The organism is Streptomyces sp. NPDC087270 (genome assembly GCF_044744625.1).
GTDB lineage: Bacteria > Actinomycetota > Actinomycetes > Streptomycetales > Streptomycetaceae > Actinacidiphila.
In genome coordinates this window covers 113972-344181 of record NZ_JBIUYR010000007.1, presented here as the reverse complement: position 1 = coordinate 344181, position 230210 = coordinate 113972, and the positions used below count along the sequence as shown (strand labels likewise).

Annotated in this window: 188 protein-coding genes, 7 tRNA genes, 7 pseudogenes and 1 riboswitch (2 of these 203 running past the window's edge); of the genes and pseudogenes, 67 read left to right on the top strand and 135 right to left on the bottom strand. The window is 73.1% G+C overall.

Annotated features, from left to right (window positions below; all coding sequences use genetic code 11):
* Positions 1–89: riboswitch (FMN riboswitch) on the bottom strand; it reaches 42 nt to the left of the window's first position.
* A gap of 252 nt (positions 90–341) precedes the next feature.
* On the bottom strand, positions 342–1544 hold the full coding sequence (locus tag ACIPAE_RS17105; RefSeq protein ID WP_402445829.1) for an ROK family protein: 1203 nt from the start codon (positions 1542–1544) through the stop codon (positions 342–344).
* 82 nt (positions 1545–1626) lie between these two features.
* Here ACIPAE_RS17105 and ACIPAE_RS17100 point away from each other — a divergent pair, with 82 nt between their 5' ends.
* Positions 1627–2889: an MFS transporter gene (locus tag ACIPAE_RS17100; protein WP_402445826.1), complete on the top strand. Its 1263-nt coding sequence runs from the start codon at positions 1627–1629 to the stop codon at positions 2887–2889.
* A 192-nt stretch (positions 2890–3081) separates the two neighbouring features.
* On the opposite strand, the gene ACIPAE_RS17095 is transcribed toward ACIPAE_RS17100, so the two are convergent.
* Entirely contained in the window at positions 3082–4353 is a 1272-nt protein-coding gene (locus ACIPAE_RS17095) for an alginate lyase family protein (RefSeq protein WP_402445823.1), read from the bottom strand.
* A 422-nt stretch (positions 4354–4775) separates the two neighbouring features.
* Positions 4776–5618, bottom strand: a complete 843-nt coding sequence (locus ACIPAE_RS17090) for a helix-turn-helix transcriptional regulator (protein ID WP_366410069.1) — start codon at positions 5616–5618, stop codon at positions 4776–4778.
* Between the two features lie 187 nt (positions 5619–5805).
* On the opposite strand from ACIPAE_RS17090, the gene ACIPAE_RS17085 reads away from it, so the two are divergent.
* Entirely contained in the window at positions 5806–6666 is an 861-nt protein-coding gene (locus tag ACIPAE_RS17085) for an NAD-dependent epimerase/dehydratase family protein (RefSeq protein WP_329371698.1), read from the top strand.
* Positions 6667–6669: 3 nt separating this feature from the next.
* Here ACIPAE_RS17085 and ACIPAE_RS17080 read toward each other — a convergent pair whose 3' ends face one another.
* Positions 6670–7131 (bottom strand): cupin domain-containing protein, encoded by a 462-nt coding sequence (locus ACIPAE_RS17080; RefSeq protein WP_329374448.1) that lies wholly within the window; start codon positions 7129–7131, stop codon positions 6670–6672.
* 235 nt (positions 7132–7366) lie between these two features.
* On the opposite strand from ACIPAE_RS17080, the gene ACIPAE_RS17075 reads away from it, so the two are divergent.
* Positions 7367–8194: a DUF5995 family protein gene (locus tag ACIPAE_RS17075; RefSeq protein WP_402445819.1), complete on the top strand. Its 828-nt coding sequence runs from the start codon at positions 7367–7369 to the stop codon at positions 8192–8194.
* Here ACIPAE_RS17075 and ACIPAE_RS17070 read toward each other — a convergent pair.
* From ACIPAE_RS17070 to ACIPAE_RS17040, 7 genes are all read right to left on the bottom strand, one after another.
* The gene (locus ACIPAE_RS17070; protein ID WP_329371695.1) at positions 8180–9898 is read right to left on the bottom strand and encodes an NAD(P)/FAD-dependent oxidoreductase; all 1719 of its coding nucleotides are present in this window, start codon (positions 9896–9898) and stop codon (positions 8180–8182) included. The genes ACIPAE_RS17075 and ACIPAE_RS17070 overlap by 15 nt on opposite strands.
* On the bottom strand, positions 9895–10713 hold the full coding sequence (locus tag ACIPAE_RS17065; protein WP_329371694.1) for a carbon-nitrogen hydrolase family protein: 819 nt from the start codon (positions 10711–10713) through the stop codon (positions 9895–9897). Before ACIPAE_RS17065 ends, ACIPAE_RS17070 begins: the two co-directional genes overlap by 4 nt.
* 231 nt (positions 10714–10944) lie before the next feature.
* On the bottom strand, positions 10945–11916 hold the full coding sequence (locus ACIPAE_RS17060) for a PRC and DUF2382 domain-containing protein (protein WP_366410066.1): 972 nt from the start codon (positions 11914–11916) through the stop codon (positions 10945–10947).
* 283 nt (positions 11917–12199) lie between these two features.
* Complete coding sequence (locus ACIPAE_RS17055) at positions 12200–12655, bottom strand: Lrp/AsnC family transcriptional regulator (protein ID WP_328461431.1); 456 nt, start codon at positions 12653–12655, stop codon at positions 12200–12202.
* Positions 12656–12740: 85 nt separating this feature from the next.
* Positions 12741–14180, bottom strand: coding sequence for a GuaB1 family IMP dehydrogenase-related protein (locus tag ACIPAE_RS17050; protein ID WP_329371689.1), 1440 nt, complete (start codon positions 14178–14180; stop codon positions 12741–12743).
* A 213-nt stretch (positions 14181–14393) separates the two neighbouring features.
* Positions 14394–15629 (bottom strand): amidase family protein, encoded by a 1236-nt coding sequence (locus ACIPAE_RS17045; protein ID WP_402445813.1) that lies wholly within the window; start codon positions 15627–15629, stop codon positions 14394–14396.
* Positions 15626–16759 carry an acetamidase/formamidase family protein gene (locus ACIPAE_RS17040; RefSeq protein ID WP_402445810.1) on the bottom strand — a complete coding sequence of 378 codons (1134 nt, stop codon included), beginning with the start codon at positions 16757–16759 and terminating at the stop codon, positions 15626–15628. Before ACIPAE_RS17040 ends, ACIPAE_RS17045 begins: the two co-directional genes overlap by 4 nt.
* A gap of 70 nt (positions 16760–16829) precedes the next feature.
* Between ACIPAE_RS17040 and ACIPAE_RS17035 the strand changes: the two genes are divergently transcribed.
* The 7 genes from ACIPAE_RS17035 (at position 16830) to ACIPAE_RS17005 (ending at position 23979) form a co-directional block, all read left to right on the top strand.
* Positions 16830–17492, top strand: a complete 663-nt coding sequence (locus ACIPAE_RS17035) for a GntR family transcriptional regulator (protein WP_329371684.1) — start codon at positions 16830–16832, stop codon at positions 17490–17492.
* A 197-nt stretch (positions 17493–17689) separates the two neighbouring features.
* Positions 17690–18961, top strand: coding sequence for an amidohydrolase family protein (locus ACIPAE_RS17030; RefSeq protein WP_402445806.1), 1272 nt, complete (start codon positions 17690–17692; stop codon positions 18959–18961).
* A gap of 194 nt (positions 18962–19155) precedes the next feature.
* Positions 19156–19725, top strand: coding sequence for a DUF1097 domain-containing protein (locus ACIPAE_RS17025; RefSeq protein ID WP_402445805.1), 570 nt, complete (start codon positions 19156–19158; stop codon positions 19723–19725).
* Position 19726: 1 nt separating this feature from the next.
* On the top strand, positions 19727–20266 hold the full coding sequence (hpxZ, locus tag ACIPAE_RS17020) for an oxalurate catabolism protein HpxZ (protein ID WP_402445802.1): 540 nt from the start codon (positions 19727–19729) through the stop codon (positions 20264–20266).
* Positions 20263–21744 (top strand): cytosine permease, encoded by a 1482-nt coding sequence (locus ACIPAE_RS17015; RefSeq protein WP_402445800.1) that lies wholly within the window; start codon positions 20263–20265, stop codon positions 21742–21744. Before hpxZ ends, ACIPAE_RS17015 begins: the two co-directional genes overlap by 4 nt.
* Positions 21741–23273, top strand: coding sequence for an amidase (locus ACIPAE_RS17010; protein ID WP_402445797.1), 1533 nt, complete (start codon positions 21741–21743; stop codon positions 23271–23273). Before ACIPAE_RS17015 ends, ACIPAE_RS17010 begins: the two co-directional genes overlap by 4 nt.
* 91 nt (positions 23274–23364) lie before the next feature.
* Positions 23365–23979: a DoxX family protein gene (locus ACIPAE_RS17005; RefSeq protein ID WP_402445794.1), complete on the top strand. Its 615-nt coding sequence runs from the start codon at positions 23365–23367 to the stop codon at positions 23977–23979.
* Between the two features lie 88 nt (positions 23980–24067).
* Here the strand turns inward: ACIPAE_RS17005 and ACIPAE_RS17000 are convergent, their stop codons facing one another.
* Positions 24068–24253, bottom strand: a complete 186-nt coding sequence (locus tag ACIPAE_RS17000; RefSeq protein WP_328461453.1) for a hypothetical protein — start codon at positions 24251–24253, stop codon at positions 24068–24070.
* Between the two features lie 179 nt (positions 24254–24432).
* Here ACIPAE_RS17000 and ACIPAE_RS16995 point away from each other — a divergent pair, with 179 nt between their 5' ends.
* Positions 24433–24762 (top strand): barstar family protein, encoded by a 330-nt coding sequence (locus tag ACIPAE_RS16995; RefSeq protein ID WP_402445790.1) that lies wholly within the window; start codon positions 24433–24435, stop codon positions 24760–24762.
* A 544-nt stretch (positions 24763–25306) separates the two neighbouring features.
* Positions 25307–27412, top strand: a complete 2106-nt coding sequence (locus ACIPAE_RS16990; RefSeq protein ID WP_402445787.1) for a radical SAM protein — start codon at positions 25307–25309, stop codon at positions 27410–27412.
* Positions 27413–27701: 289 nt separating this feature from the next.
* Here ACIPAE_RS16990 and ACIPAE_RS16985 read toward each other — a convergent pair whose 3' ends face one another.
* Both ACIPAE_RS16985 and rpe read right to left on the bottom strand, forming a co-directional pair.
* Positions 27702–28703, bottom strand: a complete 1002-nt coding sequence (locus ACIPAE_RS16985; protein WP_328473847.1) for a sugar-binding domain-containing protein — start codon at positions 28701–28703, stop codon at positions 27702–27704.
* 238 nt (positions 28704–28941) lie between these two features.
* Complete coding sequence (rpe, locus tag ACIPAE_RS16980) at positions 28942–29607, bottom strand: ribulose-phosphate 3-epimerase (RefSeq protein ID WP_329371664.1); 666 nt, start codon at positions 29605–29607, stop codon at positions 28942–28944.
* A gap of 457 nt (positions 29608–30064) precedes the next feature.
* On the opposite strand from rpe, the gene ACIPAE_RS16975 reads away from it, so the two are divergent.
* Both ACIPAE_RS16975 and ACIPAE_RS16970 read left to right on the top strand, forming a co-directional pair.
* Positions 30065–31705: a glycoside hydrolase family 27 protein gene (locus tag ACIPAE_RS16975; protein ID WP_402445785.1), complete on the top strand. Its 1641-nt coding sequence runs from the start codon at positions 30065–30067 to the stop codon at positions 31703–31705.
* Positions 31706–31845: 140 nt separating this feature from the next.
* On the top strand, positions 31846–33222 hold the full coding sequence (locus ACIPAE_RS16970) for a Fic family protein (protein WP_402445783.1): 1377 nt from the start codon (positions 31846–31848) through the stop codon (positions 33220–33222).
* 30 nt (positions 33223–33252) lie between these two features.
* On the opposite strand, the gene ACIPAE_RS16965 is transcribed toward ACIPAE_RS16970, so the two are convergent.
* The 3 genes from ACIPAE_RS16965 to def all read right to left on the bottom strand — a co-directional run bounded on the left by ACIPAE_RS16965 (position 33253) and on the right by def (position 36341).
* Positions 33253–34695: a transcription antitermination factor NusB gene (locus tag ACIPAE_RS16965; protein WP_366410057.1), complete on the bottom strand. Its 1443-nt coding sequence runs from the start codon at positions 34693–34695 to the stop codon at positions 33253–33255.
* 70 nt (positions 34696–34765) lie between these two features.
* Positions 34766–35698, bottom strand: a complete 933-nt coding sequence (gene fmt / locus ACIPAE_RS16960) for a methionyl-tRNA formyltransferase (RefSeq protein ID WP_328461463.1) — start codon at positions 35696–35698, stop codon at positions 34766–34768.
* A gap of 97 nt (positions 35699–35795) precedes the next feature.
* Positions 35796–36341 carry a peptide deformylase gene (gene def / locus ACIPAE_RS16955; protein WP_402445780.1) on the bottom strand — a complete coding sequence of 182 codons (546 nt, stop codon included), beginning with the start codon at positions 36339–36341 and terminating at the stop codon, positions 35796–35798.
* A 254-nt stretch (positions 36342–36595) separates the two neighbouring features.
* Here def and ACIPAE_RS16950 point away from each other — a divergent pair, with 254 nt between their 5' ends.
* Positions 36596–37072: a hypothetical protein gene (locus tag ACIPAE_RS16950; RefSeq protein ID WP_366410056.1), complete on the top strand. Its 477-nt coding sequence runs from the start codon at positions 36596–36598 to the stop codon at positions 37070–37072.
* A gap of 331 nt (positions 37073–37403) precedes the next feature.
* On the opposite strand, the gene ACIPAE_RS16945 is transcribed toward ACIPAE_RS16950, so the two are convergent.
* The 14 genes from ACIPAE_RS16945 to pyrR all read right to left on the bottom strand — a co-directional run bounded on the left by ACIPAE_RS16945 (position 37404) and on the right by pyrR (position 54787).
* Positions 37404–39557: a primosomal protein N' gene (locus tag ACIPAE_RS16945; protein WP_329371655.1), complete on the bottom strand. Its 2154-nt coding sequence runs from the start codon at positions 39555–39557 to the stop codon at positions 37404–37406.
* 160 nt (positions 39558–39717) lie between these two features.
* Complete coding sequence (metK, locus tag ACIPAE_RS16940; RefSeq protein WP_329371654.1) at positions 39718–40935, bottom strand: methionine adenosyltransferase; 1218 nt, start codon at positions 40933–40935, stop codon at positions 39718–39720.
* Between the two features lie 371 nt (positions 40936–41306).
* Entirely contained in the window at positions 41307–42530 is a 1224-nt protein-coding gene (gene coaBC, locus ACIPAE_RS16935; RefSeq protein WP_402445775.1) for a bifunctional phosphopantothenoylcysteine decarboxylase/phosphopantothenate--cysteine ligase CoaBC, read from the bottom strand.
* Positions 42531–42652: 122 nt separating this feature from the next.
* A complete protein-coding gene (rpoZ, locus tag ACIPAE_RS16930) occupies positions 42653–42928 on the bottom strand; it encodes a DNA-directed RNA polymerase subunit omega (RefSeq protein ID WP_103887663.1) in 276 nt (91 codons plus the stop codon).
* Positions 42929–43018: 90 nt separating this feature from the next.
* Positions 43019–43642: a guanylate kinase gene (gmk, locus tag ACIPAE_RS16925; protein WP_329371650.1), complete on the bottom strand. Its 624-nt coding sequence runs from the start codon at positions 43640–43642 to the stop codon at positions 43019–43021.
* 108 nt (positions 43643–43750) lie between these two features.
* Positions 43751–44074, bottom strand: a complete 324-nt coding sequence (locus tag ACIPAE_RS16920; protein ID WP_202232479.1) for an integration host factor, actinobacterial type — start codon at positions 44072–44074, stop codon at positions 43751–43753.
* A 257-nt stretch (positions 44075–44331) separates the two neighbouring features.
* Complete coding sequence (pyrF, locus tag ACIPAE_RS16915) at positions 44332–45246, bottom strand: orotidine-5'-phosphate decarboxylase (RefSeq protein ID WP_402445771.1); 915 nt, start codon at positions 45244–45246, stop codon at positions 44332–44334.
* On the bottom strand, positions 45243–46346 hold the full coding sequence (locus ACIPAE_RS16910; protein ID WP_329374443.1) for a quinone-dependent dihydroorotate dehydrogenase: 1104 nt from the start codon (positions 46344–46346) through the stop codon (positions 45243–45245). Before ACIPAE_RS16910 ends, pyrF begins: the two co-directional genes overlap by 4 nt.
* A 194-nt stretch (positions 46347–46540) precedes the next feature.
* Positions 46541–49858 carry a carbamoyl-phosphate synthase large subunit gene (gene carB, locus ACIPAE_RS16905; protein WP_402445767.1) on the bottom strand — a complete coding sequence of 1106 codons (3318 nt, stop codon included), beginning with the start codon at positions 49856–49858 and terminating at the stop codon, positions 46541–46543.
* On the bottom strand, positions 49851–50999 hold the full coding sequence (gene carA, locus ACIPAE_RS16900) for a glutamine-hydrolyzing carbamoyl-phosphate synthase small subunit (protein ID WP_329371643.1): 1149 nt from the start codon (positions 50997–50999) through the stop codon (positions 49851–49853). Before carA ends, carB begins: the two co-directional genes overlap by 8 nt.
* Positions 50996–51613, bottom strand: a complete 618-nt coding sequence (locus tag ACIPAE_RS16895) for a hypothetical protein (protein WP_402445764.1) — start codon at positions 51611–51613, stop codon at positions 50996–50998. The genes carA and ACIPAE_RS16895 overlap by 4 nt, the downstream gene beginning before the upstream one ends.
* Complete coding sequence (locus ACIPAE_RS16890; protein ID WP_329371639.1) at positions 51610–52896, bottom strand: dihydroorotase; 1287 nt, start codon at positions 52894–52896, stop codon at positions 51610–51612. The genes ACIPAE_RS16895 and ACIPAE_RS16890 overlap by 4 nt, the downstream gene beginning before the upstream one ends.
* Positions 52897–52898: 2 nt before the next feature.
* Positions 52899–53936: an aspartate carbamoyltransferase catalytic subunit gene (locus ACIPAE_RS16885; RefSeq protein WP_366410051.1), complete on the bottom strand. Its 1038-nt coding sequence runs from the start codon at positions 53934–53936 to the stop codon at positions 52899–52901.
* 221 nt (positions 53937–54157) lie between these two features.
* Positions 54158–54787, bottom strand: coding sequence for a bifunctional pyr operon transcriptional regulator/uracil phosphoribosyltransferase PyrR (gene pyrR / locus ACIPAE_RS16880; RefSeq protein WP_329371635.1), 630 nt, complete (start codon positions 54785–54787; stop codon positions 54158–54160).
* 187 nt (positions 54788–54974) lie between these two features.
* Here pyrR and bldD point away from each other — a divergent pair, with 187 nt between their 5' ends.
* Positions 54975–55475 (top strand): transcriptional regulator BldD, encoded by a 501-nt coding sequence (bldD, locus tag ACIPAE_RS16875; protein ID WP_222964393.1) that lies wholly within the window; start codon positions 54975–54977, stop codon positions 55473–55475.
* A 236-nt stretch (positions 55476–55711) separates the two neighbouring features.
* Positions 55712–57490, top strand: a complete 1779-nt coding sequence (locus ACIPAE_RS16870; RefSeq protein WP_402445759.1) for an Ig-like domain repeat protein — start codon at positions 55712–55714, stop codon at positions 57488–57490.
* A 152-nt stretch (positions 57491–57642) separates the two neighbouring features.
* Here the strand turns inward: ACIPAE_RS16870 and fusA are convergent, their stop codons facing one another.
* The 6 genes from fusA to ACIPAE_RS16840 form a co-directional block, all read right to left on the bottom strand.
* Positions 57643–59805, bottom strand: a complete 2163-nt coding sequence (gene fusA, locus ACIPAE_RS16865) for an elongation factor G (protein WP_402445757.1) — start codon at positions 59803–59805, stop codon at positions 57643–57645.
* A gap of 406 nt (positions 59806–60211) precedes the next feature.
* Complete coding sequence (locus tag ACIPAE_RS16860) at positions 60212–61660, bottom strand: pyridoxal phosphate-dependent decarboxylase family protein (protein WP_402445755.1); 1449 nt, start codon at positions 61658–61660, stop codon at positions 60212–60214.
* Between the two features lie 204 nt (positions 61661–61864).
* Entirely contained in the window at positions 61865–62290 is a 426-nt protein-coding gene (gene nusB / locus ACIPAE_RS16855; RefSeq protein WP_402445753.1) for a transcription antitermination factor NusB, read from the bottom strand.
* Between the two features lie 2 nt (positions 62291–62292).
* On the bottom strand, positions 62293–62859 hold the full coding sequence (efp, locus tag ACIPAE_RS16850; RefSeq protein WP_329371625.1) for an elongation factor P: 567 nt from the start codon (positions 62857–62859) through the stop codon (positions 62293–62295).
* A gap of 68 nt (positions 62860–62927) precedes the next feature.
* The gene (locus ACIPAE_RS16845; RefSeq protein ID WP_328461503.1) at positions 62928–64031 is read right to left on the bottom strand and encodes an aminopeptidase P family protein; all 1104 of its coding nucleotides are present in this window, start codon (positions 64029–64031) and stop codon (positions 62928–62930) included.
* A gap of 236 nt (positions 64032–64267) precedes the next feature.
* Entirely contained in the window at positions 64268–65503 is a 1236-nt protein-coding gene (locus ACIPAE_RS16840) for an MFS transporter (protein WP_329371620.1), read from the bottom strand.
* A gap of 90 nt (positions 65504–65593) precedes the next feature.
* Here ACIPAE_RS16840 and ACIPAE_RS16835 point away from each other — a divergent pair, with 90 nt between their 5' ends.
* Positions 65594–66598, top strand: coding sequence for a DUF5937 family protein (locus ACIPAE_RS16835; RefSeq protein WP_402445752.1), 1005 nt, complete (start codon positions 65594–65596; stop codon positions 66596–66598).
* A gap of 17 nt (positions 66599–66615) precedes the next feature.
* Here the strand turns inward: ACIPAE_RS16835 and ACIPAE_RS16830 are convergent, their stop codons facing one another.
* From ACIPAE_RS16830 to ACIPAE_RS16780, 11 genes are all read right to left on the bottom strand, one after another.
* Positions 66616–67443 carry an AAA family ATPase gene (locus ACIPAE_RS16830; RefSeq protein ID WP_402445750.1) on the bottom strand — a complete coding sequence of 276 codons (828 nt, stop codon included), beginning with the start codon at positions 67441–67443 and terminating at the stop codon, positions 66616–66618.
* 605 nt (positions 67444–68048) lie between these two features.
* The gene (gene aroQ, locus ACIPAE_RS16825) at positions 68049–68489 is read right to left on the bottom strand and encodes a type II 3-dehydroquinate dehydratase (protein ID WP_329371614.1); all 441 of its coding nucleotides are present in this window, start codon (positions 68487–68489) and stop codon (positions 68049–68051) included.
* Entirely contained in the window at positions 68486–69667 is a 1182-nt protein-coding gene (gene aroB, locus ACIPAE_RS16820) for a 3-dehydroquinate synthase (protein ID WP_329371612.1), read from the bottom strand. The genes aroQ and aroB overlap by 4 nt, the downstream gene beginning before the upstream one ends.
* Complete coding sequence (locus ACIPAE_RS16815) at positions 69664–70179, bottom strand: shikimate kinase (protein ID WP_366410044.1); 516 nt, start codon at positions 70177–70179, stop codon at positions 69664–69666. Before ACIPAE_RS16815 ends, aroB begins: the two co-directional genes overlap by 4 nt.
* The gene (gene aroC, locus ACIPAE_RS16810) at positions 70176–71360 is read right to left on the bottom strand and encodes a chorismate synthase (RefSeq protein WP_329371608.1); all 1185 of its coding nucleotides are present in this window, start codon (positions 71358–71360) and stop codon (positions 70176–70178) included. Before aroC ends, ACIPAE_RS16815 begins: the two co-directional genes overlap by 4 nt.
* A gap of 172 nt (positions 71361–71532) precedes the next feature.
* A complete protein-coding gene (locus tag ACIPAE_RS16805; RefSeq protein WP_402445746.1) occupies positions 71533–72384 on the bottom strand; it encodes a shikimate dehydrogenase in 852 nt (283 codons plus the stop codon).
* Positions 72385–72397: 13 nt separating this feature from the next.
* Complete coding sequence (gene mltG, locus ACIPAE_RS16800) at positions 72398–74299, bottom strand: endolytic transglycosylase MltG (protein WP_402445744.1); 1902 nt, start codon at positions 74297–74299, stop codon at positions 72398–72400.
* Between the two features lie 191 nt (positions 74300–74490).
* A complete protein-coding gene (gene ruvX / locus ACIPAE_RS16795; protein ID WP_329374441.1) occupies positions 74491–74955 on the bottom strand; it encodes a Holliday junction resolvase RuvX in 465 nt (154 codons plus the stop codon).
* A 232-nt stretch (positions 74956–75187) separates the two neighbouring features.
* Positions 75188–77857 carry an alanine--tRNA ligase gene (gene alaS / locus ACIPAE_RS16790; protein ID WP_366410041.1) on the bottom strand — a complete coding sequence of 890 codons (2670 nt, stop codon included), beginning with the start codon at positions 77855–77857 and terminating at the stop codon, positions 75188–75190.
* Positions 77857–78225 (bottom strand): DUF6167 family protein, encoded by a 369-nt coding sequence (locus ACIPAE_RS16785; RefSeq protein WP_328461522.1) that lies wholly within the window; start codon positions 78223–78225, stop codon positions 77857–77859. The genes alaS and ACIPAE_RS16785 overlap by 1 nt, the downstream gene beginning before the upstream one ends.
* 4 nt (positions 78226–78229) lie before the next feature.
* A complete protein-coding gene (locus ACIPAE_RS16780) occupies positions 78230–78676 on the bottom strand; it encodes a DUF948 domain-containing protein (RefSeq protein ID WP_329371599.1) in 447 nt (148 codons plus the stop codon).
* A gap of 262 nt (positions 78677–78938) precedes the next feature.
* On the opposite strand from ACIPAE_RS16780, the gene ACIPAE_RS16775 reads away from it, so the two are divergent.
* Entirely contained in the window at positions 78939–81041 is a 2103-nt protein-coding gene (locus ACIPAE_RS16775; RefSeq protein ID WP_329371597.1) for an AAA family ATPase, read from the top strand.
* Positions 81042–81613: 572 nt separating this feature from the next.
* Here ACIPAE_RS16775 and rpsD read toward each other — a convergent pair.
* A complete protein-coding gene (rpsD, locus tag ACIPAE_RS16770) occupies positions 81614–82225 on the bottom strand; it encodes a 30S ribosomal protein S4 (RefSeq protein WP_402445741.1) in 612 nt (203 codons plus the stop codon).
* A gap of 55 nt (positions 82226–82280) precedes the next feature.
* Here rpsD and ACIPAE_RS16765 point away from each other — a divergent pair, with 55 nt between their 5' ends.
* A complete protein-coding gene (locus ACIPAE_RS16765) occupies positions 82281–83060 on the top strand; it encodes a DUF2470 domain-containing protein (RefSeq protein ID WP_329371595.1) in 780 nt (259 codons plus the stop codon).
* A gap of 80 nt (positions 83061–83140) precedes the next feature.
* Here ACIPAE_RS16765 and ACIPAE_RS16760 read toward each other — a convergent pair whose 3' ends face one another.
* From ACIPAE_RS16760 to ACIPAE_RS16745, 4 genes are all read right to left on the bottom strand, one after another.
* Complete coding sequence (locus ACIPAE_RS16760) at positions 83141–84493, bottom strand: replication-associated recombination protein A (RefSeq protein WP_402445739.1); 1353 nt, start codon at positions 84491–84493, stop codon at positions 83141–83143.
* A 98-nt stretch (positions 84494–84591) separates the two neighbouring features.
* A complete protein-coding gene (locus ACIPAE_RS16755; RefSeq protein ID WP_366410038.1) occupies positions 84592–85251 on the bottom strand; it encodes a vitamin K epoxide reductase family protein in 660 nt (219 codons plus the stop codon).
* Positions 85252–85352: 101 nt separating this feature from the next.
* Positions 85353–86615, bottom strand: a complete 1263-nt coding sequence (gene hisS, locus ACIPAE_RS16750; protein ID WP_366410037.1) for a histidine--tRNA ligase — start codon at positions 86613–86615, stop codon at positions 85353–85355.
* An 11-nt stretch (positions 86616–86626) separates the two neighbouring features.
* Positions 86627–87340: an MBL fold metallo-hydrolase gene (locus tag ACIPAE_RS16745; RefSeq protein WP_366410036.1), complete on the bottom strand. Its 714-nt coding sequence runs from the start codon at positions 87338–87340 to the stop codon at positions 86627–86629.
* A 264-nt stretch (positions 87341–87604) separates the two neighbouring features.
* Between ACIPAE_RS16745 and ACIPAE_RS16740 the strand changes: the two genes are divergently transcribed.
* Positions 87605–88459, top strand: coding sequence for a peptidylprolyl isomerase (locus ACIPAE_RS16740; RefSeq protein ID WP_328461539.1), 855 nt, complete (start codon positions 87605–87607; stop codon positions 88457–88459).
* Between the two features lie 217 nt (positions 88460–88676).
* Positions 88677–89906: a DUF349 domain-containing protein gene (locus tag ACIPAE_RS16735; RefSeq protein WP_329371584.1), complete on the top strand. Its 1230-nt coding sequence runs from the start codon at positions 88677–88679 to the stop codon at positions 89904–89906.
* A 205-nt stretch (positions 89907–90111) separates the two neighbouring features.
* On the opposite strand, the gene ACIPAE_RS16730 is transcribed toward ACIPAE_RS16735, so the two are convergent.
* From ACIPAE_RS16730 to pgsA, 17 genes and pseudogenes are all read right to left on the bottom strand, one after another.
* Positions 90112–90642 carry a hypothetical protein gene (locus ACIPAE_RS16730; RefSeq protein ID WP_402445735.1) on the bottom strand — a complete coding sequence of 177 codons (531 nt, stop codon included), beginning with the start codon at positions 90640–90642 and terminating at the stop codon, positions 90112–90114.
* The gene (locus ACIPAE_RS16725; RefSeq protein ID WP_402445934.1) at positions 90612–91049 is read right to left on the bottom strand and encodes a serine/threonine-protein kinase; all 438 of its coding nucleotides are present in this window, start codon (positions 91047–91049) and stop codon (positions 90612–90614) included. Before ACIPAE_RS16725 ends, ACIPAE_RS16730 begins: the two co-directional genes overlap by 31 nt.
* Positions 91050–91063: 14 nt before the next feature.
* Complete coding sequence (locus ACIPAE_RS16720; RefSeq protein WP_402445733.1) at positions 91064–93661, bottom strand: RelA/SpoT family protein; 2598 nt, start codon at positions 93659–93661, stop codon at positions 91064–91066.
* A gap of 227 nt (positions 93662–93888) precedes the next feature.
* Positions 93889–94449 (bottom strand): adenine phosphoribosyltransferase, encoded by a 561-nt coding sequence (locus ACIPAE_RS16715; RefSeq protein WP_329371576.1) that lies wholly within the window; start codon positions 94447–94449, stop codon positions 93889–93891.
* Positions 94450–94580: 131 nt separating this feature from the next.
* Positions 94581–95771: a protein translocase subunit SecF gene (gene secF / locus ACIPAE_RS16710; protein ID WP_329371574.1), complete on the bottom strand. Its 1191-nt coding sequence runs from the start codon at positions 95769–95771 to the stop codon at positions 94581–94583.
* Positions 95771–97552 (bottom strand): protein translocase subunit SecD, encoded by a 1782-nt coding sequence (secD, locus tag ACIPAE_RS16705; RefSeq protein ID WP_329371572.1) that lies wholly within the window; start codon positions 97550–97552, stop codon positions 95771–95773. Before secD ends, secF begins: the two co-directional genes overlap by 1 nt.
* A gap of 76 nt (positions 97553–97628) precedes the next feature.
* The gene (yajC, locus tag ACIPAE_RS16700) at positions 97629–98132 is read right to left on the bottom strand and encodes a preprotein translocase subunit YajC (RefSeq protein ID WP_366410034.1); all 504 of its coding nucleotides are present in this window, start codon (positions 98130–98132) and stop codon (positions 97629–97631) included.
* A gap of 164 nt (positions 98133–98296) precedes the next feature.
* Entirely contained in the window at positions 98297–99376 is a 1080-nt protein-coding gene (gene ruvB / locus ACIPAE_RS16695) for a Holliday junction branch migration DNA helicase RuvB (RefSeq protein ID WP_328461557.1), read from the bottom strand.
* A gap of 188 nt (positions 99377–99564) precedes the next feature.
* Positions 99565–100182: a Holliday junction branch migration protein RuvA gene (gene ruvA, locus ACIPAE_RS16690; protein ID WP_328461559.1), complete on the bottom strand. Its 618-nt coding sequence runs from the start codon at positions 100180–100182 to the stop codon at positions 99565–99567.
* Complete coding sequence (ruvC, locus tag ACIPAE_RS16685) at positions 100179–100793, bottom strand: crossover junction endodeoxyribonuclease RuvC (RefSeq protein ID WP_329371565.1); 615 nt, start codon at positions 100791–100793, stop codon at positions 100179–100181. Before ruvC ends, ruvA begins: the two co-directional genes overlap by 4 nt.
* A gap of 144 nt (positions 100794–100937) precedes the next feature.
* Entirely contained in the window at positions 100938–101690 is a 753-nt protein-coding gene (locus tag ACIPAE_RS16680) for a YebC/PmpR family DNA-binding transcriptional regulator (RefSeq protein WP_328461563.1), read from the bottom strand.
* A gap of 79 nt (positions 101691–101769) precedes the next feature.
* Positions 101770–102363 carry a pyridoxal 5'-phosphate synthase glutaminase subunit PdxT gene (gene pdxT / locus ACIPAE_RS16675; RefSeq protein WP_329371563.1) on the bottom strand — a complete coding sequence of 198 codons (594 nt, stop codon included), beginning with the start codon at positions 102361–102363 and terminating at the stop codon, positions 101770–101772.
* A 7-nt stretch (positions 102364–102370) separates the two neighbouring features.
* Positions 102371–103315 carry a pyridoxal 5'-phosphate synthase lyase subunit PdxS gene (gene pdxS, locus ACIPAE_RS16670; RefSeq protein WP_329371561.1) on the bottom strand — a complete coding sequence of 315 codons (945 nt, stop codon included), beginning with the start codon at positions 103313–103315 and terminating at the stop codon, positions 102371–102373.
* Between the two features lie 72 nt (positions 103316–103387).
* Complete coding sequence (locus ACIPAE_RS16665; RefSeq protein WP_328461569.1) at positions 103388–103939, bottom strand: hypothetical protein; 552 nt, start codon at positions 103937–103939, stop codon at positions 103388–103390.
* Between the two features lie 307 nt (positions 103940–104246).
* Positions 104247–105368 carry a glycosyltransferase family 4 protein gene (locus ACIPAE_RS16660; protein WP_402445727.1) on the bottom strand — a complete coding sequence of 374 codons (1122 nt, stop codon included), beginning with the start codon at positions 105366–105368 and terminating at the stop codon, positions 104247–104249.
* A 392-nt stretch (positions 105369–105760) separates the two neighbouring features.
* Positions 105761–106657: pseudogene (locus ACIPAE_RS16655) on the bottom strand (phosphatidylinositol mannoside acyltransferase); the annotation flags it as partial.
* Positions 106654–107322 (bottom strand): phosphatidylinositol phosphate synthase, encoded by a 669-nt coding sequence (pgsA, locus tag ACIPAE_RS16650; protein ID WP_328461574.1) that lies wholly within the window; start codon positions 107320–107322, stop codon positions 106654–106656. The pseudogene ACIPAE_RS16655 and the gene pgsA, both read right to left, overlap by 4 nt.
* Before the next feature lie 358 nt (positions 107323–107680).
* On the opposite strand from pgsA, the gene ACIPAE_RS16645 reads away from it, so the two are divergent.
* Complete coding sequence (locus ACIPAE_RS16645; protein WP_402445724.1) at positions 107681–109924, top strand: elongation factor G-like protein EF-G2; 2244 nt, start codon at positions 107681–107683, stop codon at positions 109922–109924.
* Positions 109925–109981: 57 nt separating this feature from the next.
* Complete coding sequence (locus ACIPAE_RS16640; RefSeq protein WP_402445723.1) at positions 109982–111688, top strand: hypothetical protein; 1707 nt, start codon at positions 109982–109984, stop codon at positions 111686–111688.
* A gap of 158 nt (positions 111689–111846) precedes the next feature.
* On the opposite strand, the gene ACIPAE_RS16635 is transcribed toward ACIPAE_RS16640, so the two are convergent.
* Positions 111847–112404: an HIT domain-containing protein gene (locus ACIPAE_RS16635; RefSeq protein WP_329371553.1), complete on the bottom strand. Its 558-nt coding sequence runs from the start codon at positions 112402–112404 to the stop codon at positions 111847–111849.
* Between the two features lie 66 nt (positions 112405–112470).
* On the opposite strand from ACIPAE_RS16635, the gene ACIPAE_RS16630 reads away from it, so the two are divergent.
* The gene (locus ACIPAE_RS16630) at positions 112471–113130 is read left to right on the top strand and encodes a potassium channel family protein (RefSeq protein WP_402445720.1); all 660 of its coding nucleotides are present in this window, start codon (positions 112471–112473) and stop codon (positions 113128–113130) included.
* 45 nt (positions 113131–113175) lie between these two features.
* Here ACIPAE_RS16630 and thrS read toward each other — a convergent pair whose 3' ends face one another.
* Both thrS and ACIPAE_RS16620 read right to left on the bottom strand, forming a co-directional pair.
* Positions 113176–115158: a threonine--tRNA ligase gene (gene thrS / locus ACIPAE_RS16625; RefSeq protein ID WP_329371549.1), complete on the bottom strand. Its 1983-nt coding sequence runs from the start codon at positions 115156–115158 to the stop codon at positions 113176–113178.
* A 205-nt stretch (positions 115159–115363) separates the two neighbouring features.
* The gene (locus tag ACIPAE_RS16620) at positions 115364–115927 is read right to left on the bottom strand and encodes a PadR family transcriptional regulator (RefSeq protein ID WP_329371548.1); all 564 of its coding nucleotides are present in this window, start codon (positions 115925–115927) and stop codon (positions 115364–115366) included.
* Between the two features lie 151 nt (positions 115928–116078).
* Here ACIPAE_RS16620 and ACIPAE_RS16615 point away from each other — a divergent pair, with 151 nt between their 5' ends.
* The gene (locus ACIPAE_RS16615) at positions 116079–116516 is read left to right on the top strand and encodes a nuclear transport factor 2 family protein (RefSeq protein WP_329371547.1); all 438 of its coding nucleotides are present in this window, start codon (positions 116079–116081) and stop codon (positions 116514–116516) included.
* Positions 116517–116666: 150 nt separating this feature from the next.
* On the opposite strand, the gene ACIPAE_RS16610 is transcribed toward ACIPAE_RS16615, so the two are convergent.
* The 3 genes from ACIPAE_RS16610 to ACIPAE_RS16600 form a co-directional block, all read right to left on the bottom strand.
* Positions 116667–118475, bottom strand: coding sequence for an alpha/beta fold hydrolase (locus tag ACIPAE_RS16610; RefSeq protein WP_402445717.1), 1809 nt, complete (start codon positions 118473–118475; stop codon positions 116667–116669).
* Positions 118476–118845: 370 nt separating this feature from the next.
* Positions 118846–119529, bottom strand: coding sequence for a GNAT family protein (locus tag ACIPAE_RS16605; RefSeq protein WP_329371543.1), 684 nt, complete (start codon positions 119527–119529; stop codon positions 118846–118848).
* A 104-nt stretch (positions 119530–119633) separates the two neighbouring features.
* Complete coding sequence (locus tag ACIPAE_RS16600) at positions 119634–120854, bottom strand: glycoside hydrolase family 76 protein (protein WP_402445715.1); 1221 nt, start codon at positions 120852–120854, stop codon at positions 119634–119636.
* Positions 120855–121311: 457 nt separating this feature from the next.
* On the opposite strand from ACIPAE_RS16600, the gene ACIPAE_RS16595 reads away from it, so the two are divergent.
* Together ACIPAE_RS16595 and ACIPAE_RS16590 are read left to right on the top strand one after the other, a co-directional pair.
* Positions 121312–122481: an MFS transporter gene (locus ACIPAE_RS16595; protein ID WP_366410027.1), complete on the top strand. Its 1170-nt coding sequence runs from the start codon at positions 121312–121314 to the stop codon at positions 122479–122481.
* 590 nt (positions 122482–123071) lie between these two features.
* Positions 123072–124352 (top strand): ATP-binding protein, encoded by a 1281-nt coding sequence (locus ACIPAE_RS16590; protein ID WP_402445712.1) that lies wholly within the window; start codon positions 123072–123074, stop codon positions 124350–124352.
* Between the two features lie 30 nt (positions 124353–124382).
* Here the strand turns inward: ACIPAE_RS16590 and ACIPAE_RS16585 are convergent, their stop codons facing one another.
* Positions 124383–125564, bottom strand: coding sequence for an NAD(P)/FAD-dependent oxidoreductase (locus ACIPAE_RS16585; RefSeq protein ID WP_329371538.1), 1182 nt, complete (start codon positions 125562–125564; stop codon positions 124383–124385).
* Positions 125565–125718: 154 nt separating this feature from the next.
* Here ACIPAE_RS16585 and ACIPAE_RS16580 point away from each other — a divergent pair, with 154 nt between their 5' ends.
* Positions 125719–126348 carry a TetR/AcrR family transcriptional regulator gene (locus ACIPAE_RS16580; protein ID WP_329371536.1) on the top strand — a complete coding sequence of 210 codons (630 nt, stop codon included), beginning with the start codon at positions 125719–125721 and terminating at the stop codon, positions 126346–126348.
* A gap of 108 nt (positions 126349–126456) precedes the next feature.
* On the opposite strand, the gene ACIPAE_RS16575 is transcribed toward ACIPAE_RS16580, so the two are convergent.
* The 7 genes from ACIPAE_RS16575 to ACIPAE_RS16545 form a co-directional block, all read right to left on the bottom strand.
* Entirely contained in the window at positions 126457–127257 is an 801-nt protein-coding gene (locus ACIPAE_RS16575; RefSeq protein ID WP_402445709.1) for a hypothetical protein, read from the bottom strand.
* Between the two features lie 8 nt (positions 127258–127265).
* Positions 127266–127454 carry a hypothetical protein gene (locus ACIPAE_RS16570; protein WP_402445931.1) on the bottom strand — a complete coding sequence of 63 codons (189 nt, stop codon included), beginning with the start codon at positions 127452–127454 and terminating at the stop codon, positions 127266–127268.
* Positions 127455–127647: 193 nt separating this feature from the next.
* Positions 127648–128148 (bottom strand): radical SAM protein, encoded by a 501-nt coding sequence (locus ACIPAE_RS16565; RefSeq protein WP_402445706.1) that lies wholly within the window; start codon positions 128146–128148, stop codon positions 127648–127650.
* A 349-nt stretch (positions 128149–128497) separates the two neighbouring features.
* Positions 128498–128989 carry a hypothetical protein gene (locus ACIPAE_RS16560; RefSeq protein ID WP_329371527.1) on the bottom strand — a complete coding sequence of 164 codons (492 nt, stop codon included), beginning with the start codon at positions 128987–128989 and terminating at the stop codon, positions 128498–128500.
* Positions 128990–129166: 177 nt separating this feature from the next.
* A tRNA-Val gene (locus tag ACIPAE_RS16555) sits at positions 129167–129241 on the bottom strand.
* Between the two features lie 37 nt (positions 129242–129278).
* Positions 129279–129740 (bottom strand): SRPBCC family protein, encoded by a 462-nt coding sequence (locus ACIPAE_RS16550; RefSeq protein WP_329371526.1) that lies wholly within the window; start codon positions 129738–129740, stop codon positions 129279–129281.
* 196 nt (positions 129741–129936) lie between these two features.
* Positions 129937–130008: transfer RNA gene (locus ACIPAE_RS16545), tRNA-Val, on the bottom strand.
* A gap of 323 nt (positions 130009–130331) precedes the next feature.
* Here ACIPAE_RS16545 and ACIPAE_RS16540 point away from each other — a divergent pair.
* Both ACIPAE_RS16540 and ACIPAE_RS16535 read left to right on the top strand, forming a co-directional pair.
* The gene (locus tag ACIPAE_RS16540; RefSeq protein ID WP_003959770.1) at positions 130332–130745 is read left to right on the top strand and encodes an SsgA family sporulation/cell division regulator; all 414 of its coding nucleotides are present in this window, start codon (positions 130332–130334) and stop codon (positions 130743–130745) included.
* Positions 130746–130940: 195 nt separating this feature from the next.
* Positions 130941–131489: pseudogene (locus ACIPAE_RS16535) on the top strand (CGNR zinc finger domain-containing protein); the annotation flags it as partial.
* 220 nt (positions 131490–131709) lie between these two features.
* Here ACIPAE_RS16535 and ACIPAE_RS16530 read toward each other — a convergent pair.
* Together ACIPAE_RS16530 and ACIPAE_RS16525 are read right to left on the bottom strand one after the other, a co-directional pair.
* Positions 131710–131940, bottom strand: a complete 231-nt coding sequence (locus tag ACIPAE_RS16530) for a hypothetical protein (protein WP_402445704.1) — start codon at positions 131938–131940, stop codon at positions 131710–131712.
* Positions 131941–132349: 409 nt separating this feature from the next.
* Positions 132350–132829 (bottom strand): hypothetical protein, encoded by a 480-nt coding sequence (locus tag ACIPAE_RS16525; protein WP_402445702.1) that lies wholly within the window; start codon positions 132827–132829, stop codon positions 132350–132352.
* 223 nt (positions 132830–133052) lie between these two features.
* On the opposite strand from ACIPAE_RS16525, the gene ACIPAE_RS16520 reads away from it, so the two are divergent.
* Positions 133053–133553, top strand: coding sequence for a DsbA family protein (locus ACIPAE_RS16520; protein WP_329371520.1), 501 nt, complete (start codon positions 133053–133055; stop codon positions 133551–133553).
* A gap of 188 nt (positions 133554–133741) precedes the next feature.
* Here the strand turns inward: ACIPAE_RS16520 and ACIPAE_RS16515 are convergent, their stop codons facing one another.
* Genes ACIPAE_RS16515 through ACIPAE_RS16505 form a run of 3 tightly spaced genes read right to left on the bottom strand, consistent with a single transcriptional unit; the run spans position 133742 to position 136619 of the window.
* Complete coding sequence (locus tag ACIPAE_RS16515; RefSeq protein ID WP_402445699.1) at positions 133742–134578, bottom strand: GNAT family N-acetyltransferase; 837 nt, start codon at positions 134576–134578, stop codon at positions 133742–133744.
* Between the two features lie 11 nt (positions 134579–134589).
* On the bottom strand, positions 134590–135411 hold the full coding sequence (locus ACIPAE_RS16510; protein ID WP_329371514.1) for an aminodeoxychorismate lyase: 822 nt from the start codon (positions 135409–135411) through the stop codon (positions 134590–134592).
* Entirely contained in the window at positions 135408–136619 is a 1212-nt protein-coding gene (locus ACIPAE_RS16505; protein WP_402445697.1) for a chorismate-binding protein, read from the bottom strand. Before ACIPAE_RS16505 ends, ACIPAE_RS16510 begins: the two co-directional genes overlap by 4 nt.
* A 224-nt stretch (positions 136620–136843) precedes the next feature.
* Here ACIPAE_RS16505 and ACIPAE_RS16500 point away from each other — a divergent pair.
* The 5 genes from ACIPAE_RS16500 to ACIPAE_RS16480 all read left to right on the top strand — a co-directional run bounded on the left by ACIPAE_RS16500 (position 136844) and on the right by ACIPAE_RS16480 (position 137343).
* Positions 136844–136916 (top strand) — tRNA-Gly (locus ACIPAE_RS16500).
* Positions 136917–136948: 32 nt separating this feature from the next.
* Positions 136949–137022: transfer RNA gene (locus ACIPAE_RS16495), tRNA-Cys, on the top strand.
* Position 137023: 1 nt separating this feature from the next.
* Positions 137024–137095, top strand: a tRNA-Val gene (locus ACIPAE_RS16490).
* Positions 137096–137138: 43 nt separating this feature from the next.
* Positions 137139–137210, top strand: a tRNA-Val gene (locus ACIPAE_RS16485).
* Between the two features lie 61 nt (positions 137211–137271).
* Positions 137272–137343 (top strand) — tRNA-Val (locus ACIPAE_RS16480).
* 545 nt (positions 137344–137888) lie between these two features.
* On the opposite strand, the gene ACIPAE_RS16475 is transcribed toward ACIPAE_RS16480, so the two are convergent.
* Positions 137889–138158 carry a hypothetical protein gene (locus ACIPAE_RS16475; protein WP_329371510.1) on the bottom strand — a complete coding sequence of 90 codons (270 nt, stop codon included), beginning with the start codon at positions 138156–138158 and terminating at the stop codon, positions 137889–137891.
* A 270-nt stretch (positions 138159–138428) separates the two neighbouring features.
* Between ACIPAE_RS16475 and ACIPAE_RS16470 the strand changes: the two genes are divergently transcribed.
* The 6 genes from ACIPAE_RS16470 (at position 138429) to ACIPAE_RS16445 (ending at position 145032) form a co-directional block, all read left to right on the top strand.
* On the top strand, positions 138429–139673 hold the full coding sequence (locus ACIPAE_RS16470) for a serine/threonine-protein kinase (RefSeq protein ID WP_329371508.1): 1245 nt from the start codon (positions 138429–138431) through the stop codon (positions 139671–139673).
* Between the two features lie 1057 nt (positions 139674–140730).
* The gene (locus ACIPAE_RS16465; RefSeq protein WP_402445928.1) at positions 140731–141957 is read left to right on the top strand and encodes an acyl-CoA dehydrogenase family protein; all 1227 of its coding nucleotides are present in this window, start codon (positions 140731–140733) and stop codon (positions 141955–141957) included.
* Complete coding sequence (locus ACIPAE_RS16460) at positions 141954–143141, top strand: acyl-CoA dehydrogenase family protein (RefSeq protein ID WP_402445694.1); 1188 nt, start codon at positions 141954–141956, stop codon at positions 143139–143141. Before ACIPAE_RS16465 ends, ACIPAE_RS16460 begins: the two co-directional genes overlap by 4 nt.
* A 167-nt stretch (positions 143142–143308) precedes the next feature.
* Positions 143309–143947 carry a hypothetical protein gene (locus tag ACIPAE_RS16455; RefSeq protein ID WP_402445692.1) on the top strand — a complete coding sequence of 213 codons (639 nt, stop codon included), beginning with the start codon at positions 143309–143311 and terminating at the stop codon, positions 143945–143947.
* Positions 143948–143982: 35 nt separating this feature from the next.
* Positions 143983–144300: a hypothetical protein gene (locus ACIPAE_RS16450; protein ID WP_402445690.1), complete on the top strand. Its 318-nt coding sequence runs from the start codon at positions 143983–143985 to the stop codon at positions 144298–144300.
* A gap of 93 nt (positions 144301–144393) precedes the next feature.
* Positions 144394–145032 carry a hypothetical protein gene (locus ACIPAE_RS16445; RefSeq protein WP_402445688.1) on the top strand — a complete coding sequence of 213 codons (639 nt, stop codon included), beginning with the start codon at positions 144394–144396 and terminating at the stop codon, positions 145030–145032.
* Positions 145033–145067: 35 nt separating this feature from the next.
* On the opposite strand, the gene ACIPAE_RS16440 is transcribed toward ACIPAE_RS16445, so the two are convergent.
* The 5 genes from ACIPAE_RS16440 to ACIPAE_RS16420 all read right to left on the bottom strand — a co-directional run bounded on the left by ACIPAE_RS16440 (position 145068) and on the right by ACIPAE_RS16420 (position 154022).
* The gene (locus tag ACIPAE_RS16440; RefSeq protein WP_329371496.1) at positions 145068–145883 is read right to left on the bottom strand and encodes an RNA methyltransferase; all 816 of its coding nucleotides are present in this window, start codon (positions 145881–145883) and stop codon (positions 145068–145070) included.
* Positions 145876–147246: a uroporphyrinogen-III C-methyltransferase gene (gene cobA, locus ACIPAE_RS16435; RefSeq protein ID WP_402445686.1), complete on the bottom strand. Its 1371-nt coding sequence runs from the start codon at positions 147244–147246 to the stop codon at positions 145876–145878. Before cobA ends, ACIPAE_RS16440 begins: the two co-directional genes overlap by 8 nt.
* Before the next feature lie 244 nt (positions 147247–147490).
* Positions 147491–151378, bottom strand: coding sequence for a nicotinate-nucleotide--dimethylbenzimidazole phosphoribosyltransferase (gene cobT, locus ACIPAE_RS16430; protein WP_402445684.1), 3888 nt, complete (start codon positions 151376–151378; stop codon positions 147491–147493).
* A gap of 350 nt (positions 151379–151728) precedes the next feature.
* A complete protein-coding gene (gene cbiE / locus ACIPAE_RS16425) occupies positions 151729–152955 on the bottom strand; it encodes a precorrin-6y C5,15-methyltransferase (decarboxylating) subunit CbiE (protein WP_366410008.1) in 1227 nt (408 codons plus the stop codon).
* Positions 152956–153332: 377 nt separating this feature from the next.
* Positions 153333–154022, bottom strand: coding sequence for a GNAT family N-acetyltransferase (locus ACIPAE_RS16420; RefSeq protein ID WP_329371488.1), 690 nt, complete (start codon positions 154020–154022; stop codon positions 153333–153335).
* A 212-nt stretch (positions 154023–154234) separates the two neighbouring features.
* Here ACIPAE_RS16420 and ACIPAE_RS16415 point away from each other — a divergent pair, with 212 nt between their 5' ends.
* The 3 genes from ACIPAE_RS16415 (at position 154235) to ACIPAE_RS16405 (ending at position 156160) form a co-directional block, all read left to right on the top strand.
* A complete protein-coding gene (locus tag ACIPAE_RS16415; protein WP_366410007.1) occupies positions 154235–155098 on the top strand; it encodes a class I SAM-dependent methyltransferase in 864 nt (287 codons plus the stop codon).
* A 77-nt stretch (positions 155099–155175) separates the two neighbouring features.
* On the top strand, positions 155176–155544 hold the full coding sequence (locus ACIPAE_RS16410) for a hypothetical protein (RefSeq protein WP_329371484.1): 369 nt from the start codon (positions 155176–155178) through the stop codon (positions 155542–155544).
* A 190-nt stretch (positions 155545–155734) separates the two neighbouring features.
* Positions 155735–156160: a hypothetical protein gene (locus ACIPAE_RS16405; protein ID WP_329374438.1), complete on the top strand. Its 426-nt coding sequence runs from the start codon at positions 155735–155737 to the stop codon at positions 156158–156160.
* A 24-nt stretch (positions 156161–156184) separates the two neighbouring features.
* Here ACIPAE_RS16405 and ACIPAE_RS16400 read toward each other — a convergent pair whose 3' ends face one another.
* On the bottom strand, positions 156185–156706 hold the full coding sequence (locus ACIPAE_RS16400; RefSeq protein WP_329371482.1) for a GNAT family N-acetyltransferase: 522 nt from the start codon (positions 156704–156706) through the stop codon (positions 156185–156187).
* Positions 156707–157237: 531 nt separating this feature from the next.
* Between ACIPAE_RS16400 and ACIPAE_RS16395 the strand changes: the two genes are divergently transcribed.
* Entirely contained in the window at positions 157238–157906 is a 669-nt protein-coding gene (locus ACIPAE_RS16395; protein ID WP_329371480.1) for a lysophospholipid acyltransferase family protein, read from the top strand.
* 280 nt (positions 157907–158186) lie between these two features.
* Complete coding sequence (locus tag ACIPAE_RS16390; protein WP_402445680.1) at positions 158187–159152, top strand: glutamate ABC transporter substrate-binding protein; 966 nt, start codon at positions 158187–158189, stop codon at positions 159150–159152.
* A 6-nt stretch (positions 159153–159158) separates the two neighbouring features.
* Here the strand turns inward: ACIPAE_RS16390 and argH are convergent, their stop codons facing one another.
* The 11 genes and pseudogenes from argH to ACIPAE_RS16335 form a co-directional block, all read right to left on the bottom strand.
* Complete coding sequence (gene argH, locus ACIPAE_RS16385) at positions 159159–160634, bottom strand: argininosuccinate lyase (protein WP_366410005.1); 1476 nt, start codon at positions 160632–160634, stop codon at positions 159159–159161.
* Complete coding sequence (locus ACIPAE_RS16380; protein ID WP_328461664.1) at positions 160631–161827, bottom strand: argininosuccinate synthase; 1197 nt, start codon at positions 161825–161827, stop codon at positions 160631–160633. Before ACIPAE_RS16380 ends, argH begins: the two co-directional genes overlap by 4 nt.
* 189 nt (positions 161828–162016) lie before the next feature.
* Positions 162017–162547 carry an arginine repressor gene (locus ACIPAE_RS16375; protein ID WP_329371474.1) on the bottom strand — a complete coding sequence of 177 codons (531 nt, stop codon included), beginning with the start codon at positions 162545–162547 and terminating at the stop codon, positions 162017–162019.
* Between the two features lie 16 nt (positions 162548–162563).
* Positions 162564–163769 (bottom strand): acetylornithine transaminase, encoded by a 1206-nt coding sequence (locus tag ACIPAE_RS16370; protein ID WP_329371473.1) that lies wholly within the window; start codon positions 163767–163769, stop codon positions 162564–162566.
* Between the two features lie 161 nt (positions 163770–163930).
* Positions 163931–164839 (bottom strand): annotated as a pseudogene (argB, locus tag ACIPAE_RS16365) (acetylglutamate kinase); the annotation flags it as partial.
* Positions 164836–165990, bottom strand: coding sequence for a bifunctional glutamate N-acetyltransferase/amino-acid acetyltransferase ArgJ (gene argJ, locus ACIPAE_RS16360; RefSeq protein WP_402445677.1), 1155 nt, complete (start codon positions 165988–165990; stop codon positions 164836–164838). The gene argJ and the pseudogene argB, both read right to left, overlap by 4 nt.
* 142 nt (positions 165991–166132) lie before the next feature.
* Entirely contained in the window at positions 166133–167161 is a 1029-nt protein-coding gene (gene argC / locus ACIPAE_RS16355; protein ID WP_329374437.1) for an N-acetyl-gamma-glutamyl-phosphate reductase, read from the bottom strand.
* Between the two features lie 126 nt (positions 167162–167287).
* The gene (locus tag ACIPAE_RS16350) at positions 167288–167953 is read right to left on the bottom strand and encodes a hypothetical protein (protein WP_402445675.1); all 666 of its coding nucleotides are present in this window, start codon (positions 167951–167953) and stop codon (positions 167288–167290) included.
* A gap of 250 nt (positions 167954–168203) precedes the next feature.
* A complete protein-coding gene (locus ACIPAE_RS16345; RefSeq protein ID WP_402445673.1) occupies positions 168204–169622 on the bottom strand; it encodes a DUF58 domain-containing protein in 1419 nt (472 codons plus the stop codon).
* An 11-nt stretch (positions 169623–169633) separates the two neighbouring features.
* Entirely contained in the window at positions 169634–170506 is an 873-nt protein-coding gene (locus tag ACIPAE_RS16340) for a hypothetical protein (protein WP_402445671.1), read from the bottom strand.
* Positions 170507–170709: 203 nt separating this feature from the next.
* Positions 170710–171630 (bottom strand): DUF4129 domain-containing protein, encoded by a 921-nt coding sequence (locus ACIPAE_RS16335; protein ID WP_402445669.1) that lies wholly within the window; start codon positions 171628–171630, stop codon positions 170710–170712.
* A 174-nt stretch (positions 171631–171804) separates the two neighbouring features.
* On the opposite strand from ACIPAE_RS16335, the gene ACIPAE_RS16330 reads away from it, so the two are divergent.
* Complete coding sequence (locus ACIPAE_RS16330; protein ID WP_366414230.1) at positions 171805–174024, top strand: NADP-dependent isocitrate dehydrogenase; 2220 nt, start codon at positions 171805–171807, stop codon at positions 174022–174024.
* Between the two features lie 54 nt (positions 174025–174078).
* On the opposite strand, the gene ACIPAE_RS16325 is transcribed toward ACIPAE_RS16330, so the two are convergent.
* From ACIPAE_RS16325 to ACIPAE_RS16315, 3 genes are all read right to left on the bottom strand, one after another.
* On the bottom strand, positions 174079–175230 hold the full coding sequence (locus ACIPAE_RS16325) for a methyltransferase (RefSeq protein ID WP_402445666.1): 1152 nt from the start codon (positions 175228–175230) through the stop codon (positions 174079–174081).
* A 385-nt stretch (positions 175231–175615) separates the two neighbouring features.
* Positions 175616–176350, bottom strand: a complete 735-nt coding sequence (locus ACIPAE_RS16320) for a hypothetical protein (RefSeq protein ID WP_329371459.1) — start codon at positions 176348–176350, stop codon at positions 175616–175618.
* 137 nt (positions 176351–176487) lie between these two features.
* Positions 176488–177789, bottom strand: coding sequence for a glycoside hydrolase family 10 protein (locus tag ACIPAE_RS16315; RefSeq protein ID WP_402445664.1), 1302 nt, complete (start codon positions 177787–177789; stop codon positions 176488–176490).
* Between the two features lie 232 nt (positions 177790–178021).
* Here ACIPAE_RS16315 and ACIPAE_RS16310 point away from each other — a divergent pair, with 232 nt between their 5' ends.
* Complete coding sequence (locus ACIPAE_RS16310; protein ID WP_366414233.1) at positions 178022–178879, top strand: 3-hydroxybutyryl-CoA dehydrogenase; 858 nt, start codon at positions 178022–178024, stop codon at positions 178877–178879.
* Positions 178880–178961: 82 nt separating this feature from the next.
* Here the strand turns inward: ACIPAE_RS16310 and ACIPAE_RS16305 are convergent, their stop codons facing one another.
* Positions 178962–179627, bottom strand: coding sequence for a TetR/AcrR family transcriptional regulator (locus ACIPAE_RS16305; protein ID WP_402445662.1), 666 nt, complete (start codon positions 179625–179627; stop codon positions 178962–178964).
* 100 nt (positions 179628–179727) lie between these two features.
* On the opposite strand from ACIPAE_RS16305, the gene ACIPAE_RS16300 reads away from it, so the two are divergent.
* Positions 179728–180651 carry an SDR family NAD(P)-dependent oxidoreductase gene (locus ACIPAE_RS16300; RefSeq protein ID WP_366414235.1) on the top strand — a complete coding sequence of 308 codons (924 nt, stop codon included), beginning with the start codon at positions 179728–179730 and terminating at the stop codon, positions 180649–180651.
* A 117-nt stretch (positions 180652–180768) separates the two neighbouring features.
* Here ACIPAE_RS16300 and ACIPAE_RS16295 read toward each other — a convergent pair.
* A pseudogene (locus tag ACIPAE_RS16295) lies at positions 180769–181072 on the bottom strand (SDR family oxidoreductase); the annotation flags it as partial.
* 128 nt (positions 181073–181200) lie between these two features.
* Here ACIPAE_RS16295 and ACIPAE_RS16290 point away from each other — a divergent pair.
* Entirely contained in the window at positions 181201–181632 is a 432-nt protein-coding gene (locus ACIPAE_RS16290) for an Rrf2 family transcriptional regulator (RefSeq protein WP_329371446.1), read from the top strand.
* 96 nt (positions 181633–181728) lie between these two features.
* Positions 181729–182475: an SDR family NAD(P)-dependent oxidoreductase gene (locus ACIPAE_RS16285; protein ID WP_402445659.1), complete on the top strand. Its 747-nt coding sequence runs from the start codon at positions 181729–181731 to the stop codon at positions 182473–182475.
* 104 nt (positions 182476–182579) lie between these two features.
* Here ACIPAE_RS16285 and ACIPAE_RS16280 read toward each other — a convergent pair whose 3' ends face one another.
* Entirely contained in the window at positions 182580–183179 is a 600-nt protein-coding gene (locus ACIPAE_RS16280; protein WP_402445657.1) for a flavodoxin family protein, read from the bottom strand.
* Positions 183180–183227: 48 nt separating this feature from the next.
* The gene (locus ACIPAE_RS16275; RefSeq protein WP_402445655.1) at positions 183228–184175 is read right to left on the bottom strand and encodes an NADP-dependent oxidoreductase; all 948 of its coding nucleotides are present in this window, start codon (positions 184173–184175) and stop codon (positions 183228–183230) included.
* Between the two features lie 122 nt (positions 184176–184297).
* On the opposite strand from ACIPAE_RS16275, the gene ACIPAE_RS16270 reads away from it, so the two are divergent.
* Positions 184298–185269 (top strand): LysR family transcriptional regulator, encoded by a 972-nt coding sequence (locus tag ACIPAE_RS16270; RefSeq protein ID WP_402445653.1) that lies wholly within the window; start codon positions 184298–184300, stop codon positions 185267–185269.
* Positions 185270–185491: 222 nt separating this feature from the next.
* Here the strand turns inward: ACIPAE_RS16270 and ACIPAE_RS16265 are convergent.
* Positions 185492–185641, bottom strand: a pseudogene (locus ACIPAE_RS16265) (NPCBM/NEW2 domain-containing protein); the annotation flags it as partial.
* Positions 185642–185958: 317 nt separating this feature from the next.
* Here ACIPAE_RS16265 and ACIPAE_RS16260 point away from each other — a divergent pair.
* From ACIPAE_RS16260 to ACIPAE_RS16250, 3 genes and pseudogenes are all read left to right on the top strand, one after another.
* On the top strand, positions 185959–187050 hold the full coding sequence (locus tag ACIPAE_RS16260) for a helix-turn-helix domain-containing protein (protein ID WP_402445651.1): 1092 nt from the start codon (positions 185959–185961) through the stop codon (positions 187048–187050).
* 241 nt (positions 187051–187291) lie between these two features.
* Positions 187292–190681 carry a S8 family peptidase gene (locus tag ACIPAE_RS16255; protein WP_402445649.1) on the top strand — a complete coding sequence of 1130 codons (3390 nt, stop codon included), beginning with the start codon at positions 187292–187294 and terminating at the stop codon, positions 190679–190681.
* 245 nt (positions 190682–190926) lie between these two features.
* Positions 190927–191814, top strand: a pseudogene (locus ACIPAE_RS16250) (enolase C-terminal domain-like protein).
* Between the two features lie 93 nt (positions 191815–191907).
* On the opposite strand, the gene ACIPAE_RS16245 reads toward ACIPAE_RS16250, so the two are convergent.
* The 4 genes from ACIPAE_RS16245 to ACIPAE_RS16230 form a co-directional block, all read right to left on the bottom strand.
* A complete protein-coding gene (locus tag ACIPAE_RS16245; RefSeq protein WP_402445647.1) occupies positions 191908–193197 on the bottom strand; it encodes a peptide ligase PGM1-related protein in 1290 nt (429 codons plus the stop codon).
* A 61-nt stretch (positions 193198–193258) separates the two neighbouring features.
* The gene (locus ACIPAE_RS16240) at positions 193259–193564 is read right to left on the bottom strand and encodes a hypothetical protein (RefSeq protein WP_366412236.1); all 306 of its coding nucleotides are present in this window, start codon (positions 193562–193564) and stop codon (positions 193259–193261) included.
* Positions 193565–193880: 316 nt separating this feature from the next.
* Positions 193881–195503: a ricin-type beta-trefoil lectin domain protein gene (locus ACIPAE_RS16235; RefSeq protein ID WP_366412235.1), complete on the bottom strand. Its 1623-nt coding sequence runs from the start codon at positions 195501–195503 to the stop codon at positions 193881–193883.
* Between the two features lie 523 nt (positions 195504–196026).
* Positions 196027–196845 (bottom strand): SAM-dependent methyltransferase, encoded by an 819-nt coding sequence (locus ACIPAE_RS16230; RefSeq protein ID WP_366412234.1) that lies wholly within the window; start codon positions 196843–196845, stop codon positions 196027–196029.
* Between the two features lie 660 nt (positions 196846–197505).
* Between ACIPAE_RS16230 and ACIPAE_RS16225 the strand changes: the two genes are divergently transcribed.
* A complete protein-coding gene (locus tag ACIPAE_RS16225; RefSeq protein WP_402445644.1) occupies positions 197506–198705 on the top strand; it encodes a cytochrome P450 in 1200 nt (399 codons plus the stop codon).
* Between the two features lie 89 nt (positions 198706–198794).
* On the opposite strand, the gene ACIPAE_RS16220 is transcribed toward ACIPAE_RS16225, so the two are convergent.
* Together ACIPAE_RS16220 and ACIPAE_RS16215 are read right to left on the bottom strand one after the other, a co-directional pair.
* Positions 198795–199433: a response regulator gene (locus ACIPAE_RS16220; RefSeq protein ID WP_402445642.1), complete on the bottom strand. Its 639-nt coding sequence runs from the start codon at positions 199431–199433 to the stop codon at positions 198795–198797.
* On the bottom strand, positions 199430–200656 hold the full coding sequence (locus ACIPAE_RS16215) for a sensor histidine kinase (protein WP_402445640.1): 1227 nt from the start codon (positions 200654–200656) through the stop codon (positions 199430–199432). The genes ACIPAE_RS16220 and ACIPAE_RS16215 overlap by 4 nt, the downstream gene beginning before the upstream one ends.
* 282 nt (positions 200657–200938) lie before the next feature.
* Here ACIPAE_RS16215 and ACIPAE_RS16210 point away from each other — a divergent pair, with 282 nt between their 5' ends.
* Both ACIPAE_RS16210 and ACIPAE_RS16205 read left to right on the top strand, forming a co-directional pair.
* The gene (locus ACIPAE_RS16210) at positions 200939–202027 is read left to right on the top strand and encodes an ABC transporter permease (protein WP_402445638.1); all 1089 of its coding nucleotides are present in this window, start codon (positions 200939–200941) and stop codon (positions 202025–202027) included.
* Positions 202024–202716: an ABC transporter ATP-binding protein gene (locus ACIPAE_RS16205; protein WP_402445636.1), complete on the top strand. Its 693-nt coding sequence runs from the start codon at positions 202024–202026 to the stop codon at positions 202714–202716. Before ACIPAE_RS16210 ends, ACIPAE_RS16205 begins: the two co-directional genes overlap by 4 nt.
* 16 nt (positions 202717–202732) lie before the next feature.
* On the opposite strand, the gene ACIPAE_RS16200 is transcribed toward ACIPAE_RS16205, so the two are convergent.
* The 4 genes from ACIPAE_RS16200 to ACIPAE_RS16185 all read right to left on the bottom strand — a co-directional run bounded on the left by ACIPAE_RS16200 (position 202733) and on the right by ACIPAE_RS16185 (position 205489).
* Positions 202733–203392, bottom strand: a complete 660-nt coding sequence (locus ACIPAE_RS16200) for a hypothetical protein (RefSeq protein ID WP_402445634.1) — start codon at positions 203390–203392, stop codon at positions 202733–202735.
* 42 nt (positions 203393–203434) lie between these two features.
* The gene (locus tag ACIPAE_RS16195; RefSeq protein WP_402445632.1) at positions 203435–204166 is read right to left on the bottom strand and encodes a GPR1/FUN34/YaaH family transporter; all 732 of its coding nucleotides are present in this window, start codon (positions 204164–204166) and stop codon (positions 203435–203437) included.
* A gap of 297 nt (positions 204167–204463) precedes the next feature.
* Complete coding sequence (locus ACIPAE_RS16190; protein WP_366412227.1) at positions 204464–204679, bottom strand: hypothetical protein; 216 nt, start codon at positions 204677–204679, stop codon at positions 204464–204466.
* A 27-nt stretch (positions 204680–204706) separates the two neighbouring features.
* Positions 204707–205489, bottom strand: a complete 783-nt coding sequence (locus ACIPAE_RS16185; protein ID WP_366412226.1) for a BTAD domain-containing putative transcriptional regulator — start codon at positions 205487–205489, stop codon at positions 204707–204709.
* A 385-nt stretch (positions 205490–205874) separates the two neighbouring features.
* Between ACIPAE_RS16185 and ACIPAE_RS16180 the strand changes: the two genes are divergently transcribed.
* Complete coding sequence (locus ACIPAE_RS16180) at positions 205875–207173, top strand: Nramp family divalent metal transporter (protein WP_366412225.1); 1299 nt, start codon at positions 205875–205877, stop codon at positions 207171–207173.
* Positions 207174–207354: 181 nt separating this feature from the next.
* Positions 207355–209655: a SpoIIE family protein phosphatase gene (locus ACIPAE_RS16175; RefSeq protein WP_329371378.1), complete on the top strand. Its 2301-nt coding sequence runs from the start codon at positions 207355–207357 to the stop codon at positions 209653–209655.
* Between the two features lie 24 nt (positions 209656–209679).
* Here ACIPAE_RS16175 and ACIPAE_RS16170 read toward each other — a convergent pair whose 3' ends face one another.
* Positions 209680–210063 carry a DoxX family protein gene (locus tag ACIPAE_RS16170; RefSeq protein ID WP_329371377.1) on the bottom strand — a complete coding sequence of 128 codons (384 nt, stop codon included), beginning with the start codon at positions 210061–210063 and terminating at the stop codon, positions 209680–209682.
* Between the two features lie 266 nt (positions 210064–210329).
* Positions 210330–211304 carry an aldo/keto reductase gene (locus ACIPAE_RS16165; protein ID WP_329371376.1) on the bottom strand — a complete coding sequence of 325 codons (975 nt, stop codon included), beginning with the start codon at positions 211302–211304 and terminating at the stop codon, positions 210330–210332.
* A 301-nt stretch (positions 211305–211605) separates the two neighbouring features.
* Between ACIPAE_RS16165 and ACIPAE_RS16160 the strand changes: the two genes are divergently transcribed.
* Positions 211606–212553: a helix-turn-helix transcriptional regulator gene (locus tag ACIPAE_RS16160; protein WP_402445627.1), complete on the top strand. Its 948-nt coding sequence runs from the start codon at positions 211606–211608 to the stop codon at positions 212551–212553.
* Between the two features lie 51 nt (positions 212554–212604).
* On the opposite strand, the gene ACIPAE_RS16155 is transcribed toward ACIPAE_RS16160, so the two are convergent.
* Together ACIPAE_RS16155 and ACIPAE_RS16150 are read right to left on the bottom strand one after the other, a co-directional pair.
* Positions 212605–214134, bottom strand: a complete 1530-nt coding sequence (locus tag ACIPAE_RS16155; protein ID WP_402445625.1) for an RICIN domain-containing protein — start codon at positions 214132–214134, stop codon at positions 212605–212607.
* Positions 214135–214265: 131 nt separating this feature from the next.
* A complete protein-coding gene (locus ACIPAE_RS16150; RefSeq protein ID WP_402445623.1) occupies positions 214266–217100 on the bottom strand; it encodes an RICIN domain-containing protein in 2835 nt (944 codons plus the stop codon).
* 388 nt (positions 217101–217488) lie between these two features.
* Between ACIPAE_RS16150 and ACIPAE_RS16145 the strand changes: the two genes are divergently transcribed.
* Positions 217489–220266, top strand: a complete 2778-nt coding sequence (locus ACIPAE_RS16145) for a beta-galactosidase (RefSeq protein ID WP_402445621.1) — start codon at positions 217489–217491, stop codon at positions 220264–220266.
* A 142-nt stretch (positions 220267–220408) separates the two neighbouring features.
* Here the strand turns inward: ACIPAE_RS16145 and ACIPAE_RS16140 are convergent, their stop codons facing one another.
* From ACIPAE_RS16140 to uppS, 5 genes and pseudogenes are all read right to left on the bottom strand, one after another.
* Positions 220409–221053, bottom strand: coding sequence for a dihydrofolate reductase family protein (locus ACIPAE_RS16140; RefSeq protein ID WP_402445619.1), 645 nt, complete (start codon positions 221051–221053; stop codon positions 220409–220411).
* A 133-nt stretch (positions 221054–221186) separates the two neighbouring features.
* Entirely contained in the window at positions 221187–222317 is a 1131-nt protein-coding gene (locus ACIPAE_RS16135; RefSeq protein ID WP_402445616.1) for a right-handed parallel beta-helix repeat-containing protein, read from the bottom strand.
* 343 nt (positions 222318–222660) lie between these two features.
* Complete coding sequence (locus ACIPAE_RS16130; protein ID WP_366412218.1) at positions 222661–223935, bottom strand: serine hydrolase domain-containing protein; 1275 nt, start codon at positions 223933–223935, stop codon at positions 222661–222663.
* A gap of 291 nt (positions 223936–224226) precedes the next feature.
* Positions 224227–225702, bottom strand: coding sequence for an oxygenase MpaB family protein (locus ACIPAE_RS16125; protein WP_366412244.1), 1476 nt, complete (start codon positions 225700–225702; stop codon positions 224227–224229).
* Between the two features lie 119 nt (positions 225703–225821).
* Positions 225822–226538 (bottom strand): annotated as a pseudogene (uppS, locus tag ACIPAE_RS16120) (polyprenyl diphosphate synthase); the annotation flags it as partial.
* 314 nt (positions 226539–226852) lie between these two features.
* On the opposite strand from uppS, the gene ACIPAE_RS16115 reads away from it, so the two are divergent.
* The gene (locus ACIPAE_RS16115; RefSeq protein ID WP_402445614.1) at positions 226853–227617 is read left to right on the top strand and encodes an SDR family NAD(P)-dependent oxidoreductase; all 765 of its coding nucleotides are present in this window, start codon (positions 226853–226855) and stop codon (positions 227615–227617) included.
* Positions 227618–227747: 130 nt separating this feature from the next.
* Positions 227748–228389 (top strand): HAD family hydrolase, encoded by a 642-nt coding sequence (locus ACIPAE_RS16110; protein ID WP_328461845.1) that lies wholly within the window; start codon positions 227748–227750, stop codon positions 228387–228389.
* Positions 228390–228435: 46 nt separating this feature from the next.
* Here the strand turns inward: ACIPAE_RS16110 and ACIPAE_RS16105 are convergent, their stop codons facing one another.
* Positions 228436–229287 carry an ABC transporter ATP-binding protein gene (locus ACIPAE_RS16105; protein ID WP_329374432.1) on the bottom strand — a complete coding sequence of 284 codons (852 nt, stop codon included), beginning with the start codon at positions 229285–229287 and terminating at the stop codon, positions 228436–228438.
* Positions 229288–229833: 546 nt separating this feature from the next.
* On the opposite strand from ACIPAE_RS16105, the gene ACIPAE_RS16100 reads away from it, so the two are divergent.
* On the top strand, positions 229834–230210 hold the 5' portion of the coding sequence (locus ACIPAE_RS16100) for an ABC transporter ATP-binding protein (protein WP_402445611.1). 505 nt of this gene lie beyond the right edge of the window; only the first 377 of its 882 coding nucleotides appear in the window; it begins with the start codon at positions 229834–229836; its stop codon lies beyond the right edge, outside the window.

Here is a 230210-nt window from a genome sequence, read left to right as displayed (position 1 = left end):
AATTTCACCTGGTCAACCGGCCGCTGGCTGCGGACGGGTCGCGGACTGTAACCGCCGGTTCGGAATTACACCGACCCCGGAGTGCGCGAACGTCACTACTGCGGTCAAGTCTGCCACGCGACGGTGCTCTCGCTCCACCCCCACCTCTTTGTGCGCTCCCTCACACAACCGGACGCGCCCGTGCGCCCCTGTCCGCCGGTGGCGGGACCTCGCGGTCCGCGGTGGCCTGTCGCGCAGTCCCTCCCCCAGAGCCTGCCCCCGGCAGAGCCGGGGGGAGCACCCCCAGCGCCCCTGTGCAAGTGCGGCTCCCACCGTGCTTGCCCCGTGGGAACCCGGGGGGATCAGGGCGCCGTGGCGAACACGTCCTGCTGGGCCGCGTCCATGGCCGTGATGACCGCACCGCGCAGGATCGGGCCGCCCTTGACCGCGGTGACGTGGAAGGACGTGCGCAGCGGGGAGAGCCGGGCGAAGGCCGCGCCGACCCGCTCGGCAAGCACGTCTCCCCCGGCCTCGCCCACTTCGCCGGCGAGCACCACCCGGCCCGGGTCGAGCACCGCGCAGATGGCGGCGGCGCCCACCGCGATCCGCTCGGCAAGTTCCGTGAGGAAGGCGTCGGCCCCGCCCGCGACCGCGGCCCGTACCGCCGACGCCGCCGACTCCGCGTCCGCCCCGGACCCGGGGGAAAGCCCGTGCGCCCGCGCCAGCGCGCACACCCCCCTGCTCCCCACCAGCCCGTGGTACCCCTTGTCGCAGTCCTCCGCGCTGGGCAGCGCCCCGTCCGGCGAGATCGGCAGGAACCCGACCTCCCCGGCGCCGCCGGACACCCCGCGCCGCAGCCGCCCGTCGAGCATGACGCCCGCCCCGACCCCGCTGCCGATCCACAGCAGTACGAACGTGTCGCCGTCGGGCCCCGCGGCCGCGACGCGCTGTTCCGCGACGGCCGCGAGGTTCGCCTCGTTCTCCAGCAGGACGGGCACGCCGAGCCGCCGCCGCACCTCGTCCACGAAGTCCGCGTGCCAGGCGGGCAGCGCGCCGGAGGGGCTCAGCCGCCCGGTGCCGGGGTCGATCAGGCCGGGCGCGCCGAAGACGACGGTGTGCAGTGCGGCTGGGCCGGCCGTCCGCGCGGTCCCGGTCAGCAGCGCGATGCCGTCCTCGACGATCCGCTCGGGGTCGGCCCCGGCGGCTACCGGCCGCTCGGCGCGGGCGACGGTCCGCCCGAGCAGGTCGGCGATCTCCACGCCGATGCTCTCGATCCGGACATCGAGCCCGGCGACGTACGCCCGGTCGGCGACGATCCCGTAGACCCGCGCGTTCGGGCCGCGCCGGGCCGCGCCCGCCTCGCCGACCACCTCGATCAGCCCGGAGTCCTGAAGGCGTTCGACCAGGTCGGCGACGCTGGGCCGGGACATCCCGGTCAGCTCCTTCAACTGCCCCGCGGTGAGCGGCCCTTCCTCCTGGAGCAGTCGCAGGGCGAGCCGGTCGTTGATCGCCCGGGCGGTGCGGGGGGAGGCACCGCGCCCGGGGTGCGCGCTGGTGGCGGTCATGGCGGCGATCCTTCCAGAACCCGCCGATGCGGCCGGAAAAGCGGCTTAACTTTCAGGCAGGCTTCCTGATAGTTTACCGCGCATGACGAGCAGTTCCCCGCCCGCGCAGTGGTCGCCGGCGCAGTGGTCACCCGCCCGGGTCCGCCGGGCCCACCTGACCATGCGCGCGGCCTTCGCCGTGCACGGCGCGGTCCAGGGCTCGTTCGCCACCCGCATCCCGTGGATCAAGGACCATCTCGGCCTGAGCGCGGGCACGTTGGGGCTCGCGCTGGTCTGCCCGGCGATCGGCTCGTCGCTGATGATGCCGCTGGCCGGACGGCTGATGCACCGCTACGGTTCGCGCGCGGCCCTGCGGGTGCTGCTGGGCGTGTGGTGCGCGACGCTCGCGCTGCCCGCGCTCGCGCCGGGGCTGCCCTGGCTGTGCGCGGCGCTGCTCGCGTTCGGGGCGACCTCCGGCATGGCCGACGTGGTGATGAACGCGCTCGGCATCGCCGTCGAGGAGCACAAGGGCAAGTCGATCATGTCCGGGCTGCACGGCATGTGGAGCGCGGGCACGCTGGCCGGGGCCGCGGTGGGCGTCTCGGCGGTGCGCGTCGGCCTGGACGGCCGGGTGCACCTGGCCCTGATGGCGGCCGCGCTGGTGGTGGCCGCGCTGCTGATCACCTCGGGCGCGCCGGATGTGCGCCCGCACGAGGACGAGGCCGCGCCGCCGCGCTTCTCGCTGCCCCCGAAGGCCGCGCTGGTGATCGGGGCGATCGGGTTCTGCGGGGTGTTCGCGGAGGGCGGCAGTTCCGACTGGTGCGCGGTCTACCTGAAGGAGATCGCGCACGCCTCGCCGGCCGTCGCCGCGCTGGCGTACACCGCGTTCTCGTGCACGATGGCCGTCTCCCGGCTGGTCGGCGACCTGGTGGTCCGGCGGCTCGGAGCGGTGCGCACGCTGCGGATCGGCGGGGCCGTCTCCACGCTCGGCGGCCTCCTCGTGGTCCTCGCGCACACCCCGGCGCCGGCGATCATCGGGTTCGCCCTGATCGGGGTGGGCATCTCCACGACGGTGCCGCTGTGCTTCGCCGCGGCCGGGCGGCGCGGGCCGGTGCCGAGCCAGGCGATCGCCGGGGTCGCCACGGTGACGTACACCTCCGGGCTGGTCGCGCCCGCCGCGATCGGGGGTATCGCGGGGGCGAGTTCGCTGACCACGTCCTTCGTGCTGGTCACCGTGCTGACCCTCGGGCTGGTGCTCGGCGCGGGCGTGGTCCGGCCCACCCCGCGCAAGGAGGTGGCCGCCTCGGGCGTGGCCGCCCCAGCCGCCCCAGCCGCTCCCGCCTCGTCGCCGACCACCGGCCGGTGAGCGGGGCGGCTGCCCGCCGCCGGCCGCCGGCCGGTGGATCGCGCGGGTACGGCCACCGGGTGGTCCGCCCCGCTCGCCGGGCCGCGCGCCCGGCCCCGTAGACCCTCCGGGTCGCGGACCGTCGGCTCAGGGACGGCGCGTCCGCGGCCCGGAGGTCCCGTCCGATCGCGCGGGCGGCCGCCCGCGGTGGCGCTACCGCGAGATCGGGTCGAGCTGTTCCGGGGAGGGGCGCAGCGGCCACAGGTCGCCGCCGGGCGGTGCCTGGAGTTCGGGTACGGCCTCGGCCGCCGCCGGGTCGCCCGCCTCGGCGGCGGCCCGCACCACGTCGCTCGCCGCGAAGCGCTGGAAGTGCAGCTCCGGGTGCGGCCAGGGCGCGCGGCCGGTGGCGGCGGGAAGCAGATAGCGGACCGCGTCGAGGATGCCCGCGCCCGCGGGGTTGCGGTACGACCACAGGTCGACGCCGACCTGCCGGCCGATGTGGGCGAGCCGGGTGAGGGCCACCAGGCAGAAGGTCGAGTAGTGCCAACTACGGCTCCTGGCCAGCTCTTCGGGCAGGCTGCCGTCCGCCGCGATCTGCGGGTCGATCCGGGCGGCGCGGGCGGCGAGCACCGTCCGGCGGGCGGAATCCGGCTGTCCGACGGCGAGTTGGAGCGCGGCGAGCTGCATGTCGAAGAAGGTGCCGTGGTTGTTGGCGGTGGCCGCCTCCTCGGCCGCGAAGTCGCCGCCGAGCCAGCGGGTGAAGTCGGCACACCAGGCGTGCATTCCGGCCCGGTCGGCCTCGGTCCAGCCTGGGGCGCCGGCGCCGAGCAGCGCGATCGCGTCCAGGATCGAGGTGAACTGCTGGGCGAAGTCGATGATGCCGATCGGCCGGCCGTCGGTGCTGCCGGGGATCGCCTGGGCGTGCGCGAGATGCGGGTTCATCCGGGTGGCGGGGGCGAGGAACCAGGTGCGCAGCAGGTGGGCGGCGTGCTCGGCGTAGTCGGCGCGGCCGGTGTGGTACCAGGCGAGGGCGAGGGTCTGCACCGCGTCGAACATCGCGCCGCGCCCGCGGTGGTCGGTGATGAGGCCGACCTCGGGGTTGCGCAGCCCGTCCCGCCGCTCGTACGGCAGGCCGTCGGGGTCGGCGGCGGTACGCGGGCGGCTGGGCCACCAGTACGGGGCCTGGCTGAGGTAGTCGTGCCGGTCACCGCTGGGCGGGAGCTGCGGCTTGTCCGTCACCGACCATGGGCCCAGGGCGAGTTGGCGCTCCGCGCGGGCGGTGAGGTGGGCCAGCGCCGCGGTGGCCTCGGGGTCGCCGGAGCGCAGCCGGTCCCGGGCCTGCCGCAGGCGGGTGCCGTCGAGCACCACGGTCGGCGGCACCACGGTCGGCGGCACCGCTTCGCCTGCGACGGCCGTCCGTATGGCGCCCGCCGCGCTCCGTACGACCGCATCCGCGCCCGCCTCCGCCTCCGGACGTTCCCGCACCACAGCCTCCCGTTCGCGTACATGAACCCAGTTCATCAATGAGATCGCTGGATCGTATGAGGGCAGTCCGCTCCGAGGCAATGGGGAGCCGGCGATACGGGCTTGCGGTACAGGGATGCGGCACAGGTACGCGTCAACGGCGTTGCGGCATCGGGTCGCGGTGCGCTCCCGGGTACCACCCGGTGGGCGCTTGTGCGCAGGGCGCCCCGCGCCACTGCGGCATCCCGCCGCGGCCGCGAAAAGAGCGCGGCGAGAAAGCGGTCCGGCGGGTGCGCACGGGGGAATCGAACCCGCCGGACCGTGTCTCCACGTTAGCGCGCCCTTACGGAACGTCGAAGGCGCGAGTCGGACAAATGCAGTCGCGCGAACACGCCATGGCACAGGCTCGCGCCATCTCCCGCGCCACACAAGGGAGTTGGCGGTCAGCTCACGGAGAGGTCCTGTAGGCCGACCACCCGCAGCAGTTGGAGCCGTTGGTACGACTCGGAGCCGGGCCGGGCGGTGAACACCACCAGCCGCTGGTCCCCTTCGGCACTCAGCAGCACCTCGCAGTCGAGCGTCAACTCCCCCACCACCGGGTGCCGGAAGCGCTTCACGTCCGAACGCCGCACCGCCACCCCGTGGTCGGTCCACAGGCGGGCGAACAGCGGGCTGGCGGCGCGGAGTTCGGCGACCAGCGCGGCCGGGCGCGGGTCCTTCGGCCGGGCCGCGACGACCGCGCGCAACTGCGCCACATGGCTCCTGGCCACCCGCTCGAAGTCCTCCGCCGGCAGCGCCGCGCGGCCCTCGGGGTCGGTGAACATCCGCCGCACGATGTTGCGCATCGCCGGCGGCCGGGCGGACACGTCGCCGTGCAGCGCGGCGGCCATCGCGTTCTGCGCGAGCACGTCGCCGATGTCGCTGAGCACCTGTGCGGGCGTGTCGTGCAGCCGGTCCAGGATCAGCAGCAGCCCCGGGCGCACATGCCGGCCGCCGCCCGGCTCGCGCGGCGGCACCTCGCCGGCCAGGTGGAAGAGGTGGTCGTGCTCGTCGGCCGTCAGCCGCAGCGCACGGGCGAGCGCGGCGAGCATCTGCCGGGACGGCCGCGGGCCGCGGGCCTGCTCCAGCCGGGCGTAGTAGTCCGCGGACATGCCCGCGAGCTGTGCGACCTCCTCCCGGCGCAGTCCGGGCGTCCGGCGGCGGGGGCTCCCGGCCAGGCCCACGTCCGCGGGTCCCAGGCGGCCACGGCAGCGGCGCAGGAAGTCGGCGAGTTCTGGTCGGTCCACGCCTCCAGCATGCGGCGGCCGCGCGGGGCTATCCAGGGAGTGCTGCTCCCTGGATCGGCAGGTCTCTCCCGCCCGGCGCCGGTCGGCCGCACGGTGGGAACCGCACCCCGACGGACAGGAGCGGCGGACACGGTCCGCCGGCCGCCGTCCGGCGGACCGTACAACGGACACTTCCGAGGAGCACGTCATGAGAATTCTGGTCACCGGAGCCACCGGCCAGGTCGGCCGCAGGTTCGTCCCCCGGCTGATGCAGCAGGCCGGGCGCGGCGGCGACACCGTACGGCTGCTGGTGCGGGACGAGGCGCGGGCCGAGCCGCTCACCCGGCTCGGCGCTCAGGCCGTGGCCGGCGAGCTGCGCGACGGCGCCGACGTGCGCAAGGCCGTCGACGGTGTCGACGCGGTGGTGAACATCGCGGCCTCCTTCCGCGGTGTCCCCGACGAGGAGGCGTGGGCGGTCAACCGCGACGCCGCACTCGACCTCGGCCGGGCCGCGGTGGAGGCGGGCGTGCACCGCTTCGTGCAGGTCAGCACCAACCTGGTGTACGGCGCCGGGCGCGGCCGCCCCGCCGTCGAGGACGACCAGCCGCTGTCCGGCGGCCGGCACCCGGGCGCCGCCTACCCCGACTCCAAGTGGGCAGCCGAGACCGGGCTGCTCGCCCTGGACGGTCTCGACGTGCGGATCGGCCGGCTCGCGTTCGTCTACGGCGAGGGCGACCCGCACCTCGCGCAGGTCGTGCGGTGGGCCGAGGGGTGGGCCGGGCACAAGCGGCTGCAGATGGTCCACCACGCCGATGTCGGCCAGGGCCTGCTGCGCCTGCTGTACGCCCCCGGCCTGGCCGGCCGGACCTACAACATCGCCGACGACGCGCCGGTCAGCAGCGTCGAACTGCTCTGGCTCAACGGCGTCGAGCCGCCCGCCGAGGCCGCCGACCGCCAGGTCGAGGACCCCTGGGACGGCATCGTCTCCACCGCCCGCATCCGCGACGAGCTGGGCTTCCGCCCGATCCACCCCTCGGTCTGGACCGCGCGCGACGCGGGCGCGCTGTAGCGGTCAGCGCGGCGGCCCGAGGATGATCTGGCCGTACCGGTCGGCCGCCTCGGCCATGACGTCCTGGGAGATCTCGAAGCCCTCGGGGCGGGGAGCCGACTTGTCGCGTCCGGCGTGGCGGAACATGCCTTCGATGCCGCCGGGGGTGCAGATCATCAGCAGGTCGGCGGTGTCGGAGGTGATCCGGTAGCCGTGCGGGACGTTGCGCGGCAGGAAGACGATGCCACCCTCGGCCAGCTCCCTCTCCTCGTCGTCGCACCACACCAGCGCGGTGCCCTTGACCAGCATGAAGACCTCGTCCTCACGCGTGTGCAGGTGGTACGGCGGCGCTTCGCCCTTGCGGACGGAGAAGCGTCCCACGGTCAGTTGCCCGGCGGTGGCCGCGCTGTCGAGGAGCACGGCGAACTCCCCGCCGTCGAGCCATTCGAGCTTCTGCTGCTGTTCGGGCTGTGCCAGGTAGGCCATGGTCACGGCGGTGTCCGTTCTGCGCCGTCGAGGGCGCGGTCGGCGGGCGCGGCCGGCGCGGCCGGGCCGTTTCCTTCCCGTCGTCGAGCATGCCCTCGGCACCGCCGCGACCGCCATACGTGGCAGGCGGAACCGGTCGGCACGCCTCCCGCACGCCGCCGGTCCGGTCCGCCGTCACGGCGACATCGCCGCGCGGCGCGGGAGGCGGCGGCGGGGTGGTGCGGAAGCTGGGGGGATGACGACGACGGCACAGTGGACGGCGCCGGGGGACGTGGCGGATGTGGTGGCGCGGATGCGGGCGCTCGCGGCGGGGCTCCCGCCTGCGGACGGGGTGGCGGTGTTCAACCGGGTCTACCTGGCGGTCACCGAGGAGGTCACCCGGGGGCTCGCCGGCGGGCGGTTCTCGGACGGTCCCGAGGCGGCGGAGCTGGCCGTGCTCTTCGCCGGGCGGTACCTGGCGGCGGTCGAGGCCGGGGAAGCGGCGGGTGGCGCGGCCGGCGGCGGCAGGCACCGCGCCGCCGAGGACAGGTGCGCGCCCGCCTGCTGGCGGCCCCTGCTGCGGGCCCGGGCCGACGAGACCGTCCATCCGCTCCAGTTCGCCCTCGCCGGGATCACCGCCCACGTGGGCCACGACCTCCCGCTCGCGGTGGTCGACACCTGCCGGGCCACCGGCCGGGTGCCCGCCGAGGTCGCCGCCGACTACGCCGAGGTCGGCGGCGTGCTGACCGCCATCGAGGTCCGGGTCAGGGAGGAGCTGATGCCCGGCCCCGACCTGCTGGAGCGCCTCGACCCGCTCACGCACGCCGTCGCGTCGTGGTCCCTGGCCCGCGCGCGGGACGGCGCGTGGGCCACGGCCCGCCTGCTGTGGGCGATCCGCGACCGGCAGGAGGCGTACGAGGACTGCGTCCGGAGCCTGGAGTCGTCCGTCGGCCTGATGGCCCACGCGCTGCTCGCCCCGTTCCCGGCCCACCGCGCACGCCGCCCGCAGGCGCCGTCCGCACCGCCCGCGCCGGCGGCTCGTCCGATCCCGTCGGCTCCGCCGCCCGCGTCAGTCCTCCGGTAGCAGCACCGGCGCGATCTCGTCGTAGCGGTCGCCGGGGCCCGGGTTGAGCGGGTCCGTGGCGCCGCCCAGGTGGTGCATGACGCCCCACACCGCGTTGAGCGCGGTCTGCACCGCGCCCTCGGCCCATCCGGCGGTCCAGGACACGTCGTCCCCGGCGAGGAAGATGCCGCGCTGGTCGGCGGGGAGCAGATCCTGCACGAAGTGCGTGAACAGCCGCCGCTGGTAGCGGTAGTGGCCGGGCAGGTTGGCCTTGAACGCGCCCATGAAGTAGGGCTCGTCCTCCCACGAGACGGTGACGGGGTTGCCGATGACGTGCTTCCTGATGTCGACCCCGGGATAGATCTCGCCGAGCGACTTGAGCATGACCTCCATCCGCTCGTGCGCGCTCAGCGGCAGCCACTTCGAGCTGTCGTCGCACCAGGTGTACGACAGGCAGATCACCGCCGGCCGGTCCGGCCCGTCGTCCAGCAGGTAGGTGCCGCGGGTCATCCGGTCGGTGAGCGTCATCGACATCGTGTCGCGGCCGGTGCGCGGGTCCCGGTCGAGCCAGAACGGCCGGTCGACGGGCACGAAGAGCTTGCTGGACTCCATGTAGTGGGTGCGCTCGATCGCGGTCCAGTGGTCGATCGGGAAGAGCGAGTCGTCGCAGGCGATCTTCGACAGCAGCATCCAGCTCTGCGCGGTGAACACCGCGGCGCGGTAGCTGCGGATGTCGCCGGTCGCGTCGGTGACGGTGATCCGGTTGCCCGCGGTGCGGTGCAGTCCGGTGACCGCCGGGCGCGGGGTGCCGCCGTGCAGGGAGCGCAGCGAGGTACCGCGCGGCCAGTGCAGCAGCTTGTCCGGCTCGCGTTCCCACAGCCGCAGCGGGAGTTGCCGGCTGCCGCCGACGATGCTGTGGTGGTCGTCGTCGGCGCCGGTGTAGACGACCCGCAGGATCTCCAGGATCGAGTTGGGGAAGTCGGTGTCCCAGCCGCCGGTGCCGAAGCCGACCTGGCCGAAGATCTCCCGGTGCCGGAACGACGCGAACGCCGGTGCGGCGCACAGGAATCCGTAGAAGGTCTGGTTGTCCAGCCGCTCGACCAGCGCGGACCAGATCTCCCTGATCCGCGGCACGTCCCTGGTGCGCAGCGCCTGCTGCATCGCGGAGAAGTCCGCGCCCTCCTCCAGGCAGGCGTTCCAGGCGCGCATCACCTGGTGGTAGACCTCGGGCAGGTCGTCGACCGACGTGGCGTAGTGCGACTGCCCCTTGAGGTCGACGACCGTCGAAGGGGTGCAGGGCGCCAGCGGGTTGGGGAACGGCTTGGTGGTCAGCCCCACCAGGTCGATGTAGTGGCGCAGCGCGGTGGACGACGGCGGGAAGCGCATCGCGCCCATCTCCGCGGTCAGCGCGCCGTCCTCGCCGACGGCGCCGAACCCGTCGAAGGCGACGGTGCGCAGCCGGCCGCCGATCTCGTCGGCCTCGTAGAGCACCGGCCGCAGGCCCATCCGCATCAGCTCGTAGGCGGTCACCAGGCCGGACAGGCCGCCGCCGATCACGGCGACCTCGGTGCCGTGGGCGGCCGGCGGCACCGCGCCGAGCCCGGCGGGGTGCGCGAGGAAGTCGTCGTAGGGGAAGGGGAAGTCGGGGCCGAACATCGTGATGGGCGGTTCGGCCTGGGCCCGGACGTGCCCTTCGTCGTGGATGGCGGTGGGCACGGACGTCATGGGGCGGTTCTCCTGGCGGCGAGCGAGCCGTACAGCTCGGGGCGGCGGTCGGTCAGGTACGGGTTCTGCTCGCGGGTGGCGCGCAGCAGCTCCATGTCGGCGTCGGCGACGAGGAGTTCGGGTCCGGCGCCGGCCCGGGCGCGCACCGCGCCGTCCGGCCCGGCCAGGCAGCTTCCGCCGGCGAAGTCGTACGCGCCTTCCGGGCCGCAGCGGTTGGCGTACGCGATGTGCAGGCCGTTCTCGAACGCGCGGGCCGGCAGCAGCGTTTCGGCGACGAACTCGTACGGGCGCATCAACGCGGTGGGTACGGCGAGCAGTTCGGTGCCGGCCAGGGCGTGCGCGCGTACCGCTTCGGGGAACTCGACGTCGTAGCAGATCAGCAGGCCGATCCGGACGCCGTCCAGGGTGGCCTGGACCAGCGGGCGGTCGCCGGGGGTGAACACGGAGCGCTCGTAGTCGCCGAAGAGGTGGGTCTTGCGGTAGTCGGCCAGCGCGGTGCCGTCGGGGCCGGTGAGCCGGGCGGCGTTGTAGACGTGCGCGCCGTCCCGCTCGGGGTAGCCGTGCACGATGGCGATGGCGTGCCGTGCGGCGATGCCGGCGATGTGCTGGGCCGCGGCCCCGCCGGCCGGCTCGGCCGCTTCGGCGACCGCGTCCCCGAGGGCGTAGCCGGTCAGGAACATCTCCCCGGTCACCAGCAGCCGTGCGCCGCGTCCGGCCGCCTCGGCGGCGGCCGTCTCCAGCGCCGCGAGGCTCGCCGCGGTGCTCGCGGGCAGCCCGCCGGGCCCTTGCAGCAGCCCTGTCCGCAACGCTTCCACGGTTCCCCGCTTCCTGGTGACCGATCCGGTCCGCAGCGGCTTTTCCGCAGCTCAACCGGTCCCCTCCAGGACGCTACGTGCCCTCCCGCGGGAGCGACAAGACGCGAACATTGCGCCTGTGGCCCCGATCCGTTGCGTCCTGAGGCGCGAAAACGGCGATCCGTTGCGCGACGCGGGCGCCCACCCCCGGTTCGGGGGGTGGGCGCCCGGACTTGACGCGAGGGGCGGCTGTCAGGTCAGGCCCTCCTCGTCGGTGGACTTGGTGGCGCGTTCGGTGCCGGGCTCGCCGCTCATCTCGGACTCGATCCGCTCCTTGCGGACCCTGCCGTGCACCTTGCGCTGCTCGGTGTGCTCCTCGACGCGCATCCGCACGCGCTCCTTCGGCACGACCTCGGTCTCGACCACGGCCTTGTCCTCGTGGAGGGTGACGACCCGCTCGGCCTCGCTGATGTCGCCGGCGCGGGCGTCGCGGTCCGCCTCGGTGATCGGCATCCGTTCGAGCCGGACCTCCTCGTGGGCGATCGGTACGGTCTGCTCGACCTCCTCGACGTCGACGTACTTGTGCAGCCGTGCCCGGCCGCTCGTCTGGCGCTCGACCCTGACGTGCATCTCCTCTTCGGAGCGGGTCATCGCCTCGTCGGTGTCCATGGCCCGCGCGTCCCCGGAGCCGAGCCGCTCGGCCGCTCCGGTGGGGCCGGCCGCGTAGGCGGCGGTGCCGGTGCCCGCCTCGCTGCCGGACATCTCCGTGTCGGTGGCCTTCGCGGTCGCGGCGCCCGAGTCCGCCGTGTCACCGCGTGCCTGCCGGCCCCGGCCCGCGGCACCGGCCGCCCCTGCCATGCCACCGGCCGCCGCGGCCTTCTCCCCGGTGTCGCCCGAGCCGCCCCGCGTCTCCAGGCCGTAGTAGCGGTACAGGTGCCGCTCCTCCTCCGCGGACAGGTGGCCACCGGAGTCCACGTCCACGTTGGGCGCGCCCTTGACCTTGTCCTTCTCGTACGGCACCTCGACGTGGTCCTGCACGATCTTCGCGGCGCGGGTCGGCACGAACGTCTCGTTGTTGCCGAAGAAGCCGGTTTTGACCGTCACCCATTCCGGAAGGCCGGTGGCGTCGTCCAGGTACATGTGCTTGGCATCGCCGATCTTCTTCCCCTGAGTGTCATGGACGGGATGGCCCACGACTTGGGGAATCTGCTCGCGCGTGATCATGTCGCCTCCTCGGGCTGCCGGGGCCGTTTTCCCGGCCTCACTTCACCGCGTTACCCCATTGGGACGGGCAAAACATATCCACTCATCCCAATAGGGACATTCCGGGGCGGGATTCGGGCGCCGCGCGGGCTCTCGCGAAGGGCTCGGAGCGCTCGGAATCCCGGGGACCCGGGGCCGGGAAGGGGCCCGCGGCCCAGGAGCGGCCCGGGGTTCGGAAGGGGTCTGCGGCCCAGGAGCGGCCCGGGGTTCGGAAGGGGTCTGCGGCCCAGGAGGGACCTGCGGCTCAGGAAGGGCCCGCGGCACCGTAGCGGCGCAGCAGCGGCGAGAGCACCAGCACGGAGCGGGTCCGGCTGACGAACGGCTCCCCCGCGATCCGCTCCAGCACCTGCTCGAAGTGGCGCACATCGGCGGCGAACACCTGCACCACCGCGTCCGCGTCGCCCGTCACGGTCGACGCGGACGCCACCTCCGGATAGCGCGCCAGGCCGCGCCGGATGTCCGCGGGCGACGTGTTGTGCCGGCAGTACAGCTCCACCAGCGCCTCGGTCTGCCAGCCGAGCGCCGCGGGGTCCACCCGTACGGTGAACCCCGTGATCGCGCCCGCCGCCAGCAGCCGGTCCACCCGCCGTTTCACCGCGGGTGCCGACAGCCCCACCTCGGAGCCGATGTCCGCGTAGGAGCGGCGCGCGTCGGCGGCCAGGGCGTGCACGATCCGTTCGTCGATCTCATTGAGCGCCACAGCGGGAGTGTGCCACGGCGCCCCCTGTCCCCCGGGCCGCCGGGTCCGGTCGGCGGCGGCACCGGCACCCCTGCGACCAGCGGCGCTACGACCAGCTGGCGTAGAGCGGCTTGCCCTCGGCGTACCCCGCGGCGCTCTGCACCCCGACGACGGCGCGCTCGGCGAACTCCTCCAGCGAGGCCGCGCCCGCGTACGTGCAGGAGCTGCGCACGCCCGCCACGATCGAGTCGATCAGGTCCTCCACCCCGGGCCGGGCCGGGTCGAGGAACATCCGCGACGTGGAGATGCCCTCCTCGAACAGCGCCTTGCGCGCCCGGTCGTACGCCGACTCGTCGCTGGTCCTGTTGCGCACCGCGCGGGCGGAGGCCATGCCGAACGACTCCTTGTACAGCCGGCCGTCGGCCGCCTGCTGGAGGTCCCCGGGGGACTCGTGGGTCCCGGCGAACCAGGAGCCGATCATCACGTTGGACGCGCCGGCCGCGAGCGCCATGGCGACGTCGCGCGGGTGCCGCACGCCCCCGTCGGCCCACACGTGCTTGCCGAGCCGCCGCGCCTCGGCCGCGCACTCCAGCACCGCCGAGAACTGCGGCCGCCCCACCCCGGTCATCATGCGGGTGGTGCACATGGCGCCGGGCCCGACGCCGACCTTGACGATGTCCGCGCCGGCCTCGATCAGGTCGCGCACGCCGTCCGCCGCGACCACGTTGCCGGCCACGATCGGCACCCGGGGGTCGAGGGCGCGCACCGCGCGCACCGTGGCGAGCATCGACTCCTGGTGGCCGTGCGCGGTGTCGACCACGAGCGTGTCGACGCCCGCGTCCAGGAGCTGCTTCGCCTTGCCGGCCACGTCGCCGTTGATACCGACCGCGGCGGCTATCCGCAGCCGGCCGTCGGCGTCCACGGCCGGCTGGTAGAGGGTGGCGCGCAGCGCGCCGGTGCGGGAGAGGATGCCGGCCAGCCGCCCGTCGGCGTCGACGGCCGGGGCGATCCGGCGGTGCGCGTTGTCCAGGCGGTGGAAGGCGTCCCGGGGGTCGAGGTCCGCGTCGAGGACCAGCAGGTCCCGGGACATCACCTCGGACAGCTGGGTGAAGCGGTCCACGCCGGTGAGGTCGGCCTCGGTGACGACGCCGACCGGGCGGCCGTCCTCCACCACGACGCCGGCGCCGTGCGCGCGCTTGGGCAGCAGCGAGAGCGCGTCGGCGACGGTCTGCGACGGCGCCAGGGTGATCGGCGTGTCGAGCACGAGATGGCGCTGCTTGACCCAGCCGATGACCTCGGTGACCACGTCGATCGGGATGTCCTGCGGGATGACGGTCAGGCCGCCGCGGCGGGCGACCGTCTCGGCCATCCGGCGGCCGGCGATCGCGGTCATGTTCGACACGACCAGCGGGATCGTGGTGCCGGTGCCGTCGGGCGCGCGCAGGTCCACCGCCTGGCGGGAGCCCACGGCGCTGCGGCCGGGCACCATGAACACATCGTCGTACGTCAGGTCGTACGGGGGCTGGACATCGTTGAGGAAACGCATACCGACTCTCTCACCTGCGGGTTCAACTGGGGCGGGCGGGGAGTCAGCACGGGCCGGGGACTGGCCCGGCTGCGGCTCCTCGGCCCATCATCCCCGAAATCCGCTGGTCGCGGGACCCGGCGGAGGTGCCTTCGTCGGTTTGCCCGATTCCCCGCGGTCGCGTTTTGTGGCTTTCTCCGAAGACCTCCCGGGGGCGCCAGGAGTTCCCCCGCCTCACCCGGCGCTCCCGGACCGCCGGAGGGCCGGCGCCGTGCGAAGCAGGCACTCGTCGGCGCCGGGCGCGCCCAGCAGGCACAGGCCGACGGGAAGGCCGCCGACCCGGGCGACGGGGAGGGTGAGGGCCGGCAGACCGCCCAGCCCGGCCACGCAGGTCAGGGCGAGCAGGGCGGCACGGTCGCCCGAGGCGGGGACGGAGGTGCCATAGGGCGGGGCGGGGGTGGGGGTCGCGGGAATCGCCAGGATCGCGCCGTCGAGGCGGTGCTGCAGCCAGGAGGCCAGCCGGGCCACGGTGGCGCGGGCCGCTGCCTCGGCCTCCGGGGTCACGCGCTCGGCCCGGGCCAGCCGCTCGGCGACGTGGGGTCCGAAGACGGGCCGGGCGCGGCGCACCCACGGGCCGTGCGCGCGCCACACCTCCGCCGCCTGGACCAGGGTGAAGGCGTCCCGGGCGTCCGCGTGGGCGCACGGGGCACCGTCCGAGAACAGCGGCGCCGCGTCCAGCGGGACGCCGAGCGCCCGTCCGAGGCGGTCCGCGCGGGGGCGCAGCGCGGCGCGGACACCGTCGGCGGCACACCCCCACAGGTCGGCGGGGACCAGGACGCGCCGCACCGGCCGGTCCTCGCGCGGGGTGCCGGCGAGGAGCGCCGCGGCGGCCTCGGTGAGCAGCGGCAGGGTCCGGGTGAGCAGCGCCGGGGTGTCGAACGACGGCGCCAGGGACGCGATGCCCCGCCGGTCGGCGCGCGCGTGGGTGGGGCGCAGCCCGTACAGGCCGCAGTACGAGGCGGGCACCCGGATCGAGCCCGCCGTGTCGGTGCCGAGCCCGACGTCGGCGAGGCCGCCGGCGACGGCCGCCGCGGTGCCGCTGGAGCTGCCTCCGGTCAGCCGGCCCGGTGCGGCGGGGTTGGCGGGGGTGCCGTAGTGGGCGTTGGTGCCGCCGAGGCTGTAGGCGAGTTCGTCGGTGTGGGTCTTTCCGGCGTACCGGGCGCCCGCGGACAGCAGGCGCGCGACGGCGGCGGCGTGCGCGGGGGCCGGCGCCGCGGCGGCGAGCAGCAGCGGGTGGCCGCTGCCGGTGGGCGCGCCCTGGACGTCGATGACGTCCTTGACCGCGAGCCGTGCCCCGGCGAGCGCGACCGGTCCGTCCTGGTCGGCGGTGCCGGCGGCGGGGGCCTCGGCCGGGGCGGTGTCCGCCGGGAGCCAGGGCACGAACGGGTCGATCAGCGGTACGGGCGTCATGCGGGTATCGTCCCCGCGCCGGGGCCGGACGGCCCGGTGAGCAGGGGCGCCAGATCGGCCTTCGGCAGGCAGATGTGGACGCCCTTCACGTCGTCCACGACCTGCGAGATCCGCACGTCGACCGCGGCGCTGAGGTAGGCCAGCGCGACCGGGGCGGGCAGCGCGCACCGCTCGGCGAGATACCCGAGCGCGGCGCGGGTCGCCTTGCGGACCGCCTCGTCCAGGTCGGTGTCCAGGCCGGTGACGAGGTGGTGCCCGGCGGTCTCGGCGTACGGCCCGGCCAGGCGCGCGGCCAGCCGGCGGGTGGCCGGGTCGGAGTGCAGGACGAGCCGTACGGTCGCGCGCAGCGGTGCCTCGAAGGCGGTGAGGGCGACCTCGCCGTCGCCCTGGGAGAAGTGCGGGTCGCCCGCGTAGAACAGCGCGTCGGGTACCTGCACGGGCAGGAACAGCCGGGCGCCCTCGGTGAGCAGGCGGATGTCCAGGTTGCCGCCGTGCGGGCCCGGCGGCACGGAGTGCACGGGCCGCTCGGTCGCGGCGGCGACGCCCATGATGCCGAGGAACGGCGCGAGGGGGAACCGCACGGCGCGGCCGTCGCCGACCGGGAGCCGGCCCAGGCCGTCGTCGTCCACGTGCGCGACGAGGCTGACGGTCGGCACCGGCGCGCCCTCGGGGTGGCCGGGCAGCGGCGCCGGGTACTCGCCGGGCAGCGCGCCCCGGCCGTGCCGGTTGCTGATCACGCCGTACGCGGTGCGGCGCCGCAGCCGCAGCACCTCCACCTCCAGGACGTCGCCGGGCCGGGCGCCGGCGACGGCCACCGGGCCGGTGACCACGTGCGGGCCGCGCCGGGCCGGGTCGAACGGCCGCGCGGTGGCGGCGAGTTCGGCCGCGTCCCGCAGGACCCGGCCGGCCGGGATGCCCGCGGCGGCGAAGAAGGCGGCCGGGTCCGCGCCCTGGTCCGGGAGGATGCCCTCGTGGCTGACGGTGTCCAGGCACAGCGCGGTGCCCGGCGCGACGGTCAGGACGGGGCGGCTCGCGGCGTTCGGCAACAGGCCCCAGCAGGTCGACTTCCGGTCCGCGGCGAGATACACCGAGCCGTCGGTCCCGCCCTCGTACGGCTGAAGTACGCTCATGGCCGGGGACCTTTGCATACAACTGTTACACGTCGGTTAACGCAGCGACGGAGACGGGAGAGGCGGCCGGATGACCGAGCGGAGTGCGGTGCGGCGGCGCGACACCACGCAGACGGTGTGCGCGGCGATCAGGGCCGACGTCGTCGGCCACGTGTTCGCGCCCGGCGAGCGGTTGACCGAGGAGGGGCTGGCGACGCGCTACCGGGTCTCGCGCATCCCGGTCCGGGAGGCGCTGCGCACCCTGGAGTCGGAGGGCTTCGTCCACTCGCGGCCGTACGCGGGCACCTTCGTGGCGGAGTTGAGCGAGGCCGAGGCGGAGGACCTGCTCGGGATAAGGCTGTTGATGGAGCCCTTCGGCGCGGAGCGGGCGGCGCTGCGCCGCACACCCGTACAACTCGCCACCCTGGAACTGCTGATCGCCGAGGCACGTGAGGCGCTGGCGGCCGGATCGGCGGTCGGGCCAGCCGGACTGGCCGCCCTCAACACCCGCTTCCACCAGGTGCTCGCGGAGGCGTCGGGGAGCCCGACGCTCGCCGCTCTCGTGGCGCAGCTCGGCTACAAGATCTCGTGGGTGTATTCACTCGGACTTCCGCGGCGGGCGGCGGAGTCCTGGGACGAGCACGAGGGCATCGTCCGGGCGCTGCGCGACCGCGAACCCGAGCAGGCCCGGGAGCGGGTCGCCGAGCACATCCGGAAGGCGCAGGCGGCGTACCGCCTGCGGCGGCGCTCCTGATCCTCCCCGCGTCCCGGACCGGCGCGGCCCGCCCGGGCCGATCACGTCCACCCGGCGCTGCCGCGACCGCGCGCGCCGGGTGGAGAGGACACGGAAACACGGCCGTCATCAAAGTGCGCCGAACCGTGTAATCAGCCATTTGTATACACCTTCCAGGAGCCCGAATCCGCTGCCGCGGAACCCGGAAGGAGCGTCCCGTGTTCGACCTCGTACTGCGTCGCGCGAAGATCGCCGAAAGAGAAGACCTCGTGGACATCGCGGTCACGGGCGGCCTGATCGCGGCGGTGGGCGCGATACCCGCGGACGCCGCCGCGGCGGAGACGGTCGACTGCGACGGTCTCGTGGTGCTGCCCGGCCTGATCGAAGCCCATCTGCACCTGGACAAGGCCCTGCTGGACCGGGACCGCCCCAACCTGGCGGGCACCCTCGCCGGCGCGATCGAGGTCACCGGCGCGCTGAAGCGGGACTTCACCCCGCAGTCGGTACGCGCCCGCGCCGAGCGGGTGCTGCGGTGGGCGGTGGCGAACGGCACCACGCTGATCCGGGCGCACCCCGACGTGGACCCGCTGGCGGGCCTGACCGGCCTGGACGTGATGCTCGAACTGCGCGAGTCGCACCGGCACCTGGTGGACCTCCAGGTCGTGGCGTTCCCCCAGGAGGGCATCGAACGGGCCCCGGGTACGTACGCGTTGCTGCGCGAGTCGCTGCTGCGCGGGGCGGACGTGGTGGGCGGCTGCGCGTACAACGAGGGCGACCTCGACGCGTGCCGACGGCACATCGACACCGTGTTCGCGCTGGCCGCCGAGTTCCGGGTGCCGGCCGACCTGCACGCCGACTTCGCCGACGACGCGGGCGACGCCCGCTTCGCGCTGGCCGAGGCCGTCGCCGACGCGACCGAGCAGCACGGCATGGCCGGCCGGGTGACGCTCGGCCACGTCACCTCGCTCGCCGGCCGGCCGCCGGCCGAGCGCGCCCGGGTGATCGCCCGCCTCGCCGAGGCCGGCGTCGCGGTGGTCGCGCTGCCCGCCACCGACCTGCACCTGGGCGGCCGCACCGACCCCCAGGCCGTACGCCGAGGCGTCACCCCGGTCCGCGAACTGCTCGACGCGGGCGTGCTGACCGGCTTCTCCTCGAACAACATCCGCAACGCCTTCACCCCGTTCGGCAACGCCGACCTGCTCGACATCGGCCTGCTGCTGGCGCAGACCTGTCACATGGGCAGCCCCGCCGACACCGAGCGCATCCTGCGGATGGCCACCACCGACGCCGCCCGGATCACCGGCACCGACGCGGACTACGGGCTGCGGCCCGGCGCCCGCGCCGACCTCGTGGTGCTCGGCACCCGGCGCCGCGAGGACGCCCTCACCGACCGCCCGGACCGGCGCTACGTCGTCAAGCGGGGCCGGATCGTGGCCCGCACCACCCGTACCAGCGAAGTCCTCGACGCGCGGGTGCCGCAGGCCGTCTGACCTCCCGTCCGACCGTCCCTCCGCCCCTTCCGCCCTTCCGCCCCTCGGTCCCTCCCCCTCCGCGCGCTCTCCGCCCGCCGCGCGCCCGCGCCGCCGCCCGGTGGCTCGCCTCGCTCGCGCCGGGACCCCACCGCACCACGTTCCACCGCACCGCAGCCCTCCTCACCCCGACCGCATCCCGCCAGGAGCCCGCCATGCGCGAACGCGTCCCGCACGAGATCGCCGCCTCCGTCCTCGCCGCCACCACCGCCTTCGTCGGCGGCACCGCCCTGAACCTGCCGCCATGGGCGATCTTCGTCTCCTGGGCCGGGCTGCACCTGATGGGCCCCCTCAGCCTGGCCAACGCCGCACGACTGTGGGCCGCGATGCCGGTGGGCTCGGCGTTCGCGCTCGCCATCGTGCTGGCCGACCAGCACCTCGGGCCGCACGTGAGCAGCGGCCGCTGGGCCCAGGACGCGCTGCTCGCCGCGATCATCCTGGTGCTCAACACGGCCCTGATGTACGCCGGCCGGCTCCGGGCGACCTCGCTGGTGCCGGGGATGTTCCTCGGCTTCGCCTCCTACTTCGCCACGTTCTTCGGCGGCTTCGGCTACCACGCGGGAAGCGTCTGGGCGGCCTGGGTGAGCGTGGTGGCCATGAACGCGCTCGGCCCGGTCTACGCCTACCTCGCCGGCCGGCTCACCTTCGCCCGCGCCGAGCCGGCCGACACCGCGACCGCGGCACACCCCGCGCCCGCCGGCCCGTCCCCCGTACGGGCCCGCTGACATGGCCGCCGACGTGCCCGCCCACCCCCCGGGTGCGCGGATCAACCACCCGGACGTCGTCGCCGAGGTGACCGCGCTCGCGGACGCGTACGAAGCCGCGCTGACCGGCAACGACATCCCGGTCCTCGACGCGCTGTTCTGGGACGGCCCGCACACGGTGCGGCTCGGCGCGACGGAGGAGCTCTTCGGCGCCGAGGAGATCGCGGCCTTCCGCCGTGGCCGCCCCGCCGCCGGGCTGGATCGGACCCGCACCCGCATCGAAGTCACCACCTTCGGCACCGACTTCGCGGTCACCACGACCGTGTTCGTACGCGCCGGAGTCCCGGGGGTGGGCCGGCAGTCCCAGACCTGGGTGCGGCTCCCCGAGGGCTGGCGGGTCGTGGCCGCCCACGTCTCCCAGCGCCCCGGCGCCGCGACCGACCGGCCCGCGCCCGTATCCCCGCACCCGCGGCCGCCCGTACCCGTCCCACCGTCCCGCGCGCAGCCGCCGCGGGTGTATGCACCGGACCATCCGACCGACGAACAGGGGACCCGACCGTGACCGGACCCGATCGCCCCGCCGCCGGCACGGGGGCGGAGTACGAGCACACCGCCGTGCCACCGGGCGCCCGCAAGAGCCTGCTGTCGGTCGCCGGTGTCTGGGGCGGCTTCCCGATGTGCCTGGGCAACGCCGTCTTCGGCGGCCTGATCGTGTACAACCTCGGCCTGCGCGAGGGGTTCTGGGCCATCCTCGCCGGCAACCTCGCCCTGCTCGGATACGTCGGCGTGCTCAGCCACCACGCCGGCCGCACCGGCCGCAGCTTCGCGATGCAGGCGGCCGACGCGTTCGGCCCGCGCGGCAGGCTGCTGGTCACCGGCCTGCTCGCGACCGTGGTGATCGGCTGGTTCTCCTACCAGGTGGGGCTGACCGGCACCACGCTCCAGCAGGTGCTCGGCTGGACCCCGGTGTGGGGCGCCCTGCTCGGCGCGGTGGTCTACATCGCCCTCACCGTCACCGGCATCCGCGCGCTGTCGCTGGTCGGCCTCGTCGCGGTGCCGCTCTTCCTGCTCACCGCCGGACTGGCGTTCTGGTACGCGGCCCGCGGAGGCGCCACCGCGAGCGGCGCCCTGTCGTACCGCGGCCACGACCACGGCATCACCTTCTGGTCGGCGGTGGGGATCGTGGTGGCGGGGTTCGCGGACTCCGGCACCATGACCGCCGACTTCACCCGGTGGAGCCGTGACGGCCGCTCGGCCGTGTACGCGACCGCGGCGGCCTTCCCGTTCGGCAACACCGTGGCCTACCTGGTGGGCGGCGCGGTGGTCGCCACGGGCGGTGCCGCGCACCCGGCCACCGACGGCGGCTCCTTCCTCGGGCTGCTGGACGGGCACGGCGGCTGGATCACCGCGCTCGCGGTGCTGTTCACCCTGGCCAACCTGGGCTCGGTCGCCGCGCACTGCCTCTACAACGCGGCGGTGGGCTGGTCAGGGCTGACCCCGCTGCGGATGCGCCCGCTGGCGGTCCTGCTGGGCGCGGCCGGCGCCGCGCTGGCGCTCACCGGCGTGTGGACGTCGATCGTGAGCTGGCTGCAACTCCTGGGCATCCTGGTGCCGCCCATCGGCGCGGTGCTGATCGTCCACCAGTTCCTGGGGCGCCGGGCGGAGAACGGGGAGGCCGCGGGCTCCGCCACCACGGCGCCCGGAGCCGACACCGGAGCCGACACCGCGGCCGGCACCGGAGCCGTCACCGGAGCCGTCACCGCGGCCGGTGGTCCCGGCCTCTCCGCGGCCCAGGCCGGTGGCGTGCCGGCCCGCCGGGACCACGGGCTGCGGTGGCCCGCGACGGCGAGTTGGGCGGCCGGTTCGGGCGCCGCCTGGCTGCTGCACCACCTGGAGCCCGGCTCGCTCGACGCCCTGCTGGGCTTCTGCGTCGCCGCGTGCGCCTTCGGCGGCCACCACCTGGTGACGGCCCGGGTCCGTCCGCACGCACCGGGCGGGCCTGCCGCCGCCGCGGTCGCCGCCGGGGCGGCGCGGCGGTGACGCCCGCCGAGCGCGACGCGCTGTGCTTCCTGCCCGCCACGGAGGTGGCCGCCGCCGTGGCGGCCCGGCGGTTGTCGCCGGTCGAGGTGGTGGACGCCGTGCTGGAGCGGATCGAGGCGGTGGACCCGGAGTTGGGGGCGTTCTGCACGCCGGTGCCCGACCGGGCCAGGGCGGAGGCGGCGGATCTCGCGGACCGCCTCGCCCGCGGGGAGGCGGCCGGCCCGCTGGCGGGCGTGCCGCTGGGGGTGAAGGACCTGATCGCGACGGCCGGCATCCGCACCACCTCGGGCTCGCCCGCCTACCGCGACCACGTGCCCGACCAGGACGACATCGTGGTGGAGCGGGTGAGGGGCGCGGGCGGGGTGGTACTCGGGAAGACGAACACGACCGAGTTCGGCTACAGCCCGGCAGGGCACAACCCGCTCTTCCCGCCCACGCGCAACCCCTGGGCCCCGTCCCTCACCCCGGGCGGCTCCAGCGCGGGCTCGGCCGCCGCGGTGGCCGCCGGGCTCGGTCCGGTGGCACTGGGCAGCGACGGCGGGTGCTCGCTGCGCGTGCCGGCCTCCTTCTGCGAACTGGTCGGCATGAAGCCCTCGATGGGCCGGGTACCGGTCTGGCCCGGCTGTCGCGACGAGCGCTTCCCCGGCATGTCCGGATGGGAGAGCGTCGAGCACCTGGGAGCGCTGACCCGGACCGTCGCCGACACCGCGCTGCTGCTGTCGGTGCTCGCCGGGCCCGATCCGCGCGACCGGCACTCCGTTCCCTGCGGCGACGTGGACTGGCGCGCGGCCGCGCGGGCCGGCGCCGCCGAGGGGTGCGCGGGCCTGCGGGTCGCCTACAGCCCGGACCTGGGCTACCTGCCGGTGGACCCGGAGGTGCGCCGGGTGGTCGGCGAGGCGGTCGGCGCCTTCACGGACCTGGGCTGCGTGGTGGAGGAGGTCGTGCCCGGCTGGGCGGACCCGGCGGAGGCGTTCCAGGCGGTGATCACCGCCGAGACCGACCTGAGCGGGATGCGCGCCCTCGTGGACCGGTACGGCGCCGAGATGTCACCGCACCTCGTCGCCTGGATGACCCGCGCGTGGACGGCGCGGGAGCTGACGGACGCGAACATCGCCCGCAAGGCGCTGGCCAACCGGATGGCCGGGCTGATGTCCCGCTACGACCTGCTGGTCACGCCGACCGCGGCCGTGGCGCCGTTTCCGGTCGGCGTCCAGGGGCCGGAGCGGATCGACGGCCGCGCGGTGGCCGACACGGCGTGGATCGGCTTCAACTACCCCGCGTCGCTGACCGGGCAGCCCGCGGTGAGCCTGCCGGCCGGCCGGACCCGCGACGGCCTTCCGGTCGGCCTCCAGGTGGTCGGCCGCCACCTCGCCGACGGCACCGTCCTGCGGGTCGCCGCGGCGTACGAGGTGGCGCGGCCGTGGGCGCACCGCCGTCCGCGAGCGGGGGACGCCGCCCAAGGGACAGCCGGCCGGAGGGCGGTCGGCCGGAGGGCGGTCGGCCGGGGGGCGGCCGGCCGGAGGGCGTGAACCCGGCGCGCCGGTGGGCGCGCCGTCAGCGGTGGCGACCGCGATCGGCCCCGCCAGGAGTGGGCCGGGCGACTCGGGGCAGGTGGGCGTCATGGCCGTACTGAGGAGATTCGCCCGCCCGCTGCTCGCCACCACGTTCGTCGGCGGCGGCTTCGCCACTCTGCGCGAGTCGGCGGCAGCCGCCCCGGCCGGGCCGTCCATCCCGCACGACCGGTCCGACCCGCACGACCCAAACGACCCGCAGGGCGCTCCGGCGCCCGACGACGGGCTCTCGCCGGCCGACCGGCTCCGGCGGATCGCCCAGGACCCGCGGCAGGTCGCCCTGGTCACCGGCTCGGTACGGCTCGGCGCGGGCGTGCTGCTCGCCCTGGGCCGCTTCCCGCGCGTGTCGGCGGCCGCGCTCGCGGCGACGCTCGTGCCGCGCGTGCTCACCGGGCAGCCGTACTGGCGACTTGAGGACCCGCGGGAGCGCGCCCGCGAGCGGGCCCGCTTCTACCAGGACGTCTCGCTGCTCGGCGGTCTGCTGCTGGCCGCGGCCGACACGCACGGCAAGCCGTCGCTGGCCTACCGCACCCGCCATGCCGCCTCCGACGCGGGCGACTCCCTGCACCACGCAGTCGAGAGCGTCACCGACGGTGTGAAGGACCTCGCCGACGAGGTGAAGGAGTTCGCCGTCGACGTCCGCGACCGCCTGCCCGGGGCCTGACCCGGATCTGGGTGCCCCCGCTCCCCTTGGACCGGGGGCGGGCCGCTGAGCCGTCGCCGCTCAGCCGTCGCCGCTCAGCCGTCGCCGCTCAGCTGTCGCCGCCCCGGCGCTTGCCCGCCCACACCGCGAGCGCGACAACGGCCACGATGACCAGCAGCACTACGAAGACCGTCGACAGGCCCCCCGAGCCCCCGCCGCTGCCGCTGCCGCTGCCGTAGCTGTGGTGATGGTGGTAGCTGTGGCCGTGTACGCGTGTCAGTCCCCCGAGATGCATGGCGTCGATCGTAGAGGGCGCGGCGCGGCGGACGGTCGCCTTCCGGTCACAGGCGTGCCACAGGAAGATGCGCGCCGCCGCGCCGCTCCTGCGGTCCGGCCGCCGCCGTATCGGGGGACACGGCGCGGCGCACCCGCGATCACCAGGGACTTCGCGCCGGGCTGTGGCAGCATCGGCGCATGCTCGTGCTCGATCTGGCCGGAGTGGGCGACCGGCAGGAGTTCATGGACCGGGTCTCCGCCGACCTGCGGTTGCCCGACTGGTTCGGGCGCAACTGGGACGCGCTCTCGGACTGCCTCACCGATCTGTCCTGGTGGCCGGTCGAGCCCGGCGGCCGGCGGCTGCACGTGCGCAACTGGCAGGGTTTCGCCGCGGAACTCCCGCGGGAGTGGCGGATCGTCAAGGACATCCTCCGGGACGCCGAACTCTTCTGGCGCCACACCGACAGCGAACTGGCCGTCATCGTGGAAGGCGAGGACCCCGCCGACACCGCGGCTTCGGGTGGCTAGCGGACCCTCTGGGGTGGTGCGGCCTCTTCCCCGGAAGAAGGGTGCGCCCTGAAGGGGCGCGTGGGGGTACTCCCCCTGGCTCCGCCGGGGGCGCCCCCACCCGGGCGAAGCTCCGGGAGAACCGCGCGAGCAGCCCGCCACCGGCGGGTGATCCCGCAACCGACGGAACCACGCACCCCGGCGGGTCACGCCACTGGCCACCCCTCCGATCCCGGCCGCCGTGCCGGGTGAGGGCCCCGGCAGGTCTCCATCCCGGTCGGCAGGGCAATGCGGACTTCCCCTCGCGACCGCGCTCTCAGATCTTCGGGACCGGGTCGTCGTGTCTCCGGGATCAGGGGTCGGGCCGCCGTACCGTGTGCACCAACTACTGTTGCTCCACCTCTAGTTGCACACCTGTACCTGATTTCCAGTGCTTCGGGCCCACCGGCCGGCGACGGCCGGCGGACTCCCAGCACGGTCTGGAGTTCCATGGCCCGCCTGCTCCGGCCGGCCGGCGGGTTCTCCCCCACCGGCCAAGCACCCGAATTACGAGAAGGATTGTGAAATGACGTCAGCCGACGTGTCGACCAGGCCCGGTCCGCGCCCTGCCATCGATGAGCCGCGCCAAGTGCACCTGGTCGACCTGACCGTGATGCCAAGCGTCCGCTACAGCGCCGTACTCGGCTACATGCAGGCAGCCGCCCAGGCCGACCCGGAGCTCGCCGCGAGCTGCTCCTTCACCAAGCACGTGTACATGAAGGCCGGGGACGCCTTCGAGGGCGCCTGCGCCAAGGTGCTGGACGCCCTGGACAACCCCTTGGCCGTCGCCTTCACGGTGTACTACTGGAACCGGGCCAGCTCCACGGAGTTGGCCCGCAGGGTCAAGGAGCGCTGGCCGAACTGCCGCATCGTGCTCGGCGGCAACGACGTGACGCACCAGCAGGATGCCGTGTTCGCGGAGGCACCCTGGGTGGACGTCCTCGTCCACGGCGAAGGAGAGATCCGCTTCCGCGACCTGCTGCGGGTCTTCCTGCACCAGGAGGAGCGGGCCACTGCCGAGAAGGAACTGGCCGAAGTTCCCGGCATCAGCTTCCTGCGCACCGACGGCGAGGTGGAGACCACCGCCGAGGCCCCGCGCATCGCCGACTTCGACGAACTGCCCTCGCCGTTCGAGGGCGACGTCTGGTCCGACGAGGACATCGCGCGGTCCCAGATGCTGGTGTACGAGACCAACCGCGGCTGCCCCTACTCCTGCTCCTTCTGCTACTGGGGAACCGGGGCCACCAACTCCAGGGTCCGCCAGTTCTCGATGGAACGCATCAAGGCCGAACTGGAGCGGATCATCCGGGTCTGCGCCGACAACACCCGGATGTTCATCGCCGACGCCAACTTCGGCATGCTCGCCCGCGACGTCGAGATCGCCGAACACGTGGTGGAGCTGTGCCAGCGCTACAACAAGCGGCTGCTGGTGATGACCAACTGGGCGAAGAACACCAACGGCCGCGTCGTGGAGATCGCCAGCATCCTGTACAAGGCGGGGCTGACCGGCGCCATCACGCTGTCCGCGCAGTCCTTCAACGCCGAGGTGCTGCAGATCGCGAACCGGAAGAACATCCGGGTGTCGCACTACCGCCGGATGCAGACCCAGTTCCGCGCCCTGGACATCCCGACCTACACCGACCTCATCTGGGGCCTGCCCGGTGAGACCCTCGTATCACTCCTGGAGGGCATAGAGGAGGCGATAGCCTCCGGCGGCTCCCCCGTCGTCTACCCGCTGTTCCTGCTGAACAACACCGACTACACGCACGAGCGGTTCCGCGACGAGCACGGTCTGAGGACCACGCACATGCCCTGCGACCCGGGCAGCACGGACCTGTATTCCGATGTGGTGACCGAGCACTCGCGGATGCCGTTCGAGGACTGGCTCACCGGGATCGTGCTTCGGCTGCCGCTGACGCTCTTCCACAAGTGCCTGCTGCGCTGCACGCTGCGGGTGCTCGCCGAAACCTCCGGGGCGCGCACGGTCGACCTGCTCCAACTGCTCGAGACCTTCCTGCGCGAGAAGGTCGAGGACCCGGTCGTGGCCTGGCTGATGGCCGACTACGAGCGTGCCTGGCGCGAGCCGGACAACTTCGACGCCAAGACGATCTACGGCCACGCCGGGCGGTCGATGATCCAGGAGGAGATCCACTACCAGGCGATACTGCGCCGGATGGTGAGCGACGAGGGCCGCGCCGCCCGGCATGCCCGCGCCGCCGTGGACTTCCTGTACGAGGCGCTCGCCGAGCAGGGACGTCCGCTCCCGGACCGCGCCGAACTCGACAGGGTGACCGAACTGGACATGGCCGCGGCCGCGGTGTTCCGGGCCGGGATCACCCACGAGGCGGAGCAGCACGACATCGCCGTTCCGGCGCCGATGTACGAGGTGCTGCGGTCGTACGGCGACGTGCCCGCCCAGTCCGGCCTGGCCTCGTCGGCCGACGGCCTCGTGCACGGCCGGGTCGAGGTACCCGAGTTCCGTGCGCGCTACCCCTTCAGCCCGTACACGCTGTCCGTCTGGCATGCGAGCGGACGCCCCCTGCACGATGTCAACATCAGCCTGACCGTGCAGCAGCTGCCGGAACGCGACATGGACGAGGACGAGGCGGACGCGGTGTCCCACATCGCGTAGCCACCGACACCGAACGGTGCGGCGCCCGCCCCGCGGGGCGGGCGCCGCACCGTTCGCTCTCCGCCAACGCCCCTCGGGCTTCGGGCGGTTCATCCCGATCACCCGGGGCGGTCAGACCTACAAGTCGTTACCCGGGGCTCGTCCACCGTACTGGCGGAACCCTCCGGGGTGGTGCGGCCTCTTCCCCGGAAGAAGGGTGCGACCCGAAGGGGCGCGGGGACCGCGCGGGCAACCCACCACCGGCGGGTGGTCCCTCAACCGACGGAACCACGCACCCCGGAGGGTCACGCTAGCCACCCGTGGCCAGCGAACCGTCCGGGTCGACCCGGTCCAGCGCGGGCCGGGGCGCCGGCCCGGTGGAGTGCAGCAGGAAATCCGCCGCGGCCGTGTCCGTCACGAGGCTCGTCACCAACCCGGACCGCAGCACCGCGTTGATCGCCTCGGCCTTCCGCATCCCCCCGGCGATGGCGAGCACCTCCGGAATGCGGCGCAGCCGATCCGCGTCGATCGTGATGCACCGGTCCCGCAGATCCCGTCCGACCCGGCGCCCGCGGGCGTCGAAGAGGTGCGACGACATCTCCGCGGCCACCCCGAGGCTCGCGTAGTGCTCGCGCTCGGCACCGGAGACGGCGTCGTACACCGTGGAGATCCCGGCCTCCCACGAGCCGATCGAGACGACCGCGACGGTGACCTTCTCGAAGTAGCTCATCGCGGCGGCGATCTGGCCCTGGGCGCGGAGCGCGGCGGCGGTGGCGGGGTCGGCGAGCACCATGGGCGCGTACAGCGGGTGGGCCTCGCCGCCGGAGACGGCCGCGGCGGTGCGGACCGCCTCGACCGAGCCGCGCTCGGCGGTGCCGACGTCGTACACCCCGGTGAGCTGGACGACTGTGCAGGGCGCGAGCCGGTCCAGCGCGTTGGCCATGGTGATGATGGAGCGGCCCCAGGCGAGGCCGAGCACGTCGCCGTCGCTGACCAGCTCGCCGAGCAGGTCGGCGGCGACCGCGCCGAGGTTCTCCGGGTCGGGCGCGTCGGCCTGGTCGGCGGGGGTCTCCACGACGACCGCGTGCCGCAGCCCGTAGTGGGCGCGCAGCGCGTCGGAGCGCTCGGCGTCGAGCTCCGCGGGCACCCGGATCTCGATCCGCACCAGGTCGCGTTCGAGCGCGGTCTCCAGCACCCGGGCCACCTTGAAGCGGCTGACCCCGAACTCCTCCGCGATCTGGATCTTGGACTTGCCCTCCAGGTAGAAGCGACGTGCCATCGCCGCGGCCTGGACCATCTCGCCCGGGCCCATGCGCACCTGTGCGCGGCCTGTGCTCACGTCGGCTCTCCCCAGTCACCCATCTGATCAGCTCCGCTGCCATCTTCCCAGACGCCGGGGGTTACGGGCGCGTAGTCCGGGGCCGATCCGGCCGTACGGAGTGATCCGCTCCGACCGTTCGACCGCCGGTCCGCTGCCGTTCCCCCGGCGTACGGAACGCCGCCGTACCGGACGCCGCCGCGTGAGGCAGCACCATACGGCTCGCCGGCGCTCAGTGCGCGCCGGCCGCGTCGGCCTGCGCCCGCAGCGACCGGATCGCGGCGGCCGGATCGTCCGTGCCGTAGACCGCGGAGCCGGCCACGAAGACGTCGGCGCCGGCCTCGGCACAGCGCTCGATGGTCTCCGCGGAGACCCCGCCGTCGACCTGGAGCCACATCTCCAGGCCGTACTTGTCGATCAGTGCCCGGGTACGGCGGATCTTGGGCAGCATGATGTCGAGGAACGCCTGGCCGCCGAAGCCGGGCTCGACCGTCATCACCAGCAGCATGTCCAGCTCGGGCAGCAGGTCCTCGTACGGCTCGATCGGGGTGGCCGGCTTCAGCGCCATCGAGGCGCGGGCGCCCTTGGCGCGGATCTCGCGGGCCAGCCGGACCGGCGCGGCGGCGGCCTCCACGTGGAAGGTGACGGAGCCCGCGCCGGCCTCGACGTACCCCGGCGCCCAGCGGTCGGGCTGGTCGATCATCAGGTGGCAGTCGAGCGGGATGTCCGTGGCCCGGCCCAGCGCCTCGACCACCGGCAGGCCCAGTGTCAGGTTCGGCACGAAGTGGTTGTCCATCACGTCGACATGGAGCCAGTCGGCGCCCTTGGCCGCGTCGGCCGCCTCGGCGAGCCGGGCGAAGTCGGCGGACAGGATGCTGGGGTTGATCTGCGCGGTCATGGTGCCCAAGCAAACCAGATCCGACGCGCGCGTGTGCGACGGCCCGTGACCGCGGGGTGCGGGCCGGCCGGTCCGCGGGGCCGCTACGGGGCGGGCGCGGGCCGGGCGCGGGCCGGGCGGGGGCCGGGCGGGCGAAGGGGCGCGCGCCGCGGAAAGCGCGCGAGCCGCCGTGGGCAGGGGCGTGAGCAGGGCACGGGCACGACGCGGGCAGGGGCGTGAGCAGGGCACGAGCACGGCGCGGGCAGGGGCGTGGCCGGCGGCTGTGGTACCTCCCGGTAACCCGCCGCGGCGCACTCCCGTCAGAACTCTTGACGGAGTATCAACACAAGCCGACACTTCGTCGTGCCGACTTCCAACACCGTCGGTCATTTTGCAACACGCGGCGGTGGGCGCCGCCCGCTCCGCGCCCCATTCACGGTGCCCGCGCGCCCCTCCCCCCACCGAAGGAGACGGCACGATGCGCCCCACAGCACCCGCACGACCAGCGCTCCCGCACGGGTACGCGCGCCCGCTCCGCCGGCCGCTGGCGGCAGCGGTCGCGGCCCTGCTGATGCTCTCCCTGCTCGTCCTGTTCGGCTCGACCCCCCGGGCGCACGCCCTGGACAACGGCCTGGCCCGTACGCCCCCGATGGGCTTCAACGACTGGAACGCGTTCGGCTGCAACGTCAGCGAGCAGCTCATCGAGCAGACCGCGGACTACCTGGTCTCCTCGGGCCTGAAGGACGACGGGTACACCTACGTCAACATCGACGACTGCTGGATGACGAAGAACCGCGACTCGGCCGGGAACCTCGTGCCCGACCCGGCGAAGTTCCCCGACGGGATCAGCGGCACCGCGGCGTACGTCCACGCCAAGGGCCTCAAGCTCGGCATCTACGAGAGCGCCGGCACCGCCACCTGCGCCGGCTACCCCGGCAGCCTCGACCACGAGCAGCAGGACGCGAACAGCTTCGCGTCCTGGGGCGTGGACTACCTGAAGTACGACAACTGCAACAACCAGGGCGTGCCCTGGGAGCAGCGCTACGACGCCATGCGGGACGCGCTCGCCAGTACCGGCCGGCCCATCGTCTTCAGCATGTGCGAGTGGGGCGAGGACAACGTGTGGACCTGGGGGGCCGCCACCGGCAACCTGTGGCGCACCACGGGTGACATCAACGCGTCGTTCGGTTCGATGCTGTCGATCTACCACAGCAACGTGCAGCTCGCGCAGTACGCCGGCCCGGGCGCCTGGAACGACCCGGACATGCTGGAGGTCGGCAACGGCATGTCCTTCACGGAGGACCGCAGCGAGTTCAGCCTGTGGGCGGAGATGGCCGCGCCGCTGATCGCCGGCACCGACCTGCGCTCGGCCACCCCGGCCACGCTGTCGCTTTACGGCAACAAGGCGGTCATCGCGGTCGACCAGGACTCGCTGGGCAAGCAGGGCACCCAGGTGTCGTCCTCCGGCGGGCTCGACGTGCTCACCAAGCCGCTGTCCAACGGCGACGTGTCGGTGGCGCTGTTCAACGAGAACTCCGGCACGGCCACCATCAGCACCACGGCCGCCGCGGTCTCCGCACCGTCCGCCTCGTCGTACAAGCTGACCAACCTGTGGACCAACGAGGTCAGCACCACCAGTGGCGCGATCTCGGCCTCCGTGCCCGGCCACGGCACCGTGATGTTCCGGGTCTCCCCCGGCAGCGGCAGCAGCGTCGGCACCACCCACCCGCTGCTCGGCGCCTCCTCGCACCGCTGCCTGGACGCGAACGGCGGCGCGACCGCCCCCGGCACCGCGATCGACATCTGGGACTGCGACGGCGGCAGCAACCAGGCCGTCACCCTCACCTCGGCCGGTGAACTGCGGCTGTACGGCGGGACCCAGTGCCTGGACGCCTACGACAACCAGACCACCTCCGGCACCAAGGTCGAGCTGTGGTCCTGCAACGGCGGCGCCAACCAGCAGTGGCACCTCAACCCGGACGGCACCATCACCGGCACCCAGTCCGGCCTGTGCCTCGACGTCACCGGCGGCGACAAACCGGCCGGCAACGCCAACGGCACCGCGCTGGAGCTGTGGACCTGCAACGGCGGCGCCAACCAGCAGTGGAGCCTGTCCTGACCCCACCCCTCCGAACCGCGGCCCCCGGCGCGCACCACACCCGCGCCGGGGGCCGCCCCCTGCTCCACCGGGCCCCGGGTTCACACCGGGATCGCAAAACCCCGTGGGCGAACGCCCGTTGCCCGTGCCATGCTCGCGCCGTGGTCTCGACCTTCAACCCCGGCCTGCTGACGTGGGACGACGTGGACCCCGCCCGTCACCCTTTCGACAGCCGGTCCGCGGCACGGGTGGTGCACGCGCTCGGACCGGCCCGGCGCGTCCCGCACCGTCCTGACGTCCCCTTCCGCGACCCGGAGCACGTCGCCTGGTCGTGGCACGAGGCCCGCCTCTGGGCCGACGCGATGTCCCACGCCCTCGCCGAGCACTACGGCGACTGGGCCGTGGGCTGGCGCTGGTCACGGGACGAGGGAGACTTCGACGGAGGGCCGGTCAGCCACTGGTGCTGCCCGCGCGACTCGGTCACCACCCCGCAGGAGACGCTCGACCGGGTCGTGGCGGCGCTGTGCGAGTGGCGCGCGTGGCTGGAGAGCCTCGCAGACCGCTTCGCGGTCTACCCGCTGGAGCTGGCGGACATCGAGAACCAGCGTGTCCTGTGGGAGTCCGTATCCCGGAACCTGATCCTGCAGGTCGTCGACCGCACCGGCTGCGGCAGCGGGTGGTACGGACACTGCCGGCAGGTGCTGACCTGGTTCCTCAGCCGTGCCGCGGTGGCGCCCGACATCGCCCAGCGGCTCGTCGACCAGGCGATCGGCGGCCGGTTCAACAGTTGGACCGGTCCCGACACGCTGCTGGTGAACGACATCGTGGAGAAGCTCGCGCTGTCCGTGCGGCCGGAGGACGCCGCGCCGCCTGTCCGCCGGCTGCCGGACCACCTGGAACGCTGGCTCGCGGTGCGCGCGACGGTGCCGTGGGACCAGGACCCGGGCGGCGGCGGGGAAGGACCGGTGGCACCGCCGCGAGACGGCGCGGCGGAGGATGTCCGCGCGTTCGACGGCGCCCTGGACCCCGCCCGCGCGGAGGGCCTGCTCATCGCGCTGGAGCTGGTGCGGGCGGACGCCGCGCGCGGCGCCGTCCTCGACTTCGCGCTGCTGCGTGGCTGGCATCGGCATGTCCTGGGCACCCCGGCCGGCTCGCCGCCACCGGCGTTCCGCACCTTGCCCGCCTTCGCCAAGGAGGGCCGGGAGCGCTACGGCATCGGCCCGGACACCCGCGCGCGGTTCGACGCGTGCCTGGCCGAAAGCGCGCGGGGCGACGGGCAGGACCTCGCGCCGGCGGCCCGCGCCGCACGCGCGTACCTCGACGTCTGCTTCTTCCACCCCTTCGACGACGGCAACGCCCGCTGCGCGTTCCTCGTCCTCGTCTTCGTCCTCGCCCGCGAGGGCGTCACGCTCGGCAGCGTCAGCCTGATCCGCCGTGTCGTCCGCTGGGCGGACCGCCCGGAGGACGCGTACCTCCTCGCCCGCTACATCGGCCACCACATCAGTGACGCCCGCCGCCTGGCGGCCGCCGGCCGCTGACGACCCCGCGGCGGTCCGGGGGTCAGCGGGTCAGCGGCGGCGGAGGAGGGAGAGGTACATCGCGTCGGTGCCGTGGAGGTGCGGCCACAGCTGGATGTCGGGACCGTCGCCGAGGGCGGGGACGCCGGGGAGCAGGGGGCGGGCGTCGACGGGGTCGGCGTCGGGGGCCTGCGAGGAGCGCAGCACGTCGTCGACGACCGCGCGGGTCTCGGCCAGGTGCGGGGAGCAGGTCGCGTACGCGACCACCCCGCCGGGCCGTACCGCCGTCAACGCCTCGGTGAGCAGGGCGCGTTGGAGCGGTCCAAAGCCGCCGACGTCTTCCGCGCGGCGCCGCCAGCGCGCTTCCGGGCGGCGGCGCAGCGCGCCCAGACCGGTGCAGGGCACGTCGACCAGCACCCGGTCGAAGGAGCCGGGCCGCCACACCGGGCGGGTGCCGTCCGCGACGACCACCTGATAGGGGCCCGGGTTGCCGTGCAGCGCGCGGCCGACCAGGCGGGCCCGGTGCGGCTGCTTCTCCGCGGCGACCAGCAGCGCGCCGCGCTCGGCGGCCAGCGCCGCGAGCAGCGCCGCCTTCCCGCCGGGGCCCGCGCAGCCGTCGAGCCAGCGCGTGTCGGGACCGTCCAGCGGCGCCGCGGCCAGCGCGGCGGCGACCAGTTGGCTGCCCTCGTCCTGGACCCCGGCGTCCCCGTCGCGGACCGCCGGCACCGCGGCCGGGTCGCCGCCCTCGGCGAGCCGGAGCGCGTAGGGCGACCAGCGGCCCGGTTCGGTCGTCTCCGGGGGCAGTGACGCGGCGATCTGCTGCGGGGTGCTGCGGCCCGGGCGGGCCACCAGCGTGACCTCGGGCCGCTCGTTGTCGGCCGCGAGCAGGTCCTCGATGCCGGCCCGGCCGCCGCCGAGCGCGTCCCACAGCGCCGTCACCACCCAGCGCGGGTGCGAGTGCACCACGGCCAGGTGGTCCTCCGGGTCCTCGTCGTACGGCGGGGCGACCTGCGCCAGCCATCCGTCCAGGTCCTGCGCGGAGATCCGGCGCAGCACCGCGTTCACGAACCGCGCCCGCCCGTCGCCCAGCACCACCCGGGCCAGCTCCACGCTCGCGGAGACCGCGGCATGCGTGGGGATTCGGGTGCCGAGCAACTGGTGGGCGCCCAGCGCCAGTACGTCCAGGACCGGCGGGTCCACCTCGCGCAGCGGGCGGTCCACGCAGGCCGCGATCACCGCGTCGTACGTGCCCTGGTGGCGGAGCGTGCCGTACACCAGCTCGGTGGCGAGCGCCGCGTCCCTGCGGTCGAAGGTGCGGCCCTTCTTCACCGCCTCCTGCTCCGCGGCGCGCAGCAGCCCCGGCAGCACCAGGTTCGCGTACGCGTCCCGCTCCCCCACCGCCCGCAGCGCCTCGAACGCCAGCACCCTGACGGGGTCCTTCTGCGGACGGCGGTACGGCTTGCCCTGCGTGCTCTTCAAAGGTGCTCCGGTCATGTCTTACGGGGGTACGGCTCGCCTACAAGCGTAAGGGGCCGCACTTGCGGAACAGGGCGGCGCGGGGGGCTCAGGCCCCGAACCGGCTCCCGGGTTCGATCCGGGTGCCCCGGGCCCAGTCCGCGGCCCCCATCATCTTCTTGCCGACCGCCTGCACGTCGCCGAGCCGGACCGGGTGGCTGCCGGTGCCCACGAAGACGGCCTTCTTGGTGACCGAGATCTCCCCGGGCGCGAGGGCCTCCGCGTCGGGCTCGGGAACGACCGGCCCGAGCTTGACCCGCTCACCGGCAAGCAGCGTCCACGCCCCAGGGGCAGGCGTACACCCCCGGATGAGCCGGTCGACGCGCAGCGCGGGCGCGGTCCAGTCGACGGCCGCGTCCTCGACGGTGAGTTTGGGCGCGACGGTGATCCCGTCGGCGGGCTGCGGCCGGCCGACGAGGTCGCCGCTGTCGATGCCGTCCATCGTGGCGACCAGCAGCCGCGCCCCGCTGTGCGAGAGCCGCGTCAGCAGGTCACCGCTGGTGTCGCGGGGCCGGATCTCCTCGGTGACGACTCCGTAGACCGGCCCGGAGTCCAGTCCCTGCTCGATGAGGAAGGTGGACGCGCCGGTCACCTCGTCCCCGGCCATCACGGAGTGCTGCACGGGCGCGGCGCCGCGCCAGGCGGGCAGCAGCGAGAAGTGCAGGTTCACCCAGCCGCGGGCGGGCACGTCGAGCGCCACCTTCGGCAGGAGTGCGCCGTAGGCGACGACCGGGCAGCAGTCCGGGCCGATCTCCCGCAGCCGGGCCAGGAAGTCCTCGTCACGCGGCCGGGCCGGCTTGAGCACCTCGATCCCGGCCTCCTCGGCACGCTGCGCGACCGGGCTGGCCAGCAGCTTGCGGCCGCGGCCGGCGACCGCGTCGGGCCGGGTGACGACGGCGACGACCTCGTGCCGGTCGGAGGCGAGCAGGGCGTCCAGTGCGGGTACGGCGACCTCGGGGGTGCCGGCGAAGACGAGCTTCATCGTGCGGGGTGTACCTCTCGGTGGGCGGCGGCTCGGCGGGTGACGGTACGGCGGGTGTCGGCTCGGCCGGCGGGGGCTCGGTGGGCGGCCGCACGGCTCACAGGGCGCGGCCGAACGTGTCGTGCGGCGAGATCTTCACCCGCGGGGCGCCCTGGGCGCCCCAGTCGGCCTCGCGGATCGCCTTCATCGCCTCCTTGCGCCGCTCGGCGTCGAGCCGGTCGACGAAGATGATGCCGTCGAGGTGGTCCGTCTCGTGCTGGATGCAGCGGGCCAGCCGCTGGGTGCCGTCGAGGGTGACCGGGTCGCCGTACATGTTGAAGCCCCGGGCCACGACGCCGTACGCGCGCTCGCAGTCGTAGGTGAGGCCGGGCAGCGACAGGCAGCCCTCGGGGCCGTCCTGCGACTCGTCGCTGAGCGTGAGTTCGGGGTTGATCAGATGGCCGAGTTCGCCTTCGACGTTGTAGGTGAACACCCGCAGGGACACGCCGAGCTGGGGCGCGGCCAGGCCGGCGCCGGGGGCCTCCAGCATGGTGTCGGTCAAGTCCTTGACGAGGGTGCGCAGTTCGAGGTCGAAGGTGGTGACCGGCTGCGCCGTCATGCGCAGCACCGGGTCGCCGAACAGGCGGATGGGCTTGACGGACACGGGCAGGGTCTCCTGGGGCGGTCGGGACGCCGGGCGCACCACGGGCGGACGGCGGGCGGGGGTCAATTCTAGGGCGGTCCGCGACAGGGAGTGCACGCGGACGGCGCGCGCCCCCGGGGCGGCCGCCGCGCCGGTCGGGCGTGACTCCTGGGGGCGGTGGCGCGTTGGTCAAGAGAGTTTGACCGAAATCGGGCTCGCACACGGCTGCAACGTGCGGCCCGATCCTTGTCATCGTCGGTTGGAGAGGCTTGTTGATGCCCGACCACGCAACTCCCGATGCTCAGGCACGGGCCAGCCTGCACCTGCTGGTGCGGGACATCGAACGGGTCCGCCGGCAGGTGGACGCGCTGCGGACCCTGACCGCCCAGCTCGGGAACGTCTACCGACCGCGGCGCGGCGGGCCCTCGGCCGGGTTCGTGGTGTACGGGCGGGCGCCGGCTCCGACGGTGCGGCTCGCCCAGGAGTTGCGGGACAGTGTGGAGACCCTGGTGACGGCCGCGGTGGAGTTCGACCGCTCGCTCGGGTTCTCCTGGGACGCGGTGGGGTCCGCGCTGGGGGTCACGAAACAGGCGGTGCACCGCCGGTACGGGTCCCGGCGGGCTCCTGCGGAGGGCTCCACGCCAACCGTGCCCGCGGCCCGCACCGTGGAGGAGGATCAGCCGGTGCAATCCGTTGGCACGGGGCCTGAACGGACCCACGGCGCCCCCTTCCCCAGCCCCCGCATGCCCTGACCCACAACGGCCCCCCGCCCCCGGCCCCCGGACGCCCCGACGGACAACGGTTCGCCCCACCCCGGGCCTCGGACGCCCCGACGAGCAACGGCGCCCCCTTCCCCGGGCGCCGGACGCCCCGACGCACGACGGTTCGCCCCAGGGGCGCGGGGAACTGCGCGACAAGCCCACCACCGGCCGGTGGTCCGGACACGACAGCAACTGCCCCTTCGGGCCGGTGGCGACGCGCGCCACCATCGCGGCTGGGCACTGGGGGTCCCCCCTCTGGGGGAGTTCCCCGCGCCCCTGGATGGTGGACGTCTTCCACGCGGCGCCGCAGGCGCCGCGCGGCCTATCCGATGTCGGGTGGGTCCATGCGGAGTTGGAGGGGAGCCGTGTTCCCGCTGCGAGCCGCACGCGCGACCTGCGCGGCCTTGAGCGCGGCGGCGAGCGCGGCTCCGGTGCCCGGGGGCACCCGGAAGAGCAGGCGCTCCCAGGGCTCGGTGCCGGCAGGGCGCCGTACGGGCACGGGCCCGAGCAGATCGGTGCCCGGGGGGAGGCGGACCAGATCGGCGAACTCGGCCACCGCCGCCGGCGGCCCGGCGACCGCCGCCATCCGGGCCACCGGCGGAAAGCGCAGCTCGGCACGTTCGGAGAGCTCGCGCACGGCGTGCCCGGCCGGGTCCCACCGGACCAGCGCCTGCACCGGCCGCAGCGTCGGCTCGGCCAGCACCACGACGGTGCCGCCCTCCCCCGCCGGCCGGACCAGGGCCGCGGCCAGCGCCCACCGCCGCAGCGCCTCCTCGGCCGCGCGCAGATCCGGGCGGCCCAGCAGCGCCCAGCCGTCCAGCAGGAGCGCCGCCGCGTAACCCTCGTCCGCGACCGGCTCGGCCCCGGGCGTGGCGATCACCAGCGCGGGAGCGCCGCCGACCGTGGCCAACACGGTGTCCCGCCCCGACGTCCGCACCGGCACCCGGGGGAAGGCCCGCCCCAGCTCCTCCGCCGTCCGCCGTGCCCCCACCACCCGCGCCCGCAGCCGGAACCCCCCGCACTCCTGGCAGTGCCAGTCCGCCGCCGGCCGCCCGCACCACCCGCACGCGGGAGTGCCGCCCTCCTCGCGCACCTCCAGCGGCCCGGCGCAGGCCGCGCAGCGGGCCGGGGCCCGGCAGGTGTCGCAGCCCAGCCGGGGTACGTAGCCGCGCCGCGGCACCTGGACCAGCACCGGGCCGCGGGCCAGCGCGTCGCGGGTGACCTGCCACGCCAGCGACGGCAGCCGGGCCGCGCGGGCCGCCTCGTCGCGTGCCTGGTCCAGGTCGCCGACCGTACGGACCAGTGGCGCGGCCGCCCGCACCTGCTCGCGGGCGGCGGCCAGCGGCAGCGCCCAGCCGCTGTCGACGAGCTGCGCGCCCTCGACGGTGGTGGTGACCCCGCCGAGCAGGAACGCGGTGCGCTCCTCGCGGGCCCGCAGCAGCAGCACGTCACGGGCGTGCGGCTGCGGGGCGTGCGGCTCGGCGTGGCTGGAGTCGCCGTCGTCCCACAGGGCGACCAGGCCGAGGTCGGCCACGGGTGCGAACATCGCCGCGCGGGTGCCGACCACCGCTTTGACGGTGCCGCGGCTGACCGCGAGCCAGCGCCGGTAGCGCTCCTCGGGACCGGCGTCTGCGGTGAGCAGGACATGGCGGCCGGCGCCGAGCAGTTCGGTGAGGGCCGCGTCGACGCGCGCGGCGCTGCGCCCGTCGGGCAGCACGGCGAGCGCGCCGCGCCCGGAGGCGAGTGTGGTGGCCAGCGCGGTGGCCAGTTCCTGCGGCCAGTGCGGGCCGGGCAGCGCCAGCCACACCGCGCGGGGGGTGTCGCCGCGGGCGAGTGCCTGCAGGTAGGCGGGGCCGGTGGCGTACCGGGACCAGGTGGCGGGCGGCGGCACCGCCGGATCGGGGCGGGGGTCGGGCGAGGGGTCGCGCTCGGCCCGGGCCATCCGGGGCGGCACGGCGAGCTGCACCACGTCGGCGAGCGCGCCCGCGTACCGGTCGGCGACCTGGCGGCACAGCCGCAGCAGCGGCGCGGTGAGCACGGGCTCGGTGGACAGCACCTGGGCCAGCGGTGCGAGCGGGCCCGCGTAGTCGCTGTCGGTACGGCGCTCGACCACGAAGCCGTCGTGCAGGGTGCCGCCCTCGCGGCGGCCCTTGACCACGCGCGCGCCGAACCGGACCCGCACCCGCACCCCGGGCTGGGCGTCAGCGTCCATGGCGGCGGGCACCGCGTAGTCGAAGAACTGGTCGAGGTGGACCAGGCCCTTGTCGACCAGCACCCGGGCCACCGGAAGACCCTCGGCGAGCGCGGCCCCGCGCCAGGTGCGCGGCTTGGCCCGCGGCTGCTGGGACTTGCGGACCGTCTCCCGGATCAGCGCGAGCTGCTCCCCGCTCCCGCTGCTGTGCCCCGCCTCGGAGGGCTCGCCGCCCCCGGCCGCCTCCTCGGAGGCCCCCCGCTCGGGTCCGTTGTCGCCGCTCACCCTGTGATTCTTACCAGACGTCCACGACAGCACCGCGCCCCTGGACGGGTGCGGCTCCTCCGCGAGGGAAGAGTCGCACCCCCAGGGGCGCGAGGACGTGACGAGCCACCGTCTGCCGCAAGGTCCGGGAACCGTGCTCCAGGGGTGGCGGACGGACCTGTTACAGGCCCACCGCGGCGCGGAGCGCGTCGACCCGGTCGGTCTTCTCCCAGGTGAAGTCGTCCAGCTCGCGGCCGAAGTGGCCGTACGCGGCGGTCTGGGCGTAGATCGGCCGCAGCAGGTCCAGGTCGCGGATGATCGCGGCCGGGCGGAGGTCGAAGACCTCGCCGATGGCCTGCTCGATCTTCTCGACGTCGACGTTGGCGGTGCCGAAGGTCTCGACGAACAGGCCGACCGGCTCGGCCTTGCCGATCGCGTACGCGACCTGGACCTCGCAGCGCGACGCCAGCCGCGCGGCCACCACGTTCTTGGCGACCCAGCGCATCGCGTACGCGGCCGAGCGGTCCACCTTGGACGGGTCCTTGCCCGAGAAGGCGCCGCCGCCGTGCCGGGCCATGCCGCCGTACGTGTCGATGATGATCTTCCGGCCGGTCAGACCCGCGTCGCCCATCGGGCCGCCGATCTCGAACCGCCCGGTCGGGTTGACCAGCAGCCGGTAGCCGTCGGTGTCGAGCTTGATGCCCTCGTCGAGCAGGGCCTTCAGCTCCACCTCCACGACGAACTCGCGGATGTCGGGGGTGAGCAGCGACTCCAGGTCGATGTCGGAGGCGTGCTGCGAGGAGACCACGACGGTGTCCAGCCGGACCGCCTTGTCGCCGTCGTACTCGATGGTGACCTGGGTCTTGCCGTCGGGCCGCAGGTAGGGGATGGTGCCGTTCTTGCGGACCTCGGTGAGCCGCTTGGACAGCCGGTGCGCCAGCGTGATCGGCAGCGGCATCAGCTCGGGCGTCTCGTCGGAGGCGTACCCGAACATCAGGCCCTGGTCGCCCGCGCCCTGCTTGTTCAGCTCGTCCTCGTCGGTCTCGCCGCCCTCGACCCGCTTCTCGTAGGCGGTGTCGACGCCCTGCGCGATGTCCGGCGACTGCGCGCCGATCGACACCGAGACGCCGCACGACGCGCCGTCGAAGCCCTTCTTCGAGGAGTCGTAACCGATCTCGAGGATCTTCCCCCGCACCAGCGAGGCGATGTCCGCGTACGCGGTCGTGGTGACCTCACCGGCGACGTGCACCTGGCCGGTGGTGATCAGCGTCTCGACCGCCACCCGCGAGGACGGGTCGGCGGTCAGCAGGGCATCGAGGATGGTGTCGCTGATCTGGTCAGCGATCTTGTCGGGGTGACCTTCGGTCACGGACTCCGAAGTGAACAGACGGCGGGACACATCGCTCCCTGGGGTTGCAGCGGCTGCTGGCTCAAGCTGGTGGAGTGCACAGGGCTGCGCCCGGCGCTCCGCAGTCAGCTTAGCGTGAGCGTCCCGGGGACGGACCAGGCATCTCGTTCTTTGGATATGCCACAACCTGCGACTCGATGTCCACTCACCGGCCACTCGGCGCCCGTTCGTCAGCCGATCGTGTCGCTTCCGGTGACCGCCGACGACCGCTCCCGGCAGGGCGCCGCGGCCCGTGAGCTGCGCGGTCCGCCCGGCCCGCGCGCAGCCGTGCACGTGCAGGCGGTCCCGGCCGCTGGAACGGACGGGCGCCGGCTCATTTCACCGACTGTTCACGAATCGACCGTTCGCGGTCGGCGGACGGCTCAGTGCTGAGCGCTCTGGGCCAGCCGGGCGGCGACCAGGTCCCACACCTGATCGGCCAGCGCCTCCTTCGGACCGTGCGGCACCGGCGTGGTGCTGCCGTCGGAGCCGAGGATCACCGCTTCGTTGTCGTCGGTGCCGAACGCCTTGCCGCCGCCGACTTCGTTGACGACCAGCAGGTCGCACCCCTTTCGGGTGAGCTTCGCCCGGCCGTTGACCAGCACGTCGTCGGTCTCGGCGGCGAAACCGGCCACGATCTGCCCGGGGCGGGCGCGGTGCGCCGACAGCTCGGCGAGGACGTCAGGGTTGCGGACCAGCTCCACCGGCGCGGGCCCGGCGCCGTCGTCGCTCTTCTTGATCTTGCTGGTGGCGTACGCGGCCGGGCGGAAGTCGGCGACGGCCGCGGCCATCACCACCGCGTCGGCGTCGGCGGCGGCCTTCAGCACGGCCTCGCGCAGCTGCTCGGCGGTGCCCACGGCCACCACGTCGGCGCCCGCGGGGTCGGCCAGCGCCTCGGTGTTGGCGGCCACCAGGGTGACCCGGGCGCCGCGCGCGACCGCGGTACGCGCCAGGGCGTACCCCTGCTTGCCGGAGGAGCGGTTGCCGAGGTAGCGGACGGGGTCGAGCGGTTCGCGGGTGCCGCCGGCGCTGACCACGACGTGGCGGCCGGCGAGGTCCGGCGCGGTCACCCCGCGGGCGAGGACGCGGCGGCAGACCTGGTGGATCTCGTCGGGGTCGGGCAGCCGGCCCTTGCCGGTGTCGACCCCGGTGAGCCGGCCGACGGCCGGCTCGATGACCACCGCGCCGCGGCGGCGCAGCGTGGCGACGTTCTCCCGGGTGGCGGGGTGCTCCCACATCTCGGTGTGCATGGCGGGCGCGAAGACCACCGGGCAGCGGGCGGTGAGCAGGGTATTGGTGAGCAGGTCGTCGGCGAGGCCGTGCGCGGCCTTGGCGAGCAGGTCGGCGGTGGCGGGGGCGACCACGACGAGGTCGGCGTGCTGCCCGATCCGCACGTGCGGGACGCCGTGGACGCCGTCCCAGACCCGGGTGGAGACGGGCTTGCCGGACAGCGCGGCCCAGGTCGCCTCGCCGACGAAGTGCAGTGCCGCGTCGGTGGGCACCACCTGGACGTCGTGCCCGGACTCGGTGAAGCGGCGCAGCAGTTCGCACGCCTTGTACGCGGCGATGCCGCCGCTGACACCCAGTACGACCTGTGGCCTGCTCATGCCCGCTCCGCTCCGTTCCGCCGCGCCGTCACGTTGCCGTGCCCACTCGCTCGCACACCCCATGACACACCACGGGCCCGGCGGTCGCGCCGCCGGGCCCGGGATGTGTGCTGGTGCTCACCTCACTGGGTGGGCGGCGCCTCGACGGCCTCGGAGGTCAGCAGGCCGGCGTTGATCTCGCGCAGCGCGATGGACAGCGGCTTCTCGTGGACGTGGGTGTCCACGAGCGGGCCGACGTACTCCAGCAGGCCCTCGCCGAGCTGGGAGTAGTACGCGTTGATCTGGCGGGCGCGCTTGGCCGCGTAGATCACCAGGCTGTACTTGGAGTCGGTGGCCTCGAGCAGCTCGTCGATCGGCGGGTTGATGATGCCCTCGGGCGTGGTGATGGAAGAGGACACGCTCTACCTACCCCTACTTGTGGAAGGACTTCTGGGCGACGCCCCCGGACCGGGGGCTCGCTGCCGGGTGACCGCGCGGTGCTCGCGAGGTCACCCGATTTCCATCAAGGCTAGCAGCTCACGCGCTACATCCTCGACGGAGGTGTTGACAAGCGTCTCGTCGAACTCGGACTCGGCGGCCAGTTCGACCCTCGCGGCCGCCAGCCGCCGCTCGATCACCTCGGGCGACTCGGTGCCCCGGCCGGTGAGCCGGCGGACCAGTTCGTCCCAGCTCGGCGGGGCGAGGAAGACCAGGTGCGCCTCGGGCATCGAGGTACGCACCAGCCGCGCGCCCTGAAGGTCGATCTCCAGCAGCACCGGCGCACCGGCGGCGAGCCGGTCGAGTACGGCGCGACGCGGAGTCCCGTACCGGTTGCCGGCGAACTCCGCCCACTCCAGCAGTTCGCCGTTGGCGACGAGCTTGTCGAACTCGTCGTCGTCGACGAAGTGGTACTGCACCCCGTCGCGTTCACCGGGGCGAGGTCTGCGGGTGGTGGCGGACACCGAGAGCCATACCTCGGGGTGGGACGCGCGCAGATGGGCGACGACCGTGCTCTTCCCGACCCCTGAGGGGCCGGAGAGCACGGTCAGTCGCGGATGTCTGACCGGGGCGGCCGGGGAAGCCCCCTGCGAGGCGAGGGGCTTGGCCGCCCCCGGTGAGGCTGGAGAACTCATGCAGCGATTATCCCCGGTTCCCGAGAGCGGCGGGACCCGGAGTCATGGCCACGTCCGACGGACAGCGCCGTCCCGCCTGCACGGCGGGCGACATCCGTCGGGCAGGGCCTAGGCGGGGGCGCCGCCGAACTCGCGTTCAAGGGAAGCGATCTGGTTGGAACCCAGGCCACGCACCCGGCGACTCTCGGAGATGCCGAGCCGCTCCATGATCTGCTTGGCGCGGACCTTGCCGACGCCAGGAAGGGACTCAAGGAGGGCGGAGACCTTCATCTTGCCGATGACATCGTTCTCCTGGCCCTGCTTGATGACCTCGTGCAGGCTGGCGCCGGAGTGCTTGAGCCGGTTCTTGACCTCGGCGCGCTCCCGGCGAGCCGCGGCGGCCTTTTCGAGCGCGGCAGCGCGCTGTTCAGGGGTAAGGGGCGGAAGAGCCACGCCTACGTCACCTCGGATGTAGAGCAATCGGATAGGGAGTACGAGCCGACCGGGGGTACCGGTCGACCTGCGGCGCACCTGGGCGGCGCGCTCCTGTCGGAGACTAGCGGTCCCGGCGGCCCAAGTCAGCGAGAACAGATGAAAAGTCCTGGTCAGACTCGATCCAGCGGGATATACGGGACAAACCGGAACAGGTTTCGGCGTCAATGGGCCAGGTTGTTGAAAGCGGCCCTTTTTTTGGCCGTTTCCCGACCCTATTACCCGCCGGTAATACCGCTCGATTCACCCGTGCCGGTCACGGCCTCCCGCACCTGATCCACATAAGCTCGTACCGATTTCAACAAAGCAACCGGGTCGGGACCGTGCCGCAGCACGTCCCGGCTCACGCTCGGCAGCACATTCGGCAGCGCGGCGCCGAAGAGCGCGGGCAGATCGGCCGGGGTCGCGCCCTGGGCGCCGACGCCGGGGGCCAACAGCGGGCCGTTCACCGCGAGGTCCGCGCCCGCCTCGGTGAGCGTCGCCCCGACCACCGCGCCGACCGAACCCAGCGGCCGCACACCGGAGTTCTCCGCCGCGATGGCGTCCAGCATCACCTGCGCCACCGACCGGCCGTCGGCCGCGGTCGCCCGCTGCACCTGCCGGCCCTCCGGGTTGGAGGTCAGCGCGAGGACGAACACGCCCGCGCCCGACGCCGCGGCGGCGTCCAGTGCCGGGCGCAGCGACTCGAAGCCCAGGTACGGGCTGACCGTGAGCGCGTCGCTGAACAGCGGGGAGCCCGGGTCGAGATAGGTGGCCGCGTACGCCGCCATGGTGGAGCCGATGTCGCCGCGCTTGGCGTCCATCAGCACCAGCGCGCCCGCCTCCCGGGCCCGGGCCACCGCCTTCTCCAGCACCGCGACTCCGCGCGAGCCGAACCGCTCGAAGAACGCGGACTGCGGCTTGAACACCGCGGTGTGCTCGCCCAGCGCGTCCACCACGGTCAGCGCGAAGCGCTCCAGGCCGCCCGGGTCGTCGCTCAGGCCCCAGTCGGTCAGCAGCCGCGCGTGCGGGTCGATGCCGACGCACAGCGGGCCCCGGGTGTCCATCGCCCCGCGCAGCCGGGCGCCGAAGGGCTCGGGCTGCCCTGACCCCGGTCCGGGGGCGCCCGCCTGCGGGTTCGTGCTGCCGGTCATGCGGTCACCTTCCGGGACTCCGCGCCGACCGCGTCGGCGAGGGTGGCGTACGGGCTCGCGGCCAGCCGGGCGGCCAGCCCCTTGTGCATGCCGCGCATCCAGAACGGACCGCGGTAGATGAAGGCGGTGTACCCCTGGACCAGGGTGGCGCCGGCGAGGATGCGCTGCCAGGCGTCCTCGGCGTCCTCCACGCCGCCGACGCCGACCAGGGTGACCCGGTCGCCCACGCGGCCGTACAGCCGGCCCAGCACCTCCAGCGAGCGGGCCTTGAGCGGCGCGCCCGACAGGCCGCCGGTCTCCGCGGTCAGCGCCGGGTCCGAGCGCAGCCCGTCCCGGCCGATCGTGGTGTTGGTGGCGATGATGCCGTCCAGGCCCAGCTCCACCGCCAGGTCGGCGACGGCGTCCACGTCCTCGTCGGCGAGGTCGGGGGCGATCTTCACCAGCAGCGGCACCCGGCGGGTGGTGACCGTGCGGTCGGCGGCCTCGCGCACCGCCGTCAGCAGCGGGCGCAGCACCGCGGTGGCCTGGAGGTCGCGCAGGCCCGGGGTGTTCGGCGAGGACACGTTCACCACGAGGTAGTCGGCGTGCGCGGCCAGCCGCTCGGTCGACGTCACGTAGTCCGCGATCGCGTCCTGCTCGGCGACGGCCTTGGTCTTGCCGATGTTGACGCCGACGGTGGTCCGGAAGACCTGCCTGCGCGCGGCGAGCCGGGCGGCCACCGCCGCCGACCCGTCGTTGTTGAAGCCCATCCGGTTGATCAGCGCGCGGTCGGCGACCAGCCGGAACAACCGCTTCTTCGGGTTGCCCGGCTGGGCCTGGCCGGTGACGGTGCCGATCTCCACGTGGCCGAAGCCGAGCATCGCCATCCCGTCGATGGCGACCGCGTTCTTGTCGAAGCCGGCGGCCAGCCCGAACGGGCCGTGCATCCGCAGGCCGAGCGCCTCCGTGCGCAGGCTCTCGTACCGCGGTGCCAGCGCCGCCGCGAGGAACGTCCGCAGCACCGGCACCCGCACGGCCAGCCTGATCCACCGGAAGGCCAGGTGGTGCGCCTTCTCGGCGTCCATCCTGCGGAACACCAGCTCGAAGAACAGCTTGTACATCGTCTCGCCTGTCATCTCGGGGTAGGGCATCGTGCCCCGAAGGGGGGCGCCCCAACGGGGCGCGGGGAACTGCGCGACCAGCCGTCCACCGGCCGTTGGCCCGGGGACACCGCCGCGGGGGCTGGGCCTGCGGGCACGGCGCGCCACGACGACGGGTCGCTCGCGCACCGTTCCCCGCACCCCCGGAGGCGCCCTTACTCCGCCCGGGCCAGCGCCAGCGACGCCGCGTGGTCCTGGAGGGAGCGCACCCCGATGTCGCCACGCGTCAACGCGTCGATGCCCTGGACCGCCGCGGCCAGCGCCTGCACCGTGGTCAGGCACGGGACGCCCCGCGCGACGGCGGCCGTACGGATGTCGTAGCCGTCGAGCCGGCCGCCGGTGCCGAACGGGGTGTTGACGATGAGGTCGACCTCGCCCTCGTGGATGAGGGTGACGACGGTGGGCTCGCCGTCGGGGCCGGTCCCCTCGCTCTGCTTGCGGACCACCCGCGCCTCGATGCCGTTGCGGCGCAGCACTTCCGCGGTGCCGGAGGTGGCCAGCAGCTCGAAGCCGTGCTCGATCAGCGCCCGCGCCGGGAAGATCAGCGCCCGCTTGTCGCGGTTGGCGACCGAGATGAACGCCCGGCCCTTGGTGGGCAGCGCGCCGTACGCGCCGGCCTGCGACTTGGCGTAGGCGGTGCCGAAGACCGCGTCGATGCCCATCACCTCGCCGGTGGAGCGCATCTCCGGGCCGAGGATGGTGTCCACCCCGCGGCCCTGGACGTCGCGGAAGCGGCTCCAGGGCAGCACGGCCTCCTTGACGGAGATCGGCGCGTCCAGCGGCAGGGTGCCGCCGTCGCCGGTGGCGGGCAGCAGCCCCTCGGCGCGCAGTTCGGCCACGGTCGCGCCGAGCGAGATCCGCGCGGCGGCCTTGGCGAGCGGCACGGCGGTCGCCTTGGAGGTGAAGGGCACGGTGCGCGAGGCGCGGGGGTTGGCCTCCAGCACGTAGAGGATGTCCCCGGCCAGCGCGAACTGGATGTTGATCAGGCCGCGCACCCCGACACCGGCGGCGATCGCCTCGGTGGAGGCGCGCAGCCGCTTGATGTCGTGGCCGCCGAGGGTGATCGGCGGCAGCGCGCACGCGGAGTCGCCGGAGTGGATGCCGGCCTCCTCGATGTGCTCCATGACGCCGCCGAGGTACAGCTCGTGGCCGTCGTAGAGCGCGTCGACGTCGATCTCGATGGCGTCGTCGAGGAACCGGTCGACCAGCACCGGGCGGGTCGGGCTGATCTCGGTGGACTCGGCGATGTACGCCGCCAGCCGCGTCTCGTCGTAGACGATCTCCATGCCGCGCCCGCCCAGCACGTAGGAGGGGCGGACCAGGACCGGGTAGCCGATCTCGTCGGCGATGGCCTTGGCGCCGGGGAAGGAGGTGGCGGTGCCGTGCTTGGGCGCGGGCAGGGCCGCCTCGGCGAGCACCCGGCCGAACGCGCCGCGGTCCTCGGCGAGGTGGATCGCCTCGGGCGAGGTGCCGACGACCGGCACGCCGTTGTCCTTCAGGGCCTGTGCCAGGCCGAGCGGGGTCTGCCCGCCGAGCTGGACGATCACGCCCGCGACCGGTCCCGCGAGGGTCTCGGCGTGCACGATCTCCAGCACGTCCTCCAAGGTGAGCGGCTCGAAGTAGAGCCGGTCGGAGGTGTCGTAGTCGGTGGAGACGGTCTCCGGGTTGCAGTTGACCATCACGGTCTCGTACCCGGCGTCGTGCAGCGCGAAGGAGGCGTGCACGCAGGAGTAGTCGAACTCGATGCCCTGGCCGATCCGGTTGGGCCCGGAGCCGAGGATGATCACCGCGGGCTTCTCGCGCGGCGCGACCTCGGACTCCTCGTCGTAGGAGGAGTAGAAGTACGGCGTGCGGGCGGCGAACTCGGCGGCGCAGGTGTCGACGGTCTTGTAGACCGGGCGGATGCCGAGGGTGTGCCGGACCTCGCGTACGACGTCCTCGCGCAGGCCGCGGATGGCGGCGATCTGGGCGTCGGAGAAGCCGTGCCGCTTGGCGTCGGCGAGCAGGTCCGGGTCGAGCCGGTCGGCGGCGGCCAGCTCGTCGGCGTGCTCCTTGATCAGGAAGAGCTGGTCGACGAACCACGGGTCGATCTTCGTGGCGTCGAAGACCTCCTGGGCGGTGGCGCCGGCCCGGATCGCGGCCATCACGGTGTTGATCCGGCCGTCGGTGGGCACGCCGGCCGTCTCCAGCAGGGCGTCCTTCGCGGCCGGGTCGACCGGGCTCGCGAAGTCGAACTGCGAGCCCTTCTTCTCCAGCGAGCGCAGCGCCTTGTTCAGCGCCTCGGTGAAGTTGCGGCCGATCGCCATCGCCTCGCCCACCGACTTCATGGTGGTGGTGAGCGCGGCGTCGGCGGCCGGGAACTTCTCGAAGGCGAACCGCGGCACCTTCACCACCACGTAGTCCAGGGTGGGTTCGAAGGACGCCGGGGTCTGCTCGGTGATGTCGTTGGGGATCTCGTCGAGCGTGTAGCCGACGGCGAGCCGGGCGGCGATCTTCGCGATCGGGAAGCCGGTGGCCTTGGAGGCGAGCGCGGAGGAGCGGGAGACCCGGGGGTTCATCTCGATCACGATGACCCGGCCGTCCGCGGGGTTCACCGCGAACTGGATGTTGCAGCCGCCGGTGTCGACGCCGACCTCGCGGATCACCGCGATGCCGATGTCGCGCAGGATCTGGTACTCGCGGTCGGTGAGCGTCATCGCGGGCGCGACGGTGATGGAGTCGCCGGTGTGCACGCCCATCGGGTCGAAGTTCTCGATGGAGCAGACGACCACCACGTTGTCGTGCTTGTCGCGCATCAGCTCCAGTTCGTACTCCTTCCAGCCGAGGATGGACTCCTCCAGGAGCACCTCGGTGGTCGGCGACAGCGTCAGGCCCTGGCCGGCGATCCGGCGCAGTTCCGTCTCGTCGTGGGCGAAGCCGGAGCCGGCGCCGCCCATGGTGAAGGAGGGCCGGACCACGACCGGGTAGCCGCCGAGGGTGTCGACGCCGGCCAGCACGTCGTCCATGGTGTGGCAGATCACCGAGCGGGCGGACTCGCCGTGCCCGATCTTCTCCCGGACCGCCTCGACCACGCCCTTGAACAGTTCGCGGTCCTCGCCCTTGTGGATGGCCTCGACGTTGGCGCCGATCAGCTCCACGTCGTGCTTGGCCAGCGCGCCGCTCTCGTGCAGCGCGATCGCGGTGTTCAGCGCGGTCTGGCCGCCGAGGGTGGGCAGCAGCGCGTCGGGGCGCTCCTTGGCGATGATCTTCTCGACGTACTCGGGGGTGATCGGCTCGACGTAGGTGGCGTCGGCGATCTCCGGGTCGGTCATGATCGTGGCGGGGTTGGAGTTGACCAGGATCACCCGCAGGCCCTCGGCCTTGAGCACCCGGCACGCCTGCGTGCCGGAGTAGTCGAACTCCGCGGCCTGGCCGATGACGATCGGGCCGGAGCCGATGACCAGGACGGACTGGATATCGGTGCGCTTAGGCACGCTGGCCCTCCTTCAGAACTGTGTCCATCAAAGACGTGAAGCGGTCGAACAGGTACGCGGCGTCGTGCGGGCCCGCGGCCGCCTCCGGGTGGTACTGGACGCTGAAGGCCGGCTTGTCGAGCAGCCGCAGCCCCTCCACCACGTTGTCGTTGAGGCAGACGTGGCTGACCTCGGCGCGCCCGTAGGGGGTGTCGCTGATCCGGTCGAGCGGGGCGTCGACGGCGAAGCCGTGGTTGTGCGCGGTGACCTCGACCTTGCCGGTGGAACGGTCCTGCACCGGCTGGTTGATGCCGCGGTGGCCGTACTTGAGCTTGTAGGTGCCGAAGCCCAGCGCGCGGCCGAGGAGCTGGTTGCCGAAGCAGATCCCGAACAGCGGGGTGCCGCGCTCCAGGACCGCCTGGATGACGGTGAGGTCGGCGGTGGCGGGGTCGCCGGGGCCGTTGGACAGGAACACCCCGTCGGGCGCGGTCGCGTAGACCTCCTCGACGGTGGCGCTCGCGGGCAGCACGTGCACCTCGATGCCGCGCTCGGCCATGCGGTGCGGGGTCATGCCCTTGATGCCGAGGTCGAGGGCGGCAACGGTGAAGCGCTTGGTGCCGATCGCGGGCACGGTGTACGCCTCGGTGGTGGCGACCTCGGCGGACAGGTCGGCGCCGGCCATCTCGGGGGCCTGCCGGACCCGGGCCAGCAGGGTGCCGTCGTCGGACAGCGCGTCGCCGGAGAAGATGCCGACCCGCATGGCGCCGCGCTCGCGCAGGTGGCGGGTGAGCGCGCGGGTGTCGATGCCGCTGATGCCGACCACGCCCTGCGCGGTCAGCTCCTCGTCGAGGGTGCGGCGGGAGCGCCAGTTGGACGGGACGCGGGCGGGGTCGCGCACCACGTATCCGGCCACCCAGATCCGGCGGGACTCGGGGTCCTCGTCGTTGACGCCGGTGTTGCCGACGTGCGGGGCGGTCATGACGACGACCTGGCGGTGGTACGAGGGGTCGGTCAGGGTCTCCTGGTAGCCGGTCATGCCGGTGGAGAACACGGCCTCGCCGAAGGTCTCCCCCACGGCCCCGTAGGCGCGGCCGCGGAAGATGCGGCCGTCCTCCAGGACGAGTACGGCGGGCGCGGTGGCCGCCCGGGTGGAGGTCGTCATCGTGCGCCTTCCTTTTCGGTCTTCTCGGTGCTGAATGCCACGGCGCGTTCGCCGCTCAGCTCGGTGATGGCCTCGGCCCACGCCGGGTGCTGCGCGGCGTGCTCGGAGCGGAAGCCGGAGTCGATGAGGGTGCCGCCGTGCTCCCAGGTGACGACGAGCAGGCCGCCCTCGGGCAGCACCTTGCCGGCGATGGCCTGGTCGAGCCGGGCGCCGCGCAGGGCGGCGGTCGGCACCAGGAAGCCGGGTGCGCCGGTGCGCTCGACCAGCAGGCCGCGCGCGGTCAGGGTGAGCCGGGCCCTGCTGCGTACGCCGAGGCCGTGCGCGACGATCCGGTCCAGCCACTGCCCGGCGGTGGTGGAGCCGTGGTAGCGGCCGTCCATCACCAGCAGCGGCTCGCCCAGCTCGGCCGGGTCCTCGGGGGCGGCCGGCAGCTCGGGCAGGCCGCCTTGGAGGGTGCGGCGCCACTGCCAGCCCTGCCGCATCAGCCAGTAGACCAGGCCGATCACCAGGACGAGCCCGATGATCCAGCCGAGCCGGTCCGACCAGTGGGTGACCTTCGCGGAGTGCTTGCCGCCCTCGGCGGCGGTGGCCGCCAGCGCTGTCAGAGTCGTCACGTGAGCTTCCCGTCCATGACCGTGGCGTGGCCCCGCAGGAAGGTCGCGATGACCCGGCCGGGCAGCTCGCGGCCCTGGTAGGGGGTGTTGCGGCTGCGGGAGGCGAAGTCCGCGGGGTTGACGGTCCCACGGTATGCCGGGTCGAGCAGGACCAGGTTCGCGGGCTCGCCGACGGCGATCGGCCGGCCGTGCCCCACCAACCGCCCGATCGCGGCAGGCCGGGTCGACATCCGGTCCGCGACCCCGGCCCAGTCCAGCAGCCCGGTGTCGACCATGGTGTGCTGCACCACCGACAGCGCGGTCTCCAGCCCCACCATCCCCATCGCGGCCGCGGACCACTCGCAGTCCTTGTCCTCGTGCGGATGCGGGGCGTGGTCGGTGGCGACGCAGTCGATGGTGCCGTCGGCCAGCGCCTCCCGCAGCGCCACCACATCCGCCTCGGTCCGCAACGGCGGGTTCACCTTGTAGACCGGGTCGTAGGTACGCGCCAGCTCGTCGGTGAGCAGCAGGTGGTGCGGGGTGACCTCGGCGGTGACGTCCCAGCCCTTGGACTTCGCCCACCGCACGATCTCCACCGACCCGGCCGTCGACAGGTGGCAGATGTGCACCCGCGAGCCGACGTGCGCGGCCAGCAGCACATCCCGGGCGATGATCGACTCCTCCGCGACCGCCGGCCACCCGGTCAGGCCCAACTCACCCGAGACGATGCCCTCGTTCATCTGCGCGCCCTCGGTCAGCCGCGGCTCCTGCGCGTGCTGCGCCACGACCCCGTCGAACGCCTTCACGTACTCCAGCGCGCGGCGCATGATCACCGCGTCGTCCACGCACTTCCCGTCGTCGGAGAAGACCCGCACACCGGCCGCGGAGTCGGCCATCGCCCCCAGTTCGGCGAGCTTCCTGCCCTCCAGCCCGACGGTGACCGCGCCCACCGGCTGCACATCGCAGTACCCGGACTCCTTGCCGAGCCGCCACACCTGCTCCACCACACCGGCGGTGTCGGCGACCGGGAAGGTGTTCGCCATCGCGTGCACCGCCGTGTACCCGCCGACAGCCGCCGCGCGGGTACCGGTGAGCACCGTCTCGGAGTCCTCACGGCCCGGCTCCCGCAGGTGCGTGTGCAGGTCGACCAGGCCGGGCAGCAGGATACGGCCCTCGCCCTCGACGAAGTCGGCGCCCTCCGCGGTGAGGTCGGTGCCGACCGCGACGACGGTCCCCGCGTCGATCAGGACGTCCCGGGCCTCGCCGCCGAGCAGCCGAGCACCGCGGATCAGGATCTTGCTCATGGTTACTTGCTCTCCTCGGTACGGGCGGCTTCGGTGGGGCGGGGGGCGTCGGTGGGCCGGGCCGGCTCGGCGGTCTCGGCGGTCTCGGTACGGGCCGGGGCGATCGCCGGCTCGGAGCCGCCGAGCAGCAGGTAGAGCACGGCCATCCGCGTGCTGACGCCGTTGGCGACCTGCTCGACGGCGGTGCAGCGGGGCGAGTCGGCGACCTCGGCGGTGATCTCCATGCCGCGGTTCATCGGGCCGGGGTGCATGACGATGGCGTGCTCCGGCAGGGCCGCCATCCGCAGCCCGTCCAGGCCGTAGCGGCGGGCGTACTCGCGCTCGGTGGGGAAGAACGCGGCGTTCATCCGCTCGCGCTGCACCCGCAGCATCATCACCGCGTCGGACTTGGCGAGCACCGCGTCCAGGTCGTAGGAGACCCGGCAGGGCCATGTCTCGACGCCGATCGGCAGCAGCGTCGGCGGGGCGACGAGGGTGACCTCGGCGCCCAGGGTGGTGAGCAGCAGCACGTTGGAGCGGGCCACCCGGCTGTGCAGCACGTCACCGACGATGGTGATCCGGCGCCCGTCGAGGTCGCGGCCGACGCCTGACAGGTGGCGGCGCATGGTCAGCGCGTCGAGCAGCGCCTGGGTGGGGTGCTCGTGGGTGCCGTCGCCCGCGTTGACCACCGAGGAGTTGATCCAGCCGGAGGTGGCCAGCCGGTGCGGGGCGCCGGAGAAGTGGTGGCGGATGACGACCGCGTCGGCGCCCATCGCCTCCAGCGTGAGCGCGGTGTCCTTCAGGGACTCGCCCTTGGAGACCGAGGAGCCCTTGGCGGAGAAGTTGATGACGTCGGCGGACAGCCGCTTGGCGGCGGCCTCGAAGGAGATACGGGTGCGGGTCGAGTCCTCGAAGAAGAGGTTCACGACGGTGCGGCCGCGCAGGGTGGGCAGCTTCTTGATCGGCCGGTCGGCGACGCGGGCCATCTCCTCGGCGGTGTCGAGTACGAGGATGGCGTCGTCGCGGGTGAGGTCGGCGGCCGAGATCAGGTGGCGCTTCATGCGGACAGACTCCGGGGGCTGGGCGGCGGGACCGGGCGGGTGCGGTGGGGGTTCGCACCCGGGCGGCCGGCCGGGCGTGCGGGCTCGGGCGGTGCGGGCGGTGACGGGGGCGCGTGGCGCGTCGCAGGGCGCGCCGGGCGCGCGCCGGCCAGGCGTTCGGCCCGGCCGGGGCGCGAGGGCGCCAGGGCCCCCGTGCGGGGGCCTGGTGCGGGGTGGGTGCGCTAACCGTCCGCGGAGTGGCCCGCGCGCGGGCCGGGGTCCTTCTGGCCGAGCAGCACGCTGTCGCGGCCGTCCTCCTCCGCGAGCAGCACCTTGACGGTCTCGCGCAGCGAGGTGGGGAGGTTCTTGCCGACGTAGTCCGCGCGGATCGGCAGCTCGCGGTGGCCGCGGTCGACCAGGACGGCGAGCTGGACCGCGCGGGGGCGGCCGATGTCGCCGAGCGCGTCGAGCGCGGCGCGGATGGTGCGGCCGGAGAAGAGCACGTCGTCGACGAGGACGACGAGGCGTCCGTCGACGCCGTCGCCGGGGATGTCGGTGCGGGCGAGCGCGCGCGGCGGGTGCAGCCGCAGGTCGTCGCGGTACATGGTGATGTCCAGCGAGCCGACGGCGGTGGCCCGGCCGGTGATCTCGGCGAGCTTGTCCGCGAGCCGGCGGGCGAGGAAGACCCCGCGGGTGGGGATGCCGAGGAGCACCACGTCGTCGGCGCCCTTGGCGCGTTCGACGATCTCGTGGGCGATGCGGGTGAGCACCCGGGCGATGTCGGGGCCTTCGAGCACGGGGCGGGCGGCGCCCTGGGCCCGGGCGTGCGCGCCGAGCGTGGTGCTCGCGCTGGTACTGCGGTCGTCGACCATGGGTCGGGGACCTCCTTCCCCGCCTCACGGGACGGGTCTTAAAGGACGTCTGGGGGTACGCCGTCCACCGTATCAGGCGACCGGGACGGCCCAGGTCAGGCACCGGTCGGCGGCTTTCCGCTTGACGAGCCCGGATTACGCTGCGTAACCTCACAGTGAGTCACCGAGTTTCCGTCCGGGGAGCCATATGTCCAGCGATTACGCCAAGCAGCTCGGAGCCAAACTCCGGGCCATCCGCACGCAGCAGGGGCTGTCCCTGCACGGCGTCGAGGAGAAGTCCCAGGGCCGCTGGAAGGCAGTGGTCGTGGGGTCCTACGAGCGCGGCGACCGTGCCGTGACCGTCCAGCGCCTCGCCGAGCTCGCCGATTTCTACGGCGTCCCGGTGCAGGAGCTGCTGCCGGGCACCACGCCCGGTGGCGCCGCCGAGCCGCCGCCGAAGCTGGTGCTCGACCTGGAGCGGCTGTCCCAGGTCCCGCCGGAGAAGGCCGGCCCGCTGCAGCGCTACGCGGCCACCATCCAGAGCCAGCGCGGCGACTACAACGGGAAGGTGCTGTCCATCCGCCAGGATGACCTGCGCACTCTCGCGGTCATCTACGACCAGTCGCCCTCGGTGCTGACCGAGCAGCTGATCTCGTGGGGCGTCCTCGACGCGGACGCCCGCCGCGCGGTGCAGCACGACGAGGGCTGACCGCTCTCGCGGCAGCTCTGCTGCAGAAACGTCCCCTCGCCCGGGGCGGCGCCCTGTCATGGGCCGCCGCCCCGGGCGAGTCGTATGTCCGGGCGACGCCACGTAGCCCGAACGCCCATCGGCGCACACCATTTCCCCACACCGCCTCCATCCCGCTGTTACATTTCAACAGGCCCTGAGTCATGGGCCGTTGTTTGCGCCCAGTTGGTAAAGCGAAGTCCTTGTGGGGGGAACTCTTGACCAGACGCAGCCATGCCCTTTTCCGGCGCAGCGGGAGGCTGGTGGCGGCGCTCGCGCTCGGCGGCTCCCTGCTCGCCACCGCCGTCCCGGCCGCGCAGGCGTCCGCGGAGCCGGGTGAGCCGAACGACGTCGCGGTGAAACTGCCGACCGCCTCGTACTCGCGGATGCTGGTGGACCAGGCACGCGGGCGCGTGTACGTGACCACCGGCAGCGGGGTGAACGCGGCCACCGCCGAGTTGCTCGTGTACGACTTCGACGGAAACCTGTTGAAGACCGTCAACATCGGCAGCTCGATGTTCGTCGCGAGCGCCATGATGCTCTCCGCCGACGGCAGCATCCTCTATCTCACCGCCGCCAGCGACGTGCTGATCTTCAACGCCGACACCCTCGCCCTCACGGGCAACGGCTGGGTGCGACACGACTTCTTCCAGGGCGAGTGCCCCGGTGACATCGGCACCGCCGGGGGCAAGTTGTGGTTCACCCGCATGACCAGCCAGGCCTATCCGAAGGACTGCACCACCGAGCCCCAGGCGCTCAACTCCGGCCGCTTCGACGGCGGCGGGGGTTTCGTCCGGGGGGTGTTCACCTACGTCGACGCGAAGTTCGCCACCTCGCCGGGCATTCCGGACCGGCTCGTCGAGACCTTCGCGAGCAACGGCACGCCGAAGCTGTACGTCGGGCTCTACGACGCGACCACCACCGGTCCCCAGCAACTGGCCCTGCGGTCGTACACCGCGGCCACCGACCCCTCGGCGCTGCCGCGGGACGTCGCGATCAGCCCGGACGGCGCGGTCACCGCGGTCGCCGCCGGCACCGCCGGGACCAAGGTGCTGTCCACCACCGACCTCTCCGACGCCTCGCCCGGCTACGGTCCGCTGCCCGCGGGCACCAGCTCCACCGCGGTCGCGTTCAGCCCCGACGGCTCGCTCGTCGCCCGCGGCGGCGCCGTCGACGGCGCCGCGGCCGACCTGCTGGTCCAAGGTGCCGACCCCGCCCAGGGCGACACGCCCCGGCAGTACGCCTTCACCGACGGTGCGGACGGCGGCGACCGGATCGCCGACCGCGGTCTGGCCTTCAGCGCGGACGGCTCACGGCTCTTCGCGATGACCACCGACGCCGCCGGGGACGCGTTCTGGCTGCACGTCATCACCAACCCGGACGCACGCTGGCACTCCGCCTTCGACGGCCCGCTGACCGTCCAGCCCGACCACCCCTACGCGGGCGGGTCCGTCCGGATCGCCGGGAAGCTGCGGCTGGACGGGCCGGCGCCGTCCGACCCGGTGCGGGTGACCGCGGTGCGCCACGACGCCGACGGCGACCACACCGTGCCGTCCGCGACGGTTGGCGCGGACGGCACCTTCACCGTGGCCGACACCCCGTCGACCACCGGAACGGCCGTCTACACCGTCTCCTTCGCCGGCGACGCGGCACACGATCCCGCCCCGGACGCGACCGTGAGCGTGGATGTCGCCAAGGCGCCCACACAGCTGGCGCTCGACCCGCCCGGCACCGCGACTGCCGACGGCGTGGACCTGCACGGCACCCTGAGCAGCAGCGGGGCGACGCTGCCCGCCGGCACGGTCGTCAACGTCCAGCGGCTGACGAGCAAGGGCGCCATCGACCTGCCGGACACGGCCGTCGCCGCCGACGGCAGCTTCACCGTCCACGACGTGCCGCCGGCCGCCGCGGGGAACGTGCTGTACACGGTCGTCTACGCCGGCGACGCCCTGCACGAGGGCTCCGCGGACTGGGTCACGCTCAAGATCACGAGCTGACCGGGAAGGGCGCCTGGCAGACCGGCCGGAGGCGCGAGCCGGGTGGTGCGGGCTGGGTGGCGCGAGCCGGGTGGTGCGGGCTGGGTGGCGCGAGCCGGGTGGTGCGGGCCGTATCGGTCCGCACCACCCGGCAGGTCCGGCTCCCCGCGGGGCTACCGCGTGCCGTCCGCGCCGGTCGCCCCGGCCGGGGCCGGGGCGTAACCGACCGGTCGGGTGGTGAAGGTGCCGCGGCCCTGGGTGCGGCTGCGCAGCCGGGTGGCGTAGCCGAAGAGCTCGACCAGGGGCACCGTGGCGGTGACCACGGTGCTGCCCGCGCGGGCGGTGGAACCGGTGACGCGGCCACGACGGGCGGCGAGGTCGCCGAGCACGCCGCCGACGGCGTCGTCCGGAACCGTGGCCGTGACCTCGACCACCGGTTCCAGCAGCACCATCGCGGATGCCCGCAGCGCCTCGCGCAGCGCGAACCGGCCCGCCGTGCGGAACGCCATCTCCGAGGAGTCCTTGGAGTGGGTCGCCCCGTCGGTGAGCGTGACCCGCACGCCCGTCACCGGGTGCCCGCCGATCGGGCCCTCGGCGAGCGCGTCACGGCAGCCGTCCTCGACCGCGCGCACGTACTCCCGCGGCACCCGCCCGCCGACCACCGTCGAGTCGAACGCGAACACCTCCGCCGTACGCTCCGCACCCGCGCCTCCTTCCGCGCCTGCTTCCGCGCCTGCTTCCGTGGACTGCGCGCCGGGCCGCAGCGGCTCGACGTCGATGACGACATGGGCGAACTGCCCCGCGCCGCCGTCCTGTTTGACGTGCCGGTAGACCAGGCCGGTCACGCCGCGGGCGACCGTCTCGCGGTAGGCGACCTGCGGCCTGCCGACGGCGATCTCCAGCCCCTGGGCGCGGCGGATCTTCTCCACCGCCACCTCCAGGTGCAGCTCCCCCATCCCCGACAGCACGGTCTGCCCGGTCTCCGGGTCGGTCCGCACCGCCAGCGAGGGGTCCTCCTCCACCAGCCGGGCCAGCGCGGTGACCAGCCGGTCGGTGTCGGTGTTGCGGCGCGCCTCGACGGCGACGGAGACCACCGGATCAGCCGCGGAGGGCGGTTCGAGCACCAGCGGGTCCGAGGCCGCGCACAAGGTCGCCCCGGCGCGCGCGGACTTCACCCCGACCACGGCCACGATGTCACCGGCCACCGCCTGGTCCAGCTCGGTGTGCCGGTCGGCCCGCATCCGCAGGATGCGCCCGACCCGCTCGGTGCGCCCCGCGCCCGCGTCCAGCACCGTGTCCCCCTTCCGCAACGTGCCCGAGTACACCCGTACGAAGGTCAGCCGACCGGTCGCGGTCGAGTTCACCTTGAACACCAGCCCGGCGAACGGCGCTCGCGGGTCGGCCGCGCGCTCCCGGGTACGGTCCTGCCCGGCCGCGAGCCCGCGCCCGGTGGCGGTGCCGCGCACCGGCGGCACGTCCAGCGGCGACGGCAGGTAGGCCACGGCAGCGTCGAGCAGCGGCTCCACCCCGCGGTTGCGGTACGCGGAACCGCACAGCACCACGACGGCCTCGCCGCTGCGGGTGAGGTCGCGCAGTGCCGCGACGAGCGTCGCGTCGCGCACCGCGGAGTGCGCGCAGAACTCCTCCAGCGCGGCCGGGTGCAGTTCGGCGACCGTCTCCTCCAGCAGCCGGCGCCGCCGCCGGGCCTCGTCCAGCAGCCCGCCTGGCACCTCGCCGTCGGCCATGTCGCCGCCGTCGCTCCAGGTCAGCGCGCGCATCGCGACCAGGTCCAGCACGCCGGTGAAGCCGTCCTCGCGCCCGATCGGGAGCTGGACCACCAGCGGCACCGGGTGCAGGCGCCGCCGGATCGACTCCACCGCGGAGTCGAGGTCGGCGCCGGCCCGGTCGAGCTTGTTGACGAACGCGATCCGGGGCACACCGTGCCGGTCGGCCTGCCGCCACACCGACTCGCTCTGCGGCTCCACGCCGGCGACCGCGTCGAACACCGCGATCGCGCCGTCCAGCACCCGCAGCGAGCGCTCGACCTCGTCGGCGAAGTCGACGTGCCCGGGGGTGTCGATCAGGTTGATCCGGTGGCCGGCCCAGTCGCAACTGGCCGCGGCGGCGAAGATGGTGATGCCGCGGTCGCGCTCCTGCGGGTCGAAGTCGGTGACGGTCGTGCCGTCGTGCACCTCGCCGCGCTTGTGGGTGGCGCCGGTGAGGTAGAGGAACCGCTCGGTGACGGTGGTCTTGCCCGCGTCGACGTGGGCGAGGATGCCCAGGTTGCGTACGGTGGCGAGCGGGTCGGCGGTGCGTGGGACGGGGTTGCTGCGCATGGCCGTCGGGCCTTTCGGGACTGATCCTGGTCAGGGCAGCGCGATATCGCGGCCGAAGCAGCCGACATGGCCGAGCCGCGCCCCGACAGCCGTAGGGCCGTTGGGGGTTGGGGCTCGGTTGGTGCGAACGTCAGGCTGTCGTCGCGGACTTCCGGTGCCGGGCGCGCAGCGGGCACCGGGCGGACGTGGACACGAGGAGCACCTGGTGCCCGGTCGGGGGAACGACGGCTGCGGTGCGGTGGCGCACGGCGGGCTCCCCTCTCATGTCCTGCGACGGATACGTCAACGGCCGCGCCCGGCAAGGCTGTTGCCGAGCGACCGGGTCGACCCTAGCGAAGCCCACCCGCCGCGGCACCCGGTTTTCCGCCCGGTTCCCGCCTCGCTCCGGGAGCCCCGCCGGGCGGGTTCAGCCCACGTAGAGGCGGGAGATGACCTCGGGCAGGAGGCGTTCGGTCAGCGCGGGCGGTAGGGCCTGGAGCACCGCGAGGACCGGGGCCATCCGGGCGGGCAGCACCCCGTCGGCGCCGATGCCGGCGGCGGCCAGCGCGAGGCCGGCCTCCTGCGGGCTCAATGCCTCCGGGTCCAGGGTGCCGGCCAGCTCGACCAGCGCCGGATCGACCTCGGGCGGCCCGAGTTCGCGGGCGCGCCCCACCGCGGCGCCGAGTTCGGTGAGCAGTTCGTCGATGCGCTCGGGGTCGGCGACGGCCGCCGTCACGGTCAGGTGCAGGTTCGCCGGGGAGTTCGCGAACGCGGGCTGCGGCTGGAGGTACCAGCCGCGCAGCCGCATCTCGTCGCCGACCACGAACGGGTCCACCGCCGCCTCGGTGGAGGCGACCGCCACCAGCGAGGCGTCCGGTTCGCCCAGCACCCGCAGGCCCTCGATCCGCCGCACCCCGTCGGCGAGCCGGCGGGTCGCGGCGTGCACCCGGCGGGCGAGGTCCACGTACCCTTCGGTGCCGACGTGCCGCAGCACCGCCCAGGCGGCGGCGAGCGGACCGGCGGACTTGGTGCCCTGGAGGGTCGCGTTGACCACCGGGTAGCCGGGCCAGGACGCGTGCGCGAACCACCCGTGCCGCCGTAGCTCCGCGTCGCGGAAGAGCAGCACCGACGCGCCCTTCGGGGTGTACGCGTACTTGTGCAGGTCGACGGAGAGCGAGGTGACGCCCGGCACCGCGAGGTCGAACGGCGGCGGCGCGGGCAGCTCCGCGGCCAGCCGCCGGTGCCCCAGGTACCAGCCGCCGATACAGGCGTCCACATGGCACAGCACGCCCCGCGCGGCCGCCACCGCGGCCACCTCCGGCACCGGGTCGACCACCCCGTGCGGGTACGACGGCGCGGACACCACCACCAGCGCCGTCCGCTCGGTGAGGGCCGCCGCCACCTCCTCGGCCCGCACCCGGTACGAGTCCGGGTCCACCCCCACGGTCACCACGCTCAGGCCGAACAGGTGCGCCGCCTTGTGGAAGGCCGCGTGCGCGGTCGCCGGCAGCACGATCTCCGGCGCGGTCACCCCCCTTGTGCGGCGGGCGTGTTCACGTGCCGTGAGCACCGCCAGCAGGCAGCTCTCGGTGCCGCCGCTGGTGAAGGTGCCCGCGGTGCCGCTGTCCCGGCCGCCGCCGAGCAGCGCCGCGGCCCGCGCCACCACCTCGTTCTCCAGCGTCACCACGCTGGGGAAGACGGTCATGTCCAGGCCGTTGACACCGGTGAGGGCGGAGTGCGCCCGCTCGGCGATCCCGACCAGTTCCGGCAGCCCCGCGTCGTACACGTACGCCATCGTCCGGCCGCCGCGCACCGGCAGGTCCTCCGCCCGCAGCTCGGCCAACCGGGTGAGTATGTCCGCGCCCTGATCGTCCATGCGGAGACCCTACGGCCCCGCGACCGTCGGGTCAGCCCGTCACGGAATTCCCCGCGCTGCCTGGTCGGTGGCCCTCTTTCCGGGAAAGGAGCCGCGCGTACACAGGGGCGCGGGGAACTCCCCCAGAGGGGGTACCCCCAGCGGCGAGCCACCGCGGACCGCGAGGTCCCGCAGCTTCGCGGACGGGCCCCCCGGGGGGTCCCGTTACCGCTTGAGCGTGGGCTTGAGCTCCATCAGGCGGCCCAGCAGGCCGTTGATGAACGAAGGCGACTCGTCGGTGGAGAACTCCTTCGCGAGCTGGACCGCCTCATCCAGGACGACGGCGTCGGGGACGTCGTCCTCCCAGATCAGCTCGTACGCGCCGAGCCGCAGGACGTTGCGGTCCACAGTCGGCATCCGGTCGAGGGTCCAGCCGACGGCGTACCCCGCGAGGAGTTCGTCGATCCGCTGGGCGTGCGCGGTGTAACCCTCGACGAGCTGCATCGTGTACGCGGTGACCGGCGGCTGCCGGTCGTCGGTCCGGGCGAGCCGAATCCAGTCCGCCATCACGATCGTGGGAGCCGCACCCCGCTGCTCTGCCTCGAAGAGGATCTGGAAGGCGCGCTTGCGGGCCTTGTTGCGGGCAGCCACGGTTAGCTGTTCACCCGGCCGAGGTAGTCGCCGGTGCGGGTGTCGACCTTGACCTTCTCACCGGTGGTGATGAACAGCGGGACGCCGATCTCGTAGCCGGTCTCCAGGCGCGCGGGCTTCGAGCCACCGGTGGAGCGGTCGCCCTGCACACCGGGCTCGGTGTACTCGATGACCAGCTCGACGGCGGCGGGCAGCTCGATGTAGAGCGGCGAGCCCTCGTACATCGCGACGACCGCCTCGAAGCCCTCCAGCAGGTAGTGCGCGGCGTCGCCGACCACCTCGGGGGTGACGGTGATCTGGTCGTACGTCTCCGAGTCCATGAAGACGAAGTCGCTGCCGTCCTTGTAGGAGAACTGCATGCCGCGCTTGTCGACGTTGGCGGTCTCGACCTTCAGCCCGGCGTTGAAGGTCTTGTCGACGACCTTCCCGGAGAGCACGTGCTTCAGCTTGGTGCGCACGAAGGCGGGGCCCTTGCCGGGCTTGACGTGCTGGAACTCGACTACGGTCCAGAGCTGGCCGCCGTCGAGCTTGAGCACGAGGCCGTTCTTGAGGTCGTTCGTGGTGGCCACGGTTGCGGAATCTCCTGAAAGTGCTGCTTCGGGACCGAGGACGTGCCCGGCCCGACCACCCTAGGTGGTCACAGCGCGAGGAGTTCCTTGGTCGTGATGGTGAGTAGCTCGGGTCCGCCGTCCGCCACGGGGCGTACGACGAGTGTGTCGTCGATGCGGACACCGCCACGGCCCGGAAGGTGGACTCCCGGTTCGACGGTGACCGGCACGCAAGCGTCCAGTTTACCCACGGCCGCGGGTGACAACTGAGGGTCCTCGTCGATTTCGAGGCCGACGCCGTGTCCGGTCCATGCCGCCAGGCCCTCGGCGTGGCCCGCGGCACGCAGCGGCTCGCGGGTGGCACGGTCCACGTCGCGGCAGGCCACGCCCGGTGCGAGGGCCTCACGGCCGGCCCGCTGGGCGGCGAAGACGAGGTCGTACAGCTCGATCTGCCACGACGCGGGGGCGCTGCCGATCACGAAGGTGCGGCCCACCTCGCAGCGGTAGCCGTGGTAGCACGCGCCGAGCCGCACGGTGAGGAAGTCGCCCTCCTCCACCCGGCGGTCGGTGGGGACGTGGCGGGCCACACCCGAGTGCGGGCCGGTGCCGATGCAGGTGGAGAAGGCCGGGCCGTCGGCGCCGTGGTCCACGAGGCGGCGCTCCAGCTCCAGCGCGAGGTGCCGCTCGGTGCGGCCGACCAGGATCGACTCCAGCAGTTCGCCCAGTGCCTGGTCGGAGATCTCCGCGGCGATCCGCAGGCTGGCGATCTCGTGCTCGTCCTTGATCAGCCGGAGCTGCTCGACGGCGCCCGCCAGATCGGTGAGGCGCACGCCCGGGGCCACGGAGCGCAGGGCGCGGTGGCGGGTGACGGTGAGGTGGTGCTCCTCCACCGCGAGGCCGTCTGCCTGCTGCTGGCGGGCGAGGTCCGCGGCGGCGACCGCGGCGTCCGCGTCGGGCGAGGGCAGCACGACGTTGCGCAGGTCGTCGGTGGGCTGGGGGGCGTCGTCCGGGGGCGGGCGCAGGTGGACGAGGGTGTCGTCGCTGCCCGGCCCGACCAGGAGGGCGGCGCCCGGGGGGGCGCAGCCGGTCAGGTAACGGACGTTCGCGGGCTGTGTGACCAGCGCGGCGGCAGCGCCCGCCGCGGCGCAGCGCTCGCGCAGCCGTGCTCTGCGTACCGTATGCACCTCCGCCATGCGGCGAGCCTACGACGGCGCTCCCGGGTTGGCCTCTCCACGAGTCCCTCCGGGGGTAACGGGAGCCCCCGTCCAGCCGTCGCCCCCGTTCTCGGGACCACCTCTCGGTGCGGGGTGCTCCGGTTTTCCCGCCGCGACGGAACGGATTTCCTCCCGGCTGCTCCGAACCGTGGGCTACGGCTCCCCGCCGCGACGGTTTCGGCCTCGCGCCCGGCTGCGTGACGGCGGGTGGCCGCTCAGGCGGCGGGCCGGGGCACCCGGGAGGGTCCGCGGCGGGAAAGGGGCACCGTGAGAACCGTTGCCGCACCCGCGAGGGACATCGCAAGGGGTGGGCCGAAGGGGAGCGCGAGGGCGCCGAAGAGGGCGGGTGCGACTCCTTGGAGGGTCATCGTGCCGGACCCGAGGAGCCCGAAGGCGTGCCCGTGGGCGTCGGCGGGGAGGGCGTCGAGGAAGGGCCGCTGGAGGCCGAGTCCGTAGGCGAAGCCGACGCCGGCGAGGAGAAGGAGGAGCGCGCCGGCCGCGAGCCCGGGCCGGGCGGCGAAGAGCAGGAGGGGCAGCCCCATCAGGGCCATGAGGGGGGCGACCAGCCGTTCACGGGTGTCCGGCCGCAGCATCCGGCCGACGAGGACGTCCCCCACGAGCATCCCGACCGGCAGGCACGCCATGAGCACGGCGTACCCGCCGGAGGCGAAGCCCTGGGAACCGGCGTAGGCGACGATCTGCCCCTCGGCCCCGGCCACGCACGCGCCCGGCAGCCACTGCGCGAGCAGCAGCCGCCGCGGCCGGCGGGCCCGTAGCAGCGCGGCGGTGGCGGCGAGGCTGGCCCGGACCGGGGACGCGGAGGACGCGGCGGGACCCGGCGCGGGGAGCCGGGGCAGCGCGAGCCGTATGCGGCAGGCGGCGAGGGCGTACAGCGCGGCGCCCGCCAGCAGCGCGTGGCGGGCACCGAGCAGCGAGACGGCGGCGCCGCTGAGGCCGAGGCCGGCGAGCTGCGCGGCGGAGGAGGCCATGTTGTTCAGGGAGCGGCCCAGCACGTAGGCGTCGCCGGTGAGGGAGCGGGCCACCAGCGCGTTGGCGGCGCCGCCGAAGACCGGGGTGAGGAAGGCGATCAGGGCGATCAGCACCAGGCTCACGGCGATCGGCAGCGCGGCGAGGGCGAGCAGCAGCGCGGTGGCGCACTCCAGCAGGTAGCCGGCGGTGATCAGGCCGCGGGGCGGCAGCCGGTCGGCGAGCGAGCCGAGCAGGGTGACGCCGAACGCCTGCGGCAGGAATCCGGCGCCGAACGCGATACCGCTCAGCAGCGGCGAGGAGGTGGTCGCGTAGACCAGGACGGAGAAGGTGGAGATCCGCAGCGAGTCGGCGGTGATCGCGAGCACACGGGTCGCGAAGATCACCCGGAAGCGGGGCTCGGCGAGCACGTCGCGGTAGGTCGTACGGGCCGGGGTGAGGGGCGCGGTGCCGGTGGAGGCCATGTCCGGCAGCCTCCCGGGAGCGGGCCGCCGAGCGCGAATGATTCGCCGGGGGACGTAAGGTCGCGGCGCCGAGGACGTAGGGTCGGCGGCATGCTCCGGCTCGAAGTCGCCACCGAGGACCTGCTGCGCAGCCGCTTCGCGCTGTCGCCGGCGTTCGAGCTGAACACGGTGCTGCGCGCACTGAACCGGGGGGACGGGCGGCTGCCGGCGGCGTGGGCGGCGCGGCTGCGGCCCGGCTTCGAACGGCTGCGCCGGGAGACCGAGTTGGACGCGGTGCTGGCCCTCCAGACGCCGAAGGCGGGTGCGGACTTCGTCGCGGTGCCGCCGCGCGGACCCGCGCAGAGCTGGGCGGACGACCTGGCGGCGATCCGCGCCACCGCCCCGGAGCAGGCGCGGGCGGAGATCACCCGGCAGCGCGCGCGGCAGCCGGTGCGTGACCCGCGGGTGCGGGCCGTGCTGGACGCGCCGGACGTGGTGGAGCGGATCGCGGCGGCGCTGGACCGGGCCTGGCACGAACTGGTGGCACCGGACTGGCCGAGGCTGCGGGCGCTGTGCGAACGGGACGTGGTGCACCGGGTCGGGGTGATCGGCGAGCGCGGCTGGGCGGCGGCGATCGGCGAGCTGCACGACGGGGTGCGCTGGCACGACGGCGGGATCGAGCTGGCGCCGATCGACGGCGGCACGGTGCACTTGCGGGGCGAGGGGCTGCTGCTGATCCCGTCGATCTTCACCTGGCCGGGGCTGGCCGCGTACTTCGAGGACCCGTGGCCGCGGACGCTCGTCTACCCCGCGCGCGGCACCGCCGTCCTGCACGAGACGCCCGCGCCCCCGGCCGCGGACGCGCTCGCGGCTCTCCTCGGCCGTTCCCGGGCCCGGCTGCTGGCGGCGCTGGACGCTCCCGCGAGCACGACCCAGCTCGCCCGCCAACTCGCGTTCGCGCCCGGGGCGGTGGGCGACCACCTCGCGGTGCTGCGCGGGGCGGGGCTGGTGGCGCGGGCCCGTTCGGGCCGTTCGGTGCTGTATCGGCGCACCGCGCTCGGGGACGCGCTGGCCGCGTCCGCGCCCCTGCCCGACGAGCGGGACCAGCGGCCTTGAGACGGCGGCCGCGCTCGCTACCAGATCGGCGGGCCCTGGAGGCTGCGGGCCACCACCCGGTCGAGGGCGGCCGAGGCGGCCTCCACGTCGAGGTGGGAGTTGTCGATGATGGGCAGGCCCGAGCCGTACCAGCCGGCCATCCGGCCGTGGATACGGGCGACCTCCTCGTCCGACAGCCGGCGGTTGCCGGAGCGTTCGGCGTTGCGGGTGAGCACGATGTCCAGGCCGGGCAGCAGGACGACGGGCAGCAGCCCCGGGCCGACGTGCCGCTTCCAGCCGCCGAGGCCGACCGTGGGGCGGTCCGGGAAGACCGCGTCGTCGATGATGCAGGACACGCCGTTGGCGAGGAAGTTGCGGGCGGCGAAGCCGCAGGTGCGGCGGGCCAGGCGGTACTGCGCCTCGGAGTTCTCGTTCCACCCGGCCTGCGGGTCGGCGAAGCCGGAGCGGACCCATTCGCGTACGTCGTCCAGGCTGATGTGGGCGGTGGGGACGCCGCGGTGGTCCGCCCAGTGCCGCGCGATCGTGGTCTTGCCCGCGCCGGCCGCGCCGATCAGCAGCACGGCTATCGGGCCGTGCGCCGCGCCCGGGAGTGAGCCCCCGCTGGGTACGGCCGGGGCCTGGACCGGGGCGGGGGCGGGCATCGGGAAGTGGCCGGTGGTGCCGGGGGCTGCCGCTTGGCCCTGACCCTGGCTTTGGCTTGGCGCCTGGCCCTGGCTTTGGCTTGGCGCCTGGCCCTGGCTCTGGCTTGGCGCCTGGCCCTGGCTCTGGATCGGTGCCTGGCCCGGCACGGGCGCGGGTCCCTGACCCGGGCCGGGCGGCTGGGGCGCCCCCACGGCGTGCTGCATGTCGGCCACTCCATCCCGTACCGGAGGTCTGTGCGGTTCGCTCTGCGTGACCAGGGCGCGCCACGGCTTGAACGGTACCGTGCGGTTCGGCTCACGCCCAACCGCCCCTGGGCGCTTGGGCGTCCCGCCACCGGGGGTGGGGTGCCCCACGCGGGCGGGCGATGCCTGCACATGGCCTTGGGCGCCCTTGCGGATGGGGGTGCCCCGGGGCCCGCAGGCCCAGCCCCTGCGACGTGTGCCCGGACCACCCGCAGGTGGTCGGCTGGCCGCGCAGTTCCCCGCGCCCCTGAAGGGTGAACGCCTCCCGCCAAGCGAGCCCCGTACCGACAGCCCGACAACGACCCGCAGGCCCAGCCCCTGCGACCTGTACCCGGACCACCCGCCGGTGACCGGTCGGCCGCGCAGTTCCGCCCCCAGAGCTTCGCCTGGGAGGTGCCCCCAGCGCCCCTGAAAAGTGGACGCCTCCCGCCAAGCGAGCCCCATCCCGACAACCCGGCAACGACCCGCAGGCCCAGCCCCTGCGACCTGTGCCCGGACCACCCGCCGGTGGTCGGCTGGCCGCGCAGTTCCGCCCCCGCGGAGGGAACTCCGTGGCGGGGTTGGGACTAGGTGGCCAGGTTTTCCGATAGGGCGCGGAGGGCCAGGTGGTAGGAGCCGATGCCGAAGCCGGCGATCGCGCCGGAGGCGACCGCGGTGAGGACGGAGGTGTGGCGGAACTCCTCACGGGCGTGCGGGTTGGAGATGTGCACCTCGATGAGGGGGGCGGTGCGCTGGGCGGCGGCGTCGCGCATCGCGTAGGAGTAGTGCGTGAAGGCGCCGGGGTTGAGGACGACGGGCAGGCGGGCGTCGGCCGCTTCGTGGAGCCAGCGGATCAGCTCGGCCTCGTCGTTGGTCTCGCGGACCTCGACGTCGAGACCGAGTTCCGCCCCGAGCTTCGTACAGGACTCGACGAGGCCGGCGTAGGAGGTCGCGCCGTAGACGTCGGGCTCGCGGGAGCCGAGGCGGCCGAGGTTGGGGCCGTTGAGGACGAGGACGGGGCGGGTCACTCGGTCACCTCACCGTAGGCGGCGAGCAGGACCGCGGGGTCCGGGCCCTCCAGGACGGTGGGCTTGGCGAGGCCGTCCAGGACGATGAAGCGCAGCAGGTCACCGCGGGACTTCTTGTCCACCTTCATGGTCTCCAGCAGGCGGGGCCACTGGTCGCCGCGGTAGGTGAGCGGCAGCCCGACGGAGCCGAGCACGGCGCGGTGCCGGTCGGCGGTCGCGTCGTCCAACCGCCCGGCGAGGCGGCCGAGTTCGGCGGCGAAGACCATGCCGACGGAGACGGCGGCGCCGTGCCGCCAGTTGTAGCGCTCGTTCTTCTCGATGGCGTGCGCGAGGGTGTGGCCGTAGTTGAGGATCTCGCGCAGGCCGGACTCCTTGAGGTCGGCGGAGACCACCTCGGCCTTGACGCGGATGGCGCGCTCGACGAGTTCGGCGGTGTGCGGGCCGGCCGGGTCGCTCGCGCCCTGCGGGTCGGACTCGACGAGGTCGAGGATGGCCGGGTCGGAGATGAAACCGGCCTTGATCACCTCGGCGAGGCCGCTGATGTAGTCGTTGCGCGGCAGGGAGGCGAGCGCGGACAGGTCGCACAGCACGCCGGCCGGCGGGTGGAAGGCGCCGACGAGGTTCTTGCCCTCGGCGGTGTTGATGCCGGTCTTGCCGCCCACGGCCGCGTCGACCATGCCGAGCACCGTGGTGGGCACCGCGATCCAGCGCACCCCGCGCAGCCAGGTCGCGGCGACGAACCCGGCCAGGTCGGTGGTGGCGCCACCACCGACGCCGACCACCACGTCGGTGCGGGTGAAGCCGGTCTGGCCGAGCGCCTTCCAGCAGTAGGCGGCCACCTCGGCGGTCTTCGCCTCCTCGGCGTTCGGGATCTGGATCGCGACGGCCTGGTAGCCCTGTTCGGCCAGGTCCTCGCGGATCGCCTCGCCGGTGCCGGCCAGCGCCTCGGGGTGCAGCACCGCCACCCGGAGGGCCTTGGGGCCGATCAACCCGGGCAGCTCGCCGAGGAGTTGGTGGCCGACGAGCACCTCGTACGGTTCGGTGCCGGCGGTGCCGGCGACCTGGATGCGGGTGGGCGGCGCGGCCCCGCTCCACGCCTCGTTGCCCTGGCCGGTGCCGCTGCCCGTGCCGTCGCTGTCGTGCCGCCCGGCGGCCTCGCGTGCGTCTGCGTCGCTCATGCGTCCTTCAGTTCCAGTGCGTCCAGTACCGCCACGGCCACCTCGTCCGTGCCGCGGTCGGCGGTGTCGACCACCGCGCGGGCCACCTCCGTGTACAACGGGCGGCGCTGCTCCATCAGTTCACGCCAGCGCTGCCGCGGGTTGACCGCGAGCAGCGGGCGGGGGGCGTCGAGGCCGACCCGGCGCACCGCGTCGTGCAGGCTGACGTCGAGGAAGACGACGGGCAGGCCGGCGAGTCGTGCGCGGGTGCCGGCGTCCATGACGGCGCCGCCGCCGAGCGAGAGCACCCCGTCGTGCCCGTCGAGGGCGGCGGCGACGGCGGCCCGCTCCAGGTCGCGGAAGTGCGGCTCGCCGTCGTCGATGAAGATCTCGGAGATCGGCTTGCCCGCGGTCCGCACGATGTCCTCGTCGGTGTCGCGGTAGGTGACGCCGAGCAGGTCGGCGACGGCGCGGCCGACCGTGGTCTTGCCCGCGCCGGGCGGGCCGACCAGCACGACGACGGGGGCGGTCACCGGATCGCCAGGTGGTCGAGGAAGTCCTGCACGTTGCGGCGGGTCTGCGCGACCGAGTCGCCGCCGAACTTCTCCGCGACGGCGTCGGCGAGCACCAGGGCGACCATCGCCTCGGCGACGATCCCGGCGGCCGGCACCGCGCACACGTCGGAGCGCTGGTGGTGTGCCTGGGTGGCCTCGCCGGTGGTGACGTCCACGGTGGCCAGGGCGCGCGGCACGGTCGCGATCGGCTTCATCGCGGCGCGCACCCGCAGCACCTCGCCGGTGCTCATGCCGCCCTCGGTGCCGCCGGAGCGGCCGGTGGCGCGGCGGATGCCGTCGGGGCCGGCCACGATCTCGTCGTGCGCCTTGGACCCGGGCACCCGGGCGAGGTCGAAGCCGTCGCCGACCTCGACGCCCTTGATGGCCTGGATGCCCATCAGGGCGCCGGCCAGGCGGGCGTCGAGCCGCCGGTCCCAGTGCACGTGGGAACCGAGGCCGACCGGGGCGCCGTAGACCAGGACCTCGACGACGCCGCCGAGGGTGTCGCCGTCCTTGTGGGCCTGGTCGATCTCGGCCACCATCGCCTTGCTCGCGTCGGCGTCCAGGCAGCGCACCGGGTCGGCGTCCAGCCGTTCCTGGTCGGCCGGCACCGGCACGACCCCGTACGGGGCCTTCGCCGCGGCCAGTTCGACCACGTGGGAGACGATCTCGATGCCCGCGGTCTCCTTGAGGTAGGACCGGGCGACCGCGCCGAGCGCGACCCGGGCCGCGGTCTCCCGCGCGCTCGCCCGCTCCAGCACCGGGCGGGCCTCATCCAGGTCGTACTTCTGCATCCCGGCCAGGTCGGCGTGGCCGGGACGGGGCCGGGTCAGGGGCGCGTTGCGGGCGAGCCCGGCCAGGATCTCCGGGTCGACCGGGTCCGCGGCCATCACCTGCTCCCACTTGGGCCACTCGGTGTTGCCGACCATGATCGCCACCGGGCTGCCCATGGTGCTGCCGTGCCGCACGCCGCCCAGGAAGGTGACCTGGTCCTGCTCGAACTTCATCCGGGCGCCGCGGCCGTAGCCGAGCCGGCGCCGGGCCAGGGCGTCCGCCACCATCGCGGTGGTGACGGGCACCCCGGAGGGCAGTCCTTCCAGCGTCGCGACAAGTGCGGGTCCGTGCGACTCCCCCGCGGTCAGCCAGCGCAATCTGCTCAACGGTGCTCCCTGGAAAACGACCATGCCACTATGGCCCGATCCTCCCACGTTTCCCGTACCTGCCAGGACGGGTGTCCGGAGAGCGGACCGGGGCCCGGCACGGGCGGTGGCGGCCGCCCCGGCTTCCTCGGCGGGCTCACCGGGCTCACCGGGCTCACCGGGTTCACCGGGTTCACCGGGCGGCGAGTGCCGCCTCCCCGGCGACGCGCATCGCCTTCAGCGGGGCGGGCGCGACGCCGGTGTGCTGTTCGACCTGGAGGACGGCCTGGTGGACCAGGAGGTCGAGGCCGCTCGCGACCTGGCCGCCACTGGCGGTCCAGGCGGCCGCGAGCGGGGTCGGCCAGGGCTCGTAGAGCACGTCGAAGAGGGTGCCGGGGGCGGCCGGGACCGCTTCGGCGAGGTGGTCGGCGGCGCCCGCGGGAGTCGTGGCGATCACCAGCGGCGCGCGGAGCCCGTCGGCGGCGGCGCTCCAGTCGGCGGTGCGCACGGCGACGCCGAGCCGCTCGCCCCAGCGGGCCATCTCCTTGGCGCGGGCCGGGCCGCGCACGTACGCGGTGACCTCGCCGGTGCAGACCCGGGCGAGCGCGGCCAGCGCGGAGGACGCGGTGGCGCCCGCGCCGAGCACGGCCGCCGACGGCACCGAGGTGACACCGTGTTCGGCCAGTGCCGCGACCATGCCGGGGATGTCGGTGTTGTCGCCGTGCCGCCGCCCGTCGGCGCCCAGGACGACGGTGTTGACCGCCTCCACCGAGGCCGCGGTGTCGCTGATCTCGTCCAGCAGCGGGATGATCGCGCGCTTGAGCGGCATCGTCAGCGACAGCCCGGCCCACTGCGCCGGGTCCAGGCCCGCGACGAAGCCGGGCAGCGCCAACTCGTCCACCTCGAAGCGGTCGTACCGCCGGCCGTCGAGACCGAGAGCTGCGTACGCGGCGCGGTGCAGCACCGGGGAGAGCGAATGCGCGATCGGGGAGCCGAGCACGGCGGCGCGGTAGGCGGCGCCGTGTGGCCGAGCGGTGGTGTCCAAGGAGAGCGCCCTGCTACTGGGAGTTGTACTGCTGGTAGAGCTTGTCGAACTCGGCCTTCGTCTCGGTGAACTTCGTGGTCTTGCCGTCCAGCGAGATGAAGTACCACCAGTTGCCGCTGTCCGGGGCCATCGCGGCCTTGAGCGCGTCGATGCCGGGGTTGCCGATCGGCCCGGGCGGCAGGCCCTGGTGCTTGTAGGTGTTGTACGGGCTGACCAGCGAGTTGATCTCGTTGTGCGAGATGTTCGTCTTGCTGGTGTTCTTGACGTAGTTGTACGTCGAGTCGAACTGGAGCAGCCCGAGGGTCTCCGGGTTGTTGGGGACCATCCGGTTGTAGACGACCTTGGCCATCTTCTTGAAGTCGTCGTCGGTCTTGCCCTCGGCCTGCACGAGGCTGGCGACCGTGACGAGTTCGAGCGGGTTGTCCAGCCCCTGCTTCTTCGCCTCGCCGGCCATGTCGAACTGGGCGTACTGCTTGTTCGCCTCGTCGATCATCTGCTTGAGCAGCACCTCGGGCTTCTCGCCCTTGGAGACGCTGTAGCGGGAGGGGAAGAGGAAGCCCTCCAGCGGGTCCATGACGTTCGGGCCGGGCTTCGCCCAGGACGGCAGCCCGAGGCTCTTCGCCTGGTCGTGCGCGGTCTTCTGGGTGGTGCCCGCCTTCAGGCCGAGCCGGGTGTCGATGGCCGCGTAGATCTGCTTGTCGCGCATGCCCTCGGGGATGATCAGCGCGTTCTGCGACTTGGGGTCGAGCATCATCGTGACCGCCGCGGCACCGGACATCTGCTTGTGCAGGTCGTAGACGCCGGCCTGGATGAAGCCGCCCTTGGGGTTCTTGCCCGCCGCGGCGGTGAAGGCGCCGACGCTCTTCACGACGCCGGCCTTCTTCAGGATGTTGCCCATGGTGGTCGCGGACGACCCCGAGGGGATGTCCACCTGGACGTCGCCGCTGCCCTGGCCCGAGTAGTCCGGCGGCGGGCCGAAGCGGCTCTCGTACATGTTGTAGCCGACGTAGCCGATGCCGCCGACGCCGCCGACGAGGACGGCGAGCACGACCACGCAGGCGCAGCCGCTGCGGCGCTTCTTGCCGGGCTGGGGCTGGGACCTGCCGGATCTGCGGCCGCCGGTCCTGGTCGGCTCGGGCGCGTGGTCGTCATCGTCGTCGTCGCGGCCGGCGAAGAAGGCGTGGTCGCTGGGGTCGCCCTCCTCGTCCGCGTCCCACTCGCCGGTGTTGGCCGGGGCGGTGCGCAGCGGGTGGGCGCCGGGCTCCTGGGGGTGGCCCGGTGCGGCGGTGCCGGGACGGGCACCGGGCTGCCCCATGCCCGGCTGGCCGGCGCCGGGTTGCCCCGGACCCGGCTGACCGGCGCCGGGCTGGCCCGGTCGGCCCATGCCGGGCTGCTGCGGCTGCTGCTGGGGCTGGGTCTGTTGCTGCTGTCCCTGGTACTGCGGCTGCTGGGGCTGCTGCTGCGGGTAGCCCTGCTGCTGCGGCTGCTGGGGTTGCTGCTGGCCGTAGTAGCCGGGCTGCTGCCCGTACGGGTCCTGCGGCTGCTGACCGCCGTACGGGTCCTGGCTGTACCCGGTGACCTGGCCGGTCTGGTACGAGCCGGTGTCGTAGCCCTCGTAGCCGTCGTAACCCTCGTACCCGGTCTGCTGGTAGCCCTGCTGCGGGTGGCCCTGCTGGGGGTACTGCGACTGCTCGGGGTACTGCTGCTGGCCGTACTGCTGCTGCGGGTAGCCCTGCTGGGGCTGCTGCGGGTACTGCTGGTGCTGCTGACCGGTGGCGTACGGGTCCTGCCAGTCGCCCTGCTGCTGAGGGTGCTGGGGCTGCTGCTGCGGGTACCCCTGGTCGTACACATCGCCGAAGAGCGGGTCCTCGGGGTGCCACGGTTCGGAGCCGGAACCCCGGCCATAGTCAGTCATCGGCATCCATCAGTCGGTCTTCCTGCTCGCACCCTCCGTGGCAGACCCCGGTCCTCGGTCTTCCACTCCGGCTGCTCGGGCGTCAGCCCTCGGTCCCGTCGGTACGCGGTCGGCATCAGTCCCGCCGACCTTGCGAAACGGGCGGCGCCCGTAGGCACCGCCGTGTCGCGCGGAACGTTACCGTATCGCGATCAGATGACTACTTCGACGTTCTCGCCCGGAGCGGTGCCCGACACCCGCTCGGTCTCCAGCGCGCTCTGCAGAATAACGACTGCGGCCGCCTGGTCGACTACGGAGCGTCCCTTTTTGGCACTGACTCCGGACGCGCGCAGCCCGTGGGTGGCAGTGACGGTGCTCATCCGCTCGTCCACGAGGCGGACCGGCACCGGGGCGATGATTTTCGCCACAGCGCGCGCGAAGCCGCGGACCTTGGCCGCGGCCGGGCCTTCGGTGCCGTTCAGCGACCGGGGCAGCCCGACGACGACCTCGATCGGGTCGTACTCGGCGACGAGGGCGGCCAACCGGCGCTGCGCGGCGGGCACATCGCGGCCGGGCACGGTCTCCACCGGGGTGGCGAGGATGCCGTCTGGGTCGCACGAGGCCACCCCGATCCGGGCGTCCCCGACGTCCACGGCCAGCCGCCGGCCACGCCTGATCCCGCCGGGACCGCCGACGCTGTCGGAGCCGCCCGTGCCTTCGGGCCCGCCCGCGCCTTCCGGGCCGCCCTGACCACCGGGACCACCGGGACCACCGGGGCCGCCCGAAGCCGCGGGGTGACCGCCTCCCGCGCCGCCGGGCGCACCCCGCTCCCCGCCGCGGCCCGCGGCGGAACGCCGGGCCCGCGGCCGCTCACGGCCGCGCTCCGCGCCCCGCCGCCGCTCGGTCATGTCACGCCTTCTCGCCGACGAGCCGCCGCACTGCCTCGATCGCGTCGGGCACGGCCGCGGGGTTCTGCCCGCCGCCCTGGGCGACGTCGTCCTTGCCGCCGCCGCCACCACCGAGCGTCTTCGCCGCGGTGCGGACGAGTTCGCCGGCCTTGAGGCCGCGCTCGCGCCCCGCCTCGTTGGTGGCGATGACGGTCAGCGGACGGCCGTTCGCCACGGTGAACAGCGCGACGACTGCGGGCCGGCCGCCGCTGATCCGCTGCCGCACGTCGAGCACGAGCTTGCGCAGGTCGTCCGCGCCGGTGCCCTCGGGCACCGCGCCGGTGACCAGGGCGACGCCCTTGACGTCCTCCGCGGCCTCGGCGAGCCCGGCCGCGGCCTGGAGCACCTTCTCGGCGCGGAACCGCTCGATCTCCTTCTCGGCGTCCTTGAGCTTGGCGAGCATCCCGGAGATCTTGTCCGGCAGCTCCTCGGGACGGCCCTTCACCAGGTCGGTGAGCTGGGCGACCACGGTGTGCTCGCGGGCCAGGAAGTTGTACGCGTCGACGCCGACCAGCGCCTCCACCCGGCGCACGCCGGACCCGATCGAGGACTCGCCGAGCAGCTTCACCAGGCCGAGTTGGGCGGTGTTGTGCACGTGGGTGCCGCCGCACAGCTCCTTGGAGAAGTCGCCGATGGTGACCACCCGGACGTGCTCGCCGTACTTCTCGCCGAACTCCGCGATGGCGCCCTGCCGTTTGGCCTCCGCGATCGGCATCACCTCGGCGGTGACGTCGAGTTCGCGGGCCAGCACCTCGTTGATCTTCTGCTCGACGTCGGTCAGCACGGTGCCGGGCACCGCGGCCGGGGAACCGAAGTCGAAGCGGAAGCGCCCGGGCGAGTTCTCCGAGCCGGCCTGGGCCGCCGTGGGGCCCAGCGCGTCGCGCAGCGCCTGGTGGGTGAGGTGGGTGGCGCTGTGGGCGCGGGCGATGGCGCGGCGCCGGGTCAGGTCGATCCGGGCGTGCGCGGCCGCGCCGAGGGTGACCTCGCCGACCTGGACGACGCCCTTGTGCACGCTGACGCCGGGCACCGGGCGCTGCACGTCGCGGATCTCCACGACGGCGCCGCTGTCCAGCCGGATGCGGCCGGTGTCGGCGAGCTGGCCGCCGCCTTCGGCGTAGAAGGGGGTGCGGTCGAGGACGATCTCGACCTCGTCGCCCTCGGTGGCGGCCGGCGAGGGCAGGCCGTCGACGAGCAGGCCGACGACGGTGGCCTCGCCCTGGTCGTGGAGGTACCCGGTGAACTCGGTGGCGCCGGAGCGGTCGGCGACCTCGCGGTAGGCCGACAGGTCGGCATGGCCGGTCTTCTTCTTCTGCGCGTCCGCCTTCGCCCGGTCGCGCTGCTCCTTCATCAGCCGCCGGAAGCCGTCCTCGTCGACGCTCAGCCCCTGTTCGGAGGCCATCTCCAGGGTGAGGTCGATCGGGAAGCCCCAGGTGTCGTGGAGCAGGAACGCCTGCTCGCCGGGGAGCACCCGGCCGCCCTGGGCCTTGGTCTCGGTGACCGCGGAGTCGAGGATGTTGGTGCCGGCCGAGAGGGTCTTGAGGAAGCGGGACTCCTCGGCGAGCGCGACGGACTCGATCCGCTTGCGGTCGGTGATCAGTTCCGGGTACTGCTCGCCCATGGTGCCGATGACGACGTCCACGAGCTCGGCGACGACCGGGCGGTCGGCACCCAGCATCCGCATGTTGCGGATCGCGCGGCGCATGATCCGGCGCAGGACGTAGCCGCGGCCCTCGTTGCCGGGCGTGACGCCGTCGCCGATGAGCATGACGGCGGTGCGCATGTGGTCGGCGACGACCCGCAGCGAGACGTCGGAGTCGTTGGCGCGGCCGTAGTGGACGCCGGTGAGAGCGGTGGCCGTGTCGATGACGACGCGCAGGGTGTCGGTCTCGTACATGTTCTGCACGCCCTGCAGGATCATCGCGAGGCGTTCGAGGCCGAGGCCGGTGTCGATGTTCTGGGCGGGCAGGTCGCCGAGGATCTGGAAGCCGTCCTTGCCCTGGCCGGGGCCGCGTTCGTACTGCATGAAGACCAGGTTCCAGATCTCCACGTACCGCTCGTCGTTGACCGCGGGGCCGCCCTCTTCACCGAACTCGGGGCCGCGGTCGTAGTTGATCTCGGAGCAGGGGCCGCAGGGGCCGGGGACGCCCATGGACCAGAAGTTGGGGCCCATGCCGAGGCGCTGGATGCGCTCGGCGGGGACGCCGACGACGTCGCGCCAGATCCGCTCGGCCTCGTCGTCCTTCTCGTAGACGGTGATCCACAGCTTCTCCGGCTCCAGGCCGTAGCCGCCGTCGGCCTGCGAGCTGGTCAGCAGCTCCCAGGCGTAGGTGATGGCGCCTTCCTTGAAGTAGTCGCCGAAGGAGAAGTTGCCGCACATCTGGAAGAACGTGCCGTGCCGGGTGGTCCGGCCGACCTCTTCGATGTCCGGGGTGCGCACGCACTTCTGGACGCTGGTGGCGCGGTCGAAGGGCGGCTTGACCTCGCCGAGGAAATACGGCTTGAACGGGACCATGCCGGCCGGGACGAGCAGCAGCGTCGGGTCGTCCGCGATGAGGGAGGCCGACGGCACCACGGTGTGCCCGCGCTCCTCGAAGAAGCGCAGCCAGCGGCGGCGGATTTCTGCCGACTCCATCAGTGTTCGTCCTTCCGGTTCTTGTGCTTGCGATCCCCGCGCCTGGCCTTCGTGGGCAGGGCGGGGGTGCCGCTGCCCGCGGTGCTCCCGGGCAGGGTGGCCCGCGGGGCGGGCAGCGGCTGGGGTGACTCGGGTGCGCCCTGGGTACGCAGGCCCAGGGCGTCGTGCAGTTCGGTCTCGCGCTGGGCCATGCCGACCCGTACGTCCTGGGCGAACAGCCGCAGCCGCGCGCCGGTCTCCAGGGCGCGGTCGGCGGCGGTCACGGCGAGGCTGTCGGGGTTGAGACGGCGCACCGCGCGGCCCACCTTGACGGTGGCCCACGCACCGGTGGCGGCGCCGGTCACGAACCAGAACAGACGGCGGAACATGGCCTCAGTCCTTATTACGGCGGTCGCGGCGGTCGCGGCGTTCCCGGCGCGCGGCGGGCAGCACCCTGCCGGTGAGGGTACGGGCCCGGGCCTTGCCGGCGTCGCCGGACTGCATGCCGACCGCGCGCCGCACGCCGTATCCGAACGCGGCGACCTTCACCAGCGGGCCGCCGAAGGTCGAGGCGACGGTGGACGACAGCGCCGACGCGTTCGCGGTCACCTCGGCGACGTCGGAGGTGATGGTGTCGACCCGGTCGAGTTGCGCGTTCGCGCTGCGCAGCGCGTCGGACGCCTCGCCGAGCAGCGGAACGGCCTGCTCGGTGATGCCCGCGACGAGTTCCGTGGTGCGCCGCAGGGTCTGTGCCAGCCGGGCCAGCGCGACGGCCAGGAACGACACGAGGATCGCCCAGAACACGGCGACGATGAGGCCCGCCACCTCTCCACCGGACACGCTGCCGCACTCCCTTTTCCGACCCTCACCACTGTTGTTGCGAGCCTATCGCGTCGCGGGGACAGGACCCTCCAGGGCGCCCCGTGCTGTCGGTTCAGGGACCACCCGCCGGCGGGAGGTTGATGGCGCCGCTCTCCCCCGATCTCCCCCTGAGCTCCACCCGGGTGGTGTCCTCACGCGCCCCTGGTTCGTGCGGCTCCTGCCGGGAAGGGCACCCGGCGGGTTGTACGTTGCGCTAGCGAGCACGTACGCTCCGTAGACCATGTCTTCCGCGGAATGTCTGCCGGCCGAACTCACCGGATTCGTCGGCCGCGACAGCGAACTCGCTGACCTGGCCGAACTGTTGGCGATCAGCCGGCTGACCACGGTGACCGGCACCGGTGGCGTCGGCAAGACCCGTCTTGCCCTGCGCGCCGCAGGCGCCGTACAGAACCGTTTCCCCGACGGCGTGCGCGCGGTGGACCTGTCGGCGCTGCGGGACGCCGAACTCCTCGACCACACGGTCGCCGACGCGCTGCGGGTACCGGACCACACCACGCGCGGCCCGCGCACGGCCCTCGCGGAGTACGTCGCGGACCGCGAACTCCTGCTCGTGGTGGACGGCTTCGACCGGGTCCGTACCGAGTGCGCCGCGCTGATGGCCGAGTTGCTGCGCCGGGCACCGGGACTGCGGGTGCTCGCCGCGGGCCGCCGCCCCCTGGGTATCACCGGGGAGCGGCTGCTGCCGCTGGCGCCGCTGCCGGTGCCGGGCGACGGGGTGCGGCTGTTCACCGAGCGCGCCGCCGAGGTCGTGCCGGGCTTCGCCGTGACCGAGGCGGACAGCGCGGCCGTGACCGAGCTGTGCACGCGGCTGGACGGCCTGCCGCTCGCCCTGGAACTCGCGGCGGTGCGGCTGCGCGCGCTGTCGGTGGCCGACGTCCTGCACCGGCTGGACGACCGTTTCCGGCTGCTGACCGGCGGCGATCCGACCGCACCGGCCCGGCACCGGGCGCTGCGCACCGCGATCGGCTGGAGCCACGAACTGTGCACGCCCGCCGAACGCCTGCTGTGGGCACGGCTGTCGGTCTTCGCCGGCCGGTTCGACCTGGACGCGGTGGAGTACGTCTGCGCGGGCACCGACCTGCCCGAGGCCGACATCGCGGAGACCCTGGCCGGGCTGGTGGCGCAGTCGGTGGTCAGCCGCGAGGCGGACGACCCGTCCGACGGCACCCGCTACCGGATGCTGGAGAGCGTGCGGGAGTACGGCGCCTCCTGGCTCGCCGCGCTCGGCGACGAGCAGCGGATGCGGCGCCGGCACCGGGACTGGTACCTGGGCCTCGCCACCTGGTGCGAGCTGGACTGGTTCAGCCCGCGGCAGGAGGAGGTCGCCGCACGGGTGTCCGACGCCCTGCCCAACCTGCGACTGGCACTCGACTTCAGCCTCGACGGACCCGCCGAGGACCCGGTCGTCGGCCAGTACCTCGCGGGCACCCTGTGGTTCTGCTGGGTCGGCTGCGGGCGGCTGGCCGAGGGCCGGCACTGGCTGGACCGCGCGCTGGAGGCGTCGGCCGAACCCAGCGACGCCCGGGCGAAGGCGATGTGGGTGGCCGGGTACGTCGCGCTCCTCCAGGGCGACTCGACCGCGGCGCTGTCCGTACTCCAGGAGTGCCGCGCCGAGGCCGACGAGAGCGGGAACGCCACCGCGGCCGCGTACGCCGTGCACCGGCTCGGCTGCCTGGCGCTGGTCTCGGACGACATGCCGGTCGCCGAGCGGTTCATCGGCGACGCGCTCCGCCGCTACCGGCAGATCGGCGAGCTGAACAGCAACGTGCTCATGGGTCAGGTGGAGCTGGCGATGGCGGTGGCCTTCCAGGGCGACGTGCCCCAGGCGGTCCGGCTCGCCGAAGAGGTCCGGGACATCTGCGGCGACCACGGCGAACGCTGGACGCTCGCATACGCCTTGTACGTCCTCGGATACGCGGCCTGGCTGGCGGGCGAGCCGGGCCGGGCGCGGCGGCTCGCGGAGGAGTCGCTCGCCATCAACCACGCCTTCCACGACCTGGTGGGCGCCGTCCTCGCGCTGGAACTGCTGGCGCTGGTCACCGAGGACGAGGGGACGCCCCACGAAGCCGCCGTGATCCAGGGCGCGGCCGGCCGGCTGTGGGACTCCGTCGGCCTACGGCTCTTCGGCTCCCGCCACTTCAACGCGCCCCACGCCATCTGCGAGCGCCGCCTCCGCGAACGCCTCTCCGACCGCGCCTACACCGCCGCCCTCCACGAGGGCAGCCGTCTCTCCTTCGACGAAGCGGTTCTCCGCGTCCTGGCACTCCCCCGCCAACCCCCCTCCAAGGGCCGCCCCCTCCCCGCCGCCCACCGCAACCCCTGACAAACGCGACACCCCCCAACCCACCCGCGCCCCCGAAGGGGCGCGGGCAACTGCGCGACAAGCCACCCACTACCGGTCACCCGGCAACGCAACCGCACCCCAACGACGTACCCCGAAGGAACGCGACACCCACCAACGCAACCGCGCCCCCGAAGGGGCGCGTGGGGGCACCTCCCAGGCGAAGCTCTGGGGGAGAACTGCGCGACAAGCCACCCACCACCGGTCACCCGGCAACGCAACCGCACCCCAACGACGTACCCCGAAGGAACGCCGCACCCACCAACGCAACCGCGCCCCCGAAGGGGCGCGGGGAACTGCGCGACAAGCCACCCACCACCGGTCACCCGGCAACGCGACCCCACCCCCACGACGCACCCCGAAGGAACGCGGCGCCCACCAACGCAACCGCGCCCCCGAAGGGGCGCGGGGAACTGCGCGACAAGCCACCCACCACCGGTCACCCGGCAACGCGACCTCACCACCAGCGGCGCACTTCCGAAAAGGCGAGCCCCTCCACGGCGGCGCAGCCACAAGCGCAACGGCAACCCATTACCGAGAAGCGCCGCAGGCGGTCAGCGGGCGTAGTACTCCACGACGAGCTGCTCGTCGCAGATGACCGGGATCTCACGGCGGTTGGGGTCACGGTCCAGCCGGAACGCCAGCGCCTGGAGGTTCACCTGGAGGTAGCGGGGCGTCTCTCCGTCGGGCGCCCAGCCACCCTCGCGCGCGACCAGGAACGGGGTCTTCTCCCGGGACCGCGCGCGCACCTGCACGACGTCCTCGGGGCTGACCCGGAACGACGGCTTGTCGACCTTGCGCCCGTTGACCTCGATGTGGCCGTGCACGACCATCTGCCGGGACTGGTAGATCGTGCGGGCCAGCCCGGAGCGGAGCACCAGCGCGTCCAGGCGCCGCTCCAGCTCGACGATCAGCGCCTCGCCGGTCTTGCCCTCGACCTTCTTCGCGCGGTCGTACGCGCGCTGCATCTGCCGCTCGCTGATGTCGTACTGCGCGCGCAGCCGCTGCTTCTCCAGCAGACGGGTCTTGTAGTCGCTGTTCTGCTTGCGACCACGGCCGTGCTCGCCCGGCGGGTAGGGGCGGGCCTCGAAGTACTTGACGGCCTTCGGGGTGAGCGCGATGCCGAGCGCCCGGGACTTCTTGACCTTGGGACGCGACTGATTCACGTGCGTCGAACCTCCGTGTAGATTAGGTAAGGCTTACCTTAGCTGAGGAGTACGCATGATTCGACCCGGGAACCCCGCACCCGAACTGCCGTCGCGACAGCAGGAGAACGGTCAGCCGCGTCCCGAAGTGGAAGAGGCGCCCCGGCAGCCCTCGGCCGCCGAACGCGCGCGCACTCTCGTCGAGGGTAACCCGTCCCTCGCACTGACCATTCCCGCGCTGCGCCCGGTACCGGACGAGCCGATGGTGCCGCTACGCCGCTCCGTGGGGCCCGAAGGCGACGTCTTCCTGCTCTTCCCGCGCGACCACCCCGCGGTGCGGGCGGTCCGGCACGCCACCGACGACGAGGTGCCGGCTGTGCTGGAAGTCACCGACGTGGCGCCCGTCGCCGTCCCGCACCGCATCCGCGGCCGCGCCTGGGTCGCCGGGTGGCTCACCCACGTGCCGGGCGGCGGCTTCGAGTCCGACGCGGAGCTGCTGCGCCTGGAACCCGGGGAGATCTCCGTGGACGACCTGTGGGGTGCGGCTCTCGTCGAACCGGACGAGTTCGCCGCCGCCGGGCCCGATCCGCTCGCGCCCTTCGAGACCGATGTCCTCCAGCACCTCGCGGCCGCCCACCCCGAGGAGGTCGCGCTGCTGTGCGGGCTCGTCGGCGAGCCCTGTGCGGGCGGCACCGCCGGCGCGGTGCCCCTGGCGCTCGACCGGTTCGGCCTCCGGGTCCGCTTCACCGGGTCCGCCGGTACGTACGACGCTCGCTTCGATTTTCCGAGCCCGGTGGACGGGCCGGCCGCCGCTCGCCGCGCCCTGCGGCACCTCTTCGCGTCGGCCCGGGCCTGACCTACCGGGGGTGGCCCCGACCCACCGGGGTGCCCCGTCCGCGTGGTTTCGGGACCTCGCTGACCGACCGCCCCGGAGGGTCAGTTGCCGCCGGAGAGGCGTTCACGGACGCGGTCGAGGACGTCGGCGACGCGGGCTTCGGCGCCGTAGCGGGTCGGTTCGTAGTAGCGGCGGTCGGCGATCTCGTCCGGCAGGTACTGCTGCGCCGCGATCGCGCCGGGTACGTCGTGCGGGTAGACGTAGCCCTGGGCGTGGCCGAGCTTGGCCGCGCCCTTGTAGTGCCCGTCCCGCAGATGCGTGGGCACCGGGCCGGCCTTGCCCGCCCGGACATCCTCCAGCGCCGCCCCGATCGCGGTGGTCGCCGCGTTGGACTTCGGCGCGAGGGCGAGCGCGATCGTGGCGTGGCTGAGGATGAGCGACGCCTCGGGGAACCCGATCATCGCGACCGCCTGCGCCGCGGCGACCGCCGTGGGCAGGGCGGTCGGGTCGGCCAGTCCGATGTCCTCGCTCGCCGAGATCATCAGCCGGCGGGCGATGAAACGGGGGTCCTCCCCGGCCACGATCATCCGTGCCAGGTAGTGCAGCGCCGCGTCCACGTCGGAGCCGCGGATCGACTTGATCAGGGCGCTCGCCACGTCGTAGTGCTGGTCGCCGTCGCGGTCGTAGGCCACCGCGGCGCGGTCGACGGCCTCCTCGACGGTGGCGAGGGTGAGGGTGTCCTCGCCCTTGGCGAGGGCGGCGCCCGCGCCGGCCTCCAGGGCGGTCAGCGCGCGCCGGGCGTCACCGCCGGCGATCCGCAGCAGGTGGTCCTCGGCGTCCTGCGGGAGGATGACCGCGCCGTCGAGCCCCCGCTCCTCGGTGAGCGCGCGGCGCAGCACCCCGCGGATGTCGTCGTCGGTGAGGGATTCGAGGGTCAGCAGCAGGGAGCGGGACAGCAGCGGCGAGATCACCGAGAAGTACGGGTTCTCCGTGGTGGCCGCGATCAGGGTGACCCAGCGGTTCTCCACGGCGGGCAGCAGCGAGTCCTGCTGGGCCTTGCTGAAGCGGTGGATCTCGTCGAGGAACAGTACGGTCTCGCGGTTGTACCCACCGGCTTGGCGCTTGGCGCTCTCGATGACCGCGCGGACCTCCTTCACGCCCGCGGTGATCGCCGAGAGTTCCACGAACCGCTTGTTGGTGGCCTTGCTGACCACGTACGCGAGCGTGGTCTTTCCGGTGCCGGGCGGGCCCCACAGGATCACCGAGGAGGCACCCGCGGGTCCGGTGCCGTCGTCACCGACCAACCGCCGCAGTGGTGAGCCCGGGCGCAGCAGGTGCTGCTGGCCCACCACCTCCTCCAAGGTGCGCGGGCGCATCCGCACCGCGAGCGGGCTGCTGCCCGGGTCCCGCTCCCGCCGTTCCTCGGCCGCCGCACTGAACAGATCTGGCTCCACCCGTGCAGCGTATGCCACCCCTGTGACACTCCCCGACCGCGCGCCGCCGAAGCACCGTCGCGGGGGCGGGTATCCCGCCGTCGTCGCAGGTCAGGAGGTCAGATGACGGTCTTCCAGTAGTACCAGAAGTGGGTCAGGATCAGCAGGCCGATCACCGCGTACCAGACCACCGGCACCACCCAGTGGAACTCCAGCACGGCCGAGCGGACCTTGCCCGGCACCTTGATCAGACCGTGCCTGATGTTGTGCACGGCCGTGTACCAGAAGATCAGGATGGTGACGACCCAGGCGAGGCAGCACCACAGGCAGACCGCGTGGATGTTGTAGATCGTCTGGTACTGGAGCCAGCTGATGAAGCAGACGCCGAACAGGCCGCCGGCCTGCAGGCCGTACCAGAACCACGGCTTGTAGCCGCGGCCCCCGGCGAGCACACCCATGGCGACGCAGATCACCACGCCGTACGCGACCAGGCCGATGATCGGGTTCTGGAAACCGAAGGCGTGCGCCTGCTTGCTCTCCATCACGCTGCCGCACGCGATGACCGGGTTCAGGCTGCACGAGAAGTGTGTGGGCTTGCCCTCGACGGTGTTCTGCAGCAGGACGAACTTGTCGTTGGTGATGACGAAGGACGCGACCAGGCCCAGCACACCGGAGATCAGCAGCAGCCAGGTGAATGCCTTCGTCGGCGCGATCCCGCCCGGTACCTGCGGTTCGCGGTCGCCGTCCGTTCGCGTCTCGTCCAACGCGGAAGTCGTCATGATCGCCGATCTCTCAGGTCCGTGGGGCGGGCACCAAACATTGTGCACCAGGGCGGTGAGAACGGCGTAAGGTCTGCCGCCCTGGTACACGGACGAGCGGTTTAAACCAGCCGTTCCTTGACGGTTTCCGCCACCTCGGCGAGCGTGACCGGGCCCTGCTCGCCGCTGGCGAGGTCCTTGAGCTGGACCACGCCCTCGGCCAGGTCCCGCTCCCCCGCGACGATCGCGAGGCGGGCGCCGGAGCGGTCCGCGGACTTCATCGCGTTCTTGATGCCCTTGCCGCCGAACGCGAAGTCCGCCGCGATCCCGGCCCGCCGCAACTCCGTGACCAGCGCGAACAGCGCGCGCCTGGCCTGCTCGCCGAGCGGCACCGCGTACACGTCGGTGGCCGCCGGCAGCGCGAGTTCCACTCCCTCGGCCTTGAGCGCGAGCACGGTGCGGTCCACGCCCAGCGCCCAGCCGACCGACGGCAGCGACGGGCCGCCGATCATCTCGGACAGGCCGTCGTACCGCCCGCCGCCGCCGACCGCGGACTGCGAGCCGAGGGCGTCGTGGACGAACTCGAAGGTGGTGCGGGTGTAGTAGTCCAGGCCCCTGACCAGGCGCGGGTCGTCCTCGTACGTGACGCCGGCCGCGGTCAGCAGGTCGCGGACCTGCTCGTGGTACTCCTTGCACGCCTCGCACAGGTGATCAATGATGAGCGGCGCGCCGGCGAGTTGACGCTGTACGGACTCCCGCTTGTCGTCCAGCACCCGCAGCGGGTTGATCTCGATCCGCTTGCGGGTGTCGTCGTCGAGGTCGAGGCCGCGCAGGAACTCCTGGAGGGCGGCCCGGTAGGCCGGGCGGCACTCCTTGTCGCCGAGCGAGTTGAGCAGCAGCCGGAAGTCGCGCAGGCCGAGCGAGCGGTACGCGTCGACCGCCAGGATGATCAACTCGGCGTCCAGCGCCGGGTCCTCGGCGCCGATCGCCTCGGCGCCGACCTGCGAGAAGTGCCGGTACCGGCCTGCCTGCGGGCGCTCGTAGCGGTAGTAGGAGCCGGAGTACCAGAGCTTCACCGGCAGGTTGCCGGCCTTGTGCAGGTTGGCCTGGAGGGCGGCGCGCAGCACCGACGCGGTGCCTTCGGGGCGCAGCGCGAGTTCGGTGCCGCCCTTGGTGGAGAAGGCGTACATCTCCTTGGTGACGATGTCGGTGGACTCCCCGACACCGCGGGCGAACAGTTCGACGTGCTCGAAGCCGGGGGTCTCGACGTATCCGTAGCCGGCCCGGCGGGCCGGGGCGGCGATCGCCTCGCGCACCGCGAGGAACGCCGCGGAGTCGGGCGGCAGAAGGTCGTACGTGCCCTTGGGGGCCTGGAACGTGCTCACGGCAGTGACAGTCACAATCCTCGTCGTGGAGCCGGGTCGTCGCCGGTTCCGTGGCCGCCGGCCACCTTGCCCAGATAGGGGTTGGTGGCGCGTTCGCGGCCGATGGTCGTCTGGGGGCCGTGCCCGGAGAGCACCACCGTCGAGTCGTCGAGCGGCAGGCACACGCGGGCCAGCGACTCGTGGAGCTCGGCGGTGTCGCCACCGGGCAGGTCGGTGCGTCCGACGGAGCCGGCGAACAACAGGTCGCCCGAGAAGAACACCGACGGGATGTCGGTGGTCGGGGGCAGCCGGTAGGTCACCGACCCCTTGGTATGGCCGGGCGCGTGCGCGACGCCGAACTCCAGACCGGCCAGGGCGAGGGTCTCGCCGTCGGTCAGTTCCCTGAGGTCGTCGGGCTCGCCGACGGTCAGATCCGCGAACAGCGGGGCGCCGACGGCCATGCCGATCGCCTTCTCCGGTTCGCTGAGCATGTAGCGGTCGGCGGGGTGCAGCCAGGCGGGCACGTCGTGCGCGCCGCAGACCGGCAGCACCGAGGCGACGTGGTCGACGTGGCCGTGGCTGAGGATGACGGCCACGGGCTTGAGCCGGTGCTTGGCGAGGACGTCCTCGACACCCTGGGTCGCGTCGACGCCCGGGTCGATGATCACGCACTCTTCGCCGGCGGCGGGCGCGACCACGTAGCAGTTCGTGCCCCACGCCCCGGCGGGGAACCCGGCAATGAGCACGTTCGTCCTTCTGTCGTCCGCGGTCGGCTGCCTTGAGCCTACCGGCGAGCGGGGCGCGGCTGCGAACCAGTTGTCGGGCGGTGCGCGGACTGGACGGCAGGTGTGGCGTGACGCGAAGATCTGCGGCACGTACATTCGCATACGGCAGCTTCGGCACCGGCTGTGTCTCCTCGGATACAGCCGGCGCACAGGAAACATACAACGCAAAGCGTCGGTGCGCGGCACCTGGCGGACAACCGACACTCAGACGACGGAGACGGCGAAGTGACCACCAGAGATCAGCGGCGGCGGCAGCTCGCCCGGGACAAGTTCGCGCGCCAGCAGCAGCGCCGGGTGAGCGCACAGCGCAAGACGCGGGTGCGCAACTCGGTGATCGCCGTGGTGGTCGCCGTGGTGGTCGCCTCGCTCGGCGGGGCTTACGCGGCAGGCGCGTTCGACGGCAGCAGCAAGAAGAAGGACGACGCGGCCGCGACCAGCCCGACCCCGTCCGCGGCGCCGACCACCTCCGCGGCGCCCAAGGGACCGGACCCCTGCAAGAAGGCCGCGGCGGGCAAGCCCGGCACCAAGCAGTGGAAGAAGGAGCCGGCGATGTCCATCGACAAGTCCGCCGCCTACACCTTCGACCTCCAGACCACCTGCGGCGACATCTCGATGGCGCTGGAGACGGCCAAGGCCCCGCACACCGTCAACTCGTTCAAGTTCCTGGCCGACCAGGGCTTCTTCGACCACACCGTCTGCCACCGGCTGACCACCACCGGGATCTACGTCCTCCAGTGCGGCGACCCGACCGGCCAGGGCTCGGGCGGTCCGGGGTACACCATCCCCGACGAGAACCTGAAGGCGTTCGGCAAGGCCGACGCGACCTCCGGTTCGGTCACCTACCCGGCGGGCACCGTCGCGATGGCCAACACCGGCCAGGCGCACACCGGCGGCAGCCAGTTCTTCCTGGTCTACAAGGACAGCCCGCTGCCCCCGCAGTACACCCCGTTCGGCACGATCTCCAAGGCCGGCCTGAAGGTGCTCGACAAGATCGCCGCCGACGGCGAGAGCACCGGCCAGGGCGACGGCGCGCCGAACGCGACCGTGGTGATCAACAAGGCGACGGTGGAGAAGTCCTGACCCCCGGCCGGGCCGCGACCGCTACCTGACCATGATCGGACCGAGTCCTGATCGGTATCCGAATTCGCGATTGGGCGCGCATCGGATGCGGACAGCCGGGGCGCTGGTCGCCTATGTTGGCGTTGGGACCGGTCAGGGCGTGCGGCCCGGCCGGAGAGACACTGTGGACGATGCCCGCCGGCGGTGACGTAAGTGGGCATCACATGAGGGAGGCGCTGTGAGCAGCGACCCGTGGGGCCGCGTCGATGAGACGGGGACCGTGTACGTGCGTACGGCCGACGGTGAGAAGGAGGTCGGTTCGTGGCAGGCGGGCTCCCCTGACGAGGCGCTCGCCTACTACGAGCGCAAGTACGAGGGGCTCGTCGTGGAGATCGGCCTCCTCGAACGGCGGGTGCGGACCACCGATCTGGCGCCCAAGGAGGCGCTGGCCGCGATCGAGCACCTGCGTACCGCGGTGACCGAGGCGCATGCGGTCGGCGACCTGGCGGCGCTGGGCACCCGGCTGGACGCGCTGGTGGCGCTGGTGGACACCCGGCGCGAGGAGCGCAGGGCGGTCCGGGCGAAGCAGAGCGAGGAGGCGAAGACCGCCAAGGAGAAACTGGTCGCCGAGGCCGAGGAGTTGGCCGAGAGCGAGCAGTGGCGCACCGCGGGTGAGCGGCTGCGGGCTCTGGTGGACACCTGGAAGGGCCTGCCCCGACTGGACCGCAAGGCCGACGACGAGTTGTGGCACCGCTTCAGCCACGCCCGTTCGGTCTTCTCCAAGCGGCGCAAGGCGCACTTCGCGTCGCTGGACGCGCAGCGTGAGGAGGCCCGGCGGACCAAGGAGAAGCTGGTCACCGAGGCGCAGTCGCTGTCCGGTTCGACGGACTGGGGGCCCACCGCGGCCCGCTACCGCGAGTTGATGACGGAGTGGAAGGCGGCCGGCCGCGCCCAGCGCGAGGCCGAGGACGACCTGTGGAACCGGTTCCGCGGTGCGCAGGACGTCTTCTTCGCCGCCCGTTCCGAGGTGTTCGCCGAGCGGGACAGCGAGCAGCGGGACAACCTCGCCCGCAAGGAGGAGCTGGTCACCGAGGCGGAGAAGCTGCTGCCGGTGACCGATCTCAAGTCCGCGCGGGCGGCGTTCCGTTCGATCAACGAGCGGTGGGAGGCGATCGGCCATGTGCCGCGCGACGCCCGGCCGCGGATCGAGGGGCGCATGCACACCGTGGAGCGGGCGCTGCAGGACTCGGAGGAAGCCGAGTGGCGGCGCACCAACCCGGAGGTCCGGGCTCGTGCCGCCGGCCTGACCGGCCAACTCCAGGCCGCCGTGGAGAAGTTGCGCGGCCAGATCGACACGGCGCGCGCCGCGGGGAACTCCGCGAAGGCCGACAAGCTCCAAGCCGAGCTCGACGGCCGCCAGGCCCTCCTGGACGCGGCCCTGAAGGGCATGGGCGAGTTCGGGGGCTGACCCCGCCCGTTCGGGGGCTGACCCCCGCCCGCCGGTTCCCCGCGCCTCTGCTGGTGCGGCTCCTCCCGCGACAGGGGTGAGCCGCAAGCAGCAAGGGGCGCGGGGAACCGCGCGAGCGACCGTCCGCGAACCGCGAGGTCCGGGCACATCCGCAGCCAGGCAGCCCGCGCGGTCCCGTTGCCGCCTACCGCGGCCGGCCGGCGGGCTACCGCCCGCGTTCGCCGGGGCCGAGTTCGGTCAGGTCCAGGGCGTGCTTGAGCACCTCGCATGCCTGGATGTGGTTGCCGGACTCCTGGAGCAGGTCGGCGAGGCGCCGGCAGACCTGGACCGCCTCGGGCCCGAACGACTTGTGGGTCTCCATGAACGCCTGCTCCAGCACCTCGACGGCCTCCCGGCTCCGCCCGGTGTCGGCGAGCAGTTCCGCCAGTTCGAGCTGGACGGCGAAGTTGTTCGCCCCGGTGCCGGGCGCGCCTTCCTGCAACGCGAGCCGCAGCACCGGCAGCGCGTCCCTGCTGCGGCCCACGGACCGCAGCAGGCGGGCGAGGTTGAGCCCGGCGGCGAGCATGGCCGCCCGCACCTCCTCGCGCAGCACCGGTCCTGCGGGGACGGGTTCGGTCGCGGCGGCGCGGTTGCGGACCAGCGGCAGGCGGCCGGTGTTGTTCTCCTGGTGGCGCTGCGGACGCGGGCGGTTCTTGGCCCGCAGCCTCACGTCCAGCAGCTGGTAGATCGTCTCCACACCCCGACGTCCACGACCTGGAAGACGATGCCCGCGACCTCTTCCTCGTCGGTGAACGGCTCCCGCCCGGTGAGCATCGTGTACATGCAGGTGCCCAGCCCGTACAGGTCGGCGGTGGGCCGGGGCGAGGCGCCGCGCATGGTCTCCGGCGGCAGGTGCCGCGGGGTGCCCACGACGTCGCCGACCCCGGTGAGCGGGGTGTTGTCGAGGACCCGGGACAGCCCGAAGTCATGGAGCACGACCCGGCCGGACCGGGTGACCATCACATTCGACGGTTTGACGTCGCGGTGCACCACACCTGCCTCGTGGACCGCTTCGAGGCCCCTGCAGATGCTCACCGCGACGGTCTCCACCACCTCGACGGGCAGCGCCCCCTTGCGCTCGACGCACGATGAGGACGATCCTATGCCGCCGGGCGGGGCTACCGCTGCCGGCCGGAGGTCACCCGGTAGACGTCGTAGACGCCCTCGACACCGCGGACGGCCTTCAGGACGTGGCCGAGGTGCTTGGGGTCGCCCATCTCGAAGGTGAACCGGGAGATCGCCACCCGGTCGCGCGACGTCTGCACCGCCGCCGACAGGATGTTGACGTGCTGGTCGGACAGCACGCGTGTGACGTCGGAGAGCAGCCGGGCCCGGTCCAGCGCCTCGACCTGGATGGCGACCAGGAAGACCGAGGACTGGGTGGGCGCCCACTCGACGTCGATGATCCGCTCGGGCTGCTGGGAGAGCGAGTCGACGTTGACGCAGTCGGCGCGGTGCACCGAGACGCCGTTGCCCCGGGTGACGAAGCCGATGATCGGATCGCCCGGCACCGGGGTGCAGCAGCGGGAGAGCTTCACCCACACATCGCTCTCGCCCTTGACGATGACGCCCGGGTCGGCGTTCTTCCGCCGCTTGGTACGGCCCTGGGTGGGCGTGGTGATCTCGGCGATGTCCTCGGTGGCGCCGTCCTCCCCGCCGAGCGCGTCGACCAGCTTCTGCACCACGGACTGCGCGGTGATATGCCCCTCGCCGATCGCCGCGTACAGCGCGGAGATGTCGGGGTAGCGCATCTCGTGGGCGAGGGTGACCAGCGAGTCGCCGGTGAGCACCCGCTGGATCGGCAGGTTCTGCTTGCGCATCGCGCGGGCGATGGCTTCCTTGCCCTGCTCGACCGCCTCCTCGCGGCGCTCCTTGGAGAACCAGGCGCGGATCTTGTTGCGGGCCCGGGGCGACTTGACGAAGCCCAGCCAGTCCTGGGACGGCCCGGCGCCGGACGCCTTGGAGGTGAACACCTCCACGGTGTCGCCGTTGTCGAGGGTGGACTCCAGCGGCACCAGCCGCCCGTTGACGCGGGCACCGATGGTGCGGTGGCCGACCTCGGTGTGCACCGCGTAGGCGAAGTCGACCGGGGTGGCGCCGGCCGGCAGCGCTATCACGTCACCCTTGGGGGTGAAGACGAAGACCTCGCTCTGCGACAGGTCGAACCGCAGCGACTCCAGGAACTCGCCCGGGTCCTCGGTCTCCTTCTGCCAGTCGAGCAACTGGCGCAGCCACGCCATGTCGTTGACCGCGTCGTCCTTCTTGTCCGAACGCGGGCTGTCGGTACGCACCTTGGAGGCGCCGGCCACCGCTTCCTGCTTGTACTTCCAGTGCGCGGCGATGCCGTACTCGGCGCGGCGGTGCATGTCGAAGGTGCGGATCTGCAGCTCGACGGGCTTGCCGCTGGGGCCGATCACGGTGGTGTGCAGCGACTGGTACATGTTGAACTTCGGCATCGCGATGTAGTCCTTGAACCGGCCGGGGACCGGGTTCCATCGCGCGTGAATGGTGCCGAGTGCCGCGTAGCAGTCCCGGACGGTGTCGACCAGCACCCGGATGCCGACCAGGTCGTAGATCTCCGCGAAGTCCCGGCCGCGGACGATCATCTTCTGGTAGACGCTGTAGTAGTGCTTCGGGCGGCCGGTGACGGTGGCCTTGATCCGGGCCGCGCGCAGGTCCTGCTGGACCTGGTCGGTGACCACGGCGAGGTACTCGTCGCGCTTGGGGGCGCGCTCGGCGACGAGGCGGACGATCTCGTCGTACATCTTCGGGTAGAGGATCGCGAAGGCGAGGTCCTCCAGCTCCCACTTGATGGTGTTCATGCCCAGCCGGTGGGCGAGCGGGGCGTAGATCTCCAGCGTCTCGCGGGCCTTCTTCTCCTGCTTCTCCCGCTTCAGGTAGCGCATGGTGCGCATGTTGTGCAGCCGGTCGGCGAGCTTGATGACCAGGACCCGGGGGTCCTTGGCCATCGCGACGACCATCTTGCGGACCGTCTCGGCCTGCGCGGCCTCGCCGAACTTGACCTTGTCCAGCTTGGTGACGCCGTCGACGAGCAGGGCGACCCGGTCGCCGAAGTCGCGGCGCAGCTGCTCCAGGCCGTACTCGGTGTCCTCGACGGTGTCGTGCAGCAGCCCGGCCATCAAGGTGGCGGGGTCCATGCCCAGCTCGGCGAGGATGGTGGTGACCGCCAGCGGGTGGGTGATGTACGGGTCGCCGCTCTTGCGCTTCTGGCCGCGGTGCCAGCGCTCGGCGACCTGGTAGGCGGCCTCGATCTGCCGCAACTGCGCGCTGTCGCCCTTGGGGTCGTTGCCCCGCACGACCCGCAGCAGCGGTTCGAGCACCGGGTTGTACGCGCTGGAGCGCTGCACGCCGAGCCGGGCAAGCCGGGCGCGGACCCGGCTGGAGGACGGGCCGGGGCGGGTCGGCGCGACGCTGCCGGGGGTGCGGACCGGCCGGATGGCGGCCGGGGCGGGCTTGGGCGCGAGAGTGGCGCCGTCGCGCTCCCCGTCACGCTCCCCGTCGCTCTCCGGCTGCGCCGTCTCCGCCGTGGCGGGCGCGGACCGGGGCGCGGACGGAGGTGTGCCCGCGGACGAGGAGGCGGACGAGGACGCGGGCGCCGGCGTGACAGGCGCGGGCGTGCCCTCCCCGCCGTCGGCCGGACCCGTCCCCTGGGCGGTCCCGTCAGCGGCGTTGAGCGGCTGGGCCTGGTCTGGCAACGGCACTCCTCACGCGGTGGAAGTCCCATGGTAACGAGCGGCGGCGCCCGGCGGGCGGCCCGCCAGGGGCAAGGCGGCCCCGCCCGCGCTCCGCGGGCCCCGGAACGCGCGGAGCGCGGGCGTGCACCGCTGCGCGCCGGTGTACGCCCCCTGGGGCCGCCAGGGTGGCCCGGCCCGCCGCTCGGCGCCCCAGCGGCCCCAGCGGCCCCAGCGGCCCCGTTACGGGCTCAGACCACCACGAGCGCGTCGAGCGGCACGCCCTTCAGGGCCGGGGCGAGCCGCTCCCGGCCACCGAGCACGGCCAGCTCCAGCAGCACCGCCAGGCCGACGACGCTCGCGCCGGTGCGGCCGATCAGGTCGAGCGCGGCCTCGGCGGTGCCACCGGTGGCGAGCACGTCGTCGATCACGATCACCCGGTCGCCGGGCCCGAAGGCGTCGGCGTGCACCTCGATCTCGGCGGTGCCGTACTCCAGCGCGTAGCCCTGCGCGAGGGTCGGGCCGGGCAGCTTGCCCGCCTTGCGGACCGGTACGAAGCCGAGCCGGGCGCGGGCGGCGGCGGGCGCGGCCAGGATGAAGCCTCTGGCCTCCAGGCCGACGACCTTGGTGGCCGCGTGCCGGCTGCACAGCCCGGCGAGCGCGTCCACGAGGGCGTTGAACGCCACCGGGTCGGCGAGCAGCGGCGTGATGTCCTTGAACATCACCCCGGGCTGCGGATAGTCCGGCACGTCGCGAATCCGGGACAGCAGCAGGTCCCGCAGCTCGGAGGAGGCGGCTTCCGTCGTGGTCATGGTGCTTCTTTCGGTACGGGGTCCGGTACGAGGAGCGCGCGGGCCCGCCGTCCGGGCGCCGGGCGGTACGAGGACGTGAAAACGCCCGCCGCCGCCCGGTGAGGTGCTTCCGGGCGGCGGCGGGCGGCGGATCAGCGGCGCTTGCCGGAGGGGCGGTTGCGGCCGCGGGTGCCCCGGTTGGAGGGCTGGTTGCGGGTCGGGCGGGAGGCGGAGTCGCTGCCGCCGGTGCGCTGGGCGCCGGGGCCGACGACCGCGGGTGCGGCGCCGTCCTCGTCGTCCTCGGGCCGGTCGTCGCTGTCGTCGGGGTCGGCCGGGGACTCGCCGGCGGCGAGCCTGGCCTTCGCCTTCGCCGCCTCGGAGGCCCGCTTGGCGAGCACCCGCTTGCGCAGCGACTTCATCTGCGGCTCGTGCTCCTTCAGCTCCGCCACGATCGGGGTGGCGATGAAGATCGAGGAGTACGCACCGGCGGTGAGGCCGACGAACAGCGCGAGCGCGATGTCGTTGAGCATGCCGGCGCCGAGGATGCCGCCACCGATGAACAGCAGCGCGGCGACCGGGAGCAGCGCCACCACGGTGGTGTTGATCGACCGGACCAGGGTGCTGTTGAGGCTGCGGTTGGCGACCTCGCTGTAGGTGGCGGTGTTCTTCTTGGTGATGTCCTTGCTGGCTTCCTTCAGCCCGTCGAACACCACGACCGTGTCGTAGAGCGAGTAACCGAGGATGGTCAGCAGGCCGATCACCGTGCCGGGCGAGACCTCGAAGCCGACGATCGCGTAGACGCCGACGGTGATGGTGAGGTCGTGCAGCAGGGCGACGAGCGCAGCCACGGCCATCCGCCACTCGAAGGCGATGGCGAGGTAGATGACCACCAGCACCAGGAAGATGATCAGACCTTCGACTGCCTTGTGGGTGATCTCCTTGCCCCAGCTCGGGCCGACGATCTCCGCGTCGATCTTCGACGACGGGAGGTCGAGGTCCTTGGCGATCTCCTGCTGGACCTTCTTCGACTCGTCCGTGGAGAGTCCGGCGACCTGGATGCGCATGCTGCCGTTGCCGAGCTTCTGCACGGTGGCGTCGCGGCCGTCGGTGTCCCCGGAGATCTTGCTCTGCACGTCGGAGACGGACATGGACGTCTTCGGGGTGTTGAAGACCGCGCCGCCGGAGAAGTCGATGCTCTCCTTCAGGCCGTTCACCACCAGACCGACGATCGCGACGATCGTGACGATGATGGAGACCGTGTACCAGATCTTCCGCTTGCCGACGAAGTCGTAGCTGACCTCACCGCGGTGCAACCGGTGACCGAGGGTGCCGAGCTTGGACATCAGGCTTCCTTCGTCTCGGAGGACTGGCGGCGGATACGGCGCAGCGGCGGAGTGACGCCCAGGCTCTCCGCGTTGAGGCCGGACCACTTGTGGCCCTTGGCGTAGAAGGCCTTGCGGGCGAGGATCGTCATCAGCGGCTTGGTGAAGAGGAACACCACGGCGACGTCGAGCAGGGTGGTCAGGCCGAGGGTGAACGCGAAGCCCCGGACCTTGCCGACCGACACGACGTACAGCACGGCCGCGGCGAGGAAGGACACGAAGTCCGACACCAGGATGGTGCGCCGGGCGCGCGGCCAGCCGCGGGCCACCGCCGGTTGCAGCGACCTGCCGTCGCGTAGCTCGTCCCGGATTCTCTCGAAGAAGACGATGAACGAGTCCGCGGTGATACCGATGGCGACGATGGCGCCGCAGACTGCCGGCAGGTTCAGCGCGAATCCGACCGCCTCACCCAGCAGGCACATGATCGTGTAGGTGAGCCCGGCGGAGACCAGCAGGCTGAGCACGGCGACGAAGCTGAGGCCGCGGTAGTACGCCAGCAGGTAGAGCACCACGAGCGCCAGGCCGACGGCACCGGCGATCATGCCGCCGTGCAGCTGCTCGCCGCCGAGCGCGGCCGAGACGGTGGTCTTGTCGGAGATGTTGAAGGCCAGCGGCAGCGAGCCGTACTTCAGCACGTTCGCCAGGTCGGTGGCGGACTGCTGGGTGAAGTCACCGGAGATCTGGGCGGTGCCGCCGGACAGGGTCGTGGAGACCGAGGGGGCCGACACCACGTTGCCGTCGAGGTCGATGGCGAACTGGTTGTTCGGCGACTGCTGCGCGGACAGCGTCTTGGTGACGGAGGTGAACTGCGAGGAGCCCTTGCTGTCGAAGCTCAGGTTCACCACCCAGCCGTTGCCGCCCTGGGTGTCGAAGTTGGCGTTGGCGCTGGTGACGTGCTTGCCGTCGATCTCGGAGGGGCCGAGCAGGTACTTCACCCACTGCTTGCCCTCCTGGCCGCAGGCGACGACCGGGTCGGTGCCCTTGGTGCCCTCGGCCGCCTTGGCCCGCTCGGCCGCCTTCGTGCAGTCGATGGCCGCGTACTTGGCCTGGAGAGCGGCCGGCACGCCTGACGTCGGGTCGCTGGTCGCGCCGCTGGTGTCGGTCGGGTCCGGCGAGGCGGTGCTCGGCGTCGTCGCGGTCGGCTTCGGGGTGGGGGCCTTGTCCGTGCTCGACTTCAGGGCGTCGGTGACCGCGCGGCCCTGGCTGCTGGTGGACGACGGGCTCGCGGTGGACTTCGACGAGCTCGACGGCGTCGTGCTCGACTTCGGGGTGGCGGAGCCGGACGACTTCGGGGTGGCGCTGCCGGAGGGAGTCGGCGTCGTCGTCGGCGTGGGGGCGCCGGCGCCGTCGGCGAGGACCGGCCGGAAGTAGAGCTGAGCGGTGGTGCCCACCTGCTGCTCGGCCTGGTCGGCGTTGGTGCTCTTGGGGATGTCGACGATGATGTTGTCGCTCCCCTGGGTCTGCACCTCCGCCTCGGAGACGCCCAGGCCGTTGACGCGGTTGTTGATGATGTTGACCGCGGTGTTCATGTTCGCCTTGGAGACGGCCTTGCCCTGGTCGGGCTTGGCGGTCAGCGTGATCTCCACGCCGCCGGCGAGGTCGATGCCGAGCCGCGGGGTCTTGTGGCCGGAGAGGAAGATCCCTCCGGTCAGCGCCACCAGAGCGACGAGGATCACGGCCAGAGCGCGCCCGGGGTATCCCTGGCTCCCCGAGGACCTGCGGCCCTTCTTGGCTGCTGCCACCTTGTTGTCTCTCCCTGTCCTACCGCCCCCGGGCATGCGTGCCCAGGGGTGGCCACGAGTGGATGAAGCCGGACGCTTACTTGGAGGCGGAGCCGTTCTGCTCCTTGGCGGCGTCGTCCTTGGCGGCGGAGCCGTCCTGCTCCGCGTCCGCGTCGGACTTGTCGAGGCTGATGGGCTCCTCGTCGCCGTCGGCCGCCTTGTCCGCGTCCGTCACACCATCGGCCGATGCGGCGTCCCCCGCGGCCGCGTCGGCGCCGTCCTCGGCCTCCCCGTCGAGCCCGGCGGGCTCCTCGGGCTCGATGCCGTGCACGATCCGGTTGAACTCCTCCTCGGAGAGCACCGTGCCGATGGCGGACTTGGTGAAGTGGGCGTGAACACCGTCCGTGATCTCCAGGAGGACGGTCTCGTCGTTCACCTCCTTCACCACGGCGTACATGCCACCGATGGTGCGCACGCCGGTGCCGGGCTCCATCTTGTTGCGCATCTCCAACGCCTGGCGCTGCTTGGTCTTCTGCGACCGGGTCATCATGAACATGACGCCGACGATCAGGATCAGGGGGAGGAGAATTCCGATGCTCACGGTGTGGACATTCCTTCGCACGGCCAACGTGGGGGATGGCCTGGATTTCGGGATGTGGGTGCCGATCCAGAGGAAGGGCGTCGGCGGAGTCTAAGCGCTGGCTCGCCGATGGAACAACGCCCAGCATTGCATGGGGGTTCCTAATCGGAAGAGTCTAACCGAGGTCAGGTTCCGAACAGGCCGGTCTGTCCGGTTCCGCCCTGACTCGTCCCACCGCCCTGCTGGGGCGGTACGAGGCCCAGGTGGGACCAGGCCGCGGGGGTCGCCACCCGGCCCCTGGGGGTCCTTGCGAGCAGCCCTTCCCGCACCAGGAACGGCTCCGCGACCTCCTCGACGGTCTCCCGCTCCTCCCCCACCGCGACGGCGAGCGTGGACAGGCCGACCGGGCCGCCCCCGAAGAGCTTCAGCAGCGCGTGCAGGACCGCCCGGTCCAGCCGGTCCAGGCCGCGGGCGTCGACTTCGTAGACCTCCAGGGCCTGGGCGGCGATCTCGCGGTCGACCGCGCCGTCGGCCCGCACCTGGGCGTAGTCCCGCACCCGGCGCAGCAGCCGGTTGGCGATTCGCGGGGTGCCGCGGGAGCGGCCGGCGATCTCGGCGGCGCCGTCGGTGTCGATCCTCACGTCCAGCAGCCCGGCCGAGCGGTGGATCACCCGCTCCAGCTCGGCGGGGGCGTAGAACTCCATGTGACCGGTGAAACCGAACCGGTCGCGCAGCGGTGGCGGCAGCAGCCCGGCCCTGGTGGTGGCGCCGACCAGGGTGAAGGGCGGCAGCTCCAGCGGGATCGCGGTCGCGCCCGGGCCCTTGCCGACGATCACGTCGACCCGGAAGTCCTCCATCGCCATGTAGAGCATCTCCTCGGCCGGCCGGGACATCCGGTGGATCTCGTCGAGGAAGAGCACCTCACCCTCGGTGAGCGAGGAGAGGATCGCGGCGAGGTCGCCGGCGTGCTGGATGGCCGGGCCCGAGGTGATCCGGATCGGCGCGGACATCTCGGCCGCGATGATCATCGACAGGGTGGTCTTGCCGAGCCCGGGGGCCCCCGAGAGCAGGACGTGGTCGGCGGTGGCGCCCCGCTGGCGGGCGGCCTTGAGCACCAGGTCGAGCTGCTGGCGCACCCGCTCCTGCCCGATGAACTCGTCCAGCTCCTTGGGCCGCAGCGCCGCCTCGACCGCCTGGTCCTCACGGTCGGCGGCCGACCCGACCAGCCGGTCGGGCGTATCGGCGGGGGCGTCGTCCCAGTTCATGGCAGGTCTCTCGGGTCGGGCGGGCGGAGGTCGGACACGGTCGGGCGGATGGTTCCGGATGAACGGCTTTCGATGAACGGCTTTCGGTGAACGGCTCCGGGTGGACGGGGAACCGGTCGGCGGTGCGGGCTGGTGCGGAGGGTACGGGGTGCGCGGACGGTATCGGCTGACGCGGCGGCGGTACGGCGTCAGCGGGCGCGGTTGAGGGTCTGCAGGGCCGCGCGCAGCAGGGTGCCGACATGGGGCTCGGCGGCGGCCTCGGCCTGCGGGGTGACCGCCGCGACCGCCTCCTCCGCCTCGCGCGGCGCGTAGCCGAGCCCGACGAGCGCGGCCAGCAGCTGCTCGGACCAGGACGGCGGCACCGCGGCGCCGGCACCGCGGCCGGCTGCGGTGCCGGTGCCCAGCGGCGCCCCCAGCCGGTCCTTCAGCTCCAGCAGCAGCCGCTGGGCGCCCTTCTTGCCGATCCCGGGCACCGCGGTGAGGGCTTTCTCGTCGCCGGCCGCGACAGCGGCGCGCAGGGCGTCGGGGGCGTGCACGGCGAGCATCGTCTGGGCCAGCCGCGGGCCGACCCCGCTGACGGTCTGGAGCAGCTCGAAGACCTGCCGCTCGTCGTCGTCGGCGAAGCCGTAGAGGGTGAGGGAGTCCTCCCGGACCACCAGGGAGGTGGCCAGCCGGGCGGGCTCGCCCAGCCGCAGGGCGGCCAGGGTGCCGGGTGCGCACTGCACGGCCATGCCGATCCCGCCGACCTCGATGACCGCGGTGTCCGGGGCGAGCGCGGCCACCGGGCCGCTGACGAAGGCGATCACGGGGTGGGCTCCTGAGTGGGTACGGGCGGCCGGTCGGGGGTACGGCGGGCGGTGCCGCGGTGGGTGGCGGCGGCGCGCTGGGCGGCGGCCGCCTGCTGGAGGCGGTTGCCGGCGACGGCCTGCTGGAGGCGGTTGGTGGCCGGGGAACGCCAGATGTGGCAGATGGCCAGCGCCAGCGCGTCGGCGGCGTCGGCGGGCTTGGGCGGGGCGTCCAGCCGCAGCAGCCTGGTCACCATGGCGCCGACCTGGTCCTTCCCGGCCCGGCCGCTGCCGGTGACGGCCGCCTTGACCTCGCTGGGAGTGTGCAAGTGCACCGGCAGGCCGCGCCGGGACGCGCACAGGATGGCGACCGCGCTGGCCTGGGCGGTGCCCATCACGGTGCGGACGTTGTGCTGGCTGAAGACGCGCTCGACGGCCACGGCCTCGGGGCGGTGCTCGTCCAGCCACGCTTCCAGGCCCCGCTCGATCAGCACCAGCCGGTGGCCGATGTCCGCGTCGGCGGGCGTGCGGATCACCCCGACGCCGGCCATCGTCAGTGCCCGGCCGGGCACGCCGTCGACCACGCCGACACCGCACCGGGTCAGCCCCGGGTCCACGCCGAGCACCCGCATGCCGCCCCCTTCCCGCGCGCGTCCACCGCCGTCGGCGCCACTCGCCAACCTGTTCGTGCAGGTTATCGGTTGGCACCGACAAACAGCGGAGGGGCCGACGGGGTGTGTCCCGTCGGCCCCTCCTGACCGTCCGTCAGCGGCGGCTCAGGCGTCGACCTTCTCCATGACCTCGTCGGAGACGTCGAAGTTGGCGAAGACGTTCTGCACGTCGTCGCTGTCCTCCAGCGCGTCGATCAGCTTGAAGATCCTGCGGGCCCCGTCCTCGTCCAACTCGACCTGCATGGTGGGCAGGAAGTTGGCGTCGGCGGAGTCGTAGTCGATACCGGCCTCCTGGAGGGCCTTGCGCACCGGCACCAGGTCGGTGGCCTCGCTGATCACCTCGTAGGACTCGCCGAGGTCGTTGACCTCCTCGGCGCCGGCGTCCAGGACCGCGCCCAGGACGTCGTCCTCGCCCAGCTCGCCCTTGGGGACGATCACCACGCCCTTGCGGTTGAACAGGTACGACACCGAGCCCGGGTCGGCCATCGAGCCGCCGTTGCGGGTCATCGCCACGCGCACGTCGGAGGCGGCGCGGTTGCGGTTGTCGGTCAGGCACTCGATGAGGACGGCGACGCCGTTCGGCCCGTAGCCCTCGTACATGATCGTCTGGTAGTCCGCGCCGCCGGCCTCCAGGCCCGCGCCGCGCTTCACCGCGCTGTCGATGTTCTTGTTCGGGACCGAGCTCTTCTTGGCCTTCTGGATGGCGTCGAAGAGGGTCGGGTTGCCGTCCGGGTCAGCGCCGCCGGTGCGCGCCGCGACCTCGATGTTCTTGATCAGCTTCGCGAAGAGCTTGCCGCGCTTGGCATCGATCACGGCCTTCTTGTGCTTCGTCGTAGCCCATTTAGAGTGGCCGGACATCCGACAGTCTCCTTCGCGTCACCAGTGCTGTTCTTCGTCGCGTGTTCTTCGTCGCGCGCTCGATCCTACCGGGATACGGTCAGCTCCCCGCGCGCACGGCGGACACGAAGAGTTCATGCACCCGGTGGTCACCGGTCAGCTCCGGGTGGAACGACGTGGCCAGCACGTTTCCCTGCCGTACGGCGACGATGTGGCCGTCGTACTCGGCGAGTACCTCGGTGTTCGCGCCGACCGACTCCACCCACGGCGCGCGGATGAAGACACCCTCGACCGGGCCGCCGGGCACACCCCGCACGTCGACGAACGCCTCGAAGGACTCGTTCTGCCGGCCGAAGGCGTTGCGGCGCACGATCATGTCGATACCGCCGAACGTCTCCTGCCCCGAGCGGGGGTCGAGGATCTTGTCGGCGAGCATGATCAGGCCGGCGCAGGTGCCGTAGACCGGCAGCCCGGCACGGATCGCGGCGCGCAGCGGCCCGGTCAGCCCGAACAGCGCGGCGAGCTTGGAGATGGTGGTGGACTCGCCGCCGGGTATCACCAGCCCGTCCAGAGCGGCCAGTTCCTCGGGGCGCCGGACGGCCGTGGCCGCGGCGTCCGCCGCGGCCAGGGCTGCCAGGTGCTCCCGGACGTCGCCCTGAAGGGCCAGGACGCCGATGGTGGGAGAACTCGTCATCGTCGCCTTACCAGCCGCGGTTCGCGTAGTGCTCGGACTCCGGCAGGGTGTCGATGTTGATGCCGACCATGGCCTCGCCGAGGTTGCGGGAGGCGTCCGCGATGACCTTCGGGTCGTCGAAGAAGGTGGTGGCGCGGACGATGGCCGCGGCGCGCTTGGCGGGGTCGCCGGACTTGAAGATGCCCGAGCCGACGAAGACGCCTTCGGCACCGAGCTGGCGCATCAGCGCGGCGTCGGCGGGGGTGGCCACACCGCCGGCGGAGAAGAGCACCACCGGCAGCTTGCCGAGTTCGGCGACCTCGCGGACCAGCTCGTACGGGGCGCGCAGTTCCTTGGCGGCGGCGAACAGCTCGTTGTTGTCCAGGCCGCGCAGCCGGGAGATCTCGCCCTTGATCTGCCGCAGGTGGCGGACCGCCTCGACCACGTTGCCGGTGCCGGCCTCGCCCTTGGAACGGATCATCGCGGCGCCCTCGGCGATCCGCCGCAGCGCCTCGCCCAGGTTGGTGGCACCGCACACGAACGGGGTGGTGAAGGCCCACTTGTCGGAGTGGTTGACCTCGTCGGCCGGGGTCAGCACCTCGGACTCGTCGATGTAGTCCACGCCGAGCGCCTGGAGCACCTGGGCCTCGACGAAGTGCCCGATCCGGGACTTGGCCATCACCGGGATGGACACGGCGCCGATGATGCCGTCGATCATGTCCGGGTCCGACATGCGGGCCACGCCGCCGTCCTTGCGGATGTCGGCGGGCACCCGCTCCAGCGCCATCACGGCGACGGCGCCGGCGTCCTCGGCGATCTTCGCCTGCTCGGGGGTGACGACGTCCATGATCACGCCGCCCTTGAGCTGCTCGGCCATGCCGCGCTTGACGCGGGCGGTGCCGGTCTCGGGGGACGGGGAAGCGGACGGGGAAGCGGTGGACACAGTGACCTCACTCCTGGCGACGGATGTCATTGGCTCCATCGTCCGGCGGCGCCCGGACCACCGGAAAGGGCCAATTCGGCGCAGGTGGCTCCCCCGACACGCCTACGAGGTGGTGGCGCCCCCCTCGGCGGTCAGCACCGCCGGCGGCTCGTCGTCCATCTCGAAGGCGAGCGGGAACGGGGCGTGGCCGGCCAGTCGCAGCCAGCGCACCACCCGGTGCCGGCGGACCGCCCGCGCGGCGCGCACCGCGTCGTTGTGGAACCGCCGGGCCATCGGCACCCGGCGCACCGCCCGGGTCAGCTCGCCGACCGCCTCCGTCCCGCCGGGCGCCGCCCCGATCTCCGCGACCGCGTCGGGCTCGGCGAACACCACGCGCAGCGCCTGGCTCAACTCGCTCTCGGCCACCTCGCGTTGGTCCGGCTCGGCCTGCCGGGCCGCGTGCGCGGCCTCGTACAGCACGATGGACGCGGCCGGGTCCAGTACGCCCGAGGTCGCCAACTCCTGCGCGACCGAGGCGCGGCGCAGCAGTTGCGCGTCCAGCGCGGCGCGCGCCGCGTCGATCCGCGCGTGGAGGCGGTCCAGGCGGCCCGCGGTCCAGCTCAGGTAGAGCCCGAGCACGATCAGTGCGGCTACGACGCAAATCAGGGTGGTCACCGCGGCACCCTATTCCCCCGGGGTGGTCGGTTCCGTCGGTTCCGGGACCTCGCGCCCGGTGGGTGGCCGGGGTACCTCCCAGGCGAAGCTCTGGGGGAAGCGCAGTTCCCCGCGCCCCTGATGCGTACGTGCGGCTCGCCGCCTGCTTGCCCCGGGGGCCCGGGCACATCAAGGGAGCGTGAGGGGGCCCTCCCCTTGGCTCCGCCGGGGGCACCTCCACCCAGGCGAGGATCTGGGGGAGAACCGCGCGACCGGCCCACCACCGACAGGTGGTCCCCGAACCGGCAGAACGCACCCCCCCGGAGGGTCAGGGCGCCGGCCGAACCGCTTCCGCACCCACGGTCACCGTCTCGTAGACCGACAAGATCTCCGCGGCGACCACGGCCCAGTCGAAGCGCCGTACATGCGCGGACGCGCGGGTACGGAGCCGCTCGCGGCCCTCCGCGTCCCCGAGCATCCGCACGGCGGCCGCCGCGAGCGCGTCGGCGTCCCCGTTGGGGAACAACTCCCCCGCGCTGCCCTGCGCCAGCACCTGCGCGAACGCGTCGAGGTCGGCGGCGAGCACGACCGCCCCCGCGGACATCGCCTCCACCAGGATGATCCCGAAACTCTCTCCGCCGAGGTTGGGCGCGACGTAGAGGTCGACGCTGCGCAGCAGCCGCGCCTTGTCCTCGTCGCTGACCATCCCCAGGAACTCGACCCGGTCGTGGAGTTCGGCCGGGAGCGGTTCCAGCGCCTCCCGCTGGTCGCCGCGCCCGGCGACGAGCAGCCGGGCACCGGGCCGCTCCCGGAGGATGCCGGGCAGCGCCCGCATCAGGACCTGCAGCCCCTTGCGGGGCTCGTCGATGCGCCCGATGAACCCGATCGTGTCGCCCTGCCACTCGGGCCGCGGCTGCGCGCGCGCGAAGAACCCGACGTCCACGCCGTTGGGGATGACGACCGCGTCGCCGCCGAGGTGTTCGACCAGGGTGCGCCGAGCGTACTCGCTGACCGCGATCCGCGCGCTGATCTTCTCCAGCGCGGGCTGGAGGATCGGGTAGGCCGCGATCATGGCGCGCGAGCGGGGGTTGGAGGTGTGGAAGGTCGCCACGATCGGGCCGCGGGCCGCCCAGCAGGCGAGCAACCCGAGCGACGGGGAGGTCGGTTCGTGGATGTGGATGACGTCGAACCCGCCGTCGTGCAGCCAGCGGCGCACCCGCGCGGCCGACAGGAAGCCGAAGTTCAGCCGTGCCACGGAGCCGTTGTACGGCACGGGCACCGCGCGGCCGGCGGAGACCGCGTACGGCGGCAGCGGCGTCTCGTCGTCGGCCGGGGCCAGCACGGACACGTGATGGCCGAGGGCGATCAGATGCTCCGCCAGATCGCGGATGTGGTACTGGACGCCGCCGGGGACGTCCCAGGAGTACGGGCAGACGATCCCGATCCTCAAGTTCTCTCCGTCCCGGGGCGCTCGGTGGGCGCGGTGGATTCGGTGGGCGCGGTGGATGCGGCGGACCGCGACCCGTCGTCCGGCGCGGAGACGTCACCCGACGCGGGTGCGTCGGTCGAAGCGGGTGCGCTCGTCGCACCGGACTCGCCACCCGACGCGGGTACGTCACTCGACGCGGACTCGCCACTCGAAGCAGGTGCGTCACCCGACGCGGCTACGTCCGTCGCACCGGACTCACCACCCGAAGCAGGTGCGTCACCCGACGCGGCTACGTCCGTCGCCGCCGGCTCGTCACTCGACGCGGGTAGGTCGGCCCGCGCCGGCGCGCCGGCGGATTCCGGCGCCTCCGCCGAGGGGGACGCCTCCCCCGGCCCCGCGGGTTGCCCCGCGTCGGCCGGCGCCCGCTGCGGCAGGTCGCTCAGCCAGAGCCGTTGCAGCATGTGCCAGTCCTGCGGGTGCTCGGCGATCCCGGCCTCGTACACGTTCGCCAGCACCTGCGTCATCACCGCCGTGCGGCTCGCGCGGTCGCCCTCGGCCGGGACCTCGACCGGGGGGTGCACCATGCCCTGCATGACGGGCGAGTCGTCGTACCAGAGGGTGACCGGCAGCAGCAGCGCGCCGGTCTGCTGGGCGAGCATCGCCGGGCCCGCGGGCATCCGGGTCTTCTCGCCGAAGAAGTCGACCTCGACGCCGCTCCTGGACAGGTCGCGGTCCGCGACCAGGCAGACCAGGCCGCCCGCGCGCAGCCGCCGCGCGAGGGTGCCGAAGGCGGCGCCGCCGGTGTGCGGCAGGACCTCCATGCCGAGGCTCTCGCGGTAGGCGACGAACCGGTCGTAGAGAGTCTCCGGCTTCAGCCGCTCGGCGACGGTCGCGAACGGCGTCTCCAGCTTGGTGGTGACCCACGCCCCGGCCAGGTCGTAGTTGCCCATGTGCGGCAGCGCGAGGATGACCCCGCGGCCCGCGGCGAGCCCGTCGGTGAGCCAGTGCACGTCCTGCGGGGCGAAGCCGCCGCGGATACGGTCCTTGCTCCAGGCCGGCAGCCGGAAGGACTCCATCCAGTACCGCAGGTAGGAGCGCATGCCCTGCCGGGACAGCTCGCGCAACCGGTCGGGCCCCGCGCCGGGCACCACGCGCGAAAGGTTCGCCTCCAGCCGCTGGACGCCCTTGCCGCGCTGCCGCCAGGCGGCGTCGGCGATGGTCCGGCCGAGCGCCCTGGCCGCCGGTTCCGGCAGCGTCTTCACCGCGCTCCAACCGAGCCCGTACAGGCCGTCGGTGAGGCGTTCCTTCACACGCCGCTCCCCTGGCCGACCGCCTGCTCGGCGGCCTCGGCCTCGGCAGCTTCCCGGCGCACCGTGACGACCCGCTGGATCAGCGTGATGAGGCTGCCGACGGCGACCACCCACAGGGCGATCGGCAGCAGCCACTGGATGCCGGGGACGCCGAAGGTGCGGTGGAAGCCGGCGAGGCCGCACAGCACCAGCGTGATGACCAGCCGCTCGGAGCGCTCGACCAGGCCGTTGACCGCGACCTTGAGGCCGATCGCCTCGCCGCGCGCCTTGGTGTACGAGACCACCTGCCCGCTGGCGAGGCAGAAGATGGTGACCGCGCACAGCACGAGGTTGTCACCGCCGCCGGCGTACCAGAGCGCGAGGCCGCCGAAGACGGCGCCGTCGGCGACGCGGTCGAGGGTGGAGTCCAGGAACGCGCCCCAGCGGCTGGAGCGGCCGGCCTGCCGGGCCATGTTGCCGTCGACCAGGTCCGAGAAGACGAACAGGGTGATGACGACGGTGCCCCAGAAGAACTCGCCCCGGGGGTAGAAGGCCAGTGCGCCGGCGACGACACCCGCGGTGCCGATCAGGGTCACCGTGTCCGGTGACACCCCCTTGCGCAGGAGGAATCCGGCGAACGGCGTGAGAACACGCGTGAAAAACGCACGCGCGTACTTGTTCAGCATGGCCTTCCCGACAGGTCGGTGGAGTTCGGAGCAGGGGTGTACGAAGCGGCCGAACACGGCGGCCGGTGCGGCCGCCGGATGCCCCATCGTAGTCAGACCCGGATGTGGGTGCCCCTGACCCTCCAGGGTGGTGTGTTCCGCCGGCTCGGGGACCACCTGCCGGTGGGTGGTTCTCGCGCGGTTCTCCCCCGGAGCTTCCCCTGGGGGTGCCCCCACGCGCTCCTGGTGGTGCGCGGCTCCGTCCGTGCTTGCCCGGGAGTACCCGCGGCACCCCTCAAGGGTCCCGGCGCCCGATTTGGGCGTACCGTCGAAGGGAACCTGTACGCACCCGCGGAGTGACCCCCGGGAGGCGGGAAACATGAGTGGTGGCGGTAGGAAGGACGCGGTTCCAGGGGCCGCCGGAGGCGTATCCGCGGCGGCTCCCCCCGGGAGTCGCCCCGAGGCGGTGCGCAACGTGGTGCTGGTCGGCCACAGCGGCGCGGGCAAGACCACGCTGGTGGAGGCGCTGGCGCAGGCCACCGGGGCGGTGGGCCGGGCCGGACGGGTGGAGGACGGCGGTTCGCTGTCGGACCACGACGAGATCGAGCAGCGCCAGCAGCGCTCGGTGCAGTTGTCCCTGGTGCCGGTGGAATGGGGCGGAATCCGGGTCAACGTGCTGGACACCCCCGGATACGCCGATTTCGTCGGGGAGTTGAGGGCCGGTCTGCGAGCAGCGGACGCGGCCCTCTTCGTCGTCTCGGCCGCGCAGGACGGCGAGGGCATCGGCGGCGCGACCCGGATGGTGTGGGACGAGTGCGCCGCGGTCGGCATGCCGCGGGCCGTGGTGGTCACGCACCTGGAGTCCGCGCGGGCCGGCTTCGAGGAGACCGCCGCGCAGTGCGCGAGCGAGCTCGGCGGCGACGACCCGGACGCGGTGCTGCCGCTGTACCTGCCGGTGCACGGCCCGGCGGGACCCGACGGCCACGCCCCGGTCACCGGCCTGGTCGGGCTGCTCACCGGCCGGGTCTACGACTACTCCACCGGTGAGCGGGTGGAGGCCGACCCCGACGCCGAGCTGGCCCCGCGGCTCGCCGAAGCCCGCAACCGGCTGATCGAGGGGATCATCGCCGAGAGCGAGGACGAGACGCTGATGGACCGCTACCTCGGCGGCGAGTCGATCGACGTCGGGACCCTCGTCACCGACCTGGAGCGGGCCGTGGCCCGCGGCACCTTCCACCCGGTGCTGGCCGCCGCCCCCGCCGCCGAGGGCTCCCGCCAGGGCCTGGGCACCGTGGAACTCCTCGAACTGGTCACCGGCGGCTTCCCCACCCCGCTGGAGCGCGCCGCCCCGCCGGTCACCGACCCCGACGGCCGCCCCCGCCCGCCGCTGGCCTGCGACCCGGACGGCCCGCTGGCCGCCGAGGTGGTCAAGACCACCTCCGACCCCTACGTCGGCCGGCTCAGCCTGGTACGGGTCTTCTCCGGCACGCTGCGGCCCGACGAGACGGTGCACGTGTCCGGGCACGGCATGGAGGACCGCGGGCACGAGGACCACGACGTGGACGAGCGGGTCGGCGCGCTGTCGTCGCCGTTCGGCAAGCAGCAGCGCCCGGTGCCGTCCGCGTCCGCCGGCGACCTGGTGTGCGTGGCGAAACTGACCCGCGCCGAGACCGGTGACACCCTCTCCGACCAGGACCACCCGCTGCTGATGGCGCCGTGGCGGATGCCCGACCCGCTGCTGCCGATCGCGATCGAGGCGCACAGCAACGCCGACGAGGACAAGCTCTCCCAGGGCCTGGCCCGGCTGGTCGCCGAGGACCCCACCATGCGGCTGGAACAGAACCCCGACACCCACCAGGTGGTGCTGTGGTGCATGGGCGAGGCGCACGCCGACGTGGCGCTGGAGCGGCTGCGCGGCCGCTACGGGGTGCAGGTCGACGCGGTCGCGCACAAGGTGCCGCTGCGCGAGACGTTCGGGCAGCCCGCGACCGCCCGCGGCCGGCACGTCAAACAGTCCGGCGGGCACGGGCAGTTCGCGATCTGCGAGATCGAGGTGGAGCCGCTGCCGGTGGGCTCGGGCATCGAGTTCGTCGACAAGGTGATCGGCGGGGCGGTGCCGCGCCAGTTCATCCCGTCGGTGGAGAAGGGCATCCGCGCCCAGGCCGCCCGCGGGGTCGCGCTCGGCTTCCCGGTGGTCGACATCCGGGTCACGCTCTCCGACGGCAAGGCGCACTCGGTGGACTCCTCCGACGCCGCCTTCCAGACCGCGGGCGCGCTGGCGCTGCGGGAGGCCGCCGCCGAGTGCCCGATCCACCTGCTCGAACCCGTGGACGAGGTCGGGGTGTTGGTGCCGGACGCCTACGTCGGCCCGGTGATGAGCGACCTGTCCAGCCGGCGGGGCCGCGTCCTGGGCTCCGAACCGGCGGGCGAGGGCCGCTCGATGGTGCGGGCCGAGGTGCCCGAGATCGAGATCGGCCGGTACGCCATCGACCTGCGCTCCCTGTCGCACGGCACCGGCCGGTTCAGCCGCCACTACGCCCGTCACGAGCCGATGCCGGCGCAACTCGCCGCGAAAATGCATTACTTGGAAGAGGCGGAACAGCAGACGGCGCGCGCCAGGTGACGCCGCGCCGGTAATGTGGAAAGTGCTCCGAACGTGTGATGCGGCCCTGTGCGGGGAATGGGCTGGTCGGAGCCTGCCTTTCAGGGTGCGGTCGGATGGCGAGTGGGGGCTGCGGTGACAGACGGGTTCGACTTCAGCCCGGGAGCGCAGGTCCCGCTCCTGGGTACCGACGGCGAGACGGCCGCGACACAGGCGCTCGCCTCGGCGGCGTACCGGGACTCCACGATGGAGGACCTGATCGGCATCAGTGACGGTGCCAAGGTGACGCCGCCCCGGCTGTCGCTGTTCGAGCCCAACCTCGGTGAGGCGTTCGCGCGGGCGGTGCAGGTCCGGATGCTGGGCGCGGCCCGCGGCGAACTCGTGCAGTCCTTCGGCATCGAGCCGCAGACCGTCGTCGAGCACTGCCTGGCGGCCACCCGGATCAGGCAGGAGCGCGACAACCGGCTGAGCGTCGTGATGGGGGTGTGCGGGCTGCTGTTCCTGCCGGGCACCTTGCTGTGGCTCGGCGCGTTCCAGCTCCGCCGCTCGCTGACCGGCCTGAGGGAGAAGGGCAACAAGGCGGGCGTGCTGGGCGGGGCGGTGCTCGCGGTCGCGGCCGTGCTGGCGGTCCTGCTGGCGATCCGGCCGCCGTTCAGCGGGTTCTGGGCGCTGTACTTCCGCGTGGTGATGATCGTGCCGGTGATCGGCTGGTTCCTCGCCCGCCGGATCTGCGAGCGCACCGCCAAGGACCTGCGCGACCGGTGGGGCGAACTGGCCGGCGGCTCCGGGGTCGGCGCGAAGATCCCCGAGGCGGTGCCGCGCAACCCCAACCAGCTACGCGCCGAAAGCCTCCGGCAGAGCCTGGCGAAGCTCGCCGCCGAGCAGAGCAGCAACGTCGTCTTCTACGCGGGCCCGCGCGGGATACTCGGCATGGGCAGCCGCTGGGGCAGCTGGCAGATGGCCGAGGAGCTGGTGCCGCGCGAGGACATGAAGGAGATCAACCCGTTCCGCAGCTGGGATGTGATCCGGGCGATCCACGACCGGCTGCGGATGCTGGAGCGCGGCCCCCTGCACACCGGCGGCTTCCCCAAGCCGTCGATACGGCACTGGGTGGTGGCCCCCATCAGCGAGGGCGCCGGCAGCATCTCCCGCCCCACCGGGACCGAGGTCGAGGCGTACACCGTCAAGGACTTCGAGATCCAGCGGATCTGCAACACCCAGCAGTTCGGCAAGGGCAACCGGCACTACCTGGGCATCCAGTTCGTGCTGTGGGACGGCAACCTCGTGATCACCCTCATGGTCACCGTGACCGTCCTCGCGCAGACCCTCCGCGTCGAGGTCACCGGATACGCGCTCGGCCCGATCAAGGGCCTGTTCACCTCCAAGCCGTCCGCGCCGACCAAGACGGTCAGCAAGTCCGTGAAGTTCTGGGAGACCAGGACCGTCTCGCTGCCGGTCGTCAATCCGTCCGAGGTGGTCCGCCTCACCGCCCGCGCGCCGCTGACCCGGTTCCCGTCGATCCTCGACCACCTCGGCGGCTCCCTCAAGCTCCCCGAGCCCTTCGGCCTGCGCCACACCTGGGCCGACAAGCCCTGGCAGCACCGCTTCATGGCCGACGACGCGCTCCGCGCCGCCACCCCCGTCCTCCGCGCGGTGCACGCCGCCGCGATCCAGGTGATGGACGAGAACGGCGTCGACATCACCCAGTTCACCAGCCGCTCCATGGCGCTCGGCGGCATGGTCCAGGGCGTCGAGCCCAAGAAGGCCGACGCCTACGACGCGTAGGGCGGTGCCCCGGGTCGTGTGCGGCTCCCTTCGCGCAGGGAGCCGCACGTACTCAGGGGCGCGTGCGGCCCCCAGGCGAAGCTCTGGGGGAGAGCCGCGCGCGCAACCCACCGCCGGCAGGCGGTCCCCCGACCGACGGAACCCCCCACCCCGGAGGGTCAGCTCGGCCAGGCGTCCGCGAGCAGCTTGCGGGTGTCGGCCAGAAGCTGCGGCAGCACCTTCGTATTGCCGACCACCGGCATGAAGTTGACGTCCCCGCCCCAGCGGGGCACCACGTGCTGGTGCAGGTGCGCCGCGATCCCGGCTCCGGCCACATCCCCCTGGTTCATCCCGATGTTGAACCCCTGCGCCCCGGACGCGGCCCGCAGCGCGGTCATCGCCTGCTTCGTGAGCAGCGCGACCTCCGCCGTCTCGCCGTCGTCGAGGTCCGTGTAGTCCGCGACGTGCCGGTAGGGCACGAGCATGAGGTGCCCGCTGTTGTACGGGTACAGGTTGAGCACGGCGTACGCCCGCTCCCCGCGCGCGATGACCAGCCCGTCCTCGTCGGACTTCGACGGGATCGCGCAGAAGGGACACCCGTCACCCGCACCGGGCCCGGTCGGCTTGTTCTCGCCCTGGATGTACGCCATCCGGTGCGGGGTCCACAGCCGCTGGAACGCGTCCGGACCCCCCGCCCCACCCCGCTGCTCCGGCTCACTCGTCATGCCGATCAGCATATGGCCAACCCCCCGTCCCGCGTGTCGCCGGGGCCGTCGCCGACCGGGGCCCGCGATCCTGGCCGGATGGCCGACGACCCCCGCCTCGCCCGGTGGAAGACCCGCAGCGAACGGCCCCTGTTCGCCGTGTCGCTGCTCTTCCTGACCGCGTACGCCGTGCACGTGCTGGCCCGCGGGATGCCCGCCGCCGGGCACGACGCGTGCCTGGCGGTGGTGTACGGCGCCTGGGCGGTGTTCCTCGTCGACTACCTGGTGCGCTGGCGGCTGGGCCCGCGGCGCTCGCTCCTCGCGCACGTGCGCCACCACCCGCTCGACACGGTCGTGCTGGTGCTGCCGCTGCTGCGCCCGCTGCGCTTCGTCAGCATGTACCAGGCGGTCCAGCGGCGCCGGGACGAGCCGCGGCTGAGCCTGTACGGGCGGGTGATCGCGTACGCCGGGCTCTCCGCGGTGCTGCTCGGTTTCGCGGCCGCGCTGGCGGTCTACCAGGTGGAGCGGGACGCGCCGGGCGCGACGATCCGCACCTTCGGCGACTCGGTGTGGTGGATGTGCTCCACGATCACCACGGTCGGCTACGGCGACACCACCCCGGTCACGCCGGCCGGCCGCACCATCGCGGTCGGGCTGATGCTGTGCGGCATGGCGCTGCTGGGCGCGGTGACCGGCGCGTTCTCGTCGTGGCTCTTCCAGGTCTTCGCCCGCGAGGGCGAGAAGCCCCCGCTCCGCTGAGGTACGGCGGAACGGGGGCTTCTCGCGTGCGCGGGGACCCGCGGCTCAGACCTGCACGCGGCGCTCCACCACGTCCACGAGCTTCGCCAGCGCCTCGTCGCGCGGGATGTTGTTCTCCTGCGAGCCGTCGCGGTAGCGGAAGGACACCGTGCCGTGCGACATGTCGTCGTCGCCGACGATGATCATGAACGGCGGCTTCTGCCGCTGCCAGGTCCTGATCTTCTTCTGCATCCGGTCCGAGGAGGAGTCGACCTCGACCCGCAGGCCCTTGCGCTTGGCCTCCTCCGCGAACTCCTGGAGGTAGGGCACGTGGGCGTCGCCGACCGGGATACCGACCGCCTGCACGGGGGCGAGCCAGGCCGGGAAGGCGCCCGCGTAGTGCTCCAGCAGCACCGCGAAGAAGCGCTCGATGGAGCCGAAGAGCGCCCGGTGGATCATCACCGGCTGCTGCCGGGTGCCGTCGGCCGCGGTGTACTCCAGCTTGAAGCGGGCCGGCTGCTGGAAGTCGACCTGGATCGTGGACATCTGCCAGGTCCGGCCGATCGCGTCACGCGCCTGGACCGAGATCTTCGGGCCGTAGAAGGCGGCGCCGCCCGGGTCCATCACCAGTTCCAGGCCCTGCTTCTCGGCGGCCTGCCGCAACTGCTCGGTGGCCTCGGCCCATTCGTGGTCCTCGCCGATGAACTTGTCGCCCTCGCCACGGGTGGACAGCTCCAGGTAGAAGTCGCTGAGGCCGTAGTCCCGCAGCAGGTTCAGCACGAAGGTGAGCAGGGAGTCCAGCTCGTCGGGCACCTGCTCCTTCGTGCAGTAGATGTGCGAGTCGTCCTGGGTGAAGCCGCGGGCCCGGGTCAGGCCGTGCACGACGCCCGACTTCTCGTACCGGTACACCGTGCCGAACTCGAACAACCTCAAGGGGAGTTCGCGGTAGGAGCGGCCGCGGGCGTCGAAGATCAGGTTGTGCATCGGGCAGTTCATGGCCTTGAGGTAGTAGTCCTGCCCCTCGAACTCCATGGGGGGGAACATGCCCTCGGCGTAGTGCGGCAGGTGGCCGGAGGTCTCGTAGAGCTTCGCCTTGGTGATGTGCGGGGTGTTGACGAACTCGTACCCCGCCTCCTCGTGGCGCCTGCGGGAGTACTCCTCCATCTCCTTGCGGATCACCCCGCCCTTGGGGTGGAAGACGGCGAGGCCCGAGCCCAGCTCGTCGGGGAAGGAGAAGAGGTCGAGTTCGGCGCCGAGCTTGCGGTGGTCGCGCTTCTCGGCCTCGGCGAGGAAGTCCAGGTGGGCCTTGAGCTCGTCCTTGGTGGGCCACGCGGTGCCGTAGATCCGCTGGAGCTGCGGGTTCTTCTCGCTGCCGCGCCAGTACGCGGCGGCGTTGCGCATCAGTTTGAAGGCCGGGATGGCGCGGGTGGTGGGCAGGTGCGGGCCGCGGCACAGGTCCTTCCAGCACAGCTCGCCGGTCTTCGCGTCGAGGTTGTCGTAGATGGTCAGCTCGCCGCCGCCCACCTCGACGTCCGCGCCGTCCTCGGAGTTCGCCGCGGAGCCCTTGAGGCCGATCAGCTCCAGCTTGTACGGCTCGTCGGCCAGTTCCTCGCGGGCGGCGTCGTCGGTGATCGCGCGACGGGAGAAGCGCTGGCCGCGCTTCTGGATCTCCTGCATCCGCTTCTCGATGGCCTTGAGGTCATCGGGGGTGAAGGGCTGCGGGACGTCGAAGTCGTAGTAGAAGCCGTCCTTGATCGGCGGGCCGATGCCGAGCTTGGCCAGCGGGAAGAGGTCCTGCACCGCCTGGGCCATCACGTGGGCGGTGGAGTGCCGCAGGATGTTCAGCCCGTCGGGGCTGGTGATCTCCACGGCCTCGACCTCGTCGCCGTCGGCGACCGGGTAGGCGAGGTCCTTGAGCGCGCCGCCGACGCGGGCGGCGACCACGGCCCGCTCGCCCTCGAACAGATCCGCCGCGGTCGTGCCCGTCGTGACCACCCGCGCTTCCGGTTCGGCGGAATCGCGTTTGATGATCACACGGAGGTCTGACACCGGTCTGCTCCTGACTTGAGGCTTACGAGCGACTTGAGGCTCACGAGCGCGGGCGGGTCGTCTTCCGCCGCTGCGCTGAATCGTACCGAGCCGGGGCGGGCGATCGCGAAGCCGCGGGGTGTGGGAGCTGTGCGGGGGGCCGGGAAGCGTGCGCGGGGTCGGGAACCGCGCGTGGAGCCGGGAGCCGTGCGCCGTGCGCGGGCCGCTACCCGCGGGCCGCCTGCCGCGCGCGCAGGACCTCGGCGGTGCGCTCGTACCACTCGCGGTTGCCGCGCTCGAAGGCGAGACCGCGCAGGCAGGTGAGGTAGGGGCCGATCCGGGCGCCGTGCCGCAGGTACTCCTCCTCGGTGGCGTCGCCGCGCATCCGCCGCAGCAGCCCGTCGAACAGCTCGATCCGGGCCTGCGCGAAGGCGATCCGCTCGGCGAGGCGGGCGGTGAGCACATCGGTGTCGACGTGGTCGGCGGCCTGCACCTTGACCATGAGGTCGTCGCGGATCAGGGACGGCTTGCCGGTGGTGGCGGCGAAGCGTTCCAGCTCGGCGAGACCGAGGTCGGTGACCTCGTAGACGCGCTTGTCGGGGCGGCCCTCCTGCACCACCTTGCGGCCGGTGACCAGGCCGGCCCGCTCCAGCTTGGGCAGTTCCGCGTAGAGCTGCTGCGGGGCGGCCTGCCAGAAGTTGGCCACGCCCAGGTCGAACGCCTTCGCGAGCTGGTATCCGCTCAGCTCCTCGTCGAGCAGCGCCGCGAGCACGGCGTGGCGCAGCGCCATCCGGTCGGCCTCCTCCCCGGTCGCGGAGCGGGGTCGCCAGGGTCGTCCCCGGCCGGTCGGAGGGTTGTCCCCGGGCCCGCATCCGTGCATCATCATACTCAAGAAACTGAGTACTCACATCGTTGAGTATCCGGAGGGGAGCGCTGCCGTCATGACCGCGACCGAAACCGCCGTGGACCGTTTCCGCACCGCCGTCGAGCAGCGTGACCTCGGCGCGATGGAGGGGCTGTTCACGGAGGACATCCGCGTCTACAGCCCGGTGAAGTTCCGCCCCTTCGAGGGCCGGCCCCTGGTGCTCGGCCTGTTCAACGTCCTGCTGCGCACCTTCGAGGACTTCCGCTACGTCGGCCGGCTCGACGGCGCCGCCCAGACCCTCGCCGACGGCGCCGAGACCCCCGCCGCGGTGCTGCTCTTCCGCGCCACCGTCAACGGCCGCGAGATCAACGGCATCGACCTGATCCACCTCGATCCGGCCGGCCTCATCCGCGAGTTCACGGTCATGGTCCGCCCGCAGTCCGCGGTCCACGCCCTCGGCGAAGCGGTCCTGGCCGGCCTGGTCGCGGACGGCCTGGCCCCGGCGCAGCCCTAGGCCGCAGCCGCATCGACGGAACCGCCCTGCGAGGCAAAGGAGTCGGCCTCGTCCCTGGGACCGCCAAGGACGGTGGTGGGCGGGTGAGGCGTCACCGCGTCACCGCGTCACCCGCCCACCGTGCCGACCCGGTCGCGCGCGTCACATGGCTCAGCCGAGCGGGAGTTCCAGGCTGGCCTCCTCTCCCTTCGGCGAGCTGATGGTGGTGGTGCTGCCGTCCTCGCCGGCGAAGGAGTACAGCTTGTCGCGGCTGTTGACGACCAGGACGAGCCGGTGGCGGTCCGGCAGGTCGTAGACGGCGGGCTGGAGCTGCCAGCTGACCGAGCGGTCCAGGTTGGGGGTCAAGTCGCTGACGGTGTACGGCTCGTGGGTGATGATCCGGGCCGTGCCGTCCGGGGCGGCGTCGAACAGGTAGGCCACCAGGGTGGTGGCGTCCGAGGTGCTGCGTACGGTGAACCGCACGGCCGCGGTGCCCCGGATGCGCCGGGCCGCACCGTCCTGGCCGGCGAGCGGCTCGGTCGCCCAGACCAGCAGCTGCGGCCGTTCGAACTTCGCCGGGTCGTAGATCTTGGGGTTGCCGAACCACTCCTGCTGCCCGGTCTGCAGGATGGCGCCCATCGCGGTGGCGGAGGTCAGCTCGCCGGCGGTGAAGTCCCGGGCCCATCCGTCGGTCGGCTCCTCGGCCAGCGCGCCGTCGCCGTTGCCACGCGTGGCCGTGAGGTACCAGATCTCGCTGCCGGTGGTGACGTCGTCCCACACCGGACGCTGTTCACGGTGCGCCGGAACGGTGATCAGGTGGGTGCCGCCGGGGATCGGGATGGTCCGGTAGGTGAACATGACCTGGTTGTCCACCTCCGCCCACGTCGGCACGTCGTTGTCGGCGTCGAGCAGGTAGTGGTCCAGCCAGTCGTAGGCTTCCCGCATCGGGACGCGCAGGCCGGGGAACGGCAGACCGGTCAACAGCCCGGCGAGGCCGGGACCTTCGGGCGCGCCGTGGTCGCCGATCCACATGTTCAGCCGCTTCGGCACGGTGAGCTGCGTGAACGTCTCGATCACCTGGCCGGCCGGGAAGAGGCTCTCGTGCCAGGTGTTCGAGAAGAAGGTCGGGATGCCCCGCGCGTTGGTGAGGCGCACATACGCTTCCGGGGAGCGCTCCGTGCCCCAGGCCACCACGTCGTCGAGGTGGTGGCCGCCCAGGAAGTCGGTGAGGACCTGCCGGGTCTCCTCGTCGAACTTCTCCTCCATCGGGCCGCCGGTGAAGTCGATCAGCGCCTGGGCGGCGGCGAGATGACGGGTGTGGTGGTGGTACAGGCTGGTGGCCAGATTGCCCCAGGTACTCAGCGCGACGACCACGGAGACCCGGTCGTCCGGGTCATGCGCGGCGATGAGCTGGCTGATCCCGGAGCCGTAGGACTCGCCGAGAAGACCGATCTTGCTCGGGTTGAAGTGCTCCTGCGCGTAGTCGATCACCGTCGACCCGTCGGCCCAGTCCTTGGGACCGGCGACATCGACGGTGCCCTCGGACGTGGACGGCAGCGCCGGGTCGCCGATTCCTCGCGGGGTGTACGCCAGCACGTGGTAGCCGCGGTGCGCCAGCGTGAGGTAGGCGTACAGGAAAGGCAGCCAGCCGTACGGGCTCCAGCCGGCGGGCACGATCACGACGGGGTGGGGTGTCGGGTCGCTGAGTTCGATGGAGAAGGCCGACAGGCGGACTCCGTCCGACGCGACGATGCGCGGGAAGCCGATCGAGGCGCGCCGCCGGACGGCGTTCGCCAGCTCCGCCAGCTCCGGTGGGAGCGCGCCCCCGGGGCTGCCCTGGAGTGCGGCGACCAGGGCATTGGCCAGGTCGATGACGGAGGGGGTGAAGGTGAGTCCGGAGTCCCAGACACCGTTGGTGGCGATGTCGGTGAGCGTGGCGTCGGTGATCGACGCGATCGGTTCTCCGCCGGCAGCAGTCATACGATCCACCTTTTCCATGACGGACGCGAAGCCCCGAGGAACGGGCGCTCGCGGGAGTGACGCGGGAGCGTGCCGCTCCGGCGGGCACGGCCGGACGGCCACCGCCCAGCACCATGGTCAGCGGAAGACGTGGAGAGACCGTCGCGTCAGGAAGATGTTCACTGCATGGAGTTAAGGCGCCGCGCCAAACCCGGCCGGCACCGGTGACGAGCAGATCCAGCCAACCGGGCCCGACCGCAAGACGCTGGAGGTCACCGCCAAGGTCCCTTGGGCCCAGGGGTGTTGGCGTGCGCGCACGAGGAGGGCTGCGGCGCCCTCAGCTTCGCCCCTCCGGTCAGCCTCGCCCCTCCGGTCAGCCTCGCCCTTCCGGTCAGCTTCGCCCTTCCGGCGCCGCGGCCAAGCGGCTGCGGGTCCGAACTCCGGCATCGGCGCGCGCGGTGGCGGCGGCGAGGCGGCGTTCGAGGTGCGCGCGGCGCTCGGGCCACTCGTCGGCGGTGATGGAGAAGATCGCGGAGTCGCGCAGCCGCCCGTCCTCACCGGGCGCCCAGGACCGGGACCAGTTGCGGAGCACGCCCTCGAAGGTGGCGCCGACGGACTCGATGGCGGCGCGCGAACGGAGGTTGCGGGCATCGGTCTTGAGGTCGACCCGGCCGACCTGCCAGGTCTCGAAGGCGTGCCGGAAGAGCAGGTACTTCGCCTCGGTGTTGACGCCGGTGCCCTGCGCGGAACTCGCCAGCCAGGTGAAGCCGACCTCTATCGCGGACAGCCGGTCGGGGGTGAGCGCGAAGCGCGGCTCCCAGAAGGAAGTGGCGCCGACCGCCCGCCCGGAGGACCTGAGCACCTGGGCGTACGGCGCGAGCCGGCCGGACGCGGCACGCCCGAGTTGCTCGTCGACGTAGTGCCCGACGTCCTCGGCCCTGGGCACCCACGTGAAGCCGTAGGACCCGCGGTCCTCCTCGGCCGCCGCGGCCAGCTCCGGCACGTGCCGGTGCTCCAACGGCTCCAGCCGCACCAACTCGCCCTCCAGCACCGGCCCGTCCAACGTGAAGCCCATGGCCACCGCCCACCCCTCGTCCCACCGCCGCCCGTACGGCGCGCACCGCGCATCGTGCCAGGTCCGCGGCGCTCTGTCGTACGAATTACCCGCGGCCGCGGGGCTCACAGGAGCAGGTGGTAGTCGCGCGGGCTCCACGCCGCCAGTGTCTGCATCTCCACCAGCGCGGCCTGGGTGTTGACGGCGAGCCCCGCCTGCGCCGGCAACAGGCCGGTGGACGGGTCGACCGTCCCCCACAGGGCGTCCGCGCAGGCGCGCTGCGCGCCGCGGTAGCGCTCGTCGGGGTCGATCGAGTGCAGCAGCAGCATGTTCTTGAACAGCACCACGGCGCCGGGGACGTCGGCGGCGAAGCTGTTCGCGAAGTCGTAGGTCTCCAGCGCCCGTTCGGCGATGTCCCGGGCCTGTCCGAGGTAGCCGCGCTCGCCGGTGGCCAGGTGCAGCAGCGCGGCGGCGCCAAGCATGTTGCCCTGGTTGTAGGCCAGTTGCGCGGTGTCCACGGTGCCCTGGAGGTCGACGTGGTCCCAGTACAGGCCGTTGGGGGCCTTGAGGTGGCCCTCGACCCAGTCGAACATCTCGATGGAGTGCCGGAGTGTGTCCCGGTTCCCGGTGAGCAGGTACAGCCGGGCGCCGATCTCCACGCCGAGGGCGTTGGAGACGGTGTTGCGGTCGTGGTTGTAGGTGGCCTGCGTCCAGAACGTTCCGCCGGGATCGGGGTGGCCGGGGTCGTCGTCCCAGCCGTAGCGGATCAACGCGAAGATCAGCCGGGCGCGTTGGAGGGCCGCCCGGTCACCGGTGATCCGGTACTGCTGGAGCGCGGCGAGGCCGAGCCACTCGTTGTCGTCGTAGAAGAGGTCGCCGCCCTGGCCCAGCGGGGGCAGCAGGTAGGACGCGTAGCCGGGCGGGCTGGCCGGGGCGGGCGGGCTCAGCGGGTTGGCCGACACGGGCGAGGGGTTGTAGTAGCCGGCCAGCGCCTCGTCCCGGTCCCGTACGGCCGAGGCGTAGCGGCGGTCGAGCCGGAGCAGGCCGAGGGTGGCCGTGATGACCCCGGAGAACGGATAGACGTAGGCGTACGGGTTGTCGCCGGGCTGGGCGGGGTGGTTCGGCGCGTAGAGCTTGACGTCGGGCGCGTAGTAGAAGCGCTGGAGCGCGTCGTACGCCGCGACCGCGCGTCGCGCGTAGCCGTTCCGGCCCGCGTCCGGCCGAGCCGGGCTCGCGAACGCCGGTGTCGCGGCGAGCCCGAGGACGAGGGAACCGCCCGCCAGCGCCGCGGCCTTGCCGAACGCCCGCCGGCTCGTCCCCGATTCACGCTGGTCTTCGCTCGACATCGTTGTCAGCACCTCCGCGTACGCGGCATCGACATGTTCGTCCGGGCGCGAGCGAATGTAGACCCGCGTGATCTTCGGGTCAATGGTGGTGACGCGTACGGTCGGTGGCGGGGGCGCTTACCCGTTTCCACGTTTGCTCGTCTCCTCGCCCCGACGGTCTGCCGACCTCGACGGACATGACGACTTCCGGGCCGGGGGCGATCCGTTCCTCCTGCTCCGCCTGCCACGTCAGGTCGGGCGGCAGCCGGTCCGAGCCCTGAGCGCCGTACGCCTCCTGCGCCGATGCGCCTTCCAGCCACCCTCCGCACCCCTTCCGCTGGCTCCCCTTCCGCGCGGCAGGGTCGCCGGAGAGCCGTCGACGAGCAGGCCCAGCAGCCCCCGCGGCAGGCCTCTTGACACCCATTTACCGCATTGAGTTAATCAGACTCATGTTTCCTGCTTCCTTACGAGGCAATCCATGACGGCGTCCACGACCGAACGGCGAAACGCCGTCGCCTACCTCGTCGGCCTCGGCCTCTCCTTCCTCGGAGACAACGCGATGTCGCTGGTCGCGGGCATCTGGATCAAGACGCTCACCGGTAGTAGCAGCGCCGCCGCGCTGGCGTCGGTGTGCGTCTACGCGCCGGCGCTGCTGGGCCCGTTGGGCGGGGCGATCGCCGATCGGCACCGGCTGCGACCGCTCCTGATCGGCGTCAACCTCGCAGCCGCGGCGGTGGTCCTCCCGATGCTGCTGGTCCGCTCGCGACACGACATCTGGCTGATCTACGCCGCGATGTTCGGTTACGGCTGCGCGATGGCGGTGACCGGTCCCGCGGAGGGCGCGCTGTTCGCCCGGATCTTCACGGCGGAGACCCGGCAGCGCCTGAACGGCGTGTCGTTGGTGTTGCAGGAGGCCGGGCGCCTGGTCGCCCCGCTGGCCGGTGCTGGGCTGTTCGCGCTGGCCGGTGGCGGAGCCGTCGCCGCTCTCGACGCGGCGACCTTCGCCGTCGCGGCCGCGGCGACCGCGCGGGTGCGGTTCGGGCAACCCCGGCCGGCGCACAAGCCCTTCGACTGGCGCACCGACCTGTCCTCGGGCCTGCGCCACCTCGCCCGCGTCGGCGAACTGCGCGCCGCCGTCGTCATGTCGGCCACGGCCATCGGCATGTCCGGGGTCGCCGTCGCCGCGCAGTACAGCCTGGTGTCGGCGCTGCACCGCTCCCCCGGCTTCCTTGGTGTGCTCTCCGCCCTGCTCGGGGCGGGCTCGATCGCAGGGGGTCTGCTCGCCGGACCGCTGATCCGCCGGGTCGGCGAGCGCAGGCTCATCCTGCTCGGCGTGCTCAACTTCGCGGTCGGGTCGGGACTGCGCGCCACCGGCGTGCTGCCGCTGGCCCTGCTCGGCTCGCTGGTCCTCGGCTTCGCCCTGCCCTGGTGCCTGGTGGCCACGCTCACGCTGACCCAACGGCTGGTCCCGCTCGACCTGCAGGGCCGCGCCTCCGCCGCCGTCAGCCTCCTGCTCTTCGCTCCCCAGCCGCTCACCCAAGCGCTCGGCGCCGCGCTGATCACGGTCCTGGACTACCGCGCCGTCTTCGCTCTCGTCGGCGCCGTACCGCTCGCGGTGTACGCCGCAGCGCAGCTTCGCGCCCGGTGAAATGGGCCCTACCGCGCCCGCGGTGAGGCGGTTTCCGGCCCAGCAGGAGCGTTCGCTCCCTGGCGTCGCGGTCGGCGCCGAGGTCGGGCGGTTCGGTGGACCGCAGGTGCTCGGCGCCGCCTTCGAGGAGCTTGGCCATCTCGGTGGAGCGACGGAGCATGGTCGTCTCGGAGGTGCGGACGGCGCCGTCCGGCCCCGGACCGCATCGGACCGCACCAGGGAGCGGCCTCAGGCGGCCTCGGGTTGCCGGCGGTGAGCGCCGGCCGGGGTCCGCCTGCCCCGTTGCCGCGCCGCTCGCACGATGCCGACGCCGGCGCCCGTGCGGCGCGCCCCGCTTGTGCCGCCTACGCGGAGGGTCGCGTCGTACGAACAGCGCGTCCGCCGAACCCGGCGAAGCCGCCACCGTCCCGTTCCGCGGTCCGAAAACCGGCGCCCTCGCAGACGGCGACCAGTCGAGCCCGCAGGCCCGGGGGCGGTGCCCGGTCGCCGTGGGCCTGCTCCGCACGGAGAATGAGAAGAGGGGCCGGGCACGGGGTCCGCCCGGCCGGACCACCCGGTTTCCCCCACTCCCCGCGGGCGAGGTGGCGACGATGCCGACGTGGCGACTGCGCGACTACCACGACGACGACCTGGACCGGGCGATCCAGATCTGGGACCAGGACCGGCAGGCGGACGACGCCCACCCGGTGTTCCCGGTCTCCGAGGTGATGGCCGCGGCCAGGTCGGGCGAGCCCGCCGTGGTCGCGGTGGTCGGCGAGGAGGTCGTCGGCATGGCAGTGGCCCGGGCGCAGGGCGAGCGGGCCTGGATCACGCTGGTCGCCCTCGCCGCGAACTGGCGCAACCGCGGCATCGGCAGCGCCCTGATCGCCGAGCTGGAGCGGCGGCTGCGCGGCCAGGGGGTGCGAAGGATCGGCGCGCTGCTCGACCCGCGGACCACCGGCACCGCGGCCCTGGAGAACTCCGGGTACCGCGCCCGCACCGGACTGGTCTTCTACGAGAAGGTCGAGCGCCTCGGCTCCGGTGACGCCGGGCTGCTGGCGGAACTCGGCGGCCGGGTGGAGCCTCCCGGACTGTGGAGCGCCCTCGCGGGCATGGACCGTGAGAAGGCTGCCATCGAGCGCCGGATCGTGCTGCCGCTGACCGAGCCCGCGCTCGCCGAGCGCTACGAGGTGACGCCGCCGAAAGCGGTGATCCTCTTCGGTCCGCCCGGCACCGGGAAGACCAGCTTCGCCAGGGCCGTCGCCTCCCGTCTGGACTGGCCTTTCGTCGAGTTGTTCCCGTCCCGGCTCGCCGCAGGCGACACCGGCGGCCTGGCCGCGTCGCTCAGGGACGCCTTCGCCGACCTCGCCGAGTTGGAGGCGGTGCTCCTCTTCGTCGACGAGGTAGAGGAGATCGCGGGCGTACGGTCCGGGCTGGCCGCCGACCCGGGGCACGGAGTCACCAACGAACTGCTCAAGCTGATCCCGGGTTTCCGCGACCACGACGACCGCCTGCTGATCTGCGCCACCAATTCCGTACGTTCGCTGGACCCGGCGTTCCTGCGCCCCGGGCGGTTCGACTACGTGATCCCGGTCGGCCCGCCCGACCCGTTGGCCCGCGAGGCGATCTGGCGCCGCTATCTCGGGGCCGCCGCCGAGACGGTGGAGTTGCCCCGCCTGGTGGCCGCGAGTGAGATGTTCACGCCCGCGGACATCGAGTTCGCCGCTCGCAAGGGCTCGCACGCCGCGTTCGAGCGCGAGGTCGCCGACCGCCGCGGGACGCCCGCCGGCACCGAGGACTACCTCACCGCGATCGCCGACACCCGCCCCACCCTCACCGCCCAGGCCCTCTCCGACTTCGAGGAGGACATCTCCCGCCACGCCCGGTTGTGACGAGAGCCCGGGCCGGGGCGCGACGGGAACTCAGCGCCGGGGGGCGTCGCCGTCGCCGAGGTCGGGGAGTTCGGTGGACAGGAGGTGCTCGGCGCCGCCTTCGAGGAGCTTGGCGGTCTCGGCGGAGCGCGGGAGCATCGTCGTCTCGTAGGCGCGGACGGCGTCGTCGACGGTGGGCTCGTTCGCCAGGGCCAGCGCGAGCTCGGTGGCGTCGAGCATCGCGAGGTTGACGCCGACGCCGAGCGGCGGCATGACGTGGGCGGCGTCGCCGAGCAGGGTCACCGTCGGGTGGTGGTCCCAGGTGTGCGGGACGGGGAGGGCGAAGATCGGGCGGTCCACGTAGGGACCGTCGTTGTCGGTGATCAGCCGGCGCATCCGGGGCGACCAGTGGGCGTACTCGTCGAGGAGCAGGGCGCGGACGGCCTCGGTGTCGGCGACGGTCAGGCCGCTGCGGGCGATCCAGTCCACCGGGGCCCGCCGGATGACGTAGACGCGGATGTGGTCGCCGCTGTTGCGCTGGGCGAACAGGGCGCGGTCGCCGTCGGCCGCGTGGGCACCGCCCTGGCCGACCAGTTCGGCGATGTCGGGGTGGCGGCGCTCGACATCCGCGTACCACGCCTCCAGGAAGCTCACCCCGGTGTAGCCGGGACGGGCGGCGGACACGGCAGGGCGCACCCGGGAGAAGGCGCCGTCGGCGCCGATGACCAGGTCGGTCTCGACGGTCGTGCCGTCGGAGAAGTGGAGCCGCCGCGGCCCCTCGGCGGGCCCGCCGATCCGGTCGAGGGACCGGCCCCAGCGCACGGTTCCCGGCTCCAGGGAGCCGAGCAGCAGGTCGCGGAGCTGACCGCGGTCGATCTCCGGCTTGAACAGCTCGCCCTCGTCCGGGAGTTGATGGGACACGAGGGTGCCGGTCAGGTCCAGTTGGCGCATCTCCTGCCCTTCGGGGCGGGCCAGCTCGAAGAACCCGTCCAGCAGGCCGGCCTCGCGCAGGGCGATCTGGCCGTTGTCGGCGTGCAGGTCGAGGGTGCCGCCCTGGTTGTGCGCGTCGGGGCCCGCCGCGCGGTCGTACACGGTGACCGGGATACCGCGCCGCTGGAGGATACGGGCGCAGGTCAGGCCGCCGGGTCCGGCGCCGATGACGCTGATCCTGGCGCCGGCGGGCGGCAGGGGCTTCGCGGGGGTGAGCGGGTTCGGAGGGTTCGTGCGGTCCATGGGGGTCCTTTCGCCGGGCGCCGGATCACAGCCGCGGCGTTGTGCCGCGGGCTGGTGGGCACCCGTGGGGCGCCCACCGGGCGCCACAATATTTGCAACGACTCCAAATATACAACCACTCCAATTTTCTCTCGGGTCGGATACTCTTGCGGGCATGGCGGAGACGATCGAGCGGGCAGGAGCGGGCGGGCGGCGCGAGCGCAAGAAGGCCGCCACCCGCCAGGCGATCGCCGACACGGCACTGCGGCTGTTCCTGGAGCGCGGCTACGAGCAGGTGAGCGTCCGCGAGATCGCCGAGGGCGCCGACGTGTCGGTGTCGACCCTGTTCAACTACTTCCCGCACGGCAAAGAGGCCCTGGTCTTCGACGAGGATGCCCGCAACGAGGAAGCCCTGGTCCGCGCGGTCACCGACCGCCCGCCCGGCCAGACCCTCCCCCAGGCCCTGCGCGCCTACCTCGTCGGCTTCGTCGTGACCGGCCACGCCCAGGACCCCCGCTTCCCCCGCCTCCAGAAACTCATCCAGCAGACCCCGGCCCTGCGCGAGTACTCCCGTGCGATGTGGCTGCGCCACGAACACGCGCTGGCCCGCGCGCTCGCCGACCAGGCCGGCCGCCCGCACGACGACCTCCTCTGCGCCGCCTACGCCCGCTTCACCCTGGAGACCATCCCGTTCGCCGGTTCCCACCCCGACCCCGCCGCCGCCGTCGACCAGGCATGCCGCCTGCTCGACCACGGCTGGACCACCACGGTCACCCCGAACGACGGCTCGCCGCACCAGAGTTGACGCAACCCAGCGCTTCCTACTGGACGCCGACACACCTCGGTCGGGTCGGCCTGGAACGGCGCCATGACGCGCGAAAGGGGATGGTCGACCGGTCGCGCGGCCCGTCCGTCATACCGGAGCCCCGCGGTGAGCCGCCCACGACCGGGCCGTGGTCTCCATGGCCTTGAGCCATGCGGCGTCAGGCCGTCGCTCCGCGAAGCTCTGGTACATACGGAGGTTCGCCGATGCGAAGGCGTCGATCGCGTGCGGATCGGCGTCAACCCATGCCGGGCACCGGTCGGCCCATGCCTCCGCGTCCTCCGGAGAGTGCCCTGCCGCGACGAGTTGAACCACCAGGCAAGCGGGGTCGATGAAGGCCGCGCCCCGCGTGGGCCATGACCAGTCAACGGCCCATGTCCGCCCCTCCCCGATCATGAAGTTGCTCGGATTGATGTCGGTGTAGAGCAAGGCCCCACCCTCGAAGAGGGCCGCATCCGCCGCGTCATCGGCGAAGCGATTCCATCGCGTCTCCGCCCATCCCTCGGCGACCCCGGGCAGGGGGAGTTCGCCGATCCGCCCCAGCAGTCCGACGACCGCGCGGAGGTCAGGCGAGTCCACATCGAACTTCGCCCCCCGGGCCTCGACCGCCTCGAATCCAAGGACGATCCATTCGTCGTTCTCCGCTTGCCACTTCAGAGCAGGCGCGAGAGGGACGACGAAGGGATTGACCAGCGCCTCCCGGATGAGGGAGTCTCGGCGACCGCCGGGACGGTTGCGCATGGCCTTGACGAAGAAGGGCCCCTTTTCGCACTCGACAATGGCCGTCAGGTCCGAACTGAACCCCCGGGCCGTTCGGCGTAAGTCGCCCAGGTCCCCTGTATGCGGGTTGAGCAGTGCCCAGAAACCCGCTCCGGGAAGGCTGTCGTTCACGTCATCCTTCAGGTCCTCGGGGTGCACTCACTTCCCGGAAATCCCGGGGTGCACTCGGTCTCCGTGGGATCGCACGGATCGCCACCGACCGTGACCGCCCGGATCTTCGCGCTGATCTCCGCCATGGCACTCCCACGGAGAATATCGGCGAGGTCGGTCTTCTCGACGTTGCCGACACCGAGGTGCCCCGAGAACACACACGGCGAGACAGTGCCGTCAGGGCCCACTGCCGCCGTACCGTCACCGCATCCTCCGCAGAGGTGCGACAACTCCTCTTCCTGGCCCTCGCCTTCGCCGCCCCGACCGAAGGGACGCACGCGATCAACGCTGATCCTCGTCACGCCCAAGCCGGCCAGGTCGCGCCGCGCGGCGTCGGTCTCGCGGTCGCCCTCAGTCGTGACGATTCCGACGCGTACGGAGATGCCAAGGCCGACGGCCTGGCTGATGTTGGCCCGGGTGCGACGGTGCGACGGTGCGACGGTGCGACGGGCGACGTGTCACCGTGTCATGCTCCGTTGCTCGGTCGGAGTAGTACGACGTAGCGAGCGTCAGGCCCTGGCGCTGGAACAACTCCCAGCACCGCCGGGAAACATGAACGAGGTTGCTGTACACCTCGACATGCAGGCCGATGTTCAGGGCGTGGTCCACCAACTCGGCGAAGTGGGGGTGCATGGTCGGCTCACCGCCGATGAACTGGACGTTCCGCACCCCGTAGTCGGCCGCCTGGTCGAGCACACGAAGCCAGCCCTCGCGACTCATCGTCCCATGGCCGCCCTGCGGCCCCGACTCGTTGTAGCAGTGGATGCAGGCGAGTTGGCAGCGCCTGGTCAGGTCGAGCCACAGAAGCCGCGGGGGGCGCGGCCGGCTCGGTAACTCGTCAATGCTGTTCACGGTGCGCTCCCTTGTCGGTTATGCATGTTTCGTGGCTATATCATCGCCCATGCGGAGGCATCCGCACCACGCTGCGTTCGTCACCGAACACGTAATGTGGACAGAAGCTTGATACGAATGCCTTCCCGGCCGGGGTCGTCACCGGCCGGGGTCGTCACCGGGCATCGGGTGCGGCGGCATGTCGACGGCAGGCCGGGGGATCTCGCCATGGGGCAGCATGGTCGCCATGTCTGCGTCCAGTGCGCTTTGGAACACCCGGTGGGCGGCAGCGTCGTAGTCGTCGGCACTGTGAGCAGGGTGGAACTCCACGTGGACCCGTCGGCCAGGTCACGGGCCGGTGGGTGGACGGCTACTCGGCGGTGCGCCGCTGCGTCCGGTCGCGTTCCCCGAGGCGCAGGATGCGCCAGCTCGGCAGCGGGTGACGGGCTTCCTTCGTGAGGAAGTCCATCATGTCGATGAGCATGCGCCGAACGTCCGCTATGGGGACGTCCAGTTCCTCCCACTGGTTGTAGTGGGCGTGCAGGCGGACCCGATCGTCGGAGACCCGCTCCAGCAGGCAGCTTTCCACCCCGAGCCGGAGTTCGTCGCCGGCTTCGATCCTGAGCCACTGCAAGAGGGCCGACGAGACCGCCCAGTCCGGCCCGCACTGGGAGACGAACTCCTCCGCCGCCCAGCGCAGTGCCTGAGGCGTGCCTTCGGGCGCACTGATGACGGTGGTGCCGAAGGCGGAGGCGACACGCTGGAACTCCTCGTCGGCGCCCCTGTCGAAAGCGGGGATCTCCTCCAACCCGAAGACCCAGCGGTCCTTCGGGATGTCCGGGGGCTCGTTCGTCCGGCTCACCCGCACGATGATGCCAGGCCGCAACTTCCGTGCCGCGCTTGCCTCGCGCGCCGCGCCAGGTCCGCGGCGGCCCCGTCGACGGGACGTGCGAACAGGCGCCGGCAGGCGCCGGTAGGCGTTCGGCGGGCAACCGAAAGGGCCGCCCTGACGGACGGCCCCTGAGGTGTCATACATGTCTGGTGGGCGATACTGGGATCGAACCAGTGACCCCTTCGGTGTGAACGAAGTGCTCTCCCGCTGAGCTAATCGCCCCGACGACGTGAACAATACAGGGCGGCCCGGGGCGGGTTCAAACGGGAAGCCGGGCGGCGGAGAGGCGAGCGCGCAGGCCGCGGCGGCAGGACCGCATCATGGCGGCGTGGTTGGCGCGGAAGAGCGGGCGGCAGGGCACGGCGAGCAGCCGCATCAGGCGCTTGCGAACCGTGACGTCCTGCTCGAAGAGGAGCCGGGTGGCACCGCCGGGATCGGGTCGTACGGTCCAGCGCACCCAGCCGTCGAGGTCCCCGGTCATGGCGACTTCGAGCACGCGGGCCCCGGGGTCGTGGCGGGTGGAGCGGGCGGTGACGACGAGGTCGTACGGCAGGGCGGAGCGGAAGCGCAGCACGCCGCTGGTGTCGCCGGTCTGCCGGACCTCGCGGACCTGGGGCCACCAGTCGGGGTACTGGTCGGGGCGTTCCAGCACGCGGTAGACGGCGTCGGGCCCCGCGTCGAGCCGCCAGGAGCTACGGAATCGGTAGTGGCTCCAGTCCATGGCACCAGTGTGCGCCCGGAGTTGGGGGAACGCGGCACCCCGGGAGCCGGGCACCGTATGCGAAAGGCGCCGCACCCGAAACGCACCGCACGTCGCGAACAGCACCGCGCCTTGCGAAAGGCGCCGCACGCCGCGAAGGGCGCGCACGCAAAAGGTCCCGGACCGTCTCACGGACGGCCCGGGACCCTTTTCCGGGTGGGCGATACTGGGATCGAACCAGTGACCCCTTCGGTGTGAACGAAGTGCTCTCCCGCTGAGCTAATCGCCCCGGCGCGTGCACAACATTACCGCACCCGGCGGACCGCTTCGGACCACCCCGGGAGCCGCGCGCCGCGCGAGCGCCACCCCCCGGAACGGCGCATCCGACAGCGCACCCCCACGACCGTCACTCTCCGCAGCGACCGCGCCACTTCGATCGACTGGCCAAACCGTCCTGAAACGGCTCCGTCCGGGTCTTCCCGCTAAGCCGGACGAGGTACCAGAAGCCTCACAAACACCTCAGAGGGGTTTACAACGTCGCCGCAGGTGGCATGTCGATTTCGCCGACGTGCGAATCCCCGAGCGCACACTGAGCGAAAGGCCCTGGCGCTTATGAACACCACGGTCAGCTGCGAGCTGCACCTGCGCCTCGTTGTGTCGAGCGAATCCTCACTGCCTGTACCCGCGGGCTTGCGGTACGACACGGCCGATCCGTATGCCGTGCACGCCACCTTCCACACCGGAGCCGAAGAGACGGTCGAATGGGTGTTCGCCCGCGACCTGCTCGCCGAGGGGCTGCACCGCCCCACCGGCACCGGCGACGTCCGAGTCTGGCCGTCCCGCAGCCACGGTCAGGGCGTCGTGTGCATCGCCCTCAGCTCCCCCGAGGGCGAAGCCCTGCTCGAAGCCCCGGCGCGGGCCCTGGAGTCCTTCCTGAAGCGGACGGACGCCGCGGTCCCACCGGGCACCGAGCACCGCCATTTCGATCTGGATACGGAGCTCTCGCACATCCTCGCGGAGAGCTGATCCCCGTATCCCATACCGTCCGCGGCCGTCCTACTCGGGGGGACGCCCGGACCACCGGCCGCGTCGGACCACCACCAGCGGTCCGACGCCGCAGGCAACGGAGCCGCCGCCGTGGGAGCAGACCCCCACGGCGGCGGCTCCCGCGCTAGAGTCACCGGGACTCAGCCGCCAGACACGCCGGCAGGAGCGAATCCCGTGCTCATCAACCACGACACCAGGTGCGCGCTCGACTGCGTGGTGGACCTGGTCAACTCCGCGCCGCAGATCGAGGGCCGTGAGGGCCTGGGCGATGTCGCCCGCCTGCGGGCCTTCGTCGAGCGGCACAAGGTCAGCGACGTCGCCCGCCTCGACCACGAGGACATCGGGGCCGTCCACGCGGTCCGCGCCCGGTTCACCCAGGTGTTCGCCGCCCCCGACGACCCCAGCGCCGTCGCCGTGCTCAACGAGATGATCGCCGAGGCGGGCACCACCCCCCGGCTCACCGACCACGACGGCTACGACTGGCATATGCACTACTTCTCGCCGGGTGCCTCCCTGGCCACCCACGTCGCCGCGGACTGCGGGATGGCGATCGCCTTCCTGGTGCTGGCCGGCGAGCGGGAGCGGCTGCGCCGCTGCGACGCACCGGCCTGCCGCCGCGCCTTCGTGGACCTGTCCCGCAACCGCTCCCGCCGCTACTGCGACAGCCGCACCTGCGGGAACCGGCTGCACGTCGCCGCGTACCGGGCCCGCAGGCGCGAGGCGGAGGAAACCGGGGACGCGGGCCCGGACGGCGGCCACGGGCCGCGGACGGACCACGCCGGGCAATCCGCCGGGCCTGCCGCCGAGCACGCGGGGACGGCACGGCCCGTCGGCTCGGACGGCGCGGGGACCTGACCCGCGGCCGGGCGCCCGACCCCCGCCCGCGGCCCGGCCCGACCCCGACTCGACCCGGCCCCGCTCGGCCTCGACTCGACCCGCCCGGCTACAGAACGAGCAGGTCCCACCCGGCGCCCACACCGAGCAGCCCCCCGATCACGCACAGGAACAGCATCAGCGGCGGCTGCGACAAGGCGTACAAGCACCCCTGCGGCTCGACGAACTCGCCCCGGCGCAGGGCCGCGCGCCGGGCCGCACGCCCGGTGAGCGGCTTCTCGGGGACGGCGGGAGCGGCGGGCAGGGCCGGCGCTCCGGACAGGCCCGACGGGCCCGACACCCCTGACACCCCGGGCGAGCCGGGCAATCCGGGCCGCACCGGGAAACCGGGGTGGACAGGTCGGCCGGGTGCAACCGGTCCAACCGGTTGCACCGGGAGTACCGGACGCGGCGGCGCGGGAGGCAGCGCCGCGCGCACCGGCGGGGCGGGAAGCACGGGGACGGGCCTGACGGCGAGCAGCGGTCGCGCGCAGCCGACGGCGGTGAGGGTGACGAGGGCGGCGAGGGCGGAAACGGGCAGTTCGGCACGGTCCGGCCGCGGAGGGGCGATGACGTCCCCGGGGGTGGGCAGCACACCGCGATGATCGCGCAGCGCAGCATCCCGCGCCGCCCAACACGCGGACTTTACAAGGGTGTTTACCTGCGTCTCGGATGCCGGGACCGACTTGCGCGGAGGGCCCCGGGTCGGCTCAGATCCCGCGTCGCTTCAAGATCTCCTCGATGTCCGCGAAGTCCGACAGGCCGCTGTCCGCCGAGGCGCGCGAGCGCCGCTTGCTCGCGCTGAGCGCGGGGGCCGGCTCGGCCGCGGGGCCGGGGGCGCCGGCCACGGCCGCGGGCCCGGCCGGGGCGCCGGCGGAGTCGGCGCCACCGCCGCGCCGCCGGCGGCGGCTGGAGACCAGCCGTGTGATGCCGAAGAGCGCCGCGGAGCAGGCGATGACGCCGAAGCCGAGCCACACCGTCGGCTTGAAGACCAGGTCGACGGCCCAGTCGCCGGTGGCGGTGCCGACCTTGCGGCCGAGGGTGACCAGACCGGCCAGCGCCAGGCCGACCGGCAGCAGCGAGACCGCGGCGATCCTGGTCGCGGCCAGGAACCTGCGACGGTAGGCGGTCACGATCGCGATGGCGAGGCCGCCCGCGGACAGGGCGGCGCACAGCGTGTCGGTCAGCATCCGGCGGCTCCTGCGGCTGCGGGTCGGCCCGGGGGTCCGGCCGGGCCCCGCGAGAGTGGTCTCCCCCATCCTGCCTCGCCCGGGCCCCCGGCGGCCACGACGAGGCGCCGGGTTCCGTGGAATCTGGGGGGCAAATCGGGGTGGCCTCCTCCGTGAGCGGTAGGTCGTGAGGGGGAGGCGGAGCCCGGCGCGCGGCCCTCCGGAGCGGTGGGAGACTGGCGGTATGACCGACACCTCCACCCCTGTTGTGCTCGACGTCTGGTGCGAGCTGCAGTGCCCGGACTGCCACACCGCCATGGCCGACCTGCGGGCGCTGCGCGAGCGGTACGGCGCCGCGCTCGACATCCGGTTCCGGCACTTCCCGCTGGCCAAGCACCAGCACGCGCAGGCGGCGGCGCAGGCGTACGAGGAGGCGCACGCGCAGGGGAAGGGCCAGGCGTACGCCGAGGCGGTGCTCGCGCGGACGGCGGAACTGGCCGACCGCGGCGAGCCGGTGCTGGTCGAGACGGCGGCCGAACTCGGCCTGGACGCCGACGAGGTGGACACCGCGCTCATCGACGGCCGGCATCTGCTGGTGGTGGACGCCGATGTCGCCGAGGGCAAGGCGATCGGCGTGACCGGCACCCCGACGTACGTGATCGGCGACGAACTGCTCGACGGTTCCAAGACCCAGGAGGGGCTGCGCGAGCGGATCGAGGAGACCGCGGACCGCCTGCTGGCCTGACCTGACCTGACCGGTGGCCCGGCCCTGCCCGGCACCGTGCGCCGCCGCGCCGGCGACTCGGCCCGCCACCCCGACTCCCCGGTGGCGGGCCCGTTTTCGTATCCGCCCGTCGTATACGACGCTCGGGTACGCCGGTCGTATACGGCAAGACTCGCGGCGGCCGTTCGCCGCCGCCGGCTTTCGTGCCCTCAGAGGAGGGGCTTGCTGAAGTGGTGGTCGGTCGGGCGGTAGCCGAGGGACGTGTAGAGGCGGACCGCGGTGGTGTTCGCGGCGAAGACGTTCAGCCCGAGCGAGGTGGCGCCGGCGTCGCGGGTGAGGTCCTCCGCCACGTGCATGAGGGCGCGGCCGTAGCCGCGGCCGCGGTGCTCCCGGGCGACCTCGACGGAGGCCACCCACGACGGGTCGGCCAGCCGTATCCAGGCGAGGTGGCCGGCGGGGGCGCCGTCCAGTTCGAGGACGAGGACCGTGCTGCCGGGGGTGGCCAGGCCGTCGGGGAAGGCGCGGTCGAAGCCGGCGGCCTCCTCCGTCGCCGCCTGCTCGCGCGGGACGCCCGAGGCGGTGAGGGCGGCGATGTAGCCGTCGCGTTCGTCCCCGCGCCAGCCGCCGTACTCGTCCTCGCGCATGGGGCGCAGGGCGGTGCCGGGCGGCAGCGCGTGGTGGCCGCCGGGCGGCGGTTCCGGCAGGGCGAGCAGCATGCCGCGGTTGCGCTCGGTGTAGCCGAGGGACGCGGCCATCCGCAGGGCGTACGGCATGCCCGCGCCGGCCGTGGTCTCCACCCGGGTGCAGCCCCACTGCCGCAGCACCTCCTCGGCGGCGAGCGCGGCCACGGTGCCGCGGCCGCGGTGCCGGTCGGGCTCGTCGATCGTCAGCGCGTTGATCCGGCCGACGGTCGGTCCGTAGCGCCGGTCGGTGCCGATCGCGATGGCGCCGACGGGACGGCTGTTGACGCACACGGCGTAGGTGGCGGAGCGGGTGCCGTCGTCCTCGGTACGCACCGGCCGGGTCGGGCGCAGGGTGGTGGTCACAGCGGGCGCTCCTACGGGTTGGGGTCGGCGGCGGCGCGCTCGGCGAAGACCCGCATGGCCTTGGCGGTGACCGGCCCGGGAGCGCCGGAGAGCGTACGGTCGTCGACGCGGTGCACCGCCTGGACGTCGCGCAGGGTGGAGGTCAGGAACACCTCGTCGGCCTCCGCGAGGGCGCCGAGCGGCAGTTCGGCCTCCTCGGCGCCGGCCCAGTCCGCGACGAGCGCGCGGGTGATGCCGGCCAGGCAGCCCGACTCCAGCGGCGGGGTGAGCAGCCGGCCGCCGATCACCACGAACACGTTGGAGCCGGTGCCCTCGCACAACTGCCCCTGGGTGTTGGCGAACAGCGCCTCGGAGGCGCCGGCGGCGTGCGCGCGGGCCAGCGCGACCACGTTCTCCCCGTAGGAGGTGGTCTTCAGTCCGGTCAGCGCGCCCTTCTCGTTACGGGTCCAGGGCACGGTGACCGTGGCGGTGGTGTCGGGGCGGGGGCTCGCGGTGCCGAGGGCGACCACGAGGGTGGCGCCCGCGTCGCCGCGGTCGGAGCCGAGCGGGGAGGGGCCGCCGGTGTAGGTGACGCGCAGCCGGCCCAGCGGCATCGGGTTGGCGGCGAGCACCGCCTCGCAGGCGCGGGCCACCTCGTCGAGGTCGGGCTCGGGCAGGCCGAGGCCGCTCGCGGAGCGGGCCAGCCGGTCCAGGTGGCGGGTGGTCGCGAAGGCCCGGCCGTGCTCGGCCTTGAGGGTCTCGAAGACGCCGTCGCCGACCGTCAGGCCGTGGTCGAGCACGGACACCGTGGCGTCGGCCGCGTCGCGCAGCCCGCCGTCCACCCAGATCCTCACCGTACTGTCCTTTCACCGCCGCGCGCGGCGCCCGAACCCGGGGCCGCCTGTTCGTGCCCTGCGTACCCTTCGCGCTCCGCCGGGGCCTCGCGCTCACCGGGGTACTCTCCCGACGCTACCGCCAGCAGCCGCGCGGCCTTCAATGCGGTCTCTTCCCACTCGCCGTGCGGGTCGGAGCCCCAGGTGATCCCGGCGCCGGCACCGAAGCGCAGCACGGGGCCGCCCGGCGGGCTCCGGTCGATCCAGAACGTGCGGATGCCGACGGCGAGTTCGGCCGCGCGCCGGTCGGCGTCGACCCAGCCGATCGCGCCGCAGTACGGGCCGCGCGGGGCGGTCTCCAGCTCGGAGATGACCCGCAGCGCGCTGGACTTGGGGGCGCCGGTGACCGAACCGGGCGGGAACACGGCCGCGAACAGCTCCGGCCAGCCGGCGTCGGGGCGCAGCTCGCCCCGGACGGTGGAGACCAGGTGCACCAGGCCGGGGTGCGGCTCGACCGCGCACAGGGCCGGCACGGTGACCGTGCCGGTGGCGCAGATCCGGCCGAGGTCGTTGCGGACCAGGTCGACGATCATCACGTTCTCCGCGTGGTCCTTGGTGAGGAAGTCCGCGGCGGTGCGGGCGGTGCCCTTGATCGGGCCGGACTCGACGGTGGAGCCGCGGCGGCGCAGGAACAGTTCGGGGGACGCGGTCGCGATCTCGACGCCGTGCGCGGGCAGCCGGATCGTGCCCGCGTACGGGGCGGGGTTGCCGTGTGCGAGGACGGCGCCGAGCGCGTCGATGTCGGCGTCAGCGTCGGGAGGGGCGCCCGGGCCGGAGCGGGTGGCGGGGCCCGTGGGCAGGGGCGCGGTCAGCACCCGGCAGAGGTTGACCTGGTAGACCTCGCCGGTCGCGATCCTGGCCCGGATCTCGCGGACACCGTCCTCGTATGCCGCCTGGTCCATCGAGGAGGTCCAGGCGCGCGGGTCGGGGCCGCGCCAGCCGACGTCCGCGGCGACGGCGGCCGGGGTGGCGCCGGGCGGTGGTACGGGCCGCGGCTGCTGACGTACGTCGCCGAACCGGGCACAGACCGTACGGCCGTCGAAGTCGGCCGCGACCGCCCAGAAACCCGCGGAGTCCAGCGCGGCCACGTCGTCGGTGACATCGCGGAGGTCGGAGGCGACGAGCGAGCCGAACCGGGCTATCGGGGGCAGGGCGGAGGGGTCGCGCACGGGGATTCCTGGGGGTCGGGCGGAGTACCGGAGGCGGACCGGACCGCGCAGGTGAGCGGGGTGCCGGGCGAGGTGCCGAAGGGGTCGTCGGCCGGCCGGAGCGGGCCGCTTCGCCGTCAACAGCTTGTCATTGGCCCGGCACGCTGCGGAAACCGGTTTTTGAGCTGGACCGGGAATCCGCTAGAGTTCAACTCGTCGCCGAGCAGTCTACGGTGGCGGCACCTGCGGACGTGGCTCAGTTGGTAGAGCATCACCTTGCCAAGGTGAGGGTCGCGAGTTCGAATCTCGTCGTCCGCTCGATGTGGGGGATCACCCGAACCCCTGCTGTTGGTGGAGTGGCCGAGAGGCGAGGCAACGGCCTGCAAAGCCGTCTACACGGGTTCAAATCCCGTCTCCACCTCCAAGGACGATTAGCTCAGCGGGAGAGCGCTTCCCTGACACGGAAGAGGTCACTGGTTCAATCCCAGTATCGTCCACTGGCCCCCGACCGGGGCCTTTGCCGCACCTTGCTGGACCCCCGCGCGATTAGCTCAGCGGGAGAGCGCTTCCCTGACACGGAAGAGGTCACTGGTTCAATCCCAGTATCGCGCACGCGCCATCGGTATCACCTGAATCACCGGCACCACCGCAGTATCTTGCGCGGCACCATCCCGGACGATTAGCTCAGCGGGAGAGCGCTTCCCTGACACGGAAGAGGTCACTGGTTCAATCCCAGTATCGTCCACACTCGGCGAGGGCCGGAGACGAAAGCGTCTCCGGCCCTTTCGCATGGGCCGAAGTAGCCGCGGGCCGATACGGCCGTGAGCTGATGCGGTCGTGGGCGGGCGCGTCCGTCGGTTGACGCGGCCCGGAAACAGCGCTGTGCCCGGGTATCGGCTGATACCCGGGCAACCGCTGCCGTCCGCCCTACCCCCGTCCCCACGGGGTTGAGACCGGTGATCCCCGACCCGGACCGCTCTTCCGGGCCTGAAGCGTGGTGTGACGCCTCAACAGGCCGATCACGGACGACGTCTGCGCGACCCCGCCGCAGGGTGCGGCGGTGATCGAATCCGTGTTGTTCACGTCTGGGCGGCGGACGCTTGACCTCGGGGGACGAGTACGTCGCCCGCCGCTTGACCTCAAATCTATGGGCCGCGGCCGCCCGGGTCGTCATGCCTCCGGACCCCTTTCCGGCCTCCCGGAGGATGACGTCCCATCCGTCGCATACTCCCCAGGGTGGACGTCGGCCATGGCCGCCTCAGGGGTGTCCCGGAGGCCGTCCGTGGCTGATCAGGGCGCGGGTGGCCGGGCGGGCACGGGCGCGGCGGGCCCGGGGACCGGGTCCTCGCGGGGCACGGGGTGCTCGACGAGCGCGAGCACGCGCGTGGCCATGAAACGGGCGGTGCGCACCGCGGTGCCACTGCGGGTGACCTCGCTCACCTCCACGACCCCGCGCCGCACCGCGGTCTCGACCCTGCGGCCTGCGCGGGTCGCGGTCACCTCATAGGTGCGGGTGGTGTCACCCGCGTCGACGACTATCTCCACACGATCACCTTTCACGGCGTCACTCCCCCTTGGTGGACTGCCCGTTGGCGACTTCTCCGGGAGTGCCGCGACCTGCCGCCCGACCGCCTCTCCCGGCCGGCTTCCGCGTCCCGCGTCATCTCCCGTCCCCTCAGAATGCCACCAGGCACTGACAATTCACGGCCCGTCGCCTGCGAGGCATCAACGCGCGGCGGGACTTGAGTACGTAAGCTGTGGGCGGCCGACCGGCCAGCGACGCGGAGTGGGGCCCTCTCCCCCACCACCGGAGGTAGGGGACGGACAGACATGGCGATGATGCGGCTCCGGCGCGAGGACCCGCGGGTCGTCGGCTCGTTCCGGCTGCATCGGCGGCTGGGCGCGGGCGGCATGGGTGTGGTGTACCTGGGCGCGGACAAGCGCGGGCAGCGGGTGGCGCTGAAGGTGATCAGGCCGGAGCTGGCCGAGGACCAGGAGTTCCGGTCCCGGTTCGCCCGTGAGGTGTCGGCGGCGCGGCGGATCAGGGGCGGCTGCACCGCCCGGCTGGTCGCCGCGGACCTGGAGGCCGAACGGCCCTGGTTCGCCACGCAGTACGTCCCCGGGCCGTCGCTGCACGACAAGGTCGCGGAGGGCGGCATCCTGCCGGCCGCCGAGGTCGCCGCGATCGGGTCGGCGCTCGCGGAGGGTCTGGTGGCCGTGCACGAGGCCGGCGTCGTGCACCGCGACCTGAAGCCGTCGAACATCCTGCTGTCGCCCAAGGGCCCGCGGATCATCGACTTCGGGATCGCCTGGGCGACCGGGGCGAGCACCCTCACCCACGTCGGGACGGCGGTCGGCTCGCCCGGGTTCCTCGCGCCCGAGCAGGTGCGGGGCGCGGCGGTCACGCCGGCCACGGACGTGTTCGCGTTCGGGGCGACGCTGGCGTACGCGGCGACCGCGGACTCGCCGTTCGGGCAGGGCAGCTCCGAGGTGATGCTCTACCGGGTGGTGCACGAGGAGCCCGATCTCGTCGGGGTGCCCGACGCGCTCGCGCCGCTGGTGTACGCGTGTCTCGCGAAGGACCCGGAGGAGCGGCCGAGCACCGTGCAGCTCTCCGAGCGGCTGTCGGAGATCGCGACGCGGGAGGCGCGGGGGCTGGCGACGGTCCGGCCGCCGCGTCCGGAGCGGCCCACCGGGCGGCGCGCCGAGGAGTACGCGCAGCAGCGGACGGAGCGGGGCGCGGCGGTCTCCAACGGGGGGCGTACGGCGGGGGGTTCGACCGGCGGCGGAGGAAGCGAGCGGGTCGAGCGAGCTGAGCGGGCGGGGCGGGGGGCGCAGCGGACCCCGGCGAGGACTCCGGCGCGGACCCCCGCCGCGCGGACGCCCGCGGCGCGGGCGCAGGGGACTCCCACGGGGCGGACGACGGGGACGCGGACCCCCGCGAACCGGACCCCCGCGCAGCGCAGGCCCGGTGCTCCCGAATCCCGGCGGCGGCTGCTCCGTCAACGGGTGTTCGTGTTCGTGATCGTCACGCTGATCGCGGCTGTGTGCATCGCGGTGCTTCAGGCGGCATAGCGCTCCCGGGTTGAGCCGCAGGGTCGCGCCGCGGTGCGCCGTGTTTCGCTCCCGGGTGCCGCCCGGTGGGTGGGTCGGCGCTCCACTCTCCCCCCAGAGCTTCGCCGGGGTGGCACCCCCACGCGCCCCCCAGGGGCTGCCCCTTCCGGCCCGCGTTCAACCGACCGCCGCACGTGGTTGCGCGCGCAGTTCCCCGCGCCCCCAAGGGGGCTGCCCCTTCCGGCCCACGTACAACTGAACGCCACATGGGGTTGCGCGCGCAGTTCCCCGCGCCCCCAAGGGGGCTGCCCCTTCCGGCCCACGTACAACTGAACGCCACATGGGGTTGCGCGCGCAGTTCCCCGCGCCCCCAAAGGGGCTGCCCCTTCCGGCCCGCGTTCAACCGACCGCCCCATGCGGTTGCGCGCGCAGTTCCCCGCGCCCCCAGGGGGTGCCCCTTCCGGCCCGCGTTCAACCGACCGCCCCACGTGGTTGCGCGCGCATGACGGGACTGTCCCTGGCGGTCCTTGCGGGTGCGCGGGCGGTTCAGGGGGCGGGTGGTGAGGCGGCGGGCCGGGGCGGGGCGGCTTCGTCGACGTCCGGGGACATCGCGGCCGTCGCCGTGCGCGCCCTGGCCGACGCGCACGCCCCGAACACCGATCTCGTCCTCACCGGCCCCGAGGCGCTCGGCTATGACGACAACGCCGCGATCGTCACCGAGACCACCGGCCGGCGCGTGGTCCACCAGCGGCTGGTCCCCGAGCAGATGCGTGACCGCCACGCGCGGGAGATGCCGCTGGAGTTCGCCACGATGCCGGCGCGTTACGGGCAGGTCGGCGCGGGGGTTACGCGAGTTGCTCGGAGCGAGGCCGGCGGGGTAGCGCCCTCGGGCAGCACCGGAGTAGCACCGGCCGGGTGGCACCGGGGTGGCTCCGGGGGGAGCATCGGTCAGGTCGTGCCGGGGGTTCGAACAGCCATGGTTCGAACAGCCCTAGGCACGAGCGCGGATGTCCGCTACGTTAACAAGCGCTTGCTTAGAGACGTGGGTGGCCGGGAAGACGGGAAGGGCGGCAGCGCGATGGCGAAGGGCCGGGAGGCGGAGGACCGCGCGGAGGGCGGCGCCGTGGACGCGGCGGAGCTGCGCGGACGGGTGCGGGAGCTGCTGGCCGCGCACCCACCGGGAGCCGTCTCCCCCGAGGAGTTCCTGCGGGCCCGGTTCGACGCGGGCCTGGCGTGGGTGCACTTCCCGCGGGGCCTGGGCGGCCTCGGCGCCCCGCGCTCGCTCCAGCCCGTGGTGGACGCGGAACTCGCCGCGGCCGACGCGCCCGACAACGACCCGCGCCGCATCGGCATCGGCCTGGGCATGGCCGCGCCGACCATCCTCCGCTACGGCACCGAGGAGCAGAAGCAGCGCTTCCTGCGCCCGTTGTGGACCGGCGAGGAGCCGTGGTGCCAGCTGTTCTCCGAGCCGGGCGCCGGCTCGGACCTGGCGGGGCTGCGCACCCGGGCGGTCCGCGAACCCGGCGGAGACTGGATCGTGGACGGCCAGAAGGTCTGGACGTCCAGCGCCCACACCGCGCGCTGGGCGATCCTCATCGCCCGTACCGACCCGGACGTGCCCAAGCACCAGGGCATCACGTACTTCGTGTGCGACATGACCGACCCGGGCGTGGAGGTCAGGCCGCTGCGCCAGCTCACCGGCGAGGCGGAGTTCAACGAGGTCTTCCTGACCGGGGTGCGCATACCCGACGCGCACCGGCTCGGCGCGATCGGCGACGGCTGGCGGGTCGCGCAGGCCACCTTGATGAACGAGCGGGTCGCGATCGGCGGCCGGGTGCTGCCGCGCGAGGCGGGCATGGTCGCGGCTGCCGCGGCCACCTGGCGGGAGCGGCCGGAGCTGCGCACCCCCGAGCTGCACGACCGGCTGCTGTCCGCGTGGGTCGACGCGGAGGTGGCGCGGCTGTCCGCGGAGCGGGTCCGGCAGCAGCTCGCGGTCGGCTCGCCCGGGCCGGAGGGCGCCGGCCTGAAGCTCGCCTTCGCCCGGCTCAACCAGCGGATCAGCGGCCTGGAGGTCGAACTCCTCGGCGAGGACGGCCTGCGCTACGGCGACTGGACGATGGTCCGCCCACGCAGCGTCGACTTCTACGGCCGCGACGCGGGCTACCGCTATCTGCGGGCGAAGGGCAACTCCATCGAGGGCGGCACCTCGGAGATCCTGCGCAACATCATCGCCGAGCGGGTGCTGGAGCTGCCCGCGGAACCCCGTACCGACAAGGACGCCGCCTGGAAGGACCTGCCCCGATGACCGCGCCGACCCAGCCCGCCGACCGTTCCCAGGCCCATCCCGCGGCCCAAGTCCGCCCCGCGGCCCCGGACCTGCTCTACTCCGACGTCGAGGACGACCTGCGCGCCGCGGTGCGCGACCTGCTCGCCGACCGCTGCCCGCCCGGCGCGGTGCTCACCCGGGTGGAGGGCGAGCAGCCGTACGACCCCGAGCTGTGGCGGCTGCTCGCGGCCGAACTCGGCCTCGCCGGACTGCTGGTGCCCGAGGAACAGGGCGGCCAGGGCGCGACCGCGCGCGAAGTGGCCGTCGTACTGGAGGAGTTGGGCGGCGCGGTGGTCCCGACACCGTTCCTCGGCAGCGCGGTGCTGGCCACCTCGGCACTGCTCCGCTGCGACCTCACCGACGAGGCGGTCGCCGGCCTGCTGGGGCGGCTGGCCGCGGGCACCACGACCGCGGCCCTGGCCGTACCGCTGTCGGCGGCACCCGGTGGCGACTTCCCCGCGACCGTACGGGCCGACGCCGAGGGCCGGCTGACCGGGCGGGTGACCAGCGTCGCGGACACTCCCGGCGCGGGCGTGCTGGTGGTGCCCGCGGTCGGCCCGGACGGCCCGGGGTTGTACGAAGTGGCCGCGGCGGACGCCTCGGTCGGGGTCGAGCCGTTCAGTTCGCTGGACCTCACCCGACCGCTCGCGGACGTGTCCTTCGCCGGCAGCGCCGCGCGCCCGCTGCCCTCCGCCGACGCGCCCGCCGCACTGGACGCGGCCCTGCTGACCGCTGCGGGCCTGCTCGCCTCGGAACAGCTGGGGGTGGCGCAGTGGTGCCTCGACGAGACGGTCCGCTACCTCGGGCAGCGGCACCAGTTCGGGCGGGTGGTCGGCTCGTTCCAGTCGCTCAAGCACCGGCTGGCCGACCTGTGGCTGGAGGTCGTCTCCGCACGGGCGGCGGCCCGGGCCGCGGCCGACGCGCTCGCGACCGGCTCCCCCGACGCGCCGGTGGCCGTGGCCGTCGCCCAGTCCTACGCGGCCGGCGTCGCGGTGCACGCGGCCGAGGAGGCGGTGCAGTTGCACGGCGGGATCGGGATGACCTGGGAGCACCCCGCGCACCTCTATCTCAAGCGGGCGAAGGCCGACGAGATCGCACTGGGCACCCCGGGCCGCCACCGCGCCACCCTCGCCACCCTGGTCGAACTCCCCCCGCCCAACTGACCCCTCACCCGGGTGCGTTGCGCGCTACCCCGCACCGTTCCTTCTTCGTCCGGCCGCAACCGGTCGATGGCAGGGCCGCGTCCATGGTGAGAGGATTCCCCGTCGGGAACAGCGAGGACAACGACGGGTCCCGTGACGCCGCACGCCCTGACCGAAACCGAGGACGTATGAAGCTCACCCGCGCCGCTGTCTGGGCCGCGCCCGTGGTGGCAGTCGCCTGCGCGACGAGCGCCTGCGGCGGCGGGATGAGTTCGGCGGACGGTATCAAGCAGGCCAACCGGGTCCGGACATCGGCCGCGCAGACATACTGGACGGTCCGTACCGCGCTGCCGGCGTCGCTCCACCTCGACGAGCCTTACGGGAAGGGCCGCTTCGTCACGTGCACCAAGACCGAGAAGAACGGCAAGGGAGCGGTGAAGTACGACCTCTTTGACTATCTGGCTCCGGTGAAGGCCAAGCTGACGATGGCGCAGTTGCTGTCAGGGGTGGAGAGCGGCTTGAAGCCGCAGGGGTGGACCTTCGCCCCCTACACCATTCCTCGCTCGGCCATGCCGGACCCGGAGAGCGAGGAACTCCACGGCTGGCGGGCCCACAAGGGCGACCAGACGATCGACCTCACCCTGCACGAAGCGCGCAACGGCGCGACCGCTGCCGGGAATTTCGATGTCCTCACCGACTGCAAGAAGTACGGCGGCGCCCAGAAGAAGCTGCTCGCCGACTACGCCGGCGGAGACAGCCGGGACGATTACAAGCCGACCGCCTCCGACCCCACACCTGTTCCCACCGGATTCCCGACCCCCATGTGAACGCGCACGCACCACCAACGGGAGGAAGCAGCGCCATGGCAGACAAGAAGGTGCCCAGCCCCATGTGGCAGGCACTCAGCGACCTGCACACCGAGGTCCAGAAGGACCTTGCGACCGTCAACGGCTCGCTGAAGGACGCCGACAAGCGGATGGCCGGCGGCAAGGGCGACGTGTGGGTGGGCGCCACCGCACGCGCCTGGGCGAGGGACCTGACCGGGGCGGCCAACGACGTCACCACGCAGGCCAACGGCTTCGCCGAGTACGTCAGCCGCGAACTGGCCGCCCACCCCAAGGAAGTCACCCAGGCCGAGGCCGACAGCGAACGCCGCGTGCTCGCCGGCCGGATGGGCTGACCCCCGAGCCGCCCTCGCCCGGGCACCGCACACGCGATGTTCCTCCAGCGCGACCACGGACGTGTCGCGGCCATCACAGGAAGCTGAGCAGGTATGAAACTCCGTGGCCGCGCCGCCACTTGGGCCGCACTGCCGGCGGTCGCCCTCACCTTCGCGGTGAGCGCGTGCGGGGGCGGTACGAGCAGCGCCGACGGCATGAAGCGGGCGGCGGAGGTCCGGGGCTCGACTGCCGAGGTGTACTGGAAGACCCGCACCGCGCTGCCAACCGCACTCCACCTTCACACGCCCGAGGGGAGTGGCAACTTCGTCGCCTGCTCCGAGGACGAGAAGAACGGCAAGGGCGCAGTGAAGTACGACCTCTCCGATTACCTCGACCCTGCAAACAAGCTGACGATGGCCCAGTTGGTGTCCGGCGTGGAGAACGGGCTGAAGCCGCTGGGGTGGACGTTCGCCACACGGACCATCCCCGCGAAGCGCATGCCGGACGCCAAGAAGGAGAAGCTGTACGGCTGGGCCGCGCAAAAAGGTGAGCTCACCATCGAGCTCACCTTCCATGAGGCGAGCAAGGGGAAGTCGGCCGCCGGCTACCTCGACGTGCTCAGCGCGTGCAAGAAGTACGGCAAGGCCCAGAAGAAGCTGCTCTCCCAGTACGCCGACGGAAACAGCTTCGACACGTACGATCCGATGCCCGGAACCCCGCGCCCCGTGCCGACCGGCTACCCGGCCGGGTAGCCGCAGTAACGAAGCCTCGCCACCGGTCCGGCAGGTCAGGTGCGGGTGGTGTAGAAGGCGACCGCGGAGGCGGCGGCTACGTTGAGGGAGTCGACGCCCGCGGCCATGGGGATGGTGACGCGGGTGTCGGCGGCGCGGAGGGCCGCGGGGGTGAGGCCGTCGCCCTCGGTGCCGAGCAGGAGGGCGAGCCGGGGCGGGCGGCGGGCCGCGAGCGCGTCGAGCGGTATCGCGTCGTCGGCGAGGCAGAGGGCGGCGAGCAGGAAGCCGTGGGCGCGCAGGAGTTCGAGGTCGTGCGGCCAGTCGTCGAGCCGGGTCCACGGCACGGAGAAGACCGCGCCCATGGAGACCTTGACCGCGCGCCGGTAGAACGGGTCGGCGCAGCGCGGGCTGAGCAGGACCGCGTCCACGCCGAGCGCGGCGGCGGAGCGGAACCCGGCACCGAGGTTGGCGTGGTCGACGGTGTCCTCGAAGACGGCGACCCGGCGCGGGCCGGGGCCGAGCCCGGCCAGCAGCGCGTCCACGGAGGGCAGCGGGGTACGGGCCATCGAAGCGAGCGCGCCGCGGTGCACGTGGTAGCCGGTGACCTCTTCGGCGAGCGCGGGTGTCACTTCGTACACCGGGGCGGTCGCCGCGTCGATCACGTCGCGCATCGGGCCGAGCCACTTCGGGGAGAGCAGCATCGAGCGCATCGGGTAGCCGGCGGCCAGGGCACGCCGGATCACCTTCTCGCCCTCGGCGATGAACAGCCCTTCGGCGGGTTCGCGGCGGCGGCGCAGTTCGACGTCGGTGAGGGAGGTGTAGTCGGCCAGGCGCGGGTCGGCGGGGTCCTCGACGGCGACCGGTTCAGCCACGCGCTCCCCCAGCAGCTCCCCCAGCGGCTTCCCCACCCGGTACGCCACCCGTTACGCCACCCGCTGTGCTCCCCGCCCCGCCACGCGCTCCCCCGATCGGGTCCGCGGCGGGCCCCGAAGCCCCCGCCGCCCGCGCCGCATCGGCGACCGCCCCGCCCACGGCCACCACATCGCCGATCACGATCACCGCCGGCGGCCGCACCCCCTCCTCGGCGACCCGGCGGCCGACCGTGCCGAGCGTGGCGTCCACCCGGCGCTGCGCGGCAGTGGTCCCCTCCTGGACTACGGCGACCGGGGTGTCGGCCGACCGGCCCTGCGCGACCAGGGCCGCCGCGATCGGCTCGATCCGCTCCACCGCCATCAGCAGCACCAGGGTGCCGCGCAGTTTCGCCAGCGCCGCCCAGTCCACCAGCGAGCGCGGGTCTTCCGGCGCGACGTGCCCGCTGACCACGGTGAACTCGTGGGCCACTCCCCGGTGGGTGACCGGGATACCGGCGGCGGCCGGCACGCTGATCGCGCTGGAGATGCCGGGCACCACCGTCACCGGGATGCCCTCCCGGGCCAGCGCCTCCGCCTCCTCCATGCCGCGCCCGAACACGTACGGGTCGCCGCCCTTGAGCCGGACCACGGCCTTGCCCGCCTTCGCGTGCTCGACCAGGGCCGCGTTGATCGCCTCCTGCGCCATCGCCCGGCCGTACGGGATCTTCGCCGCGTCGATCACCTCGACGTGCGGGCCGAGTTCGTCGAGCAGGTCGCGCGGGCCGAGCCGGTCGGCCACCACCACGTCGGCCTCCGCGAGGAGCCGGCGGCCGCGCACCGTGATCAGGTCCGGGTCCCCCGGGCCGCCGCCCACCAGGGCGACCCCGGCGGTGCGGGCCCGGTGGTACGGCGCCACCAGCGTGCCGTCCCGCAGCCCCGCGACCACCGCGTCACGTACCGCCGCCGAGCGCCGCGGGTCCTGGCCGGTCAGCACCGCCACGGTCACGCCCTCGGTCCGGCCGGTCGCCGGGGTCCACGCGGTCGCCGCGTCCGCGTCGTCGCTGCGTACGCACCACACCCGGCGCTCTTCCGCCTCCGCGCCCGCCGCGGCGTTGGCCGCCTCGTCCGTGCTCGCGATCAGCGCGTACCAGGCGCCCGCGAGGTCGCCCGCACGGTACTTGCGGCGCTCCCACCGCAACTCGCCCGCTGTCACCATCGCCTCGACCGAAGCGGTGGCCGACGGTGACACCAGCACGATGTCGGCTCCCGCGGAGACCAGTGCGGGAAGCCGCCGCTGAGCGACCTGGCCACCGCCGATCACCACGACCCGCCTGCCGGCGAGCCGCAGCCCAACGGGGTACGCGGGGGCGTCGTCGTGCGGCATGAGGGCTCCTTGCTGTGCGGGCTTCTTACTTTACGGTTCAGCGCCGTTACGGTTGCGGTGCACTGCCGACCGCAGGCCGGTGACCTGCTATGGGGACGCCCCCGTGCCCCTGACGTGGCTGACCGCCGCTGCCACCTGCGGACGAACTCCTCGACCGCAAGGGCAAAGGGCAGGGGCGCAGCGGGGAACAGCCCGTGTTCAGGGGCCCGGGGACGGGCCGGGAGTCGTAGCGACGGGGACCCGATTACCCCTTTTCGGTGACGCCCGCGGCGTCGAACGTGGCGACCTCGTGCATCACCCGGGCCGCGCTCTGGACCAGCGGAAGCGCGAGCAGCGCACCCGTCCCCTCACCCAGCCGCAGATCGAGGTCGACCAGCGGCCGCAACCCGAGCGTGGTGAGCGCGGCGACATGCCCGGGCTCGGCGCTGCGGTGACCGGCGATGCACGCGGCGAGCACCTCGGGGGCGATCGCGCGGGCGACCAGCGCGGCCGCGCCGGCACTGACCCCGTCGAGGATGACGGGCGTACGCAGGGCGGCGGCACCGAGCAACAGCCCGACCATCGCGGCGTGTTCGAGCCCGCCGACGGCCGTGAGGACGGCGACGGGGTCGCCCGGGTCGGGCCGGTGCAGGTCGAGCGCGCGCCGGACGACGTCGATCTTGCGGGCGTGCATCTCGTCGTTGATGCCGGTGCCGCGCCCGGTGACCTCCGCGGGGTCCGCACCGGTGTAGACGGAGACGATCGCGGCGGACGCGGTGGTGTTGGCGATGCCCATCTCGCCGGTCAGCAGCGCCTTGTTGCCCGCGGCCACCAGGTCGCGCGCGGTCTCGATGCCGACCTCGATCGCCTTGAGCACGTCCTCGCGGCTCATCGCCGGACCGACGGTGAAGTCGTCGGTGCCGGGCCGTACCTTGCGCGGCAACAGCCCCGGGGTGGCGGGCAGTTCGGAGGCGACACCGACGTCGATGACGCAGACCTCGGCGCCGACCTGGTTGGCGAAGGCGTTGCAGACCGCTCCGCCGCCGAGGATGTTGGCCACCATCTGGCCGGTGACCTCCTGCGGCCAGGCGGTCACGCCCTGGGCGTGCACGCCGTGGTCGCCGGCGAACACCGCGACCGCGGCGGGCTCGGGGATCGGCGGCGGGCACTGCCGGGACAACCCGCTGAGCTGCGCGGAGATGATCTCCAACATGCCCAGCGCGCCGGCCGGCTTGGTCATCCGCTTCTGCCGCTCCCACGCCTCGCCGAGCGCCTTCGCGTCCAGCGGGCGGATACCCCGCAGGGTCTCCTCCAGCAGGTCGTGCGGCTCCTCGCCGGGCAGCGCGCGGTTGCCGTACTCCTCGTCGTGGACGACCCAGGACAGCGGGCGGCGCTGCGACCAGCCCGCCTGCATCAGCTCGGGGTCCTCCGGGAACTCGTCGACGTACCCGACGCACAGGTAGGCGACGACCTCCAGGTGCTCGGGCAGGCCGAGTTCGGCGACCATCTGGCGCTCGTCGAAGAAGCTGACCCAGCCGACGCCGAGCCCTTCCGCGCGGGCGGCGATCCAGAGGTTCTCCACGGCGAGCGCGGAGGAGTACGGCGCCATCTGCGGCTGGGTGTGCCGGCCGAGGGTGTGCCGGCCGCCGCGGGTCGGGTCGGCGGTGACCACGATGTTCACCGGGGTGTCGAGGATCGCCTCGATCTTCAGCTCGCGGAACTGCCGGGCCCGCGCCTTGGGCAGGGACTTGGCGTACGCCTCGCGCTGGGCCATCGCCAGCTCGTGCATCTTCTCGCGGGTCTTCTCCGAGCGGATCACCACGAAGTCCCACGGCTGGGAGTGGCCGACGCTGGGCGCGGTGTGCGCCGCTTCCAGCACCCGCAGCAGCACGTCGTGCGGGATCGGGTCGGACCGGAAGCCGTTGCGGATGTCGCGCCGCTCCCGGATCACCCGGTGGACGGCGTCGCGCACGGCCGGGTCGTACGGCTCCGCGGCGGACCCCTGCGACGCGGGCGCGGCGGCGGCCGGGGCCTCCTCGGGCTCCCCGGGCTCCTCGGCCTGCGCGGGCTCGGGTGCTTCGGACGCGTCCGGCTCCGCGGGCTCCTCGCCCTGGTCCGCCTGCGCGGCGGGTACGTCCTCGGCGGCGACGGGCGCCGAGGCCGGTACGGCAACGGGCTCGGCGACGGCTTCGGCATCCGGCTCGGCTTCGGCGACGGGAGCCGGGGCCGGGACGACCGCGACCTCGGGTGCGGCCTCCGGTGCGGCCTGCGGCGCGGACTGCGCTGCCACCGGCTGCGGTTCGGGCTGCTGGACCGGCTCGGCTTCCTCCGGCGCCGGGGCGGCCCGGCGCTTGCCGCGGCGGCCTCGGCCGGGGGCGGCAGCCGCGGCCTGCTCAGCGGCGGCGGGGTCCGCGGCGGGCGCGGGCTCCTGCTCCGGCGCCTGCTCGGTGGGGGCTTCGGCTTCCGCCTCGGCGACAGCCGCCGGTACGGATTCGGGTGCGGCGGCGGGCGCGGGTGCGGGTGCCTCCGCCGTCGGGGCCACCTCCGGTGCGGCCGGGACCGGCTCGGCCTCAGCCACGACCTGCGGCGCGGGTTCCGCGACGGCCTCGGGTGCGGTTCCGGCGGCGGTCGCGACCGCCGCCGGAACCGGCGCGGCGGCTGCCTGCACGGCGGCCTGCTCGGCCTGCTCCGACTGCTCCGGCGGCTGGGGCACCGCGAAGCCGCCACCCTGCGAGGCGACCGGGCCGCCCTGCGCGGGTACGACCGGCTCGGGCGTGGCCGGGACGGCCTGCGCGGCGGGTGCGGGGGCAGGGGCGGGCGCCTCCGCCACGGGCTGCGCTGTCGCGGCCGGTTCGGCCTCGGCCACGACCTGCGGCGCGACGACCGCTGCCGGTGCCTGCGGCTGCGGCTGTGCCTGCTCCTGCTCCTGCGCGACCGCCTCCGTCTGCGGTTCGGCCTGCGCCTCGACCGGCGGTTCGGCCTGAGCCGCGTCGGCCTCAGCCACCTCGGCCTCAGCCGGGACCGGCTCGGCGGCGGCCACCACGCTCTGGGCCACCTCGCTCTGGGATTGCTCCGGCTGCTGCGGCTGCTCCTGCTGCTGCGGCTGCTGCGCGGCCGCCTCGGTCGCCTGCGGCGCCGTGACCGCGCCCTGCACCGGGATCGCGGCATCGGCCGGACGCGGCACGCTGTCCGCGCGCGGGATCAACGACTGCTGCGAGGCGTCACCGGGCGCGGCGGGCCACGGGCTGCCCGGGGTGACGACCGCGGCGGCACCGGGTTCACCGGTCTGCTGCGCGGGGATGCCGTTCACGTCGTCGCGCGGCACGTCGAGGTACTCCGGGCCGGACGTCGGCGGCCCGGCCACGGTCACCGCGGGTCCGCGGTCGGCGAGCGACCGTACGGAGACGCCGCCGCTGGGCGTGTCGGTCACCGGCGGGCCCATGTGCAGGGGACGGCGGGGCACGGCGGCCTGCTGGGGCACCGCGGGCGCCTCGTGGGGCGCGTTCCACCCGGGTGCGGCGGGCTGCTGCTGTGCCGCGTCGCCGTCGGCGGGTTCGGCCTGGGCCGCCACCGGCGGTACGCCCGCGGCCCCTTCGCCGTCGCCGGCCTGCGCGGCGGCGGGGTCGGGGTACGCGGTCAGGTCCAGCCCGGGACCGCCCTGCTGCGGCTGGACGTACTGGGCTTGCTGCGGCTGCTGGGCGACGAAGACCTGCGCGCCGTTCCCGAGCACCGGCGGCGCCATCGTCTCCAGCGGCACCTCGACCGGCACCTCCACGGAGATCGGCAGATCCATCGACGGCTGCTGCAAGGAGACCGCCTGCGGGTGCTGCCCGTTCTGGAAGTGCGCGGGCTGCTGCGCCGGTACGGGCGCGGGCGCCGGCACCGGCTGCGGGTCGCTCCAGGAGCCCTGCGGCCCGGGCATCAGCAACACGTCGTCCTCGTCGTCGAGCACCGCGCCGGGCGGCGCCGGGTGGTCGAGGTACGCGTATCCGGGCGCGGGCTGCTCGCTCGCGGGCGTGGTCCCCCAATCCGGCTGCGGCGGCGCGCCGTTGCCGGGGAAGGCCGTGTGCGGCGGGAGAAGCGCTTCGGCGCCTGTGTCCGCGCCAGCGTTCTCCGGCAGCCCCTCGCCGGGGATCTGACCGGTGTCCGTCATGCGTGCCCCTCGCCCATCGGTTTCGCTCCTTCCAGCCGCTGCGCCCTGCCCGACCCGACCCTCTCCCTACAACAACGAGCGGGTCCGGTATGCGGCACGTCGGACACGGGCGCCCGCACTGCTCGACGGCCCGTCAACGTGTGATGACGGCACAACGATCCGTCAGCCTACCTTGGGCACGGCCGCGGTCAGGCCGGTAGTCCGCACCTCGGGACGTATCTCACACCCGCCTGGTAAGTACCGCTGCCACCAGGGGAAACGTCTTTCGCACCCGTCTCGTCGACCTTGTCGGGGGGGTTGCGCGGAGCCCCCGAACAGGGGCCTGCGGACGGCTTGTTGGCGGCCGGCGGTCAGCGCCGGGAACCACAGAGCGCGAACCTCACCGATCGCTCACGCTCAGCCCAGTCGCTGTCCAGTTCGACCGATTGGAGCAGGGTGCGCTCCACGTCGTAACCGCCTTCGGACAGGGCCCGGGTGATCGCCTCGGCCTGGTCCCGGTTGCCGGCCGCGGTGACGATCCGCTCGGGCCGGCGGGCGGCGCAGGCGGCGGCGACCTCGGGGTCGGCGGTGCCGATCCGGACCACGTCGGGCTCGGGCAGGTCCTCCAGCGCGGTCGGCGCGGTGCCGTGCACGACCTGGAGTTGCACCCCGGTTCGGCGGGCGGTCGCGGTGATCCAGTCGCACGCGTCGGCGTCGCGGTCCACCGCGATGACGGCGGCGCCGAAACCGGCCGCCTCCACCGCGAGCGAGCCGTCGGCGGCGCCGATGTCCCACACCAGGTCCCCGGCCCGCGGGCCGAGCCGGGCGAGTTGAAAGGCGCGCAGCTCCGCCGGGAGGTGGCCGCCGTACTCGGCCGCGGGCAGCGCCCAGCCGCGCGCGGCGCCGGGGAAACCGGGGTCGCGGCCGGCGATCCAGCCGCCGCCGGAGTGGGTGGCGGGGCCGCCCAGCGCGGCGATGCCCTGTCCCGGGGCGGAGATCCCGCCGACCACCAGCACCACGTTCGGGTCGCGCCATATGTGGTCGGCGACCTTGTCGGAGGTGAGGACGGACACCTCTTCGTGCTCGGTGCCCAGTGCCTCGCAGATCACGAAGGTGCGGTGGACTCCCGTGAGCATCAGGGCGAGTTCGGCGGGGCCGGCGCCCGGCGCGGTGAGCACGGCGACCTTCGCGCTGGCGCGGCAGACGTTCACCGCCCGGCGCAGGGTGCGGCTGGTCGCGACGACCACGCGCGCGTCGTCCCACGGCATCCCGGCCCGGGCGAAGGCGCGCGCGACCGCGGAGACGGCGGGGACGACCTCGACCTCCAGGCCGAGTTCGGGTGCCCGCAGCGCCCGGACGACGCCGAAGAAACCCGGGTCGCCGTCGGCAAGCACCACCGCGGTGCCGCGGTGCCCGGCGACCCGGCGGGCCGCGATGTCGATACTGCCGAGCACGATCTGCTCGGCGCCCTTCGGGACGTACGGCAGCGCGAGGTGGTGGCGGGTGCCGGCCACGAGCGTGGCGGCGTCGAGCGCGGCCCGCGCCGCGCCGGACAGCGGCGAGCCGTCCCATCCGATCACGGTGACCCGGTCGGCCATCGTCGTCTGCCTCCATGGCGTGTGAGGGTCCCGGCAAACCTTAACCCGCCCCTGACCCTCCAGGGTGGTCGGTGCTGTCGGTTCGGGGACCACCTGCCGGTGACGGGTTGCGCGCGCAGTTCCCCGCGCCCCCGAGTATGTGCGGCTTCTTCCCCGAACAGAAGGCCAAGCACCCAGGGGCGCGTGGGGGTACCTCCCAGGCGAAGCCCTCGGGGAGAACCGCGCGCGCAGCAGACCACCGGCCTGCGGCCGGGCACTTGACTCGACCACAACGACGCGTAGCCGAAGGGGCGCGGGGAACTGCGCGCCCAACCCCCGCTTGCCGCAAGATCCGGGCGGAAACGCCGACGGGCACCCCGGACGGTCCCGTTGAGGCGTCAGCGCCAGTCCGCGAAGGCGGTGTAGTCGTCCGCGTAGTTCGCCGCACCGGCATCCGCACGGCGCCCGGCGCCGGCCGACCCGCCCAGGTCCCCCGGATAGTCGAGGTCCTCCCGGAGCAAGCTCCACACCAGCAGGTCGGTACGGACCTCGGTCCACGCCCCGGCGGGGTCCGCGTCGGGCCGGGCCCGGACGATCCCCGCGCTGCGCAGCACCCCTTCGCTGACGCACCCGATCTTCTGGGCGACCTGCTGCGACGCGGTGTTGTCCGCGGCGGTGCGCAGCTCCACCCGTTCGAAGCCCTGCTCCCGGAAGAGCCAGCGGCACACGGTGAGCACGGACTCGCAGGCGTATCCCTCGCCGCGGGCCCAGTGAGCGGTGAGGTACCCGGCCTCGGTGCCGCGGATACGCCAGTCCGTGTGCTGGAGCGTGACGGTGCCGACCAGCCGCTGGGTGAGCATCTCGGTGACGGCCAGCACCAACCCGCGGCCCTGCTCGCGTTCGGCGGGCGCGGTCCGGGTGACGAAGTCCCGCGCGTCCGCCGCGGTGTACGGCTGGGGCATGTTCGTCCACGCCGCGATCAGGTCGTCGTTCATCATCTCCACGAGTGCGGGGATGTCGTCCTCGTCGTACGGGCGCAGCACCAGCCGGTCCGTACTGAGTGAGATGTCCGGAAAGGTGGAGGTCATTCGTGCTCCGTAACCAGGGCATGGGTGGATTGCACAGCTTGCAGTATCGCGCCCGGCGCGCGCCGGGCAGGGTGGGCGCGGTGCGGCGGCGTGGCGCGGGCGGCGCGGGTGAACTCGCTTCCAGGGTAGGGGGAATGGGCGGGCGGCCGGGTGTCCCGCCGTTCGGTCCTGGTATCCGTGAACGTCATCCGATCCTGCTACCGTCAGCCCGCGTGAGAGTGCACCACGCAGCAGGAGTCGGCTATCAGCGGGCCGCGGGGGTCTACGAGCGCTCCCGGCCCTCCTACCCGCTCGCGGCGCTCGCCGCCCTCGCGGACGCGCTGCCGCTGGAGCGGGGCCGTACCGTGGTCGATCTGGGGGCGGGCACCGGCAAGTTCACCCGGCTGCTGGCGCTGACCGGGGCCGAGGTGCTCGCGGTGGAGCCGGTCGCGGAGATGCGCGAGCGGCTGGCCGAGCTGCTGCCCGGGGTGGCGGTGACCGCGGGCACCGCGGAGGACAGCGGGTTGCGGGCGGGGTGCGCGGACGCGGTGGTGGCGGCGCAGTCCTGGCACTGGTTCGAGGCGGACCGGGCGCTGGCGGAGGTCGAGCGGCTGCTGCGGCCGGGCGGCGCGCTGGTGCTGGTGTGGAACACCTACGACACCTCGGTGCCGTGGGTGCGGGACTACCAGGACATCTACTTCCGGCTCGCCCCGCGCGACCTGCCCAGCCCCCCGCTGGCCTCGGGCCCGGGCAGTGCGGGTGCGGGTACACGTACGCCCTCCGGTCCGGTTCCGGCCGCGGGGGCCGGCCTGGAGGCGCCCGGCGACCCCGCCCGCGCCTGGCGCGAGGCTTTCGCCGCCCGCCCGGGCTGGGGCGCGATCGAGGAGCGGCACTGGCCGAACCCGCACTCCACGACCGTGGCCGACGTGGTGGAGCGGATGATGTCGTCCAGCCACATAGCCGTGCTCGACCCGGCCCGGCAGGAGCGGGTGCGGGCAGAGCTTCAGGCGGTGCTGAGCGCGCACGACGCGACGCGGGGCAGCGGCGCGATCGAGATGCCATACACCACGGACGTGTACTGGGCGCGGCACCGCTGAGCAGGGGCGGAGCAGGGGGCAGGGTACCCGGTCACCCGGGAGCGAGAGCGGTTCGGCGCCCGTAATACAGTCGTCGCATGCTCGATTGGGTCATCTGGACGGTCTCCGTGCTCGCGCTGCTGCTCGCGGCGTGGTGCGGCTGGGCCGCGTACCGCGACTCGGCGACGAAGGACTGGCACTTCGCCGGGATGGCCGTGGTCACCCTCGCGGTCCTGGTCCAGCTGGTGATCTCCATCGTCCAGCTCACCCGGGGGGACCGGCCGGAGCACGGGCTGGCGGTGTTCGTGCCGTACCTGATCGGCGCGGTCTGCGCGATCCCGGCGGCGGCGGTCATGTCGCTCGCGGAGCGCACCCGTTGGGGCTCGGCGATCGTCGCGGCGGGCGGGGTGATCCTGGCCGTGCTGGAGCTGCGGCTGGACCAGATCTGGGGAGCGGGACATGGCTGAGGGCAGCACCGGTAACACCACCGGGAACACAGTGGAAGGCAGCGACGTGACGTCACCCCAGCCGGCGGCCGAGACGGCGGCAGCGCGGACGACCCCGCAAACGGCTCCGCGAACCGCTCCGCAGGAGGAGGCGCCGGCGGCGGCGCCGGCGGAGCAGGCGCCGGCGGCGGCGCCGGCGGAGCAGGCGAAGATCGGCACCGGACCCGGGCGGCTGCTGCTGTCGCTGTACGGGGTCTTCACAGTGGCCGCGCTCTCCCGCTCGATCGTGCAGCTCAGCACGAAGTTCCACGAGGCGCCGCTGGCGTACGTGCTGTCCGGGGTGGCCGGAGTCGTCTACGCGGTGATCACCGTGGCGCTGTGGCGGGGCGGCGAGTCGGCCCGCAAGGTGGCCCTGGTCTCCTGCTCGGCGGAGCTGCTCGGGGTGATCACCGTGGGCATCCTGACCGTCGTCGACTCCTCGGCCTTCCCCGACGCGACCGTGTGGTCCGACTTCGGGATCGGCTATGTCTTCCTGCCGATCGCGCTGCCGGTCGCCGGTCTGCTGTGGCTGCGCCGCTCCGCCCGGCAGGGGGCGGAGACGGCGCCTGTACGGCAGACCGGGACCGGCGGCGAGTAGCGCGCCCGACCGCGGCGGCGCGGGTCAGGCGGTGGCCGCGTAGCTCCCGGCGGGGGCCGGCGGCTGCGGTGCGGACTTCTCCATGTGCACCAGGCTGAGCCGGCGGTTGACCGGTTCCGCGACGCCCACCTGTTCGTACCCCAGCTTGCGGTACATCCGCTGGTGCACCTGGCTGCGGTGCCCGGTGAAGAGGCGGTAGCGCTTGGCCTCGGCTTCGGCGGCGAGGCGGTCTTCGAGTGCGGCGAGCAGGCGCCCGCCGAGTCCGTGCCGCTGCAGGCGCGGGTGGACGATGAGCTTGCCGATGCGGGCGGTGCCGTCGTCGTCGACGGCACCGCGGACGGAACCGACGACCTCCTCGCCGAGCCGCGCCACGAGGACGGTGCCTCCGGCGAGTTCGGCGCGCAGTTCGTCGAGGGTCTGGGTGAGCGGTTCGATGGTGTAGTCGCCGTAGAGCTCGGCTTCGCCCTGATAGCACAGGTACTGGAGTTTCAGGATCTTCTCGGCGTCACCGTGGTTCGCCGTAGAGATGGTCACGCTCATGCCCATGTCGCGCGGGCCTCCCCTTCGAAATCCGTCCGGGCGGGTGAGGGTGTGGTGCGCGCCCGGAACGTGTGCCTGTGCGGAGTTGATACGAATGTGCGCTCGATGTCGCCTCCGCTGGCGCCGATGATCGCACAAACGAACCGGCCGGGTACCGCTGCTGCGGTGTCCGGCACAGCGCCGCCAGGGCGGGCCGGAAGCACACCGGGACGTCGGCTGTTTACCGTGCATTACCCCGTCCCACCGGGGATTCAACCCTCCGATTCACGACCGGCCCCGGCTCGTACCGGCCGCCGGGGCGCGACCTGGGCGGCACCCGCCTGTGAGATTCCCAACTCCCGCCGCGTGCGCGGGAAGACGGCCCGGTCGCGCCGGCGCCGCGCGCACGCGTCGCGGCCTGCGCGGACCCGCGGTATCCGGTGGGTGAACCCGGCGTGCGCGGGGGGCCCTGGCGGAAGTATCGTCAAGACGTACGGGCCGGTAGGGTCGGTCCGCAGGTTGACGTCCGTACGAGCCCGGAGGGGTCCGTTGTCCCGCATGTCCCGCAGCGTGCTGAAGGCGATTCTGCTGGTGCTGATGCGTGTGCTGTACCGCCCGGTGGTGGAGGGCGTGGAGCACATCCCGGCCGACGGCCCGGTGATCCTGGCGGGCAACCACGTCACCTTCATCGACTCGCTGTTCCTGTCGCTGGTGGTCGACCGGCAGGTCTACTTCATCGGCAAGGACGAGTACGTCACGGGCAAGGGCGTCAAGGGCCGGCTGATGGCCTGGTTCTTCACCACCTGCGGCATGATCCCGGTCGACCGCGACGGCGCCCGCGGCGGTGTGGCGGCCCTGATGACCGGGCGCCGGGTGCTGGACGAGGGCAAGATCTTCGGTATCTACCCCGAGGGCACCCGCTCCCCCGACGGCCGCCTCTACCGCGGCCGCACCGGCATCGCCCGGCTCGCGCTGATGACCGGCGCCCCGGTGGTCCCGTTCGCGATGATCGGCACCGACAAGGTGCAGCCCGGCGGCAACGGCATGCCGCGGCTCGCCCCGGTGAAGGTCCGCTTCGGCACCCCGCTGGACTTCTCCCGCTACGACGGCATGGACCGCGACCGCTACGTGCTGCGCGCGGTCACCGACGAGGTGATGTCCCAGGTGATGCACCTCGGCGGCCAGGAGTACGTCGACATCTACGCCACCAAGGCCAAGGCCGCGTAGCCGGGTGCGCCTGACCCTCCGGGGTTGGCCCCCGTCCGCCGGTTGAGGGACCGCTTGCCGGTGGGGAGTCGCGCAACGGTTCTCCCCCAGTGCTTCGCCTGGCAGGTCCAGCCACGCCCGCCCCTGAGTACCTTCGGCGGGGGCAGGTGCCAGGACAGGAACCGCCGGGGCGCGGGGAACGTCACTTGCGGTACGGGTGACGTCACGCGGAGGAGGCCCTGTGGTCGTCGGTGCGGTAGGGCGTGGAACGGGGGCGGCCACGGCCGCCGGGTTATTGCTGGTGGTGGGTGTCCTGGGTGCGGGCGGCTGCGCCGCTCCCCCGGGGCCGGACACCACCGGGAGACGGGCGCACAGCACCGAACGCGCGGTACCCGCCGACGTGCCCGCGCAGGCACCGGCTGACGACCAGTCCTGCCACCCGCTGGAGAGCTACCGCCCCCAGGGCGCGCTGCCGCGGCCCGGGCACATGCCGGCCGGTTCCACGATGGCCGCGATCGTCAAGCGCGGCCGGCTGATCGCGGGCGTGGACCAGAACTCGTACCTGTTCGGCTACCGCAACCCGCTCACCGGGCAGTTGGACGGCTTCGAGATCGAGCTGCTGAAGCGGATCTCGACCGCGCTGTTCGGCTCCCCGAACCGTATCCAGTTCAAGACGATCTCCTCCGACGCCCGGCTCTCCGTGCTCCAGCCGGACCCGAAGACCCGTCAGTCGTCGGTGGACATCGTCATCGACTCGATGACGATCAACTGCGACCGGTGGAAGTCCGTGGCGTTCTCCACCGACTACCTCGACGCGGGCCAGCGCGTGCTGGTGCCGAGGTCGTCGACCGCGAAGTCCATCGACGACCTCGGCGGGAAGCGGGTGTGCGCGGCCTCGGGCACCACGTCGATCGACACGCTGAAGGGGCTGAAGAAGCACCCGGTGGTGCCGGTGGCGGTCAAGGACTGGACGGACTGCCTGATGCTGATGCAGCTCGGCCAGGTGGACGCGGTCTCCACCGACGACACGATCCTGATCGGGCTGGCCGCGCAGGACCCGAACACCAAGCTGATCGGCCCGCGCTTCACCGACGAGCCGCACGGCATCGCGATGCGCCAGGACCAGACGGACTTCGTGCGCTTCGTCAACGGAGTGCTGGAGCGGATGCGGCAGGACGGTTCGCTGACCGCGCTGGAGAAGCAGTGGCTGGGGGCGAACGCGAGTTCCTTCGTGCCGCCGCCCAGCCCCGCCTACAAACCGGAGTGACCCGGACTACGCGCCGGAGCCGCCCGGCCCGGCGCCGTCCTTGGCCGTCGCCCAGGCGTGCTGCACGGCCAGATCGGCCTTGACCTCGGCGAGTTGCACGGCGACTGCCGAGGGCGCGGTGCCGCCGCGGCCGTTGCGGGCGGCGAGCGCCCCCGGCACGTTGAGCACGTCACGCACCTGGGGGGTCAGGTGCGCGGAGATCTTGGCGAACTGCTCGTCGGTGAGCTGGTCGAGTTCGATGCCCTCGGCCTCGCACACCTTGACGCACTCGCCGGCCACCTCGTGCGCGACCCGGAACGGGACGCCCTGCCGGACCAGCCACTCGGCGATGTCGGTGGCCAGCGAGAAACCGGCCGGGGCCAGCTCCGCCATCCGCTCCTCGTGCACGGTGAGGGTGGCCATCATGCCGGTGAACGCCGGGAGCAGCACCTCCAGTTGGTCGCAGGAGTCGAAGACCGGCTCCTTGTCCTCCTGGAGGTCCCGGTTGTAGGCCAGCGGCAGCGCCTTGAGGGTGGCCATCAGGCCGGTGAGGTTGCCGATCAGCCGGCCGGACTTGCCGCGGGCCAGCTCGGCGATGTCCGGGTTCTTCTTCTGCGGCATGATCGAGGAGCCGGTGGAGAAGGCGTCGTGCAGGGTCACGAAGGAGAACTCCTTCGTGTTCCAGATGATGATCTCCTCGGCGATCCGGGACACGTTGATCCCGATCATCGCGGTGATGAAGGCGAACTCGGCGACGAAGTCCCGCGAGGCGGTGCCGTCGATGGAGTTGCCGGCGCTGCCGTGCTCGAAGCCGAGGTCGCGGGCGACCGCCTCCGGGTCCAGGCCGAGCGAGGACCCGGCGAGCGCGCCGGAGCCGTACGGCGAGACCGCGGTGCGCTCGTCCCACTGCCGCAGCCGCTCCGCGTCCCGGGACAGCGCCTGGGCGTGGGCGAGCACGTGGTGGGCGAAGAGCACCGGCTGGGCGTGCTGGAGGTGGGTGCGGCCGGGCATCGCCGCGTCCGGGTGTGCCTCGGCGAGGCCGACCAGCGCGTCCTGGAGGTCGGCGATCAGGCCGCCGACGATCCGGGCGTGGTCGCGCAGGTACATCCGGAAGAGCGTGGCGACCTGGTCGTTCCGGGACCGGCCGGCCCGCAGCTTGCCGCCGAGGTCGGGGCCGACCCGCTCCAGCAGGCCGCGCTCCAGCGCGGTGTGCACGTCCTCGTCGGCGATGGTGCCGGTGAAGGCGCCCGCGGCGACGTCGGCCTCCAGGGCGTCAAGACCGGCGATCATCCGGTCCAGCTCGTCCGCGGTCAGCAGATCCGCCTGGTGCAGCACCCGGGCGTGCGCCCGGGAGCCGGCGATGTCGTACGGCGCGAGCCGGAAGTCGAAGTGCACGGACGCCGACAGCTTCTCCAGCGCGGCGGACGGCCCGTCGGCGAACCGGCCGCCCCACAGCTTGAGGTCCGGCCCGCCGGTGCCGCCGTCCGCGGCTCCGCCGGTCACTGGTCCAGGTCCCGCTTGGCGGCGATCTTGCTGGACATGCCGAACAGCTCGATGAAGCCCTTGGACAGGGACTGGTCGAAGCTGTCGCCGGTGTCGTAGGTGGCGAGGTTGAAGTCGTAGAGCGACTGGTCCGACCGCCGGCCGCTGACGACGGCCCGGCCGCCGTGCAGGGTCATCCGGATGTCGCCCGAGACGTGGCTGTTGGCCTCGGCGATGAAGCCGTCCAGCGCCCGCTTGAGCGGGGAGAACCACAGGCCGTCGTAGACCAGTTCGCCCCAGCGCTGCTCGACCTGCCGCTTGTAGCGGGCGAGTTCGCGCTCGACGGTGACGTTCTCCAGCTCCTGGTGGGCGGTGATCAGGGCGATCGCGCCGGGGGCCTCGTAGATCTCCCGGGACTTGATGCCGACCAGCCGGTCCTCGACCATGTCGATCCGGCCGATGCCCTGGGCGCCGGCCCGCACGTTGAGCTGCTGGATCGCCTCCAGGACGGTGACTTCCTGGCCGTCGATCGCGACCGGGACGCCCTGCTTGAAGGTGATGACGACCTCGTCGGCCTCCCGGGGGGCGGCCGGGTCCTGGGTGTACTCGTAGATGTCCTCGATCGGCGCGTTCCAGATGTCCTCGAGGAAGCCGGTCTCGACCGCCCGCCCGAAGACGTTCTGGTCGATGGAGTACGGGGACTTCTTGGTGGTGGCGATCGGGAGGTTCTTCGCCTCGCAGAACGCGATGGCCTTGTCCCGGGTCATCGCGTAGTCCCGGACCGGGGCGATGCAGTTCAGGCTCGGCGCGAGCGAGGCGATACCGGCCTCGAAGCGGACCTGGTCGTTGCCCTTGCCGGTGCAGCCGTGGGCGACGGTGTCGGCGCCGTGCTTGCGGGCGGCGGCGACCAGGTGCTTGACGATGGCCGGCCGGGACAGCGCGGAGACCAGCGGGTAGCGGTCCATGTACAGCGCGTTCGCCTGGATCGCCGGGAGGCAGTACTCCTCGGCGAACTCGTCCTTGGCGTCGGCGACCTCGGCCTCGACGGCACCGCAGGCGATCGCGCGCTTGCGGATCACGTCCAGGTCCTCGCCGCCCTGGCCGACGTCGACCGCGACGGCGATGACCTCGGCGCCGGTCTCCTCGGCGATCCAGCCGATGGCGACGGAGGTGTCCAGGCCGCCTGAGTAGGCGAGTACGACGCGCTCGGTCACGGGTCTCTCCTTACGATGCATCCTCTGACTGGTATAAGTATGCACTCCCCCGCATGAAACGTCAAAGTGCCAGGTCAAGGTCCCGAACACAGAAAAAACCGCGCCCCCGAAGGGGCGCGGGAAACTGCGCGAGCAACCGCGAGGGACCGCACGGTCCGGCGTCCCGCAGGGCGGGGCAGCCGGAGGGAGTCAGTCCCCTTGGGCGAGCCGCAGCAAGTGGTCGGCCAGCTTCTGGCCCCCCTCCGGGTCCCGTGAAATGAGGACCACGGTGTCGTCGCCAGCGATCGTCCCGAGGATGTCGTAGACCTCGGCCTGGTCCATCGCGGACGCGAGGAACTGGGCCGCACCCGGCGGAGTGCGGACCACCACCAGGTTCGCCGACGCCTCCGCGGAGATCAGCAGCTCCGCGGCGAGCCGCCGCATCCGCTCCTCCTTGACCGACTCCCCCAGCGGCGCCTGCGGCGTGCGGAACCCGCCCTCGGAGGGCACCGCGTAGATCAACTCACCGTCGTTCGTACGGATCTTGACCGCGCCGAGCTCGTCGAGGTCCCGGCTGAGCGTCGCCTGGGTGACGCTCAGCCCGTCGTCGGCGAGCAGCTTCGCGAGCTGGCTCTGCGACCGCACCGGTTGCCGCCCGAGCAGGTCCACGATCCTGCGGTGGCGTGCGGTACGGGTCTGCGGGACTGCCTGGCCCCCGCCATGCGCTTGCGGCTCGGTCATCGCGTACGGATCTCCGTCATTCTCCCGGTCGGTCGGCCTGTGCGGCCCGGTACACCTCGTCGAGCACACCCGGCAGCGCCTGGAGGAACGCGTCGGTCTCCGCGTCGCCCACGACGAGCGGAGGCGCCAGCCGCACCACGTCGGGCACGGCCGCGTTCACCAGGAGTCCGGCATCCTGCGCCGCCCGTTCGACCTTGGCGGACAGCGGCTCGGTGAGCACGATACCGATCAGCAGCCCGGAACCGCGCACATGATCGACCAGCGGGTGGTTCAGCGCCTCCACGCCCTGCCGCAGCTTCTCGCCCTGCCGCTTGACGTTGTCGAGCAGATCCTCGGCCGCGATGGTGTCCAGCACGGCCAGCGCGGCGGCGCAGGCGACCGGGTTGCCGCCGAAGGTGGTGCCGTGGCTGCCGGGGGTGATCAGGTCGGCGGCCGGGCCGAAGGCGACCGCGGCGCCGAGCGGCAGGCCGCCGCCGAGCCCCTTGGCGAGGGTGACGACATCGGGCTCGACGCCCTGCGCCAGGCACTCGAACCAGTGGCCGGTCCGCCCGACGCCGGTCTGCACCTCGTCGAGCACCAGCAGCGTCCCGGTGGCCGCGGTGATCTCCCGGGCCGCCTGGAGGTAGCCGGCCGGCGGCACCACAACGCCGTACTCGCCGAGGATGGGTTCGAGGATCACCATCGCGGTGTCGGTGCTCACCGCGGCGCGCAGCGCGGCCACGTCGCCGTACGGCACGTGGGTGACGTCGCCGGGCAGCGGCTCGAAGGCGGTGCGCTTGGCGGGCTGGCCGGTGAGCGCGAGGGAGCCCATGGTGCGGCCGTGGAAGGCGCCCTGGGCGGCCACCACATGGGTGCGGCCGGTGAGCCGGCCGATCTTGAAGGCGGCCTCGTTGGCCTCGGCGCCGGAGTTGGCGAAGAACACCCGGCCCGGGCGCCCGAAGTGCTGGAGCAACCGCTCGGCGAGCTGGATGGTCGGCTCGGCGAGGAAGAGGTTGGAGATGTGGCCGAGCGACCCGATCTGCCGGGTGACCGCCTCGACCACCGCGGGGTGGGCGGTGCCCAGCGCGTTGGTGGCGATGCCGCCGACGAAGTCGAGGTACTCCTTGCCGTCGGCGTCCCAGAACCGGACGCCCTCACCGCGGGCGAGGGGCAGCCGGGGGACGCCGTAGCTGTTCATCAGCGCGCCCTGCCAGCGCTGGGCCAGCTCCTTGTTGCCGGTCACCGTGCTCCCCCTTCTGCGGACGTGTCCGCGGTCGCCGTGCCTTCGGAAGTCGCCGCGCCGTCGGAATCGGGCGCGGAGCCGAGCGCGGAGTCGAACCCCGGCGCGGAGTCGAGCGCCGGCCGGAATTCGGAATCGGGCTCGGGCTCCGACTCGGGCTCCGGGTCGGGCACGACCATCGTGCCGATGCCCTCGTCGGTGAAGATCTCCAGCAGGATCGAGTGCTGCACCCGGCCGTCGATGACGCGGGCGGTGGTCACGCCGTTGCGCACCGCGTGCAGGCAGCCCTCCATCTTCGGCACCATGCCGCTGGACAGGTCGGGCAGCAGCTTCTCCAGTTCGGTGGCGGTCAGCCTGCTGATCACGTCGTCGCTGTTCGGCCAGTCCTCGTACAGGCCCTCGACGTCGGTGAGCACCATCAGCGTCTCGGCTCCGAGCGCGGCGGCCAGCGCGGCCGCGGCGGTGTCGGCGTTGACGTTGTAGATGTGGCCGTCGTCGGCGGCTCGGGCGATCGAGGAGACCACCGGGATGCGGCCGTCGGCCAGCAGCGCCTCGATGGCGCCGGTGTCGATCGCGGTGATCTCGCCGACCCGCCCGATGTCCACCGACTCGCCGTCGATCGTGGGGCGGTGCTTGACGGCGCTGATGGTGTGCGCGTCCTCGCCGGTCAGGCCGACCGCGAGCGGGCCGTGCCGGTTGAGCAGGCCGACGAGTTCGCGCTGCACCTGGCCGGCGAGCACCATCCGGACCACGTCCATCGCCTCGGGCGTGGTGACCCGCAGGCCCGCCTTGAACTCGCTGACCAGGCCGTGCCGGTCGAGCTGCGCGCTGATCTGCGGGCCGCCGCCGTGCACGACGACCGGCTTGAGCCCGGCGTGCCGCAGGAACACCACGTCCTGGGCGAACGCGGCCTTGAGCGCCTCGTCCACCATGGCGTTGCCGCCGAACTTCACCACCACGGTCTTGCCGTGGTGCCGGGTCAGCCACGGCAGCGCCTCGACCAGGACCCGGGCCTTGGGCAGCGCGGTGTGCTTGCGCGGGGTTCCCCCGGGACGGGGGTCGGCGTCGGTCATGAGCTGTACGCGCTGTTCTCGTGGACGTAGTCGGCCGTGAGGTCGTTGGTCCAGATCACGGCGGACGCGTCTCCGGCGGCGAGGTCGGCGGTGATGACGACCTCGCGGAAGCGCATGTCGACCAGGTCGCGGTCGTCGCCGACCGAGCCGCCCCGGCACACCCACACGCCGTTGATCGCGACGTCGAGCGCGTCGGGCTCGAACGCGGCGGAGGTGGTGCCGATCGCGGACAGCACCCGGCCCCAGTTGGGGTCCTCGCCGTGCACGGCGCACTTGAGCAGGTTGTTGCGGGCGATGGAGCGGCCCACCTCGACGGCGTCGTCCTCGGTCGCGGCGTGCACCACCTCGATCCGGATGTCCTTGCTCGCGCCCTCGGCGTCGCCGATCAACTGGCGGGCCAGGTCGGCGCAGACCGCGCGCACCGTGTCGGCGAACTCGGCGTACTCGGGGGTGACTTCGGACGCGCCGGAGGCGAGCAGCAGCACCGTGTCGTTGGTGGACATGCAGCCGTCGGAGTCGATCCGGTCGAAGGTCTGCCGGGTGGCGTCCCGCAGCGCCTTGTCCAGGGTGCCCTGGTCGACGTCGGCGTCCGTGGTGAGCACCACGAGCATGGTGGCCAGGCCCGGCGCGAGCATGCCCGCGCCCTTGGCCATACCGCCGACGGTGAAGCCGGACGGGCCGGTGGCCACGGCGGTCTTGTGCACGCTGTCGGTGGTCTTGATCGCGATGGCAGCCTTCTCGCCGCCGTGCGCGGACAGTTCGGCCGCGGCGGTGCCGATGCCCGGCAGCAGCTTGTCCATCGGGAGCGGCAGGCCGATCAGCCCGGTCGACGCGACCGCGACCTCGCCCGCGCTGTGCCCCAGCACCTCCGCGACGCGCTCGGCGGTCGCGTGCGTGTCCTGGAAGCCCTTCGGGCCCGTACAGGCGTTGGCGCCACCGGAGTTGAGCACCACCGCGGTCACCGCGCCGCCCTTGAGGACCTGCTCCGACCACAGCACCGGGGCGGCCTTCACCCGGTTCGACGTGAAGACGCCCGCGGCGGCCCGGCGCGGCCCGGCGTTGACCACGAGGGCCAGGTCCGGGTTGCCGTTCTCCTTGATCCCGGCGGCGACCCCCGCCGCCGTGAACCCTTTCGCTGCCGTCACGCTCACGACCTGCTCCTGTTCTCCCCCAGGGCTTTCGCCTGGGTGGGGGTGCCCCCGGCGGAGCCAGGGGGAGTACCCCCACCGCCGGCCCGGCACGAAGCCGCGGCCATCGTCGTCATCTGCCGCCCGGCGGCCTCGCGGACGTCGCTCACGGCGCCACTCCGATCGTGGAAAGTCCCGTGCCCTCAGAGAACCCGAGGGCGATGTTCATGCTCTGTACGGCGCCGCCCGCCGTGCCCTTCGCCAGGTTGTCGATCGCGCTGATCGCGATGACCCGGCCGGCGTCCTCGTCGTAGGCGACCTGGACGTGCACGGCGTTGGAGCCGTAGACGGAGGCGGTCGCCGGCCACTGGCCCTCGGGCAGCAGGTGGACGAACGGTTCTTCGGCGTACGCCTTCTCGTACGCGGCGCGTACGTCCGCCGCCCCCACGCCCGGCCGCGCCTTCGCGGAGCAGGTCGCGAGGATGCCGCGCGGCATGGGCGCGAGGGTGGGCGTGAAGGACACGCCGACCCGCTGCCCGGCGACCGCGCTCAGGTTCTGGATCATCTCGGGGGTGTGCCGGTGGCCGCCGCCGACGCCGTACGGGGTCATCGACCCCATCACCTCGGAGCCGAGCAGGTGCGGCTTGGGCGCCTTGCCCGCGCCGGACGTGCCGGACGCGGCGACGATCACCGCCTCGGGTTCGACGAGGGCGGCGCCGTACGCCGGGAACAGCGCGAGCGAGACCGCCGTCGGGTAGCAGCCGGGCACCGCGACGCGCTTGGACCCCTCCAGCGCGGCGCGGCCACCCGGCAGCTCGGGCAGCCCGTACGGCCAGCTGCCCGCATGCTCCGACCCGTAGAACCGCTCCCAGTCGGCGGCGTCCTTGAGCCGGAAGTCCGCGCCCATGTCGATCACGAGCACGTCGTCGCCCAGTTGCTCCGCGACGGCCGCGGACTGGCCGTGCGGCAGCGCGAGGAAGACCACGTCGTGGCCGGCCAGCACCTCCGCGGAGGTCTCCGCGAGCACGCGCCCGGCCAGCGGCACCAGGTGCGGCTGAAGCGCCCCCAGCGGCTGCCCGGCGTTGCTGTTCCCGGTCAGCGCCCCGATCTCGACCTCGGGGTGCCCGACCAGCAGTCTGAGCACTTCCCCGCCGGCATACCCGCTGGCTCCGGCCACCGCCACCCGCACCGTCATCGACTCCTCCTTCGACAGCATGACTATACGGCTGGGCGCACTTTTATGCAATGTACTGCGCAGGTCACCGCCCTGCGCGGCGCCCGTACGCGTGGACGGGGCCGGGCGGGAGCACGGGGCGAGCCGTCAGGGCCGCGGCCTTCCCTCGTCGCCATCGGGGCGGGCGGGGTGCAGCAGGGCGAGCAGGAGCACCGCTGCGGTGGCCGCGAGGACGAGGACCGCGAGCAGGCGGGTCCAGCGGTGGTGGGACAGCGGCAGCACGGCGGCGGCGAAGACGGCGGCGCAGGTGCCGAGCGCGAGGAGCACCGGGGCCAGGGGGCGGGCCGCGCGGGGCGCCCGGGGGCCGGTGGCCCCGGAGATCCAGGGGTCGGTGAGGAGCAGGTAGCCGATCAGGAGGGCGGTCACGCACGCGCCGAGCCACAGCGGCGGCCCCGTCACGGCGGCCAGCACCACCGCGGCGGCCGCGAGCACGGTGGGGGCGCGCCGGCGGGCGAGGGCGGGCCGGCCCACGGACGCGGCCGGCGGGCGGTCGTCGGCCGCGGGCGCCAGCCACCAGGCGAACCCGGCGGCGGCCACGGCCAGCAGCCCCACCGGGACCCCGACCCGGAACGCGGCGGGCACGTCGCACGCGGCGGCGACCAGCAGCGCGGCGACGGCGCGGGTGAGCAGGCGAAGGGCACCCGGACTCCTCCACGTCCCCGCCGTCCGCCCCGTCTGCGCACCCGGCCTGCCCGCCCCCACCGGCTTGCCCAGCCCCGGGTCCCTCGGCGTCATCGGCGTCATCGGCGTCATCGGCAGCCTCCGGATACGGATATGGATACGGATGCGGGCACGGGCATGGTGACGACCGTGCCGTGGCCCGCGCGGCCCGCGGCGCCTGGCACATGCGCGCGCGGGGCGGAGAGCCGTCCTGGTCGTACGGCTGCCCGGACCGGCCCGACGACCCTCAAGCCGTTCGCCCGGGCTTCGCCGGACGTGCCCGGCAACGCCGCCGGCCGGGCGGGACGGTCGGGACGCGGCTCATGGCCCGCCGTCGTACCGCTCATCGGGAACCCCCGCGGATACGGGTGCGCAGCAGCGGCGCCAGCGCCAGGTCGAGGGTCTGGCCCGGCTGGTGGGCGATCAGCGCGATGCCGCGCTCGGTCAGCGCGAAGCGCATCGCGTCGCGGTCGGCCCGCCACAGCCGCAGCGCGAGTTCCGCGGTGGTGTCGCCGCGCGGCGCGGGCGGGTCGCCGGAGGGGATCTCGACCACGACGAGCGGGTTGGCGCGGGAGCGCACCTGGTCGAGTACGTCCAGGATGCGCTGGTCGGTGAGCGGGGTGAAGACGTAGACGAGGGCGCCCTCGGGCAGCGCGGGCGGCGGCAGCCGGCTGAGCTCCGGGTCGCGCTGGACCAGGTCCTTGCGGACCTCCAGCACGCTCTCCACGATCCGGTAGAAGTAGGCGTCGCCGCTGCCGGGTTGCAGCCACCGCGTGGTCCCGCCGACCGCGACCACCCCGACCCGGTCATGCGTCCGCAAATACGCCCGGACCAGCCCGGCCGCCGCACGGAACGTCTCGTCCAACGACGACAGACCCGTCACCGGATCACGGATGTCGCCCAGCACATCGAGCATCACCACGGTGTCAGCGGCACGCTCCGCCGCGAACTGATGCAATTGCAGCGACCCGCGCCGCGTCGTCGCCGGCCAGTTGATCCGCCGCTGCCGCTCCCCACGCACATACGGATGCACCCCGATCACCTCGATCCCCTCCCCCCGCTGCGGCGACGCGTGCTCCCCCAGCCGGGTCGGCAACCGCACCGGAATCGGCGTGAGCCCCGCCGCCGCCGGCAACGGAAAGACCGCCACCTCACCCAGATCCACCCGCACCGTCCGCCGCGCCACACCCCCCGCGTCATAGAGATCGACATCCACCGTGCCCAACGTCCACCGCCCCCACCGCTCGGCGGTGAACCGCAGTTCGAGATGGGCCGTACCCACGGTCAGCGCGTCCAGCCGCACGCCCGGGCCGAGCATGACCCCGGGGTCGAGCCGCCCCTCGCCTCCGTCGTGGACGACGGCGATCCTCGCCACGACCTGCTCGCCCTCGAAGCAGCGCCGCGCGGCCACCTCGACGGTCGCGGTGAGATGCCCGGCCCGGGGCGTCCGGGGCAGTGCCAGCGCGAGCAGCACCAGCGGACCGGCGGCCAGCGCCAGCAGCCACGGCCGGCCGGTGACGAGGGCGGCGCCCAGCGCGAGCGCGGCCACCGTGCCGTAGCGCAGGGCGCGTTCGCCGGCCCGCCAGCCGTCCGGCGGCTCGGGCGGCGCCTCGGTGGGCCGACCGGGCTCCGACTGCCGCCCGCCGAGGGCGCGTTCGACCGCCTCTGATCCGGTCGCACCCTCCACGACGATGTCGCCGGGCCCCGGTACGGACGCGGGCGCGGGCTCGGACGGGATCGGCCCCGGTGCGGACGCAGGCACGGGTTGCTCCTTCATGACGCGGTGCCGGTGCTGGTGCCGGTGCCGGTGCCGGTGCTGGGCGCGGTCCGCGGCGCCGGGACGTCGCCGGGTGCGGGCTGCCCCGGATCTGCGGGCTGCTCCGGATCTCCCAGCGCTTCGAGCCGCTCCAGGAGCGCGCGCAGCACCCCCTCGGGCACGGACGGCCGCGGCGGCGGCTCGGCCGGGTCGATCCACGGCCACAGCTCCGCACCGACCAGCGCGCGGGCCCGTTCGGGGGCACGGTGCAGGTCCGTGCCGTGCCGGGCGGCGAGTCGGGCGGCGAAGAGCCGTTGCAGGTGCGGGCGCAGCCGCTGGGCGAAGTACGCCTCGCCGTCGGGGCCGAGGGCGTTGTGCACCAGCCACTCCCAGCCGCCGAGCGCGGGCTCGCTGCTGCCCAGCAGCCTCACCGGCCTGCGGTAGTCGCCGTCGCGGGCGCCGGCCCCCGCGACATAGCGGGTGACGCAGAACCCGGCCGCGGCGGCCACGGCCAGCCCCACCAGGGCCACCGCGAAGCCGTCGGTGACGCCGAGCAGCAGGACGCCGACGGAGGCGACGGCGACCAGCAGCGTGACGGAGTGGCGGGCCGAGCCCGGCGCGGCGCGCAGCCGGGTGCGGGCCGCCGTGCCCGCACCCGGGTGGTGCTCCGCTCCGAGGGTGTCGGGTTCTCCGGGCCCGCCGGCAGTGCCCGAGCGACCGGACCGTCCGGACCTGCGGCCCCCGGCGGACCTGCCGGGGTTGCCGGGGTTGCCGAGAACTCCGGGCAGTTCGAGCAGGGCCGCCCCCGCGGTGCGGCCCCCCGGCGCCGTGCCCGGACCCGGTCCCGCATCCGCGCCCCCATCCCGGGCCGTGTCCGCATTCCGAGCCATGTCCCTACCCTGAGCCGCGCCCGCATCGCGAGCCGCGTCCCCATCCCGAGCCGCGTCCCCATCCCGAGCCGCGTCCCCATCCCGAGCCGCGTCCCCATCCCGAGCCGCGTCCCCATCCCGAGCCGCGTCCCTACCCCGAGCCGCGTCCGTGGACGGCCTCGGGCCCGACACCGGTCCGCCCGTGTCCGGCGAGTCCGCTGCCCTCACGCTCCCTCCTCCGCCCTGGCTCCGGTGCGCGGCGCGGCGAGCCGTTCCGCGAGGTCGGCGAGTGCGTCGGCCGCCTGCGCGCGGTGGGCGTCGCCCATCGGGTGGCTGGAGTAGCGGGCCTCGCGGAACAACTCGGTGAGCACGGAGGCGCTGCCCTCGGTGCGCAGGCCACTCGCGGCGGCGCGTACCAGCAGGTCGTTCGGGCTGTCCGAGACGTGCCGGGACACGCCCGAGCCGGCCAGCGAGGTCTCCATGGCGACGTAGCAGGCGATCACCGCGGTCCGGGCGTCGCCGTTGTCGCGCAGGGCGCGCCGGCCGGACTCCACCGCGTCGGCGAGCAGCCGGGCGTCCTCGTGCGGGTCCCTCCGGGCACGTCGCGGCCTGCGGACGTACTCCGCCCGCAGCCGCCGGTACGCGACGACGAACGCGGCCACGAGCGCCACACCCGCGACCACCAGCAAGGTGACGATCAGCCAGGGCGGCGGGTTGTGCGGCGTGTCGTGCCCGAGGTCGCGCGAGGGGCGCGGGTGACCGACGCCGAACTCGCCGGGGTCCAGCGGCCCCGGGTCGTAGGGCGATCCGAACCGGTGCATGGCCAGGACCGCGGCCGGTACGGCGGCGGCGCCGACCAGCAGCGTGGCGCGCACGACGGCCGCGAGCCGCTGCTCGACCGGGCTCAGCCGGGTGTCGATCCGCGGCCGGACCCGGTACCGGGCCAACAGCGCCAGGCAGCCGACCGCCCATCCGATCGCGAGCAGCGCGACGGCCGGCCCGCTGCGGACCACTCCCGCGCCGCGTCCGACGGACCCGGGCCGCAGGACCAGCGCCGCCAGCACGGTCCCGGCGACGACCACGACGACCAGCGCCGTCCGCGTGTCGCCCGGCACTCCCCTGGTCGAGAGCGCTCTCCGCCCCATCCCTCCACCCCCTCCGTACGCTTCCGCGCCTCGCAGCCTCGCACACGGGTACGGCCCGCCGCGAGGCCCCACCCCGCCCCCGCCGCCGTCAAACCGGGGGCTTGTTCGAGGAAGCGAGGGCAACGGGATATCTTGATATCAAGCAATGTTGGAGACTGGAACGGAGACCAACCGGTGGCTGACTCGACCATCATCTACACACACACCGACGAGGCCCCGGCCCTGGCGACGTACTCGTTCTTGCCCGTGATCCAGGCGTACGCCTCGACCGCCGGGGTCACCGTCGAGAGCCGGGACATCTCGCTGGCGGGTCGGATCATCGCCGGCTTCCCCGAGTACCTGGAGGAGGGCCAGCGGATCGACGACGCGCTGGCCGAGCTGGGCGAGCTGGCGCAGCGGCCCGAGGCGAACATCATCAAGCTGCCGAACATCTCGGCGTCGATCCCGCAGCTCAAGGCGGCCGTCGCCGAGCTGCGCGAGCAGGGCTACGCGCTGCCGGAGTACCCGGACGACCCGAAGACCGACGAGGAGCGCGACATCCGCGCCCGCTACGACAAGGTCAAGGGCAGCGCGGTGAACCCGGTGCTGCGCGAGGGCAACTCCGACCGCCGCGCGGCCGCCGCGGTGAAGAACTACGCCAAGGCCCACCCGCACCGGATGGGCGCCTGGACCGCCGACTCGAAGACGAACGTGGCGACGATGTCCGCCGACGACTTCCGCTCCACCGAGAAGTCCGCGGTGGTCTCCGAGGCCGGCACCCTGCGGATCGAGCTGCACGGCGACGACGGCAGCACCAGCGTGCTGCGCGAGTCCGTACCGGTGCTGGCCGGCGAGGTCGTGGACGCGTCGGTGATGCGGGTCGGCGCGCTGCGCGAGTTCCTCACCGCGCAGGTGGCCCGGGCGAAGGCCGAGGACGTGCTGTTCTCCGTGCACCTCAAGGCCACCATGATGAAGGTCTCCGACCCGATCATCTTCGGCCACGCGGTGCGCGCCTTCTTCCCGAACACCTTCGCGGAGCACGGCGCCACGCTCGCCGCGGCCGGGCTGACCCCCAACGACGGCCTCGGCGCGATCCTGGCCGGCGTGGAGAAGCTGCCGGAGGGCGACGCGATCAAGGCGTCCTTCGCCGCCGAGCTGGCCGACGGCCCGGCGCTGGCGATGGTCGACTCCGACCGCGGCATCACCAACCTGCACGTGCCCAGCGACGTCATCGTGGACGCCTCGATGCCGGCCATGATCCGCACCTCCGGCCACATGTGGGGCCCGGACGGCAAGGAGGCCGACACCCTCGCGGTGCTGCCCGACAGCAGCTACGCCGGCGTCTACCAGGTCGTCCTCGACGACTGCCGCGCGCACGGCGCCTTCGACCCGGCCACCATGGGCTCGGTGCCCAACGTCGGCCTGATGGCGCAGAAGGCCGAGGAGTACGGCAGCCACGACAAGACCTTCGAGATCCCGACCACCGGTACGGTCCGGGTCGTCGACGGCAACGGCGAGGCCGTGCTGGAGCAGGCGGTCGGCGCCGGTGACATCTTCCGGATGTGCCAGACCAAGGACCTGCCGATCCGCGACTGGGTGAAGCTCGCGGTCACCCGCGCCCGCGCCACCGGCGACCCGGCCGTCTTCTGGCTGGACGAGACCCGCGCGCACGACGCGGCGCTGATCGCCAAGGTCGAGGCGTACCTGCCCGAGCACGACACCGAGGGCCTGGACATCCGCGTGCTGTCGCCGGTCGAGGCGACGAAGCTGTCGCTGGAGCGCATCCGGCGCGGTGAGAACACCATCTCCGTGACCGGCAACGTGCTGCGCGACTACCTCACCGACCTCTTCCCGATCCTGGAGCTGGGCACCAGCGCCAAGATGCTGTCGGTGGTTCCGCTGATCAACGGCGGCGGCCTCTTCGAGACCGGCGCCGGCGGCTCCGCGCCCAAGCACGTGCAGCAGCTGGTCAAGGAGGACTACCTGCGCTGGGACAGCCTCGGCGAGTTCCTCGCGCTGGCGGTGAGCTTCGAGCACCTCGCGCAGACCACCGGCAACGCCCGCGCGCAGATCCTCGCGGACACGCTCGACCGCGCCACCGGCACGTTCCTCAACGAGGACAAGTCGCCGTCCCGGCGGGTCGGCGGGATCGACAACCGCGGCAGCCACTTCTACCTGGCGCTGTACTGGGCGCAGGAGCTGGCCGGGCAGTCCGACGACGCGAAGCTCGCGGAGGCGTTCGGGCCGCTGGCCAAGGCGCTGGCGGAGCAGGAGGAGACGATCGTCGCCGAGCTGATCGCGGTGCAGGGGTCGCCGGTGGACATCGGTGGGTACTACCAGCCCGACGCGGAGAAGGCGACGGCCGTCATGCGGCCGTCCGCCACGTTCAACGCGGCGGTGGCGTCCCTCGGTTGAGCCGTTCCCGGGGTACCGCTCGTCCTTGCGGGCGGCGGTGCCCCGGGGGGCGTGTTACTTGGTGCTGCGGAGGACCACGAACTTCGGGTGGGAGGCGACGACGTCGCAGTTGCCGAAGAGGCGGCGCAGCCGGGCGTGGTAGCCGAGGTGACGGTTGCCGACGACGCGGAGTTCCCCACCCGGCCGTAGCGCGGCCCTCGCCGTGGTGAACATGCGGCGGGCGGCGGCGTCGGTGGTGGCGCGGTGGGAGTGGAACGGCGGGTTGAGCAGGACGAGGTCGACGCTCTCGGGCGGCAGCGCGGTGAGCGCGTCACCGACCGTGAACTCGGCCTTCGCCCCCGGCAGGGCGTTCGCCCGGAACGTCTCCTCGGCGGAGGCGACCGCCTGGTAGGACTCGTCGGTGAAGAGCACCTCGGCGGCCGGGTTGGCGAGCGCGGCGGCGGTGCCGACGACGCCGTTGCCGCAGCCGAGGTCGACCACCCGGTCCGGCCCGGTGCGCTGCGGCAGGTTCGCGAGCAGCAGCCGGGTGCCGAGGTCGAGCCGGTCCGCGCAGAACACCCCGGCGTGGTTGACGACCGGATGCCCGGACATCGGCCCGATGTCGTCGGGCAGGGCGTACCGCACGGGCCACGGGTTCGTACCGCGGGCCAGGCCCGGTTCGGGCGTGCAGAAGATCAGCCGGGACTTGCGGACCGCCAGCGACGTGGTGGTGGGGCCGATGATCCGCTCGAAGAGCCGGAGCGTGGAGGTGTGGATCTCGCTGACCATGCCGGTGCCGAGCACGGTGGTGCCGGAGTGCACGGCGGGCGCGAGCCGGTGCAGCTGGTCCTCCAGCAGGGCGAGGCTCTTGGGCACGCGGACGATCAGCAGGTCCACCCGGCCGGGCGGGTCGTCCCGGGTGGTGCGCAGGTCGGCGCCGGCGGCCGGGGCGTTGCGCCGCAGGTTCGCCTCGGTGGCCGACCGGCCGAGGAAGGAGTCGGTGACGAGGGTGGGGCGGGTGGCGCCGTGCGCGGCGAGCGCGGTGGTCAGGGCGCCCCAGCGGTCGCCGAGGACGACCGTCGCGCCGGGCGAGGCCGGTCCCCCGGTGTCGGCGAGGTGCTGGAGCGCGTACGCGTCGGCGGCGTCCCAGGCCCGCAGCTGCTCGCGCGGGTCGGCCGGGAAACGGGTCAGGTCGAGGTCGCCCCACGGCGAGCTGAATCGGTGCATCGTGCGACCAGCGTATCCGGAACGTAGGTGAGGCCCGGGGCCTTGTCCTGGCCCCGGGCCCCGCTGATGCCGCCCTGTGCTGCCGTCGGCCCGTGTTGCCGCCCCGGGTGAGCTTCACCTCGCGCGTGATGCCTTTTCACTACCGCCGCACGAGAGCGGCGGGCCGGAGTCGAACCGGCATTTCGCGATCCCATTCCCCAAGACGGTCGGCCGGCGGTCGGCGGCACATGCTGAGTCTGGAGCGAGAGTCTGAGATTCAGTGCGGCGCCGCTGCGCGCGGTCGCCGCCTCACGACAAGCTTCAGTTTCAGCTTTGCGCTCCTCGCGCTCCCCTCCGCTGGGCGAAGGGGCCCCTCCGCACTCGGGCGGAGGGGGCTTGACGGGGGTTACGACCCCAGCAGGTAGCCGAAGACGGCATCCCCCACCCGCTGGTCGGTGACCTCTGCGCCGTTCGCCTCCTCGCGGGCGAACTGCACGGCCTGCTGCAGCTTCTCCACCCGCTCCAGCACCTCGTTGACCCGGCGGGCCGGCAGTGCGCCGGAGAACTTCACCGTGGTCCAGTAGCCCACCGCGATGTCCTCGTAGTAGACCTCGACCTGCGCCGGGTGCTGCTCGGTCGCCTCGGCCTTCACGTGGTTGCGCGGCACCTTGCGGGTGCGGATGGTGCGTACCGGCTCGGTCTTCCAAGCGTCGGTGGAGGCGTCGAGGTTCCACGCCTCGGCGGCGTCGAGCACCGGCAGCTTGCGGATGAACTGGCCCAGCTCGACGAGCTGCTTCTCCAGGAAGAGCAGGTACGTCACCGGCACGTCGCGGACCAGCTCTCGACCGTCCACGGTGATGTCGGCGCGTGCCTCGCAGTTGGCCCAGTCCTTGGTGGCGGTCACGTCGAAGAGCCGGGTCAGGGCGGTCGTCGCGGACCGCAGCACCTGCTCGGCCTGGACCTGGACCCGGGTGGACTCGGGCGGCAACTGCTCGCCTTCCTCGTCCTTGGGCTGGTAGGTCCTGGCAATGCCGGACAGCAGTGCGGGCTTGAGCAAGTCGCGCTGAGCGGACGCCAGTTCGTGGTGGGCCTTGGACTTGGCGCCCTTCTCGACTGCGATGATCTGGTTGAGTTTCGCCACGGGAAGAACGTAACAGCGGAGCTGATCGACGTACGAACGGTTTATCCGATCACGACCGGGCCGTGACAGGGCCACGACCCGGCCGCGACATGCCGTACGGCAGCGGCGCACCGTACGGCAGTTGACGGATCGTCAGGTCACGGCGTGCGCACCCGGGTCGGGTAGTGCTCGGCCACCACCTCGGTCATCGCGCCCAGCGGGTCGGCGGTGACCTGGGTGGCGGAGAAGTAGATGTTGCCGCGCACCTGCGGGTAGTCCGCGTCGAAGGTGAGGTGGCGGGACAGCTCGGCCGGGTCCTGCCACTGCGCGGGCTGGCCGGCGACGCCGACCTTGTAGAGCGCCTCCCCCACGTAGAGCTTCGCCCGGGTGCCGGCCACGACGTCGGACCACCAGGGCACCAGCACCCCGTAGTCGGCGGCGGCGAAGCCGATGTTCCAGTAGACCTGAGGGGCGATGTAATCCAACCAGCCGCGCTTGACCCAGCCTCGGGTGTCGGCGTGCAGGTCGTCGTAGGTCTGCACGCCGGCCTGGGTGGCCGAGCCGAGCGGGTCGGTGGCGGCGTTGCGCCAGACCCCGAACGGGCTGATGCCGTACTGGGTGCCGGACCGGATCTGCTTGATCCGCGCCGCCATCTCGCTGACCAGCAGGTCGGTGTTGTGCCGGCGCCAGGCGTCGCGGTCGGGGAAGCCGGCGCCGTAGCGGGCGTAGCTGGCGTCGTCGGCGAAGGTCTGGCCGGCCACCGGGTACGGGTAGAAGTAGTCGTCCCAGTGCACGGCGTCGATCGGGTAGCGGCGCACCGCGTCGAGCATCGCGTCCTCGACGAAGCGGCGGACGGCCGGCTGCCCGGGGTCGTAGTACAGCTTGCCGCCGTAGGGCAGCACCCACTCCGGGTGCAGCCGGGCCGGGTGGGTGGGGGCGAGCGTGCCGGGGTCGTCGGTCATCGCGACCCGGTACGGGTTGAACCAGGCGTGCAGTTCGAGGCCCCGGCGGTGCGCCTCGTGCACGGCGGTGCCCAGCGGGTCCCAGCCCGGGTCGCGGCCCTGGGTGCCGGTGAGGTACTGCGACCACGGCTCGTACGGCGACGGCCAGAACGCGTCGGCGGTCGGGCGGACCTGGAACATCACGGCGTTGAGCCGGCGTTCGACCGCGGTGTCGAGCAGGTCGATCAGTTCGGCGCGCTGCTCCCGCGGCGACAGGCCCGGCGCGGACGGCCAGTCGGTGTTGGCGACGGTGGCGATCCACATGCCGCGCAGCTCGCGGCGGGCGGTGGGCGGCCGGTGCGCGGGGCCCGCCGGGCGGGCGGCGCCGGCGGTGCCCGGCGCGGGGCGCGCGGCAGCGGCCGGGGTGGGCGCGGTGGCCTGCGCGGTGCCGATCGCCGCGGCCGAGGCCAGCGTGCCGGCCGCCGCCACGGTGAAGGTTCTACGGGAGAGTGGGTCCATACCGTCCTCCTGATCTACCGTCCAGATCCGCCGATGATGATGGTCCGGGGCAATGGCGGCAACCGCCGAATGGTCCAGTCCACTGAAGGGGCAGGGCGCCGGGCCCGGCGGCTCCGGTGGGCGGTAACGTCTGTCCGGAACACGATCAGGTACGAGCCAGGTATGCGATCAAGTGCCTGCCGGGTGCAGGCAGCGGCAGGCCGGACACGGCCGACGGTCGGGAGGCTGACGAGTGAGTGACATCCAGCGCGTCGGAGTGGTGGGCGCGGGCCAGATGGGTTCGGGCATCGCCGAGGTGTGCGCGAAGGCCGGGCTCGACGTCCGGGTCGCCGAGACCACCGGCGAGGCGCTGGAGTTGGGCCGCGCCCGCCTGGCGAACTCCCTCGGCAAGGCCGCCGAGCGCGGCAAGCTCACCGAGCAGGAGCGGGACGCGGCGCTGGACCGGCTCAGCTACACCACCGACCTCGCCGAGTTCGCCGACCGCGACCTGGTGATCGAGGCGGTGGTGGAGAACGAGCAGGTCAAGCTGGACATCTTCAAGACCCTCGACCAGGTCGTCACCCGCCCCGACGCCATCCTCGCCTCCAACACCTCCTCCATCCCGCTGGTCCGGCTCGCGGTGGCCACCTCGCGGCCCGACCAGGTGGTGGGCATCCACTTCTTCAACCCGGCGCCCGTGCAGCGCCTGGTCGAGGTGATCCCGGCGCTCACCACCGGCAGCGAGACCGTCAAGCGGGCCGAGGCCCTGGTCACCGACGTCCTCGGCAAGCACCCCATCCGCGCCCAGGACCGCTCCGGTTTCGTCGTCAACGCCCTCCTGGTGCCTTACCTGCTCTCCGCGATCCGCATGTACGAGTCCGGCATCGCCACCCGCGAGGACATCGACAACGGCATGGAGATGGGCTGCGCCCACCCGATGGGCCCGCTCAAGCTCTCCGACCTGATCGGCCTCGACACCGTCGCCGCGATCGCCGACTCCATGTACGCGGAGTACAAGGAGCCCCTGTACGCGGCTCCGCCGATCCTCCAGCGCATGGTCGACGCGGGCCGCCTCGGCCGTAAGTCGGGCGCGGGCTTCTACGCGTACTGACGGCCCCCCGGCATACGCCCTGCGCCCTGCACCGCGTCGTCCGCGGCCACCCGACCGCCTTCCCGTACAGCGCACGGCAAGCTCAGGCGCGGGGCAGCACACCCAGAAGCGCCGAGGTGAAGGAGAAGCGCAGCGCGTCACGCAGTTCCAGGTTGAGCACGCCGAGGGCGGGCTCGTCCGCGTAGGTGGCAAGGAGGCTGGGCGGCGGCGGGACGTACGCGGACAAGGCGCCCGCCGAGACCAGGCTCGTCAGGCAGAACAGTTGCGTGCCGTCGCCGAGTTCGGGCACGTGGCGGCGCACCAGCTCGACCATGTCCGCGAGCCGCGCGAGGGAGGAGCGCTTGTGGCGCTTGACCACCTCGACCGAGACGTTGTGCTCCAGGACGCCGCCCTGCGCGCCGAAGAGGTCGCACAGCACCACCCGGCCGGCCAGTGACCGGCTGAGGATCTCCGCCAGTTGGCCTGCCCGCACTTCCGGTGCCGCGTGCGCCTCGATGCCCGCGGCCAGCTCGTCCGCCAGCTCGGCGAGCCAGTTCCCCAGAAAGACGTCCAGGAGTTCGAGCAGCACCGCCTCGCGGGACTCGAAGTACCGCAGGACGTTCGACTTGGCCAGGCCCACCCGCCGGCTGAGCTCGTTGAGGCTCACCTCGGCCACGGGCATCTCGTCGAGCATCGCCGCCGCTGTGTCCAGGATCGCCCGGCGGCGGATCTCCCGCTGCTCCTCGCTTCGCGCCCGCTGGAATGTCACGCCCTCAGCCTAGCTTAAAGACCGCCGGTTCCTTGACATGAGACCGCCGGTCTCTTACGTTGGAGGTCTTAACAGACCGACGGTTTTTTAGGAGTGCGCCATGAACGGCGACTGGACCGAGCAGCACATCCCCGATCAGCACGGGCGGGTCGCGATCGTGACCGGCGCCAACACCGGGCTGGGTTTCGAGACCGCCCGGATGCTCGCCGCGCGCGGGGCGGCGGTGGTCCTGGCCGTCCGCGACGTCGAGAAGGGCGAACGGGCCGCCGCCCGCATCACCGGCGACGTCACCGTCCAGGCCCTCGACCTGACCTCCCTGGACTCGGTCCGGTCCGCGGCGGCCGACCTGCGCGCCGCCCACCCGCGCATCGACCTTCTGATCAACAACGCGGGCGTGATGTACACCCCGAAGCAGACCACCGCCGACGGCTTCGAGCTGCAGTTCGGCACCAACCACCTCGGCCACTTCGCCCTCACCGGCCTGCTGCTGGACCGGCTCCTGCCCGTCCCCGGCTCCCGCGTCGTCACGGTCAGCAGCACCGGCCACCGCATCCGGGCCGCCATCCACTTCGACGACCTGCAATGGGAGCGCTCGTACGGCCGCGCCGCCGCCTACGGCCAGTCCAAGCTCGCCAACCTGATGTTCACGTACGAACTGCAGCGCCGGCTCGGTCCGCACGGCACCACGATCGCGGTGGCCGCCCATCCCGGCGTGTCCAACACCGAACTCATCCGCAACACACCCGCCGCGCTTCGGGTGCCCATCGCCTGGCTCGCGCCGCTGCTCACCCAGAAACCCGAGATGGGCGCCCTGCCCACCCTGCGCGCCGCCACCGATCCGGCCGTCATCGGCGGCCAGTACTACGGTCCCGGCAACCGGGGGGAGATCCGCGGCTACCCGAAGCTGGTCGACTCCAGTCCCGACTCCCACGACCAGGCCACGCAGCAGCGGTTGTGGACCGTCTCCGAGGAGCTCACCGGGGTGACGTTCCCCGTGCCGACCCCGCAGCGGAGGAATTCCTGAGGCCGGGCCGCGCCAAGGCCGACCCGGTCGTCTCGCGGCAGATTCGGTCGCGCGCGTGCTCTTCGGTCGCCATCGGCGCCGCCGCCCTTCCGTCGCCGTGCCGCGGGTGCGCGCCGTTCATCCTTGGGCCGTGGGCCGGACGACGAGTTCGTCGACGTCCTCGTTGACGTCAACGTCGGCGGGCTGGTCGACGGCGTAGCGGACCGCTTCGGCGATTGAGTTCGCTCCGGGTCAGGCCCGGGCTGATCACGGTGCCCCGCAGTTCCCGGCTCTCCTGGCGCAGGCCCTCCGACAGGGCGCGGACCGCGTGTCTGGTGGCGCTGTAGACGGCCGCGGTCTGGTAGACCCGCAGCCCCGAGACGGAGGAGACGTTCACGATGTGCCCGCGGCGCTGGGCCCGCACGAGCGGCAGGACGTCCGCTCGGGTCGTCCGCTCGGGTCGTCCGCTCGGGCCTCCGCTCGGGTCGTCCGTTCGCGGAACTGGCTCGGGTCCTCGCCGCGGGCAGTCATAACTGTTACGGTTACAACAGGACGGAGGCGAGGGACGACATGGGAGCCAACAGCAGGCTGACCGTCGCCGCGCACGCCCTGACCTGGATCGGGCTGTACCAGCGCCGCGGCCACGAGGTCGCCACCTCCGAGCAGATCGCGACGAGCGTCAACACCAACCCCGTGGTGATCCGCCGCCTGCTGGCCCAACTGCGCAAGGCCGGCCTGGTCGACTCGCGCAGAGGCGCCGGCGCCGGCTGGACGCTGTCGCGGGGCCTGCCGACGATCACCCTGCTCGACGTCTACGAAGCGGTGGAGCCGGGGCCGATCTTCGCCCTGCATCCCGCCACACCCGACCCCGAGTGCGTCGTGGGCCACGGCATAGCGCCGGTGCTGAGCGTCGTCTACGACGGGGTCGAGACCGCTCTCCGCGCGGAACTGGCGAGAACCACGCTGGAAGATGTGCTGCACGACGTACTGAAAGCCACCTAGCTTCGACCGCGGGCCCGACCGGGCCGCGCCGGCAGCGCGCTTTTCGCGGTCCCCAATGTAACCACAACCGTTACATCAACTCATTCGGAGAATGCCATGGGACAGCTGGACGACAAGACCGCCCTCGTGACCGGGGCCTCCACCGGCATCGGCCTGGCCATCGCCCGCCGGTTCGCCGCCGAGGGAGCCACCGTCTACCTCACCGGCCGCCGCAAGGCCGAACTGGAGCACGCCGTCGAACAGGTCGGCGACCGCGCCATCGGCATCCGCAGCGACGTATCGGAACTCGACGACCTCGACCGGCTCTTCGCCGAGATCACCGAGCGCGGCGGGCGTCTCGACATCGTCGTGGCCAACGCCGGCGTCGGCGAGTTCGGCCCGCTCGGCTCGATCACCGAGGAGGAGTACGACCGCACCACCTCCATCAACCTCAAGGGCACGATCTTCACCGTCCAGAAGGCGCTTCCGCTGCTGCCGGCCGGCGCCTCGGTGATCCTGCTCTCCTCCAGCGCGGCCCTGCGCGGAGTCCCGGGCCTGGGCGTCTACGCCGCCACCAAGGCCGCGATCCGCAGCCTCGCCCGCACCTGGGCCGCCGAACTCGCCGACCGCGGCATCCGCGTCAACGCCCTCACCCCCGGCCCCGTCACGACCCCCGGCGCCGACGAACTGCGAGCCGCGCTCCCGCAGGACGGCGACGCCGCCGAGCGCCCCGCGCCCACTCCCCTCGGCCGGGCGGGCCGCCCCGACGAGGTCGCGTCCACCGCCCTCTACCTGGCCGGGGACCAGAGCTCCTTCACCACCGGCGCGGAACTCCTCGTCGACGGCGGCACCACCCAGCTCTAGTCACCCCGACGACCTCGACACCCACCCCCGCGCCGGGGACGACGCGCTGACACCTGCTCAGCACGGCACAGGGGACGCGTATACGTCCTCCCGTGGGGGGTGGATCAGGCGGTGGGGAGCCGGCCGGCGCGGAAGACGGTGGCGGTTCGGGCCACGCTGCGGCCGAGGTGTTCCGCGGTGGCGATGTCGGCTTTGTGGACTGCCTCGGCGCCCTGGTCGACGTTCGTCTGGGCGGCGGCACCGAGGTGGAAGCCGAGCCGGTTGAGGTCGTTCTCGGATGCCTGGGAGGTGTTCCAGCCGGGATGGAGGCCGAGGTTGATCCAGTGCATGCCGAGCTGGGCGGCGAGCACCGTGAAGAACTGCAGGGTGTGCAGCTTGTCACCGCTCATCGCCCCGGAGTTGGTGAACCCGGCGGCGAGCTTGTCGCGCCACACCGCAGGGGCGAAACGCTTCGACGTGGCCTCGGCGAAGACGTGGAAGGCGCCGGAGGCGGTCCCCATGTAGGTGGGTGATCCGAGGATGATCGCGTCCGAGGAGTCCAGCGCGGACCACTGCTCGTCGGTGATCTCGTCGACCCTGATCAGGTGGACGGCCGCGCCGGTGTCGACGGCCCCGGCGCGGACCGCCTCGGCGAGCACGTCGGTGTGGCCGAAGCCGGAGTGGTAGGCGATGGAGACCAGGGGACCGGGGGAAATGCCAGGCACGGCGCGATGGGGATGCGAGGCGTTTCGCGGGGAACGCCAACGCGGCGCTCAGATGCGTACGGTCGTCTTTCCGCGCGCACCGCCGGCCATGATCCGGGCCAGCTCCCGCGGAACTTGCTCCAGCGGGACGTCCTGCCGGATCGGGGCGGTGATCCGGCCGGACGCGACCTCGGCGGTGATCCGGGCGAGCAGGTCCGGCTTGTCCCGCATCATGAAGTTGCTCACGGCGATCCGCTCCGACGCCAGCAGCTCCGGCGACGCGATGAGCGTCGCGGACACCGCCGCGCCCCGGTCCCGTACCAGCCCCGCGTACCGCGCGAAGCGGGCCGGGTCCCGCGTGAGATCGAGTACGCAGTCCACCCCGTCCGGGTGGTCCGCACGGAGCTGCTCGACCACGTCGACGGCGGTGTAGTCGATGGTCCGGGTGGCGCCGAGTTCGCGGAGCCACTGGTCGGCGTCGGCCCGGGCGGTGGCGATCACCTGCGCTCCCCGCGCGGCCGCCAACTGGACGGCGAAGACCCCCACCCCGCCGGTGGCGCCCACGATCAGGATCGACTGCCCGGCCTTGAGCCCGATGGAGTCGAGCGCGCCGAGCGCGGTCATGCCGGCGGTCGGCAGCGCCGCCGCGACCCGGGCGGACATCCCGTCCGGCACGCGCCGCAACGCACCGACCTCCGGGAACTGCGGGACCACCACGTATTCGGCGAACGTGCCGCTGCCCAGGGGCGCGCGCAGGAACTGTCCGTGCACGGCATCGCCGGGCGCCAGCCCGCGCACTCCCTCGCCCGCTTCCGTCACCCGGCCCGCACCGTCCACGCCCAGGACGAGCGGGAAGGTGGCGGGCATGGGCATCAAGCCCTCGGCGATGCCCGCGTCGATCGGGTTGAGCGACGCCGCCTCCAGCCTGACCAGAAGCTCTCCCGGCCCCGGGCTCGGTACGGCCAGGTCCATCAGTTCGGGCGTCTCACCGGTCTTCCGTACCGCGACTGCTCGCATGGCGGATCTCTCCTGTTCGGTCGGCTCGTTCGGTCGGCTCTTCTTGCGTGCCACTCACCACTCAAGTCGAGCCGACGGCGGACCTGAAGGACCGATCCGATACCCGGCTATACCCTGGAGGTATGAATGAGCTGGAGACGCGGCAGCTGCGCTATTTCGTCGCGGTGGCGGAAGAGCTCAACTTCGGACGCGCGGCCGAGCGGCTCGGCATTGCGCAGCCGCCGCTCTCGCGCGCGATCCGGGAGATCGAGCGTCAGCTCGGCGTGCGACTGTTCCAGCGCACCACGCGCCAGGTCACGTTGACGCGCGCCGGCGAGGTGCTGCTGGGGGACGCACGGACGGCACTCGACGCGGTCAGCGCCGCCGGCCGGCGGGCCCGGCACGCCGGGGAACCCACGCAGAAGCTTCGGCTCGCGCTCAAGGCCGACGTCGACGGCGGCCTGCTGCCTGCCATCCTCCGCGAGTACGCCCGCGAGGAGGGGGCTCTACCGGTCGCGCTGGTGCTCGGCCGCTACGGCGAGCAGGCCCAGGCGGTACGCGACGGCCGTGCGGACGCCGCGGTGCTGCTCGGCCCCTTCGACGAGCGCGGGCTGGACTCCGAGCAGTTGGTCACCGAGCCGTACCTGATCGCCGTCGCGGCCGACGCCCCGCTGGCCGCCCGTACGTCCGTTCGCCTCGCCGACCTGGCGGGCTGGGAGCTGCCCGACGGGTCCCCCGCGGACCAGGGGCTGGACGCTGCCCACGGCGGGCCGGGCGTGGCGCGCGCCCGCCCGTCCGGTCAGGGCCGGGACCCGGGCCAAGGCCGGGACCGGGACCAGCCGTCCGCGGCGGCGCAGGACTCCTCGGACCTGCCGCAGATCTTCAAGCTCATCGAACTCGGCAGCGCCGTCTGCTTCTTCCCCGCCTCGCTCACCCGGCGCTATCCACGCCCCGAGATCGCCTACCGGCCGGTCGAGGACCACGCGCCGGCGACCCTGTCCGTGGTCTGGCCGGAGCGCTCCCGCCGCCCGGCCGTCGCCGCGTTCGTCCGGGCGGCCACCAAGGTGGCGGAGGCCGCCCGGCCGGAGCCGGGCACCCCGCGGGCAGCCACCTGACAGAGCACCGCTCCCCCGGTCACCGCCCACGGCAGCGCGCCCGCCGGCCCGGTCAACCCCGCGTCGGCCCAGTACACGGTCGGCAGTCCGTTCTTCGCACAAGTTCGACAAGGCGGTGCTCCGCGACTCGGGTCTCGCGGGGGGCGGTGCGGGCCCGCGTTGTCGATCGCCTCGGGCCGGGCGGGATCGGTCGGACCGGCCCTGACCACAGGTGAGGACGGGGGCGGCCCAGTCGGCGTGGTCGTTGCCGTTGCCGCCGTCGCCGACGTCCAGGTCGAGGATCTGACCGTCGGTGACGGGGACGTCGATGCTGACCGGCGCCGACTGCCCGGTGAGGACCGGGGTGGTGGTGAGGACCTCGCCGTCGAGGATGACGGAGAAGGGGCGGCCGCTCTGCTGGAAGGGGAGGGCACAGTCGCGCCGAGCGGCGTTAAGACGTCTGTACGGACTCGCTCGCCACGCCGGCGCGGGGCAGCGAAGCCGCCGACCGCACCAGGGACGCCCGGCGGCGAGCGCTCAGGAACTCCCATCCGAGTGCTCGCGAACGCCCATCCGGTGGACCGTGTCGGCAGCAACAGCGCCCGGGCGGCCCGTTCCTGACGGCGGGATAGGGTTCGGTCCAGAAGATCCACTTGGCGCAGGCGAGTCGTGCCGGGGTCGGACACGGTGGCCGCTCGAGGAGGGACCCGATGCTGGAGGCTCTGGGGCTGGGCGCGCCCGAAGAGGCCGTGTACATGGCGCTGTTGGCCGGACCGGCAGCCTCCGCGCAGGACCTCGCCTGGCAGACCGGGCTTGAGGAGGCCACCAGCGAGCGGATACTGCGGGACCTCACGGCACGCGGCTTGGTGGCCGTCGCCACCGACACCCGGACATCGGGCCCGGCCGGGCTCGAAGGCCGGCCCGAACCCGGACCCGTAGCCGGACCCGGACCCGCATCCGCATCCGCACCCGAAGAGCCCGGAGCCGGGGTCCGCCGGCCCACCCGCTACCGGCTCACCCCACCGTCGATGGCCCTGGCCCCCCTCCTCGTCGAGCAGCGCAACGCCCTGCACCTGGCCGAGACCGCGTACGCGAAGCTGACCGAGCGGTACCGCCACACCGCCGCGCACACGGACGGCGGTGTCGTGGAGGTGGTCGTCGGCGCGGAGCAGGTCGCGCACCGGTTCCACCAGCTGCACTGCGGCGCCCAGCGGGAACTGCTCGTCTTCCTCGTCGGCGAGGCCGTCGCGGTGGCACGGGAGGACGCCGACTCGTCGGAGAGTTCCGCCCTGGGCCGGGGGGTCGACTTCCGGGTGGTGGCCGCGAAGGACTATCTCGACGGTGACGACGTGGTGCGGGACGTGCGGGAGGCCGTGACGGCGGGCGTCGCGTTTCGCCTGGTCGACTCGCTGCCGCTGAAGATGGTCATCTCGGACCGGGAACGCGCCATGGTGCCGCTGGAGATGACGGACTCCGGCGGCGTGCCGAGCGCGGTCGTCGTTCACCGCAGCGGTCTGCTGACGGCCCTGGTACATCTCTTCGAGAAGGAGTGGGCCCAGGCCCGGCCGGTGTTCACCGGCACGGGGACCCTGGAGGACACGGCCGGCGACCCGCAGCCGACCGCGGAGGAGCTGGAGGTCCTCGCCCTGCTGCTGGCCGGGGTCTCCGACCGCCGGGCGGCATCCCAACTCGGCCTCTCCATCCGCACCGTGGAGCGACGGGTACGCCGGCTGACGGACCTCGCCGGCGGAGGGTCGCGCCTCCAACTCGGATGGCACGCCGCACGCGCGGGCTGGCTCTGAGCGGATCACCGCCGTAGGGGCCGGGCACGGGGAGTCCGTCCGCGGAATCCGTCCGGGGAATCCCCCCGCGGAATGCGCCCGCGGAACGGACCCCGCGCGGCGGAACGACCCGGCGGACACGGCCGATTGTCGGAATGCCGTCACGCGGGAGACCCGTCACCCGCGGCGCGTCTCAGCGATCCGTATCCCTGCCAGGATGCAGCCGAGCATGGCATGTCCACGGCTTCGAGTAGGGAGACTCATGCATCCAATAGCGCGGATGGCCCTGGGCGCGGCGACCGCCGCCGTCCTGGCCGTCACCGCCGGCGCGCCGTCCGGGGCAGCGACCGCACCCCCTGACGGTGCCTCCGGGCAACGTCCCCTCACCGGCAGCGGAACCGCGGCGACGGGCGGCAGGCAGGTCACCGTCACCCTCGTCACCGGCGACAAGGTCGTGGTGACCACGGACCCGTCGGGCCACAGCTCGGCGGCCGTGCTGCCCCACGAGGACGGCACCCAGCCGCTGGTGGAGACCTTCCAGTCGGGCAAGGACCTCTATGTCTACCCGGCGGACGCCGCCCAGGCGATCGCCGAGGGCAAGGTCGACCAGCAGCTGTTCAACGTCACCGGGCTCATCCGCCAGGGGTACGACGACGCCCACAGCAGCACGCTGCCCCTCATCGCCACCTACCAGAACGGGGTGAACGTCGCCGCCAGTGCGCCGGCGGCCCCGCGGGGCGCCGAGCAGGGCCTGCGCCTCCCGGCCGTGGACGGCGTCGCGCTCAAGGCCGACAAGTCCACCGCCGGCACTTTCTGGCAGGACATCACCGGCACCCGGTCGCGTTCCGCCTCCTCGCTGAAGAAGCTGTGGCTGGACAGCAAGGTCAAGGCGACGCTGGAGCAGTCCACCCAGCAGGTGCACGCGCCGCAGGCGTGGGCCGAGGGCTACGACGGCAAGGGCACCAAGGTCGCCGTGCTGGACACGGGTGTGGACGCCGAACACCCGGACCTGGTCGACCGGATCGCCGAGTCGAAGAACTTCACGGACTCCGACAGCACCGACGACCGGCACGGCCACGGCACGCACACCGCCTCCACCGTCGGCGGCTCCGGAGCCGCGAGCGACGGCCGCGAGAAGGGCGTCGCCCCCGGAACCTCCCTGCTCATCGGCAAGGTCCTCGACGACAGCGGCTCCGGCGACACCTCCTGGATCATCGCGGGCATGCAGTGGGCCGTCGACCAGCAGGCCGACGTCGTCTCCATGAGCCTGGGCAACCCCGAGATCGGCGACTGCTCCGACCCGCTGGCCCAGGCCGCGCAGGATCTCTCGCAGAACACGCACACCCTGTTCGTCGTCGCCGCCGGCAACTCCGGTCCCGGCACCGAGACCGTCTCCTCGCCCGGTTGCGCGCCCGGCGTGCTGACCGTCGGGGCCGTCGACCAGACGGACGCCACCGCGTCGTTCTCCAGCCGCGGGCCGGTGGCCGTCACCCACACCCTCAAGCCCGAGATCGCCGCCCCCGGCGTCGACATCCTCGCGGCCAAGGCGGGCGGACGGGGTGTCTACGCCTACCAGACGATGTCGGGCACCTCCATGGCCACCCCGCACGTCGCCGGCGCGGCGGCCGTCGTCCGCCAGGCCCACCCGACCTGGACCGCGCAGCAGATCAAGGCCGCGCTGGTCTCCTCCGCCCGTACCGGCGGCAAGGTCGCGGGCGCCGACCAGACCGGGGGCGGTGTCCTCGACGTGTACGCGGCGGTGCACCAGAAGGTGCTCTCCGCGCCGGCCGTGCAAGGCGGCAGCTACAACTGGCCGCAGGACGCCTCGGACCGCACCACCGTGCAGGTGCCCTTCACCAACACCGGCACGGCCGCGGTCACCCTGGGTCTCAAGGTCAGCGGCGTGCACGGCAACGACGGCAGCGACGTCGGCTCCCCCGTCATCAAGCCGGCGCAGGGCAAGGTGAGCGTTCCCGCGGGGGCCACCGTCCAGGTGCCGGTGCGGATCGATCCGACCGCCCGTCTCACCGCCGCCCAGTACGGAGCGGTCACCGGCCGGATCACGGCCACCGGCGGCGGCGCGCACGTCTCCGTGCCGGTCACGCTCTACGTCCAGCCGGAGACGCTCACCCTGCGGGTCAAGGTCGTCGACCGCAACGGCGCGCCCGCGACCGGCGCTTCGTCCGTGGACCTGGTCAGCCTCGACACCGCCAAGGGCGAGCGCCGCAGCAACGACGGCGCGAGCGACCAGACGTACAGCGTGCGGCCGGGCGACTACGCCCTCTCCGGCTTCGTGGCCACCTACGACGCGGACAACGCCGTCGAATCCATCGGCTACCTCGCGCGCCCGCAGGTCCACCTCACCCGGGACACCACCATCGTCCTGGACGCCCGCACGGCGCACCGGTTGAGCGTGCGCACCGACCGCCCCTCGACGGTGAGCCACACCACCTTCAGCTACGGCCGCACCTGGGACGACACCTGGCAGCTGAGCGGCTCGCTGATGGCCGGCAGCGACGTGCAGAAGTTCTACGCCTCCGTCGACGGGCGCGCGAAGAAGGGCACCTTCGAGTTCCGGCCCACCTGGCGCGCGACCGGTACGCAGAACGGCTCGCCGTACGTCTACAACCTCTCGTTCCCGACGCAGGGCCCGCTGACGTCCGACCAGGTCTACCGGCCGCGGGACACCAAGCTGGCCCAGGTCACCGAGAAGTGGTACGCCCTCGGCAAGGAAGCCGACTACATGGACGGGCTGTTCCTCGTCCCCTCCTCGGACAGCGGCACCAGCATCACGGTGAGCCTGTTCGACCCGGTCCACGTACCGGGGACGCGGACCGCCTACTACACGACCGGCGACGACGTCTGGCAGCACGGCGCGATGACCAGCTTCCCGTTCGCCGCGTACATGGGCGACCAGAACCGCACCTACCGGGCCGGCGAGCGCCGTACCGAGGAGTGGTACCGCGGTCTCCTGCGGCCGGCGGCGCCGCGCGACACGGACGGCAAGTTGGAACTGGCCGCCGAGCGGCAGGGCGACCTGATCGGCTTCCAGAGCGCGCTGTGGCTCGACGCCTCCGGTGACCACTGGTCCGACGGCGCGTCGTTCGGCGACCTCGGCAACCTGGTGCTGAAGCGCAACGGCGAGCAGATCGCCACCAGCGCGTATCCGTACGACGTGTTCACGGTGCCGCCCGAGGACTCCGCCTACGAGCTCACCCAGAACCTGTCCAAGATCCCGACCTCGGACCCGAACTGGCTGCGCTCCACCGCCGTCACCACCACCTGGAGCTTCCGCTCGCACCTGGAGCCGGACGTCTCCTCCCGTGGCCTGCCGATCCTGTTCCCGGCGTACGACCTGCCGGTGGACAGTACGAACACGCTGCCCGCGCGGAGCGGCATCACGGTCGGCCTGTCGGCGGAGGGCCACGCCGGGTACACCCCGGGCGCGATCACCGCGGCCGCGCTGTCCTACTCCTACGACGACGGCGCCACCTGGACCCAGGCGCCGGCCCGTCAGCAGCACGGGAAGTGGACCGCTGTCCTCGACCACACCGGCGCCGCCGGCAAGCAGGTCACGCTGAAGGTCTCCCTCACCGACGCGAACGGCAACGCGGTCACCCAGACCGTCACCCGCGCCTACGACGTGCGTTAGCCGGACAGGCAGACGGAGGAGCGGGCCCGTGTCAGGGACACGGGCCCGCTCCTTTCGGCTATCGCGCCGCCTTCCGGGTGGTCACCTCAGCCCGATGCGGTCGACGGGAATGCGGTGGTAGCCGGGAAGTTGCGCGGCGATCCGGTCGTCACCGCCCAGCCGCGCCGTCCCGTCGGTGACCGTCACCACCCCTGGGTCGGCGGTGACGACGGTGTTGTCCTTCGGGTACGCCGGGTCGTCGTCGCATCACGCCCCTCGCGTTCCCCGACCCGCCGTTGCTCAACGCCGTGGGCTGCCACGAGCCGTGGGCGTTGCGCGCGATCGTCGAAGTGGACTGCGGGGACGGCCTGGTCGGGCTCGGCGAGACCTACGGTGACGCCTCGCGCCTGACGGTGCTGCGTACGGTGGCACCGCTGCTCGTCGGGCTGGACCCGTTCCGGACCGAGCATCTCAGGTCCGTGGTGGACCAGTTGCTCGGCACCGCCGAGGCACCGGCGGAGAAGCTCGGGCCCGCCGGAGGGATGGGCCCGGAGAAGACGGCGCTGCGGGTCTTCTCCGCGTTCGCGGTCGCCTGCCTGGACCTCCAGGGCCAGGCGATCGGCCGTCCTCGACGCCATCCGCGCGCTGCGCGCGGAGTTCCCCACGCTGCCGCCGCGCATCCACCCCAACGCCGCCTGGAGCGTGGCGACTTCGCGCCGGGTCGCCGCCGAGACGCAGGGCCTGCTGGAGTATCCGGAGGACCGATCACCAACTGGGGCGGGCTGCGGCAGTCCGTGCGGCTGGCGGGCATCTGCGAGACCTGGGGGCTCGGCCTGTCGACGCACTCCAACAGCCACCTCGGCATCAGCCTCGCCGCGATGACCCATCTCGGTGCGGCCCTGCCGCAGATGGCGTACGCCGCGGACACCCACACGCCGTGGCAGCTCGGCGTCGACGTGGTGGAGCATCCGCTGACCTTCGTGAACGGGGCCGTGCCGGTGCCGACGTCGCCGGGGCTCGGCGTGCGGCTGGACCGGGACGCGCTCGCTCGGCTGCACGAGAACTACCTGCGGCAGGGCATCACCGGCCGCGACGACACGGGCTACATGCGACGGTTCCACCCGGACTTCGACCCGGCCAAGCCGCGCTGGTGACCTGAGCGCCGGTCGGCCCGGCAGCGGTTCCGAGTCCATGGGCGGAGAGGGGGCAGGGGCGGAGCGGCACGTCCGACGGCTCGCCGGGAGCGGTCAGGGCTCGACCAGGTCCAGTACCGCGGCGAGTTCGCGCTCCAGTTCCTCGATCCGCGGGCGGTCGGGGCCCATCACCGCGTAGCGCCAGTGGGTCCCGGCCCCGCTGGGACGGGCGGCGCCGCCGGCGTACAGGACGACGCCTTCGCCGTGCGTGGAGCCGTAGGCCAGTCCGGTGGTGTCCAGGCGCCGGACGGCCTGGGTGAGCGTGTGCGGGGTGCGGGCGGTCCGTTTGGCGATGAGCCAGGCGGGCGCCGGGCGGCCGGCGGCGTGGCCGAGGCGGGTGACCATGGCCTGCGGTGTGGTGGTGGCCGTGCGCCGTACGTTGCTCTCGGTGGCGTGGAGCGTTCCGTCGTCGTCCAGGAGGGCGTCGATGCTGTACGGCCCGGCGTACCCGTGGTCGGCGAGGTGCTGTCCGAGGGCGACGCCCCACGCGTGCAGTTCCGCGATCACCTCGGCGGGTACGTCGCGAAGCGGTGAGCGGTAGCCGGTGAACGAGCCGTCGTGGGTGAGCATCTCGCCGCTGAACACGACCCGTGGCCCGGCCGCCTCGACGACGCACTGCACGCTGACCTCCTTCGTGTACTGGACGCAGCGCTCCACGACCCACAGCCCGGTCCCGTCCGGTTCCGCTCCGGCGGCCGGGTCGCCGCGGGAGACGAACCGCATGCCGACGCCGCCCGCGGAGCGGTCCGCCTTGACCACCACCCGCCCGAACCTGGACACCATCCGCGCCACCGCACCCGGCACTTCGGCGCCTTGGCACACCTGGCCTTCCGGCATCCGGATGCCCCGCTCCCGCGCGACGGCGCGGAACCCGGTCTTCGTGTTGAGCCGGTCCACCGCGCCCAGCACGCCGGCGCCGGGCCGGCCGGACGCGAACGGGAAGACCTGGATGCCGAGTTCGGCGGCCAGCGCGACCGCAGCGCCGTCCAGCACGAGAGGAAGCAGCCGTGTCCCGGGATGCCGGCGGGCCAGGTCCTGGAGGGTTCCGCCGAGTCCGTGCCGCCGGACGGCCTCCGGCATGCCGGTTCCCGGCAGGTCCGGAACGACGACGACCTCCACCGACTCGTGGGGGAACCCGAGCAGCCCTCCGGCGTAGCGCCGGAAGTCCTCCGGGATCGGGACCGGGCTGACCAGCACGTCACCGGGACGGGCCAGCCAGACCTTCCGGGGCGCCTGCTCCGACCACCCCCGCACCGCCTCGCTCGCGTCCAGACTCGCCGGCACCGGGGAAGCGAAGTTCGCGAGAAGAACCAGCGGAGCGACGTCGTCGTGCTCCGGAATCATGATCCGGTCCTTCCCGTTTCCCGTTCCCCGCTTCCCCGTTGCCACATCTCGGGCGGTCGGCTCAGTCGTCGTTCGAGTCGGGAACCAAGACGCTCTGGCCGAACTCGCTGACGGCCCGCTCGCCCGGGCCGACGACGCGGAGCAGGTCACCCGAGCAGCGCGGGCCGCTGTAGACGACCACCGGCTGGTCGGTCTGGTTGTCCACGGTCAGCGGCCACCGGTTCGAGTCGTAGCAGCCCTGCGGGTTCTGGTAGGCGCGTCCGTCGACGATCAACGTGCCCGCGGCCGCCTGGGCGAACGCGGGGACGGCCATCGCGATGCTCGCGGCAGCGGCGAGGGTGCCCAGCGTCTTCATGGCGCGTTTCATCGGTCTCCTCCGTGCAGACTCGGCCGCCGTGTGCGGCCTTCACCGGGATCATGGAGGGCGCCGACGGTGACACACCGTAGCGACGCCGGATCAGTCACCGGGAAAGCGGCAGATAGACCTGACCAGCCGACACGCGGTGTCAAGGTTGCGACCGGGATCGCGCCCGGGCATCCGCGTCGCGCGAAGGAATCCGCACCGCGCGAGGCGTTCACCGCCCGGGACGGAGTGTGGGGGGGGGGGGGGGGGCGGGGGGGCGCCCCCCCCCCCGCCCCCCCCCCCGCCACCCGCTGAGCGCTCAGAGTTCAGCGGTCAACGGTCAGTTGGGCAGGCCCCAGTGCTGCGCGCCGGTGCCGTTGCAGTCCCAGATCTGGAGTTGGGTGCCCTCGGACGTCGAACTGTTCGGGTCGTCCAGGCACTTGCCGGAGTTGGGGTTGAGCAGCGAGCCGTTGGACTGGGGCTGCCAGACCTGGGCGGAGGTGCTGTTGCAGTCGTAGAGGTCGACGGTGGTGCCGTCCGCGGTGCCGGAGTTGTCCACGTCCAGGCATTTGCCCAGCGCCTGGAGGGTGTTGCCGGCGGCGACGGTCCACTGCTGGGCGGAACTGCCGTTGCAGTTCCAGATCTGCACGGGGTTGAGGTTGGTGGTGTCGGAGGAGCGGTCGTCCACGCACAGCGAGGAGGAGACGCCCGAGACGATCGGCCCGGTCCCCTGCGGGCTGGTGCTTCCGCTGCCGTCGAAGGCGCCGAGGCCGTTGGGGGTGCCCAGGCCGGTGGGGCCGTCGTAGCCGGCGGTCGCGGTGCACAGGTAGGAGGGGCTGCACGAACCGTCGGAGCCCGACGTCACGTCGTTGAGCGCGGACGGGTGGCCGTAGAGCACGGACGCGGCGTTCGTGGCGGGGGCGCCGGCGAGCGCGAAGGTCGAGGCGATGATCGGCGAGGAGGCGCTGGTGCCGCCGACCACGAACCAGCCGCCCTGCCCGTAGGTGTCGTAGACGGCCACGCCCGTGCCCGGGTCGGCGACCGCCGAGACGTCGGCGACGGTCCGGTTGCCGCCGCAGCCGGTGTCGGTCTGCCAGGCCGGCTTGGACTCCCACGACGAGCAGCCCGCCCCGGAACCGGACCAGGCCGACTCCGTCCAGCCGCGCGAGGTACCGGAGTCCTGGTGCAGGCTGGTGCCGCCGGCCGCGACGACGTACTTCGAGGTGGCGGGGAAGCTCACCCCGTAGCCGCCGTCGCCGGAGCTGGCGACGTCCACCACCCCGGCGTGGTCGAAGTCCGCGTCGGCGCCGGCGTCGCCCGAACCGTCGCCGGTCCCCCAGCTGTTGGAGATGAAGTGGGCGCCGAGCGACACCGCCAGGTTCTGCGCCGCGTCCAGGTCGCCGGCCTCGATCACCAGGATGTGGCACAGCGGGCACACCGCGGAGACCATGTCGACGTCCAGCGACGCCTCCGTGCCCCAACCCGGGTCCCCGCCGGGGTAGTCGCCCTGCTGGCCGCTCCCGTTGACCTTCCGGAAGCACCCGTTGGCCGTGGTGCACGCGGGCAGGCCGTACTGCGAGCGGTACGTCGCCAGGTCCGACTCGAGGTTCGGGTTGTCCGCCAGTTCCGTGACGGCCACGGTCGCCCCGCCGCCGCTCGACGCGGCGGCGGAGGCCAGGTTGTACGCCTGCTGGAGGTCCGAGGGGCCGTAGCCGGACGGGTTCGCCCGCGGGGACAGCGCGTCGTCATGGAGCGCGTGCAGGTCGGTGCGGACCAGCGCGTAGCAGACCGGGGCACCGGGGTGCAGCGGCGCGGAACACGCGTGTGCGGTCTTCACCTGGCCGGATGAGCCGGATGAGCCGGGCGCGCCGGCCGGGGCGAGGGCGTGGGCCGCGGCCGGCGACGCGGCGGCGAGCCCCGTCGCGGCGGCCAGCGTCAGCACCCACTGGACCAATCTCTTCATGCTGTCACCTGCTCGTGTGGGGGTGGCGAGGGTCCCAACACGGCGGCGGGGACGGGCAAGGACCGCCGACGTGCCGGGAACGCTCTCCCGCGGGTGGCGTCCGAGGTGCGGGGCGCGCGGCTGGACCGGGCGGGCGGACACCATCCGACAACGTTGCCGAGACACCCTGACAACGTTGCCAAATCGTCCCCGGAGTCCGGGAGTTCGCGCGTGGAACAGAGCAACCGCCGGGGCGGCCGTGACGGTGGAGGCGGACGCGGGCCATGAGGAGAGCGCTCACCGAAATTAACCAGGCGACATGCACGCGTCAATAGTCTGGACTAACGCCACGCCTCGGCACGCGGCATGCCTCGGCACCCGGCACGGCAGGCGCACGCCGGTGCGGTGCGGGTGCGTGGCGCCTCGCGGTGCGGGCGCGGTGGCGGGTGCGCCGGAGCGGACCGCCGCCGCGCCGGTGCGGTTCGGCAGCGGGCGCGGCGGCCCGGGTACGGACCGCCGCCGCGCACCAGGTGGGGCCGGGGGGTCAGCGCTTGATGCCGACGCCGCCGTAGAAGCCGACATGCGCCAGCTCCTCCTCCGTCGGCACCGGTTCGTCAGGGCGCCAGAGCGGCGGTTGGACCAGCCCTGGCTCGACCAGCTCGAAGCCGTCGAAGAAGCCCAGCACCTCCTCGTGGGAGCGCAGGGTGAGGGTGGCGGTGGCCCCCTTGTCCCGGTAGACGTCCCGGGCCTCCCCCGCGTCGCCGTCCAGCCGGTGGAAGTCGCCGGTCGTGTGGCTGAGCAGCAGGTGGCTGCCGGCGGGCAGCGCGTCCCGGTAGGCGGCCACCAACCCCGCGGGGTCCTCGTCGTCCCGGATGAAGTGCAGGATCGCCACCAGCATCAGCCCGACCGGCTGGTCGAAGTCGATCAGCTCCCTGATGGTCGGGTGGCCCAGGATGCTCTGCGGGTCGCGCAGATCACCGAGGAGGAATCCGGTGTTCCCCGCACCCAGCAGATGCGCCCCCGCATACGTCGCCACGATCGGGTCGTTGTCCACGTACGCGACCCGCACCTCGGGCGACACCTCGTGCGCGACCTGGTGGGTGTTGGGCACGGTGGGTATGCCGGTACCGATGTCGATGATCTGCCGGATACCGCTGTCCACCATGTACCGCACCGCCCGGTGCATGAACTGCCGGTTGCCCTGCGCCATCGTCACGATGTCCGGGAACAGGTCGATCACGCGCTGCGCGGCCTCGCGGTCGACCTCGTAGTTGTCCTTGCCACCGAGGTAGTAGTCGTACATGCGGGCCGGGTGGGGCCTGCCGGTGTCGATCTCCTCCACGGAGAACCCCTGATCGGTCAACGCCGTCCTCCCATTCCTTCCATCCGCCCTGCTGGGCCGTTCGGACCGCGCGGCACGGACACCCGTACGCGAGAGCGCGGCCAGGACGCCGGCACCAGATCCTGACGCCGGTGCCGATGCCGGTGCCGGTGCCACCGTAGTCGCCGGCATGGCTCAACTCCTGGGCCATGCACGGCGATCCCCCCGGGTCCGGCTCCGCCAGTGTCCCATCCCGAGCGAGCGACGCGCGGGGGGAATCGTCGGCGATGCCGGCCCGGCCGACGTGGGAAGACACCAGCAGCCCATCCGTCCCCACCTGCCACATCACCGCCGACCTGGCCGCCGGCCCGGCGCCACCGGCGAGCCGGTACCGGCCGCGTCGCCGGCTCGGACGTCGTACTCCCCCGGTAGCCGCGTGAGCGGCGATCCCGGTGCCTCGACGGGCATTCGACACGCTCGACCCGCCTGCGCCAACGCCGGGTCGGCCAGACCAGCGGCGGTAGTCTCGCTCTTCGCCCCTGCCGCTCCGGGCCGCTCCGGTCCGGTCCGGTCCGGTCCGGGAGACGGTCCAGCGCGCCGCCGACGCCGTGACGGGGGGAGCCGAAGGAGGAGCCCGCGACCGTCGAGGCCGCCGTCGTGCGGGGGTTGCCGGCCGCGAGACGCCTGTTGGAGCGTGATCACATGACCGACCCCACCCGCGACCCGTACCCGACATACGCGGCCATGCGCTCCGCGTGCCCGGTCCAGGGCGTGCCCACCGGCTCCGACGGGGAAGCCGGTTCGGACGGGAAGGCCCGCTCGGACCGGGAATCCGGCTACCTGGTCCTCGGCTACGAGGAAGCCCGGCAGGCGCTGGCCGACCCCCGGCTGTCCAAGGACACCGCCGCCTTCTTCGCCGGCCGGAACTCGCGGCGACGCATGCACCCGGCGGTCGCGCAGACCATGGTGGCCACCGATCCGCCCCGGCACACCAGCCTCCGCAAGCTGGTGACCAGGACGTTCACGACCGGCGCCGTCACACGGCTGCGCCCGTTCATCGCCCGGACCACCGACGCGCTGCTGGACCGGTGGCCGGTCGGCGGGCAGGCCGACCTCGTCGCCGACCTGGCGGTGCCCCTGCCGGTCATCGTGATCTGCGAGTTGCTCGGTGTCCCGGAGCCCGACCGGCCCGACGTACAACGCTGGTCCGCCGAGCTGTTCGCGGCCGGGGAACCCGATCTCATCGACGCGGCATCGCACTCCCTTGCCGCGTACGTGACCGGTCTCGTCGCCGCCAAGCGGGCCCGGCCCGGCAACTCGCTCCTGGACCAGCTCATCGCGGCGCGCGACGGGCAGGACCACCTCAGCGAGCACGAGTTGGTCTCCCTGGCGGTGCTGCTGCTGGTGGCCGGCCACGAGACCACCACCAACTTCCTCGGCAACGCCGTCCTGGCGCTCCTCCAGCACCCCTCCGCACTGGAACGCCTGCGCACCGACCCTGAACGCATCCCCGCCGCCCTCGACGAACTGCTGCGCTACGACCCGCCGGTCAGCACGGCCACGTTCCGGTTCACCACGCGGGCCCTCACGCTCGGCGGCACCGAGATCCCGGCCGACGTCCCCGTGCTGGTGAACCTCGGAGCCGCCAACCGCGACCCGAAGCGCTTCCCCGCGCCGGACCGGCTCGACCTCGACCGCGAGGCCACCGGCCATCTGGCCTTCGGCCACGGCATCCACCGCTGCGTCGGGGCCCCGCTGGCCAAGGCGGAAGCCGACATCGCCCTGCGCGCGATCCTGAGCCGCTTCCCCGGGCTCGGGCTCGCCACGTCGGTCGACCGGTTGGAGTGGCGCCGCACCCGCCTGATGCGCGGACTCGTGTCCCTCCCTGTCCGGACCGGCTGAGGCGGTGAGGCGGTGAGGCGGTGACGCGGTGACGCGGTGACGCGTTATGGCACTGAGGAGTTGAGGCAGGCGCCGGAGTGCCGCGCTCGCTACCGCCTGCGGATGAGGCCGAGTTCGGTCGCGGTGGCGACGGCGGCGGTGCGGGAGTCGACGTCGAGCTTGGCGTAGATGTGCGCCAGGTGGGACTTGACGGTCCCCTCCGTGAGGTGGAGCCGGTCGCCGACGGCCCCGTTGGACAGGCCCGTGGCGACCAGGGCCAGGACCTCGGTCTCGCGCCGGGTCAGAGTGGCGCCGGGGGTGCGCAGCCGGTGCATCAGCCGGTCCGCGACGGTGGCCGCCAGGGTGGTACGGCCCGCGGCGGCGGTGCGTACGGCGGCGGCCAGCTCCTCGGGCGGGGCGTCCTTGAGCAGGTAGCCGGTCGCGCCGGCCTCGATGGCGGGCAGGGTGTCGGCGTCGGTGTCGTAGGTGGTGACGACCAGCACGCGGGGCGCGCCGGGGCGGGCGGTGATGGCGGCGGTGGCCTCGGCGCCGTTCATCCCCCTGCCGAACTGGAGGTCCATGAGGACGACGTCGATGTCTCCTCGGGCGGCGCGGGTGACGGCCTCCTCGGCGGTGGCGGCTTCGGCCACCACGACGAGGCCGGGTTCGGTCTCCAGCACGGCGCGGAGCCCCGCCCGTACGACGGGGTGGTCGTCGGCCAGGAGCAGGCGGATGGGGCGGTCGGTCACGAGCGGGCCTCTGCTGCGGGTGCGAGCGGAAGGCGCGCGGCCACGGAAGCGCCGTGGCCGGGAGCGGACTCGACGGCGAGGGCGCCGCCGAGGGCGTGCACGCGGGCCCGCATCGCCGCCAGCCCGAACCCTCCGGCCTCCGGGTCCGGGACGGGCAGCCGTCCGGGGTCGAAGCCGTGCCCGTCGTCGACGACGTCCACGGCGATGCGGTCGTCCAGGTAGCTGAGGGTGACCTCGGCGGTGGTGGCCGCGGCGTGCCGGACGGTGTTGGCGAGGGCGGACTGGGCGATGCGCAGCAGGGCGACCTCGTGCGCGGTCGGCAGCGTTACGGGGTCGCCGACGACCTGGAAGCGCGCGGTGAGCTGGTGCCGGGTGCTGGTGGCGGTGCACAGGCGTTCCAGGGCGCAGGCGAGGGTGGTGCCCTCCAGAGCGGGCGGGGCGAGGGCGACGACGAAACGCCGCGCCTCGGCGAGGTTGTCCACGGCGGCGTTCCGTGCCTGGTCGACGTAGCGGGCGGCGCTGTCCGGCCGGTGCGGCAGGGCCCGTTCGGCGGCGCGCAGCAGCAACTGGATGCTGGACAGGCCCTGGGCGAGGGTGTCGTGGATCTCGCGGGCCAGGCGCTCGCGTTCGGCCAGCACACCGGCGGCGTGCTGCGCGGCGGCCAGGTCGGCACGGGTGGCGGTGAGCTCCTCGACCAGGCGCCTGCGGTGTTCGCTCTCGCGGTACAGGGCCTGGTAGCCCCAGACCACTGCCACCGCCACGGCGGCGCCGAGGGCCGGTCCGATCGCCATGGCCGCGCTGAAGGAGCCCTGGTGTGCGGAGTAGCCGGCGATGGCCGGCACCGCGGTGGCCGCGACCGCGGCGAGTCCGGCGCGGCGGGGCAGCAGGTGGAGCTGGAGGAAGTAGAGCGGGAACGCCAGCCACACCCCGTCGGAGGACAGGGCCAGCAGCACCAGCCAGACGGCGCCCATCGCGGCCAGCCATAGTGCGGCGGCCCGGCGCGAGCTGTGCACCCGGGGCAGCACGGGTCCGGCCGCGTACGTCACGGCGCACGCCGCGGCCGCCGCGATGACCGCTCCGGCGTGCGGGCGGTGGTCGATCACGGCCTGGCCGGCGGCCAGGGCGAGCAGGGCGACGACCAGCAGATGCAGGCACCAGGCCAGGGCGCGGGTGGTCGGGGTCAAGGCGGGGGCGGTGACGTTCGCGGAGGCGGTGATGTTCACAGTCCCTCCAGGCTAAGCAGACGCGGCCGCTCCCGGCCTCCGTCGAAAGTTACAGACCGGGTGCGGCCTTTCGGTGCGGCAAGTGCTGTCCTGGGCCAGATGCCCGGGTGCGGTCCTGACGGCGACGGTGGAGGCACACACCGCGTCCACCCCGCCGGCGGCGGAGGCGCACCGCGTCCACCCGCCCGGCGCACGTGACGCACCTCGCTTCCACCCGCCCGGCGAACGTGACGCACCTCGCTTCCACCGCCGCGCCACCCCATGAAAAGGCAGGCCCCAGCCGTGTTCGTCGCCTGGAGAGACCTCAGGTTCGCCAAGGGGCGCTTTGCCCTGATGGGGGCCGTCATCGTGCTGATCACCCTGCTGGTCGGGCTGCTGTCGGGGCTGACCGCCGGGCTGGGCCGGCAGAACATCTCCGCGATCACCGGCCTGCCCGCGGACCGGATCGCCTTCGGCGTGCCGGCCACGGGCGAAGCGCTGTCGTACGCCGACTCCACCGTCACGGAGAAGCAGTGGCGGCGGTGGGCCAGGACACCCGGCGTGAGCAGCGCGGAACCGCTGGGCATCACCACCACCAGGGCGACCGCGGGCGACCGGAGCACCGGCGTGTCGGCCTTCGGGGTGCGGCCGCACTCCCCGCTGGCCCCCGACAGCGACGAGATCGACGACCACGCGGTGGTCCTGTCCACGGCCGCCGCCGACCATCTCGACGTCTCCACGGGCGACAGCATCGCCCTCGCCGGCCGGCAGGTCACCGTCGCGGCGGTGCGCGGGAACGCCTCCTTCAGCCACGTCCCCGTCCTGTGGACCAGCCTCGACACCTGGCGGAAGGCCGCACCCCCAACGGGCAAGTCCGGCGGCCCGACCGCCACGGTCATCGCGTTGGCGACCTCTCCCGGTGTCGACGTGAAGGCGGCCGACGCGGCCGCGGGCACGAGGACGGTCGGCAAGGACGACTCGCTGTCCGCGATCGGCTCCTACACCTCCGAGAACGGCTCCCTCCAGCTGATGCGCGGCTTCCTGTTCGCGATCTCCGCGCTGGTCGTCGGCGCCTTCTTCACCGTGTGGACCATCCAGCGCAGCGGAGACGTCGCGGTCCTCAAGGCGCTGGGCGCGTCCACCGCCGGCCTGCTCGGGGACGCCCTCGGACAGGCCCTGGTCCTGCTGGTCGGCGGCACCCTGGCAGGCACCGCTATCGCCGTCGGCGTCGGCGCCCTCGTGGCCGGCTCGGCCGTGCCCTTCCTCCTCGAACCCGCCACCGTCCTGGTCCCGGCCGCCGTGATGATCGCGCTCGGCGCGCTCGGCGCCGCCCTGTCCGTCCGGCGCATCACCTCCGTCGACCCGCTGACCGCCCTGGGGAGCACCCGATGAGCCTCGACATCGCCGGCATCACCCTCACCTATCCCGACGGAGGGTCCCGCCTGACCGCCCTCGACCAGGTCACCCTTCAGGTCCCCAAGGGCACCCTGACCGCCGTCATCGGCCCCTCCGGCAGCGGGAAGTCCAGCCTCCTCGCGGTGGCCGCGACCCTCGTCACCCCCGACGCCGGCACCGTCACGATCGACGGCACGCCCACCGAGACCCTGAGCCGCGGCGAACTCGCCGGCCTGCGCCGCCGCAGGATCGGCATCGTCTTCCAGCAGCCCAACCTCCTGCCGGCCCTCACCGCCGCCGAACAGCTCCAGGTCATGGCGCGGATCGACGGCCGGCGGCCCCGTACGGCAAGGAACCGGGTCATGGACCTGCTCGATGCCGTCGGTCTGGCCGACCAGGCCGCACGCCGCCCCCACCAGCTCTCCGGCGGCCAGCGCCAGCGCGTCAACATCGCCCGCGCCCTGATGAACGACCCCACCGTGCTCCTGGTCGACGAACCCACCAGCGCCCTCGACCACGAACGCGGCGCCGCCGTCATCGACCTGATCGCCCGCCTCACCCGCCACCGGTCCACCGCGACCGTCCTGGTCACCCACGACCACGCCCACCTGACCGCGGCCGACCGGATCGCCGAAATCCACGACGGCCGCCTCCGCCCCCCGGCCACCCCCGATCAGCCAAGGTGAACCGCCGTACCCGGTCTCACGGTTGGGCGGGGGTGGCGTCGGTGAGGTCGCTTTCGGCGCGGGCCAGGAGGTCGGCCAGGTTCCGGGCCGCCGTTCCGGGGTCGTCCGCGTCGGCCACGGCCTGGCGCACCCACTCCGCGACCGCGTCGGCGAGCCCGATCGCGTCCTTCTCCCGCTGGTCGGAGAGGAGTTCCTTCACCCGGTAGGCGAGAGCGGACAGCGTGTCCTCGTTGGTCTGCGGCACCAGGTAGGCGCGCAGCGCGGCGGGATACGGCTCGCGCTCCCGGGCGGCCCGGAGGGCGCCGACGACTCCCGGGTCGGCGGCGTACTCGTCGAGGAGGCCGAGCAGGGCGGAGATCCGCGCGGTCAGCCGTGGCCGGCCGGGGTGCCGGTCCAGCCAGGTCATCAACTCGACCTCGCCGCCGAGATACGAGATGACCCGGTTGAGGGACTCCTCCCCCTTGAAGGGCAGGTCCTCGGCATGCGGGACGAGTTCGGCCACTTCCTGGGCGAGCCGGGCCTCGTCCTGCGCCCCCAGCGTGCCGTCGGTGAATCGACCGACCAGCGCCGGATCGAGCCCGAACCCGTCAGGACCTGGCCGCGAACCTGCGGTCTGCGCGCGGTGCCTGCGGTGGACGAGCCATTGGTAGGTGCGGTCGATCAGCGTGTCGTGCACGGCATCCTCCTGACATGACATGAACAGCCCTCACGGCGGCGGTCACAGGGTTCGGCGGACTCCGGCCTGCCGTTCGATGTCCCGCAGTTGGCCGGCGAGGTCGCTGCTGGTGGCGCGGGCGGGGCCGATACGGCCGACCGGCAGGACGGCGCGTCCGCGGGTCTCCTCGAAGAGCAGGGCCCAGGCGGTGTACATCGCGACCCCGGCGAGCAGGAAGCCGAGGACCGCGCCGACCTTGCCGATGGTGTCGTTGCCCGTGACCCCCGCGATGCCGGAGACCAGGAACCGGGGCGCGGCGACCAGCAGGACCGCGGCCAGCGCCCGTTTCGCCGCGGCGGTCAGCAGGATCAGCAGGACGAAGACGGCGAACGTGATGAGGAAGATCCCCAGCACTTCCCTCGTCTGGGCCGGTTGGAAGAAGAAGATGCCCGCCTCGATGAGCCAGCTGGCGGCGAAGCTCATCATGAGTGTCGCGGCGGTGGCGTCACGGCAGAGCAGCGCGAAGATTCCCACGATGACCTGGATGACGAAAGCGGGGAACACGACGAGCGCGACCGCGGTCTGGGCGCTCTGCGGAAGAATTCCGTACTGGTAGGACGAGACCACGACCGAGTCGATGGCGACGGTGAACAGACCGACCGGCATCGGCGTGGCAAGAGGCCGCAGATTGATCCGGACCATCGACCGCAGGTCGTCTTCGTGGCGGGCGGGATTGGAATTCGGGAAGAGTTTTTCGGGATCTTCTCCGGCGGGGCCATGGGGTGTGTCAGCCACGTCATCACCTTCCGCACCGTAGGTGAACCCGGACCACACGGGAATGACGGTTTTCCGGGTCTACGGGTTTACGCGCGTCCCCTTTCTGGGTTTGCGCGCTTCCGCGTTTTGCGTCTCCGCGATTCCGAGATTCCGCGATTCCGGCTCGGTGAGAAGTACATCGGCCATGAAGACCGTTTCCCGCCGGCTGCGATCCAGATGAAACCAGCTTGCGTCCGGGAAGCAACCTTGTCCAATTCGGACCGTCGCGCCTGGTCCGACGCCGGTCCCGGCCGGAACGGCGTCAGCCGTCAGCCGTCAGCCGTCCGGACGCTCCGTGTTCTCGCTCCACTTCTCCATCCATCTGCGGACCTGTGCGCAGATCTCGTCCACGCCCGCGGCAGCCGCGTACGCGACCGGGGCCTGCTGCACGCTGTCGACGACCAGCAGGCGGGCGCGCAGCGGAGGCGTCTGGCCTGGCTCCAGCCACACACGAAGGATCAGGGTTCCGGTGGGGGTCTCGATAACAGCCATGACTTCACGCTGACGAACCGCCGCCACCTAAACGTCACGGTCGGCGCGCGCCGCGCCGACGGTGTTCGCCATGATGCGGCGCAGCGACGGCGACGGCTCCACCCCCAGCTCCGCGCGAAGGAGGTCTCGCAGCTCCTTGAAGTGCCGGATGGCCTCGCTGAGGTTGCCCTCCGCGACGTAGGTCTCGATGACCTGGCGGTGGGCGCTCTCGCGGAGCGGCTCGCCGGCGACCGCTCGCAGCGCGGCGTCCAGCGCCTGCCCGAAGCGGCCCTCCGACCGGTGGACGCGGGCGAGCGACTCCAGCGCGTGCAGCCGCATCTGGTGCAGCCGCTCCCGCTCGATGACGACCCACTCGTCCCACGCCTCCGGCAGGAGGTCGCAGCGCAGCGCCTGGTCCGCCGGGTCGAGGTCCGGCGCCGGAATCTCGTCCGGCCTCTCACGCGCCGAGGGCTCCGCCGAGCGGATCGCCCGGCGCAGGACCTCCTCGGTGACCGCCAGGTCCGTTCGCAGGTCGCCGGAAACCTGGAGGGTGCCGACCGTGGCGACGACGAGGGGGCGGCTGAGCTTGGGCAACCGCCACAAGGCCGAGCGCAGGCAGCGCGCCCCCTGGGCGCCGGAGGAGTCCGGCCACAGCTTCTCGGCCACGTACTCGCGGGTGACCGTCCGGCGGCTCAGCACGAGCAGGCTCATCAGGCGCTGCCCGGCGGGGGCGATCACTATCGACCGCCCGTCGTGTCGCAGATCGAAACTGCCCATCAGCGTCAGATGCGGAAAGTGGTCGGGAAGGGCTTCGTCGGACCGCTTATGCATTGCGTCTCCTCGGGCCTGGAAGGCCGGTGTTGCTGCACTGCACGAGTGTCGCGTCACTCCCATTGGAACATCGCGCGTCCATCGACACATCCGCGCCGAAAGGTCGCGCGCGGGCCCGAACGCGCACTGCGAGGAACCGAATTCCCTGCGTGTGCGCGGCGGTCTGCCGCGACCTGCCTCGCCGGGCTGGTGGGAAGGTGACGGCGCGGTGACGCGCCGGTGATCCGGTGGTCCCAGGCTCTTCGTACGGCCCGGGTACTCCGGCGTCGGGGAACGGCAAAGGGACGAGAGGGGAAACCGTGTTCGCTCATCACCCCGCATTCCCGCCATCGTCCCGCCGATATACGGTGTCCTGCCCGCGAGGTACGGACGAAGGGCCGCTGCGGTGACCGCCCCGGTCGCCACCCGCCCGGTACGCGGGGCGGCCGCGCAGGACCCGGCGCAGGTCCTCGGCGAGTTCCGCGACATCCGCTCGCGCGGCAGGTGGCGGTTCCGGCTGGCGCTGCTGGGGCCCGCTTTCGTGGTGGCGGTCGCCTACATCGACCCGGGCAACGTGGCGACCAACGTCGAGGCGGGCGCCCGTACCGGCTACATGCTGGTGTGGGTGGTCGTGCTGGCCAACGTCATGGCGCTGCTCGTGCAGTACCTGTCGGCCAAGCTCGGGCTCGCCACGGGCCGGAACCTGGCCGAGCAGTGCCGTGAGCTGTCGCCGCGGTGGCTGAACCGGCTGATGTGGGTGCAGGCCGAACTGGTCGCCGTGGCCACGGACCTGGCGGAGTTCGCCGGCGCCGCGCTCGGCCTGAGCCTGCTGTTCGCGATGCCGATCCCGCTCGCCGCGGTGATCACGGCCCTGGTGTCGTTCGCGGTCCTCGCCTGCCAGCACAAAGGCTGCCGCGGCTTCGAACGCGCCATATCCGCGCTGCTGTTGCTGGTCCTGGCCGGCATCGCCTACGACCTGCTCACCATCGGCCACCAGTCCGCGAGCGGCGCGGCCGCGGGCATGGCGCCCCACCTGAGCGGATCGACCACCGGGGTGCTGGCGGCGGCGATCGTCGGGGCCACCATCATGCCGCACGCGATCTACCTGCACTCCTCCCTCACCCAACACCGGGTCCGCACCAGCGACGTGCGCGAGCGGCGGTTCCTGCTGCGCTACCTGCGCATCGACTGCGCCGTGGGGTTCACCATCGCCGGCGCCGTCAACCTGGGCATGCTCTGCCTGTCCGTCGCCCTGTTCCGGCACACCACGCTCGGCGACCTCGACGCGATCACCGCCGCCCACCAGGACCTGGGCCGTACCGTCGGCGGCGCGGCGGCCATGACCTTCGCCGTCGCCCTGCTCGCCTCCGGCATCTCCTCCGCCAGCGTCGGCACCTGCGCGGGGCAGGTCGTCATGCAGGGGTTCCTGCGCCGCCGCATCCCCCTGTTCGCGCGGCGCGCGCTGACGATGGCGCCCGCACTGCTCATCCTGTGCGTGGGGTTCCCCGTCACCGCCACCCTCGTCTTCAGCCAGGTCCTGCTCGCTTTCGGCATCCCCTTCGCCCTGATCCCCCTGGTGGTCATCACCCGACGCCGGGACCTGATGGGCCCGCTGACCAATCGCCCGGTCACCACGGCGGCCGGTGCCCTCATCTGCGCCCTGGTGATCAGCCTGAACGCCTACCTCATCGTGACCATGGTGTAGGCGACCGAGATCCCGGGACATCCGCCCGCCGCGTACGCCCCGGCCGGGCCGTCCCGACGCACCACCCCGCACCCCAACCCCGGCCACCGGCCGAAAGGTGCAGGTGCGCGACGCGCGCCGGACAATGGTGGTGAGCCGGTGGGGGGATCGGCCGCGCACCTCACGCGAGGGAAGGTCCGAGATGCCCGACAGCGGTTCCTTCAGCTTCGATGCCCGGGGGCGGGTGACGGCGGTACGCAGCTCCGCGCAGATCCCGCCGGCCGCCCTGACCGACGCCGTCGGCGAATCCGCCCTGCACGTGCTGCGGGACCTGCTGGAAGCGAGCGAGACGGACGGCACGCCGGTCGTCCAGTTCGACGCCTGGCGGAGCGACGAGGGCACCGTGCTGTCCGCGGTCGGATCGGCGGCCAGCCCGGGAACGGCCCGGGTGCAGAGCGCCTACATGCCGTCGGCGTTCGAGAACGCCGTCGCGGGCCTGGAGTTGTACGACATCCGGCAGACGGTGGTGCGCAGCAACGCGGCCTGCCTGGCCGTGCGCGGCCTGCCGGCCGACGACGTCGTCGGTCACCGTGTGGAGGAGCTCGACTCCACGCTGCCGCTGAGCCCGCTGGTCGGCCGGGCCATGTCGGAGGAGCGGGCCGCCGGCGCGAGCCCGGTCGTCGTCCAGGACGTCCGGAAGGGGCCGGAGGTCTACTCCGTGCTCGCTCTTCCGCTGCGCGAGGGCACGGATGTCGTCGGGGCGGCGACGATCATGCACAACGTGACGGAGAGCGTCCGGTCCCGGGACGCGGAGCGACTGCTCGTCACGATGCACAAGAAGCTGGGCACGGAACTGGGCGTGATGCAGACCGCGCAGGAGCTGGCGTCGGCGGCCACCGAGGAGTTCGCCGACGTCGTCTCCGTCGACCTGGCGGAGGCCCTCTTCCACGGCGAGGAGGCCCCGCTTCCGCCGCTGAGCGCCACCTCCCCGCTGCGCCGGGCCGCGTTCGTCTCCGTCACGGAGTTCACCAGCCTGTACGCGGTCGGTGAGCCGAGCCGCTTCGCGTTCCCCACTCCGTACAGCCAGGCGCTGGCGGACACGAAGCCGCGGCTGGTGGACCCGCGCAGCAGCCCGTCGGACTGGCACATGCACGACGCCGCCCGCGCGGGAATCCTGCGTTCGGCGGGTGTGCACTCGATGATCCTGGCGCCCCTGGTGCAGCGGGGCCGCGTGCTGGGGCTGGCCTGCTTCTACCGGGCCGGGCGGGACACCACGCCGTTCGATCGGCATGACCTGGCGCTGGCCGAGCAGATCACCGCCCGGGCGGCCGTCCACATGGAGAACGCGCGCCGCTACACCCGCGAGCTCAACGCGGCGACGACCTTGCAGCGCAGGCTGCTGCCGCAGCGCCTACCCCAGGTGCCCGCCGTCCGCACGGCGTACTTCTGGAACCCGAGCAGACACCAGACCCACTGGTTCGACGTGATCCCGCTGTCCGGCGCCCGGGTGGGCCTGGCCATGGGCCAGATCCCGCAGCACGGCCTGCGCGCCTCGGTGGACATCGGGCGGTTCCGGACCGCGTTCGCCACGCTCGCCCGGATGGACCTGGCCCCTGACGAACTGCTGGCGCACCTGGACGACGTGACCCACACGATCCAGCAGGAGGACGCGGCGTCGCCCGAGGCGCGAGCGGACAACGGCAACGTCGCCGGCCCCGCCGCGGGGGAAACCCGCTGCCTGTACGCGATCTACGACCCGATCGCGGGTGGCCTCGCGCTCGCCTCCGCGGACTGGCCCGCACCGCTGGTGACCACCGCGGACGGCGTCACCACCCCGATCGAGGTGCCGCTGGGCCCCGCGCTGGGCCACCACTCCAGCTACGAGACGGCGCGCACCACGCTCGCGCCGGACACGCTGCTGACCTTCTACTCGGCCTCGATGCTGCACCCGCCCGGCGACGACGACGCCCTCGCGCTGCTCCGGCGCGCTGCCGGCAGGTCGGCGGGAGACGCCCAGGTGGCCTGCGACAACATCGTCTACGCCCTCATGGGCGACCGGGTCGGCGGCGCCCGCGACGGCGGTGCGGTGCTGACCGCGGAGGTCAGACGGCTCGCCCCGGACGACCACGTGTCGTGGACGTCGCCCCGGGAGCGCGCCGCCGTCGCCGACTGCCGGGCGCGCGCCCGCGAGCAGTTGGAGGCATGGCGGCTGGAGGACCAGGTGTTCGCCACCGAGATGGTGGTCAGCGAACTCGTGACCAACGTGCTCCAGCACGCGGGCGGGAAACCGCGGGTCCGCCTCATCCGGGACGAACACCTCACCGTGGAGGTCTCGGACGACTCCACCACCTCCCCCCATCTGCGGCACGCCCGGGCGCAGGACGAGGGCGGCAGGGGCCTGCTGATCGCCGCCACCCTGGCCAGCCGCTGGGGCACCCGCTACGGGGAGGAGGGGAAGACGATCTGGGTCGAGCAGGATCTCCCCGAGGAGGGGCCCCGCTGAGCCCCGACCGGCGCTCAGGGCCCGCTACTTGGTGAAGGACTCGGGGCCGAAGCGGCCGACCGCCACGAACAGGATCAGGGCGAGGTAGACCACGTTCACCAGGACGTGCACGAACTCCCGGCGGCGGGACTCCACGACCGCCGCGCCGATCATGACCAGTCCCAGGCCCACCGCGGCGCTCGGCGCCAGGATCTGCGCGATGCCGAGCCAGCCGGGCAGGACCAGTCCGGCGGCGCCCACGACCTCCACGGCGCCGAGGGCCTTGACGAACCCGGCGTCGAAGTCCAGGGCCCATCCCCCGCCGGGGGCCTTGGCCAGCTTCTCCCGGGGGATGAACAGCTTGTTGGCGCCGGCGACCAGGAAGGCCGCGGCCAGCAGCCCGGCGACGATCCACAGAGCGGTGTTCACGTGATCTCTCCTCGACATGTCCTCAGCGGGTCCTGAGCGGGTGGCGGTAGCGGGCCGGGGACGGTCCGACGTCCCCGGCCCGCCGCGTTCCGCCTCCTTGGACGAGGAGGGCTGCCGAGAGGTAACAACCTGGTGCACCGCGCGGTGGTCCGCGCCGCTGCGTCGCACCGACGCGCCAGCCATCGGGTCGCACGGACGCGCCAGGCATCCGGTCGCACGGACGGGCCCGGCGACGGATGCCGCCGGGCCCGTGGGCGAGAGGTCGGTCAGCGCTCCAGCAGGCGCATCTGGGCCTCGTTGTGGGTGTCGCCCGCGGCCGGGGGCAGGCTGCTGAGCCGCGCGAGCTGCTCCTCGTCGAGGCGCACCGCGTCGGCGCCGATGTTCTCCTCCACCCGGGCCACGCGACGGGTGCCGGGGATGGGGGCGATGTCGTCGCCCTGGGCCAGCAGCCAGGCGAGCGCGACCTGGGCCGGGGTGGCGCCGATCTCGGTGGCCACGGCGGCGACCGCGTCGGCCAGGCGGAGGTTGTGCTGGAAGTTCTCCTCCGTGAACCGGGGGTTGTCGGCGCGGAAGTCCGCCGGGTCGATCTGGTCGGTGGAGCGGATGGTGCCGGTCAGGAAACCGCGACCGAGCGGCGAGAACGGTACGAAGCCGATGTTCAGCTCGCGCAGCACCGGCAGCACGCGGGCCTCGGGGTCACGGGTGAACAGCGAGTACTCCGACTGGAGCGCGGTGACCGGGTGGACGGCATGGGCGCGGCGGATCGTGTCGGGTCCGGCCTCGGACAGGCCGATGGCGCGGATCTTGCCCTCGGTGACCAGCTCGGCGAGCGTCCCGACCGTCTCCTCGATCGGCGTGCCCGGGTCGACGCGGTGCTGGTAGTACAGATCGATGTAGTCGGTGTCCAGCCGCTTCAGGGAGCCCTCGACCGCGGTGCGGATGCTCGCCGGGCTGCTGTCGGTGCCGTCCTGGCGGCCGGTGTGCGAGATCAGCCCGAACTTCGTCGCCAGCACCACCTCGTCCCGGTGGCCCTTCAGCGCGCGCCCGACGAGTTCCTCGTTGACGTAGGGGCCGTAGACCTCCGCGGTGTCGATGAACGTCAGGCCCAGTTCCAGGGCCCGGTGGATGGTACGGATCGACCCGGCGTCGTCGGTCCCCGCGCCGACGTAGCCGTGGGACATGCCCATCGCGCCCAGGCCGATGCGGGAGACGTCCAGGTCACGCAGCTTGATGTGCTTCATCGCTTCTCGATTCTCCTGATGATCTCGGTGGTACGAACGGTCGGTGGCGGGCGGGGAATTCCGGGGTGGCGGAGGCCGTCCGGCACGGATCGCGGGGTCGTCCCGCACGGAGGGCGGAACCCGCCGCGCACGGACGACGGGGCAGGCCGCGGTCCCGTACGGATATCGCTCCACACCTACGAGCCTGCACCCGCGCGGGCGCTTCCGGCAGGCCGGGATCTGCCGGGGAACGGCCAGCGGGGGTGTGACAGGGCCCCCCACCTCGGGCGTGTCGGGCTGACGGCGGCGGGAGACTGGAGCCATGGCACCCGAGCAGCACGGCGGCGGCCACAGCGGCGGCGAGCAGTTGGGCCGCTTCCTGCGCGCCCGCCGTACCCAGACCAGCCCGCAGGCCGTCGGCCTGACCCCGGGGCCCGGCATCCGCCGCACCCCCGGCCTGCGCCGCGAGGAGCTGGCCACGCTCGCCGGTGTCAGCATCGACTACTACACCCGCCTGGAACGCGGCAAGGAGACCCGCCCGAGTCCCGCGGTGGTCGACGCCCTCGCCCGCGCCCTGCAACTGGACGACGCCGAGCACCAGCACCTGCGCGAACTCGCGGTGCGTGCCGCCCGCTACGCGCCGCAGCCCGTCCCGGCCCCGACCCGCGCCGTGCGCTCCCCGGTGAAGCTGCTGCTGGAGACGGTACGTCCGAACCCCGCCTACGTCCTGAGCCGCAGCATGGACCTGCTCGCCCACAACCCCGGTGGGCTCGCCCTCTACTGCGGCATGGACGACTGGCCCGCCACCCAGCGCAACCTCGCCCGCTACCTCTTCCTCCACCCGACCGCGCGCGAGCTCTTCCCCGACTGGGGCAACCAGGTCCGCGGCTGCGTGGCCCGGCTGCGCGCGCTGGCCGGCACCGACCCCGACGCGCCCGACCTCGCCCAGCTCGTCGGCGAACTCCTGCTGAAGAGCCCGGACTTCGCGGGTCTGTGGGAGCGCTACGAGGTCACCGGCCGCAAGCACCTCACCAAGACCTTTCTGCACCCCCAGGTCGGGGAGATCACGCTCGCCTTCCAGGGCATGGCGCTCGAAGGCACCCCCGGGCACCGGATGGGCGTCTACTCCGCCGACCCCGGCACCCCCGACCACGACGCGATGCAGCTGCTCGACATGACGGCGTCCCAGGCGTCCGCCGAACACGAGCCGCACCCCGGGCACGAACCGCGCTCCGGCCACGAACCGCACCCCGGCCACCAGCCCGGCTGACCGGGTGGCGGCCGGGGTGGCGGCCGGAGCGGCGGTGGCGCCGTCAGGTGCTCAGCCGAGCGCCCAGATCTGGTTGTAGCCGCCGTTGCCCACCCACTGGACGACGGGGTCGCCCGCCGTGGTCGACTGGTTGGCGACATCGGCGGCCCAGCCGGTCGCCAGGTTCACCAGCACGAACCAGGAGTCGGTGGGCGAGGTGTACGTCCCCGCGGCTTCCACCGCCCAGCGCTGGTTGCTGCCGCCGTCGCACGTCCGCTGGTCGAGTTGCGTGCCCTGGTCGGCCGAACTGCCCGGCACCTCAAGGCACTTGCCGCTGGCCGCGCTCGTCAGGGTGTAGACGTTGCCGTCCACCCTGGACATCGTCCACTTCTGGTTGGCGCCGCCGTCGGCGCCCCACTGGATCACGGCGGCGCCGTCCGCGGTGGAGCCGCCGCTGACGTCCATCAGCAGCGAACTGTTGGCGTTGGCCAGGGTCCTGGTGCCGTCGGCGGGGTTGGAGGAGCCGTTGGACCAGGTGCCGGCCGCGGGGTCCAGCGTCCAGGAGTTCTGCCAGCCGACCGACAGGGTGCTGCCGCTGATCGTCATGGGCAGCCAGACCAGCGCGGAGGACCCCAGGTCGGAGGTGTTCCAGCGGTCGCCGGCGTAGATGTACGTCGTCCCGGACGAGCCCTGGACGGGGATGATGTTCGCGGTCTGGCTGTCGTAGGTGCTGGTGCCGGCCGCGGCGAAGGGGCGCCAGCCGGACCACGGGCCGGCGAGCGAGGTGGCGGTGGCGTAGTCGTTGTCGTTGGTGCTCCAGCCGCTCAGGTGCGAGCCGAGCAGGAAGTACCGGCCGCCGACCTTGGCCATCGCGGGGGCTTCGTAGTCGGGCAGGACGGCGACCGCGGACGTCACCGAGAGGTAGTCGGCCGAGAGCTTGTCGATCCGCAGGCCGTTGGAGCGGTCCTCGCTGAGCAGGTAGGCGGTGCCGTCGGTGTCCTGGAAGAGGTTCAGGTCACGGCTCTCGAAGCCGAGCGGCCGGAAGCTGCCGCGGTACGTGTACGGCCCGCAGGGCGTGCTGCTGGTGGCCACGCCCACCTTGGCGTCACCGTAGGAGGAGGAGTCGATGTGCAGGTACATCACGTAGGTGTGGGTCGAGGCGTTGTAGATCACCTTGGGGCGCTCGACGACCCGGTTCGGGCCCAGGTCGCCGTCGGCCTGCCGGGTCAGCGCCTGGCCCTTCTTCGTCCAGTGCGCCAGGTCGGTGCTGCTGTAGCAGGGGATGTCCTGGAAGGACGCGTCGCCGGAGTTCTCGCCGGTCTTGTCCTCGCCGAAGCCGTACCAGGTCGAGCCGGACTTGACGATGCCCAGTCCGTGCAGTTGCAGCACCCCGCCGGCGCTGTCCTGCCACGTCTGGCCGGGGTTGAACTGCGCGGTCGCCGCCGCGTGGGCGGCGGTCGAGGGCAGCGCGAAGGCCAGCACCGCGGCCAGCCAGGTGACGAGGGCGGCGGTGAAGGTCGCGGCGCGGCCTCTGCGCGTCCCGCCGGTGAGGGCGTGTCGGGTTCTGGCATGTCCGGTTCTGGCATGTCGCAAGGGGAGCATGAGGGGTCCTCGGGAAGGGTCGGCGGTCCGGGGGGGACCGCGGGTGGGTGAGGGGATTCGTTCGCTGACGGAACGTCAGGGATGGCCGCGCGGCCCGGCCCGCACGGGCGGCGCCGCCGCCGGAACACGGCTCAGCCGGCGGCCCATTGCTGGTTGCCACCTCCGTTACAGGTCCACAGCTCCGCGGGCGTGCCGTTCGCGGTGCCGGCGTTGGTGACGTCCAGGCACAGGCCCGAGGCAGGGTTGCGGATCGTGCCGTCCGCGCCGAGCGTCCACTGCTGGCCGGCGGCGCCCGCGGTACAGGTCCACAGGACGACCGCGGTGCCCGGCGCGGTGCCGCCGCCGGAGGCGTCGAGGCACATGCCCTGCACGGTGAGGGTGCCGTTGCGCGCGCGGGTCCAGGTCTGGTTGACGCTGCCGTCGCAGTCCCAGATGTCGACCTTGGTGCCGGGGGTGGTGACGGCACCCGGATCGTCGAGGCAGCGGCCCGAGGCGGCGCCGACGACAGGGCCGCCGGGAAGCAGGCCGATGGTGACCGTGCCGAGGGTGCGCGCCTGGGTGGCGGGGGTCCCGGTGACCGCGGCGACGGGCCTGGCGCCGACCGGGTCGGCGACCTGCTGGACCAGGTAGGAGGAGCCGGCGACGGCCGGAACGGAGATCTGCGCGTTCCCGGTCGAGGCGACGACGACGGTCTTCTCGTCCGTGCCGTCGACCACCTGGATCTGGTGTCCCGGCCAGGGGTTGCGGACCTTGATGGCGCCGGTGGAGCCGGCGTTGATCCCCACCGTGGTGACGACGCCGCCATGGGCCTGGACGGAGACCTTGCTGCCGCCCTGGATGAAGACAGTGCCGTCGGCGTCCCAGCCGGGCGGCAGCGCGGGCGCGATGCGCACCAGGCCGTCGTAGTCCTGGACCAGCGCCTCGTCCAGCGTCGCCGCCACCACGCCCTGCTGTTCGGCGTACGGCTCGTTCCCGACGAAGGTCGCGAGCCCCGAAGGCAGCTTCTGGTACGCCTCGGTGATGCCGGTGAGGGTGCTCGCGACCTCGCTGCCCAGGCCGAGCCGGGCGGCCTGGAGCGGATCGTTGGACCAGTCGTTCGCCAGCTTCTCGGGCCGGTCGGTGTAGGTGCGCTTGGCGAGGTCGGTGAGCGGGCTCGCGTCGCCGATCAGGCCGTAGGGCCAGACCGGTTCCAGGCCGACGTTCTCGGAGTTGTGCGCGCTCGCGGCCGGGTCGTAGGAGGGGGCGATGACATCCGCGCCGGCGGCGTCGTCGGCGGGGGTGAGCAGTTGGGTCCGGGTGGCGGCGTCGGTGCGGGCGTAGGGTCGGATCTCGGGGATGGCGGCGTCGAGCCGGGTGACGAGGTCGGCGTCCTGGCCGAGCAGCCGGGCGGCCTGCGCCGTCGCGGGGAACAGCGCCTGCATCGCGGCGATGTCGGTGGTCGGGTCGTGGACGTCCCACTGCGTCTCGTGGGCGTTGGACGGATAGGTGTGCAGGTCGCCGTCGGAGCCGGTGGTCGCGTACGCCAGCAGGAAGCGGGCCGCCTGCGCCATCAGCGGGTAGTTCGCGGTGAGGAACGACCGGTCGCCGGTCATCCGGTACTGCTGCCACACCCACAGCCCGACCTCGGCACCGGTGCTGATCGTCCGGGCGTTGTAGTACGGGCCCGAGCCGGCGTCGCAGTTCAGGCCCGGGGAGGACAGCCAGGTCTCGTACTCGTAGCCCTGCCCGTTGAACCGCATCGTCTCCGGCACGCACGCGCCGGCACGGCCGCCCATGTGCGCGGTGGTCCAGGTCTGGATGGCGAGGAGGTTGTCCCGGTAGAGGCGGAAGTAGGGGTCGTTGAGCGCGAACGCCCCGGCGGACAGGTTCGCCTGGACCTGCATCCGCAGGTTCCACTGCCAGTACGCGCTCGGGTCCCACTGGTGGGAGTCCTGGTACGGGGAGAACAGGTCCGCGACGCCTGCCTGCGAGCCGGGATAGGTGTCCCGGCTCTCGGCGGCGGCGTCGTACAGGTCCAGGGTGCGCAGGTTCTCCATGTAGTCGGCGCTGCCGTCCGCCGAGGAGAACTCGGTCAGGCCCACTCCGTTCCAGAAGGTGTGCCACCACGACAGGTGTCCGGCGCTGAGGGTGGCGGCGCCGGCGGTCGCATCGCTGCCCACGAGTGCCGAGGCGGTGGCCTGGGCGTCGCCGCCGGCCCAGTGCGGCGCGGCGGCGATCACCCGGAAGGAGCCGTCCGGATGCGGTGTGAAGGAGACCTGGACCGTCCGGTCGTCGACGACGCTCGCGCTCACGCCCTGGCCGCCGGCGGTGATGCCGCCGAGCGAGCCGAAGGTGGCGCCGCCCGACCCGGGCCGGCCGGTGTCCTTCCAGGTCTCGGCGAGCGTGCCGATCCCACCGCCCGCCTGCGCCTGGGGCGAACGCCCCGACCACAGGCCCAGCCGCGCGGTCTGGGCGACCGCGGGATCTGCGCCGGTCACCTCGACGACGAGCTCGTCCTTGTCCGCGCGGGTGTAGACGGTGGCGGTCATGCCGCCGCCGGACTCGACCAGGGTGCCGTCGTACAGGTCGAGGTGGGCGGAGAAGTCGGCGGCGTCGGTCAGCCCGGACAGGCCCGGGATGGTCACCCAGCCCGGGGACTTGCGGTCGGGGAGGGTGTCGGAGCGGTTGAGCTGCGCGGTGAAGCCGCCCGCCGCCCAGACCGCCGCGCCCATCGTGCCGTTGCCGAGCGGCATCGCCTGCGCGGGGGTGGTGTCGGGACGCCCGAGGACCACATCGGACCGGCGCACCACGTCGGGCGTGTCCACCGTGAACCGCCCGGCCTGCCAGGCGGTGGTACCGGAGGCGGTGGTACCGGAGGCGGCGTGGGCGGTGGACCGGCCGGGGGCGATCGCGGCGGGTCCGAAGGCGCCCAGCAGGGCCAGGACGAGGCCGAACGCGGTGCCGAGAACGATCGTGCGAGGGGTCATGACATGGCTCTCCAATGCCGAGTCCTGGTGGTGCCGCCGGCGACGGAAGCGCTCCGCGCGGAGCACCTGGCGACGCGCGAGACGTCCGAGGCGCACAGGGCGCACAGGGCGTACGAGGCGCACGCGGGCAGGCGAGGGCGGCACCCCGTTCGTCTTCAAACAAGATCGATCACAACAAGCCGTGACCGAACACGGGCTGTGAGTGCGCCATTGGTAGCGCCGAGACGTCGTAGCAGTCAAGGGTTGTCGCAGAGTGCGGGCGAAGTTTGCGTAAACACTTGACGCGCGTCCGCAGAGGCAGTTCCCTGAGCCCGCCACGTTCGATTGTGAGTGTTTTCGGTTGACTGCGTTGGTTCTCTGGTCAACCTTCCGACCCGCGGGAGTAGCGATGGACCAGCCGGCAATGCCAGGAAGCGGCGGGCTGAGCCGCCGCGGCGCGATCAGACTGCTGGGCGGCGGTGCCGCGGCGGTCATGAGCGCCCAGATCGCCGGGGCCCTGCTGTGGCCGTCCCGGGCGGTGGCGGCGACGGGCACCGTGGGCGCGCCGGTGACGCTGACGAACATCGGCAGCGGCTGCCTGCTCGACGTCTACGGCGGATCGACGGCGGACGGCGCGCAGGTCATCCAGTGGACGGCCAGTGGCGCGGCCAACCAGCAGTGGACCCTGCTCGACCAGGGCGACGGATGGACCGCCCTCAGCCCGATGCACTCGGGCACCAGGCTCGACGTCAGCGGCGGATCGACGGACGACGGCGCGCAGGTCATCCAGTGGCACGCCACCGGAGGCCCCAACCAGGAATGGCGGCTGGACGACGCGGGCCAGGGGCGGTTCAAGATCGTCAGCAGGCCCAGCGGAAAGCTGCTGACCGTCACGGGCGACGCCACCGCCCCCGGGGCCACGGTCGAGATCCGCCCGGACGCCGACGACCCCGGCCAGTGGTGGACCGTCGCCACGGCCCCGTACCGGCTCGACGCCACGACCACCGAAGCGCGCACCGACGACCCGCTGGCCGGCGCCGGCGGTGTCGCCGCCGGTGTCAGCTACGGCGTGACGCGCAACGGCTGGTCCAGGAACGCGGCCGCCTGGTATCCCGTCAGCGGCGAACTCCACTACGTCCGCTGCTCCGACCAGCGCTGGGAACGCGAGCTGGGCAAGCTGCGTGCCGCCGGCCTCGGCATCGTGTCGACCTACGTGTTCTGGAACCACCACGAGCAGCCGGAAGGAACCTGGGACTGGACCGGACGCAGGAACCTGCGCGCCTTCCTCACCGCCGCCCAGCGCCAGGGCCTGCTGGTCTGGCTGCGCGTCGGCCCCTACATCAACGCCGAGACCACCAACGGCGGCATCCCCGACTTCGCCCTGCCCGGTGCGCGCAGCGACGACCCCGGCTACCTGGCCAAGGTGGACGCGTACTTCGCCCAGCTCGCCGCGCAGGCCGACGGACTGTTCGCGAAGGACGGCGGCCCGATCGTCGGCATCCAGCTGGAGAACGAGTACGCCTCCGGCGACCCCGCCCACATCACCACGCTGCGCACGATGTGCGCCGACCACGGCATGGTGGTCCCCTACTACACGGTCACCGCCAACTCGGTGTTCGCGCCGGACACCGCGATCCCGCTGCAGGGTTCGTACTGCTACCGCGGCTGGGAGACCGGCGCCGGCACCGAGGCGGTCTCCGGCTTCGTCTACGGCACCGACGAGTGGACCGCCGACACCGACCTCGGCGGCGCCACCTACGACACGCTCGCCTACCCGCGCGGCTTCTGCGAGTTGGGCACCGGCAGCCCGATGCGCGGCACCGACCGCTTCCTGGTCGAGCCCGACCACGTCGTGGGACAGGCGTACGACAGCGTCGGCCGCGGGGCCAACTACCTCGGCTACTACATGTTCCACGGCGGCACCCAGGTCGCGGGCCTGTCCGGGACCTGGCCGCTCACCTACGACTTCCAGGCGCCGCTGGGCGAGTTCGGCCGGACCAGGGAGTCCTACCGCCGCTACCGGCGGCTGCACACGTTCGTCACCACCTGCGCCACCGAACTGGTGCGCACCAGGATCAGCCGGGACCCCGGACAGCTCCTCGACCCCACGCAGACCCGGCGGCTGCGCTACATCGGCCGGTTCGACACCGACGGCCGCGGCTTCGTCTTCGTCAACAACACCCAGCGCAACGTCACCATGCCCAGCCGCGGCGACGTCCAGCTCCAGATCCACACCGCGGGCGGCACCGTCACCCTCCCCGCCGCGCCGCTGACCATGCCACCGGACCGCAGCACCTTCTTCCCCGTCATGACCGACCTCGGCGGTGTCGACCTGCGCTGGGCCACCGTCGAACCCCTGGCCAAGCTCGCCGGCGACGACCTCCCCACCTGGGTCTACTGGGCCCCCGACTGGACCGACCGCACCCTCGCCTTCGACCGGTCCGTCGCCCTCACCGACGAGTCGGGCACCACGACGCGGCAGACCACCGGCACCGAACTCGTCGTCACCGTCCCGGCCGACCGGCGCACCTCGCTGCTGGTGCGGGCATCCGCGACCGCGGCTCCCTGCGCCCGGATCGTGGTGCTGACCGAGGCCGAGTCGCTCGACGCGACGGTCGCGCCGCTGAACGGCCGCGACCGGCTGATCATCACCGCCGCGGGCCAGGTGACCGGCGTGCAGCCGACCGTGCGCTTCGCCGCTGCCGCGGATTCGACGATCAGTGCCGACGTCTTCCCGGCCGGCGGGCTGGCGCCGGCCGCCGGCTGGGAGAGCGCCGGCGGCCAGGCCACGCCGTTCGCCCGCTTCACCTACCGGCTCGCCGCGGCGCCGCCCGCGCCGCGGATCACCGCCACGGGCACCGGCCGGTGGCGGATCAGCGCCGACCCCTCGACGTTCGCCGGCCTGGCGGAAGCCCGCCTGGAACTCGACTACCGGGGCGGCGACGCCACCCTCCTGTCCGGAGGGACGGCGATCGCCGACGACCTCTACCACGGTGAGACGTGGTCCCTCGACCTGATGGACCTCGACGGCAGCGCCCTCGCCGACCTCACGCTCCAGGTCACCGCCTGGGACGGCACGATCGAAGGCGTCACCCCGCCCGCGGGCTCGACGCCCGCCCTCGCCGGCTCGACCTGGACGCCGCTGCGCGAAACCGGGTGGAGTGCGGCCGCGGACCACGCAGGCTGACGTGCGGCCGCCGTCGAGGGCGCGCGTCGGGTGACCCGTCCGGGCACGTCCGGGCGCGCTTCGGGTGCCCCGTCCGGGCACGCTTCGGGTCGCTCCTCGGGGCGTCCTCGACGCGCGCCCCGACGGGCGCCTCTCCACGGGCCTACTTGTGCCAGAAGAGGTGGTGCGTCACCCCGCTCGGGCTGGGGACGACGTCCAGGTGGAAGCGGTCGCGGAGTTCGTCGGGCGACTCCCAGAGGCGCAGCCCGGACCCGTACTTCACCGGCGAGACGGCGACGTGCAGGGTGTCGACGAGGTCGGCGTCGAGGAACTCCCGGATGGTGGTCACCCCGCCGCCGAGCCGGACGTCCCTGTCCCCCGCCGCCTCGCGGGCCCGCGCGAGGACCGTGGCCGGGTCGCCGTCGACGAAGTGGAACGTGGTGTCGGAGAGGGTGAACGAGGGACGCTCGTGGTGGGTCATGACGAACACCGGTGTGTGGAACGGGGGTTCGTCGCCCCACCAGCCCTGCCACTCGTGGTCCTGCCAGGGCCCGCGCTGGGGCCCGAACTTGTTGCGGCCCATGATCTCGGCGCCGATGTTGTGGCTGAAGTCCCTGGTGAGGTAGTCGTCCAGGCCGCGGCTGCCCGCGGAGTCGGTGCGCAACGGCCAGCTCGCCGTGGCGCCGGCCCAGGAGAACATCTTCCCGGGATCGACATGGCCGAACGGCCGCTCCAGGGTCTGGTCCTCCCCGGCGGCGACCCCGTCGGCGGAGACGGTGAAGTTCTGCACGCGAAGCAACTGGGCCATGGTTTTCCTCCTGCTGGTGTCGGTCTCGGTGATGAGACTCCTCCGGCCGGGAAAACTCATCGCCGCATCCGTGACCGATCGGGGCACGCCGTCACGTACCGGCCACCCACCCCGTCAGTAGAGGGCTACGCCGTCAGTAGAGGGCGGCGAAGAGGTCCTTGACGTTGCCGGCCAGGGTGGGGGCGTTGGCGGCGCCGTTGGACTGGGTGCCGGCGAGCGCGACGGGGGTGGTGCCGGTGCAGGTGATCGTGAGGTTGGAGAAGGTGTTGCCGGACAGCAGCCAGCGGGTGCCGGCGAGGTCGGTGGCGGAGACGTCGCTGTACCAGAGGGTGTTGCCGGTGAAGGTGGGCGGCAGCACGCCGCTGACGACGACGCCGCTGCCGGGGTCCTGGCTGGTGCCGCCGATCGGGAAGGCGGTGCCGGCGTTCCACAGTTCCCCGGCACCGCCGTTGGAGTGGTTGAAGGTGTTGCCGGTCAGGCTGCCGTGCGCCCAGTTGTCGGAGGTCAGGGCGCCGTAGGGGCTGGTCCGGGCGAAGGAGTAGTAGGCGCCGTAGCAGCCGACGACGCTGTTGCCGTGGATGGTCCAGTTGCCGGAGGAGTTCCAGATGGCCAGCCGGCAGTAGGCGAAGCTGTTCGCGGTCAGCTGGGAGTACTCGCTGCGGTCGGCCGCGGACACGCCGAAGTAGCAGTTGAGGAAGGCGTTGCCGGTGAGCTTGACCCGGTAGGCGAAGTAGTCGTCGGCGCTCGACCCGTTGACGGTGACGCCGGCGCCGCGCCAGTTGGTGAAGTCGCAGTCGGTGATGCGTACGTCGGTGCTGCGGGTCAGCGCGACGGCGACGTGGTGGAAGGACGGCGCGGTGTCGAGGGGGTTGCCGGCGCGGCCGAGGAAGCGCACGCCGGTGACGGTGATCGTGCTCCTGCCGGTGGCGGTGAGCGCACCGGTGGTGTCGTCGGCGACCGTGACCGTGGCGCCGTTGCCCTGGATGTGGCATCCGTCGGGGAGCGCGACGGCGGCGGCGAGGGTGTAGGTCGCGCCGGGCAGGAGCTGGACCTGCGGGGTCGCGGCGAGGACCGCCGCCCAGTCGTCGCCGGGTTGCAGTACGGGAAGCGCCCCGGTCGGCGTGGCGGGGGTGGTGGCCGTGGCGAGGGTGGTGGCTCTGGCGGGGGTGGTGGCCAGCGTGGTGGTCAGTGCCGCGCCCGCGGCCAGGCCGAGCCCGGTCAGGGCCCGCCGGCGGGACGGGGCGCTTGCGTCGGAACGGCTCATGGGGGGCTCCCTCGGGACGGCGCGCCGGGCGAAAGGCGAGGCGGGGGCGGCGGCGTCGGGGACACCTTCCACCCACCGGATGGGACAACCGACATCTGATGTCTTATGTGTACGGTGACCCTAGGGGCGCCCGCGTCGGACCGTCAACCCCCTGCGGTACCCCGCGACATGCGGGTCCCGGCCGCCCAAGTCACCTTCCGCGCAGGGATGTTCCGCCGTCCCGCTCGCCCCTCGGACGCGCGACCGCCCCGCTCGGGCGGACCCGGCGGGGCGGACGGTGACGCGCGGCGGCGCCCGGCGCTTCACGTGCGGGGATGCTCCTGCTCGGCCCGCGGAAGCGGCGCTACTCGCGGATCGCCTCCGGCGCGACGCCGGTGGTCTCCTCCTGGGCGACGTGCGCGGAGTCCGCGGACGCCTGCCGCGTCGCCGCGGAGTTCGCCGGAGCGCCGCAGAACACCGGGTCCAGGGCGGCCCGTTCTGCGGCGAAGACCGTCGAGTTGTTGGACGCGTTCGCCGAGATGGTGACCTGCCGCGCACCGTCGACCGTGGTGTAGGAGTAGGTCTGGTAGCCCTGCACGATGCCGTCGTGGCCGTACACCTGGGTGCCGCAGGACAGCGTGTACTCGCGCATGCCGAGGCCGTACGAGGAGGTCCCGGCGGCGTTCTCCGGGTGCATGGTCTCCATCTGTGCGAGCTGCGCCGCGGGCAGCAGGGTGCCGCCGGTCAGCGCCCGCCAGTACTTGTTGAGGTCCGCGGTGTCGGAGATGGCGGCGCCGGCGGTCCCGATCCACGACGCGGTCTGCTCGGTCGCGTCGAAGAGCGGCTTGGAGCGGTCGTCCTGGGTGAGGTAGCCGGTGGCGTGCGGGCCGCCGAGGCCCGTTTCGGGCACGACGTACCGCGTGCCGGTCATGCCGGCCGGCTTCAGCACCCGCTGCTGGAGGTTCTCGGCGAAGGGCTTGCCGGTGACGTGCTCGATCAGCAGGCCGAGCACCACGAAGTTGGTGTTGGAATACTGGTACTGGGTGCCGGGGGTGAACTGCGACCCGTGGGTGAGCGCGTCCGCGACCTGGTCGGCCGGGTCGAAGGTCTCGTCGCGGAACTGCTGGAAGCCGGTGACGGTGTCGCCCACGAGAATGCCCGGCAGGTCGTTGGTGTAGTCATACAACCCGCTGGTGTGGTCGAGCAGTTCGCGCACCGTGATCGGCGAGTCGGCCGGCAGCACCCCGCTGGGCAGGTATCCGGCGGCGGGGGCGTCGAGGTCGACCTGGTGCGCGGCGACGAGTTGCAGGGTGAGCACGGCGTCGAAGTTCTTGGTGATGCTGCCGATACGGAACTCCCCCGCGGGGTCGACCGGCGTCTGGGCGGTGAGGTCGCCGGTCCCGGCACTGGCCGTGCCACCGGCTCCCCCGCGGTCGCTCACGAGCGCGAACGCGCCGGGCGCGCCGGCGGTGACGACGTTCTGCAACGCCTGTTGCAGGCCCGCGTAGTCGGGCGCGGGCAGGGCGGTCGCCGGAGCGGCGCCCGCCGAGCCCGACGCGAACACGGTCGAGGCGAGGGCCACCGCGGCGGCCGCCACGACGAGGGAGCGGCGCTTGGCACCGCTGGAACGAGAAGGCACGACGGGACTCCGCTTGCGTTGTCGGTACGGGTGTGTCGGCTGTGGCGAGTGGGGATGATCTTCACTCTGCCAGACGACACACGCGTAGCCGTGGTTGCAACGAGCCGCAGATCCGCCGCGGGCCGCGCCTTCCACCGAACGGCAGACCCGCCGCGGGCCGGGGAGTTTCCGGTCCCTGCCGGGTCCCTCGTACCGGTCCGTCGTACCGGTCCCTGCCCGGTCCGTCGTACCGGTCCCTGCCCGGTTCCTCGTACCGGTGTACCGGTCCCTGTTCGCTCCCCGGCCCGCGCCTCACGCCTCGCTGAGGAGCGGGTCGTAGGCGGTGGAGCGGGCCCGGCCCGCCATGAAGGAGAGGAAGTCCTGCACGAACGCGCTGCGGGAGTACCGGACTTCACCGTCCGTCATGGTGCGGCGGAATCCGGTACGGAACAGCGCCCGGTACTCCTCCGCGTCGATGACCTGGTTGCCGTCCGCGTCGGTGACGTCGAAGAGCACCTCGGCGACCCGGATCAGCGCGGGCCCGGCGAGGGACGGCACCGCGGCGGCGTACTCCTCCGCGCTGATCCGGCCGTCGCCGTCGATGTCGAGGTCGGACTGGAGTTCCTTCCACCAGGCGGCGAAGGCGTTGTAGAGCCGGGTCTCCTCCGGCTCGTCCAGATCGAGCCGGGAGGACAACTCCCGTGCCATCGCGGCGAGATCGGGCCAGTCCAGATAGCCGTCACCGGTCTGGTCCAGCACCTCGGTGAAGAACTCGGCGGCGCTCCTGGTCCCGGCCTCCGCCCGTACGGGACCGCGCTCCCGGTCCCGGTCCTGCTCGCTTCCCCGTGCGGGACCGAGGTCCTCGTCGTGCTCGTGGCCGCGCGGCCCGGGCAGCGGCACGACCAGCCGGAACAGCGCTCCGGCCCGCTTCACCTGGTCGCGCAGCGCGTTGAGCGTCGCCGCCTGGGGGTCGTCGCTGTCCGGGGTGAGGTAGAGGAGGTTGGTGACGCTCTCGGTCCGCACCCAGCCCTCGGGCAGGAAACGGGCCAGGCCGGCCGCCATGTACGCGCCCTGCATCAGCGTCTGGGCGCCCGGCGTCTCGGGCAGCCCGGCCCGGCGGCGGAACGGCTCCGGCAGGGACGCCACGGTGATCGTGCCGATCACCGGCCCGGCGAGCGCGCGGCCCGCGGCCCACACGGTGGGCAGGCCGTCCAGCAGAGGCGGCGCCGGGAGGTGGTCGAAGAGCTTGTAGAGGATGACGCGCACCGCGTCCGTGTTCTCCAGTTCCTCCTCGACCACGCGGTCGTAGTACTTCCAGAACTCCGGCAGGGTGGGCGGCAGATGGCCGCCCTTGTCCCCCAACGCGGCCAGGTACGCGAGGAATTCGGCGTACAGCCGGGCCATCGTGGCCTGGTCGAGCGGCTGTCCGCTCAGCCGGCACATGGTGACCGAGCTCTCGAAGAGCGTGGCGACCACCCAGGCGCGGACCTCCGGGTCCATGGCGTCGTAGGCGCGGTTCTGGGCGTCGGTGCCGGACAGCCTGGCGTGCAGGCGGTTGAGGCGCGCGGCCTCCCGCTGCCGGATGTGCTCGTCGGGGCCGAACATCCGCTGCAGGCTGACGAGGGTGTTGCGCAGCCGCCGCCACGGATGGGCGACGAACGTCGAGTTGTCGATCAGGGCGGCACCCACCTGCGGGTGGGCGGCCTCCAGCACGGTGGCCCGCACCACGGCCAGCGCCCAGCGCGGGTCGTCGAAGAACCGGTGGAACTGCGAGTCGGGGCCGAACAGAGAGTCGTCCGAAGGGACTTCGGGGCCGGGCGCCGAAGGGGCGCCGCCCGGACCGGTGTTCGTCGGGCCGCCGCTCCTGGGGCCGGTGCGCCTCGCGCCGCTGCTGCTGCCAACGTCCGTCACAGGTGGGTCTCTCCGTTCGGGTGCGGGGTCACGCCGCCGAAGCGGCGATCGCGGTGCTGGTAGGCGCGTACGCACTCCAGGAAGTGCGGCGCGCGGAAGTCGGGCCAGAGCACCGGCGGGAAGATCCACTCGGCGTAGGCGACCTGCCAGAGCATGAAGTTGGAGATGCGCTGCTCGCCGGACGTACGGATCACGAGGTCCACGTCCGGGGTGTCGGGAAACGGCAGATGGGCGGCGAAGTGCCGCTCGTCGACGTCCTCGGCCGGGGTCTCGCTGCGGATGAGGGAACGCGCCGCCTCGACGATGTCCCGGCGGCCGCCGTGGTCGAACGCCACGGTGAGCGTCATGCCCCGGTTCGGCGCGGTCAGCGTCATCAGGTCGGCGAAGTCGCGGGCCAGCGGCGCCGGAATCCTCGGGTCCGTGACGCCCAGGAACCGGCAGCGGATGCCGCGCGCGTGCAGGAGCGCGGCGTGCTTGCGCACGACGCGGCGCACCAGCCGCATGAGGAAGTCGACCTCGGTGCTCGGGCGGCGCCAGTTCTCCGTGGAGAACGCGTACAGGCTCAGCCACTTCACCCCGGCCGACCGCGCCGCCTCGATGACCTCGATCACCGGTGTCTCGGCCGCCCGGTGGCCCGACGTCCTTGGCAGGGACCGCTGTTCGGCCCATCGGCCGTTGCCGTCCATCACGCAGGCGACGTGCCGCGGTACGGCCCTGGGCCGCCCCTCGTCGGGCGGAGGGGGAGAGTGGGGCGGGCGGGACGGATGCGGACGGGCCTGCGCCGGGACCGCGGAAGCGGCCGAGTCCGCAGGCGGCGCGGCGACCGGGGCTGAGGCCGGGTCCGGGGCCGGAACCGGGTCCCGGGCCGGAGTTGGGGCCGAACCCGGTGCCGGAACTGGGGCCGGAATCGGTGCCGCACCGTCTCGTTCGTCGACCGTCACATGTGCCCCCCGCTGTCCGCGCACCCTCCCCCCGCCGCGGACCGGCCCGGCAGGGCCCGACCGCGATCGGTCCGGCACTCAGCAGAGTGCCCACCCCGGGGCGCGGGCGCAGGAAGATCGGCGGGGATTCACCCGTAGCACGCCAGCCCGATTATGCGGCGCCCGCTCCGCCGCTCAGCGAGTGGCCGCAGCTCCGGCTCGACGTCACCGACCGCGGCGCCGTCACCGCCGCCGGGCAGGCCGCCGGGACCTTCGGCCACCTCGACGTCGTCGTCAACAACGCCGGCTACGGCCTCTTCGGCATGGTCGAGGAGACCACCGAGGAGCAGGCCCGCGCCCAACTCGACACCGACCTGCTCGGTCCGCTGCGGGTGACGCAGGCCGCGCTGCCGTTCCTGCGCGCCCGGCGCGGCGGGCACCTCATCCAGGTGTCCAGCATCGGCGGCGTCGCCGCCTTCCCCGCCCTCGGCCTGTACAACGCCTCCAAGTGGGCGCTCGAAGGCATGAGCGTGGCCCTCGCTCAGGAGGTCCGCCTGTTCGGCATCCACGTCACGATCGTCGAACCCGGCCCCTACGGCACCGACTGGTCCGGCGCGTCCGCGGTGCACACCGAACCCATCGCCGCCTACGAGCCGGTCCGCGAGGCGAGGCGAGGCGCGCCGCGCCGGCGCCACCGCCCGAGCGCCACAGGACCCGGGGGCCACCGCCGACGTCATCCTCGAACTCGTCGACACCGGCGAACCGCCACTCCGGCTCTCCCTCGGCACCTACCCCCATCCCGTCGTCGAAGCGGCTTACCGGCGCGGCTCGACACCTGGAACGCCTGGCGCCCGCCGGCCGCCAAGGCATGACCGACACGGCGTGACCGATACGGCGTGACCGATACGGCTGTGACGTGGCTGCGTGCACTCCCCCGGTCCCGGGCGCGCGGGCGGCGCGGTCTTGCGTGGCTACCGACCGTATGCGCCTAATGTGGGCAACGTGATCAAAGCCGTCGCCCTCGACATCGGCGAAACCCTCGTGTCCGACAGCCGTTTCTGGGCCGGGTGGGCCGACTGGCTCGGCGTGCCCCGGCACACCGTCTCCGCGCTGGTGGGAGCGGTGGTCTCACGCGGCGACGACAACGCGGACGCCATAAGGCTGTTGCGCCCCGGCCTGGACATGGACGCCGCCTACGCGGCCCGCGAAGCCGCCGGGCGGGGCGAGCACCTCGACGAGACGGACCTCTACCCGGACGTACGGCCCTCGCTCGCCGCGCTGCGGCAGGCCGGCGTCCGGGTGGTGGTGGCGGGCAACCAGACCGCCAGGGCGGGGCAGTTGCTCCGCGACCTCGACCTGCCGGCGGACGGCGTCGCGACGTCGGGCGAGTGGGGCGTGGCCAAGCCCGACCCGGCGTTCTTCGTCCGCCTGCTGGAAACCACCCGCACACCGGCCGCCGAGACCCTCTACGTCGGCGACCACCCGGCCAACGACATCCACCCGGCCAAGGAAGCGGGCCTGCGCACCGCGCACTTGAGGCGCGGCCCGTGGGGACACCTGTGGGCGGACGACCCGCGGGTGGTCGCGGCGGCGGACTTCCGGGTCGACTCGCTGACCGAACTCGCCGGCCTGCTCCAGGACTGAGCCGCCCTCCCGCTCATCCCCGGCCGGCTCCCTTTCCCTTCACCGGTCAGCTCCTCTCGTACGCGTCCACGACCTCGTCCGTGGGTCCGTCCATGAGGAGTTCGCCCTTCTCGATCCACAACACCCGGTCGCAGGTGTCGCGGATGGACTTGTTGTTGTGCGACACGAGGAAGACGGTGCCGGCCTCCTCGCGCAGTTCCCGGATACGTTCCTCCGAGCGCTTCTGGAACGCGCGGTCGCCGGTGGCCAGTGCCTCGTCGATCATCAGCACGTCGTGGTTCTTCGCGGCGGCGATCGAGAAGCGCAGCCGGGCCGCCATGCCGGAGGAGTACGTGCGCATCGGCAGCGTGATGAAGTCGCCCTTGTCGTTGATGCCGGAGAAGTCGACGATCTGCTGGTAGCGGGCCTGGACCTCCTCCTGGGTCATGCCCATCGCCAGCCCGCCGAGGACCACGTTGGTGCCCCCGGTCAGGTCGTTCATCAGCGCGGCGTTCACCCCCAGCAGCGACGGCTGTCCCTCGGTGTAGACCCGGCCGCGCTCGGCCGGCAGCAGTCCGGCGATCGCCTTGAGCAGCGTGGACTTGCCGGAGCCGTTCGACCCGATGATGCCGATGGCCTCGCCCCGGTACGCGGTGAACGACACGCCGCGCACCGCGTGCACCAGGTGGATGTTGGGCGAGCCGCGCCGCAGCACCATACGGGCCAGCGCCGTGGCCGCGTTGCTGTGGCCCGATCCCGCGGTGTGGATGCGGTACACCACGTGCAAATCGTCCACCACGACCGTCGGAACGAGCGGAAGCACCGGCCCCCCGCGTTCCCTGGCGCCCTCGGCCGGCCCATCGGCCTCCGCCTCCGCCCCCTCCTCAGCCGCCAACCGCGTCGGCGCGGCCTCATCCATCTCCGCCCGCGCCTCTTCGGACTCCGCCCGCTCCAACTCCTCCATCCGCTCGATCCGTGCCATCCGCTCCACCTCGTCGGGTGACTCGGCGCCGCGTCCGCCGCCCGGACGCTCCGGCTGCTCCGGGCGACCGCCCCCACGCCCAGCGCCCTCATCCGCCACGTTTCCACTCCTCCGTGAGCCGCCATTCACCACCTTCGCGCATTTCGCCCTCTTACGTACCCCCGCGCTCCCCGGCTCCACCCCTCGCCCTCAAACGCTCACGCCCCACTCCGCGCCCGACAACGACGAGCAACCACCACAGGCAGCCGGAATGGCCGCACCGACCCAGGGGCGTGAGGGCACCTCCCAGGCGAAGCTCTGGGGAGAGAACTGCGCGAACGACAACCCACCGGCAGGTGGTCCCGGGACGGACAGGACGGGGGCACCCGGGGGGTGGGGTTAGCTGTAGTACGAAAGCGGGATGCTGACTTCATGTTGCCGGGCCCCCGCAATCCGTAGCGTCGAACTCGACGGGAAAACGGATGGCGAGGAGAGGTCGGAACCATGCGCGGCAACGGGGTCGGGTCGAAAACAGCCAGCTCGCAGGGCACAGGAGGAACCACCCGGGAGGCACTGCGCCTCTCATCGGTGACGAAGGTCTACGAAGGCGCGGGTCACCCCGTCACCGCTCTGGACGGCGTCTCGCTCACCCTGGCAAGCGGCACCTTCACCTCGGTGATGGGCCCCTCGGGCTCCGGCAAGAGCACCCTGCTCCAGTGCGCGGCCGGCCTGGACCGGCCGACCGAGGGCCGGGTCCTGGTGGCCGGCGACGAACTGCCCGGCGGCGGCGAGGCGGAACTGACCAGGTTCCGCAGGTCCCGGATAGGCTTCGTGTTCCAGCACTACAACCTGATCCCGTACCTGACAGTGGCGCAGAACGT

What these genes read in the sequence shown, in the direction of transcription:
- ACIPAE_RS17100 (WP_402445826.1), top strand. Translation starts at nt 1,627, where the DNA reads ATGACGAGCAGTTCCCCGCCCGCGCAGTGGTCGCCGGCGCAGTGGTCA.
- cobA (WP_402445686.1), bottom strand. Translation starts at nt 147,246, where the DNA reads ATGCCGCACGACGACGCCCCCGCGTACCCCGTTGGGCTGCGGCTCGCC.
- ACIPAE_RS16350 (WP_402445675.1), bottom strand. Translation starts at nt 167,953, where the DNA reads ATGACGCCGATGACGCCGATGACGCCGAGGGACCCGGGGCTGGGCAAG.
- ACIPAE_RS16395 (WP_329371480.1), top strand. Translation starts at nt 157,238, where the DNA reads ATGTCCCGCAGCGTGCTGAAGGCGATTCTGCTGGTGCTGATGCGTGTG.
- ACIPAE_RS16975 (WP_402445785.1), top strand. Translation starts at nt 30,065, where the DNA reads ATGCGCCCCACAGCACCCGCACGACCAGCGCTCCCGCACGGGTACGCG.
- ACIPAE_RS16830 (WP_402445750.1), bottom strand. Translation starts at nt 67,443, where the DNA reads ATGCAGCACGCCGTGGGGGCGCCCCAGCCGCCCGGCCCGGGTCAGGGA.
- ACIPAE_RS16860 (WP_402445755.1), bottom strand. Translation starts at nt 61,660, where the DNA reads ATGGACGATCAGGGCGCGGACATACTCACCCGGTTGGCCGAGCTGCGG.
- ACIPAE_RS16450 (WP_402445690.1), top strand. Translation starts at nt 143,983, where the DNA reads ATGGCAGACAAGAAGGTGCCCAGCCCCATGTGGCAGGCACTCAGCGAC.
- ACIPAE_RS16580 (WP_329371536.1), top strand. Translation starts at nt 125,719, where the DNA reads ATGGCGGAGACGATCGAGCGGGCAGGAGCGGGCGGGCGGCGCGAGCGC.
- coaBC (WP_402445775.1), bottom strand. Translation starts at nt 42,530, where the DNA reads ATGAGCAGGCCACAGGTCGTACTGGGTGTCAGCGGCGGCATCGCCGCG.
- pdxT (WP_329371563.1), bottom strand. Translation starts at nt 102,363, where the DNA reads ATGACGAGTTCTCCCACCATCGGCGTCCTGGCCCTTCAGGGCGACGTC.
- ACIPAE_RS16470 (WP_329371508.1), top strand. Translation starts at nt 138,429, where the DNA reads ATGGCGATGATGCGGCTCCGGCGCGAGGACCCGCGGGTCGTCGGCTCG.
- ACIPAE_RS16775 (WP_329371597.1), top strand. Translation starts at nt 78,939, where the DNA reads ATGTCTTCCGCGGAATGTCTGCCGGCCGAACTCACCGGATTCGTCGGC.
- ACIPAE_RS16245 (WP_402445647.1), bottom strand. Translation starts at nt 193,197, where the DNA reads ATGATTCCGGAGCACGACGACGTCGCTCCGCTGGTTCTTCTCGCGAAC.
- ACIPAE_RS16175 (WP_329371378.1), top strand. Translation starts at nt 207,355, where the DNA reads ATGCCCGACAGCGGTTCCTTCAGCTTCGATGCCCGGGGGCGGGTGACG.
- ACIPAE_RS16755 (WP_366410038.1), bottom strand. Translation starts at nt 85,251, where the DNA reads ATGACGACTTCCGCGTTGGACGAGACGCGAACGGACGGCGACCGCGAA.
- ACIPAE_RS16105 (WP_329374432.1), bottom strand. Translation starts at nt 229,287, where the DNA reads ATGGATGAGGCCGCGCCGACGCGGTTGGCGGCTGAGGAGGGGGCGGAG.
- cbiE (WP_366410008.1), bottom strand. Translation starts at nt 152,955, where the DNA reads ATGGCCGACCGGGTCACCGTGATCGGATGGGACGGCTCGCCGCTGTCC.
- ACIPAE_RS16315 (WP_402445664.1), bottom strand. Translation starts at nt 177,789, where the DNA reads ATGGACCCACTCTCCCGTAGAACCTTCACCGTGGCGGCGGCCGGCACG.
- ACIPAE_RS16635 (WP_329371553.1), bottom strand. Translation starts at nt 112,404, where the DNA reads ATGCTGATCGGCATGACGAGTGAGCCGGAGCAGCGGGGTGGGGCGGGG.
- ACIPAE_RS16270 (WP_402445653.1), top strand. Translation starts at nt 184,298, where the DNA reads ATGAATGAGCTGGAGACGCGGCAGCTGCGCTATTTCGTCGCGGTGGCG.
- ACIPAE_RS16165 (WP_329371376.1), bottom strand. Translation starts at nt 211,304, where the DNA reads ATGAAGCACATCAAGCTGCGTGACCTGGACGTCTCCCGCATCGGCCTG.
- ACIPAE_RS16600 (WP_402445715.1), bottom strand. Translation starts at nt 120,854, where the DNA reads ATGTCGAGCGAAGACCAGCGTGAATCGGGGACGAGCCGGCGGGCGTTC.
- ACIPAE_RS16225 (WP_402445644.1), top strand. Translation starts at nt 197,506, where the DNA reads ATGACCGACCCCACCCGCGACCCGTACCCGACATACGCGGCCATGCGC.
- ACIPAE_RS16255 (WP_402445649.1), top strand. Translation starts at nt 187,292, where the DNA reads ATGCATCCAATAGCGCGGATGGCCCTGGGCGCGGCGACCGCCGCCGTC.
- ACIPAE_RS16155 (WP_402445625.1), bottom strand. Translation starts at nt 214,134, where the DNA reads ATGCTCCCCTTGCGACATGCCAGAACCGGACATGCCAGAACCCGACAC.
- ACIPAE_RS16615 (WP_329371547.1), top strand. Translation starts at nt 116,079, where the DNA reads ATGACCGCGACCGAAACCGCCGTGGACCGTTTCCGCACCGCCGTCGAG.
- ACIPAE_RS16190 (WP_366412227.1), bottom strand. Translation starts at nt 204,679, where the DNA reads ATGGCTGTTATCGAGACCCCCACCGGAACCCTGATCCTTCGTGTGTGG.
- ACIPAE_RS16965 (WP_366410057.1), bottom strand. Translation starts at nt 34,695, where the DNA reads ATGACCGGAGCACCTTTGAAGAGCACGCAGGGCAAGCCGTACCGCCGT.
- ACIPAE_RS16145 (WP_402445621.1), top strand. Translation starts at nt 217,489, where the DNA reads ATGGACCAGCCGGCAATGCCAGGAAGCGGCGGGCTGAGCCGCCGCGGC.
- ACIPAE_RS16590 (WP_402445712.1), top strand. Translation starts at nt 123,072, where the DNA reads ATGCCGACGTGGCGACTGCGCGACTACCACGACGACGACCTGGACCGG.
- ACIPAE_RS16300 (WP_366414235.1), top strand. Translation starts at nt 179,728, where the DNA reads ATGAACGGCGACTGGACCGAGCAGCACATCCCCGATCAGCACGGGCGG.
- ACIPAE_RS16785 (WP_328461522.1), bottom strand. Translation starts at nt 78,225, where the DNA reads ATGTTCCGCCGTCTGTTCTGGTTCGTGACCGGCGCCGCCACCGGTGCG.
- ACIPAE_RS16585 (WP_329371538.1), bottom strand. Translation starts at nt 125,564, where the DNA reads ATGGACCGCACGAACCCTCCGAACCCGCTCACCCCCGCGAAGCCCCTG.
- ACIPAE_RS17005 (WP_402445794.1), top strand. Translation starts at nt 23,365, where the DNA reads ATGGCCGTACTGAGGAGATTCGCCCGCCCGCTGCTCGCCACCACGTTC.
- ACIPAE_RS16410 (WP_329371484.1), top strand. Translation starts at nt 155,176, where the DNA reads ATGCTCGATTGGGTCATCTGGACGGTCTCCGTGCTCGCGCTGCTGCTC.
- ruvC (WP_329371565.1), bottom strand. Translation starts at nt 100,793, where the DNA reads ATGCGGGTGCTCGGCGTGGACCCGGGGCTGACCCGGTGCGGTGTCGGC.
- ACIPAE_RS17000 (WP_328461453.1), bottom strand. Translation starts at nt 24,253, where the DNA reads ATGCATCTCGGGGGACTGACACGCGTACACGGCCACAGCTACCACCAT.
- ACIPAE_RS16595 (WP_366410027.1), top strand. Translation starts at nt 121,312, where the DNA reads ATGACGGCGTCCACGACCGAACGGCGAAACGCCGTCGCCTACCTCGTC.
- ACIPAE_RS16550 (WP_329371526.1), bottom strand. Translation starts at nt 129,740, where the DNA reads ATGGACTGGAGCCACTACCGATTCCGTAGCTCCTGGCGGCTCGACGCG.
- ACIPAE_RS16840 (WP_329371620.1), bottom strand. Translation starts at nt 65,503, where the DNA reads ATGGCCTCCACCGGCACCGCGCCCCTCACCCCGGCCCGTACGACCTAC.
- ACIPAE_RS16715 (WP_329371576.1), bottom strand. Translation starts at nt 94,449, where the DNA reads ATGACCACGACGGAAGCCGCCTCCTCCGAGCTGCGGGACCTGCTGCTG.
- ACIPAE_RS17045 (WP_402445813.1), bottom strand. Translation starts at nt 15,629, where the DNA reads ATGACGCCCGTACCGCTGATCGACCCGTTCGTGCCCTGGCTCCCGGCG.
- ACIPAE_RS16290 (WP_329371446.1), top strand. Translation starts at nt 181,201, where the DNA reads ATGGGAGCCAACAGCAGGCTGACCGTCGCCGCGCACGCCCTGACCTGG.
- ACIPAE_RS16325 (WP_402445666.1), bottom strand. Translation starts at nt 175,230, where the DNA reads ATGCACCGATTCAGCTCGCCGTGGGGCGACCTCGACCTGACCCGTTTC.
- ACIPAE_RS16890 (WP_329371639.1), bottom strand. Translation starts at nt 52,896, where the DNA reads ATGAGCAAGATCCTGATCCGCGGTGCTCGGCTGCTCGGCGGCGAGGCC.
- ACIPAE_RS16845 (WP_328461503.1), bottom strand. Translation starts at nt 64,031, where the DNA reads ATGGCGGAGGTGCATACGGTACGCAGAGCACGGCTGCGCGAGCGCTGC.
- ACIPAE_RS17085 (WP_329371698.1), top strand. Translation starts at nt 5,806, where the DNA reads ATGAGAATTCTGGTCACCGGAGCCACCGGCCAGGTCGGCCGCAGGTTC.
- ACIPAE_RS16455 (WP_402445692.1), top strand. Translation starts at nt 143,309, where the DNA reads ATGAAGCTCACCCGCGCCGCTGTCTGGGCCGCGCCCGTGGTGGCAGTC.
- ACIPAE_RS16610 (WP_402445717.1), bottom strand. Translation starts at nt 118,475, where the DNA reads ATGACTGCTGCCGGCGGAGAACCGATCGCGTCGATCACCGACGCCACG.
- ACIPAE_RS16910 (WP_329374443.1), bottom strand. Translation starts at nt 46,346, where the DNA reads ATGTACAAGCTGTTCTTCGAGCTGGTGTTCCGCAGGATGGACGCCGAG.
- ACIPAE_RS17070 (WP_329371695.1), bottom strand. Translation starts at nt 9,898, where the DNA reads ATGACGTCCGTGCCCACCGCCATCCACGACGAAGGGCACGTCCGGGCC.
- ACIPAE_RS16630 (WP_402445720.1), top strand. Translation starts at nt 112,471, where the DNA reads ATGGCCGACGACCCCCGCCTCGCCCGGTGGAAGACCCGCAGCGAACGG.
- argC (WP_329374437.1), bottom strand. Translation starts at nt 167,161, where the DNA reads ATGACGGTGCGGGTGGCGGTGGCCGGAGCCAGCGGGTATGCCGGCGGG.
- ACIPAE_RS16525 (WP_402445702.1), bottom strand. Translation starts at nt 132,829, where the DNA reads ATGCTGACCGACACGCTGTGCGCCGCCCTGTCCGCGGGCGGCCTCGCC.
- ACIPAE_RS16460 (WP_402445694.1), top strand. Translation starts at nt 141,954, where the DNA reads ATGACCGCGCCGACCCAGCCCGCCGACCGTTCCCAGGCCCATCCCGCG.
- ACIPAE_RS16205 (WP_402445636.1), top strand. Translation starts at nt 202,024, where the DNA reads ATGAGCCTCGACATCGCCGGCATCACCCTCACCTATCCCGACGGAGGG.
- fusA (WP_402445757.1), bottom strand. Translation starts at nt 59,805, where the DNA reads ATGCGCAGCAACCCCGTCCCACGCACCGCCGACCCGCTCGCCACCGTA.
- hpxZ (WP_402445802.1), top strand. Translation starts at nt 19,727, where the DNA reads ATGGCCGCCGACGTGCCCGCCCACCCCCCGGGTGCGCGGATCAACCAC.
- aroB (WP_329371612.1), bottom strand. Translation starts at nt 69,667, where the DNA reads ATGAGCGACGCAGACGCACGCGAGGCCGCCGGGCGGCACGACAGCGAC.
- ACIPAE_RS16140 (WP_402445619.1), bottom strand. Translation starts at nt 221,053, where the DNA reads ATGGCCCAGTTGCTTCGCGTGCAGAACTTCACCGTCTCCGCCGACGGG.
- ACIPAE_RS17040 (WP_402445810.1), bottom strand. Translation starts at nt 16,759, where the DNA reads ATGAGCGTACTTCAGCCGTACGAGGGCGGGACCGACGGCTCGGTGTAT.
- ACIPAE_RS16445 (WP_402445688.1), top strand. Translation starts at nt 144,394, where the DNA reads ATGAAACTCCGTGGCCGCGCCGCCACTTGGGCCGCACTGCCGGCGGTC.
- ACIPAE_RS16135 (WP_402445616.1), bottom strand. Translation starts at nt 222,317, where the DNA reads ATGAGCCGTTCCGACGCAAGCGCCCCGTCCCGCCGGCGGGCCCTGACC.
- ACIPAE_RS16275 (WP_402445655.1), bottom strand. Translation starts at nt 184,175, where the DNA reads ATGCGAGCAGTCGCGGTACGGAAGACCGGTGAGACGCCCGAACTGATG.
- ACIPAE_RS16990 (WP_402445787.1), top strand. Translation starts at nt 25,307, where the DNA reads ATGACGTCAGCCGACGTGTCGACCAGGCCCGGTCCGCGCCCTGCCATC.
- ACIPAE_RS16185 (WP_366412226.1), bottom strand. Translation starts at nt 205,489, where the DNA reads ATGCATAAGCGGTCCGACGAAGCCCTTCCCGACCACTTTCCGCATCTG.
- ACIPAE_RS16995 (WP_402445790.1), top strand. Translation starts at nt 24,433, where the DNA reads ATGCTCGTGCTCGATCTGGCCGGAGTGGGCGACCGGCAGGAGTTCATG.
- ACIPAE_RS16420 (WP_329371488.1), bottom strand. Translation starts at nt 154,022, where the DNA reads ATGACCTCCACCTTTCCGGACATCTCACTCAGTACGGACCGGCTGGTG.
- ACIPAE_RS16605 (WP_329371543.1), bottom strand. Translation starts at nt 119,529, where the DNA reads ATGGGCTTCACGTTGGACGGGCCGGTGCTGGAGGGCGAGTTGGTGCGG.
- ACIPAE_RS16765 (WP_329371595.1), top strand. Translation starts at nt 82,281, where the DNA reads ATGATTCGACCCGGGAACCCCGCACCCGAACTGCCGTCGCGACAGCAG.
- ACIPAE_RS17060 (WP_366410066.1), bottom strand. Translation starts at nt 11,916, where the DNA reads ATGATCACGCGCGAGCAGATTCCCCAAGTCGTGGGCCATCCCGTCCAT.
- pgsA (WP_328461574.1), bottom strand. Translation starts at nt 107,322, where the DNA reads ATGCTGAACAAGTACGCGCGTGCGTTTTTCACGCGTGTTCTCACGCCG.
- ACIPAE_RS16680 (WP_328461563.1), bottom strand. Translation starts at nt 101,690, where the DNA reads ATGTCCGGCCACTCTAAATGGGCTACGACGAAGCACAAGAAGGCCGTG.
- secF (WP_329371574.1), bottom strand. Translation starts at nt 95,771, where the DNA reads ATGTCCAAGCTCGGCACCCTCGGTCACCGGTTGCACCGCGGTGAGGTC.
- ACIPAE_RS16150 (WP_402445623.1), bottom strand. Translation starts at nt 217,100, where the DNA reads ATGACCCCTCGCACGATCGTTCTCGGCACCGCGTTCGGCCTCGTCCTG.
- mltG (WP_402445744.1), bottom strand. Translation starts at nt 74,299, where the DNA reads ATGACTGACTATGGCCGGGGTTCCGGCTCCGAACCGTGGCACCCCGAG.
- ACIPAE_RS16335 (WP_402445669.1), bottom strand. Translation starts at nt 171,630, where the DNA reads ATGGGGCGGAGAGCGCTCTCGACCAGGGGAGTGCCGGGCGACACGCGG.
- alaS (WP_366410041.1), bottom strand. Translation starts at nt 77,857, where the DNA reads ATGGAGTCGGCAGAAATCCGCCGCCGCTGGCTGCGCTTCTTCGAGGAG.
- ACIPAE_RS16640 (WP_402445723.1), top strand. Translation starts at nt 109,982, where the DNA reads ATGGGCTGGTCGGAGCCTGCCTTTCAGGGTGCGGTCGGATGGCGAGTG.
- ACIPAE_RS16400 (WP_329371482.1), bottom strand. Translation starts at nt 156,706, where the DNA reads ATGGGCATGAGCGTGACCATCTCTACGGCGAACCACGGTGACGCCGAG.
- bldD (WP_222964393.1), top strand. Translation starts at nt 54,975, where the DNA reads ATGTCCAGCGATTACGCCAAGCAGCTCGGAGCCAAACTCCGGGCCATC.
- ACIPAE_RS16540 (WP_003959770.1), top strand. Translation starts at nt 130,332, where the DNA reads ATGAACACCACGGTCAGCTGCGAGCTGCACCTGCGCCTCGTTGTGTCG.
- ruvB (WP_328461557.1), bottom strand. Translation starts at nt 99,376, where the DNA reads ATGAACTGGGACGACGCCCCCGCCGATACGCCCGACCGGCTGGTCGGG.
- ACIPAE_RS17105 (WP_402445829.1), bottom strand. Translation starts at nt 1,544, where the DNA reads ATGACCGCCACCAGCGCGCACCCCGGGCGCGGTGCCTCCCCCCGCACC.
- ACIPAE_RS16620 (WP_329371548.1), bottom strand. Translation starts at nt 115,927, where the DNA reads ATGGCGCTGCGCCACGCCGTGCTCGCGGCGCTGCTCGACGAGGAGCTG.
- ACIPAE_RS16835 (WP_402445752.1), top strand. Translation starts at nt 65,594, where the DNA reads ATGCTCCGGCTCGAAGTCGCCACCGAGGACCTGCTGCGCAGCCGCTTC.
- carA (WP_329371643.1), bottom strand. Translation starts at nt 50,999, where the DNA reads ATGACGACCTCCACCCGGGCGGCCACCGCGCCCGCCGTACTCGTCCTG.
- pyrR (WP_329371635.1), bottom strand. Translation starts at nt 54,787, where the DNA reads ATGGTCGACGACCGCAGTACCAGCGCGAGCACCACGCTCGGCGCGCAC.
- cobT (WP_402445684.1), bottom strand. Translation starts at nt 151,378, where the DNA reads ATGACGGACACCGGTCAGATCCCCGGCGAGGGGCTGCCGGAGAACGCT.
- ACIPAE_RS16235 (WP_366412235.1), bottom strand. Translation starts at nt 195,503, where the DNA reads ATGAAGAGATTGGTCCAGTGGGTGCTGACGCTGGCCGCCGCGACGGGG.
- ACIPAE_RS16260 (WP_402445651.1), top strand. Translation starts at nt 185,959, where the DNA reads ATGCTGGAGGCTCTGGGGCTGGGCGCGCCCGAAGAGGCCGTGTACATG.
- ACIPAE_RS16240 (WP_366412236.1), bottom strand. Translation starts at nt 193,564, where the DNA reads ATGAAACGCGCCATGAAGACGCTGGGCACCCTCGCCGCTGCCGCGAGC.
- pyrF (WP_402445771.1), bottom strand. Translation starts at nt 45,246, where the DNA reads ATGACCGGCAGCACGAACCCGCAGGCGGGCGCCCCCGGACCGGGGTCA.
- ACIPAE_RS16375 (WP_329371474.1), bottom strand. Translation starts at nt 162,547, where the DNA reads ATGACCGAGCCGCAAGCGCATGGCGGGGGCCAGGCAGTCCCGCAGACC.
- ACIPAE_RS16520 (WP_329371520.1), top strand. Translation starts at nt 133,053, where the DNA reads ATGACCGACACCTCCACCCCTGTTGTGCTCGACGTCTGGTGCGAGCTG.
- ACIPAE_RS16950 (WP_366410056.1), top strand. Translation starts at nt 36,596, where the DNA reads ATGCCCGACCACGCAACTCCCGATGCTCAGGCACGGGCCAGCCTGCAC.
- ACIPAE_RS16985 (WP_328473847.1), bottom strand. Translation starts at nt 28,703, where the DNA reads ATGGGCCCGGGCGAGATGGTCCAGGCCGCGGCGATGGCACGTCGCTTC.
- fmt (WP_328461463.1), bottom strand. Translation starts at nt 35,698, where the DNA reads ATGAAGCTCGTCTTCGCCGGCACCCCCGAGGTCGCCGTACCCGCACTG.
- ACIPAE_RS17050 (WP_329371689.1), bottom strand. Translation starts at nt 14,180, where the DNA reads ATGCGTTTCCTCAACGATGTCCAGCCCCCGTACGACCTGACGTACGAC.
- pdxS (WP_329371561.1), bottom strand. Translation starts at nt 103,315, where the DNA reads ATGACATCCGTCGCCAGGAGTGAGGTCACTGTGTCCACCGCTTCCCCG.
- rpe (WP_329371664.1), bottom strand. Translation starts at nt 29,607, where the DNA reads ATGACCGCGCAGATCAACCCCAGCATCCTGTCCGCCGACTTCGCCCGG.
- ACIPAE_RS17035 (WP_329371684.1), top strand. Translation starts at nt 16,830, where the DNA reads ATGACCGAGCGGAGTGCGGTGCGGCGGCGCGACACCACGCAGACGGTG.
- ACIPAE_RS17075 (WP_402445819.1), top strand. Translation starts at nt 7,367, where the DNA reads ATGACGACGACGGCACAGTGGACGGCGCCGGGGGACGTGGCGGATGTG.
- ACIPAE_RS16285 (WP_402445659.1), top strand. Translation starts at nt 181,729, where the DNA reads ATGGGACAGCTGGACGACAAGACCGCCCTCGTGACCGGGGCCTCCACC.
- ACIPAE_RS16340 (WP_402445671.1), bottom strand. Translation starts at nt 170,506, where the DNA reads ATGGCTCGGAATGCGGACACGGCCCGGGATGGGGGCGCGGATGCGGGA.
- ACIPAE_RS17025 (WP_402445805.1), top strand. Translation starts at nt 19,156, where the DNA reads ATGCGCGAACGCGTCCCGCACGAGATCGCCGCCTCCGTCCTCGCCGCC.
- ACIPAE_RS17080 (WP_329374448.1), bottom strand. Translation starts at nt 7,131, where the DNA reads ATGGCCTACCTGGCACAGCCCGAACAGCAGCAGAAGCTCGAATGGCTC.
- ACIPAE_RS16160 (WP_402445627.1), top strand. Translation starts at nt 211,606, where the DNA reads ATGGCACCCGAGCAGCACGGCGGCGGCCACAGCGGCGGCGAGCAGTTG.
- ACIPAE_RS16885 (WP_366410051.1), bottom strand. Translation starts at nt 53,936, where the DNA reads ATGAAGCGCCACCTGATCTCGGCCGCCGACCTCACCCGCGACGACGCC.
- ACIPAE_RS16465 (WP_402445928.1), top strand. Translation starts at nt 140,731, where the DNA reads ATGGCGAAGGGCCGGGAGGCGGAGGACCGCGCGGAGGGCGGCGCCGTG.
- gmk (WP_329371650.1), bottom strand. Translation starts at nt 43,642, where the DNA reads ATGAGTTCTCCAGCCTCACCGGGGGCGGCCAAGCCCCTCGCCTCGCAG.
- ACIPAE_RS16645 (WP_402445724.1), top strand. Translation starts at nt 107,681, where the DNA reads ATGAGTGGTGGCGGTAGGAAGGACGCGGTTCCAGGGGCCGCCGGAGGC.